Source organism: Anaerosporomusa subterranea (genome assembly GCF_001611555.1).
In the GTDB taxonomy this organism is placed as follows: domain Bacteria; phylum Bacillota; class Negativicutes; order Sporomusales; family Acetonemataceae; genus Anaerosporomusa; species Anaerosporomusa subterranea.
In genome coordinates, this window is sequence record NZ_LSGP01000013.1 from 460,907 (window position 1) to 691,592 (window position 230,686).

General features: G+C 47.2%; 228 protein-coding genes, 12 tRNA genes, 2 other RNA genes, 6 pseudogenes and 1 other annotated feature (2 of these 249 cut by a window edge). Of the genes and pseudogenes, 39 read left to right on the forward strand and 209 right to left on the reverse strand.

Annotated features, from left to right (window positions below; genetic code table 11):
* The 14 genes from AXX12_RS05885 to AXX12_RS05950 form a co-directional block, all read right to left on the reverse strand.
* Positions 1 to 889 carry the 5' portion of an elongator complex protein 3 gene (locus tag AXX12_RS05885; protein WP_066239476.1) on the reverse strand. Its footprint begins 164 nt before the window's first position, so 889 of the gene's 1,053 nt are visible here — the first part of the coding sequence; the start codon lies at positions 887 to 889; its stop codon lies beyond the left edge, outside the window.
* Positions 890 to 964: 75 nt separating this feature from the next.
* The gene (rnc, locus tag AXX12_RS05890; RefSeq protein WP_066239479.1) at positions 965 to 1,684 is read right to left on the reverse strand and encodes a ribonuclease III; all 720 of its coding nucleotides are present in this window, start codon (positions 1,682 to 1,684) and stop codon (positions 965 to 967) included.
* Positions 1,685 to 1,691: 7 nt separating this feature from the next.
* The gene (gene fabF / locus AXX12_RS05895) at positions 1,692 to 2,933 is read right to left on the reverse strand and encodes a beta-ketoacyl-ACP synthase II (RefSeq protein ID WP_066239480.1); all 1,242 of its coding nucleotides are present in this window, start codon (positions 2,931 to 2,933) and stop codon (positions 1,692 to 1,694) included.
* A 16-nt stretch (positions 2,934 to 2,949) separates the two neighbouring features.
* Entirely contained in the window at positions 2,950 to 3,897 is a 948-nt protein-coding gene (locus tag AXX12_RS05900) for an NAD(P)H-dependent flavin oxidoreductase (protein WP_066240321.1), read from the reverse strand.
* A gap of 88 nt (positions 3,898 to 3,985) precedes the next feature.
* On the reverse strand, positions 3,986 to 4,222 hold the full coding sequence (locus AXX12_RS05905) for an acyl carrier protein (RefSeq protein WP_066240324.1): 237 nt from the start codon (positions 4,220 to 4,222) through the stop codon (positions 3,986 to 3,988).
* A gap of 44 nt (positions 4,223 to 4,266) precedes the next feature.
* Complete coding sequence (fabG, locus tag AXX12_RS05910; RefSeq protein WP_066239482.1) at positions 4,267 to 5,010, reverse strand: 3-oxoacyl-[acyl-carrier-protein] reductase; 744 nt, start codon at positions 5,008 to 5,010, stop codon at positions 4,267 to 4,269.
* A gap of 1 nt (position 5,011) precedes the next feature.
* Positions 5,012 to 5,956: an ACP S-malonyltransferase gene (gene fabD / locus AXX12_RS05915; RefSeq protein WP_066239485.1), complete on the reverse strand. Its 945-nt coding sequence runs from the start codon at positions 5,954 to 5,956 to the stop codon at positions 5,012 to 5,014.
* A 13-nt stretch (positions 5,957 to 5,969) separates the two neighbouring features.
* Positions 5,970 to 6,923, reverse strand: a complete 954-nt coding sequence (gene fabK, locus AXX12_RS05920) for an enoyl-[acyl-carrier-protein] reductase FabK (RefSeq protein ID WP_066239488.1) — start codon at positions 6,921 to 6,923, stop codon at positions 5,970 to 5,972.
* A complete protein-coding gene (locus AXX12_RS05925) occupies positions 6,916 to 7,929 on the reverse strand; it encodes a beta-ketoacyl-ACP synthase III (protein WP_156478604.1) in 1,014 nt (337 codons plus the stop codon). The genes fabK and AXX12_RS05925 overlap by 8 nt, the downstream gene beginning before the upstream one ends.
* Entirely contained in the window at positions 7,919 to 8,941 is a 1,023-nt protein-coding gene (gene plsX / locus AXX12_RS05930; RefSeq protein WP_066239495.1) for a phosphate acyltransferase PlsX, read from the reverse strand. The genes AXX12_RS05925 and plsX overlap by 11 nt, the downstream gene beginning before the upstream one ends.
* A 13-nt stretch (positions 8,942 to 8,954) precedes the next feature.
* Entirely contained in the window at positions 8,955 to 9,512 is a 558-nt protein-coding gene (gene fapR, locus AXX12_RS05935) for a transcription factor FapR (RefSeq protein WP_066239499.1), read from the reverse strand.
* Between the two features lie 140 nt (positions 9,513 to 9,652).
* Positions 9,653 to 9,829: a 50S ribosomal protein L32 gene (gene rpmF, locus AXX12_RS05940; RefSeq protein WP_066239504.1), complete on the reverse strand. Its 177-nt coding sequence runs from the start codon at positions 9,827 to 9,829 to the stop codon at positions 9,653 to 9,655.
* Positions 9,830 to 9,842: 13 nt separating this feature from the next.
* Positions 9,843 to 10,349: a YceD family protein gene (locus AXX12_RS05945; protein ID WP_066239507.1), complete on the reverse strand. Its 507-nt coding sequence runs from the start codon at positions 10,347 to 10,349 to the stop codon at positions 9,843 to 9,845.
* Positions 10,350 to 10,445: 96 nt separating this feature from the next.
* Positions 10,446 to 11,648, reverse strand: coding sequence for an acetate/propionate family kinase (locus AXX12_RS05950; RefSeq protein WP_066239509.1), 1,203 nt, complete (start codon positions 11,646 to 11,648; stop codon positions 10,446 to 10,448).
* Between the two features lie 201 nt (positions 11,649 to 11,849).
* Between AXX12_RS05950 and AXX12_RS05955 the strand changes: the two genes are divergently transcribed.
* Positions 11,850 to 13,097 (forward strand): nucleotidyltransferase, encoded by a 1,248-nt coding sequence (locus AXX12_RS05955; protein WP_231881812.1) that lies wholly within the window; start codon positions 11,850 to 11,852, stop codon positions 13,095 to 13,097.
* Here the strand turns inward: AXX12_RS05955 and AXX12_RS05960 are convergent.
* The gene (locus tag AXX12_RS05960) at positions 13,033 to 13,878 is read right to left on the reverse strand and encodes a patatin-like phospholipase family protein (protein WP_066239514.1); all 846 of its coding nucleotides are present in this window, start codon (positions 13,876 to 13,878) and stop codon (positions 13,033 to 13,035) included. The genes AXX12_RS05955 and AXX12_RS05960 overlap by 65 nt on opposite strands.
* Before the next feature lie 100 nt (positions 13,879 to 13,978).
* Here AXX12_RS05960 and ylbJ point away from each other — a divergent pair, with 100 nt between their 5' ends.
* Entirely contained in the window at positions 13,979 to 15,229 is a 1,251-nt protein-coding gene (gene ylbJ / locus AXX12_RS05965; RefSeq protein ID WP_066239517.1) for a sporulation integral membrane protein YlbJ, read from the forward strand.
* A 150-nt stretch (positions 15,230 to 15,379) separates the two neighbouring features.
* Here ylbJ and AXX12_RS05970 read toward each other — a convergent pair whose 3' ends face one another.
* The 3 genes from AXX12_RS05970 to rsmD are packed head-to-tail and all read right to left on the reverse strand — an operon-like array spanning position 15,380 to position 16,887.
* Positions 15,380 to 15,823: an ATP synthase subunit B family protein gene (locus AXX12_RS05970; RefSeq protein WP_066239519.1), complete on the reverse strand. Its 444-nt coding sequence runs from the start codon at positions 15,821 to 15,823 to the stop codon at positions 15,380 to 15,382.
* A 22-nt stretch (positions 15,824 to 15,845) separates the two neighbouring features.
* Positions 15,846 to 16,328, reverse strand: a complete 483-nt coding sequence (gene coaD, locus AXX12_RS05975; RefSeq protein ID WP_066239521.1) for a pantetheine-phosphate adenylyltransferase — start codon at positions 16,326 to 16,328, stop codon at positions 15,846 to 15,848.
* Between the two features lie 13 nt (positions 16,329 to 16,341).
* Entirely contained in the window at positions 16,342 to 16,887 is a 546-nt protein-coding gene (gene rsmD, locus AXX12_RS05980; RefSeq protein WP_066239523.1) for a 16S rRNA (guanine(966)-N(2))-methyltransferase RsmD, read from the reverse strand.
* A 216-nt stretch (positions 16,888 to 17,103) separates the two neighbouring features.
* On the opposite strand from rsmD, the gene AXX12_RS05985 reads away from it, so the two are divergent.
* A complete protein-coding gene (locus tag AXX12_RS05985; protein WP_066239525.1) occupies positions 17,104 to 18,765 on the forward strand; it encodes a DUF4127 family protein in 1,662 nt (553 codons plus the stop codon).
* Between the two features lie 50 nt (positions 18,766 to 18,815).
* Here the strand turns inward: AXX12_RS05985 and AXX12_RS05990 are convergent, their stop codons facing one another.
* Positions 18,816 to 19,505, reverse strand: a complete 690-nt coding sequence (locus AXX12_RS05990) for a C40 family peptidase (RefSeq protein ID WP_066239527.1) — start codon at positions 19,503 to 19,505, stop codon at positions 18,816 to 18,818.
* 191 nt (positions 19,506 to 19,696) lie between these two features.
* On the opposite strand from AXX12_RS05990, the gene AXX12_RS05995 reads away from it, so the two are divergent.
* Positions 19,697 to 19,773, forward strand: a tRNA-Pro gene (locus AXX12_RS05995).
* A 77-nt stretch (positions 19,774 to 19,850) separates the two neighbouring features.
* Here the strand turns inward: AXX12_RS05995 and AXX12_RS06000 are convergent.
* The 11 genes and pseudogenes from AXX12_RS06000 to AXX12_RS06050 all read right to left on the reverse strand — a co-directional run bounded on the left by AXX12_RS06000 (position 19,851) and on the right by AXX12_RS06050 (position 25,726).
* Positions 19,851 to 20,717: a 2-oxoacid:ferredoxin oxidoreductase subunit beta gene (locus AXX12_RS06000; RefSeq protein WP_066239530.1), complete on the reverse strand. Its 867-nt coding sequence runs from the start codon at positions 20,715 to 20,717 to the stop codon at positions 19,851 to 19,853.
* A gap of 1 nt (position 20,718) precedes the next feature.
* Positions 20,719 to 22,454 (reverse strand): annotated as a pseudogene (locus AXX12_RS06005) (2-oxoacid:acceptor oxidoreductase subunit alpha).
* A gap of 264 nt (positions 22,455 to 22,718) precedes the next feature.
* The gene (locus AXX12_RS06010) at positions 22,719 to 23,063 is read right to left on the reverse strand and encodes a hypothetical protein (protein ID WP_066239532.1); all 345 of its coding nucleotides are present in this window, start codon (positions 23,061 to 23,063) and stop codon (positions 22,719 to 22,721) included.
* A gap of 244 nt (positions 23,064 to 23,307) precedes the next feature.
* Positions 23,308 to 23,396: transfer RNA gene (locus AXX12_RS06015), tRNA-Leu, on the reverse strand.
* A gap of 53 nt (positions 23,397 to 23,449) precedes the next feature.
* Positions 23,450 to 23,524, reverse strand: a tRNA-Cys gene (locus AXX12_RS06020).
* Positions 23,525 to 23,530: 6 nt separating this feature from the next.
* A tRNA-Gly gene (locus AXX12_RS06025) sits at positions 23,531 to 23,605 on the reverse strand.
* Positions 23,606 to 23,618: 13 nt separating this feature from the next.
* Positions 23,619 to 23,694, reverse strand: a tRNA-Phe gene (locus AXX12_RS06030).
* Positions 23,695 to 23,703: 9 nt separating this feature from the next.
* Positions 23,704 to 23,780 (reverse strand) — tRNA-Asp (locus AXX12_RS06035).
* Between the two features lie 81 nt (positions 23,781 to 23,861).
* On the reverse strand, positions 23,862 to 24,224 hold the full coding sequence (locus tag AXX12_RS06040; RefSeq protein WP_066239537.1) for a response regulator: 363 nt from the start codon (positions 24,222 to 24,224) through the stop codon (positions 23,862 to 23,864).
* 15 nt (positions 24,225 to 24,239) lie between these two features.
* Positions 24,240 to 25,040, reverse strand: a complete 801-nt coding sequence (thiD, locus tag AXX12_RS06045) for a bifunctional hydroxymethylpyrimidine kinase/phosphomethylpyrimidine kinase (protein WP_066239539.1) — start codon at positions 25,038 to 25,040, stop codon at positions 24,240 to 24,242.
* Positions 25,041 to 25,060: 20 nt separating this feature from the next.
* On the reverse strand, positions 25,061 to 25,726 hold the full coding sequence (locus AXX12_RS06050; protein WP_066239546.1) for a hypothetical protein: 666 nt from the start codon (positions 25,724 to 25,726) through the stop codon (positions 25,061 to 25,063).
* A gap of 119 nt (positions 25,727 to 25,845) precedes the next feature.
* On the opposite strand from AXX12_RS06050, the gene AXX12_RS06055 reads away from it, so the two are divergent.
* The 3 genes from AXX12_RS06055 to AXX12_RS06065 are packed head-to-tail and all read left to right on the forward strand — an operon-like array spanning position 25,846 to position 28,529.
* Entirely contained in the window at positions 25,846 to 26,928 is a 1,083-nt protein-coding gene (locus AXX12_RS06055; protein ID WP_066239548.1) for an ABC transporter substrate-binding protein, read from the forward strand.
* 29 nt (positions 26,929 to 26,957) lie between these two features.
* Positions 26,958 to 27,737, forward strand: a complete 780-nt coding sequence (locus AXX12_RS06060; RefSeq protein WP_066239549.1) for an ABC transporter permease — start codon at positions 26,958 to 26,960, stop codon at positions 27,735 to 27,737.
* A gap of 12 nt (positions 27,738 to 27,749) precedes the next feature.
* A complete protein-coding gene (locus AXX12_RS06065) occupies positions 27,750 to 28,529 on the forward strand; it encodes an ABC transporter ATP-binding protein (protein WP_066239552.1) in 780 nt (259 codons plus the stop codon).
* Between the two features lie 45 nt (positions 28,530 to 28,574).
* Here the strand turns inward: AXX12_RS06065 and AXX12_RS06070 are convergent, their stop codons facing one another.
* The 7 genes and pseudogenes from AXX12_RS06070 to AXX12_RS06100 form a co-directional block, all read right to left on the reverse strand.
* On the reverse strand, positions 28,575 to 28,778 hold the full coding sequence (locus AXX12_RS06070) for a hypothetical protein (RefSeq protein WP_066239555.1): 204 nt from the start codon (positions 28,776 to 28,778) through the stop codon (positions 28,575 to 28,577).
* 641 nt (positions 28,779 to 29,419) lie between these two features.
* The gene (locus AXX12_RS19210; RefSeq protein WP_156478593.1) at positions 29,420 to 29,650 is read right to left on the reverse strand and encodes a GNAT family N-acetyltransferase; all 231 of its coding nucleotides are present in this window, start codon (positions 29,648 to 29,650) and stop codon (positions 29,420 to 29,422) included.
* A 114-nt stretch (positions 29,651 to 29,764) separates the two neighbouring features.
* Positions 29,765 to 30,466, reverse strand: coding sequence for an MBL fold metallo-hydrolase (locus AXX12_RS06080; protein ID WP_066239559.1), 702 nt, complete (start codon positions 30,464 to 30,466; stop codon positions 29,765 to 29,767).
* A 53-nt stretch (positions 30,467 to 30,519) separates the two neighbouring features.
* Positions 30,520 to 30,981 (reverse strand): GNAT family N-acetyltransferase, encoded by a 462-nt coding sequence (locus tag AXX12_RS06085; protein ID WP_066239562.1) that lies wholly within the window; start codon positions 30,979 to 30,981, stop codon positions 30,520 to 30,522.
* Positions 30,982 to 31,040: 59 nt separating this feature from the next.
* Positions 31,041 to 31,395: pseudogene (locus AXX12_RS20275) on the reverse strand (GNAT family N-acetyltransferase).
* Positions 31,396 to 31,508: 113 nt separating this feature from the next.
* Positions 31,509 to 32,042 carry a GrpB family protein gene (locus AXX12_RS06090; RefSeq protein WP_066239565.1) on the reverse strand — a complete coding sequence of 178 codons (534 nt, stop codon included), beginning with the start codon at positions 32,040 to 32,042 and terminating at the stop codon, positions 31,509 to 31,511.
* A 347-nt stretch (positions 32,043 to 32,389) separates the two neighbouring features.
* Positions 32,390 to 32,465 (reverse strand) — tRNA-Trp (locus AXX12_RS06100).
* 120 nt (positions 32,466 to 32,585) lie between these two features.
* Here AXX12_RS06100 and AXX12_RS19215 point away from each other — a divergent pair.
* On the forward strand, positions 32,586 to 32,759 hold the full coding sequence (locus AXX12_RS19215; protein WP_156478594.1) for a hypothetical protein: 174 nt from the start codon (positions 32,586 to 32,588) through the stop codon (positions 32,757 to 32,759).
* Between the two features lie 343 nt (positions 32,760 to 33,102).
* Positions 33,103 to 33,390, forward strand: a complete 288-nt coding sequence (locus tag AXX12_RS06105; protein WP_066239569.1) for a hypothetical protein — start codon at positions 33,103 to 33,105, stop codon at positions 33,388 to 33,390.
* Between the two features lie 210 nt (positions 33,391 to 33,600).
* On the opposite strand, the gene AXX12_RS06110 is transcribed toward AXX12_RS06105, so the two are convergent.
* The 20 genes from AXX12_RS06110 to AXX12_RS06205 form a co-directional block, all read right to left on the reverse strand.
* Positions 33,601 to 33,676, reverse strand: a tRNA-Trp gene (locus AXX12_RS06110).
* 3 nt (positions 33,677 to 33,679) lie between these two features.
* Positions 33,680 to 33,754 (reverse strand) — tRNA-Gly (locus AXX12_RS06115).
* Between the two features lie 140 nt (positions 33,755 to 33,894).
* Positions 33,895 to 34,467 (reverse strand): orotate phosphoribosyltransferase, encoded by a 573-nt coding sequence (gene pyrE, locus AXX12_RS06120; protein ID WP_066239574.1) that lies wholly within the window; start codon positions 34,465 to 34,467, stop codon positions 33,895 to 33,897.
* Positions 34,464 to 35,183, reverse strand: coding sequence for an orotidine-5'-phosphate decarboxylase (gene pyrF, locus AXX12_RS06125; RefSeq protein WP_066239576.1), 720 nt, complete (start codon positions 35,181 to 35,183; stop codon positions 34,464 to 34,466). The genes pyrE and pyrF overlap by 4 nt, the downstream gene beginning before the upstream one ends.
* A 10-nt stretch (positions 35,184 to 35,193) precedes the next feature.
* Positions 35,194 to 35,958, reverse strand: a complete 765-nt coding sequence (locus AXX12_RS06130) for a dihydroorotate dehydrogenase electron transfer subunit (RefSeq protein ID WP_066239579.1) — start codon at positions 35,956 to 35,958, stop codon at positions 35,194 to 35,196.
* Positions 35,951 to 39,175, reverse strand: a complete 3,225-nt coding sequence (carB, locus tag AXX12_RS06135) for a carbamoyl-phosphate synthase large subunit (RefSeq protein WP_066239582.1) — start codon at positions 39,173 to 39,175, stop codon at positions 35,951 to 35,953. The genes AXX12_RS06130 and carB overlap by 8 nt, the downstream gene beginning before the upstream one ends.
* A gap of 14 nt (positions 39,176 to 39,189) precedes the next feature.
* Entirely contained in the window at positions 39,190 to 40,248 is a 1,059-nt protein-coding gene (gene carA, locus AXX12_RS06140; protein WP_066239583.1) for a glutamine-hydrolyzing carbamoyl-phosphate synthase small subunit, read from the reverse strand.
* Positions 40,248 to 41,546, reverse strand: coding sequence for a dihydroorotase (locus tag AXX12_RS06145; protein WP_066239586.1), 1,299 nt, complete (start codon positions 41,544 to 41,546; stop codon positions 40,248 to 40,250). The genes carA and AXX12_RS06145 overlap by 1 nt, the downstream gene beginning before the upstream one ends.
* Positions 41,530 to 42,486: an aspartate carbamoyltransferase catalytic subunit gene (locus AXX12_RS06150; RefSeq protein ID WP_066239589.1), complete on the reverse strand. Its 957-nt coding sequence runs from the start codon at positions 42,484 to 42,486 to the stop codon at positions 41,530 to 41,532. The genes AXX12_RS06145 and AXX12_RS06150 overlap by 17 nt, the downstream gene beginning before the upstream one ends.
* A 262-nt stretch (positions 42,487 to 42,748) precedes the next feature.
* Entirely contained in the window at positions 42,749 to 44,047 is a 1,299-nt protein-coding gene (locus AXX12_RS06155) for an amidohydrolase (protein WP_066239592.1), read from the reverse strand.
* 74 nt (positions 44,048 to 44,121) lie between these two features.
* Positions 44,122 to 45,360 (reverse strand): C4-dicarboxylate transporter DcuC, encoded by a 1,239-nt coding sequence (gene dcuC / locus AXX12_RS06160; protein ID WP_066239595.1) that lies wholly within the window; start codon positions 45,358 to 45,360, stop codon positions 44,122 to 44,124.
* 235 nt (positions 45,361 to 45,595) lie between these two features.
* Positions 45,596 to 45,681, reverse strand: a tRNA-Leu gene (locus AXX12_RS06165).
* 15 nt (positions 45,682 to 45,696) lie between these two features.
* Positions 45,697 to 45,782: transfer RNA gene (locus AXX12_RS06170), tRNA-Leu, on the reverse strand.
* Positions 45,783 to 45,877: 95 nt separating this feature from the next.
* Positions 45,878 to 47,512 carry a peptide ABC transporter substrate-binding protein gene (locus AXX12_RS06175; protein WP_231881815.1) on the reverse strand — a complete coding sequence of 545 codons (1,635 nt, stop codon included), beginning with the start codon at positions 47,510 to 47,512 and terminating at the stop codon, positions 45,878 to 45,880.
* A 14-nt stretch (positions 47,513 to 47,526) separates the two neighbouring features.
* Positions 47,527 to 48,096 carry a lytic transglycosylase domain-containing protein gene (locus AXX12_RS06180; protein WP_066239598.1) on the reverse strand — a complete coding sequence of 190 codons (570 nt, stop codon included), beginning with the start codon at positions 48,094 to 48,096 and terminating at the stop codon, positions 47,527 to 47,529.
* 81 nt (positions 48,097 to 48,177) lie between these two features.
* Positions 48,178 to 48,777 (reverse strand): dephospho-CoA kinase, encoded by a 600-nt coding sequence (gene coaE / locus AXX12_RS19005; protein WP_066239601.1) that lies wholly within the window; start codon positions 48,775 to 48,777, stop codon positions 48,178 to 48,180.
* Between the two features lie 12 nt (positions 48,778 to 48,789).
* Positions 48,790 to 49,611 (reverse strand): bifunctional DNA-formamidopyrimidine glycosylase/DNA-(apurinic or apyrimidinic site) lyase, encoded by an 822-nt coding sequence (gene mutM / locus AXX12_RS19010; protein ID WP_066239603.1) that lies wholly within the window; start codon positions 49,609 to 49,611, stop codon positions 48,790 to 48,792.
* A 10-nt stretch (positions 49,612 to 49,621) separates the two neighbouring features.
* Positions 49,622 to 52,243, reverse strand: a complete 2,622-nt coding sequence (polA, locus tag AXX12_RS06195) for a DNA polymerase I (protein ID WP_066239606.1) — start codon at positions 52,241 to 52,243, stop codon at positions 49,622 to 49,624.
* 285 nt (positions 52,244 to 52,528) lie between these two features.
* Positions 52,529 to 53,758, reverse strand: coding sequence for a L,D-transpeptidase family protein (locus tag AXX12_RS06200; protein WP_066239608.1), 1,230 nt, complete (start codon positions 53,756 to 53,758; stop codon positions 52,529 to 52,531).
* 88 nt (positions 53,759 to 53,846) lie between these two features.
* A complete protein-coding gene (locus AXX12_RS06205; RefSeq protein WP_066239612.1) occupies positions 53,847 to 54,986 on the reverse strand; it encodes a two-component system sensor histidine kinase NtrB in 1,140 nt (379 codons plus the stop codon).
* 416 nt (positions 54,987 to 55,402) lie between these two features.
* On the opposite strand from AXX12_RS06205, the gene AXX12_RS06210 reads away from it, so the two are divergent.
* A complete protein-coding gene (locus tag AXX12_RS06210; protein ID WP_066239615.1) occupies positions 55,403 to 56,041 on the forward strand; it encodes a ferritin family protein in 639 nt (212 codons plus the stop codon).
* A gap of 56 nt (positions 56,042 to 56,097) precedes the next feature.
* Here AXX12_RS06210 and rnpB read toward each other — a convergent pair.
* Positions 56,098 to 56,447: RNase P RNA component class A (gene rnpB, locus AXX12_RS06215), an RNA gene on the reverse strand.
* Positions 56,448 to 56,644: 197 nt separating this feature from the next.
* On the opposite strand from rnpB, the gene AXX12_RS06220 reads away from it, so the two are divergent.
* Positions 56,645 to 58,261 carry a peptide chain release factor 3 gene (locus AXX12_RS06220; protein ID WP_066239617.1) on the forward strand — a complete coding sequence of 539 codons (1,617 nt, stop codon included), beginning with the start codon at positions 56,645 to 56,647 and terminating at the stop codon, positions 58,259 to 58,261.
* 79 nt (positions 58,262 to 58,340) lie between these two features.
* Here the strand turns inward: AXX12_RS06220 and hyi are convergent, their stop codons facing one another.
* On the reverse strand, positions 58,341 to 59,129 hold the full coding sequence (gene hyi, locus AXX12_RS06225) for a hydroxypyruvate isomerase (RefSeq protein WP_066239620.1): 789 nt from the start codon (positions 59,127 to 59,129) through the stop codon (positions 58,341 to 58,343).
* 166 nt (positions 59,130 to 59,295) lie between these two features.
* Here hyi and AXX12_RS19985 point away from each other — a divergent pair, with 166 nt between their 5' ends.
* The 3 genes from AXX12_RS19985 to AXX12_RS06240 all read left to right on the forward strand — a co-directional run bounded on the left by AXX12_RS19985 (position 59,296) and on the right by AXX12_RS06240 (position 60,417).
* Positions 59,296 to 59,430 carry a hypothetical protein gene (locus tag AXX12_RS19985; RefSeq protein WP_269448386.1) on the forward strand — a complete coding sequence of 45 codons (135 nt, stop codon included), beginning with the start codon at positions 59,296 to 59,298 and terminating at the stop codon, positions 59,428 to 59,430.
* A 242-nt stretch (positions 59,431 to 59,672) separates the two neighbouring features.
* The gene (locus AXX12_RS06235) at positions 59,673 to 60,014 is read left to right on the forward strand and encodes a DUF2512 family protein (protein WP_066239628.1); all 342 of its coding nucleotides are present in this window, start codon (positions 59,673 to 59,675) and stop codon (positions 60,012 to 60,014) included.
* A gap of 211 nt (positions 60,015 to 60,225) precedes the next feature.
* Positions 60,226 to 60,417, forward strand: coding sequence for a hypothetical protein (locus AXX12_RS06240; protein ID WP_066239631.1), 192 nt, complete (start codon positions 60,226 to 60,228; stop codon positions 60,415 to 60,417).
* Here the strand turns inward: AXX12_RS06240 and AXX12_RS06245 are convergent.
* A complete protein-coding gene (locus tag AXX12_RS06245) occupies positions 60,414 to 60,869 on the reverse strand; it encodes a GNAT family N-acetyltransferase (RefSeq protein WP_066239634.1) in 456 nt (151 codons plus the stop codon). The genes AXX12_RS06240 and AXX12_RS06245 overlap by 4 nt on opposite strands.
* On the reverse strand, positions 60,844 to 61,941 hold the full coding sequence (locus AXX12_RS06250) for an alanine/ornithine racemase family PLP-dependent enzyme (RefSeq protein WP_066239637.1): 1,098 nt from the start codon (positions 61,939 to 61,941) through the stop codon (positions 60,844 to 60,846). The genes AXX12_RS06245 and AXX12_RS06250 overlap by 26 nt, the downstream gene beginning before the upstream one ends.
* A 388-nt stretch (positions 61,942 to 62,329) precedes the next feature.
* Between AXX12_RS06250 and ssrS the strand changes: the two genes are divergently transcribed.
* Positions 62,330 to 62,505: non-coding RNA, 6S RNA (gene ssrS / locus AXX12_RS06255), on the forward strand.
* A 46-nt stretch (positions 62,506 to 62,551) separates the two neighbouring features.
* Here ssrS and holA read toward each other — a convergent pair.
* The 3 genes from holA to AXX12_RS06270 form a co-directional block, all read right to left on the reverse strand.
* Complete coding sequence (holA, locus tag AXX12_RS06260; protein WP_066239639.1) at positions 62,552 to 63,586, reverse strand: DNA polymerase III subunit delta; 1,035 nt, start codon at positions 63,584 to 63,586, stop codon at positions 62,552 to 62,554.
* Positions 63,587 to 63,734: 148 nt separating this feature from the next.
* The gene (locus tag AXX12_RS06265; protein WP_066239642.1) at positions 63,735 to 66,083 is read right to left on the reverse strand and encodes a DNA internalization-related competence protein ComEC/Rec2; all 2,349 of its coding nucleotides are present in this window, start codon (positions 66,081 to 66,083) and stop codon (positions 63,735 to 63,737) included.
* Positions 66,084 to 66,099: 16 nt separating this feature from the next.
* Positions 66,100 to 67,308 carry a multidrug efflux MFS transporter gene (locus tag AXX12_RS06270; protein ID WP_066239644.1) on the reverse strand — a complete coding sequence of 403 codons (1,209 nt, stop codon included), beginning with the start codon at positions 67,306 to 67,308 and terminating at the stop codon, positions 66,100 to 66,102.
* Between the two features lie 191 nt (positions 67,309 to 67,499).
* Here AXX12_RS06270 and AXX12_RS06275 point away from each other — a divergent pair, with 191 nt between their 5' ends.
* Genes AXX12_RS06275 through AXX12_RS06285 form a run of 3 tightly spaced genes read left to right on the forward strand, consistent with a single transcriptional unit; the run spans position 67,500 to position 71,307 of the window.
* The gene (locus AXX12_RS06275) at positions 67,500 to 68,531 is read left to right on the forward strand and encodes an ABC transporter substrate-binding protein (RefSeq protein WP_082816727.1); all 1,032 of its coding nucleotides are present in this window, start codon (positions 67,500 to 67,502) and stop codon (positions 68,529 to 68,531) included.
* A complete protein-coding gene (locus tag AXX12_RS06280; RefSeq protein ID WP_066239646.1) occupies positions 68,531 to 70,195 on the forward strand; it encodes an ABC transporter permease in 1,665 nt (554 codons plus the stop codon). Before AXX12_RS06275 ends, AXX12_RS06280 begins: the two co-directional genes overlap by 1 nt.
* A gap of 32 nt (positions 70,196 to 70,227) precedes the next feature.
* Entirely contained in the window at positions 70,228 to 71,307 is a 1,080-nt protein-coding gene (locus AXX12_RS06285; RefSeq protein WP_066239649.1) for an ABC transporter ATP-binding protein, read from the forward strand.
* Between the two features lie 90 nt (positions 71,308 to 71,397).
* On the opposite strand, the gene AXX12_RS06290 is transcribed toward AXX12_RS06285, so the two are convergent.
* The 4 genes from AXX12_RS06290 to AXX12_RS06305 all read right to left on the reverse strand — a co-directional run bounded on the left by AXX12_RS06290 (position 71,398) and on the right by AXX12_RS06305 (position 75,850).
* On the reverse strand, positions 71,398 to 71,661 hold the full coding sequence (locus tag AXX12_RS06290; RefSeq protein WP_066239652.1) for a hypothetical protein: 264 nt from the start codon (positions 71,659 to 71,661) through the stop codon (positions 71,398 to 71,400).
* 82 nt (positions 71,662 to 71,743) lie between these two features.
* Positions 71,744 to 72,652, reverse strand: a complete 909-nt coding sequence (locus AXX12_RS06295) for an efflux RND transporter periplasmic adaptor subunit (RefSeq protein ID WP_231881817.1) — start codon at positions 72,650 to 72,652, stop codon at positions 71,744 to 71,746.
* A gap of 20 nt (positions 72,653 to 72,672) precedes the next feature.
* Positions 72,673 to 75,105 carry an FtsX-like permease family protein gene (locus tag AXX12_RS06300; protein WP_066239655.1) on the reverse strand — a complete coding sequence of 811 codons (2,433 nt, stop codon included), beginning with the start codon at positions 75,103 to 75,105 and terminating at the stop codon, positions 72,673 to 72,675.
* Positions 75,098 to 75,850, reverse strand: coding sequence for an ABC transporter ATP-binding protein (locus AXX12_RS06305; RefSeq protein WP_082816728.1), 753 nt, complete (start codon positions 75,848 to 75,850; stop codon positions 75,098 to 75,100). Before AXX12_RS06305 ends, AXX12_RS06300 begins: the two co-directional genes overlap by 8 nt.
* Positions 75,851 to 76,058: 208 nt before the next feature.
* Here AXX12_RS06305 and AXX12_RS06310 point away from each other — a divergent pair, with 208 nt between their 5' ends.
* Both AXX12_RS06310 and AXX12_RS06315 read left to right on the forward strand, forming a co-directional pair.
* Positions 76,059 to 77,015 (forward strand): NAD(P)-dependent oxidoreductase, encoded by a 957-nt coding sequence (locus AXX12_RS06310; RefSeq protein ID WP_066239658.1) that lies wholly within the window; start codon positions 76,059 to 76,061, stop codon positions 77,013 to 77,015.
* Positions 77,016 to 77,287: 272 nt separating this feature from the next.
* Positions 77,288 to 77,935, forward strand: a complete 648-nt coding sequence (locus AXX12_RS06315; protein WP_066239661.1) for a class I SAM-dependent methyltransferase — start codon at positions 77,288 to 77,290, stop codon at positions 77,933 to 77,935.
* 444 nt (positions 77,936 to 78,379) lie between these two features.
* Here AXX12_RS06315 and AXX12_RS06320 read toward each other — a convergent pair whose 3' ends face one another.
* The 10 genes from AXX12_RS06320 to leuS form a co-directional block, all read right to left on the reverse strand.
* Positions 78,380 to 78,568: a Sec-independent protein translocase subunit TatA/TatB gene (locus AXX12_RS06320; RefSeq protein WP_066239664.1), complete on the reverse strand. Its 189-nt coding sequence runs from the start codon at positions 78,566 to 78,568 to the stop codon at positions 78,380 to 78,382.
* A gap of 48 nt (positions 78,569 to 78,616) precedes the next feature.
* Positions 78,617 to 79,591 (reverse strand): GTP 3',8-cyclase MoaA, encoded by a 975-nt coding sequence (gene moaA, locus AXX12_RS06325; protein ID WP_197470653.1) that lies wholly within the window; start codon positions 79,589 to 79,591, stop codon positions 78,617 to 78,619.
* 114 nt (positions 79,592 to 79,705) lie between these two features.
* A complete protein-coding gene (tatC, locus tag AXX12_RS06330) occupies positions 79,706 to 80,452 on the reverse strand; it encodes a twin-arginine translocase subunit TatC (RefSeq protein WP_066239668.1) in 747 nt (248 codons plus the stop codon).
* Positions 80,453 to 80,775: 323 nt separating this feature from the next.
* Entirely contained in the window at positions 80,776 to 81,741 is a 966-nt protein-coding gene (gene nrfD, locus AXX12_RS06335; protein ID WP_066239672.1) for an NrfD/PsrC family molybdoenzyme membrane anchor subunit, read from the reverse strand.
* The gene (locus tag AXX12_RS06340) at positions 81,741 to 82,316 is read right to left on the reverse strand and encodes a 4Fe-4S dicluster domain-containing protein (RefSeq protein ID WP_066239675.1); all 576 of its coding nucleotides are present in this window, start codon (positions 82,314 to 82,316) and stop codon (positions 81,741 to 81,743) included. The genes nrfD and AXX12_RS06340 overlap by 1 nt, the downstream gene beginning before the upstream one ends.
* A gap of 11 nt (positions 82,317 to 82,327) precedes the next feature.
* Entirely contained in the window at positions 82,328 to 84,619 is a 2,292-nt protein-coding gene (gene phsA / locus AXX12_RS06345; protein ID WP_066239681.1) for a thiosulfate reductase PhsA, read from the reverse strand.
* 187 nt (positions 84,620 to 84,806) lie between these two features.
* Positions 84,807 to 85,751, reverse strand: a complete 945-nt coding sequence (locus AXX12_RS06350) for a slipin family protein (RefSeq protein ID WP_197470654.1) — start codon at positions 85,749 to 85,751, stop codon at positions 84,807 to 84,809.
* Entirely contained in the window at positions 85,729 to 86,133 is a 405-nt protein-coding gene (locus AXX12_RS06355) for a GntR family transcriptional regulator (RefSeq protein ID WP_066239684.1), read from the reverse strand. Before AXX12_RS06355 ends, AXX12_RS06350 begins: the two co-directional genes overlap by 23 nt.
* Positions 86,134 to 86,397: 264 nt before the next feature.
* Entirely contained in the window at positions 86,398 to 86,964 is a 567-nt protein-coding gene (locus AXX12_RS06360; protein ID WP_066239686.1) for a ComEA family DNA-binding protein, read from the reverse strand.
* A gap of 124 nt (positions 86,965 to 87,088) precedes the next feature.
* A complete protein-coding gene (leuS, locus tag AXX12_RS06365) occupies positions 87,089 to 89,566 on the reverse strand; it encodes a leucine--tRNA ligase (RefSeq protein ID WP_066239689.1) in 2,478 nt (825 codons plus the stop codon).
* A gap of 63 nt (positions 89,567 to 89,629) precedes the next feature.
* Positions 89,630 to 89,835 (reverse strand) — a binding site (T-box leader).
* A gap of 122 nt (positions 89,836 to 89,957) precedes the next feature.
* Between leuS and AXX12_RS06370 the strand changes: the two genes are divergently transcribed.
* A complete protein-coding gene (locus AXX12_RS06370) occupies positions 89,958 to 90,344 on the forward strand; it encodes a hypothetical protein (protein ID WP_066239692.1) in 387 nt (128 codons plus the stop codon).
* On the opposite strand, the gene AXX12_RS06375 is transcribed toward AXX12_RS06370, so the two are convergent.
* Positions 90,341 to 90,775 (reverse strand): OsmC family protein, encoded by a 435-nt coding sequence (locus AXX12_RS06375; RefSeq protein ID WP_066240344.1) that lies wholly within the window; start codon positions 90,773 to 90,775, stop codon positions 90,341 to 90,343. The two genes, AXX12_RS06370 and AXX12_RS06375, sit on opposite strands and share 4 nt — an antisense overlap.
* A 143-nt stretch (positions 90,776 to 90,918) precedes the next feature.
* Here AXX12_RS06375 and AXX12_RS06380 point away from each other — a divergent pair, with 143 nt between their 5' ends.
* Both AXX12_RS06380 and AXX12_RS06385 read left to right on the forward strand, forming a co-directional pair.
* Complete coding sequence (locus tag AXX12_RS06380) at positions 90,919 to 91,647, forward strand: metallophosphoesterase (protein ID WP_066239694.1); 729 nt, start codon at positions 90,919 to 90,921, stop codon at positions 91,645 to 91,647.
* A 40-nt stretch (positions 91,648 to 91,687) separates the two neighbouring features.
* The gene (locus AXX12_RS06385) at positions 91,688 to 92,338 is read left to right on the forward strand and encodes a zinc ribbon domain-containing protein (RefSeq protein WP_066239697.1); all 651 of its coding nucleotides are present in this window, start codon (positions 91,688 to 91,690) and stop codon (positions 92,336 to 92,338) included.
* Between the two features lie 117 nt (positions 92,339 to 92,455).
* Here AXX12_RS06385 and AXX12_RS06390 read toward each other — a convergent pair whose 3' ends face one another.
* The 20 genes from AXX12_RS06390 to AXX12_RS06485 form a co-directional block, all read right to left on the reverse strand.
* Positions 92,456 to 93,193 (reverse strand): hypothetical protein, encoded by a 738-nt coding sequence (locus tag AXX12_RS06390; RefSeq protein WP_066239699.1) that lies wholly within the window; start codon positions 93,191 to 93,193, stop codon positions 92,456 to 92,458.
* Between the two features lie 27 nt (positions 93,194 to 93,220).
* Complete coding sequence (fusA, locus tag AXX12_RS06395; protein ID WP_066240347.1) at positions 93,221 to 95,308, reverse strand: elongation factor G; 2,088 nt, start codon at positions 95,306 to 95,308, stop codon at positions 93,221 to 93,223.
* A 382-nt stretch (positions 95,309 to 95,690) separates the two neighbouring features.
* Complete coding sequence (locus AXX12_RS06400) at positions 95,691 to 96,197, reverse strand: cob(I)yrinic acid a,c-diamide adenosyltransferase (RefSeq protein ID WP_066239702.1); 507 nt, start codon at positions 96,195 to 96,197, stop codon at positions 95,691 to 95,693.
* Between the two features lie 37 nt (positions 96,198 to 96,234).
* Positions 96,235 to 96,651, reverse strand: a complete 417-nt coding sequence (ndk, locus tag AXX12_RS06405) for a nucleoside-diphosphate kinase (protein WP_066239706.1) — start codon at positions 96,649 to 96,651, stop codon at positions 96,235 to 96,237.
* Positions 96,652 to 96,672: 21 nt separating this feature from the next.
* Positions 96,673 to 97,158, reverse strand: a complete 486-nt coding sequence (locus AXX12_RS06410) for a gamma carbonic anhydrase family protein (RefSeq protein WP_231881819.1) — start codon at positions 97,156 to 97,158, stop codon at positions 96,673 to 96,675.
* Between the two features lie 42 nt (positions 97,159 to 97,200).
* Positions 97,201 to 98,274, reverse strand: coding sequence for a M42 family metallopeptidase (locus AXX12_RS06415; protein ID WP_066239714.1), 1,074 nt, complete (start codon positions 98,272 to 98,274; stop codon positions 97,201 to 97,203).
* A 183-nt stretch (positions 98,275 to 98,457) separates the two neighbouring features.
* Positions 98,458 to 99,312 carry a zinc metalloprotease HtpX gene (gene htpX / locus AXX12_RS06420; RefSeq protein ID WP_066240352.1) on the reverse strand — a complete coding sequence of 285 codons (855 nt, stop codon included), beginning with the start codon at positions 99,310 to 99,312 and terminating at the stop codon, positions 98,458 to 98,460.
* Positions 99,313 to 99,465: 153 nt separating this feature from the next.
* A complete protein-coding gene (locus tag AXX12_RS06425) occupies positions 99,466 to 99,939 on the reverse strand; it encodes a type II toxin-antitoxin system RatA family toxin (protein WP_066239718.1) in 474 nt (157 codons plus the stop codon).
* Between the two features lie 12 nt (positions 99,940 to 99,951).
* Positions 99,952 to 101,205, reverse strand: a complete 1,254-nt coding sequence (locus AXX12_RS06430; protein ID WP_066239720.1) for an acetylornithine/succinylornithine family transaminase — start codon at positions 101,203 to 101,205, stop codon at positions 99,952 to 99,954.
* Positions 101,206 to 101,375: 170 nt separating this feature from the next.
* Positions 101,376 to 102,791, reverse strand: coding sequence for an NADH-quinone oxidoreductase subunit N (locus tag AXX12_RS06435; protein WP_066239722.1), 1,416 nt, complete (start codon positions 102,789 to 102,791; stop codon positions 101,376 to 101,378).
* 1 nt (position 102,792) lies between these two features.
* Positions 102,793 to 104,337 (reverse strand): complex I subunit 4 family protein, encoded by a 1,545-nt coding sequence (locus AXX12_RS06440; RefSeq protein ID WP_066239726.1) that lies wholly within the window; start codon positions 104,335 to 104,337, stop codon positions 102,793 to 102,795.
* Positions 104,337 to 106,208 carry an NADH-quinone oxidoreductase subunit L gene (nuoL, locus tag AXX12_RS06445; RefSeq protein WP_066239730.1) on the reverse strand — a complete coding sequence of 624 codons (1,872 nt, stop codon included), beginning with the start codon at positions 106,206 to 106,208 and terminating at the stop codon, positions 104,337 to 104,339. Before nuoL ends, AXX12_RS06440 begins: the two co-directional genes overlap by 1 nt.
* A gap of 11 nt (positions 106,209 to 106,219) precedes the next feature.
* A complete protein-coding gene (gene nuoK, locus AXX12_RS06450) occupies positions 106,220 to 106,528 on the reverse strand; it encodes an NADH-quinone oxidoreductase subunit NuoK (protein WP_066240355.1) in 309 nt (102 codons plus the stop codon).
* A complete protein-coding gene (locus AXX12_RS06455) occupies positions 106,528 to 107,031 on the reverse strand; it encodes an NADH-quinone oxidoreductase subunit J family protein (RefSeq protein ID WP_066239732.1) in 504 nt (167 codons plus the stop codon). Before AXX12_RS06455 ends, nuoK begins: the two co-directional genes overlap by 1 nt.
* On the reverse strand, positions 107,021 to 107,488 hold the full coding sequence (locus tag AXX12_RS06460) for a NuoI/complex I 23 kDa subunit family protein (protein WP_066239735.1): 468 nt from the start codon (positions 107,486 to 107,488) through the stop codon (positions 107,021 to 107,023). The genes AXX12_RS06455 and AXX12_RS06460 overlap by 11 nt, the downstream gene beginning before the upstream one ends.
* A gap of 10 nt (positions 107,489 to 107,498) precedes the next feature.
* Positions 107,499 to 108,536 carry an NADH-quinone oxidoreductase subunit NuoH gene (nuoH, locus tag AXX12_RS06465; protein ID WP_066239738.1) on the reverse strand — a complete coding sequence of 346 codons (1,038 nt, stop codon included), beginning with the start codon at positions 108,534 to 108,536 and terminating at the stop codon, positions 107,499 to 107,501.
* 26 nt (positions 108,537 to 108,562) lie between these two features.
* Positions 108,563 to 109,660: an NADH-quinone oxidoreductase subunit D gene (locus tag AXX12_RS06470; RefSeq protein ID WP_066239741.1), complete on the reverse strand. Its 1,098-nt coding sequence runs from the start codon at positions 109,658 to 109,660 to the stop codon at positions 108,563 to 108,565.
* Positions 109,654 to 110,136: an NADH-quinone oxidoreductase subunit C gene (locus AXX12_RS06475; protein ID WP_066239743.1), complete on the reverse strand. Its 483-nt coding sequence runs from the start codon at positions 110,134 to 110,136 to the stop codon at positions 109,654 to 109,656. The genes AXX12_RS06470 and AXX12_RS06475 overlap by 7 nt, the downstream gene beginning before the upstream one ends.
* Positions 110,126 to 110,644: an NADH-quinone oxidoreductase subunit B gene (locus AXX12_RS06480; protein ID WP_066239746.1), complete on the reverse strand. Its 519-nt coding sequence runs from the start codon at positions 110,642 to 110,644 to the stop codon at positions 110,126 to 110,128. The genes AXX12_RS06475 and AXX12_RS06480 overlap by 11 nt, the downstream gene beginning before the upstream one ends.
* Positions 110,635 to 110,991 carry an NADH-quinone oxidoreductase subunit A gene (locus AXX12_RS06485; protein WP_066239749.1) on the reverse strand — a complete coding sequence of 119 codons (357 nt, stop codon included), beginning with the start codon at positions 110,989 to 110,991 and terminating at the stop codon, positions 110,635 to 110,637. Before AXX12_RS06485 ends, AXX12_RS06480 begins: the two co-directional genes overlap by 10 nt.
* A 467-nt stretch (positions 110,992 to 111,458) precedes the next feature.
* Between AXX12_RS06485 and mscL the strand changes: the two genes are divergently transcribed.
* Entirely contained in the window at positions 111,459 to 111,902 is a 444-nt protein-coding gene (mscL, locus tag AXX12_RS06490; protein ID WP_066239752.1) for a large conductance mechanosensitive channel protein MscL, read from the forward strand.
* Positions 111,903 to 111,963: 61 nt separating this feature from the next.
* On the opposite strand, the gene AXX12_RS06495 is transcribed toward mscL, so the two are convergent.
* Genes AXX12_RS06495 through AXX12_RS06525 form a run of 7 tightly spaced genes read right to left on the reverse strand, consistent with a single transcriptional unit; the run spans position 111,964 to position 117,274 of the window.
* On the reverse strand, positions 111,964 to 112,812 hold the full coding sequence (locus AXX12_RS06495; RefSeq protein WP_197470655.1) for a DUF3473 domain-containing protein: 849 nt from the start codon (positions 112,810 to 112,812) through the stop codon (positions 111,964 to 111,966).
* Positions 112,805 to 113,470, reverse strand: a complete 666-nt coding sequence (locus AXX12_RS06500) for a class I SAM-dependent methyltransferase (protein WP_066239755.1) — start codon at positions 113,468 to 113,470, stop codon at positions 112,805 to 112,807. The genes AXX12_RS06495 and AXX12_RS06500 overlap by 8 nt, the downstream gene beginning before the upstream one ends.
* 35 nt (positions 113,471 to 113,505) lie before the next feature.
* On the reverse strand, positions 113,506 to 114,555 hold the full coding sequence (locus AXX12_RS06505) for a GNAT family N-acetyltransferase (RefSeq protein WP_066239758.1): 1,050 nt from the start codon (positions 114,553 to 114,555) through the stop codon (positions 113,506 to 113,508).
* Positions 114,556 to 114,557: 2 nt separating this feature from the next.
* On the reverse strand, positions 114,558 to 114,911 hold the full coding sequence (locus AXX12_RS06510) for a DMT family transporter (RefSeq protein ID WP_066239761.1): 354 nt from the start codon (positions 114,909 to 114,911) through the stop codon (positions 114,558 to 114,560).
* Positions 114,908 to 115,291, reverse strand: coding sequence for a DUF2304 domain-containing protein (locus tag AXX12_RS06515; RefSeq protein WP_066239765.1), 384 nt, complete (start codon positions 115,289 to 115,291; stop codon positions 114,908 to 114,910). Before AXX12_RS06515 ends, AXX12_RS06510 begins: the two co-directional genes overlap by 4 nt.
* Entirely contained in the window at positions 115,288 to 116,004 is a 717-nt protein-coding gene (locus AXX12_RS06520) for a glycosyltransferase family 2 protein (protein WP_066239770.1), read from the reverse strand. Before AXX12_RS06520 ends, AXX12_RS06515 begins: the two co-directional genes overlap by 4 nt.
* On the reverse strand, positions 115,964 to 117,274 hold the full coding sequence (locus tag AXX12_RS06525) for a glycosyltransferase family 39 protein (RefSeq protein ID WP_066239773.1): 1,311 nt from the start codon (positions 117,272 to 117,274) through the stop codon (positions 115,964 to 115,966). The genes AXX12_RS06520 and AXX12_RS06525 overlap by 41 nt, the downstream gene beginning before the upstream one ends.
* A 432-nt stretch (positions 117,275 to 117,706) precedes the next feature.
* Between AXX12_RS06525 and AXX12_RS06530 the strand changes: the two genes are divergently transcribed.
* Positions 117,707 to 119,227, forward strand: coding sequence for an amino acid permease (locus tag AXX12_RS06530; RefSeq protein ID WP_066239777.1), 1,521 nt, complete (start codon positions 117,707 to 117,709; stop codon positions 119,225 to 119,227).
* A gap of 202 nt (positions 119,228 to 119,429) precedes the next feature.
* Here AXX12_RS06530 and AXX12_RS20115 read toward each other — a convergent pair whose 3' ends face one another.
* From AXX12_RS20115 to AXX12_RS06540, 3 genes and pseudogenes are all read right to left on the reverse strand, one after another.
* Entirely contained in the window at positions 119,430 to 119,882 is a 453-nt protein-coding gene (locus AXX12_RS20115) for a methyl-accepting chemotaxis protein (RefSeq protein ID WP_407922239.1), read from the reverse strand.
* Between the two features lie 93 nt (positions 119,883 to 119,975).
* Positions 119,976 to 120,461 (reverse strand): annotated as a pseudogene (locus AXX12_RS20120) (PrpR N-terminal domain-containing protein); the annotation flags it as partial.
* 135 nt (positions 120,462 to 120,596) lie between these two features.
* Positions 120,597 to 120,794 carry a (2Fe-2S)-binding protein gene (locus AXX12_RS06540; RefSeq protein WP_066239783.1) on the reverse strand — a complete coding sequence of 66 codons (198 nt, stop codon included), beginning with the start codon at positions 120,792 to 120,794 and terminating at the stop codon, positions 120,597 to 120,599.
* An 858-nt stretch (positions 120,795 to 121,652) separates the two neighbouring features.
* Here AXX12_RS06540 and AXX12_RS06545 point away from each other — a divergent pair.
* From AXX12_RS06545 to AXX12_RS06555, 3 genes are read left to right on the forward strand one after another with little or no spacing between them, the layout of a single operon-like run.
* Positions 121,653 to 122,960 (forward strand): amidohydrolase, encoded by a 1,308-nt coding sequence (locus AXX12_RS06545; RefSeq protein WP_066239785.1) that lies wholly within the window; start codon positions 121,653 to 121,655, stop codon positions 122,958 to 122,960.
* A gap of 51 nt (positions 122,961 to 123,011) precedes the next feature.
* Positions 123,012 to 123,830 (forward strand): DUF3100 domain-containing protein, encoded by an 819-nt coding sequence (locus AXX12_RS06550; RefSeq protein ID WP_066239788.1) that lies wholly within the window; start codon positions 123,012 to 123,014, stop codon positions 123,828 to 123,830.
* Entirely contained in the window at positions 123,827 to 124,306 is a 480-nt protein-coding gene (locus AXX12_RS06555) for a hypothetical protein (protein ID WP_066239791.1), read from the forward strand. Before AXX12_RS06550 ends, AXX12_RS06555 begins: the two co-directional genes overlap by 4 nt.
* Positions 124,307 to 124,405: 99 nt before the next feature.
* On the opposite strand, the gene AXX12_RS06560 is transcribed toward AXX12_RS06555, so the two are convergent.
* Positions 124,406 to 125,878 (reverse strand): protein adenylyltransferase SelO, encoded by a 1,473-nt coding sequence (locus AXX12_RS06560; RefSeq protein ID WP_066239793.1) that lies wholly within the window; start codon positions 125,876 to 125,878, stop codon positions 124,406 to 124,408.
* A gap of 314 nt (positions 125,879 to 126,192) precedes the next feature.
* The gene (locus AXX12_RS19225; protein WP_156478595.1) at positions 126,193 to 126,351 is read right to left on the reverse strand and encodes a hypothetical protein; all 159 of its coding nucleotides are present in this window, start codon (positions 126,349 to 126,351) and stop codon (positions 126,193 to 126,195) included.
* A 245-nt stretch (positions 126,352 to 126,596) separates the two neighbouring features.
* Between AXX12_RS19225 and AXX12_RS06565 the strand changes: the two genes are divergently transcribed.
* Positions 126,597 to 127,124, forward strand: a complete 528-nt coding sequence (locus tag AXX12_RS06565; protein WP_066239796.1) for a hypothetical protein — start codon at positions 126,597 to 126,599, stop codon at positions 127,122 to 127,124.
* 157 nt (positions 127,125 to 127,281) lie between these two features.
* Here AXX12_RS06565 and AXX12_RS06570 read toward each other — a convergent pair whose 3' ends face one another.
* The 3 genes and pseudogenes from AXX12_RS06570 to AXX12_RS06580 form a co-directional block, all read right to left on the reverse strand.
* A complete protein-coding gene (locus AXX12_RS06570) occupies positions 127,282 to 128,187 on the reverse strand; it encodes a hypothetical protein (RefSeq protein WP_066239799.1) in 906 nt (301 codons plus the stop codon).
* A 161-nt stretch (positions 128,188 to 128,348) separates the two neighbouring features.
* The gene (locus tag AXX12_RS06575) at positions 128,349 to 129,227 is read right to left on the reverse strand and encodes a radical SAM/SPASM domain-containing protein (protein WP_066239802.1); all 879 of its coding nucleotides are present in this window, start codon (positions 129,225 to 129,227) and stop codon (positions 128,349 to 128,351) included.
* 238 nt (positions 129,228 to 129,465) lie between these two features.
* Positions 129,466 to 130,650, reverse strand: a pseudogene (locus AXX12_RS06580) (ABC transporter permease); the annotation flags it as partial.
* 346 nt (positions 130,651 to 130,996) lie between these two features.
* On the opposite strand from AXX12_RS06580, the gene AXX12_RS06585 reads away from it, so the two are divergent.
* Positions 130,997 to 131,410, forward strand: coding sequence for a 2-thiouracil desulfurase family protein (locus AXX12_RS06585; protein WP_066239806.1), 414 nt, complete (start codon positions 130,997 to 130,999; stop codon positions 131,408 to 131,410).
* A gap of 249 nt (positions 131,411 to 131,659) precedes the next feature.
* Positions 131,660 to 132,043, forward strand: a complete 384-nt coding sequence (locus tag AXX12_RS06590) for a hypothetical protein (RefSeq protein ID WP_066239810.1) — start codon at positions 131,660 to 131,662, stop codon at positions 132,041 to 132,043.
* A gap of 512 nt (positions 132,044 to 132,555) precedes the next feature.
* On the opposite strand, the gene mgtA is transcribed toward AXX12_RS06590, so the two are convergent.
* From mgtA to AXX12_RS19230, 4 genes and pseudogenes are all read right to left on the reverse strand, one after another.
* Positions 132,556 to 135,072 (reverse strand): magnesium-translocating P-type ATPase, encoded by a 2,517-nt coding sequence (mgtA, locus tag AXX12_RS06600; RefSeq protein WP_066239814.1) that lies wholly within the window; start codon positions 135,070 to 135,072, stop codon positions 132,556 to 132,558.
* 433 nt (positions 135,073 to 135,505) lie between these two features.
* Positions 135,506 to 135,607, reverse strand: a pseudogene (locus AXX12_RS18730) (single-stranded DNA-binding protein); the annotation flags it as partial.
* A 14-nt stretch (positions 135,608 to 135,621) separates the two neighbouring features.
* A complete protein-coding gene (locus AXX12_RS06605) occupies positions 135,622 to 136,032 on the reverse strand; it encodes a hypothetical protein (RefSeq protein ID WP_197470656.1) in 411 nt (136 codons plus the stop codon).
* Positions 135,981 to 136,130, reverse strand: coding sequence for a hypothetical protein (locus AXX12_RS19230; RefSeq protein WP_156478596.1), 150 nt, complete (start codon positions 136,128 to 136,130; stop codon positions 135,981 to 135,983). Before AXX12_RS19230 ends, AXX12_RS06605 begins: the two co-directional genes overlap by 52 nt.
* 68 nt (positions 136,131 to 136,198) lie before the next feature.
* Between AXX12_RS19230 and AXX12_RS06610 the strand changes: the two genes are divergently transcribed.
* From AXX12_RS06610 to AXX12_RS06620, 3 genes are all read left to right on the forward strand, one after another.
* Positions 136,199 to 136,498 carry a hypothetical protein gene (locus AXX12_RS06610; protein ID WP_156478597.1) on the forward strand — a complete coding sequence of 100 codons (300 nt, stop codon included), beginning with the start codon at positions 136,199 to 136,201 and terminating at the stop codon, positions 136,496 to 136,498.
* A gap of 328 nt (positions 136,499 to 136,826) precedes the next feature.
* Positions 136,827 to 137,528, forward strand: a complete 702-nt coding sequence (locus AXX12_RS06615; RefSeq protein ID WP_066239821.1) for a CAP domain-containing protein — start codon at positions 136,827 to 136,829, stop codon at positions 137,526 to 137,528.
* Between the two features lie 86 nt (positions 137,529 to 137,614).
* On the forward strand, positions 137,615 to 137,995 hold the full coding sequence (locus AXX12_RS06620; protein WP_197470657.1) for a GlsB/YeaQ/YmgE family stress response membrane protein: 381 nt from the start codon (positions 137,615 to 137,617) through the stop codon (positions 137,993 to 137,995).
* 520 nt (positions 137,996 to 138,515) lie between these two features.
* Here AXX12_RS06620 and AXX12_RS06625 read toward each other — a convergent pair.
* The 4 genes from AXX12_RS06625 to AXX12_RS06635 form a co-directional block, all read right to left on the reverse strand.
* Positions 138,516 to 139,385, reverse strand: coding sequence for a YihY/virulence factor BrkB family protein (locus tag AXX12_RS06625; RefSeq protein ID WP_066239826.1), 870 nt, complete (start codon positions 139,383 to 139,385; stop codon positions 138,516 to 138,518).
* Between the two features lie 473 nt (positions 139,386 to 139,858).
* The gene (locus tag AXX12_RS06630) at positions 139,859 to 141,457 is read right to left on the reverse strand and encodes a sensor domain-containing diguanylate cyclase (protein WP_066239828.1); all 1,599 of its coding nucleotides are present in this window, start codon (positions 141,455 to 141,457) and stop codon (positions 139,859 to 139,861) included.
* A gap of 222 nt (positions 141,458 to 141,679) precedes the next feature.
* Positions 141,680 to 141,814: a hypothetical protein gene (locus AXX12_RS19990; RefSeq protein ID WP_269448387.1), complete on the reverse strand. Its 135-nt coding sequence runs from the start codon at positions 141,812 to 141,814 to the stop codon at positions 141,680 to 141,682.
* A 309-nt stretch (positions 141,815 to 142,123) separates the two neighbouring features.
* Entirely contained in the window at positions 142,124 to 142,339 is a 216-nt protein-coding gene (locus AXX12_RS06635; protein WP_066239831.1) for a hypothetical protein, read from the reverse strand.
* Positions 142,340 to 142,550: 211 nt separating this feature from the next.
* Here AXX12_RS06635 and AXX12_RS19015 point away from each other — a divergent pair, with 211 nt between their 5' ends.
* Positions 142,551 to 142,721: a YgaP family membrane protein gene (locus AXX12_RS19015; RefSeq protein WP_197470658.1), complete on the forward strand. Its 171-nt coding sequence runs from the start codon at positions 142,551 to 142,553 to the stop codon at positions 142,719 to 142,721.
* Positions 142,722 to 143,075: 354 nt separating this feature from the next.
* A complete protein-coding gene (locus AXX12_RS06640) occupies positions 143,076 to 143,549 on the forward strand; it encodes a C40 family peptidase (protein ID WP_066239833.1) in 474 nt (157 codons plus the stop codon).
* Positions 143,550 to 143,964: 415 nt separating this feature from the next.
* On the opposite strand, the gene AXX12_RS06645 is transcribed toward AXX12_RS06640, so the two are convergent.
* The 16 genes and pseudogenes from AXX12_RS06645 to AXX12_RS06720 form a co-directional block, all read right to left on the reverse strand.
* Positions 143,965 to 144,144 (reverse strand): hypothetical protein, encoded by a 180-nt coding sequence (locus tag AXX12_RS06645; protein ID WP_066239838.1) that lies wholly within the window; start codon positions 144,142 to 144,144, stop codon positions 143,965 to 143,967.
* A 607-nt stretch (positions 144,145 to 144,751) separates the two neighbouring features.
* A complete protein-coding gene (locus tag AXX12_RS06650) occupies positions 144,752 to 145,201 on the reverse strand; it encodes a YmaF family protein (RefSeq protein ID WP_066239840.1) in 450 nt (149 codons plus the stop codon).
* Positions 145,202 to 145,418: 217 nt separating this feature from the next.
* Positions 145,419 to 145,495: transfer RNA gene (locus tag AXX12_RS06655), tRNA-Pro, on the reverse strand.
* A gap of 45 nt (positions 145,496 to 145,540) precedes the next feature.
* Positions 145,541 to 146,449 carry a homoserine kinase gene (thrB, locus tag AXX12_RS06660; RefSeq protein ID WP_066239842.1) on the reverse strand — a complete coding sequence of 303 codons (909 nt, stop codon included), beginning with the start codon at positions 146,447 to 146,449 and terminating at the stop codon, positions 145,541 to 145,543.
* 7 nt (positions 146,450 to 146,456) lie between these two features.
* Positions 146,457 to 147,749 (reverse strand): homoserine dehydrogenase, encoded by a 1,293-nt coding sequence (locus AXX12_RS06665; protein ID WP_066239846.1) that lies wholly within the window; start codon positions 147,747 to 147,749, stop codon positions 146,457 to 146,459.
* A 9-nt stretch (positions 147,750 to 147,758) separates the two neighbouring features.
* A pseudogene (locus AXX12_RS06670) lies at positions 147,759 to 148,205 on the reverse strand (ACT domain-containing protein).
* Between the two features lie 461 nt (positions 148,206 to 148,666).
* Positions 148,667 to 150,145 (reverse strand): stage IV sporulation protein A, encoded by a 1,479-nt coding sequence (spoIVA, locus tag AXX12_RS06675; RefSeq protein ID WP_066239849.1) that lies wholly within the window; start codon positions 150,143 to 150,145, stop codon positions 148,667 to 148,669.
* Between the two features lie 552 nt (positions 150,146 to 150,697).
* Positions 150,698 to 151,726, reverse strand: coding sequence for an NAD(P)H-dependent glycerol-3-phosphate dehydrogenase (locus AXX12_RS06680; RefSeq protein ID WP_066239852.1), 1,029 nt, complete (start codon positions 151,724 to 151,726; stop codon positions 150,698 to 150,700).
* A gap of 178 nt (positions 151,727 to 151,904) precedes the next feature.
* On the reverse strand, positions 151,905 to 152,534 hold the full coding sequence (gene plsY, locus AXX12_RS06685) for a glycerol-3-phosphate 1-O-acyltransferase PlsY (RefSeq protein ID WP_197470659.1): 630 nt from the start codon (positions 152,532 to 152,534) through the stop codon (positions 151,905 to 151,907).
* A gap of 27 nt (positions 152,535 to 152,561) precedes the next feature.
* Positions 152,562 to 153,887 carry a ribosome biogenesis GTPase Der gene (gene der, locus AXX12_RS06690; protein WP_066239854.1) on the reverse strand — a complete coding sequence of 442 codons (1,326 nt, stop codon included), beginning with the start codon at positions 153,885 to 153,887 and terminating at the stop codon, positions 152,562 to 152,564.
* Between the two features lie 331 nt (positions 153,888 to 154,218).
* A complete protein-coding gene (locus tag AXX12_RS06695; RefSeq protein WP_407922236.1) occupies positions 154,219 to 155,532 on the reverse strand; it encodes a DUF512 domain-containing protein in 1,314 nt (437 codons plus the stop codon).
* A gap of 102 nt (positions 155,533 to 155,634) precedes the next feature.
* Positions 155,635 to 156,804, reverse strand: a complete 1,170-nt coding sequence (spoIIP, locus tag AXX12_RS06700; protein ID WP_066239859.1) for a stage II sporulation protein P — start codon at positions 156,802 to 156,804, stop codon at positions 155,635 to 155,637.
* Positions 156,776 to 157,525 (reverse strand): DUF1614 domain-containing protein, encoded by a 750-nt coding sequence (locus AXX12_RS06705; RefSeq protein ID WP_066239862.1) that lies wholly within the window; start codon positions 157,523 to 157,525, stop codon positions 156,776 to 156,778. Before AXX12_RS06705 ends, spoIIP begins: the two co-directional genes overlap by 29 nt.
* 240 nt (positions 157,526 to 157,765) lie before the next feature.
* Positions 157,766 to 159,523, reverse strand: a complete 1,758-nt coding sequence (locus tag AXX12_RS06710; RefSeq protein ID WP_066239865.1) for a carbon starvation CstA family protein — start codon at positions 159,521 to 159,523, stop codon at positions 157,766 to 157,768.
* 414 nt (positions 159,524 to 159,937) lie between these two features.
* Entirely contained in the window at positions 159,938 to 161,017 is a 1,080-nt protein-coding gene (gene fni, locus AXX12_RS06715; protein ID WP_066239868.1) for a type 2 isopentenyl-diphosphate Delta-isomerase, read from the reverse strand.
* Positions 161,017 to 162,975 carry a bifunctional 4-hydroxy-3-methylbut-2-enyl diphosphate reductase/30S ribosomal protein S1 gene (locus tag AXX12_RS06720; RefSeq protein WP_066239874.1) on the reverse strand — a complete coding sequence of 653 codons (1,959 nt, stop codon included), beginning with the start codon at positions 162,973 to 162,975 and terminating at the stop codon, positions 161,017 to 161,019. Before AXX12_RS06720 ends, fni begins: the two co-directional genes overlap by 1 nt.
* Before the next feature lie 297 nt (positions 162,976 to 163,272).
* Between AXX12_RS06720 and AXX12_RS06725 the strand changes: the two genes are divergently transcribed.
* Complete coding sequence (locus tag AXX12_RS06725; protein ID WP_066239878.1) at positions 163,273 to 163,665, forward strand: hypothetical protein; 393 nt, start codon at positions 163,273 to 163,275, stop codon at positions 163,663 to 163,665.
* A 59-nt stretch (positions 163,666 to 163,724) separates the two neighbouring features.
* Here AXX12_RS06725 and AXX12_RS06730 read toward each other — a convergent pair whose 3' ends face one another.
* From AXX12_RS06730 to AXX12_RS06775, 10 genes are all read right to left on the reverse strand, one after another.
* Entirely contained in the window at positions 163,725 to 164,333 is a 609-nt protein-coding gene (locus AXX12_RS06730) for a lysophospholipid acyltransferase family protein (RefSeq protein ID WP_231881821.1), read from the reverse strand.
* Positions 164,330 to 165,004 (reverse strand): (d)CMP kinase, encoded by a 675-nt coding sequence (gene cmk / locus AXX12_RS06735; RefSeq protein WP_066239881.1) that lies wholly within the window; start codon positions 165,002 to 165,004, stop codon positions 164,330 to 164,332. Before cmk ends, AXX12_RS06730 begins: the two co-directional genes overlap by 4 nt.
* A gap of 101 nt (positions 165,005 to 165,105) precedes the next feature.
* Positions 165,106 to 165,615: a hypothetical protein gene (locus AXX12_RS06740; protein WP_066239883.1), complete on the reverse strand. Its 510-nt coding sequence runs from the start codon at positions 165,613 to 165,615 to the stop codon at positions 165,106 to 165,108.
* A gap of 29 nt (positions 165,616 to 165,644) precedes the next feature.
* On the reverse strand, positions 165,645 to 166,886 hold the full coding sequence (locus AXX12_RS06745; protein ID WP_066239887.1) for a BaiN/RdsA family NAD(P)/FAD-dependent oxidoreductase: 1,242 nt from the start codon (positions 166,884 to 166,886) through the stop codon (positions 165,645 to 165,647).
* Between the two features lie 229 nt (positions 166,887 to 167,115).
* Positions 167,116 to 167,850 (reverse strand): pseudouridine synthase, encoded by a 735-nt coding sequence (locus tag AXX12_RS06750; RefSeq protein ID WP_066239889.1) that lies wholly within the window; start codon positions 167,848 to 167,850, stop codon positions 167,116 to 167,118.
* 49 nt (positions 167,851 to 167,899) lie between these two features.
* Positions 167,900 to 168,862 (reverse strand): hypothetical protein, encoded by a 963-nt coding sequence (locus AXX12_RS06755; protein ID WP_066239892.1) that lies wholly within the window; start codon positions 168,860 to 168,862, stop codon positions 167,900 to 167,902.
* Positions 168,863 to 168,869: 7 nt separating this feature from the next.
* Complete coding sequence (locus AXX12_RS06760) at positions 168,870 to 170,150, reverse strand: FAD-dependent oxidoreductase (protein WP_066239894.1); 1,281 nt, start codon at positions 170,148 to 170,150, stop codon at positions 168,870 to 168,872.
* A 264-nt stretch (positions 170,151 to 170,414) separates the two neighbouring features.
* On the reverse strand, positions 170,415 to 170,948 hold the full coding sequence (locus AXX12_RS06765; RefSeq protein ID WP_066239897.1) for a spore maturation protein: 534 nt from the start codon (positions 170,946 to 170,948) through the stop codon (positions 170,415 to 170,417).
* Between the two features lies 1 nt (position 170,949).
* Entirely contained in the window at positions 170,950 to 171,540 is a 591-nt protein-coding gene (locus AXX12_RS06770) for a nucleoside recognition domain-containing protein (protein ID WP_066239900.1), read from the reverse strand.
* A gap of 49 nt (positions 171,541 to 171,589) precedes the next feature.
* Complete coding sequence (locus AXX12_RS06775) at positions 171,590 to 172,735, reverse strand: D-alanyl-D-alanine carboxypeptidase family protein (RefSeq protein WP_066239902.1); 1,146 nt, start codon at positions 172,733 to 172,735, stop codon at positions 171,590 to 171,592.
* Positions 172,736 to 172,862: 127 nt separating this feature from the next.
* On the opposite strand from AXX12_RS06775, the gene AXX12_RS06780 reads away from it, so the two are divergent.
* The gene (locus AXX12_RS06780; RefSeq protein ID WP_231881822.1) at positions 172,863 to 173,051 is read left to right on the forward strand and encodes a rubrerythrin family protein; all 189 of its coding nucleotides are present in this window, start codon (positions 172,863 to 172,865) and stop codon (positions 173,049 to 173,051) included.
* A gap of 95 nt (positions 173,052 to 173,146) precedes the next feature.
* Here AXX12_RS06780 and ytfJ read toward each other — a convergent pair whose 3' ends face one another.
* The 6 genes from ytfJ to AXX12_RS06810 all read right to left on the reverse strand — a co-directional run bounded on the left by ytfJ (position 173,147) and on the right by AXX12_RS06810 (position 177,610).
* Positions 173,147 to 173,581: a GerW family sporulation protein gene (gene ytfJ, locus AXX12_RS06785; RefSeq protein ID WP_066239907.1), complete on the reverse strand. Its 435-nt coding sequence runs from the start codon at positions 173,579 to 173,581 to the stop codon at positions 173,147 to 173,149.
* Entirely contained in the window at positions 173,574 to 174,239 is a 666-nt protein-coding gene (locus AXX12_RS06790; protein WP_156478598.1) for a DUF2953 domain-containing protein, read from the reverse strand. Before AXX12_RS06790 ends, ytfJ begins: the two co-directional genes overlap by 8 nt.
* A gap of 473 nt (positions 174,240 to 174,712) precedes the next feature.
* The gene (scpB, locus tag AXX12_RS06795; protein ID WP_066239912.1) at positions 174,713 to 175,255 is read right to left on the reverse strand and encodes an SMC-Scp complex subunit ScpB; all 543 of its coding nucleotides are present in this window, start codon (positions 175,253 to 175,255) and stop codon (positions 174,713 to 174,715) included.
* Positions 175,236 to 175,976, reverse strand: a complete 741-nt coding sequence (locus tag AXX12_RS06800) for a segregation and condensation protein A (protein WP_066239916.1) — start codon at positions 175,974 to 175,976, stop codon at positions 175,236 to 175,238. The genes scpB and AXX12_RS06800 overlap by 20 nt, the downstream gene beginning before the upstream one ends.
* Positions 175,977 to 175,978: 2 nt before the next feature.
* Positions 175,979 to 176,971, reverse strand: a complete 993-nt coding sequence (gene trpS, locus AXX12_RS06805) for a tryptophan--tRNA ligase (protein WP_231881823.1) — start codon at positions 176,969 to 176,971, stop codon at positions 175,979 to 175,981.
* A 15-nt stretch (positions 176,972 to 176,986) separates the two neighbouring features.
* Positions 176,987 to 177,610, reverse strand: coding sequence for a site-2 protease family protein (locus AXX12_RS06810; protein WP_156478599.1), 624 nt, complete (start codon positions 177,608 to 177,610; stop codon positions 176,987 to 176,989).
* A gap of 200 nt (positions 177,611 to 177,810) precedes the next feature.
* Between AXX12_RS06810 and AXX12_RS06815 the strand changes: the two genes are divergently transcribed.
* The gene (locus AXX12_RS06815; protein WP_066239919.1) at positions 177,811 to 178,554 is read left to right on the forward strand and encodes a DUF4363 family protein; all 744 of its coding nucleotides are present in this window, start codon (positions 177,811 to 177,813) and stop codon (positions 178,552 to 178,554) included.
* A 271-nt stretch (positions 178,555 to 178,825) separates the two neighbouring features.
* Here AXX12_RS06815 and AXX12_RS06820 read toward each other — a convergent pair whose 3' ends face one another.
* The 55 genes from AXX12_RS06820 to AXX12_RS07085 all read right to left on the reverse strand — a co-directional run.
* The gene (locus AXX12_RS06820; protein WP_066239921.1) at positions 178,826 to 180,310 is read right to left on the reverse strand and encodes a spore germination protein; all 1,485 of its coding nucleotides are present in this window, start codon (positions 180,308 to 180,310) and stop codon (positions 178,826 to 178,828) included.
* Complete coding sequence (gene spoVAEA, locus AXX12_RS06825; protein WP_066239923.1) at positions 180,276 to 180,881, reverse strand: stage V sporulation protein SpoVABEA; 606 nt, start codon at positions 180,879 to 180,881, stop codon at positions 180,276 to 180,278. Before spoVAEA ends, AXX12_RS06820 begins: the two co-directional genes overlap by 35 nt.
* A 10-nt stretch (positions 180,882 to 180,891) precedes the next feature.
* A complete protein-coding gene (locus tag AXX12_RS06830; RefSeq protein ID WP_066239926.1) occupies positions 180,892 to 181,563 on the reverse strand; it encodes a hypothetical protein in 672 nt (223 codons plus the stop codon).
* An 18-nt stretch (positions 181,564 to 181,581) separates the two neighbouring features.
* Positions 181,582 to 181,971, reverse strand: coding sequence for a hypothetical protein (locus tag AXX12_RS06835; protein ID WP_066239929.1), 390 nt, complete (start codon positions 181,969 to 181,971; stop codon positions 181,582 to 181,584).
* A 3-nt stretch (positions 181,972 to 181,974) separates the two neighbouring features.
* Complete coding sequence (spoVAE, locus tag AXX12_RS06840) at positions 181,975 to 182,328, reverse strand: stage V sporulation protein AE (RefSeq protein ID WP_066239933.1); 354 nt, start codon at positions 182,326 to 182,328, stop codon at positions 181,975 to 181,977.
* 14 nt (positions 182,329 to 182,342) lie between these two features.
* Complete coding sequence (spoVAD, locus tag AXX12_RS06845; RefSeq protein ID WP_066239936.1) at positions 182,343 to 183,347, reverse strand: stage V sporulation protein AD; 1,005 nt, start codon at positions 183,345 to 183,347, stop codon at positions 182,343 to 182,345.
* A gap of 13 nt (positions 183,348 to 183,360) precedes the next feature.
* A complete protein-coding gene (gene spoVAC, locus AXX12_RS06850; protein WP_066239938.1) occupies positions 183,361 to 183,813 on the reverse strand; it encodes a stage V sporulation protein AC in 453 nt (150 codons plus the stop codon).
* 163 nt (positions 183,814 to 183,976) lie between these two features.
* Positions 183,977 to 184,177, reverse strand: coding sequence for a dodecin family protein (locus AXX12_RS06855; RefSeq protein WP_066239942.1), 201 nt, complete (start codon positions 184,175 to 184,177; stop codon positions 183,977 to 183,979).
* 48 nt (positions 184,178 to 184,225) lie between these two features.
* The gene (locus AXX12_RS06860) at positions 184,226 to 184,414 is read right to left on the reverse strand and encodes a hypothetical protein (RefSeq protein WP_066239944.1); all 189 of its coding nucleotides are present in this window, start codon (positions 184,412 to 184,414) and stop codon (positions 184,226 to 184,228) included.
* 319 nt (positions 184,415 to 184,733) lie between these two features.
* Positions 184,734 to 185,456, reverse strand: a complete 723-nt coding sequence (locus tag AXX12_RS06865) for a SigF/SigG family RNA polymerase sporulation sigma factor (RefSeq protein WP_066239947.1) — start codon at positions 185,454 to 185,456, stop codon at positions 184,734 to 184,736.
* Positions 185,457 to 185,464: 8 nt separating this feature from the next.
* Positions 185,465 to 185,896, reverse strand: coding sequence for an anti-sigma F factor (gene spoIIAB, locus AXX12_RS06870; protein ID WP_066239949.1), 432 nt, complete (start codon positions 185,894 to 185,896; stop codon positions 185,465 to 185,467).
* 9 nt (positions 185,897 to 185,905) lie between these two features.
* Complete coding sequence (gene spoIIAA / locus AXX12_RS06875) at positions 185,906 to 186,241, reverse strand: anti-sigma F factor antagonist (RefSeq protein ID WP_066239952.1); 336 nt, start codon at positions 186,239 to 186,241, stop codon at positions 185,906 to 185,908.
* Between the two features lie 132 nt (positions 186,242 to 186,373).
* Entirely contained in the window at positions 186,374 to 187,561 is a 1,188-nt protein-coding gene (locus AXX12_RS06880; RefSeq protein ID WP_066239955.1) for a D-alanyl-D-alanine carboxypeptidase family protein, read from the reverse strand.
* A gap of 317 nt (positions 187,562 to 187,878) precedes the next feature.
* The gene (locus AXX12_RS06885) at positions 187,879 to 189,207 is read right to left on the reverse strand and encodes a pyrimidine-nucleoside phosphorylase (RefSeq protein WP_066239958.1); all 1,329 of its coding nucleotides are present in this window, start codon (positions 189,205 to 189,207) and stop codon (positions 187,879 to 187,881) included.
* A 10-nt stretch (positions 189,208 to 189,217) separates the two neighbouring features.
* Positions 189,218 to 190,384 carry a phosphopentomutase gene (locus tag AXX12_RS06890; protein ID WP_066239961.1) on the reverse strand — a complete coding sequence of 389 codons (1,167 nt, stop codon included), beginning with the start codon at positions 190,382 to 190,384 and terminating at the stop codon, positions 189,218 to 189,220.
* 110 nt (positions 190,385 to 190,494) lie between these two features.
* A complete protein-coding gene (xerD, locus tag AXX12_RS06895) occupies positions 190,495 to 191,382 on the reverse strand; it encodes a site-specific tyrosine recombinase XerD (RefSeq protein WP_066239964.1) in 888 nt (295 codons plus the stop codon).
* Positions 191,383 to 191,647: 265 nt separating this feature from the next.
* The gene (gene spoIIM, locus AXX12_RS06900; RefSeq protein WP_066239967.1) at positions 191,648 to 192,292 is read right to left on the reverse strand and encodes a stage II sporulation protein M; all 645 of its coding nucleotides are present in this window, start codon (positions 192,290 to 192,292) and stop codon (positions 191,648 to 191,650) included.
* A gap of 79 nt (positions 192,293 to 192,371) precedes the next feature.
* Positions 192,372 to 193,556 carry an endonuclease Q family protein gene (locus AXX12_RS06905; RefSeq protein WP_066239968.1) on the reverse strand — a complete coding sequence of 395 codons (1,185 nt, stop codon included), beginning with the start codon at positions 193,554 to 193,556 and terminating at the stop codon, positions 192,372 to 192,374.
* Positions 193,553 to 194,098 carry an NUDIX domain-containing protein gene (locus tag AXX12_RS06910; RefSeq protein ID WP_197470660.1) on the reverse strand — a complete coding sequence of 182 codons (546 nt, stop codon included), beginning with the start codon at positions 194,096 to 194,098 and terminating at the stop codon, positions 193,553 to 193,555. The genes AXX12_RS06905 and AXX12_RS06910 overlap by 4 nt, the downstream gene beginning before the upstream one ends.
* A 13-nt stretch (positions 194,099 to 194,111) precedes the next feature.
* Positions 194,112 to 194,786 carry a hypothetical protein gene (locus AXX12_RS06915; protein WP_231881825.1) on the reverse strand — a complete coding sequence of 225 codons (675 nt, stop codon included), beginning with the start codon at positions 194,784 to 194,786 and terminating at the stop codon, positions 194,112 to 194,114.
* A gap of 129 nt (positions 194,787 to 194,915) precedes the next feature.
* Positions 194,916 to 196,310, reverse strand: a complete 1,395-nt coding sequence (locus AXX12_RS06920; RefSeq protein ID WP_074431342.1) for an HlyD family type I secretion periplasmic adaptor subunit — start codon at positions 196,308 to 196,310, stop codon at positions 194,916 to 194,918.
* Positions 196,301 to 198,475: a type I secretion system permease/ATPase gene (locus AXX12_RS06925; RefSeq protein ID WP_066239973.1), complete on the reverse strand. Its 2,175-nt coding sequence runs from the start codon at positions 198,473 to 198,475 to the stop codon at positions 196,301 to 196,303. The genes AXX12_RS06920 and AXX12_RS06925 overlap by 10 nt, the downstream gene beginning before the upstream one ends.
* 97 nt (positions 198,476 to 198,572) lie before the next feature.
* Entirely contained in the window at positions 198,573 to 201,743 is a 3,171-nt protein-coding gene (locus tag AXX12_RS06930; protein ID WP_066239975.1) for a calcium-binding protein, read from the reverse strand.
* Between the two features lie 240 nt (positions 201,744 to 201,983).
* Positions 201,984 to 202,181, reverse strand: coding sequence for a calcium-binding protein (locus AXX12_RS20130; RefSeq protein ID WP_197470661.1), 198 nt, complete (start codon positions 202,179 to 202,181; stop codon positions 201,984 to 201,986).
* A gap of 177 nt (positions 202,182 to 202,358) precedes the next feature.
* Positions 202,359 to 205,481: a calcium-binding protein gene (locus AXX12_RS06940; RefSeq protein ID WP_066239980.1), complete on the reverse strand. Its 3,123-nt coding sequence runs from the start codon at positions 205,479 to 205,481 to the stop codon at positions 202,359 to 202,361.
* Positions 205,482 to 205,509: 28 nt separating this feature from the next.
* Complete coding sequence (locus AXX12_RS06945) at positions 205,510 to 206,520, reverse strand: CPBP family intramembrane glutamic endopeptidase (protein WP_066239983.1); 1,011 nt, start codon at positions 206,518 to 206,520, stop codon at positions 205,510 to 205,512.
* Between the two features lie 682 nt (positions 206,521 to 207,202).
* Positions 207,203 to 207,973, reverse strand: a complete 771-nt coding sequence (gene spo0A, locus AXX12_RS06950; protein ID WP_066239984.1) for a sporulation transcription factor Spo0A — start codon at positions 207,971 to 207,973, stop codon at positions 207,203 to 207,205.
* A 529-nt stretch (positions 207,974 to 208,502) separates the two neighbouring features.
* Entirely contained in the window at positions 208,503 to 209,852 is a 1,350-nt protein-coding gene (spoIVB, locus tag AXX12_RS06955; protein ID WP_066239986.1) for a SpoIVB peptidase, read from the reverse strand.
* 155 nt (positions 209,853 to 210,007) lie between these two features.
* On the reverse strand, positions 210,008 to 211,711 hold the full coding sequence (gene recN / locus AXX12_RS06960; RefSeq protein ID WP_066239988.1) for a DNA repair protein RecN: 1,704 nt from the start codon (positions 211,709 to 211,711) through the stop codon (positions 210,008 to 210,010).
* A gap of 35 nt (positions 211,712 to 211,746) precedes the next feature.
* Positions 211,747 to 212,196: an arginine repressor gene (gene argR, locus AXX12_RS06965; RefSeq protein ID WP_066239991.1), complete on the reverse strand. Its 450-nt coding sequence runs from the start codon at positions 212,194 to 212,196 to the stop codon at positions 211,747 to 211,749.
* Positions 212,193 to 212,768 carry a tRNA 5-(aminomethyl)-2-thiouridylate-methyltransferase MnmM gene (gene mnmM, locus AXX12_RS06970; RefSeq protein WP_066239993.1) on the reverse strand — a complete coding sequence of 192 codons (576 nt, stop codon included), beginning with the start codon at positions 212,766 to 212,768 and terminating at the stop codon, positions 212,193 to 212,195. Before mnmM ends, argR begins: the two co-directional genes overlap by 4 nt.
* Positions 212,755 to 213,678 carry an NAD(+)/NADH kinase gene (locus AXX12_RS06975; protein ID WP_231881826.1) on the reverse strand — a complete coding sequence of 308 codons (924 nt, stop codon included), beginning with the start codon at positions 213,676 to 213,678 and terminating at the stop codon, positions 212,755 to 212,757. Before AXX12_RS06975 ends, mnmM begins: the two co-directional genes overlap by 14 nt.
* Positions 213,638 to 214,477: a TlyA family RNA methyltransferase gene (locus AXX12_RS06980; RefSeq protein ID WP_066239997.1), complete on the reverse strand. Its 840-nt coding sequence runs from the start codon at positions 214,475 to 214,477 to the stop codon at positions 213,638 to 213,640. The genes AXX12_RS06975 and AXX12_RS06980 overlap by 41 nt, the downstream gene beginning before the upstream one ends.
* Positions 214,474 to 216,357 (reverse strand): 1-deoxy-D-xylulose-5-phosphate synthase, encoded by a 1,884-nt coding sequence (gene dxs / locus AXX12_RS06985; protein ID WP_082816738.1) that lies wholly within the window; start codon positions 216,355 to 216,357, stop codon positions 214,474 to 214,476. Before dxs ends, AXX12_RS06980 begins: the two co-directional genes overlap by 4 nt.
* 58 nt (positions 216,358 to 216,415) lie before the next feature.
* Positions 216,416 to 217,294 (reverse strand): polyprenyl synthetase family protein, encoded by an 879-nt coding sequence (locus tag AXX12_RS06990; protein WP_066240000.1) that lies wholly within the window; start codon positions 217,292 to 217,294, stop codon positions 216,416 to 216,418.
* On the reverse strand, positions 217,288 to 217,551 hold the full coding sequence (gene xseB, locus AXX12_RS06995) for an exodeoxyribonuclease VII small subunit (protein WP_066240003.1): 264 nt from the start codon (positions 217,549 to 217,551) through the stop codon (positions 217,288 to 217,290). The genes AXX12_RS06990 and xseB overlap by 7 nt, the downstream gene beginning before the upstream one ends.
* The gene (gene xseA, locus AXX12_RS07000; RefSeq protein ID WP_066240008.1) at positions 217,532 to 218,749 is read right to left on the reverse strand and encodes an exodeoxyribonuclease VII large subunit; all 1,218 of its coding nucleotides are present in this window, start codon (positions 218,747 to 218,749) and stop codon (positions 217,532 to 217,534) included. Before xseA ends, xseB begins: the two co-directional genes overlap by 20 nt.
* Before the next feature lie 172 nt (positions 218,750 to 218,921).
* Entirely contained in the window at positions 218,922 to 219,056 is a 135-nt protein-coding gene (locus AXX12_RS19995) for a hypothetical protein (protein ID WP_269448388.1), read from the reverse strand.
* 53 nt (positions 219,057 to 219,109) lie between these two features.
* Positions 219,110 to 220,039: a Kae1-like domain-containing protein gene (locus AXX12_RS07005; RefSeq protein WP_066240010.1), complete on the reverse strand. Its 930-nt coding sequence runs from the start codon at positions 220,037 to 220,039 to the stop codon at positions 219,110 to 219,112.
* Positions 220,036 to 220,452 (reverse strand): transcription antitermination factor NusB, encoded by a 417-nt coding sequence (gene nusB, locus AXX12_RS07010; protein ID WP_066240013.1) that lies wholly within the window; start codon positions 220,450 to 220,452, stop codon positions 220,036 to 220,038. The genes AXX12_RS07005 and nusB overlap by 4 nt, the downstream gene beginning before the upstream one ends.
* Before the next feature lie 20 nt (positions 220,453 to 220,472).
* On the reverse strand, positions 220,473 to 220,700 hold the full coding sequence (locus AXX12_RS07015) for a DUF2273 domain-containing protein (protein WP_066240016.1): 228 nt from the start codon (positions 220,698 to 220,700) through the stop codon (positions 220,473 to 220,475).
* Between the two features lie 11 nt (positions 220,701 to 220,711).
* Entirely contained in the window at positions 220,712 to 221,248 is a 537-nt protein-coding gene (gene amaP, locus AXX12_RS07020; RefSeq protein ID WP_066240021.1) for an alkaline shock response membrane anchor protein AmaP, read from the reverse strand.
* 43 nt (positions 221,249 to 221,291) lie between these two features.
* Positions 221,292 to 221,687 (reverse strand): Asp23/Gls24 family envelope stress response protein, encoded by a 396-nt coding sequence (locus AXX12_RS07025; RefSeq protein ID WP_066240024.1) that lies wholly within the window; start codon positions 221,685 to 221,687, stop codon positions 221,292 to 221,294.
* Between the two features lie 163 nt (positions 221,688 to 221,850).
* On the reverse strand, positions 221,851 to 222,381 hold the full coding sequence (locus tag AXX12_RS07030) for a SpoIIIAH-like family protein (protein WP_066240026.1): 531 nt from the start codon (positions 222,379 to 222,381) through the stop codon (positions 221,851 to 221,853).
* Between the two features lie 9 nt (positions 222,382 to 222,390).
* On the reverse strand, positions 222,391 to 222,993 hold the full coding sequence (locus AXX12_RS07035; protein ID WP_066240028.1) for a hypothetical protein: 603 nt from the start codon (positions 222,991 to 222,993) through the stop codon (positions 222,391 to 222,393).
* 43 nt (positions 222,994 to 223,036) lie between these two features.
* Positions 223,037 to 223,627, reverse strand: a complete 591-nt coding sequence (gene spoIIIAF, locus AXX12_RS07040; protein ID WP_082816739.1) for a stage III sporulation protein AF — start codon at positions 223,625 to 223,627, stop codon at positions 223,037 to 223,039.
* An 11-nt stretch (positions 223,628 to 223,638) separates the two neighbouring features.
* Positions 223,639 to 224,811: a stage III sporulation protein AE gene (spoIIIAE, locus tag AXX12_RS07045; protein WP_066240033.1), complete on the reverse strand. Its 1,173-nt coding sequence runs from the start codon at positions 224,809 to 224,811 to the stop codon at positions 223,639 to 223,641.
* A 42-nt stretch (positions 224,812 to 224,853) separates the two neighbouring features.
* Positions 224,854 to 225,243: a stage III sporulation protein AD gene (gene spoIIIAD / locus AXX12_RS07050; RefSeq protein WP_066240036.1), complete on the reverse strand. Its 390-nt coding sequence runs from the start codon at positions 225,241 to 225,243 to the stop codon at positions 224,854 to 224,856.
* A 174-nt stretch (positions 225,244 to 225,417) separates the two neighbouring features.
* Positions 225,418 to 225,615 (reverse strand): stage III sporulation protein AC, encoded by a 198-nt coding sequence (spoIIIAC, locus tag AXX12_RS07055; RefSeq protein WP_066240039.1) that lies wholly within the window; start codon positions 225,613 to 225,615, stop codon positions 225,418 to 225,420.
* Positions 225,616 to 225,631: 16 nt separating this feature from the next.
* Entirely contained in the window at positions 225,632 to 226,153 is a 522-nt protein-coding gene (locus tag AXX12_RS07060; protein ID WP_066240042.1) for a stage III sporulation protein AB, read from the reverse strand.
* Positions 226,144 to 227,142: a stage III sporulation protein AA gene (gene spoIIIAA / locus AXX12_RS07065; RefSeq protein ID WP_066240044.1), complete on the reverse strand. Its 999-nt coding sequence runs from the start codon at positions 227,140 to 227,142 to the stop codon at positions 226,144 to 226,146. The genes AXX12_RS07060 and spoIIIAA overlap by 10 nt, the downstream gene beginning before the upstream one ends.
* Positions 227,143 to 227,245: 103 nt before the next feature.
* A complete protein-coding gene (locus AXX12_RS07070) occupies positions 227,246 to 227,671 on the reverse strand; it encodes a CD1247 N-terminal domain-containing protein (RefSeq protein ID WP_066240048.1) in 426 nt (141 codons plus the stop codon).
* 92 nt (positions 227,672 to 227,763) lie between these two features.
* Entirely contained in the window at positions 227,764 to 228,321 is a 558-nt protein-coding gene (efp, locus tag AXX12_RS07075; RefSeq protein ID WP_066240050.1) for an elongation factor P, read from the reverse strand.
* Between the two features lie 15 nt (positions 228,322 to 228,336).
* Positions 228,337 to 229,407 (reverse strand): M24 family metallopeptidase, encoded by a 1,071-nt coding sequence (locus AXX12_RS07080; protein WP_066240053.1) that lies wholly within the window; start codon positions 229,405 to 229,407, stop codon positions 228,337 to 228,339.
* Positions 229,408 to 229,506: 99 nt separating this feature from the next.
* Positions 229,507 to 230,686, reverse strand: the 3' portion of a protein-coding gene (locus AXX12_RS07085) for a peptidoglycan D,D-transpeptidase FtsI family protein (RefSeq protein ID WP_066240056.1). The gene runs 479 nt beyond the window's last position; 1,180 of the gene's 1,659 nt are visible here — the last part of the coding sequence; the start codon falls outside the window, past its right edge; the stop codon is at positions 229,507 to 229,509.

A 230,686-nucleotide genomic window follows, 5' to 3' on the forward strand; every position in this document is an offset into this window, starting at 1 on the left:
AGTGGTCTCTAGGGTGGTGGTGTATAGTGGCCGAATGGCAGCCGTTATTCACAGATTCAAACAGGTGCGCTACCATCAAATAGAAGAGGTGGCTAGAAACCATTTCGCCAAAAGCGGGGTGATACGGGCCCGCCAAGATAGCTCCCGCTTTGCTCAGCTCGTCAGTTGCTTGCAAACCGACGCGGATAACGTTTATGCCGTGCCTCTCGGCTTGCCATTTGAGAAATGCCGCTTTGGCCGTTGCCTCGGCTAAAGAAAGCGGTTGATAACGGCCAGTGCGGTAAAGAGTGGCTAGCGGAGTATCTGATAGCACCACCGTCGGGTAAATTCTCACCCCATCTGGTCGAGTTTGAGCGAGCATGGTTGCCGTTTTCAGCACACTGTCCCAAGATTCGCCAGGAAGGCCGATCATTAATTGCGCGACTGTGTTAAAGCCAGCAATTCGCAGACTTTTTAATGCCACTACTGAATCAACCGCGTTATGACCTCGCCCGGATTGAGTCAGTACTGAATCATCAAAAGACTGAATCCCCAGTTCAACTGTCGAAACAGAATATTGCTGCAGCAGGGTAATAACATCGCTCGATATATAATCAGGACGAGTTGATAGTCGAATTCCCTGTATCCTGCCAGATTGTAATGATTGATAGGCCGGTTGCAGCAATTCAGCCTGAATGGTCAACGGCAATGCAGTAAAGCTTCCGCCATAATAAGCGACCTCAACATACCGTTCTTCCGTCAAACGCTTCAATCCGGTCTCGATTTCCATTCCGACCTGCTTAGCTTTGGTTGGCTCTGAACAACCGGTGATGCTGTTCTGACTGCAAAAAACGCACTGATGAGGGCAACCCCAATGAGGGATAAAGATAGGAATAATAAAGTTTTTCACTTTCCACCTTCTTTAAGATCGAAGTTATAACTCTGCTCGTAGAAAAAGACTTGGTTTCCCAAGTCTCTACTAGAACTAATTCTGCAAGCCATGCGACAACTTCCCTAACGCCTGCTTTGCCGCATGCTGTTCTGCTTCCTTTTTTGTTTTGCCAGCGCCGCGCCCCATGGGGTTACCATTTACCAAAACCACCACTTCGAAAGATTTATTGTGATCCGGACCCTGGGCTGCAGTAACTTCGTAGTGAACCTTGCCGTCTGTGTGACGTTGGACCGTTTCCTGTAACAACGTCTTGAAATCGTGATTATACTGGCCGGCGCCGATCTCCTCTAGTTGACAGGCGAACTGTCTATGAATAAATTCGGTTACAGCAGAAAAGCCGCCGTCAATGTAAACAGCGCCGATGACCGCTTCGAATGCGTCAGCCAGAATCGAAGAACGTTCGCGTCCGCCTGAAGTTTGTTCACCACGTCCGAGCATGAGGTGTTCACCAAGCCCTACTTGAGCTGCTTGCTGAGCAAGTGTCTGCTCACAAACAATAGTGGCCCTGGCTTTAGTGAGTTCCCCCTCTGGCATGCTGGGAAACTGTCGAAACAGATATTCACTAATTACTACATCAAGTACTGCATCACCTAAGAACTCTAAACGCTCATTATCACCATACCGACATTTTTTGGATTCATTCATATAAGAGGTGTGAATGAGCGCCTGATGCAACAGTTCTAGTTTGGAAAACTTAACCTCCAATCTAGAACCAAGCTTGATCAGAGAAGCCATTCGGCGTTTGTCTACCATGACTCTATTAGGCCTCGTATTTCTTTATCAAAATCGTTGCGTTGTGACCGCCAAAACCAAAGGAATTTGACAGTGCGACGCGTACTTTCTTTTCTTTAGCCTGATTCGGTACATAATCAAGATCAAGCTCTGGATCAGGATTATCGTAGTTAATTGTTGGCGGCATAATATCGTTTAGTACTGTAAGTGCAGTTGCTACCGCCTCAATTCCACCTGCTGCTCCCAATAGATGGCCAGTCATCGACTTAATTGAGCTGACTGATAGTTTTTTGGCATGATCGCCAAACAGGGATTTAATCGCCAAGGATTCGTTTTTATCATTTAGCGGAGTTGACGTTCCATGCGCATTGATATAGTCTACATCTTCCGGCTTAATGCCAGCATCAGCGAGCGCCATCGCCATGCACTTTGCAGCTTGCGCGCCTTCGGGTGCAGGAGCGGTGATGTGGAAAGCGTCAGCGTTGGAGCCATAGCCGGCGATTTCAGCATAAATTCTTGCACCACGAGCAATAGCATGCTCAAGTGATTCGATAACAATAACTCCAGCCCCCTCGCCCATGATAAAACCATCGCGGTCTTTGTCAAACGGGCGTGATGCTTTTTCCGGTTCGCTATTACGGGTTGACATGGCTTTCATTGCACAGAAGCCTGCAACTGCCGCAGGCGATACAGCTGCTTCAGTACCACCAGCTACCATGACATCGGCATCTCCGCGCTGGATTATTTTAAACGCATCGCCAATTGAGTTAGTACCAGTCGCACAGGCAGTAACGACACAAGTGCACGGTCCTTGGAGGCCAAAAGTAATTGAAGTTTGACCAGCAGGCATATTTGCGATCATCATCGGCACGAAGAACGGGCTAATGCGGCCAGGGCCCTTTTCAAATAGAGTTTTATACTGATCATGCAGAGTGTCCATGCCACCGATACCAGTTCCAATTATCGTTCCAATGCGGGTTAAATCTTCCTGCTCAAGATCAAGCCCGGAATCCTCAAGAGCCATTTTGGAGGCTGTAATAGCAAACTGAGTGCAACGATCCATGCGTTTTGCTTCTTTTTTATCTATGTAGTTGGTGGGATCGAAATCTTTTACCTCGCCAGCAATCTGGGTGGCATAGTCTGACGGATCAAAGCGAGTAATGCGCGCAATGCCCGACTTGCCTTCCAAAAGGGACTTCCAAAATATGTCGGTTCCTATACCGAGCGGCGTAACCGCTCCAAGACCAGTTATGACAACACGTTTTTTCAAAAGTCTCACCTCACATTTAATCTATCTGTTCAGCTTCTTTAATAAGACGCGCAAAAATTTCTTTCACGGACAGAATTTCGTCTATTTTATGAATGTACTCACCCGTAAAAACCAGACCAGATTCCACATCACCTTGCTGAGCGCGAATCAGCGCTTTGATGATGCAGAAGTTTTTTTCACAGTGCTTTAAGCAAGCATCGCAAGTCTGGGGGGTAGGCGCAGCACCTTCAAGAATTTTCTCAGCAAATGGATTCTTAACCGCGCGACCGGGTAATCCGACTGGGCTCTTTATCAATACGACATCTTCCGGCTTTGCTTTGAGGTAGAACTGCTTCAAAGCAGGCCCAGCATTCGATTCAATGCTTGCGGCAAAACGGGTTCCCATTTGTACGCCGCTCGCTCCAAGTCGTATTGCTTCGACGATATCACGACCAAAGATGACTCCGCCAGCACCAATGACAGGAATGTTAACAGCTTTGCTAATTTCCGGAACAATCTCTTTCATCGATTTGTCAGTGCCCAAATGCCCCCCAGCTTCTTTGCCTTCAACAACAACAGCAGCAGCGCCGAGCATTTCAGATATTTTAGCTAATTTTACACTAGAAACAATTGGGACTATCGGAGTGCCGGACTCTTTTCCTAGTCCAAACATGTCCCGCGAGAAGCCAGCCCCTGCTACTACCAGATCAATGCCTTCATCGATTGCTGTCTTCACCAAATCGGCAAACTGTCGGGCAGCCACCATTGCGTTGATTCCGATAATTCCTTTGGTCAATGAACGGGCCAAACGAATTTCATGCCGCAATTCATCAAGAGCCATACCAGAGGCCGCGATCAGTCCGATGCCGCCCTCCTCTGCAACTGCAGACGCTAAGCGTGCGGTCGAGAGACGGATAGCCATGCCACCCTGAATAATCGGCACTTTGGCGACAAGATGTCCAATTCGTAGTTCTGGAAGTTTCAAAGCAGTAACTCCTCCAATCAATACAGTACCCTTTAAGAAAGTCCCGCGAACCAATTCCACGGGACTTTCCTAATTACACAGGTATGGGTTAACCTTGTTTTTCTTTGTCTATGTAGTCAACTGCATCTTTTACGGTTTTAATTTTCTCAGCAGCCTCATCAGGAATCTCGATGTTGAATTCCTCTTCAAAAGCCATTATCAATTCAACAATATCCAGGGAGTCAGCGCCAAGGTCGTCGATAAACGTGGATTCGATCGCCACATCGGCTTCGTCTACACCCAGTTGTTCCACAACGATTTCTTTTACTTTATCAAAAGTCGTCATGTCCATTTCACCTCCTTCCAAGAATTCATTTACTCTGCCAAAAATTACATGACCATTCCACCATCGACATGCAATGTCTGTCCGGTGATGTAGTCAGCCGAATCGGATGCCAGGAATACTACCGCAGCTGCCACATCTTCAGGCTTACCCATGCGAGTAAGCGGAATGCTGTTGGCCATCTCGGTTTTGACCTGATCAGACAATACAGCAGTCATATCAGTAGCGATAAAGCCCGGGGCAACCGCATTGACAGTTATACCCCGCGATGCTAGCTCTTTAGCCATGGATTTGGTAAATCCGATGACCCCGGCTTTTGCCGCAGCGTAATTCGACTGACCGGCATTACCCATGACCCCGACAACAGAAGTCATATTGATAATTTTTCCACTTTTTTGCTTAATCATAACACGAGAGACTTGTTTAGTGCAATGGAAGACACCTTTAAGATTGGTATTCATTACAGCGTCCCAGTCATCCTCTTTCATGCGAAGCAGAAGATTATCCCGTGTAATGCCAGCGTTATTAACCAGAATGTCAACATGACCATACGCCTCTAACATTTGCTTAAGCAGTGCATCAACTGACTCAGCCTGAGACACATCAGCCTGAACTGCAATAGCTTCTCCGCCAAAAGCTATAATCTCATTGATCGTATCCTGCGCTGCAGCGGCATTGCCGGCATAGTTGACGACAACCTTGGCACCCGCCTTGGCTAGAGCGATAGCAACCGCACGTCCAATACCGCGGGATGCCCCTGTGACTAAAGCAACTTTGTTGTCTAAAAGCATTTTAGCGGACCTCCTTGAAATAATCAAGGGATTTTTCTAGTGACGTGCAATCCTCTACATTTAAATTAGTAGCATCTTTAACTATCTTTTTCGTAAACCCGGTCAGAACCTTTCCTGGGCCCACCTCTACGAATACAGAGCATCCTAAATCAACGATCTTAGCAACACAATCTTCCCACAACACAGGACTGGCAGCCTGGGCAACTAGCGACGACTTAATTTCAACGACTTGGGTCAAAGCTTGGGCGTTAACGTTGGCCACTACAGGGGTCGCTGCGTTACGAATTTCAATATTTTCAAGCTCAGTAGCCAATCTTTCGGCAGCGGGCTTCATCAGTGTGCTATGAAATGGTGCACTTACAGGCAATGACACGACGCGTTTGGCGCCAGCGGCTTTTAACAGTTCAATCGCCTTATCAACTGCTGCCGTTCCGCCAGCAATAACAATTTGCCCAGGGCAATTGAAATTTACCGCTTGGACTGGACCAGTTTCCTGTTCAGCCTGACGGCAAATATCAATAACAACTTGTCTGTCAGCCCCCATAACAGCTGCCATGCTCCCCTGCCCTAATGGCACGGCTTCCTGCATGAACTGACCACGTTTTCTTACCAGTCTAACCGCATCAGCAAAATCCAATACCCCAGCTGCGACAAGCGCCGAATATTCGCCAAGACTATGTCCTGCCACTACATCCGGTTGTATACCTGCTTCTTTTAGGACTTCATAGCATGCCACACTCATTGTAAGAATGGCTGGCTGAGTATTGTATGTCTTACGGAGTTCTTCCTCCGGTCCGTTAAAACAAAGATCAGTGATTGAAAAACCGAGAGCCTCATCTGCAGCTTGGAAGACCCGTCTTGCAGATTCATACTGTTCATAGAGTTCCTTGCCCATACCAACCGACTGGGACCCCTGTCCAGGAAATACAAATGCAATTTTGCCCATACTGTTTCTCCCCCTACTGTTCGTTAGTCAGATCAACTCGCACGCTTTCCAACACACGTGGAATGCCGCGCACGATATCTTGGATGATCTCATGGACAGTTTTTACATCTTGAATTAAGCCAGAAATCTGCCCAACCATTACCGAGCCATTATTGATATCGCCTTCACAAGTTGCCGCCCGAAGTTTACCTGCACCTAAGTTGCCGAATTCTTCTACAGAAGCACCTTGACGCTCAAGGGCAAGAAAATCGCGAGCTAATTTATTTTCAATCACGCGCACCGGATGACCGGTTGATAAACCGGTGAGCACGGTTGAACGGTCTTTCGCCTTGATAATGGCCTGTTTGTAATTGTCGTGAGCAATACATTCGGCTGAAGCGACAAAACGAGTACCAATCTGTACTCCCTTCGCGCCCAACGCAAACGCGGCAACAACGCCTCGAGCATCCGCAATGCCTCCGGCTGCAATAACAGGAATCTTGACCGCGTCAACAACTTGGGGAACAAGCGACATTGTCGTCACTTCCCCAACATGGCCGCCACTCTCCAAGCCTTCAGCAATAATGGCATCAACGCCAATTCGTTCAAGTCTGATCGCAAGAGCCACTGAGGCAACAACAGGAATAACCTTAGTTCCAATCGCTTTCAGAGCAGGAATATATTCGCCAGGATTGCCAGCGCCTGTAGTGACCACGGGAACTTTTTCGTCAATAACAACTTGCATTACATCTTTAACAAACGGCGACATCAACATAATATTTACGCCAAATGGTTTAGAAGTCATTGCTTTAGTTTTTCTAATTTCTGCGCGGAGTACATCATGCGGCATATTTGCAGCGCCAATTAAGCCAAGTCCGCCCGCATTTGAGACAGCTGAAGCTAGTTCTGCGGTAGCAACCCAGGCCATTCCGCCTTGAAGAATAGGATACTCAATATGCAGCAAATCGCACAGTCTGGTCTTAAACAATAGTCTTGTCTCCCTTGCACCATTTTATTACAGCAGATGCCCAAGTTAATCCAGCGCCAAAGCCCACCAATACAATATTGTCTCCTTGTTTGACTTTACCTTCACGTAGCGCCTCATCAAGTGCTATAGGAATCGTCGCAGCCGATGTGTTGCCATACCGATCCACATTGACCATCACTTTCTCCATAGGCAGTTTCAGGCGTTTTGCGGCGGACTGAATGATCCGGACATTCGCCTGATGCGGGATCATGAAATCTACATCTTCAGTCGAAAGCCCCGCATCCTCAATTGCCTTCATGGCAGCTTCACCCATGACTTTGATCGCAAATTTAAATACTTCATTACCGTTCATCTGTAGAAAATGCATACTGTCGGTGACCGTATCAAGCGATGCGGGCAAACGCGAACCACCAGCAGGCTGTTTTAACAATTCAGCGCCAGATCCATCTGAACCAAGATGCGCACTTAACAATCCACAACCAGCCGTGACTTCTCCTAGCACTGCCGCACCTGCACCATCACCAAATAATACACATGTATTACGATCTTTCCAATCGAGAATCCGGGAGATTGTTTCAGCCCCGATGACTAATACATGCTTATAGAGTCCGGCTTTAATGAATTGTGCACCTGTGATCAGCGCATAGACAAAGCCTGAACAACCAGCAGACAGATCGAATGCAGCTGCCTTAGTGGCCTTGATTTTGTCTTGTACAATGCAAGCAGTCGATGGAAAGGCCATATCTGGAGTAGCTGTAGCGACAATAATCAAATCGATGTCATTTGCAGTCAACCCAGCGTCAATCAACGCTTTTTCAGCCGCCTTGGCAGACAGATCGGAAGTCGCGACTCCCGGATCAGCGATCCGGCGCTCACGGATGCCAGTGCGGTCAACAATCCACTGATCATCAGTATCGACAATTTTTTCTAAATCCTTGTTTGTCACAATGTTTTCAGGAGCATAAGAACCCAACCCAATTATACCAACTGATCTTTCATTCTCCATCACGTTCTGCCAGCCCCTCTCGCACAATATTTTCTCGAATATGGTCAACAACTTGTTGCTCTGCGAACTCTTTGGCAACTCGAATTGCATTCTTAATTGCTTTAGCTTTTGAACTACCATGACATATGATAAATCCGCCATCAACGCCTAACAGCGGCGCACCGCCATATTCCGCATAGTCGAGTTTTTTCTTTAGGCTGCGTAAGGCAGGTAAGACCATCAGTGATGCCAGCTTGGTTAATATGCCGCTTTGGCTAATTGTATCTTTAATTAATTGCATGATAGCGCTAGCCAGTCCTTCACTAAGCTTAAGTACAATATTACCGACAAAGCCATCGCAGACAACCACATCAACCGTTCCTTTGGGAATGTCGCGACCTTCCACATTGCCGATAAAGTTGATGGTACGAAGCTGTTTTAGCAGCGGAAATGTCGCCAAGGCCTGTTCATTGCCTTTGGTGTCTTCCTCGCCAATATTGAGAAGTCCTACCCGTGGGTTAGGTACTCCCATAATATATTTTGCATAAATAGAGCCCATAATAGCACTCTGTACCAGATGTTTAGGCTTACTGTCTACATTAGCACCAGAATCCAATAAAATAGTCGTTCCAGTCAAGTTAGGCATAGGTGTAGCAATAGTCGGGCGTTCAATCCCATTTATTCGGCCAAGTCCGAATAAAGCAGCCGCCACTGCGGCACCTGTACTGCCTGCCGCTATTACAACATCGCATTTTCCTTCTTTGACCAACTGTGTAGCAACCACCACGGAAGCATCCTTTTTGCGTCTGACAGCAGCACCGGGTTGATCATGCATATCAATAGTTTGACTGGCATGGTGTACGGATATAGGGAGTTTTTCCCATCCCGGACATTTATGTAATACTTCCTCAATCTTTACCTTGTCACCGACGAGAACGACCTCGCACGGAAACTCTTTAACAGCTTCAATTGCACCGTTAACTGTTTCGAGCGGAGCAAAATCGCCGCCCATTGCATCGAGAGCAACCCTCATCCGCATTCTCCCTTCATTGGCCCAATGAGACTAGGATAAATTTGGCCCGAAATACTTCCTGTGAATCAATACGAGTTTTGACCCAAACAAAATACTTGTTGCCACGAACCTTTACTACTTCTGCCTTTGCAATGAGCTTGGCACCCATATGCACAGGCGTCTTATACTTAATATTGGCGACCCCAGTCACCGCAGTTGGAGCGTCAATCATCGCCAAAGCCAATGAATTTGCCTGAGCAAATAAATAATGGCCTCTCGCAATTTTCGTTTTAGAAAAGACCATATCGGGAGTTACTGTCAGCATGGAAATGGCCGCCTGACCAAGTTCCAAGTCAATTAACTCGCCTACAACCTCACCGCTAGTCATTGTCCGTATCTGTGCGTGAGCTTCATGTGCCAACTGACGAGTACGTTCCCTTAATTCAGGAATACCAAGTTCAAGCCGGTCCAGACGAATTGTCTGAACGCTAACATCTAACAGTACAGCCAGTTCCTCGTCCGTCAAAAATAAGCCTTCACGCAGCTTCTCTTGCAACATTTCCTGTCTTTGTCTTTTTGGGATACGCATCATCAATCACCTATTAGCAGCAAGTAATAAGACCTGTTAATAGGTCTAGTATAAAACAGATGACACTACAATTGCAAGCAAAAAGTGAGCAAGTACATCGAATTCGATTGTATCTTGCTCACTCCGCACGTTTTTATTCTGCATTATTCAGCTGCGACGACTTCCTTGCCATTGTAATAACCACATTCGGGGCATACCCGATGGGGCATCCTCAGTTGATGGCACTGTGGGCACTCAGCAAATCCGGGTACAGTCAGCTTCCAATTGGCACGACGCTTATCACGGCGGCACTTGGACATTTTGCGCTTTGGAACGGCCATTACTTACACCTCCTTAACTCTGGGTTGGATTCTTCGGCTCAAGCAGTTTTTGCAATACGGCAAATTTGGGGTTAATGGTTTCAGTCGTGCAGGTACAGATCTCCATATTTAGGTTTTTACCGCAAATCGGGCACAATCCCCGACACTCTTGGCGACAAACCTGTTTGAACGGTTCAGCCAAAATCAGGCTTTCCCTTACCGTTTCCGCAATATCGATACTATCGCCCTGGAACCACGACATATCCGCTTCCTGGTCACTTTCAGGCAGGCCTTCTTTAAAGTTCGCCTGAAATGGAATCTCGACCTTGGCCAAGTAGGGTTCTAGGCAACGGCCACAAACAAACCGTGCTTCCCCAAGGATTTGTCCAGTCACTTCCAGGATTGCGCCATCATTCAGGATTTTACCGCTAATATCCAGATCGGCATATGTAACAGTACCGGTTGAAAGCGACGAAACTGAAAAGTGATACATCTGGACAGCGCTAACATCCTTTTTAATGCGGAAAACGTCAATATTCAAGGATTTCCACCTCGGCCTTCATTTATTATAGCCAGCATGTTATTGTTTGTCAAGAAAAGCCGGAGCATTACGCGTCCGGCTTTCTCGATTAAGTGATTATACCAGAGCAGAACAGATCATCTTGGTATCGCGAGCAATAACCAATTCCTCATTTGTTGGGATAACGTAGATTTTTACCCTTGCACCATCTACGCTGATCTCTTTAGTTTTACCTCGCACGTTATTCTTCTCAGGATCAATTCGTGTTCCAAGAAATTCCAATCCATTACATACTTTATCCCGCATGGGGGGAGAATTCTCACCTAAACCAGCGGTAAACACGATCGCGTCAACCCCACCCATTGCTGCGGCATAACTACCGATGTATTTTCTAACCTTGTAGGCGAAAATGTCAAGAGCAAGTTGAGCCCGTTCATTACCCTGAGCAGATGCGTCTTCAATGTCGCGGAAATCACTTGAAACTCCGGATATACCCAGGACGCCCGACTGTTTATTCAAATAGTTATCAATTTGATCAGGCGACATGCCTTCTTTTTTCATGAGAAAAGGAATAATGGCGGGATCAATCTCACCGGAACGAGTCCCCATAACCAAACCCTCAAGAGGGGTGAAGCCCATGCTGGTATCAAGTGAACGTCCATATTTCACCGCTGTAATACTGGCGCCGTTACCCAAGTGGCAAGTGATTATCCGCAGGTTAGTCATGTGCTCGCCCATCTCTTCGGCAACTCGCTGAGATACATATTTATGCGAAGTTCCATGGAAGCCGTAACGGCGTAGACCGTATTTTTCATAAGCTTCATAAGGCAGACCATAAAGGAACGCGTATTTTGGCATAGTTTGATGGAATGCAGTGTCAAATACGCCGACTTGCGGTACGCCTGGCATCAGCTTAGCACAAGCATTAATGCCAAGAATATTAGGCGGGTTATGTAGTGGCGCCATTTCAATACATCTCGTTAGAGCATTCATAACTTCTGGTGTAATCAACACAGAATCGGCAAACTCTTCGCCGCCATGAACTACACGATGACCAATAGCCGAAATCTCCTTCATGCTCTTGAGAACTCCATGCTCAGGATGCACTAATGCGGCTAAAACCATCTCAATGCCTTTGCTATGATCAGGAATATCAGCTTTAAGTGGTACTTTGTCTTTACCGGTCGGCTGATGGGTTAATATTGAGCCCTCCATCCCGATACGTTCAACTAAGCCTTTTGCCAGAACTGATTCGTCCGTCATTGCAAGCAATTGATACTTAATGGACGAACTGCCACAGTTCACAACGAGAACTTTCATTGTTGATTCCTCCTAAAATTAGCTAGCGGACAGACCACTAGACCGTTTACAAAGATATAAATTTCGACACTGTTAGTCGTTTCCCTTCCCTTGGATAAACTATCCGTAAAATATCTAAAAAGTTCTTTCTCAGCCGCAGGAATCCGTCCGTCACGCTCGAACCACCTAATTATAATAGTTATTTTCTATTAATGATATGAGGTGTTCCACATTAAAACTGTAGGTATTATTGCCGAATACAACCCATTTCACAACGGTCATCTCTGGCATGTTGAGCAAGCAAAGCAGCAGTCCGGCAGCGATTACTGCGTCGCGGTTATGAGCGGACAATTCACCCAGCGGGGAGAGCCTGCCGCTTTTGACAAATGGGCTCGTGCTGCTATGGCAGTTATGGGCGGTGTAGATTTAGTACTGGAACTGCCTGCCGTATTTACCGTCCGCAGCGCTCAATACTTCGCAACAGCTGGCGTTCAACTGCTAAACTCACTTGGGCTCGTAACACATTTAGCCTTTGGCGCGGAAAATCCTGACCTAACACTGCTTCAACAAGCTGCAGACCTTAATAACACCGATATAGGGCCAGCCTTACGACAACGTCTAACTTCTGGCGTAACCTACGCAGCGGCTCTGGCGGACTGTTTATCCATATCTGGCGCATCTGTCAATGTGTTGTCTCAGCCAAACAATATTTTAGCGATAGAATATTTGCGAGCGATCAGCCGCTTCGCGCAGACAATAACGCCAGTCATTATTCCTCGCAGGCATTCTCACTACCACGACACAGAAGTAACGTCGCCGTTCGCCAGCGCCAGCGCTGTAAGACAAGCGTTGATCAATGGAAACAATAACGCGTTGCAATGCGCCCTCCCTCCGGCAAGCTTATCGCTGATCAAGCAGCGACTAGCCGAAGGACGCGGGCCTGTCATTTACGAAGCCTTCACAACACCTATATTATATAAGCTGCGTACAGCCCGACTATCAGACTTGGCAGAACTTCCTGACATTGCAGAAGGGCTCCACCATAAATTGGCAGCCGAGGCACTTAAATCGACAACAATTGAGGAACTGCTGACCAGGGTGAAAAGTAAACGTTATACACGCACCCGTCTGCAAAGGATTCTCATCCACGCACTCTTAGGACTCTCCAAGCAACAGATCGAGACGTTTGATCAGTGCGGTCCTCTGTATGCCAGAGTGTTAGCTTTCAACGAAAAAGGCAGGCTGCTGTTGAAGGCAGTGGCTGAATACGCCTCTATTCCGATTATTACTAAAACAGCTCATTTTCTAAACACTAAGCAACGAAGCAGGCAATCACAGCAGTCGCCCGCAGCCCAAATGCTATCAATTGATACTTTGGCCAGCGATATCTATTCGCTCGGCGCGCCTAATATCCAGCAGAGGGTAGGAGCAAGCGATTTTCACCAGTCTCCGTTTTACATAGATCGGTAGAGCCAAAGAGTAAACGAATCTGGGGCAGCATCTCCATTGCGGCCGCTTCGCCCAGAGCAATGCATTCTTCTGTCTTATCAAACGAACTGGGAGAAATGTGAGCGACATCTGGCCTGATGATGACATCACAAACCGTCTCGCGGGTTTTCATCAGCTCTCTTTCCATGATATCAATAGATTGAATAATCACATCAAAAATATTAGTAATCGAAAATACTGTTCCCGCGTGTGCCAAATCGACGGCAATGACGATATCGGCGCCCATGCTCCGTGCTACATCGATCGGAGTTGGATTGAGAACAGCTCCATCGACCAGCATCATATTCCCAATCTGAAACGGAATAAAAATACCTGGAACAGAAACGCTAGCTCTGACTGCGGTGGCTACCTCCCCAGAATTAAATATAACTTCTTTACCTTCGTGCAATTCAGTAGCCACAACCGATAACGGTATCTGAAGCTGATCGAAGGTTTTCTTTTTGGTCAGAATCCGGATCATATTCAAAACACGTTCACCCGAAAATAAGCCCATTTTTGGAATAACAAAATCCAGCCAATGCCGGCGTTTTAAATGTTTAGAGAGTTTTTCAATATTGTCTAAAGACAGACCAGCAGAATACAATGCGCCAATGAGACTGCCAATACTGCAGCCGGCAATGTAATCAATAGGAATACCCTCTTTCTCGAATACCCGCAACACGCCTACATGCGCCATTCCGCGTAAACCGCCTGAACCAAGAGCCAAGCCTATCTTTGGGCGTTCAACTGTCGTATCGTGCATTTCTCCACCTCATCAGTGTTATAAACCAGCTACTCCATCAATATATATTAATTACCATTGTCTAGAAGCACACGTCCTGCACAGAGGAGGAAATAACCTGATGAAAATCAGAATGAGAGCTCACTCGTATTATTCCCGATTGGGACTGTGTTTCCTCACATTTTGCGTCGTCTTCATCACGATTGCCACCGTTCGCTTTCCCAAAGATGCCTTCGACTCAGCCATGACTGGGCTGCAGTTATGGTGGAATGTCGTCTTCCCTGCATTGCTGCCTTTTTTTATTTTGTCTGAGATCTTAATGGGCTTAGGTGCTGTGCACTTTATTGGCGTTATCCTCGAACCGCTGATGCGGCCATTGTTCAATGTCCCAGGAGCTGGAGCTTTTGCTATGAGCATGGGTCTGGCTTCTGGCTATCCAATGGATGCCGTTATTACCGCCCGCTTTCGCCAAAATCGGCTGTGCACTGCAATCGAGGCCGAAAGGCTGTTGTCTTTTACCAATACGGCAGACCCATTATTTATGTTTGGCGCTGTTGCAGTCGGTATGTTTGGCCGTCCAGACTTGGGCGCTATTATTGCACTAGCGCATTACATCTCAAGCGTTCTGGTCGGCCTTATTTTCCGATTTCATGGACGCAGTCAACCAAATTCGACTGAAAACATAAGCACTGATCTCTCGACCATCCCGCTGCGAGCCTTTCGTGCCATGGTAAAGGCAAGGCACGATGATGGTCGGTCTATCAGTCAGTTATTAGGAGACTCGGTCAAAAACTCTATGAATACCATTCTCCTCATCGGCGGGTTTATCATCTTATTTTCTGTATTCCTTCGGGTAATATCTGTTACCGGCCTAACCACTTTTTTAACCACTCTGTTCACCGCAATATTAAAATTGATTGGTTTTAGTACCTCGCTGGCTCCGGCACTGGTTAGTGGACTATTTGAACTTGATTTAGGGGCAATGGCCGCTAGCCAGGCAGACGCGCCTTTAATCGAAAAGGTCGCCGTGACAGGCGCAATTATCGCTTGGAGCGGACTGTGTGTACACGGACAGGTCGCCAGCATTGTCATCGAATCAGGTATCCGCATGAGACCTTATATGGTCGGCCGACTCCTGCACGCTATACTAGCGGCATTCATTACAATGGGCTTAATGAACCTAAAGCAAATCGCTAGCGATTTTTCAACGATTCCGGTTTTTCAAAAAGTCAGTGTATACCAATCAACCTTCAGTTTTTCGAGCAGAATTGAGCAAATCGGCATACACTTTTTACTCTTTTTTAGTGTTCTTCTCTCTACTTCCCTGGCATTTTACCTAGTTCGACAAGTCTGGCAGAAGCTGAATCGGTAAAGTACTCTGAATACTAAGCAGCCGCGCCGACCAGGAGCGACCTGTAAGATAGTACGCCACCTTGCAACCAGATCGGTTAGCAATGTGGCCTCCTAAAAGGTACGCTGTGGATGGGGGCGCGGCTGACGTAGATGGATTTTCTTGAATAGCCTACTTTTGTCTCATTCGTTCACGGCCTTCACGGACCGCCTCAGACACCTTATCTAAGTTTGCTTCAAGGTATGCAAAAACTTCTTGGGCATAGGAGACAGCTTGTTCTTCATACTCTCTCGCTTTTTCTCGTGCTTCTTCAATAATTAGATTTGATTGATCCTGAGCTTGCTGTGTAATCGAATTTTCTTCAGTGAGTTTGCTGACATATGTCTGTGCTTGCTCTACGATTGTCTGAGCTTCCTTTTGCACATCATCCATTATTCGATTGCGTTCACTGAGAATACGATTAGCTTCCATAATTTCATTCGGTAGAGCTTCGCGTAATGCATCAATGAGATGGCAAAGCTCGTCCTCTTCTACCACAAGCCGGTTAGAAAAGGGGATGTGGGTTGAAGACTGTAGCAAAGTTTCTAAATCATCCAGAATTTTATGTACCGACATAGTTCACCTCTCCCAACGTACTCTAGCGTTCTCGCAGACGTTCAACCACTTTCTGCTCAATGCAGCGAGGAACCAACCCTGTAATTGCGCCGCCAAATTTGGCAAGTTCTTTAATGCCGCTGGAGCTCACAAAGGAATAATCGCTGCTGGTCATCATGAATACAGTTTCCATGCTCGGATCAACATTTTTTATCAACAGAGCTCGTTGAAACTCATATTCAAAATCACTTAATGCCCGTAATCCTCGAACAATAACATTACTGTTCTGACTATGTACATATTCGTTTAATAAACCGGAGAAACCATCAACGCGAATGTTGGGAATATGAGTGGTGGCGTCCCGCAATAATTCTACTCGTTCCTCCATTGAAAACAGGGGTTTTTTATTCGGGTTGTGAAAAACGGCGACAATTAGAACATCAAACATTTTGCTAGCTCGTTCGAAAATATCCAAATGGCCACAGGTAACTGGATCAAAACTGCCTGGACAAACTCCAATGCGCACTGTAATACCTCCACTATTCCGTCTTTTGCCAAAATCCTATACACGTTTCCCCAAACCGTTCGCTACGAATTAAATGCAGCTGATTCAAAGCAATCTCAACCCGTTCATGTTGCGAATGTTCAACAATAAAGATCCCTCTATCAGCCAAGATTGCAGCGGTATCAATACGCATTAAAACTTGACTAACTAAGTCTTGGTTATACGGCGGGTCGCAAAAAATCAGATCAAATTGTCCTCCAAGGCGGTCTATCGCTGACAGCACGTTAGCCTTTATGATCGTGATTCGATCTTGCAGTTTAGTTAAAGTCGCATTTTCACGGATGAGCGCGATGCTTACCATACTTTGTTCGACAAAAGTCGCATGGTTAGCGCCGCGACTTAGTGCCTCTAGTCCTAGATTTCCGGTACCCGCGAATAAATCTAAAACCCTTGCATCTGGCACACGTGATCCTAAAATGTTAAACAGAGATTCTTTTACCCGATCTCCAGTGGGACGAACAGCCATACCTCGCGGTGTTTTGAGCTTGGTTCCTTTAGCGCTACCTGTAATAATCCGCATAAACACAATTCCCTCATTTAACCATATCATTGTACCATAATTACTTGCTACTAGCACGAGGAAGGAAAAAATTCTCTGTGTCATTATTATCGCAGTTTGTCCAAATACTAGAATAATTACTATAATCATAGCTGAGAATACGAAAAAAGGAAAACGGCTTGTTTTGTCGAATTCGGTAAATCTATTCCATTTCATCGATTTTCAAGGAGAATTGCCATGCACAGGCGATTTATTGTCTATTTTCTCGCAATTGCTTTCATTACGTTGTTCACCACCGCAGTTGGACAACTATCAGGAGTATTAAGGCGGGCCACCCCAGTCGATCTGCCAGAACGCCAGTATACGCAGACACTAGTCCTGCTCCCACTTGACAGTCGACCAGCCTGCACGCAGCTTGTCGAACAACTGGGATATCTCGCCAATATCCGCGTGGTGATGCCGCCTGCTGATTACCTCGACAATTACACACAGCCGGGCAACCGCATAGCGTTGGCAGAATGGCTTAAGGAAAGCGTCAAACAGGCTGATGCGGTCATCGTCTCAACAGATATGCTGCTATCAGGTAGTTTGATAGCCTCACGCAGCGACATTCCAACACCTGAGAACATTTCGGCAGTCGCTGAGCTGTTAACCACCATTCGCCAAAATAATCCTCATATTCGCCTGTACTCTTTTCATATCATTCCACGACTTTTGATTGCCGATCATACGCCAGACAGGCAATACCAAAAAGCAATGCAAAATTATTCAATCCTCCAAGATCAAATGTTGCTATTTGAAAATCCTTTGGACTTTGAAAGATTCGCTTCTTTAGAAGAAACCATTCCTAAGCGTATCATTGATGAGCACCAACTGCTCTATGCACGTAACCAAGAAGCTCACCGTGTCTGGATGGCTTTAGCTAAAGCCAACATACTCGACGCTGTCGTAATTGGTCAAGACGATGGCTACCACTTTGGTCTACCCAATATGGTGAAACAGCGTTTAGAAGCCGAAATTGAGTCAGAACAGCTCTCAGACAGGGTGATTATTACTCGGGGTGCTGACGAAGTCGCACTTACTCTATTGGGACGGCTAGCAAATGAAAATAAGTCGCCAACCCGCGTTTTTGTCGAATATTCCAGTCCGGATGCACCGCATGTTGTTATGCCTTTCATGTCCCATAGCGTTTCCACTACAGTGACAGAAAAGATCAAATTAATTCATGCGGTGGAAGTTGAATCTGCTCAGCAAGCAGACTTCATTCTTTTTGTCCATATTGGTCGGCAAAATAGTTCTCCTTATAGTTTAAAATCATCAGCTCAACGTTTGAAACATCTAGTAAATTCCGGCCAACCAGTCGCCCTGGTCGATTTAGCAGAGAACTTCTATGCACGCCAGACGCTCCTACCTTATGCGATTGACGCTGATGTTCGAGTAGACCGTCTAGCAGCTTATGCCGGTTGGAACACAACCAGTAATTCGATTGGCACAGCCGTTACCCAAGCGGCGTTGTATATCAGCAATCAAACAACTGACCCGGCGAACCTACTGCGCTTGCATTATGATAACCTTACCTTTCTAGCTGCCAGATTCTTGGATGACTGGCATTATCTCAAAGAGATTCAACCGCAAATTGATCAAAGATTGCGCGCTTCCGGCACTGATCCGTACAATTTGCAGATCCAGCGAGAGAAAACCGAAATTCTAATTCGCAGGGAGATGACGGAGCGAACCAGAAGCGTCTTGCGCCAGGTATTTAATAAGCCGATGTATCTTCCCGGTTTTACTCAACCATTTCTGATCACACAAATCGACAACTCGATTCATCTGCCATGGGATAGAACATTTGAAATTAAGATTGAACCACGAATTTCGCTTGTTCAACTGGAACCGTAATAAAAAGAACCGGGCATCGCCGGTTCTTTTTTATGGTTGCAACTGATCTGCTAGCGCAAGACTCGTCTCGCGCCCAAATATCGCTCTACATAGTAGGCTTTCGATAGCGGGGTAACCGTCACTTCGCCAGCGGCCGAACTAGCATGAATGAATTGATTATTCCCTAAATAGATGCCACAGTGAGACGGCCCTGGTTCATACGTAGAGAAAAAAACAATATCACCTGGCTGAAGTTCACTCCGTTTAACAGGTGAACCCACCGCAAACTGACCATCAGCCATGCGCGGCAAATGTACCCCTACTTTTGAGTAGAGATAGTAGACAAAACCTGAACAATCGAAACCGCCGGGAGATGCACCAGCCCAAGCATAAGGAACACCCAAAAACTTCTTAGCCATTGTTATTACTTCTGCCACACGGCGTCCATCAATCAGCCCGCGATTTGCAGAAACCGTTTTATACTCACGAAGAGCCAACATGGTCTTTTCGCCCAAAATGCCGTCAGCGTCCAAACCGCTGTCAGACTGAAAATCCATAACCGCCAATTTCGTTCGCGAGTCGAAAATCCCATCTGCATCCCCGTCAAGATAGCCAAAATCCTTTAGTTGGATCTGCATTTGTAAAACATCCTCGCCCGACATCCCCTGCTTCAGTAGCGGCTGGGCCGCAGCAAACTCACAGGATACCCAGAGAAATATAACAACCCCAGTGACGCAAATTATCCTGCGCAGTCCGCTCATAGTACACCCCGCAATCTAAAATTAAACTATAAACTACTTCGCCATATAACAAAAATTTCCTTTCTATTCAGTCAAATTCTTGTCTATTTATTCTTCCACAAGCAGAAAAAACTTCAAGTTGTTAATCTGACCTTACAGCTTGCATATTGACAAGGCGGAAAGACATATGTATAATACATAAATGTGAGCAACGGGGTGTGGCTCAGCTTGGTAGAGCGTTCGGTTCGGGACCGAAAGGTCGCAGGTTCGAATCCTGTCACCCCGACCAGACAGATGTGGATTCCGCAGAGACGGAATCCTTTTTTATTTTTAAAATATAGGTAAAACTGTCACCTGATGCCTTATTTAATAAAATTCTGCTGTTAAACGCTCGAAATCTTCCTGGCTCAGTTTGAGGTCAGTATGGCTCAATGGCTTCTTATCGTAGCCATGCAGAAGATCCTGATACGAGGCTTTAGATTTGTCCTGATATAACAATCCGGTCAGCAGACCGTCATGAGCGATAATATTCTCCATTGCTATCGCTCGGCTGCCAGAATCATAACCTTCAATACTTTTAACTCCGATTAGTTGATCTGAAAACCATTCATACGTATTCACTTTATTAAATGTAACACAGGGACTAAAGATATTGATTAAGGAAAATCCATTATGTTGAATGCCTTGCTCAATCAATGCTGTCAATTCATCCAGGTCGCGTGAATAGCCTTGGGCCACAAATGTCGCGCCAGCAGCCAGCGCCATTGCTATTACCGAGACCGGAGTCTCAATTGAGCCTGTGGGCGATGTTTTTGTTTTAAAACCGAGGTCGCTGCGCGGTGATGTTTGTCCTTTGGTTAACCCATAGATATGGTTATCCATGACAATATAGGTGATGTCCAGATTACGTCTGATCGCATGAATCGTATGCCCTATACCGATCGCATAACCATCACCATCACCCCCGCAAGCGACCACAGTTAAATCCCGATTGGCCAGCTTGATACCCTGGGCAACCGGCAAGGAGCGACCATGAATGCTGTGAAATCCATAGGCGTACATATAACCGGAAAACCGGCCCGAACAGCCAATACCTGATACAACAGCTAAATTATGCGGTTCTATCCCGACATTCGCGACAGCACGCCGCAACGAGTTCAGCACTGCATAATCACCACATCCTGGACACCAATTAGGCTTGACATTGTTATCGAAATCCTGCTGACCCGCCACCTCACATCATCTCCCTACATTTAGCGTATACCTGGGACGGTAAAAATGGGCTGCCATCATAGCGGAGAATACTAGACACCGGTTTACCGGTCTTCATCCGCAATAGCGCCGCCAACTGTCCAGTAGCATTATTTTCAACGACCACTATTTTCTTTGCATGGCTTAGCAATGAACCAAGCGATGTTGCCGGAAACGGTTCAAGCAATCTGATGTGCGCATGATTGACACAGAATCCGTCAGTCCGCAATTGCAAAACTGCCTCGCTAATGGCCCCCCTGGTCCCGCCGCAGCCTAACACCATTAAGTCAGCTTGCTCATGCGGCGCGTCAATATAGAGCGGTTCGGTAAACCGTTCAGGGAACTGCTTTAACTTACCCAAACGCTTATCCATTTGCGCGGTACGCCCAACACTGGCTTCTGTCGGACGACCGAAAGAATCGTGCTCAAGCCCGGTCTCGCAATGTATTCCATTACGCATACCTGGCACTGTGCGTGCTGAAATTCCATCCTCTGTCACTGCGTACCGAGCGAAATAGGCTGGACGTTCTAAATCAGGCAAATCCTGCTGAACAGCAAGCTTCCCACGGCGAATCTTAACCTTTTCCTTTTCAAACGGTTCAACCGTTTGTTTCGCTAATGATAGCTGCAAATCTGATAGCAGGATGACCGGACACTGGTATTCTTCAGCCAGATTAAACGCCTCAGCCATGTCATAGAAAGCTTCCTCAGCAGTACTCGGAGCCATGACCACTTTAGGTATTTCACCGTGTGTGGAAAAAAGCATGGAAAGGATATCAGATTGCTCATGTTTGGTCGGAAGACCAGTACTAGGACCGCCGCGCTGTACATTAACAATTACAACAGGGGTTTCTGTCATGCCGGCCAGGCCTATGGCCTCGGTCATTAGTGAAAGTCCCGGTCCAGAAGACGCCGTGAAGGCACGAACCCCAGCATAGTTGGCGCCGATCGCCATCGTGCAAGCGGCAATTTCGTCCTCTGTCTGAATAACCAAGCCGCCGAGCTCTGGTAATTTGTCAACAAGATACTCCATGATATCCGAAGCAGGTGTAATAGGATATGCCGACAACAATCTTGCCCCGCCAGCCAAAGCCCCGAGCGCGATGGCTTCGTTGCCAGTCATCAGCATGCGTCGTTTAGCAACAGGTGGCATCAGCTTGAACTGTGGCGAGTGCGCATTTTCCGTTGACTACTAGCTAAACCAGCTTGTAATGCCTGAATATTGGTTTTTATCATCGCATCGCCTTTTTTTTGAAATACCTCTTGCACCAGCGGCTCAAGCTGTTCAAAAGTCAGACCCAATATAGCTCCTACCGCCCCTACTGCCACCATATTCTTCGATTGAACCGCTCCCGCTTGTTTAGCCATATCCGAAAACGGTATAGCAACGACTGTTGCTTTGCAATCGTTTGGAACTAAAGGTCCAAATTTGCTATCGGCAATAATCAGGCCGCCTTCGCGCAGTTCTCCCGCACTGACATTGATGGTTTCTTGATCAAATGCAATCAAAATATCAATATGGCCGTTCAATGTGCGCACTGGACGTAACGACACGCGGACTGTGCTACTGGTGTGCCCACCCTTGATTCGGGAAGAAAATTGGCGATACGAATAGATATGGTATCCATTGCGACTTAAGCCGATTGCCAACATTTCGCCAGCACTTTCAATTCCCTCGCCTTGTTGCCCTCCTACCTTCCAAGTTAATTCAGTCAGCATAATAGCACCTCGTTTCTGAAAATCCCCTACTTTACCTTATACAATAAAGGTTTGCAATTGTCAAACGATTACAAAACAAAAAACCTATGCGATTAGTTAGTTATTAGGTTTACGATGAACAAAATAGGCTTCGCGGTTATTCCGCAAAGCCTATTTTAAAGTGCTGTGATGTTTTTATGATATATTGCAAAGCCTGACTACTTTTCCATTTTTGGTGTATCTACCGGTTGCAATATGTGTCGTGCTATTTTAGCTACGCTTAATCTAATTATTCGAGGAGCCAACTGCGATCCCAATTAAAAATGCAGCAATTTCACGCATCGCATTGTCATGACGGTGTCTTTCTCTTTCCTGACGGTGATGCCATTCCCGTTCACTCTCATTATGGCGTCGCCTCATTTCTCGTTCGTGCCGTTCATTTTCTCGGCGCTGCCGTTCAGCATGCTCACGTCGTCTTTCATTATCGTGGTGATGTCTAGAATCTAGTTGTACAATCCGTTGTGAACCGTCATTATGAAAGGGTGAGGCTTCAATTACCGATGCACCAAACCCTACTTGCATGATGCCCACCATTGAATAAATCACGATTTTCTTTGTTAAGCTATTCAAAAAACATCCCTCCAGCTTTTTACTGCCTTCACTATAACATGTAAATGCGACAAAAATATGACAGTTTCAATAAGAATGCTAAATAGCGCAAAATATAAAGCTCTAACCTTCGGCCAGAGCAAGCAACTAAATCACGCATGTCCTTTCATCATCAATAACAACATTACGAAAAGAATCAATCAGGACCAACGGATTATAAAATTAAGCGGCCTACTGAAAACTCAGTAAGCCGCTTCTTAATTGATGGTGCGAGTGACCGGGGTCGAACCGGTACGATTGTCACCAACCGACGGATTTTAAGTCCGTTGCGTCTGCCTGTTCCGCCACACTCGCATAGTAAAATTGCTATGAAACTAAAACCGCCTGGACGGCGGTTTATGAAATTTTGGAGGCGGCACCCAGATTTGAACTGGGGAATAGAGGTTTTGCAGACCTCTGCCTTACCACTTGGCTATGCCGCCAAAACATGGAGCGGAAAACGAGATTCGAACTCGCGACCCTCGCCTTGGCAAGGCGATGCTCTACCGCTGAGCTACTTCCGCATTAGAGTTTATATGGTGCCGCAGGGCGGAATCGAACCGTCGACACGAGGATTTTCAGTCCTCTGCTCTACCGACTGAGCTACCGCGGCGAATAAAAATGGCGACCCTGAACGGATTTGAACCGTCGATCTCCGCCGTGACAGGGCGGCATGTTAGACCGCTACACCACAGGGCCGCATCGCATAATCTATTGTATAGAAACTACCGGGATATGTCAACCACTTTTTAAAAAATCCTGTTCAGGAATTGTTACCAGTTAATCTGCCAATACACGCTTAACAACTTCCTTGATTTGCGAGTGATCGAAGGGTTTAACGATAAAGCCCGAGGCTCCTGCCTTTATGGCATCGGTAATAATCGCTTTCTGCCCGATAGCAGTTACCATAATAATGCGAGCTGTAGGGTCTTCATCACGGATGATCTTAACCGCTTCGATGCCATCCATCACCGGCATGGTAATATCCATTGTCGTTAAATCAGGCTTGTGCTGTCTGTGCAGTTGGACTGCCTGACTACCGTCCCCTGCTTCATCAACCACCTCGTGCCCGTTTTCAACTAATGCTTTTTTCAATATCATTCGCATAAACATCGAATCATCACATACGAGAATTCTGGCCAAACTATGCCCCCCTAACTACAAACCCGCTTTTTGATACAGCTCAAAAAAATGATGAGTTGGCCCAACACCATGACCTAGAGAAAATCCATGCGTAATCGCTCCTGTGATGTAGTATTTTGCTTGTCGCACGGCCTGTTCAATGGAAAGTTTTTGTGCCAACCCAGCTGCTATTGCTGAAGAAAATGTACAACCGGTCCCGTGGGTATGAATCGTATTAATACGCTCGTTCTCAAAATAGACAAAGCTATGTCCATCAAAGAGTATATCACAGGCCGCCCCTTCCAAATGACCGCCTTTTACGACGATATGTTTAGGACCCAGGGCGTGCAGCGCACGAGCAGCTTCTTCCATATCATTTCGAGTGTTCACAGAAAAGCCCACAAGCTCTCCCGCCTCAAACAAGTTCGGGGTAACGACATCCGCCATAGGGAACAACTGTTCCTTTAGTGCCGTCATAGCCTCGGGATGCAGCAGCCGACTACCACTTTTAGAGATCATGACCGGATCAACCACAATAGATTTTGCCTGATATTGGCGCAAAGTGGCCGCTACTGTGCGGGTTATGGCCGCACTTGAAAGCATGCCAATTTTGACTGCACCGACTGGAATATCCTCAAATACAGCAGCGATTTGCGCCGCAATGATTGCTTCGTCCAATTCACGAATCGCGCTGACGCCAAGCGTATTTTGCGCTGTAATGGCAGTTATCGCGCTCATTCCGAAAACGCCTAGAGCAGAAAATGTTTTTAAATCTGCTTGTATTCCGGCTCCGCCGGAAGAATCAGATCCTGCAATCGTTAGAGCTGTTGCAAGCATGAATATCGTCCTTTCTTACCTTAAACATTATCAGCTAGTAATCTGCGCAGATCAAAAAGTACGGGTTGAAGTCGGACAGTCAATTTTTCGGCTAGGTCATCTACTGTTTTTGAATCAAAGTCAGTAACGATTTGAGGCAGTCTGCGAATGCGGCGTTCGCAGAAAAATTCGTCACGATAGATATTATAATAAATGGTTAGATTGCTCTCCGACGAGAAATCACTGTAATCAATAATGATAAATGAGCCATTAACAATTTTCACCGGCTGTTCCGGTCGGATAAATAATTCAAATCCGCAGATATCCTCTGGGAGCATAAAGTTTTTCTCAAGGATGTTCTTCGTGATAAAGATACTTCCCAGTTCGGACTTATTAAAAGCAGCTAAAGCCTGCAGTGTTCCGATCAAGCGTTCTTTTAGAATCTGTTCGAAAGCAGCCAAATCGGGAGAAATATATTGTATATCGCAAAAGTCAAATAAGCCAATCACTCTGTGAAACATGAATTCTTTTGTCGCCATATCATACAACGCATAAGCATCACGACGTGTCTCCGGACAACGATACCAAAAGAGAAATAGCTTTGCTTCTTCTTGAACAATATTCCGTTCTAAGCGAAAGCCATGCAATTCCTCTGGCAATTTTTTCAAAAAATCCCACTGTTCTACTTGCTCGATGATTTTGTCCAATTAGCTTCACTCCTAGTATCTATTACTTCTTCCTCGAAACGGCAAAACCCTGCAAGCCGTAACCAAAATCAGTAACGATGAATACTATGGAGTAATCTTAAAACAGATGGAGGAAAAGTATGAAAAGGAAAACGTTTCGAATCCTTCTTGCTGTGAGCTTGGCTGTCATGATGCTGATTATTTCCGGCTGCAGTCAACCTCAAGCTCCTCAAACCACGGCTGCCAAGGGTCCAACCTGGGCACCCAAGCTTCAACCCCTGCCACAACAAGTTGTCGTAACGGTTGGCATGAAGCAAGTCATTTCAGATGCCGGCATACTGATCGGTATGGAAAAAGGCTACTACCGGGACCTGGGGATTAAAATTGAGGGTGTACAATTTAACTCTGGCCAAGAAATGATCAATCAACTGGCCGCTGGTCAGTTGGACGTCGGTGCAACAGTTACTGCTTCGGGACTTTTAAATGCTATGTCACGAGATATCCCGGTAAAGATCGTGGCAGACAAAGGCATTAACGTTCCTGGTAAAGGCTACTATCGCTTAGTTATTCGCAAAGACTTGGTACCTACTCTAAAGAACTTTACTGATCTCAAAGGAAAACGGATCGCTGTTGTCGGAACAGCATCGCTAGATGAAATTGCGTTAGTCCGAGTACTAGAAAAGGGCGGGCTGACCACTAAGGATATCGATATGCAAGTCATCCGCTCCTTCCCAGACATGCTGGTATCACTTGCTAATAAAAGCATCGACGCAGCCATGGTGATTGAACCATTCGTCACTCAAGGAATGTCAAAAGGCTTTATTGACCCCTGGAAAGACCCCTCTGAATATGACCCCGACGCGCAAACTGCCTTCGTTGTATTTGGTGCAAAAATGGCCCAAAACAAGGATGTTGCTAATCGCTTCATGACTGCATATATTAAGTCAGTGCGTGATTACAATGACGGTTTTTTCAAGAATAAGAACAAGCAGGAGATAATTAGCATCCTGGTCAAATCCTCTGTCATTAAAGATCCAAAACTATACGACCAGATGTTTCCCACCGGCCTCAACCCTGACGGCTATGTCCGCATGAAAGGCCTTGAGCAAGACGTGGCTTGGTATAAAGCCAATAATCTCTTGAAGTCGCCTGACCTAAAAACGGCTGACACAGTTGACAATAGCTTTGTCGATTTCGCACTCTCAACTTTGGGAAAATACTAATTGTATTTTCCGTCACTCGGAGGTGACTGATGCCAGGACAGAACAAAGATAATTCTGCCGCCATCCGTCTCTTGTCTGTATTGTCACCGCTGACGCTCCTGTTGCTTTGGGAAATTCTCGCTCGCGTCAACATTATCGACATTAGACTATTCTCCAGCCCATCACTGATCTTCAAATCCTTCATTCCGCTGTTGATATCTGGCGAACTACTTTACAATACAGCTATCAGTGTTGAGCGGATATTTATCGGTTTTGCAGCTGGCGCCATTCCAGGTATTTTGATTGGAATGAGCATGGGTTTATCACCACTTATCCGCTCTGCAGTAGAACCAATGATCCAAGCTACATATCCGATTCCAAAATTGGCAATCATGCCGTTTATCCTCTTGGTATTCGGCATTGGCGAGCTATCCAAAGTATTCACGATTGCGATCGGGGTTTTTTACCTAGTGGTCATCAATACGGTGGCGGGTGTGCTGAATATTGAAAAGATTTATCTAGACGTAGCGAAAAACTTTGGTGCTAGCCGCAAAGATTTCTATATAACAGTCGCCTTTCCTGGTGCCCTGCCAATGATTTTTGCCGGCCTAAAGCTAGGCATGGGCATGGCACTAATTCTGGTCGTCGCAGCCGAAATGTCGGCCGCAAAGGCAGGCGTCGGCTGGATGATTTGGCGGTCATACGATATGTTCGATATAGAACAAATGTTTGTAGCGCTGATCGTGCTTTCTTTTCTCGGCTATCTCTTCACACTTATGCTTGACGCCATTGAACGCTGGGTGTTGCCTTGGAAACAGCATTGCCGCTAGGAGGTGACCACTTTGGATGAAGACATCCGCATCTCTTTAAATAATGTTAGCAAAGTATTTGCCAGTCACGAGTCAGGGCTCATTGCTGTGCATGACGTTACGCTTACTATCAAAGATGGCGAATTTTTCTGCATCGTAGGGCCTAGCGGCTGCGGTAAAAGTACCTTATTACGTATTCTGGCAGGTCTTGAAAACTGCTCCAGCGGTGAAGTCAGCATTAAAGCAACAGACACAAGCCGCCCCCTCAACACGATGGTTTTTCAAGAGCAAAGCGTCTTCCCCTGGATGACAGTCAGACAGAATGTGGAATACGGCTTGCGTATGAGAAGGATTCCCAAACGTGAACGCGCTAGAATAGCTGACTATTACATTGGCATGATCGGCCTCACCCAATTTGCGAATGCATATCCATGCCAACTATCGGGCGGAATGAAGCAACGCGTAAGCGTCGCCCGAGCCTTTGCCAACGACCCGGAAATCCTGTTGATGGATGAACCGTTCGGTGCTCTCGATGAACAAAATCGACTACTTTTGCAACAAGAACTATTGCGAATTTGGGAAGGCAGCAACAAGACAACGGTATTTATCACCCACAGCATTGATGAAGCCCTCTGTCTCGGCGACAGGGTATTAATTATGACCGCTCGTCCCGGCGAGATCAAAACTATCATTCCAGTTGATCTGCCGCGACCGCGCGACATTGAAAGTATTCGCACAACACCAAAGTACAACGCCTTGTATCAAATGATATGGCTGCAATTGCGCGACGAAGTGTTTAGAGCGAAGAATTGAACAAAAAACACCCACAGACGCGCGTCTGTGGGTGTCAACTTTTTACTATAGTATTTCGTTTGATGTGATCTGTACTGAAAAATCGCCTTTCGAGGTATGTTTGATAACCGCTTTCTTACCAGCGCCGTCATCCACTGTGATCGACTGTAAGTTATGCTGCATTAAGAAATTAAGTACATCCTGCTTAACAAACGCTTCCCAACTAATCTTTTTTTCACCTTGTTTTTCCACTAAGCTTTCTGTTGCCATGTTGAGCCCTCCAACTATTGCCTTAAATTTTGTTACAGTATTATGTATTCGCCATTTTCCATATAAATCCTTTTAATTCACTATTACTTAAAAATTTTGCTATCAAAAAACCGCCCTGCGAAATTAGCATAATGTATAAACTTCTAAAGTTATTTCCGTATATAAATTCAATTTAAATATCTTGAAGGTTGCTTTAGCTACTGCATACTCAACAATCTTAGCTTATTGTTATACTATCTAATTCCTATCAACGTTGATGAACAACGTCTTTCGATGATATCTGTGAGTTGGTATTGTGCGAAAGCGATAAACACAGTAGTCCCTTGTTTGATTGGCTCAATACAAAATTCCAGCTTTGCCTTGGCTCCATTCACACACGGACGGCTGGCTCCAATACAGGGAAGTTAGGGTATGTGCACCGGGATAAGTCAAATATATCCCTCTGTATAAAATTAGTGGTTCTGTGAAGTGTTATGCTCATAACCTTTTGTTACAGCTCTTTTTTGAAAAAATATTATCCATAGTCATTAAAACATGGCTCGATCTTTCCAAATAATTGATAACCATGTTTCTCATAAAAGGCCGGTGCTTGAAAACCAAATGTATTTAAGATAATTCTTTTTGCAGACACAGCTTGCGTTTCAAGGTAAGCTAAATCCTTTTTTTCGATATGCATCATCGACAAATAAGTAGTCAATGGTAATGCAGTCCAAATCTCTTGATGCAACGATTCCGGCAATGCATTCTCCATTTTCATTTTCAATACAGTAAGACAGTTCTTCACAATCCGTAATATATCGGCTATTGTATTCTTGTAAACGTCTGTGAATATAATTCGCCTTTTCTTCGCTACAACTTTTTATTTTCTCCATGCAAATCACTCTCACAAAATATAAATTAGTTTTTGATGCTCAAAAGGGAGAAACCACCTTTTCGAGAATATTAACTAGGTGCAGTTAACAGGACTAGCTACACCTAGTTATTGCTCATCTTCTCTGGTTCTCAAACTTTCCACCATGATAGCAATAATAACTATCTGCATCCATAGACATAAGTTTATTAAGCGAATCTTTGGCCATGTCTAAATCTAGCGTGAACTGTGGATTTGCGATAATGAGTTTATTGTCATCGATGACTGCAGCATCTCCTGTAATAACAGAATTACTCTCCTTTAGATATAAAGAAATATGTCCTGGCATATGTCCTGGAGTATCTACTATCTCACAACCACCAGCCCAATCAAAATACTCTCCATTCTTAACCTTTATATCTACAGAGACAGGTTTAATTTTCCGCAAAGATTTACAGAATTGAATTCCAAATTGTTTTTGTTCTTCCCGCAACACATTCAACATTTCTTCTGCTTGCAACAAGCGTAGTGATTTTCTCGTACCAGAAATATACTCACTTTCTACGCAACTTGCCACAACTTTAATATTTGGATATTTTTCTTTAATTTCAAATAAAGCTCCCATATGATCATCATCGTGATGAGTAATCAATACTTTCGTTAATGAATCGGGATTAATACCTTTTGATTTCATCTCATCTTCTAATAAAGGTAAAAAACCAGGATATCCACAATCCACTAAAACAACATCATTAGTGCTTAACAATAAAACTGGATGTATCGTCCGAGTTTCATTTTGATATTGAAAATTTATATCTAACATGATTATTTGATTCATTTTACTTCACCTCACAAAATATAATAACCTCGTATCCACTGCCAATCGGCACTCTATACAGTATGATCATTTTTCGCAATTATATTTTTAATCGGTAAAGAAAATTTATAATGATTGCTTTTCATATCTTGTAGTTCGTAAAAAGTATGACTATCAACTCTTTTTTTATTACAGCATACCTCTAGCTGTAAACAATTTTCAGAAATAGCAACTTTTTTGATTTCGTCAAACAGAAGTTTACCTATTCCATTTCCTTGATAATGTTTTGTTACAACTAGCTCTTGAATTTCTGCAATATTGGCTGTGTGATGTAACAATTTTTGCATATGCAAGCTTGCAAAACCAACTGCTTTTTCATTCATGCGTGCAACAAAATAGAACACATTGGGATTTTGTAAGTTTTCGTTGTAAACTGTAGTAAACTGCTTTTTGTCAAACTGCATTTCTTCAAGTTCAGTTATCAATGCAAATATTGCGTCAACATCATTTGGTTCAGCATTTGATATTCTGCACATGAATGTTACCTCGTTAAATATAAATTTGCCAACCTCTAACCCGAGTCACAAGCTTTAAATTAACACTTAACATCTCGTGTCATACCAATAGAAAATTTTGTAAATCCCATTTTTTCATAGTAAGGCTCTAACTATCTACGCAGAGTAACTGTGGAATTACCCGCTTTTGTTCACAGTATTGAATCAGCCTGCTTATTATTTCTTTACCAATTCCTCTAGATTGATAATTGGGCAACACGCAAACACCGCATATCACTCCTGTAATACTCCATCAGATATAATACGCCCCATACCTATCAACTTATTCTCCTTAAAGGCATATACTGAATACCAACTATGTATACACATTTGTTTCAACTCATCAGCTGTTAAATTGAGTGAATTCCATCCTAAAGCTTTATATAAATCCAACAATTGTTTAAAATCAGCGGGAGGTTATATTCTATAATCAAATATTTTCGTTATTCTCCTTATAAAAATCCATTTTAAGTTTGGCTTTGCTAGGCATGTTTGTTGTTAAAATGTTTCTACTGATTATAAGTTCGTTTTGCGAGGTGATACCATTCTAACGCTTTTCTTTCTAATTCCTTAACAAAGTTATCTTTACCATCACAATAAGCCTCAATGTCCGAAGGGAACATAGTGGCTAATCTACTCTTTAGTTCTCCATACTCAAATGCATCCTCTGAATGTGTTCTTAAATAATCACGAACAGCTAAATGTCGTTCAATATCATTAGAGTTACTTCTTTCAAATATATGAATTTGATGGGTTCTGTTTTCCAGCCCTTTTCTAAAATATCTTCTGCCGACCATACCAAATTCGCCTTTTGGCTCGTAGCCCATTGCTTCAAACGCTTTATTATAATCGTCAACTTTTGTAATATCCCTTACCACAGGCATAATATCAATAATTGGTTTAGCTCTTAAATTTTCTACTGATGTGCTTCCAATATGGTAAATATCAACCAATTCATTTCCAAGTATATTTCTAATTTTTTCAGCTTCTTTCAGATATAAGTTTGGCCATTCGCTGTTATACTCTATGACTTCAACTTTCATATAAATAATATCCTTTCTAAGCAAAATATAATTTCTTTCATTATTCCAAATTATGATTATTATAAAATTATGCTCATCCTGTTCGGCGAATATAAACTATATTAATAACACCATTTATTTCTTTCACCTGTTCTACTTTTAGTAAAAGTAGTCGGGTTATCATCTGAAAACAGTTGCTGCCTGATCCCTGAAATGCTTGCTCCGGATCTTCGCTATACTGTTGCACCCATTTATAGACGGTGTTTTTATTAGGCATGAGGGTTGGCAGGTGTACGGGAAAGTCCAAAAATCTACCCCAAAAAATGAAAAGTAGAGAACCTCTCGACATGAGAATTCTCTACTTTTTCTGGCAGGGGCAGAAGGACTTGAACCCTCAACCAACGGTTTTGGAGACCGCTACTCTACCAATTGAGCTATACCCCTGTATGGAGTGAGTTTCGAACTCCAACCCAGCAGAATCAAGGGTTTGCTCGATCAGTATGCTATTTGCTCATGTCTTGCAATGATTATAGCATACTCGCAGGGTGGTGTCCAAAGGCGAAAATGGCTATTATTTTAGTTAACCATAGTCTGATTTTTGCTATTCAGCTGTCCAATATCATTACGAGAGGCATGAACATTCGGTGGCTGTTTGAGCAAGCTGTAAGTAAAGCCGTGGCAGGATTTACTCCTTGTTTCTTATTGAATGCCATTACTGTTATCAGTATTTTCGCTTAAATACAAGCAACTTACAAGCCTTGGTATTGCTGTATTTATAGGCAATCAATAACATTAAGCAACACAGAAGTAGCTTTTTTTATATAGTTAGTTACTCCCATCCAAATTGTCAAAAGCCAGATATGGTCTTTGGTCAATCATATAACTAGCTTTAGCATCCGTGCAATTCGTAGAGAAATAAAAGGCTACCAAGAAAGTGGCGATAGCTCCTATCTGCTCCAAGAGCATTTCAATCTGGCTTGCAAAACACCTTGAAATATTGACGCACCTTCACTCATTATACTTTATTTGCTATAATTAGAAGTATCGTATAGGAAGTAGAACAGAGGAGAAATGATTAGCGATGCAAGAAAAGACGACCAGCACGATTATAATGTGTGATTATGCTCTCATTGAAGAGTTGAAGTTAGCTGTAGATGCAGAGAGATTACCTACCCGATTCACAGCGTCTGATATTAAACGATGGATAGAAAATGACAATATAAAGAAAGCCGATGGCACTCCATATCCAAGAGTATCCGCTGAAATGCTGTCCAATTACTCACAGAATACTCCCATAACAAAGAAGAGAAAACAGAAGGTATTATATTCAAGTCATAATGCACGAGTGTTTTCTTTTAATCCTTTTTAATATGTGCTGTTGATACAATGGAAATATGAGAGTCAGGGAATTAACCCTGACTCTCATATTACATTATATCAACACTCTTGCCCTCTTAGCAAGTTCCGCCGTGTGGCGGGTATTAGACATGAGGGTTGGCAGGTGTATGTTAAAATCCTAAGTCACCAGTCCAGAACGAAAAAAGGAACCCTTCAAACATGAAGAATTCCTTAGGTTTTCTGGCAGGGGCAGAAGGACTTGAACCCTCAACCAACGGTTTTGGAGACCGCTACTCTACCAATTGAGCTATACCCCTGTATGGAGCGGAAAACGAGATTCGAACTCGCGACCCTCGCCTTGGCAAGGCGATGCTCTACCGCTGAGCTACTTCCGCGTTTGTCAGTATATCTCTGACAGATTTAAATGATAACATAAGATTAACCATGATGCAACAGCATTGATCTGTATTATTTGAAATGATCACGCGTTTGCATCACGGTTCTCGCGTTTTCTTCACCGCAGCTAGTATTCTAACTATATTTTTCGGCTGCCACGTTTGGTGATTGGGGTATTGCTTGCGCAAAGCGGGCAAGTCTCAGGAGAATATGTTTGAATATCCAGATGCAGCAAGGCCTCAGAACGAACACCAAAATCAGCTTTGCCGCCACTGCGGTCCACCAGGATCCCCACGCCCACTACTATCCCGCCGGCACATTTAACAACGTCGATTACTTCCTGGACTGAGCCTCCAGTAGTAACGATATCCTCAACTACCAAAACGCGTTCTCCTGGTTCAATGGTAAAGCCGCGCCGTAAAGTCATAACACCATTTTCACGTTCAGCGAAGATGGCACGCGTATTCAGGCTTTTACCCACTTCATGCGCCAAAAGAATGCCGCCTGTCACAGGGCCGATGACGACCTGAACAGCATCATTTACGAAGCGTTCAGCCAACGCAGCGCAGAGGGCAGCGGTATGGCGCGGGTGCTGTAAAACTTGAAACTTTTCGACATACATTGGGCTGTGCAGTCCGGAAGTAAGTAAAAAGTGACCTTCAAGAATAGCACCAGTTTCGACTAGCAAGGATTTGACTTCACTTTCAGTCATGAACATGCCTCCATTTCCTGTCTAATGGCTTCTGTTGCCGCGCGCGGATTAGCAGAAGCTGTGATTGGGCGGCCAATAACGAGATAGTTGGCGCCTGCTTTGACTGCGCCGGAGGGGGTTGCGATACGGCTTTGGTCATTGATAGCCGAACCGGCCGGGCGCACTCCCGGGGTGACGATAAGAAAATTATCGCCACAGGCGCGACGTATATTACCAGCTTCCTGGGGTGAGGCCACCACGCCATCAATGCCGGCCTGTTGCGCCAGCTTCGCCAGATGTACAACCTGGTCACCGATATCGCCGGGAAAGCGTAGCTCCTGCCATTCAGTTTGACCAATGCTGGTCAGAACGGTGATGGCTAAGAGTTTGGGCCGAGTCAAGCCTTGTGATGCTGCAGCCGTTCCGACAATGCGCGCCGTTTCCCGCATCATATTGGAACCACCAGTTGCATGGATGCTAATGAAATCTGCACCGAGACTAGTCAATGCTTTTGCGCCTTGGGCAACAGTGTTGGGGATGTCATGCAGCTTCAAGTCGAGAAAAACGTTTTTGCCAGCGCTGCGAACCATATGTACTGCCTCAGGTCCAGCACTATAAAACAGCTCCATGCCGACTTTATAGGTATTTACACTATCGCCTAATTCTTCCACTAACCGTTTGACATCAGCTATGCTAGTTACATCAAGGGCGACAATAATGTCAGCTGATCTACTCATACTTTGCCTCCTAATCGAATCGAATATCTTCGCCAGGAAAGACAGGACCGTCACTGCAGACTTTCTTCCGCCCGCCAACAGTGTCACAAGTACAAACAAGGCAAGCGCCGATACCGCAGGCCATATGTTCTTCGAGCGACAATTCACTGGGAATGCCATATGCTTGAGCCGCACGGACGACACCCTCTAGCATGGGACGAGGACCGCAGGCGTAGATACGATCATAGTCGCCATCTGCCAATAACTCAGGCAGCATGTCGAGGGTAACACCCTGCCGACCAAGGGATCCATCATTCGTAGTGATGTGTATGTTATCACACAGAGACTCAAATAAATCTGTCCAATACAGTTCTTGTTTGCTCCTGCCACCCATCACAATACTAACCCGTCGCGGACACAATTGCTGAGCTAGAAATACTAGCGGCGCTAGCCCCATCCCTCCGCCCACCAACAAAGGTCGTTCGCTGTTCAGCGAAAAACCATGTCCTAGTGGACCTAGGCAGTCAAGCATATCACCGATTTTGGCCTCAGCCAACATTTGCGTTCCTCTGCCGGCGATTCGATATACCAGGGTAATACTCATTTCCTCCGGGTCAGCTTGGCAGATGCTGATTGGACGCCGCAGCAGCGGGTCTTGGGTTGATCCGATTCTGATATGAACAAACTGTCCTGGCTTAGCCTGTTGCGCAAGCTCAGGCGCATGCAGGACTAAGAGGCGCACATCTGGCGCAAGCCAAATGTGCTCTTTTACAGTTGTATCACATAGTTTAGACATAATCGCTCTCGCCTCCGACATAGTCCTGTAAAGCCAGAACATAGACCAGACGCCTATGATCAACCGCGTTGCGCACATGAAGAACTTCTTTGGCCGTATCAATCGATGTCAGACACGGAATGCCGTGTTCAACCGCGGTTCGGCGGATTTTGAAGCCATCACGGACAGGTTCTTTGCCATGGGTCAGGGTATTGATAACAATTTGAATTCGTCCTTGCCGAATCAAATCGATAATACTGGGGCCGCCATCGTCACTAACCTTTGACACGGCTTCAACTTCGAGACCAAGTCCCTGCAGATAGCTTGCCGTGCCTTTTGTGGCAGCCAGCTTGTAGCCAAGTGAGGAAAAACCTTCAGCCAGTTCACCACATTCCGGTTTATCTTTGTCTGCTACGGTGAATAAGACAGTTCCTTCATTAGGCACACTTAGGCCAGATGCGATAAGTGCTTTATACAGCGCACGAGATTTATGATAGTCGATTCCCATAACTTCACCGGTAGATTTCATTTCTGGCCCGAGAGAGGTTTCGACTTGCTGCATCTTGGCGAAGGAGAATACTGGCGCTTTGACCGCAGTATACGGCTTAAAAGGCAGTAGACCTGTGCCAAATTCAAAATCAGCAAGTTGTTTGCCCAGCGAGATATCGGTCGCCATGGCCACCATCGGAACGCCGGTTACTTTGCTGAGGAAGGGCACTGTGCGGCTTGACCGAGGATTAACCTCGATCACATAAACGGTATTATCGACGATAACATATTGAATATTGATCAGGCCTTTTACGTTGAGACCGAGAGCCAAGCGGCGCGTATAGTCGCAGATAGTATCAATTTCTTTTTGGTTGAGAGTCATGGGTGGATACACAGCAATGCTATCACCTGAGTGAACTCCGGCGCGTTCGATGTGCTCCATGATGCCTGGAATCAATACTTCAACCCCGTCTGAAATGGCATCCACCTCTACCTCAGTTCCTTGCATATACCGATCGATCAGAACCGGGTGACCTGTGGAGGCGATAACCGCTCGACTGATGTATTCGGACAATTCAGCATCACTGTAGACGATCTCCATCGCTCTACCGCCAAGAACATATGACGGACGCACTACTACTGGATAACCGATACGGTTCGCACCAGCCAACGCTTCTTCAGCGTTAACTACGCTTATGCCAGCCGGGCGAGGAATTGACAACTCTGTTAGGAGCGCATCAAATTTCTCACGGTTTTCGGCACGGTCAATATCTTCTACCGATGTGCCCAAAACGCGGACTCCTCGTTTCGCCAATGGAGCAGCAAGATTAATAGCTGTCTGTCCGCCGAACTGAACGATGACACCAGCCGGCTGTTCTTTTTCAATCACATGCATAACATCTTCGACTGTCAGCGGTTCGAAGTAGAGCCGATCAGCTGTGTCGAAATCTGTACTTACAGTTTCCGGATTGTTATTGATAATAATCGATTCTACGCCGCTTTCGCGCAGAGCCATGACAGAGTGAACTGAACAATAGTCAAACTCAATCCCCTGACCGATACGGATCGGCCCAGATCCCAGGACCAAAACTTTTTTGCTATCAGTTGTCTCAACTTCATCTTCCTGTGCGTAAACAGAGTAGTAGTACGGGGTAGCAGCTTCAAACTCAGCTGCGCAGGTGTCAACAATCTTGTAGCAGGGTTTCAGCGCGAGTTCGCGGCGCAGTGACTCCACCGTTTCGGCTGTGCTTCCAGTCAATTCCGCGATGGCAATATCAGTAAACCCGGCTTGTTTTACAGTGCGCAGCAACTCGGTATTCAGGCCCTCCTGACTAAGGCTGTTCTCCAATTCTACAATACGGGCAATTTTATTCAAAAAGAAGCGATCGATTTTAGTCACGTCGAAGATTTCGTCAATTTGAGCTCCTTTGCGAAATGCCTCGGCGATAACGAACAAACGCTCATCGTTGGTTGCCGTGACTTTGGTCAGCAATTCCTGCAAATTCAGTTCCCGCAGTCCTGGTAAGTTTAAGTGATGCAAACCAATTTCTAGCGAGCGAACCGCCTTCAGCAAGGCTGCCTCAAAGCTACGGGCGATGGACATGACTTCGCCGGTGGCTTTCATCTGGGTGCCAAGGGTTCGATCGGCGATGGCAAATTTATCAAATGGCCAGCGTGGGAACTTTACCACGACATAATCGAGAGCAGGTTCAAAACAAGCGGTGGTTTTTTGGGTAACCGCATTTTCAATTTCGTCCAACCGATAACCAAGTGCTATTTTGGCAGCCATCTTGGCAATCGGGTAGCCGGTTGCCTTCGATGCCAAAGCGCTCGATCGACTAACGCGCGGATTAACTTCAATCACATAATAGCGACTGGAATTAGGGTCAAGTGCATACTGCACGTTGCACCCACCTTCTATTCCCAGTGCACGAATAATTTTAAGGGAAGACGCACGCAGCATCTGGTACTCACGGTCAGTTAGAGTCTGCGACGGTGCGATAACAATGCTATCACCGGTGTGGACTCCTACAGGGTCGATATTTTCCATATTACAGACTGTTATGCAGTTGTCAGCCGCATCTCTCATGACTTCGTATTCGATCTCTTTCCAGCCGGCGACGCTGCGTTCAATCAAAGCCTGACCAATCAGACTAGCCTTGAGGCCGCGGTTTAGCACTTCGTCAAGTTCTGCTTCGCTGGCGACAATGCCGCCGCCTGTGCCGCCTAAGGTATAAGCAGGACGGACAATCAACGGGTAGCCGGTCTTACGTGCGAAATCACGTCCAGCTTCAATGCTCTCAACAATCGCGCTTTCCGGCACAGGCTGAGCAAGTTCCTGCATAGTGTCTTTAAATAGTTCCCGGTCTTCAGCCTTCTTGATCGCCGATAGTGGCGTACCAAGCATTTCAACGCCATGTTCGAGCAGTACGCCGCGTTCGGCCAGGCCAACAGCCAAATTTAATCCAACTTGACCGCCGAGGGTGGCAAGTAGACCATCTGGACGTTCTTTGCGAATGATCTCAGTGATAAAATCGACAGTCAGTGGTTCGATGTAGACACGGTCGGCCATAGCTGTATCTGTCATAATAGTGGCTGGATTGGAGTTTACCAGTACTACTTCAATCCCTTCTTCTCGTAAGGCCCGGCAAGCCTGTGTGCCTGCATAATCGAATTCAGCTGCCTGTCCGATGACGATCGGACCGGAGCCAATGACCAGGACTTTTTTAATATGTTCTTTTTTCGGCATTCTGCGGCCCTCCTTTAGTGTACTAGCAATGACATGAACTGATCGAATAAGTACTCGCTATCATCCGGACCAGGTGAAGCTTCAGGATGAAACTGAACTGAGAAGATCGGCAGGCTGCTGTGACGTAAGCCTTCGATCGTACCATCATTAACTGCGCGGTGGGTGATTTCAATATCTAATCCTGTTAAGGATTCTTCTTCAACAGCGTATCCATGGTTTTGAGCCGTGATATGCACTCGCCCAGTTGCGAGATTTTTCACCGGATGATTTGAGCCGCGGTGGCCGAACTTGAGTTTATAGGTTTGGGCGCCTAAGGCCAAAGCCAGCAGTTGGTGACCCAGGCAAATCCCGAAAATCGGCTTATATGTTAATAATTCTTTAATGGTCTCGACCGCTCCCATGACTGACTTAGGATCGCCCGGGCCGTTAGAGAGGAATATTCCATCAGGGTTTAATGCTTTAATACCGGCTGCGTCGATGTCAGCAGGGACGACATACAGATCACAACCTAATTTTTGCAGCGAGCGAAGAATATTCTTCTTAATGCCAAAGTCCATAACAACGACTCTTGGTCCATTTGCCGGAATATGGGTTATTGTATCTGTAGTAACTTGTTTAACAAGTCCGTTTTGATTGTCTTTGGCAAGCAAGGCTTTAATCTCAGCTTTAGTAGTATTATGCGGTACGATTACGCCGCGCATCGTGCCATGAACGCGAATAGCTCGGGTTACAGCGCGAGTGTCTATCCCGTAGATGCACGGAATTTTGCGCTGTTGCAGATACTCAGCAAGCGTCCCTTCTGTCCGGCAATTGCTAGGCTGTTCGCAGAGTTGGTCAATGACGAACCCCCTGACAAAGGGTTTGCGGCTTTGATCAAATTGACTGACGACACCATAGTTGCCGATTAAAGGATATGTCATGACCACGATCTGACCGCAATAGGATGGATCGGTCAGCACTTCCTGGTAGCCGGTCATTCCTGTGGTAAACACTACTTCACCACAGCCGACTGCCTCATCAAGGATTTGTCCGTAAAATTCACTGCCGTCGGCAAGGACCAGCTTTCCTTCCATTATAGAACCTCCCCGTTTTTCATAACAAATTGACCTGCCACCACTGTGGCGACAGCTTTACCTTTTAGTGTTTTGCCGTCAAAGGGTGTAGATTTTCCTTTACTGTAGAAATGTTTGCTGTCAACGATCCATTCCTTGTCTGGATCGAACACAGTGATGTCTGCCGTCGCCCCAGGCGCCAGGCTCCCGCCCGTCACACCGAGGATCGCCGCCGGCGAGACTGACATGAGTTGCACGATTTGATTAAGTGTCAATTCCTTGCTGTGATATAGAGCTGTCAGTATTACGCCTAGTGATGTTTCTAGACCAGTGAAGCCATTAGCCGCAATGCGGTATTCAACATCTTTTTCTTCTGGCGCGTGCGGCGCATGATCGCAAGCGATAGCGTCGATCGTTCCGTCTTTTAATCCGTCAATCAGAGAGCGGACATGATCGGCTGACCGGAGCGGCGGGTTGACTTTGGTGGCGGTATTGAAACCATATACCGCTTCATCGGTTAGCGAGAGATGATGCGGGGTAGCTTCTGCTGTCACCTTAACGCCGCGGCGTTTTGCCTGGCGGATAAGCTCAACAGCGCCAGCGGCGCTAACATGGGCAATATGCAGCCGTGCTTTCGCATATTCAGCCAGCAGAATATCTCTGGCGACAGCAATTTCCTCCGCGACAGCGGGACGGCCTTTTACCCCCAAGATAGTTGAGACTAGCCCTTCATGCATGCAGCCCTCGCCGGCGAGCGATTCCTCTTCAGCATGACTAATGACTGGAATATCAAACATGGAAGCATAGGACAAGCCTGTTTGAAACACACGCGCGTCTTCGACAAAGTGTCCATCATCTGACAGCGCGACTGCGCCGTTTTGCACCATGTCGCCGATTTCGGCGAGTTCTTTACCTGCCTGCTCCTTGGTCAAAGCACCGATGACATGGATATGGACAGCTGCCTCGCGCCGAGCGCGCTCCAGTATGCCGGAAACCATGATCGAGTTATCAACAATTGGCTTGGTATTTGGCATGCAAGCAACTGCGGTAAAACCGCCCGCGGCTGCTGCCTCGGAACCTGTGCGGATTTCTTCTTTGGCCTCGAGTCCAGGTTCGCGCAGATGCACGTGCATATCGATAAGTCCAGGACAAACTACCAAGCCTGTAGCATCAAATATTTCTGCGCCTCCCGAGATAGTTTGATCTGACAGACCTAAGTCAACACCGATAATCTTCTGTCCATCAATAACAATATCAGCAATTTGGTCAATTCCGTTGGCTGGGTCAACGACGTGTCCACCTTTAATTAATAGTTTCAAGCGTTTTCCCTCCTGTCAACGTCAGAAATAGCGTCGCCATACGGATGGCAACCCCATTCTGCACTTGTTCTTGGATCGATGACTGATTGCTATAAGCCACATCGTGGGAAATTTCAAGTCCTCGGTTCATCGGGCCTGGGTGCATTATCATAGCATCTGGCTTGGCTAAGGCTAGTCGCTTAGCGTTTACGCCGAAAATGCGAGCATATTCGCGGGCGGTGGGAAATAAGCCTTTTTCCTGTCTTTCTTTCTGTATCCGTAGCACGTTGATAACATCTGCGTCTGTGATCGCATCTTCCACTCGGTGATGCACAATTACGCCCATTTTCTCAATGTCGACAGGCATCAGTGTCGTTGGGCCTGCGACATGGACTTCAGCCCCAAACTTTTGTAGACCCCATATGTTCGAGCGAGCCACTCGACTGTGCAGTATATCTCCCAGAATCGCGACCTTCAGTCCGCTAAGGTTTTGCTTACGTTCCCGAATCGTAAATAAGTCCAAGAGCCCTTGTGTTGGGTGCTCGTGCGCTCCATCACCAGCATTAATAATGACTGGTTTGACAAGCTGCGAGGCAAAGTGAGCCGCCCCCTCGGCCGAATGCCGCATGACGATTGCGTCTACCCCCATCGCCTCAACAGTTAAAAGGGTATCTCGTAGACTCTCACCTTTAACAACGCTACTGGCAGCTGCCGTGATATTAACCACATCAGCTCCAAGATATTTACCTGCTAGTTCGAAAGAAGTACGGGTACGAGTGCTAGGTTCAAAAAACAAGGTGACGATTGCGCGGCCGCGAAGAGTCGGCAATTTCTTGATATCCCGATTAATAATATTTTTCATTTCGCGAGCCGTATCAAGGATGTCCGTAATTCTGGAAACATCGGTTTCCCGGAGTCCGAGAAGGTGATTGGTCTTCGGCGTTGCTCCAGCATTCATCATGGCAGTCACTCCTCCAAAAAATTAAACTCCCTGCCTGCGAAGCAAGGAGTTTAGCGGTATAACCAGAGGGCCGCTAATCCTTGCTAACCTCGCAGGATCAGCTTAAAGGATCGGGTACTAAAAAGCCTTTTTGTGTCTGTGAGGACACAAAAAGGCTTGCATGCTATGCAGAAGTCTTCCTTCACGGCCTCACAGGACCATTTAAAGGTTATTATATTATTAGTATTTTAGCAACTAGACAACTATATGTCAAGTAAAAAAATTATGGATTGGTCAGCAAATCGGCGGCTGAACCACTGACGAATTCGGCCGCTTTTGCCATAACATCTTCATTAAAGTCAAAGAAGAAGTCATGGTGTCCGGCGCTGAGTTCTGTACCAATCGAGATATAGGCAGCCTTACCGCCACGCTGTTGCACCCGTTCCATGAAGTATGTGCAATCCTCACTGCCGCCAATATTAGCTGCATCAACCAACTCGGTAAAGATGTTGGATTGTTCAGCATACTTACGCAAGCGGGTCACCAGTTCTTCATTAGCTTCACAACCTGCTGCTCCACCCATTTCCTGCATTGAGACACTAACTCCATACATAGCAGCGGCAGCTTCGATAACCCGCACAGCTTCTCCACTCATATATTCGTTTATAACGCTAGTGGTACCACGGGTTTCCAGCTTGATAACCGCGTTAGCGGGAATGACATTACGGCCAGAGCCAGCCTGGATAACGCCGACATTGATACGCGAAATACCTTGACTGTGACGAGAGATCGCGTGCAGATTGATTGAAGCATTCGCAGCAGCTAGCAGCGCATTGCGACCGTTTTCCGGCGCGGCGCCAGCATGGGCTGGTATTCCTGTAAAGGTCGCATCAATCTTGGTTGTGGCTAAGAAGCCGTATGTTTTGCAAGCAATCTGTCCAAGTTTATTCATCTGCATGCCAAAATGCATGCCGATAATGTAGTCCACATCATCGACTACACCCTTGACAACCATGGCTTTGGCACCGCGAACGCCTTCTTCCGCCGGTTGGAATATAAGCTTAATCGTACCTGCCAGTTGATCCTTAGCGCCGGCCAAAAGTTCGGCAACTGCCAAACCAACCGAAGTATGACCATCATGGGCACAGGCATGCATAGCACCTTTATTGACTGACGCAAAACCTTCACGTTGCGGACGATGTTTAGCATCTGTGCTTTCGTTGGCATCATTCGCATCCATATCAAAACGCAGGGCGACGGTCGGGCCAGGTTTGGCAAATTTCATTAATCCAACTACGCCGGTTTTTCCGCCGCGCATTTTTTCAACCCATTTCGGATTCGCACCCTGACTAAGCGCCCGTTCCATATGACACTCAAGTTCTGCCACCGAGGGAACGCCCATCATAGCTTCTTCAGCAATAACTTCATCGCCGGCTTGCACTGAATAACCTAATCTTTCAAGAGTATCAGCTACGAGCGACGCGGTGCGAAATTCAGTCCAGGCTGCTTCAGCGTATTTGTGAATGTCACGACGACGTTCAACCATTTTGGCGGCAAGTTCATTAGAAATGGTAAAGTTCATAGAAATAACCTCCTGATACTATTTTTGTAGAAACAGCCAGCAGCAAAGACGCTGCTGGCTGTGAAAACCTATGTTTACAGCATGCCCATCATCATTACAATGGCTCCAAGCAGCATAATTGGACCATTCCGTTTGGTCATTTCAATCGGGCTAACTTTTGCCAATTGCGCACAGACAATGGCAGCGCCAGCGACCGGACTCATGGAACGTCCCAGTGCACCAACCATTTGGGCTGTTGAACCCATTTCAATAATGCCATAGCCGAATTGCTTAGCATGTGGTGTAATCGCGCCATTAAAAGCAAGTGCGGCGGCATCACCAGAACCAGATAAGATGGCGACTACGAAGGGACCAAAAGTAGCTGCAAATTTGGCGATAGACTGGGAATTCTTCATAACAGCAATTAGGGAACCAGTCAATCCAATCAGTTCCATGCCTTTTGTAAAGACAGCAGCGGCAATGATGATACCAATAACATTCCCATAGGCATCACCCATGCCGTTAAAAAATTGTTTGGTGATTTCTTGCGGATTCTGCCAGGTAACAACAAAGCCGAGAATCGCGCCGAAAATCATAGCCTGCGGCACCGTCACCTCTGGAATGACATGAAGCTGCTTACTGCCCAATACTAACAAAATCAGCGGTACCATCGGCACAACTGCCTTAAGAATATTTACCTTGAATTCATCCTTATCGGATAATGTCACTTCACTTGTATAGCCTTGGTTCTCCTTGCGGACAAACGCGGTGATGGTTAGACCAATCGCTACCACGACAGCAGTGATCAAAGCAGTTGAGGACAGAGTCGCGATAACTGTCATGACGTCGACGTTAGCCAGTTTCGCAACGAAAGGATTATGGGAGTTGCCAGGGCTAATGACACTGCCCCAGGTACCTGCCAGTACAGCACTAGCAGCCATAGCCGGATGAACGCCTGCCGCCATCAGCGCCGGAATTAGAATAGCACCAACTGCTGCGGCGCTAGGCAAAGCAATATTGATAGTCCACGTAACTAAAACGGCGCCTGGAATGAGAATCGCGCGGAATTTAGTAAGAGGACCGGCCAGCAAGTGTACCAGATGGCTGTCGCACTTAGTAAGACGCATGACGAAGGCAAAGCCCATCACAGTACAGATAACCGGTACCAAACCGCCATTAATCATTGCGGCCTGGAAAGCAGTTATTGCCTCCAGCGGTTTTCCGGACAGGATAGCCATGAGTAGACCAGACAGGAACAGAACCATTCGGGTTTCATACTTTTTAATGATTGCAACAAATGTCAGTAGAACGATTAATCCACCAAGCCAAATCATTGTCTTCCTCCTTGTAATAATATTTCATTTTAACTCGTATTTTATTTCGCTGATTGGAGCTTGATTCCTGCCATTTTCGGGGCATTGTCGATTGTATTTTTCCTAAATCAGCTCAGAGCTGATAAATATTGGCCTCATGGCAATTGTATACAATATACAAAAAGCAAATAGCTATAGATATTGGACACACAGAAAGAATAAGACCTGCACATTACTGTGCAGGTCTTATTCTTTCTGGTGCGGTAGAATGGATTTGAACCATCACGAGGTTGCCCCCGCCAGCCCCTCAAGCTGGTGCGTCTGCCGTTCCGCCACTACCGCGTGACTTGGGAATTATGGTGCGGCCGAGTGGATTTGAACCACCACAGGGTTGCCCCTACTAGCTCCTGAGGCTAGCGCGTCTGCCGTTCCGCCACGACCGCATTGTTTAATGTCACATCTCAGCGACGTAAATTATCTTACCATAATCCCATAAAAGCGTCAAGCTATATTTCGCAAATTATTTTATTGTTGTTTTCTACTTTGCTGCATGCGCCCACTGCCAAGCATTCCATAAATTTCCCGCTGGCGAGGCATTTGGACGGTAATTTAGTACAGTTTTCTTAACAATGCCGATGTTTGAATGAAAATACAAAGGAATTGCCGGGACTTCTTGAGCGTACAGTTCCTGAATGCGGTAATATATCTGCTTGCGACTGTCTGCCTCAACGGTACGGGCGGCCTGATCTAACAGTCGATCAACCTCGGCATTACGCCAACCTGAATAGTTCTTGCCTTTATAAGCGTTACTGGGACCGGGAATATTTCGCGAGTGCCAGAGACTACTATTATCCGGATCTGGCCCCAAATACCAGGCATACAGTGCACTTTCAAAGCGGCGTCCTGGCAAGACATCGGTAAATAACGCCGGTATTTCAATAAATCGCGGCGTTAATTCCACACCGGCTTCGCGTAGCTGCTGTGACAACAGTCGAGTGGCTGTCTCCCGCTGTTTATTGTTGCTCGTTGTGATTAGCGACAGACTGAGGCGTACTCCATCTTTAGCGAAAATACCATCCACGCCTTGCCGCCACCCTGCCTGATTCAAAAGCTCCTTAGCTGCTTCGACGTTACGCGCTAATGGTGTCAAGTCACTACGTGCCGCCCATGAAACCGGCCATTGATCAGCCGCTGCGGCAGTTGCGGCGCTACGATACGCCTCTGCGATGATTGCTTGACGATCAATCGCCAACGAGATTGCTTGACGTACTCTTGCGTCTTGAAGTCGAGCGTTGTCTAAATTGAGATCGATATGTTCCCACACCATCGTCGGATTCATAACCACATGAAAAGCATCAATAGCCCGTGCCTGTTCAACCAGACTGGGATCTAAGTTGCCAATGATATCAACAGATCCAGCTTTGATCTGAGTCAGCAGGATATTAATATCAGGTATTATTTTATACGAGATGGTGTCAAGTACCGGCTTGCCAAGGTGATAATTCGGATTTGCCTTCAGATTGATTTCCTCCGCCATTCGCCACTCAACAAATTGAAATGGGCCTGTCCCTATTGGCGCGCGATTGAACGGCGCTTTGGCGAAATCAGCACCTTCCAACAGATGCTTTGGTAAAATTCGTGAAAACAAGTTGAGGAATGACGGATAATATTCTCGAAAGCGAACAACTAGCGTAGTTTTATCCGGTGCTTCAATCGAAGCGATCTGATCATAACCATCTCTAGAGATGACATTGTTTCTTGGATTCATGATCAATCGCCAAGTGAATATCACGTCTTCGGCTGAAAAAGGCTTGCCATCATGCCACTGTACATTGTTTCGGAGGCGGTAGGTAACTATTCTGCCATCACTGCTGACGCCACCGTTTTGCAGAGTTGGAACATCTGACGCTAGGTCAGGCTGCCACTCGCCTTTGTCATTCATATAGACCAGACCGCTAAAGATTAGGCTGGCGACCTCATGTGCACTGACCATATCAGAAGAAAGAGGGTTTAACGTTGCTGGTTCATACAAACTGCCATAGACGATCTTGCCGCCTTTCTGCGCAACAGGCTGCTTGGCAGGAGTTTCTTTAGTCTTATTATCTGTTGAGCAACCTGTCAGCAGTAACAGTACTACGCAGGCCAGGATAACTCCAATCCTTTTTTGACGCACAATAACCACCTCGTCTAACGGCCGTACAGCTCCACATAGCGCTTTTGACTATGAAGAACCTTTCCGACATATTCACGCGTTTCCTTAAAAGGTATCTGGCTGGCGTCAGCGAATGACGCATTCCAACCGTAGCGTTGCATCCATTCTTTCACATTTCCCTGACCACCGTTATATGCGGCCAGTACAAGCACTTGGTTGCCCTTGAACTCACGGTTTAAATTGGCGAGATACCAGGTTCCCATTCGGATACTGACCTCAGGTTCGGCCAGCCTTTCCAAATTAAAGTCTATTTCTTTAGACTCTTTTGCCACCCATTGGGCTGTTTCAGGCATCATCTGCATCAAACCAAACGCCCCTCGGGGAGAGCGGGCGCGCGGTAGAAACTTACTTTCTGTGCGTATAATGGCCGCGACCAGAAATGGATCCAAGTTGTTTTTCATTGAATATTGATACACAATGTCCCTATTCGGAAATGGATAGATATACTTTTTTTGAAACCATTCGCTAGTGTAAGTAAAATAACCGGCGAGCATGCCTACAAGCAAAACCAGCGCCAGGAGCGTAAGTCTCGAAAATACACGCAAATATGATCACTCCGTATACATTTAGCTCATTACTTTAAAAAGAGTATGTGACTCCTGCGCAAATCATTCAATTAATATGAATTAAGCATCGCAATGCAATCTTTCCCATAATCTTTCCACCTGACGCCGCGTTGACTCGGGGCTGCCGCTATTGTCAATAACTACGTCAGCGCGTTGCTTCTTTTCCTCAAGCGACAGTTGTGAAGCAATGCGCATCTCCGCTTGTTGCTGCGTAAGGCTGTCGCGTACCATTAAGCGGTTAATCTGGGTCTGACGATCCACATAGACGACCCAAACTTCATTCACCATGTGGTTCCAGTCTGTTTCCAGCAGCAATGGTACATCCAACACAATGACTTGATAACCGGCTGCTTCAGCCAGTTTTACTTCTGTCGCGACTTGGCTCCAAATCGCAGGATGAGTAATCGCCTCTAGACTTTTCCGCTTTTCAGGGTCGCTAAATACGATATCTCCCAATTTGCGGCGATTGATGTTACCATCTGGGAACAAAATTTGATCACCGAAATAATCAATAATTTGTCGCCATGCGGGCTGACCGGGTGTGACAACCGTATGTGCAATCGCATCAGCATCAACAATGAGCGCGCCCAATTCAGACAACAGTCGACTGACTGTGCTTTTACCACTAGCAATGCCGCCAGTCAATCCAATCTGATACATTGTTCTCCCCCCCTATTGTTGACACTTAGGACAAAAGTGAGTTCCCCGGCCGCCAACTTCGATACGTTGAATGGCACTGCCGCAGATTTGGCAAGGCTCACCTTTTCTTCCATAGACCTGCAAATGATGTTGGTGGCCACCCTCTCTGCCACTACTATCTAAATAATCGCGAATAGTCGTCCCGTGATGAGACAACGCATCATCAATGACATGATTAATAGCGGCAAACAAGCGCTCAATTTCTTCGCGGTTTAGGCTCTCGCCTGTTCGTTCAGGATGTATGCCAGCTAGTGACAAGCTTTCGTCGACATAAATATTACCCAAGCCGCCGATGATCTCTTGGTTCAATAACAGCGATTTTACCTTCGCCTTGCGCCGGTTTAGGGCGCGAGCCAAATAATCGGCGGTAAATTCCGAACTGAGAGGCTCTGGTCCCATTGATGCTAACCCATGAATATGGCTTAATTCTTCTAGATGCATGAGATACAATGTTCCTAATGTTCGAGTATCGGCAAACACTAACCGATCGCCTGTATCCAGGAAAAATAGCACCCGGGTATAGGCGTCTGACGGTTCTGCAGCATGCCGCAAATACAATCGCCCTGTCATGCGCAGGTGGATGACGAGTGCGAGGTCACCTTCGAGTTGTAATAACAGGTATTTACCTCGTCGATCAATCGATAAGATACGTTTTCCTGTCACCAAGTCAGCAAATTCCGACGGTGTCGGCCATTTGATTAAACGTGGCAATTGGATATCAATTGATTCTATGCGACGTCCAGCTAGCCCAATTAATCCGCGCCGGACGGTTTCGACTTCGGGTAGTTCAGGCATGTCAACCCTCCTATTTCGCTGCAGCCCAATTTCTTCCTAATTTTACATCAGTGAGAAGCGGAACTGATAATTCAGCCGCCTCTTCCATTGCTTCGCGAACAATCCGGCTGACAACGTCTGTCTCGCCAGCTACTACCTCAAGCAGCAATTCATCGTGAACCTGCAGCAGAATGCGGCTTTTAAATCCGCCACTAATTAGCCGGTCATACACATCAACCATAGCCTTTTTAATAATGTCTGCAGCAGTTCCTTGAATGGGGGTATTCATGGCTGTCCGCTCGGCAAAGGAGCGAAGGCTGAAGTTTGAAGCATTAATATCAGGCAAATAGCGTCTGCGGCCAAAAAGTGTCGTAACAAAGCCTTGTTTTTTTGCTTCGGCAACCGAATTATCCATGAACTGTTTAACACCGGGATAGCGGGCAAAGTAGTTGTCTATGTACTGCGCGGCTTCTTTACGGCTAACGCCGATGTCGCGTGATAGGCCAAAGTCACTAATACCATAGACAATGCCAAAATTGACTGCTTTAGCCCGAGAACGCAGCATCCCGGTTACCTCAGACATAGGCACACCGAACACTTCGGCTGCTGTGCGGGTATGAATGTCCTGGCCGTGAAGGAATGCGTCAATCAGGTTTTCATCGCCAGACATATGAGCCAACACCCGCAGTTCAATTTGCGAGTAATCTGCGGACAAGATATAGTCCCATCCCTCGCCAGGCACGAACATTTCTCGTATCCGTCGGCCTGAATCGGTGCGGACAGGGATATTTTGCAGGTTGGGCTCAGAACTGGATAAACGCCCAGTCGTTGTTACTGTCTGGTTAAAGGTGGTGTGAATACGCCCAGTAGCTGCTGAGATCAAGGCATGCATTCCGTCGAGATACGTTGATTTCAATTTGGCAAGCATACGGTATTCTAGCAAGTTGTCAATAATGATATGTTGACCAGATAGCTTTTCCAGCACTTCTGCATCGGTTGAATATCCGGTCTTTGTTTTTTTGAGTATAGGAAGACCGAGCTTTTCGTACAAAATAGCGCCTAATTGTTTGGTTGAATTGACATTAAATTCTTCGCCTGCAATGGCATATATTTCGCACAATAGTTGCTCAATCCGCACTGCCAATTCGCCAGACATGTCCATCAGGCTGTCTGCGTCAATAGCAACCCCGTTCATCTCCATAGCAGACAGAACGCGAGTCAACGGCAGTTCAATCGAGTGGTACAAATCTTTCAATCCTGAGGCTTCAATCCGTTCCTCCAGCACAGGGCGTAAATCGCGCACTATACCAACAGCCCAAGCAGCGTAACGGGGGTCTTGACGAAGTTTAGATTCTTCCCACTGCGTGTGGCGGGACAAATAAGTAGCAGCCAAGTCTGGCAGAGAATATCGCGTTGCTGCAGGATCAAGAAGATAGCCAGCAATTTGTGAGTCAAAAGTTAGGCCAGAAAGTGTCAGTCCAGTTGACAGACATAAGTTAGTTGCCAGTTTGGCATCATGAGTAGCTTTGCCTAGTGAAGGCACAGTCAATAAATGCAACATATCTGCCCAACCAGGGGTTGATGGTGTGAGAATGACCGTTCGCTCAGCAACTGCTAATGCCAATCCGGCCAGTTCTAGGCTTGGTGTATGCCCGGCGAACAGCGGCAAATATGTCATTGAAGATGACTCTATTTGCTCTAGGAGTCTTTTCGCGTCGGCAGTATCTGCCAGGACTTCAACTGGCGGTAGCGCCTCAGATTGGACTTCTATCACCGGCCCATTGTTAGGAAGCAACGGCATTAACCTAGCCAACATGGTTCGAAACTCAAGTCGCAAAAACAACTCGCGCAGTCGATCAACATCCGGGCTCCAGCCATAGGTGTCAGGCTGGTATTCGATAGGAACGTTGCAGACAATACTGGCCAGTTGCTGTGAAAGTTTGGCATTGTCTGCCTGAGAACGCAGCAATTCCTGTGTTTTCTTGCCTGACACTTCGTTCACATGGGCTAACAAGTTGTCCAAACTTTCAAACTGCTGAATGAGTTTAAGTGCAGTCTTCTCGCCAATTCCGGCGACTCCGGGAATATTATCAGACTGGTCTCCCATAAGACTTTTAACGTCAACAAATTGATTAGGGCGCAGACCATATCGTTCGTTAAAGGCGGTTTCGTCCATTAGGTCAAGGTCGGATATCCCTTTTTTAGTTAGTAGTACTCTTACCGAAGGTGTGATTAGTTGCAATGCATCTTTATCGCCGGTGACGATAGTAACATTAAAACCAGAAACGCTGGCCTTGTCAGCCAGAGTGCCAATCACATCATCTGCTTCAAAGCCTTCGAGCCCTAACTTAGCGATGCCAAACGCGGTCAGCAGTTCTTCAAATAAGTTTAATTGTTCGGCCAATTCACTGGGCATGGCCTTGCGGTGCGCCTTATACTCTGCGTAGACCTGATTGCGAAACGTTTTTTTCCCCTTATCAAGAGCAACGACAATTGCATCAGGACGCATGTCTGCCAACAGCTTTAGCAACATATTAGCAAATCCGTAAACCGCGTTAGTATGTTGTCCTGAAGCAGTTGTCAACGGTGGCAGTGCATAAAAAGCCCTATGTATCAGACTACTTCCATCAATAATTACAAATGTTCGAGCCATGAGCTCACCGCCTTAAATTTATCAACAATATATTTAGTATACCATTGTCTATTAGCTGTGAAAACCCTTTCTAGTTTCTAAATAAGCTCTCAGTCTTATGTATTGGGACAAAAATACCATTTTTTGCCTATGAGACTTAGCAGTAGTAATTTCTCGATAGTCAAAAAAGAACCGTCGTTCCTTTACGACTTAGTAACAGCAATTTCTACAAGTAAATAAGAACCGTCGTTACCTATGAGACTCAGCGTCAGCAATTTCTGCAAGTAAATAAGAACCGGGCGGAGCTTAATCTCCGTCCGGTTCGTGGAAGGGATACGTCAGGTCGATAATTCTGGCTGCTTCGTCCCAGTAAACATAGGCTCCAAAATATGAATACACTTGATTTATCGCGAGGTATGGCTTGTTTTCAATTACTTGTATCGGCACAACCTTATTGTTTGCGATCAATATTTTCGTTTTCTCATCCCAAATAGCTTTTTGTCCAAGTGCTTCTCCAATTGTCAATACTGGCAGTAACGGAATCTCTCGACGCAGCGGAAAGTCGCCTGCCACTGGTTTGCCGTTAAGAGTTAAGGAAATAATTTCTACTCCCAGCGCACCTTGGGAAGAATTTATTTGCTGGGTACCTCCGAATAAAACCGGAATACTCTCCGGCGCGGCATAAAGAGAACCGTCTTTTCGCACCCCGCGGAAAAAACGAGATCCGACCTTTATCTGACTACTCGCCTCATCCCAAGTTATGCTGGCCTTTACAGCTTCAGCGATAGACTGAATAGGTACCAGTAGCCCATCGGTACTGATCTGGACTTTATCTGGCAGCAGTTTACCGTTAACAACCAAATGATGAAACTGCAAAAAAACATATTCTTTATCATCCGCTGCCTCGATCATTCGACTAATTGCAGAGTCATCAACCCAATTATTCCAGTTGTGCGGACGCAGCTTTACGCGCACATCCGAAATAGATACTGATTGCCATCCATAAACGTCCGGATACACGGCGATATAAGCGCGATTCTGATAATCGATGCCGACTCGTACTCGTTCATAAATAATCCGCAACGGAGTGTTCACCCTGACAACTTCATACAGTTCTTCAACATCAGGCTCATACATCCGTATACAACCATTAGAGACAACCAAGCCAATAGAATCTGGATTATTGGTACCATGTACCCCATAGGTAGGAAGAAAGCCCATCCAGCGGTAGCCAAGCGGATTATGCGGACCGGACGAAACAACCGTTCCCGGAGAGTCAGGCGGATACCAGGCAGGATTGACTTCTTTAATAGTGATATAGTAATTCCCTAGCGGTGTCGGTGTTGAAGGCTTACCGATCGCCACTGGGTAGCGTTTAATTAGGCGATTGCCTGCATACAGTTCTAGTGTCCGGCTTGGTAGATTGATGACAAGCTGTGGGTCTGTCAAATCTGGATTTTGCGGCGCAGCCCTTGCCAAAAATACAGGAAAGAAACAAAAAATAAAACTGGCAATTACTACCCAAGTTTTTAGCACAGAGTGATCCCCTCTTTACCTCTTTTGCAATAGTAAGGTATATGAGGGTCACTATACGCCTATGCCAATCTTTGGCTCGTCCTGACGATTATTGTAGATTTAGGATCTGTTGATGCACTGCTGAAATTTGGCGTAACCGATCTTCAACAATCGGCAAATAAACATGAACCTTAGTACCAATTCGCTCATTTGAGCTAACGTGAATAAACCCGCCATGTTCACTGACGATTCGATGCGCGATTGGCAATCCTAATCCCACTCGGTCCAGTTTCGTGGTATAGAAGGGTTCAAATATTCGCGACATAATGCCGGGGTCTACCCCGCAACCAACATCAGTAATCGCGACAACCAACATGTTTAAGTCTGCGTGCAACCAAGTCCGGATACCCACTTCGCCCACATCAGGCATAGCTTCCATCGCATTTTGCAGAATATTGACAAATGCCTGCTGCAGCAAGTTGGCGTCCGCGCTGATTTTCGGTAGATTATCGGCGAGCACCTTAGCAATATTGATTCGCTCTCCGCCCATTTGTTTGAACACTAGCAGCAAACTTTCATCCAGAATATCATTGATTGCGACACCGGGTTCTTTCTGCAAGGGTGGTTTCGCAAACATGACCAATTCTTTTACTACATTATTAATGTAGGAGACTTCATCAAGTAACATCTCAACAATATCTCGCCTGACTGTATATTGGTCATTCTCCAGTCGGTTAAGCATGATCTGTAGATAACCACTTATTGTTGTCAGCGGAGTACGAACATGGTGGGCAACGCCAGCAGCCAGTTCCCCCATTGACATCAGTAATTGAGTTGTCTGTATTTGGCGCAAAGTCGTGCGAATCTCTGACACGTCCTGCAGTACAACAACAATGCCGGTCGAATCCCCCTGCGCATCGCGCAGACGAATCGCGTCTGCATGAAAATAGCACGTTTTTTCGTCTTGTAGTATCCGACTGTTGTAGGTCTGGAAATCTTCATATTCAGCTAGATTAAACAATCGTACAAATTGATCACCGAAATGACCGAACGCCCCGTCAGCTGTTTGACCAATCACTTTTGCCCGGTTAACACCGCACATTTTTTCCGCTTCCCTGTTTAAGCTTCTGACCTTGCAGGCGCTATCAACATAAATCAAGCCGATCTTGGCTGACTTAAAATACTCTTTTGGGTCGTCCTCTTTCATCATATAAAATGTTCGATAATCGCAGTTCTCTGTCGCAAACATTTTTCGCACTCCTTTCAGAGAGAGATTCTTTTAGGAAGTATGTATACTATTCTTGTAAATTTATGTATTCCCTGCTAAATCTCGGCAGTTAGTTTTCGTAAAAATCCGACATAATCCTTGCTTTTCCTACGTCTGCACCATATACATAGCGTCTTTATCTGTTCTCAAAAGCTGGATGACAACTTATAATCGTCTGGTTGTGACAATCAAGCAAGCACAAAAATTCCATTAAATTCCAATATAAGCTTTCATATTCCAATTTATAACATTTATTATTTTATTATCCATAATTTTACAATTATTTACCTATTAGATATCCAGCACAATTTAACTACATCAACCTCAACCGGTGATTTGCACTAAACTGGCTAATGCTACATAAGATACACTGAGTTAAATGATGGAGGTGTAGTAGTGTGGGCTATTCAAAAAAAATGTCGCCTAAAATGGTGAACTATAAACCATGTGACATACCAGTTATGCCAATTGACGAATGCGAAGACTACGACGACAACAATGAAGAATGTCCTAATCATCCAGACTTGCTGTTGTTGCGCGAGGCGGCAGCTGACGAGCGGACCGCTGCCGCTTTTTATCTGAGAGCAGCTCATCAGACTTGCTTGGATAGACTTTTCCTCGATGTTGCCGAAGATGAAATGCAACATTTCATGGAAATAATGCAGTTAGTTTCATGCCTCGATCCTATACAGGCGGAAATATTTGAAGAAAAATGCCTCCCGTTCCTGACAATGCCACGTCATCCCAAGCATAAACAGGCCAAGTGGCAGCCACCGGAACCGAAAGATGACATAGAAGATGCCACTATTTCGCCACCCGCCCCGGACGAGTTGGAAACCGTTGACTTGTTAACCAAATCAATTGTTGGCGAACTGATGGCCATTAATAAATACCAGTGTTTTATGTTAAAAGCCGCCTGCCCAGAAGTTAAGGAACTCTTCTGTCACCTGATGAACGAGGAGAAAGAGCATCTCGCTGAGTTTATCAAAGCACTATTTTGCATTACTCATGAGCCTTTACCGTATGAGCAGGATTAAAAATCACAATACAAAAACCGCAGAGCAAACGCACTGCGGTTTTTGTATTGGCATAACACATGAGTAATCAATAAGCCGAGTTTTGTTCCGCCTGTCGGCGGTGATGGTCATCTATCTAGGCCGACAGTTGCCTGTCGGCTCCAGCGATACAACCCGGAAGACTCAGCGGGCCGCTTCATCACTTCCCTATTCGATCTTGCTCCAGGTGGGGTTTACCTAGCCAGCCAGTCACCTGACTGCTGGTGCGCTCTTACCGCACCGTTGCACCCTTACCTGCCGAAGCAGGCGGTTTCTTTCTGTGGCACTTTCCCTAAGGTCACCCTCGCTGGACGTTATCCAGCACCCTGCCCTATGGAGCTCGGACTTTCCTCGGACGGCTTACGCCCGCGACCATCTTTCATACTCAAGCGTTATGGCAATATTGGATTTTTATCGTATCATGCAGCAGGTAAAAAGTCAAACAACACTATACTAGATCTGGGATGAGCTTCTCATAGACTTGTTTTTTTCTGTTGAATCTTCTATTATTAATGCATACCATATTGACAATAACCTATTATTGATGATAGGTTAGCTTTCGTAGATTAGTATTGGAGGAGAATTATGCCAGACACTCTGCCAGAATTGGCGGCGGAAGTAGAAAAACGCCGCACATTTGCCATCATATCTCACCCTGACGCCGGAAAGACAACCTTAACCGAAAAGCTCTTGCTGTACGGAGGCGCCATCCGCCTGGCCGGCTCAGTAAAAGCCCGTAAAGCGCAAAAACATGCAGTATCTGACTGGATGGAGATTGAAAAACAAAGAGGCATTTCCGTTACATCTAGTGTATTACAGTTTGACTATGAAGGTTTTAGAATTAATATTCTCGATACTCCCGGTCACCAAGACTTTAGCGAAGACACCTATCGCACACTGATGGCAGCAGACAGCGCCGTCATGCTGATCGACGTCGCTAAAGGCGTAGAGGAGCAGACAAAAAAGCTGTTCCACGTGTGTAAACAGCGCGGCATCCCTATCTTTACCTTTGTCAATAAGTTAGATCGTTATGGCAAAAGTCCATTTGAACTGATGGAAGAGATCGAAAACGTTCTAGGCATTCGCGCATATCCGATGAATTGGCCAATTGGCATAGATGGTAAATATGTAGGGGTGTATAATCGCGAGCTGTCTCAAATCGAACTTTTTGAAAGTGGTGGCGCGCACGGACAATGGATCATGCCTTCCACCATGGGCAGTGTCAACGACCCAACTTTTGCCGAGATTATTGGTCAAGATGTGCATCAAGCTCTGATTGACGATATTGAACTTTTAGACGCTGCTGGGGATTCATTTGATTTTACCCGAGTGAAAAATGGCGAGTTAACTCCTATGTTTTTTGGTAGCGCTATGACCAACTTCGGCGTGCGCCCATTCCTTGAATCATTTCTAAAGCTTGCACCAGCTCCCGCCGCCCGTCAGTCTACTGACGGTCCAGTCGAGCCCGCTAACGAGGAATTTTCCGCATTTGTCTTTAAGATTCAAGCCAATATGAACCCAGCCCACCGCGACCGCATCGCATTCATCCGAATCTGCTCAGGGAAATTCATCCGTGGCATGGCAGTGCACCATGTACAAACAGGTAAATCTATCAAGCTCTCACAACCGCAGCAGTTTCTGGCACAAGAGCGGGCTATTGTTGATGAAGCTTACCCAGGTGATATTATCGGATTATTTGATCCAGGCATTTTTGGGATTGGTGACACGCTATGCGAAAACGGTCGGAAATTTCGATTTGAAGACTTCCCTATTTTCCCTCCTGAACAGTTTGCCAAAGTACAGGCCAAAGACACAATGAAGCGCAAGCAGTTCATCAAAGGTATAGAACAGTTGGCCCAGGAAGGCGCTATACAGGTATTTAGACAACCAGATATCCCTGGCGAGTTTTTCATTGTCGGGGCAATCGGCGCTTTGCAGTTTGAAGTGCTTGAATATCGATTGAAAAATGAATACGGCGCAGACCTCAGCATGTTCATGCTACCATTTGGGCTAGCACGCTGGATTGACGGCAATGACGGTTCAAAGCCGATCAAAGGGGTGGAAAAAAGTGCTATTGTCAAAGATAAGCACGATTTACCGGTTGCTCTGTTTAGTACAGAATGGTCACTGCGTTGGGTAACAGAGCAGAACCCCTCACTTCGATTTTATGAATCTCCAACGATCTTGCTGCAACAGCCATAGTCGTTATGACATAGTCAATACAAATAATAGTTCCCTACAGAATCGAGAAGGAGAGAGTGTTCAACTCTCTCCTTCTCATTTATTTCCGTGTATAACCGTATTCCTCAACCCAAGAGAACGAGTCTGCGGTCGGTCCCTCAGGTATGTACTCCAGACCAACATAGCCGGTATAACCCAAACGATCTATCTCACTGAATAGGAAACGGTAGTTGAGTTCACCTGTACCTGGCTGATGCCGTCCAGGGTTGTCAGCAATCTGAATATGGGCGATACGGGCAAACTGTTTACGGATGGTTGCCGTCAACTCACCTACGCCCCGCTGTTCATGGTAAAGGTCGTATTGCAGATAGGCATTAGCATGGCCCACCTCATCCAACAGAGTTAAAACTTGTTCAGCAGTGCTGTGATAAAACCCTGGCATATCAAAGGAATTTAGTGGCTCGACCAGTAGGCGAATACCCTTCTCTGCTAACTTTTCTGCGGCGTAACGCAGATTTTCAATGAGTGTGGCTCTTTGTTCTGCATCCGAGAACTCAGTCAGTTTCTTACCAACTAAGCAGTTTAATTGCTTGACTCCCAGCGGCTCGGCATATGACAACGCTTTTTCAACCCCATCGCGAAATTCCTGCTTTCTTTCCGGATGAATAGCGACTCCGCGATCACCTTGCGCCCAATTGCCAGCTGGCAGATTGAACAGGACGATTTTCAAATTATTGGCATCAAGTGCTTGCCTTAGCTCAGCTTTTGTGTAATCGTAAGGAAACATAAATTCAACTGAATCAAAACCTGCCTGGCTTGCAGCGGCAAAACGCTGCATAAAGGGAATCTCTTGAAATGACATTGTCAAATTGGCGGCAAAATGTGGCATATCATTACCTCCATTATTTTTCTTTTAAGTATCCTTTCGCTAAGCGGAGGGATTTTCCTTGCGCCAGATCTGAAAATTATGAAGATTTGTTCCTATCTATCTGGAAACATCATCCTGCTATTGAAAGCGACTACGATGTTTATACTAGTTTTGGAGGTGAAATACCATGAGCAAAAAAGACTGTAGCAACGAGCAGCGCCAGAACAAAAGGGATGAAAAGAACCTTGAGTTTGCCAGCGAGTTCTGTAATGTGAAGGATGAACGCCGTTTGGAAAAGGACTGCGATAACTGCAAACGGTAACTGCCTAAGGTTATTTTCCTCCATTTAACGGCGGCCGTCTTTGGCCGTCGTTTTTATAACATCTTCGCGTTACAGAGAGCCAGAGAAAGGGTGAGTGGAATGAATGATTAAAAGCACGTTACATTCGTCCCCTGATTATATGATGCATGGCGTAATCTAGCTGCAGCGATCGTAGATCCTCGCGATGCTGCAGACACGGTCCAGCATTGTGGCGATCCGAATGAAGGTTAGGAGGCCACGTTATGAATAATTTTAGAATTAAACTGTTCACCTGCCCGATTATCGTTATTGCCGCCGATTATCTAACCAGTTCCATGGTTTTCTCTGCGATCTGGCAGCCTGCCAGTGTTGGCATATTTTTTGCCTTTGTTTCCTACCTGTTTGAACAGGTCATTCTTCGACGAGATACTTTCTGGATGAGTAACGTTCTGGATTTTCTCTTTGCCGCCGTAATTGTCTATGCCAGCCAATTCTTCTTTTCTAATGTAACCATTTCATTGATTGGTGCCTTGTTTAGCGCAGCTATGCTCGCAGCATTTGAGTATATAGCGCACTCATATCTACTACGCAGCGGCCAAGTATAATCTATAAAAGAAAATACATAAAGCCGCCCGTGCGGACGGCTTTTCATGTTGCCGCGTCTAGCGCGATCCAACATGCCGGGAAACTGTGACTGAACAGTTCCTTCAGTTAATGGTATGCAGTGGTTTGCGATTATTGCCAGTACAATGACAAAAATTCTGCCATTAATGACGCGATCGTCCGTAAATAAGCACTAATTGGAGGATTCTGCCCATGATTCTGCTCCTGGCCGCTATTTGCTTCTGTTTAGCCATTTTTATCTACTGGAAACTTTATCGTCTGGATCAGGATCCCAATGTTCCCGGCCCAGTAAGTCATGTAATTATACCAGCAGTTGCCTACCCGGTTATCGTGTTGCTTATAGCCATCACTCTAGCGGCTCTGGCATATAGTCTGTTTAGCTAATGCCGCGAGAGATTTAAGGTTAACACCAGACGGTGTTCGCCCGCCCCATACTCATTTTCTCGATAGCCTGTTCGTGAAAATCCCAGCTTAGTTTCATACAGTCTTAGTGCCACAACATTGTCTGGAGCAACGGTTAACTCGATCAAGCGCAAGTTCTGCTGACGCAGAGAGTGAAAGCTTTCCCGTAATAATTTTGACGCAATACCCTGTCCGCGCCTACGCTGGTCTACTGTTATACCAACCATATAGGCCGTGTCTGGGTGATCCCAATCAAGCATGTATTGAACAGACCCGGCTATTTCACTGTCCTGCCAAAAGACAAATACCCGTCCATGACGAATAAGCGGAGCGAGGTGCCATGCATTAAGTCCGCCTATGCCAAATGCGGCGTTATCTAATAATGCCAGTCTGTTAAGAGTCGTTAGTTCAATGTCCTGTATTTGTTCGATCATAACGTCCTCCTATGAATACTTTGGCGATATAGCGTGACTGACTGGCAGACAGAAGTCCTGAATAAGTCAGGCCGAATGCAATCTCGTTTCCCATCCGAATATCGGTTTCGCTGTCTGTCACATCAAGAATCAGATGATCACTAGAGGCACCAATAATGGTAATCCCAGCCGTCAGCGGCCATATGCCTTCTATATTGACATCCTGCCTGCCAAGTGCTACAATAGCACGTTTACGGTTCCCCAAATCAACAAACTGCGGAATATTGCCAAATGCATCCCTGCCGATCTCACCGATTGGCAGGGATGGCTTCTCTTTCAACTCGATCACTTCGGCCTGTAATCTAAATGCATCCTGATGCAACCCAGGGATGCTGCGTTGATTTGTTGTATCAGTCCCTAGGAGTATGCCCTCTCCAATCCGTAATTGATTAATGCCGCTAGGTAACAAGCCGTTCTCCAGCAGCAGCAAGCTCGAAGTGCCTCCCCCTGACACTACTTCTAACTGGCTGCCCAATCTATGTTCAATTGCGCGGGTTAGTCGAACCAGCAGTCCGAGATTGTCAGTACTCGGCAGTACTCCGCCGAAGCACCCCATATTGGTACCTAATCCAACCAACTTGACACCCTGCAGTTTAGCAGTTTGCACTGCCGCACGGAAGGCATTTTCCTGCAACAAGCCTTCACGTAAATCACCGACATCGATCATTAAAATAACCTGATGTACTCTGCCTCGAGTCCGGGCCGCATCCGCCAATGCTTGGATCACAGTAAATTCTGAATTGACGCTAGTGTCGACGTATCCGATTACGTTGAGAACATCGCTCAGCCGCGGAATACGTAGCAAAGTGATTGGCAGATGGAAGCCACGATCTCGCATCTCAATTATATTTTCCATCCGTGAATCAGCCAATCCATCGACGCCTCCTTCGACCACAGCCTGGACGATTTGCTCGATGGCAGTGAAGCCTTTGGTCACACCAAGAACCGATATAGATTGACGACGGCAACGCTCGACGATAGTAGCTGTGTTATACTGAATTTTATCTACATTAATTTGCAGTGAAGGGCTCATAGACACTCTCCATCTCGCCTGACATGTTTGATTCTATAGGTAGTTTACCCTAGTTCTATGATCTTTCATCAAAAACTTTCTTAAAATGGAGCGAGAGGTCCCATGACGTTATAGTTGACTATGGGCATATTCCAGTGTTATTGTGCATAAACTGACAACAAAGCCTCCCTAAGCTCTAGACCGAATGGCTGGAAGCGACAATCCTGCTTCTTGTCTGAATCAGGATACAGGGAGGCTTGTTTTATTGCAACAGTTAGTATAACGACGACGATAGACAAAACTGCGGCAAAACTGTCTCCAATTTCGAATTTCACTAATAATAACGCATTGCAAAAATTGAAAGATTTGTGATAAGATACGTCTATCAACAAGACAAATAATTATCATCAATTGCCTGGAATGTACGTTACTCAAATATATGTCCAACCTACATTATACATTCGGGAGTCCGATGTCGTGCAGCTGCCGAGCCGCCACAGAGCGGAGGGCAAAACCACGGCTAGGACTCCCCACCTGCGAGAAGGCAGGTTTGGACATATACGAAAACGGTATTTTGGGCGAAACAATTTTTGAGGGGCTTGCCATTAGGCAAGCCCCTCTGTTTAGTCCCTTACCCCCTGCACATCTCAATAACGATGCCCTCAAGTGACACATTCCCCGCGCGACCAGACTTGATCGCCCGGTCAACATCTGAGATCATTATCAAAATTTGCTTCAGTTTGCCTTCCGAAAAGCGGCGAGCTTGGCCTAGCATCTTTTCGGCGACGAAGGGGTGCAACCCTAAAATTTTAGCGATGTCTTGCGATGTTTTGCCGTCCGCCGCCAGTTCTTTTGCATAGAGCAAGGCGCGAGTTTGTCTGGCGATAAGCATGAGCATGCGCATTGGGGGTTCGCCAGTGGCGAGTTGCCCATCGAGTAACCGCAACGCCAGGGTAATGTTTTTTTGGCTCATAGCGTCAATCATGGCGAAAATATTAACTTCAGGGACGCCTGCTAGAGTAGCTTCGACATCATCTAGACTCACGCGCTGCCTTTCACCTGTGTGCAGCGCGATTTTTTGTGTTTCATTGTCAAGAAACCCCATAGATATTTGGGGCATGAAGGAAAGGCCTGTCATCAAATAATCAAGAGCCTCAGGCGCGATGGTTTTACCTTCTTCTCTCAGTCGTTCCTGGACCCATTCGCGAGAATCACGCGCCTTGAGCGGAACGAGTTCGACGACAGCGCCTGCCTTCTCAACGGCTTTAAAAAGCTTGCGGCGTTTATCCACCTTGTCGCCGGCAATAAACAATAAATGAGTGTAGTCAGGGATATGCTGCAAACAATCGAACAATCTTGTGTCCGATTTATCGGAGGCTTCCGGTCCGGCATCGTTCTTGCCGGCACGAAACAGTTTGGTGTCACGAACAATGATTACATTTTTGCCGCCGAAGAACGGCATAGATTCTATCGCCTGCATCAATTCGGGCACAGAAGGATCCTGTTCGAAAATTCGCAGCCCCATATCCCTGTCCTCAGGCGGCAATGCAGCTTCAATAAGTGCCTTTTCTGCCTGCCGTGCGTAATAGCGTTCTTCTCCGAATAAGAGATACACGGCTTCGAGTTTGCCTCTGTTGATGGTTTGTATCAATTCACGAATAGTCATAGTTTCACCCTCCGCCTTAGTACCGGTAGATTTTCCGCAATGCGGCGTTGGCGTCAATCGGCATACCGCCGGTATGTCTCATTCCTCCGCCTTGCCTTGCAAAAAATCTCCGCGCCACTATACTTACAGTCTTAGAGCTAACACGGTACTAATTGTTGATATAAGGTTTTACTGTTAAATGTAAGCCATCGCTTTCAAAGACAACAGCGCCGTGTTTGTCAGTGCGAAAAACTGGACGTCCACCTGCGCTTAAGCGTTTTAAGGTATCCGGATGCGGATGACCATATCGGTTGCCGGCGCCGACTGAGATCACCGCGTAGCGCGGGTCTAGCGTTGTCAGAAAAGCAGGCGAGGTCGAAGCTTGGGCCCCATGATGTCCTACCTTGAGCACGGTTTGTGGTGCAATGCCCTGAGCGAGCAGTGCTTGTTCACTTTGTCCCTCGAGGTCTCCGGTAATTAAAAAGCTGTGTGAGCCATAGCGAACCTCAACAACGCAGGAGTTTTCATTACTGTTACCACGTTTACTACTAGAGACAGACACATGTGGACGCAACAGGGAAAATCGGACTCCGTCAATCACGATCGATTGACCGGAATAAGCGGGAATGACGGTTAGCCCTTTAAGGCTATTAAGATTATCGACAGCAGGTGTAAGCTCCTCGGGCGGCAGTAATATCTGTGAAACAGGCACTGCAGCAGCAACAGCTTTCGCTCCTCCAGCGTGATCCTGATGACCGTGGGTTAGTATCAGGTAGTCGAGTGAAGTCACGTGCAATCGCCGCAAATATGGATAAACGACTCGTTCTCCAATATCAAAATCTCCGCCGCTTGAGCCGCCAGTATCAATCAACACAGCTCGCCCCCGCGGAGTCATCACCAGCGTTGCATCACCTTGGCCAACGTCGATAAAGTGTACAGACAGCGGTCGCGGCCAGACAGCCCCCACGGCAGTCAAGATGGTCAATAGTGCCATAACAGCGAGTGTTTGTTGGCGTCGGCGCCGGAGCAAGAAGGCGAGGTCAGGCAAAAAGGTCAGATACCCGTACAGCCATAAAATACAGTAATAATAGGCCGCAGACATCAGTAGATTAAGCGGCGGTAAATACACTGCAAATGGCAACAAAGCTAATGCTGAATTGACGTGTTTGGCAGTACTTAAAATCAGGCTGCAAATCACCAGCAGCAAATGTCCAACAGGCGGAACGACTAGCGAAGTAAGGCTGCCAGCCAGTCCAAGAACTACTGTCAACTCGATAGCAGGAACAACTAAGAGATTAGCAGCAAACGACATCAGCGGAATGGTATTAAAGTACCAGGCCATCACTGGCAAAACCCCGAGTTGCGCTGCTGCAGTCGCCGCAATTGGTCTTGATAGCCAATCAGGTAAAAATGCTAACCGTTCTGCGGTTTTTGCATAAAGCAGCACCAATCCAGCTGTTCCGCTAAAGGAAAGTTGAAAACTGATATCCTCGATAAGTGACGGTTCAAAAAGCAGCATTCCGCCTGCTGTCAACGCTAGCGCGTTAGCGGCGTCTTTCTCTCTGCCCCAAACCGCGGCAGACAGTGCAATCAGCCCCATAATGACAGAGCGGATAACCGGCGGGGAAAGTCCGGCCAACAAGGCATAAGATAAAACCGCAAATGCCGCAAGCAGAGCTGAGGGTTGTTGCCGCAGTCCCGCCACGCCGCCCAACCAATGGACTGCCCCTGCCACCAACGCGATGTGTGAGCCGGACACAGATAGAATATGAATAATTCCAGTTGCTGCAAACTCACGAATCGCATCAGTCGGAATTCCACTGTAGCCGCCAAACAAAGCACCTTTAAGAATAGCCGCATCGCTTTCCGGCATTGCTGCTTTCATTTTGGCAATCATGGCTTCTCGCAGTGAGTTTAACCTACTTCGCCAATCAGTCTCCGTCTGACTGGCATAGCGCGGTTCTCCGTTGGGCGAAAGTCGAGCAGTAAAGCCCTGTCTACGCCATGAAGCAACCATATCAGGCGAGCCCGGATTATTATAGCCATGCAGCTCTTTGATTGCACCGGCGAGTACAATATTGGCGCCATGAGGGTAGATCGGTCTATCTGAGCTCTGACGCACACTGGCGAATAGTTTGCCACTGGCTGACTGCGGTGTATTGCCTGCTTTAACGGCTTGGACGCGGAGCCGGTAGCGAACAGAAACAGAATCAGCATCCAATCGGGCAGCCTCTGGTGTTCCATCAACAACTCCATATACGGCTACAGTTTTACCGATATAGGAACTTATATCATCAACGGGCAGGATTTGTCCCTGTAAAGCCCTAGCCATACCGGCAAAAAAACAAGCCGCAGCCAGCAGCCAAACAGCCCGGTCATTGTTCTTCCGAACAAGCCAGGCGACAGCAATCAAGCAAATAGCAGCCGCGCTAATAGGAATGATTGATGAAAACACTACTGTTCCAGCGGCCAGTATCCCGACAGCCAACGACAGCACGCACCAGTGAGCCAGATCCATCGTACCCACCTATGTATCATATTTGTGTCTGTGAGCAATCTATCGCCTTGCTGACATACACCATTTTATACACCCAAATAGCGTTCAACATCAATAAAGCACTGGTGAAAAAGAATACATATTGGATGCCAAACCAAGCAGCTACTCCGCCGCCGAATATAGCGCCCCCAAACGAGCCGATGAATTGCGCAGACTGATTGTAGCCGAATACACGGCCGGCGAATTCATCTGGGGTCAATTGTTTAACCAGACTGTTAATGGAAGGCAACAAGCCTGCAGTTGCAATGCCTAATAAAAAGCGCAAGCCCATTAGTTGCCACGGGCTATCAACCATCGCCTGCGGAATGAACAAGAGTGCTGCCGCCGTTAAGGCAACAATCATGACTTTTTGCGGCCCGATTCGGTCTGACAGCTTGCCCAAGCGTGGCGCAGCGATAATACTGGCTAGTCCAGAGGCCGAAAAAACCATGCCAGAGATCAGCGCGACTTGGGTGGTGTTTTCGGATAACTGACTAATGTAGACTGTAATAATTGGTTGTATTGACATCAGCCCTAACTGCATAACCAGAGTGGTGACAAACATAGCAACCATAATCTGCGGTTGAGGCAGACGCCGCCAGATCTCACCAAAGCTTAGAGCCGGTTTATCTGACGGGATAAACTGCTCCTGCACAAACAGCAATGAGGCGAAAAAGGCGATCAATAACAAAATACCGATCGCAATAAAATTACTGCGAATTCCCAAGGCCATTGCCAGATAGCCACCTAGCAGCGGACCTAAAAGCATACCGGCGACAGCTCCTGTTGACAGAGTGCCCAGTGCCCAACCCGCACGCTCTTTAGGGGTCTGCGTGGCGACAAGAGTGATAGCTCCAGAGTAAAATCCGGAAATTGTTCCTTGTAACAAGCGTAGACCTACCAGCTGATAGATGTTTTGTACAAACGCCATGGCACTAATGATAATTGCCATGCCAAGGCTTGCCCGCAATAACATCGGTTTTCGGCCGTATTTGTCAGCAGCTCTTCCCCACAGCGGAGAAAAGATTGCCATGCAAATAAACGTGATGCCATAGGTGATGCCAGACCACTGCTCGATCTCAGGCAGAGAGTGAACACCGAGTTGTTCAATATATAGCGGCAGGATAGGCGTAAGCTGGCTTAGCCCCGCCGACGTAGCCAGTACGCCGAACCAGCAAACATATAAATTTCTTTTCCATATTTCCATGAGTATCCCCCAGTTTTGGCAGACCAGATGTCACCTGTCAACTTCCAATACACTGAATTATGTTTATCATACCGCGAATCAGTAATAAATGCCAGATCTAGTTAAAAAACTGAATAATCCGACAGGATTTAAAAAGAAAAGATGGAATTATTTAGTTGGAATACAAAATCGTTGTGGTGGAGGGGATATTTGTGAAGAGAGTGCCTATTTTGTTGCTTGCCCTGCTAGTTATTGCTAGTCTGCTGCTAACGGCGTGCGGCGGAGGTGGTGCAACCCAACCGGCGGCTAAGTCTAACGAAGCGATCAATATCTATACCATCTGGCCTGAGAAATACTCTTCAGCGATTTTTGCGGCATTTACCAAAGACACTGGAGTTAAGGTAAATTTTGTCCGTTTCTCCTCTGGTGAAGCACTCGCCCGCATAGTAGCAGAAAAAGATAATCCACAGGTTGATGTTCTCTTTGGCGGTCCAGCCGATACGTTCGCGGCTGGAGTGGAAAAAAGCGTATTTGAACCCTACAGCCCCAAAAGCGCAGATAAAATTCCATCAAAATTTAAAGATGCAAATAACAACTGGGTTGGAGTCGCTGTCAACCCAATCTGTTTCATGTTTAATGCAAAGACATTGAAAGAGAAAAATATCACAGCACCAACTTCCTGGGATGACCTGCTGAACCCAGCGTTTAAAAGCGGACTGCAAATGGCTGATGCACGGACATCTGGTACAGCCATCTCGCGAATTCTCAGTCTGACCAGTTTCATGAGCGAAGACGCGGCCTATGACTATCAAAAGAAATTACACCAAAACGTTCAAATGTACACAAAGAGCGGCGCGGGTGGCGCTCTGCCGATAGCAACCGGTCAAGCAATCGGCGGCGTGTTCTTCTTGGTCGATACTCTTGAAATTAAACAACAGGGCCATGATGTGGTTATCTCCTATCCGAAGGAAGGCGTCGCCTACGCAGTTGAGGCTATGGCCCTGATCAAAGGCGCCAAACAGCCAGCTCTGGCTAAGAAATTTCTAGACTGGGCCTCAACTGCCGATATGCAAAAACTGTATGAGGCGAACAAGATTAATTTCATCCCCACCAACCCCGACGTGAAAGTAACTGACCCTGCTCTGGATATGAGTAAGGTGAAAATGTTCGAAGTCGATATCGTTAAAGCAGGCAAAGACCGTCAGCGTCTGGTAGACCGCTGGATCAACCAAGTTGTGAAATGATGAAGGCGGGCAGCAATAGTCCGCTTAAACGCGACCCCGCGCTTCTTCCTGCATTGTTGGTCATTTGGGCAGCCATGGGGGTATTCATCCTTTACCCCCTGGTCCGCCTGCTCTTGGTCGCGTTCTTTGATGATGGACAATTCACTTTCAGTCACATAATCCATACCTTTTCCAATTGGTATGACCGGCAGGCCCTATATAACAGTCTATTCCTAGCCGTCACCGTATCATTAGCAGGCGTGTGCCTAGGCTTTATTTACGCTTATGCAGTTACGCGACTAGCTTTACCGCGCGCTGTGAAGTGGCTTTTGGGAGCAATCACTGTCTTGCCGTTGATTTCACCGCCCTTTACCTCTAGCATCGCGATGACGCTGGCACTCGGACCAAATGGTATGTTGATCAAATGGCTAGGATTGCCGAATTTTTCAATCTACGGGTTTTGGGGAACCTGGCTGTCCGAGGTGCTTACCCTATTTCCAGTGGCATTCCTAACCTTAAACGGAGTCTTACAGGCAATCGATCCCAACTTGGAGGATGCTGCTTTAAGCTTAGGGGAAACCAAATGGCGCACCTTTCTAAGAATTACCTGCCCGTTAGCTGTACCAGGAATCGCTAATGCGTTCTTGTTGTTATTTGCCAGTTCATTAGCCGACTTCGCTACTCCGCTAATTTTGGCTGGACACAGTTTCCCTGTTTTACCCACTCAGGCTTATTTGCAGATTACCGGTCTGCATGACCTCAAAGGCGGCGCTGCACTGTCATTCGTCCTGTTGCTGCCTGCGCTGGGTATCTACTTATTGCAGCGTTACTGGGTCGGCAATCGTAGTTATGTAACTATTACCGGCAAAGCAGGTGCGCGCACCAAAGCACGTGGATTGGATACGTGTGCGACAGTTTTAATCTTAACCATCTGCCTCCTAACCGCGAGTTTTATCTTATTCTTGTATTCAATTATATTTGTCGGTTCGGTGGTTAAGGTCTGGGGCGTAAACTATGGACTAACGTTAGACCATTACAACTATGTCTTTACCCGCGGTTTCAAAGCGATCACCGATACCCTGTTAATTGCATTGACAGCTATGCCTATTGGAGCTCTCTTGGGAGTCATGATCGGTTATTTAACTACTCGCAAAGAATTTGTCGGTAATAGGCTGCTGGAATTTGTCGCATTGCTCAATTACGCTTTACCGGGGACAGTCATCGGCATTGCCTATATTGTCGCCTTTAATAGCGGCCCCATCGTTTTGACTGGCACGATGATGATTATTGTTTCCGCCTATGTATTTCGCTATGATGCGACAGGTATCCGATCGACAATCGCTTCATTAAAGCAAATCGATCAATCACTTGAAGAGGCTTCCCTATCACTGGGTGAAAGTGCGTTTAACACGTTCCGTAAGGTAACACTACCGTTGATTATTCCGGCAGTCAGCGCCGGTATGAAATTTCTCTTTATCAGGGCGATGACTGCAATTAGCGCTACCATCTTCCTGGTGTCAGTGCGCTGGACGCTTTTAACCACACGGATTCTTGAATGCATGACCGAACTTCAATTTGCCCAAGCTTCAGCATTTTCCGTTATCTTGATTTTGATTGTGTTCACAGCCAGCGGATTGATTACACTCTGTTTCCGACTGGCTTATCCGCGTTATGATCGGATATAGTCGGCAGGAAACTTTTTCACAGGAGGATTATTATGTCTGTTAGAATCTCGCTTGTTCATTTGACTAAGCAGTTTACGAAAGAACAAGCTATATTTACAGCTGTAGACGATGTAAACCTCGAGGTGACCTCGGGAGAGCTTGTCACCTTGCTCGGACCATCAGGCTGTGGCAAAACGACCACCTTACGCATGATCGCGGGCTTTGAAACCCCCAGCAACGGCAGCATCCTGTTTGACGGTTCTGATGTCACAAGTGTGATGGTCAACAAGCGCGACATCGGCTTCGTCTTTCAAAGCTATGCCTTATTCCCTCATATGAATGTATTTGACAATGTTGCCTACGGTCTGCGGGCGCGACGGTTAGGCCCGTCTGAAATTTCAAAGACGGTAGAAGAAAGTATTGAATTGGTCGGATTAAAAAAATCTAATGCGCTGTATCCGAATCAATTGTCAGGCGGCGAACAACAGCGGGTTGCGTTAGCGAGAGTGTTAGCTTTAAAGCCCAGAGTATTGCTTATGGACGAACCATTGTCAAACTTAGATGCTAAACTGCGTATTCACATGCGCACAGAGATCCGCCGACTACAAAAACATCTTGGCGTAACCTGCTTATATGTCACTCATGATCAAAAAGAAGCATTAACGCTTGCAGATCGAATAGTCGTCATGAATAAGGGGCATGTTGAGCAGGTAGAAACTCCGTTTGAACTATATGCGAATCCTGCCAGCTTATTTGTTGCCGATTTTATTGGCGGAGCGAATGTACTACAGGGAATTATTGAGTCTGTGCACTCTGGTTATCTAGAGGTTAGCCTCAATAATGTGTTGATTACGGCGCGAGCTGCTGCTGGGCAAAGTTTTTCGCCAGGTGATAGGGCTACACTAGTCATTCGCCCTGAATCCATCAGCCTCCACCCTGTTCGGGATGCACTATCCGGCCGTATCGTAACAAGGACGTTTGTCGGCGACCGTATCGACTATGAGATCCAACTGAGCGCAGATTCGGTTTTGCGGGCCGAGATTCCCTATTCGTATGCAACTCAGGTATTGGAAGAAGGCAGCGAGACTGGGTTCACTGTGAATATGATGGATATTGTCGCACTAAGAGCATAATAGAGAAGGCAACCTGCACACAGGTTGCCTTCTCTATTTACAAGCAGTAATTTCTCTGCCATGAATGCCACAGTAATTATTCAATTGTGATCAACCGATATTAACCTCGGTTACCTTCGCCACATAGTCATCGTCACCAGAAATAGCCCTAAACACTATCTCTGTGTCGTTGGCAAGTTTTGCACAGTAAGCCTGTTCCCCATCTCTATCCAGAGCATTTACTCGAACTATTGATATTGAGTTTATATCTGCTACCTGATAATCGGTCAATATTCCGGTGACTCGCTTAGTTAATTCACCAGTCGGACACTCCAATTGCTTGATTCTCGCCATTGCCGCTTCAATATTTGTCATTAGCTTAACCTCCAAAATGAATCCTCATGTTCCTAGTATTTCATTTCGGCAGTCCATCATTCGCGTTTTAGCAAGTTCAACTTTAACGTGAAGGCGTAATAGCAATTTGGGCAGTCATGTTCCAGCGAAGACGATCATCCCAGCGCTCGGGAGCAATTGTGACTGTGTAGGTGATATCTCCCCGCTTCTTTTCGCCGTAAGGGCGGATAAACTTAACACGAGCCGGTATTTCAAGGCCAGGTATGCCATCAAATGTTAGCGCTACAGCATCGCCAACCTGTACCTTTGCCACCGTCAGCTCAGTCAGATCGTCGCTTCGAACCTCCCAGGCCGACTCATCGGCGACACGCACCAGAACGGTTCCGAGAGTGGCATGCTCACCAGGTTTTACATCAATAAATACAACCGTGCCGTCCAAAGGCGCCCGTAATTCGGTTTTATCCAACTGGCCTTCTGCCTCAGTGAGTCGGGAGCGTTGGGTCATGAGATCCGCCTCTGCCTGCGCTAGTGCAGCTTGATTGCGTTCTAGCGTTGTCCGAGCTTGATCCACTTGCTGCCTGGGAGTAGCTCCTGCTGATTCCAAACGCTGTTGGCGCTGCAACTCACGTTGTGCGTCAAACAGGTTAACTCGCGCCTGTTCAACAGTCGCAGCGGAACGAGCCAGATCAGATCGGGAGCTTCCCACCCGCGCCTGATAGTCTTGGCGAACCAGCCGTAACAGAGGCTGGTTCGCTTTTACTTTGGCCCCTTCGCTGACTAATACTTCACCGACAGTTCCATCGACAGGCATGACCATTTGGGCGTATTTTATCGGAAAGACGATTCCTTCTGCCAGAACGCGCTTATCAGCAGTTACTGGCGCTATCGCCTTTTGAGCTATCTGCCGATTAGACCAAAACCACCACGCCCCGGCGATTATTGATATCGTCAATAACGCTAACAGCCAGCGGCGTTTCAATCCACGATTACCAGACACCATCTGCTCCCCCATCGTCTTTTCCCCCGATCTGTTTATTCATAGCTCAACACATCGCGCACGCTCAGCCGAGCCGCATTACGTGCTGGCATTAAGCTCGCCAACACAGACAAAAACGTAGATAACGCCAGCCAAATGCCAACTCCCCAGAAACTGAATGTAAACGCTAACGGGCTCTGGAGAAACAGCACACCTACCTGATAACTGAGGAGCGCTGCTACAGGTAAAGCTAGGATTACTCCAGCCAGCCAGCTAACAATACCAATACACAGCGCCTCGACCACAAATACTTTAGCAATATCAAGGCTAGAAGCGCCAATCGCTCGCATGATTCCAATCTCGCGAGTTCGTTCCAGTACATTGATCCCCATCGCCCCCATCAACCCCAAGGCGCCAACCACGGCTAGCAACACTGCCATAATTAGCAGAAATGTGATCAGAATATCAAATTGAAAGCGAGATCGTTGTTTTAATTCCCAGGTAACGTCAACATTGGATACACGAAGACTATTCTTCTTCATATGTTCTTCTAACGACCGTCCCAACGCGGTCTGCTCTTTGGGATCGGCAGAGTTGGCAATAACTTGCACAGATCTCGCCCTGCCAGCTTCCTGAACCGCACCTGTCAGCCAATCATAGGGTGCATAGACTAACGGGCCGGTGAGGGTACTTTGAGCAATACCGACAACAGTGAATCGTAACTTACGCGTTCCTACCTTAACTACAGCTGGTGAGCCTACTTTTAACTGAGGATTATCTTTGACAACTTCTGTATTCACGACCAAAGCGCTTTCATCCTCTTTGACCAGCCATCGGCCATCTACAAGACTCGGCTTAATCATTTTGGTATCTGCCGGCGGAGCAAGAATAAACACATTCTTGCTTGCTTCCTCTTCTGACTCTTTGCGCTCATCCCGCAACACCCGCCCTGAAGTAAAGCCCCAGGCTTCTGCTGCCTTCACGCCCGGGACCCTCATCACTTCCTGTTCAATGCGGCTGGCCCGATAGTTCTCGACAAATCCGATAGATACATCATAGCGAAAATAATCAAGTGCCTGATCAAGGGTTGAATACAACGATGCACGAACAGAAAATACAGCCATAAATACTGTCCCGGCTGTCGTTAGCGTCAAAAGTGTCAGCGCCAAGCGACCCTTACGGCGAAAGGTGTTGCGAAGCGACAGTAAGACCGGTCTTGACAGCTTCTTCAGTTTGGTTAATATCCTGTCAAGCCAACGATCTACCCATCCCTTGGCCTGCAGATCGCTGATACCGTAATCACTGACCGCTTCCCGCACAGTAACACCTGTTCCACGCCAAACTGGCCATATCGCAGCAACTAGCGGAACCAACAGTGCGACTGATGCCTCTAATAACAAAACCCTAGGTGGCAGTTCCAAACCACCGGAATTAAAATTAAACACCCCGGCGACGAAACTGGTGACTGCGCTGGCTGCCAGCGCTCCCAACGGCGCAGCCACAATCAATGAAAGCACGCCATAAGCGCCAACCAACACTAAATACATTTGTAAAATCTGGTCCCGCTGGGCGCCGATCGCTTTCATAATCCCAATCTGACGCATTTGCTGTGCGAGAATCGAAGATACAGTGTTCACCAACAGAAATGTTCCCAGTAATAAGGACAAAACCCCAAGCACTGCCAGCAGCAGGATCATTGCATTAATCGCAGGCTGCATGGGATGTTCTCCCGGTTTATAGACTTGCAACCAAAAGACGGTCGTATTACCTTGTTCAAGCTTATTCCAAGCCTGGCGCCCTACCGTCTCAATTGGGGCGGTATCCTTACCCTTTAGCACTGCCGGCTTTACGACAAAACTCACCTGATCTAGCCGCCGCGGCTCATCCAACTTTTCCAGCGTGTTCATACTAATATATCCATAGGAGCGTCCGCTGAAAAGGCTTGGAATCTGACTGGGATCGTAGACCACTCCTGTCACCTTTAGCGACCGTTTTCGCCCCTTGGGGGTCTCTACAACAATTTCCCCGCCCTGGGAAACGCCCAGGTCAGCCAAGGAAGAACGCTCCAGCAAAACGTCGCCGTCGCCTGGCGGCCAAGCGCCAGACTGCGCCCGTAAAACATTCACTTTTTGTCTGTTATAATCAGGAATGGCTGTCAGCAGCATCTGCCGCCATTCACCGCCTGCGGCACGCACGCGCAAATCGACATTGCGCCGTCCCTCCGCTTCCTGGACCCCTCGTAAGCTTCGGACACTCTGCACCAGTTCTTCGTCAAACGGATCGGCGTAGATACTGGCGCTAGCCGGCGAGGCTGACGCCCAGCTGTTCGCCAAATCGCGTTCAAACATCAAAGACGAACTATAAACCATCCCAACGGCGAATACCCCAACCGATATCGACAGTACCACCAATACCGTTCTCAGCTTATTGCCCCAAAGATCGGCCCATACCTTGCGCCAGCGCGGGGACAGCCAGGCTCTGCTATCCATGCCATCCTCCTATCGGAGTCAAAATGCACCCCTCGGAAACGGTTACGATTCGATTGGTTCGACGCGCTAAATCTTCGTCATGGGTAACCATGACCACAGTTTTGCCGACTTGAGTCAGATCACGAAATAAATCCATGACAGAATCCGCCGTACGAGCGTCCAGATTCCCAGTTGGTTCGTCGGCGACTACCAACGGTGGATCAGTTGCCATACAACGTGCGATTGCCACCCGTTGCTGTTGACCCCCAGATAAGTTAGCAGGCAATTTATCTGCTTGTTCGCCTACGCCTACGAGTTCTAGTAATTTTTTTGCGCGCTCAGGCCGTTCTGAAGACTGATGAACATTACAAAAATCCATCGGCAGCATGACGTTTTCCAGCGCAGTTAATGTCGGTAACAGTTGAAAAAACTGAAACACGACTCCGACTGTCTTACCTCGCCAAACAGCAATCTGATTTTCTGACAAGGTATGGATCGGAGTGCCGGCAACCCAGACTTCGCCAGCGGTTGGCCGGTCAATACCGGTAATCATATTGATCAAGGTTGATTTGCCGCTGCCTGATTTTCCGACAACTGCAACAAATTCACCTGTCTCTACGCGAAGAGTTACTCCCCTTAGCGCCTCAAATTCGCCGGCGCCAGTGGTGTAAATCTTCTGAACAGAACGAATATCTACAGCTGCCGCGCCCTGCTGCGGGGAAGGCAGTTCCACTGCAGATAACCATTTCATCCATGAAAAACTCATGTTATCTCCCTCGCACCGCTTAACATCTTCAAAATTCTGATCATATCTATACTCACATATTCTAAAGTCTATGACCAAAATCCTGTCTGCACGGCAGGAAATACGAACCCGTAATGGGTTATACTAGCTCTTTGCCAATAGTTGACAACTTTTCAATCTCAGACTATACTCAAACGTGAAACTTTACAGAGATATGGGAGGGAAACCGATGACAAATACTGTAGTCCTAAATGCCGGGAAATTGGACTTTGACCACAAACTGGATTACTCGCCATTGAATCAATTGACTGTCTTGACTAAATATGAAGCAAGCAACGATCAAGAAATTATTGAACGGGTGCAAAATCAAGATATCGTAATTACCAAAGAATTAGCGGTCGGCAGAGAGTTGATCTTGCAATTTCCACCATCAGTCAAACTCATCTGTGAAGCCGGTACTGGCTACAATAATATTGATATCGCTGCTGCTCGCGAAAAGAACATTACGGTTTGTAATGTTCCCGGCTATAGCACCGAAGCCGTCGCGCAACTGGCAATCGCCTGCATGTTAAATCTCAGTTCGTCACTGAGTCTACAACAAACCATGATAAAGCAAAGGGATCTTAGCAACTTTACTAAACACTTACAGGTTCCACATTTTGAAATACAAAACAAGACATTAGGCCTAATCGGCGCCGGCGCCATCAGTTATCAAGCCGCGGTTGTCGCTCGCGCATTGGGAATGAACATTCTGGTATACAGCCGTACACCTAAGGCATGGAATCAGTTAAATGCTAAATTCGTTACCCTTGAAGAATTATTGGCAAACAGTGATTTTGTCAGTATTCACTGCCCACTGACACCACAAACAAAACACCTGATGAACAAGGAACGCTTTCAATTAATGAAGCCGTCTGCCTACATCATCAATACATCCCGCGGCCCGATCATCAATGAAACCGATTTGATTGCCGCTCTGCAAAACAAACAATTGGCCGGTGCAGCGCTTGATGTTCAAGACCCTGAGCCACCGGCGCTCGACAACCCACTATTTGCGATGGACAACGTCCTACTCACCCCGCACATCGGCTGGAAAACACTTGAATCCAGACAAAGGCTGATTGGGTTATTGGCTGGGAATATAAATGCCTATATCAAAGGAATCCCTACTAATATCGTTTCTTAAAGAAAACCCTGCATTTTTTATTAAGGGGATTCATTTACGAGTTGATTTAAATATTTAGGTCTAAATAACATTGTTTTTGGCAACAAAAATAATGTTATTTTTTTCGTGCCATTATTAGTTTTTTAAAAACAGCATTATTCTATATTTCGCATGAGAAAAAGGGTTGTTCCAAAGAATATCCAACAAGTTACCAGTAACCAGGATGCAGGTATTCTCGCGGATAGAGCGTATTTTACTCTTAAGACCAGATATTGGGAGGCATAGAGCATCTTATGATAAGTGATCTTGATAGTCAACACCCTCATTGGGAGAAAACCTTCACTAAAAACCAAGAGATGTTTGGCACTGAACCGAGTGAACCAGCTCAACTTTGTGCTAATATCTTGAAGCAGAACGGACTGAATGCTATTCTCGAGTTGGGAGCTGGACAAGGGAGAGATACCATCTTCTTTGCTCAACAGGGTTTCCGAGTTTATGCCCTCGAATATACTGCAATAGGTGTTGAGACAATTAGAAAGAAAGCTGAGGACTTGGGTATATCTCACCTTGTCACGGTTATTCAGCATGATGTGAAAAATCCTTTGCCTTTTGAAAATGCAACGTTGGATGTTTGCTATTCGCACATGCTATTCTGCATGGCGTTCACCACTTTGGAGTTGGAGACCCTATCTACTGAGATTAGAAGGGTTCTCAATGATGGTGGACTGAACATTTACACGGTAAGAAATACCGATGATAAGCATTATGGAACAGGCATTCATAGAGGCGAAGATATGTACGAAATTAATGGGTTCATTGTCCACTTTTTCAACAGGGAAAAGGTTGAAAACCTCGCTAAAGGCTACGAGATTGTGGATGTGTCTAGATTTCAGGAAGGCGACCTACCTAGAGAACTCTTTATGGGCATTCTTAGAAAATAAAGGGTTACAATGGTTATAGAGGGTAAAAAAGATACGCATCGGCTTATGCCAATCTGCGTATCTTTTCTGCGTGTTATTCAAAGAGCTACTTAAAAACGCCTAATTTTGATTGCAAACTTCTCATTATTTTTCTTTAAGTATTGCAGAAGCGCATCACTTGTAATATTATAAAATTAATACAAAGCATTGCATTGTCCTTTCGATAAGGACAAAAAACTGATGCTAAATAGCAAGTTAAATGTCCCCGATAAACGGGGACATTTTTGCATAGCAACTCGTAAACGGAATCTCTTGCATTTTTTTGCAGGGCCTTTTCATGTATAACCAAATTTTAAGCCCTGGATGTCTAGATTTCTCGACTAACCGATATGGGATATCTACGTACCTGATATATTAACTGAGATGCTAAGACCATAACGTGCCGACTCTTCCAATAAAATGTTATTACTTTTTCTCTTCACCGTGCACTAAATTTTTCACCGGTTCCTCTTTTGGCCGATCAATTGTAGCATTCCTAAACTCATGAATACCTTTACCAATTGCTTTTCCTACTTCCGGTAGCTTGCCAGGTCCGAATACAACCAAGGCGATGACTAATATTAGGATCAATTCTGGTGCACCAAGATTAAACACACAAAATACCTCCCCAATAACTATTTAATTTAATATCCCTGTAAGCCCCTATCCTCCCGTCTGGGACATCCCCCGTCTACATGATTGGACTTCATTTAGATCGTGTTGAGCAGGCTTCTGCCATACGCTACGTCTTAAAAGCTTCTCTAAATCAGCTTCCGATACACCAACGCGTAACATGCCCTTTATATCAACCTCCGCGTTAGACAACAGACACAACTTAAGTCGGCCATCTGCAGTAAGGCGAATTCTATTACAATGATTGCAAAAATGGTCGGTAATGGCCGATATAAACCCTATGCTGCCTCTACCTTTAGAAAACCGGAATATCGTTGCCGGCCCATCACCAGACGGCTGCTCCACTAGCTTACCCCACCCTGCTGCATTGATAATTTCCTTGATCCGACTAGTAGGAAACAACAAGTCTCTTCCTCTTGAGTGAACAGGCATATACTCAATAAAACGAACTTCAAATGGTTTATCTATTGAAATACGAGCGAAATCAATTAATTCATCAGTATTGATTCCGTTCATGACAACCATATTTAGCTTGATTGGTTCAAATCCAACCTGTTTCGCACTTTCTATCCCCTTTATAACTTCACCGAACATATTGCGACCCGATATCTGCGAAAAACGATCTTTGCGTAAAGTATCCAGACTGATATTAACCCGATCCAACCCTGCTCTTTTTAATGGCATAGCAAACTCACTAAGCAAGCTGCCATTAGTCGTCATCGATAAATCGCGAACACCCGCGATTTTTTTAATGTCGGCAACGAACTGGATGATTCCCTGCCGTACTAAGGGTTCCCCGCCAGTTAGCCGTACTTTAGAAATGCCTGCATTCACTGCAACACGAATAATCTGTAATATCTCTTCATAACTGAGGACTTCGTCCTTAGGGAACCACGATACGTGTCCATTAGGCATGCAGTAAGAACAGCGAAAGTTGCATCTGTCCGTCACAGAAACCCGCAAATAACTGATATTTCTTCCATGCCCGTCTATGATTCCCACCATTATCATCTCCGGTTCCACAATTCTGCTACAATCCGAATGGACTTAATTATCGCAATTATCTTCTTTTCGGAGTATTGCTAAATCCACTAGTTTTTGTCCGTAATTTCTCTGACATTACCTTTTCATTATGCATTTCACAATCCACAGACTTATCTCATACAGCACCAGCAAAGGCAGTGCCATCATAATTTGGGATACCACATCCGGCGTGGGCGAAACAACACCGCCGATTACAAACGCCAATAATAGGACAATTTTACGTTTACGTATTAAAAGTTGCGAACTAATAATACCAAACTGAGCTAGCACTAGGATGAATAAGGGCAACTCAAAGATAAATCCAAATGGGAGCACAAATGAAATTACAAAAGACAGGTACTGCCCCAGTGAGAACATCGGTTGCAAGACATCAGACGCATATCCCATAAAGAATTTTATACCTGCTGGCAAGACGAAAAAATACGAAAACCCTAATCCAGCAAAAAATAAGACCACCGAAGATGGAACCAAAAATAGCGACGCCTTGCGTTCCTTGTTTACCAACGCAGGAACGGTAAATGCCCATGCCTGATAGAGAACCACAGGCAGCGCTAGCAGAAATCCAGCAACTACCGAAACCTTTAGATAAGCAAAGAAAGCCTCCGCGGGATTCATATAATATAACTTACCTGCTGGCGCGGTAAGCAGGGACACCATTTCTGCAGCATAGAGATAGCTAGCACTAGCACCGACTGCCACCGCTAGAACCGACTTGATCAAACGTTGACGCAACTCCTGCAGATGATCAACCAGCGACATCGTTACTGGTTCAGTCGTCTGCATATGATCTGAGTCACTCTCATTCGTATCTACCTCAGACATCATTTCGCCTCGCTTTTTCGTTAATTGCCATTTCAATCTCGCAACTTATATCGACAAGTGCAATGCCCAACTCTGCGCCATCCGTTAAAGGCGGAGTACTGGCCTTCCCAACTGCCCCTATAGAGGAAGAGATGCATAACGCCACTGTGCGCATGCACCTTCTCCTCTCCTTACTTCAACATAGCTTTGACTTCCCTGTAACTTTGGCACCATCGATTGGGAGCGCCGGTGAGTTCATGACATATTACATATTTCTCTAAGGTCGAACTCTACGGCAATCCCCCACTCTTCCGCGGCTTGTTTGGCCGCGCTCTGAATAGTAATCAGAAGAATATTTGGCCTGCGTACAGGATATAAAAACGTAGTAATACCACGCCCCCTAATGCAAGGATGGAATTAAGCAATACCGTACTCAGCTTATAGCTTTGTCCGTGTAAAGACGAAACTGCAACTATCAAGGGGAGCATTAATCCGACTCCAACCACGCCAATCCAGAAAACTCTAGCCCAAAAGCCTGTAGTAAGTGCTTGGATTGCAATAGCGGATGTATTGCCCCCTGCAAAATAGAAACCGATAAACATCAAGAATAAGCAAAACAATTCGAAGGGAACAACTTTCAGGTCAAGCGCCAGCAAATAGTTAAGGTCATCTTCACTAACAGATCCTTTAAACATAGTAAGTCCGATTAAGATGTTTGCAGCGATACCGGCGGAAATGCCGGAGATCAAAAATAGCATTGGTAGAATTGGTGTATTGAAGAGAGGCTTCCCGATTATCGCGGAGATGAGAAAACCCGTGTATATCCCTACACCGATTGCCATGGCGACTAACACTTTCTCAAAGTTCACGCCCAAGCGTTCAAACCATTCAACGATGGGGAGAAGTGGTTTGAAAAACCAAGCTGTGGCGCTCTCCCGCAACAATTCCTTCTTGAAGATAATGGCAAAGAACAGTATGGTTAATGGGCTATACACCGAAAGCAATAGGGTGCCGATTGACATGACTGACTTAAAGTTATAGTACACAAGCAGATACCAAAATGTTAGTGGCTTGCCCAGGTCGAATACCAGCAAAGCCGTACCGAGTATTATTGCTGGCGGCGCAATCAGCGCACCGGCTTTGATCAGTCCGTCCCAAGGCGCCGCCTCATTCCCGCTGCGCCATTTTACCATGATCGCTGTCATCAAAGCGCCGGCACTGAGTCCGGCTAGAAACAGATACACTGCTATCGGCCAAGGCCAGACAATCTCCGTATACTGTGATGTGTTCCCCCAAATGTTTTCCCACATCACGCGTCACCCCCTCTCCAGTTTGGAACAGTGACAACTTTGGGCTTGAGCCCCAAATGCTCCTTAGGTTTAACTGCCCGCTGACTCTTGAGAGCCAAGCTAATATCGCTTTTCGAATCATTCATATCACCAAATATGAGGGCACCAGTAGGACAAATCGATACACACGCAGGTTTTTGCCCTCTTGACACTCGTGTTTCATGGCAGAAGGTACACTTATCCGCAGCGCCAGTCTCTGGATTCAGAAACCTTGCCTGATACGGACAGGCTGCAATACAGTATTTACAGCCAACGCAGAACTTTTCATTGACGAGAGTTACACCGTCTGAGGTCGTATACGATGCGCCGGTAGGACATACGGGCACACAGGGTGCAGAATCACACATGACGCACGATTTACGGTGGAAGTCGGTAATTAGATCAGGGTATTTCCCTTTAGGGCCCTCAATCCAGACTTGAAGTCTTGATACCTTATCAGGCACTTTATTTTCCGCGCGGCAGGCCGTGCTGCAAGCCTGACAGCCGATGCACTTGTTGGAATCATATAGCATCCCATAACGTTTTTGCGTTGCCATTATTATCCCCCTTACACCTTTTTCAAAGTCACACCGGCTGTCTGGAGTGTTATCCCGCAAACCGGAACGGTGGAAGTTGGTATCATCAGATTGGAATTGACACCTTTCTTATAGGCTCGCTTCAGGCCAGGAGAGACACGGCCAAACCCCATATAACAGAAGACTGTATCCGGCCGGACCCCTTCTGTTATGTACGCTTTAACCTGCTGTTTGCCGACCGTTGATGCCATTTCTACCAGATCATCCGTCTTCACGCCCAGCTTACTCGCTGTTTCGGGATGCATCCAGAGTCGGTTTTCAGGCATCAATTCGTGCAGCCATGGCACATTATGCGTATGTCCATTGGTATGGAGTCCAGTCTTGCCTTGAATGAATAGTTGCTGTCCTGATTCAGCGATCTGGATCGGCCTGTAGACAGGCACGCCGCGTCCAAAAACGTTTTGCGCCACCTGCGACATTAGTTCGATTTTCTTGGATGGGGTTTTGAGGTTGGTCAGATATTTATCGATGTATCCTTGCTCATTGACTAATGATTGTGCATCAGGGAATTGTTTAACGAATTCTGCCACCGAATTCTTATCTCGCAAGAATAGCGGTTTCATGCCAAAATTGACAAAACCTTTTTCCTTACCCATTTTGACCAGATCCTGTTTTCCGCCCATTTGCGTTAAGCGAATGTCATCAATGTTTGTATAGGGGAAATAGGCGCCAAGTCCCATCTTCTCAGAAAGCTCTTTGAAAATCTGCCAGTGTGCACGTGTATTATAGACTGGTTTAACGACCTGTTGCCGTAATGTAAACGCTGGTACACCACCGGAATAATCGTTGAAACCTTCATCCCGCTCTAAATAAGTGCTTTCTGGTAGCACAACATCAGCAAACATCGCAGTATCTGACATATAGATGTCACAAACAACCAGCAGGTCAAGCTTCTTCATGGCTTCAATGACTCGGTTGGTTTGCGGCATGGTAACAACAGGATTATACCGATAGGCAAAGTAGCCCTTGATCGGGTAGGGTTTTTCAGTCAGGATGGATTCCGGCACCGCTTGGGCAATACCGTCGCCGGCAGGAGCCAGCTCCATGGGATGTCCTTTTACGCCAGCGCCATCAACTCTCGGTTTTGCAGGTTTCGGAAATGGCGGAGTCTTGAAGCCGGCAATCCCTTGAACAACTGGTTTGCCGACCAGACCATTAATAAAACCAGGACCTTTGCTGAAGAACGATCCGCCAGGCACCTCCAGGTTGCCAAGCAGCATATTGCCAATAATAATCGCACGGCGTAATTCGAACTCCTCCGGTGTGAACGTTGTACGCCAACCCCAGTCAAGGATAGCTTTCGGTTTTACCGCAGCCATTTCTTTTGCAATTCGTTCAATATCGGCCGCCTTAATGCCTGTTTCCTTTTCCGCCCAAGCCGGGGTATATGATGTCACACTGGCCTTGACGGCTTCAAATCCTTCGGTGTACTTGGTAATGAAGTCTTTATCATAGAGGCCATCACGAATGAAGACATGATTTAAGGCAAGAACTAATGCAAGATCTGTTCCCGGCTTAATAGGTAGCCATTCGTGCGCTTTGGCCGAGGTTAGCGAGTAACGGGGGTCAATGGACACCAGTTTACCGCCCTTGTTGATACAGTTCATCACACCGCGCACCTGTGCCACATTAATCCCTTCAAAATAGTTGCGACCCAGTGACACGATATATTTGCAATTACCATAGTCTAGACCTAAGCCTGCTGTTCCGAACGTAACTTCAAGCCCCACCGTCCTGGCTAACGGGCAGGTAGATTCGTGGTTGTGGGTATTCGGCGATCCGTACGCTTTAGCAAACGTATATAGGTAAGACATGTGAGGTCCTTTTCGGCAGCCAAAAGCCATCGCCTCAGGACCGTACTTCTCCTTAATTCCCTGCATCTGCTTAGCAATATAGTCGTAGGCTTCTTCATAACTGACTTCTTTCCATTTACCCTCCCCGCGCTCACCAACGCGAATTAAGGGCTTTTGAATCCGTTGCGGATCATATAATTGTGACTGTCCTGACACCCCGCGAGCGCAGAGTGTGCCGCCAGTGGCACCCCAATCAGGGTTCCCGCTGACTAAAACGGCTTTTCCGTCCACAACCTTTGCCTGAATTGGGCAACGTGATGTGCACATTTCGCAAAAGCTGCGTACAAAATCAGCCTTGCCCTCCACTTTGCCGCCAGCAGCCCAAGTCGCTATGTCTGGAAACATTGAAGCAACCGATAAACTCGCAGCTACTGCGCCTGACAACTTTAGAAATGACCGCCTGGTTATCATCTTCTGACGCCCCTCCCCGCTAATCCATTCGATAAGAGACACAGTGTATTAATTCATTAATACATTTAATATTAAATTATACATTGGTTAGGAAATTCCTGCTATTTACTAAGCAATGTCAGAAATTTGTTATAAATTTCTCAAGCAAAAACAGCCATCATGTGACGGCTGTTTTAGAACTTGCAAGCTACGCTTTTGCTTGCGAATCATTCGTTGAATTACATTGCACTTTTTCTGAAGCCATTTGCTGCGACAAGGCGAGTGAACCTATATTTAACGAGTCAGCAACGCCGCTAGGAGTTACTATCAGGCCACCACGTTCCTTCAATCCTTCGTATAAGATGTTCATTGCCCGCAATTGCAGCGCAATAGGATTGTTTTCATAGACCTTCGATGCCTCGGCAAATCGCTGAGCAATTTCCGTCTCCGCTGTACCGAGGATGATCCTCGCCCGTCTTTCGCGTTCAGCTTGCGCCTCTCGACTCATTGCATCCTGAAGGTTCGCCGGAATGACTACATCCCGTATCTCAACCGATTGTACGGTAATTCCCCATGGCTCTGTTCTTGTATCAATGACGTCCTGCAGTACCTTATCAAGTTGCTCGCGCCCGGAAAGAATATCGGATAACATCGATCGGCCCACAACATCACGTAAAGCCGTTTGTGCAATCCACGCTACTGCCTCTCGGTAATTTTCCACCTCCAAGGCAGCCTTTTCCGGGTCCCAAACCATCCAGAATAAAATCGCATCAACGTTCACAGGAACCGTGTCTTTTGTTAGCGTCTGCTCAGCCAAAAAGGGAGTGGCGACAATTCGCTGGTCGACCCAATATGCAACACTATCAATGATGGGAATGACCCAGAAATGCCCCGGTCCCTTTAACCCGCGAAATTTACCTAGCCGCAGCACAACTGCCTTTTCCCACTCATTGGCAACTTTTAATGACATGCTAAGTAATAGTCCGATTAGAAGGCCAATATAGGCGACAATCTGATATGGCCATATTTCAAAAATTGTGAAGTTTATCAGTATAAATATAAAAAACAACAAGTAAGGAAGTAAATTGATTCTTCGCGAAGGACGGACAGGTATTTGTGTATCCATTTCACTAAATGCTACTTTTTTCATCATTGCACTCCTTCACATCGCGAGGTACAAGAGAATCAATAATTGCGAAAATGTCGTCGCGGGTAAATCCTAACCTATGGGCTTCCTCAAGTAGTTCTTTCACCCTTTGCTCAAGGGTCTTCAATTTATCGTAATCGATATCCTTTGATAAGGTAACAAATGTACCCTTTCCTTGGTGACGCGAAAGGACTCCTTCGCGTTCAAGCTCCGCGTAGGCTCGGCTAACAGTGTTAGCATTTATTTTTAGCTGTACTGCTAACTGCCGAACGGTCGGCAATTGTGTCCCTTGGGGAAATGCACCGGCTAAGACTGCGTTCCTATACGCTTCTTTTATCTGAACGTAAATGGGAACACCGCTAGTATAGTTGAGAGCAATAGGAACCATGAACTCACCTCAGCTTTTTACGGAAAAATAATGCCCGGAGTCTGTAAAAAATATTCAGACGCCAGACAGCAGAGACTGCGAGGCCGCGGGTGCGCTGAGATCTCGCCAACTTTGATGAAGTGCATATGGGTATTTTTCAACAGACTCTTTAGAGATAAATTACTACTCCTCGCGCCTATAAGCATCCACCGCATGAAGGCTGGTTCCCGCAGCAGTCAGCCTCATTCGTTCGGGAAAATTTCCCATTCAGTCTCTCCCACCATGTTATAATGAGACCTTATCCTTGATCGAATTATATTTTACATCCCCAATGCCTGATACCTTCTTCAACTCGTCAACCGTCTTAAAACCACCCTGCGTAGCGCGGTATTCTAGTATGCGGTCAGCTAGGGCAGGTCCGATTCCTGGAAGCGATTCCATCTGTTTTTTATCAGCGTTGTTAAGATTAACTTTTCCGGTGGTCTGTCCCCCGGAAGTAGTCGGTGACAGATTACCTGGGACATGGACTTGCATACCATCGGTCAGTTTTTGAGCTAGGTTAACAGCTGAGGCGTTAGCGCCAGCAGCAAAACCGCCGGCTGCGTTTATAAAATCGACCACCCGAAGCTCACCAGACAGTTTATATACACCAGGCCGGACCACGAAGCCGCTCACATAAACCACAATGTCCGCCCCTGCTGTTGCCGAGCCGGTTGTAACTGTTGGTGCAGATGGGGCGACGGCTACAGCCGCGGATTGGCTTTGTTGCTGCCAAATGTAAAAACCGCCGGCTAAGACTGCAGCCATAATTATGACCAAAAGAAGGTATTGTCGCTTTTGCGGTTGCTCCATAGTCTGCCTCCCAGGTTATAGTGGTGTTAGTATTCGCCACCGATCAGCATTTTCCTGTAAAAAAAAATAGGAGTTTTGCGAAAAAAGGCGTCTGGCTTTTCACCAGACGCCTAATAAATCTTATCTATTTGACTACAATGTTGACCAGACGTTGCGGAACGCAAATCACTTTAACCACTTGTTTGCCAGCAATGAGGGATTGTACTTTTTCCTGACTAAGAGCGAGTTTTTCCAGTTCCTGAGCACCAATACCGAAAGGCGCCAAGATCTTATCTCTGACTTTGCCATTGATTTGCAGTACAACCTCGACTTCATCCACCTTCACAGCTTCAGGGTCGAAGTTTGGCCAGGCTTGATTATGGACGCTGCCAGCAAAGCCTGCCTCATGCCACAGTTCTTCGGTTATATGGGGAGCAAACGCCGCCATCATCCGAAGTAATGCCGAAACGGTTTCCCGCATCATGGCGGAATCTGCATTGGCAGTTTGATCCTTTAGATGGTACATGGCGTTGACCAGTTCCATGATCGCGCTGATGGCGGTGTTGAAATTGAATCGCCCTTCAATATCTTCAGCCACTCTCTTAATCGTGACATGCAGAATACGGCGCAATTCTTTTTCGTCTTTAGTCAATTGAGCAGGATCAAGGTTTTTCGTTGTCCCCATCTGTGGAGCGTAATGGGCTACGATGCGCCACAAGCGATTTAGAAAACGATAAGAGCCTTCAACGCCTTGGTCGCTCCATTCCAGGTCGCGCTCAGGCGGCGCTGCGAATAAGATAAACAGACGGGCAGTGTCAGCACCATACTTCTGGACGATCTCCTCCGGCGAGACCACATTGCCTTTGGACTTCGACATCTTGGCGCCATCTTTGATGACCATGCCTTGAGTTAAGAGATTCTTAAACGGTTCGTTCACATTGATTAAACCAGCATCTTTCAGCACCTTCGTAAAGAAGCGGGAATACAAAAGGTGTAAAATTGCATGTTCAATTCCGCCAATATATTGATCCACAGGCATCCAATAATTTGCCTTCTGCGTGTCGAACGGCCCAGTCACGCAATCCGGACTGGTATAGCGGATAAAATACCAGGATGAACAAATGAAGGTATCCATCGTATCCGTTTCACGTCTAGCGTCTTTGCCGCAAACCGGGCATTGGCACTTCACAAAGCTTTCAGTCTTAGCCAGCGGTGATACCGAGCCTGTGTCAAACGACACATCTTCGGGCAGCATGACAGGCAAGTCTTTTTCCGGAACTGGTACAGCACCGCAGTCGGGACAATAGATGATAGGAATCGGCGCACCCCAGTAGCGCTGACGAGAGATTAGCCAGTCGCGCAACCGGTAGTTAACACGCCGCTTGCCAATACCTTTCTTTTCAAACGAGTCAGCAATCGCTTCTTTGCCGACTTCATTATCTTTACCGGTAAATTCACCTGAATCTACCATGACGCCGGCGCCATCATACGCGCCATCCATAGTTTCAATGCTCAGTGATTGGCCTTCCGGTTGGATAACTAGTTTTTTCTCTAGGCCATACTTAGTCGCGAACTGCCAGTCACGCTCATCATGAGCAGGCACGCCCATGACCGCGCCGGTACCGTATTCAAATAATACATAGTTGGCAACCCAGATGGGCACCTTTTCGTCGGTAAACGGATGTAAAGCGTAGGCACCAGTGAACATGCCTTCTTTTTCAGTATCGGTTGATGTACGATTAATTTCACTAAGGTTTCTAACCCGCTCGACAAAACTGCGAACCGGGGCCTCTGTCTCTTTGCCGGCAATTAACGTTTCTACCAGTGGATGCTCTGGCGCAAGCACGATATATGTGACACCAAATACCGTGTCTTGACGGGTGGTATACACCGGTATTTCGCCTTCTCCTTCCGCCAGCCTGAAGGAAAACTCGGCGCCAACGCTACGGCCAATCCAATTTTCCTGCATTGTCTTTACGCGCTCGGGCCAGCCGCTAAGCTCACTCAGGTCGGCCAAGAGCCTGTCCGCATAATCAGTTATCCGCAGGAACCATTGTTCCAATTCTTTTTTTACGACAACCGAATCGCAGCGCCAGCACTGTCCATCAATGACTTGTTCATTGGCAAGCACGGTGTTGCACTCATTGCACCAGTTAACAGCAGCTTTTTTCTTATACGCTAAGCCGCGATTGTACATTAATAGGAAAAGCCACTGCGTCCAACGGTAATAATCAGGGTGGCAAGTTGCCACTTCACGATCCCAGTCATAGGAAAGCCCTAATTCTTGCTGTTGGCGGCGCATGTTAGTGATATTTTCCCAGGTCCATTTCGAGGGATGAATTCCATGCTTAATTGCGGCATTTTCCGCAGGCATGCCAAAGGAATCCCACCCCATCGGATGCAGCACATTGTAGCCCTTCATTCGCTTGAAGCGAGCGATGACGTCACCAATTGAGTAGTTGCGGACATGGCCCATATGCAGATTGCCGGATGGATATGGGAACATTTCAAGTACGTAGTATTCTGGCTTCTGACGGTTCATCTCACAGGAAAATGCCTTTTCCTGGGACCAAACTGTCTGCCATTTGGTTTCAATGTCTTTCGGCATGTACTTTTCGTTCATGATTATCCCCCTATGTACGTTCAATATAAAGCTAAATGTGTAAAAAAACGCCCCCGGCAATCTGCCAGGGACGAGATTTCCTTCTCGCGGTACCACCCTGTTTGGCGGCTGAGCCGCCCGCTTGAAACCGGTAACGACGGCCAGACGACGTCTGTATCACAGACGCTCCTCAGCAGCGAGTTGGGCGTCTGGGCGCATTGGCTCGCATCGAACCGCCAATTTTCTGTGCCGCCATCGAACCGCTTACTACTCTGCATCGTAGGATTTTCGCTACTAGTATAAACCCGGAAGCGGAAAAAGTCAATCTATAGCAGAAGAGAGAACATCAGCACCATGGAGTTCTAGCATACAGGAAAACAAGCATAAACTGTACCATCTGAGGAGGTGTATCATGTACAAATTGATTATCGGCAATGTTCGAATAGCTATCCACGACGACGCTATACCGCGCGAAAAAGCAATCGCTGCGGCGCAAGAAGCGGTACAGAAAGCGGGGCGGGCCGGCAAGCATTTAAGCCAAATAGATATTTTCCAATCCGACGAAGGGATCAGTGTCAAGACAATTGAGAAAGCAGGTGCTCGCGCTAGTCGCAAGACACTGAAACAAAGCATGTATGACAGTATCTTGGCTGCAGCTAAGGAAAATCTCGCCTCAAGCGCGGCCGGTCCAGACAGTTGGACAGATGACGACAGTGGCCAGCAATGGCACGGCTCAGAAGTAGAAGCCGCCCGCAGCCAAATACTCACTGAGCTTTCCGCCTGGCTCAAGCAGAGCTAGCTCATGTAGCCGGTTTTCGGATAGCGGACTCCATTTAACTCATAGGCAAAGGGTATAGTCGCTTTAAGTCCATCAGATACTGAGCAGTACTTTTCTTTACTCAACCGTATGGCTCGCTCCACGTTAGCTGGTCGGAGTTCACCCCGCAGACGGTACAAAATGCGAATCTCGGTAAAGCTTTTCGGTTCTGTTTCGCGTCGATCACCTTCCACCTCCATGCTGAAGGATTCAAGTGGTTCACGCATCTTGCCTAGAATCATGGCAATATCAATACCGGTACAGCCAGCCAACCCTAGTAAGATCATCTCCATTGGCCGAATGCCTTCCCCTTCCCCGCCAGCGTCTCGGCCGGCGTCCATCAGGACGGTTTGACCGTTCTGTCCGACGCCGGTAAATTTCATTTTTCCGTTCCATTCTGCTTGAATCCGCATATTGATCCGTCCTTTCCCCCACTCTAATACTTTTCCTATTCGCCATGTTTCAAGATTATCCTGTGTAATTCCGTTGGACTTGCAGTAGATGGAAAAATTCTGTAGTATAGAAGCAGAAGATTTGGCGAGAGGAATTTTTTCCAATGAATATATATGCTATTGCTGACCTCCATCTTTCAGGCACTCCACCGACTAAGCCCATGAATATTTTCGGAAATCATTGGCAAAATCACTGGGAAAAAATCAAAACAGACTGGCTGATAAAAGTTTCTGAAGATGATGTAGTCTTGTTGGCAGGCGACATTTCATGGGGCATGCGCTGGGAAGAGGCCTTTGTTGATTTGTCCGAAATCATGGCAATGCCCGGACGCAAAATACTAGTTCGAGGTAATCATGATTATTGGTGGCAAACGGTTAGTAAAATGTCTAAGGCAGTGGACGGCAAGCTAACCTTTTTGCAAAACAGCTTCGTTTCAGCCGGCGATTGGGCTATCTGTGGTTCGCGCGGTTGGTCATGTCCGGGAGATAAGGATTTTAGCGAAGAGGATCAACCCATTTATCAACGCGAGTTAAGTAGATTACGTCTATCGTTAGAGGCGGCGCGTCTGGCTGGTTTTTCAAAAATTATTGTCATGCTGCATTATCCTCCAACTGATGCAAAGCTCAGGCAAACTGGTTTTACCGAACTGCTTGATGAATTTTGCGTCCAGGTCTGTGTGTATGGACACTTGCATGGCGAAGCGGCAAAGTCCGGCCCTGCGGGCATGCGCAACAGTGCAGCCTTTCTATTAGTTGCCTGTGATGCAAGTAACTTTACTCTGCGACGAATCCTAACAGATACCGGCAGGATTTCTGCCCTGGACGGCGAATAGTCTGTGAAAAAGAATGGCAATCTTTAGGGGGGCTAGTCATATGGTTGAAAAACTTGAATTTGTTCGCAACTATGATGACCTCAGCACTGAGCGCGGTTTTCAATTCGAATTCTATTGTGATCGCTGCGGTACAACCTTCCGCACAGAATTCCAGGCTTCGATGACAGGTACAGTTTCTGATCTATTGGGCACGGCTAGCACGATCTTTGGTGGTATTTTTGGCACTGCGCGCGATGTGTCAGAACGAGTCCGCTCATCTTCTTGGCAGCAATCGCGTGATCAAGCCTTTCGCGCTGCTGTTACGGAAGTTAAACCTGAATTTATCCAATGCCCGCATTGTATCAGATGGGTTTGCCGCAAAAATTGCTGGAACATGAAAAAGGGACTCTGTAAAGAATGTGCGCCTGATCTCGGTGTAGAGATGGCCGCAGCCCAAGCTAATCGTTCTGTTGAAGAAGTATGGGCTCACGCCGCGATGGCGGAGGAAGATAAAAAGCTCGATGTAAAAGAATGGCGCACGCCCATTCGCGCCACTTGCCCAAACTGTGAAGCCGCCCTGCCAGCCAACGTTAAATTCTGTCCAGAGTGTGGAACAAAAATTCAAACCGTTTTACATTGCTCTGAGTGTGGCACGAAAATGAACCCAGACGCTAAATTCTGCCCGGATTGCGGGCACAAGGTTGCGAAATAACTTAAAACCCAACCTCTGTTTCCTCTGTGAAGACGTAACCTCGTCTGCTTCACGAACTTATATATTCTCTACTATTGCGAAAAAGGACTCCCACTTACATGGAAGTCCTTTTTGTGTTTACTTGCTGCTTATGACTGGCGGCAGCGGTCGTAAAGTCGACATCATAGAATTCAATACCGGCGTCCAAAAAGCCCGTTCACTGTCGGTTGTCACTAACAGGACTGCCGTCCCATAGCCGCCGGCATTAAATATCCAACACCGCGCGTAAAGGGGAAACAAGAAGTCCTGATAGTTGATTAGGAAGCGGACCCCACCTGCATAGGCTTGTTTGCCGCTGATGTTACCTAAGTCAAACTGATCAAAATCCAGCACCTTCAATCCCATGCCTGTCGTAGGGTCTGTGTATTGCATGGTATCTAGATTCTGGTGTAGTTTGTCTTGCATCATCACTGCCGCAACTCGTTGTTCAATATTCAGTGGGTTGTCAAAATAGGCCAACGTTTGCGGGTCTAAGGCCACTCGATCACGAACAGCAACAAGCCAAGCCAAATGATACGCCTGACCGTCATTCATGGTCAACTGGTAGGCGGCAAAATCCACCCGATCAGGTTTTAATTTATCTTCCGCATTAGCCATTGGCAGTTCTAATTTTGAATCCAATTTGACTTTTTGCGAATCGATGATTTTTTTTACATCAGGGAATTCGGCTGCCATAAATTCTTGTGGCGCACGAAATATACCCAGTATAGGGACCTGCCAGTTTTTTTCACCGCTGAGACTGGCTGCAAAGCAGATATTCGTCAGCAGAGAAAGCACTACGGTGAGCAGAATCAACTTAGCCCATATACGGGTCATCACCCAACCTCCAATTCGAAGTCTTCTCTATTCCTCGTCTTCTTTCTCTTTCTTATGAGCTGCAATGATCGTATCAGCGATGCGTTGCGGCACATCTTCATAATGATCAAAGCCCATATCAAAACTGCCTCTCCCCTGGGTTAGCGAGCGCAGGTCGATCGAATACCGGAAGACTTCCGCCAACGGAGCATGTGCCCGAACTACACCAAGACCATTACCAATGGGTTCCATGCCGAGAATGCGGCCACGACGACTGTTGAAGTCACCGATAATATCACCCATACTGCCTTCAGGCACAGTCACTTCCAAGCTATAAATCGGCTCCAGGAGAACCGGCTTTGCTTGAAGAACACCTTTCTTCAGCGCGCTAGAAGCGGCAATTTTGAATGCCATTTCGGATGAATCGACATCATGATAGGAACCGTCAACTAGTGTAACTTTGAAGTCAGTCAGCGGGTACCCGGCTAATACACCGTTAACCATGGCGTCACGAACGCCTTTTTCGACAGCTGGGAAGTATTGCCGTGGAACAGCGCCGCCGAAGATATTTTCGGTAAATTCAAAACCACTACCTGCCGGAAGCGGGTCAATTTGCAGCCAAACATGGCCGTATTGACCGTGACCGCCGCTTTGCTTTTTATGTTTGTATTCAACTTTTACACTAGTGCGAGCAGTCTCGCGGAAAGGAATCTTCGGATCGCTCAGTTTAACGTCAACGCCGAATTTCCGCTTCATCCGTTCGGTAATAACATCAAGATGCATATCGCTAAGACCACTCACCAGTAGTTGAAAGGTCTCAGTATTCTTTTCTACTCGGAAGGTAGCGTCTTCATCTTGCATCCGGAACAGTGCATTACCCAGTTTATCCTCGTCACCTTTATTTTTAGCTTCGATACTCATTGTAAACATGGGCTTAGGATAGGCAATGGGATCGAACAAAATCGGCTTATCTTTGTCACAGAGGGTATCACCGGTCACTGTGTCCTGCAGTTTAGCTACTACAACGATATCACCTGCATTGGCAACTGTTAGCGAGTCTTGGGTTTTGCCTCTGAGTGTAAAGATGCTGCCAATCCGTTCCGATTTATCGCGTGAGGCATTATACAAGCTTCCATCCGGCTTGAGTGATCCTGAGAATACACGGATAAAGCTTAATCGACCAACAAATGGGTCGGCATTAGTCTTAAAGACCAATGCTGAGAAAGGATCCGTATTTCCCCGTTCCAACACCGCTTTGGTACTGGGATGCACACCCGCTACACTCCTGCTTTCCGGTGAAGGAATGTATTTGACAACCGCATCCAAAAGCAGACTGACACCAATATTTTTTATCGCTGAGCCACAAAGAACTGGACAAACTTTGCCTTGGGAGATGCCCTGAATCAGTCCGTTTCTAATTTCTTCGTCAGACAGTTCTTCACCCTCAAGATATTTGGTTAGCAGATCGTCATCCGTTTCGGCAGCCGCTTCAATGAGCGCCTGGCGGGCTTCTTGGGCCTTATCTTCCAAATCAGCTGGGATATCGCTTTCTTTGTATTGTGTGCCTTGTGGATTGGCTGGAGTATACGCTTTCATTGTCACCAAATCAACAATGCCTTTAAACGTATCGACTGCGCCGATCGGCAGCGTCAGCGGTACAATATTGGCGCCGCTTAGGTTTTGCTTCATCTCGCTGATGACGGTATCAAAATCTGCATTTTCCCGATCCATTTTATTAACAAAGGCAATACGCGGCAGAGCAGATTCATTTGCGTAACGCCATACTTTCTCAGTTTCCACTTCCACGCCGGAAGCGGCGCACAAAACAACAACAAGTCCGTCAACTGCCCGGAGGACTCCCTTTACTTCGGCGACAAAGTCGGCATAGCCCGGAGTATCGAGACAGTTGATTTTATGGTCGCGCCACTCACAAGGCGCTAAAGCTGCGCTAATGGTTACCTTGCGTTTAATTTCTTCCGGCTCAAAGTCGGTCGTGGCTGTGCCGTCATCAACACGTCCCAATCGGTTAACTGCGCCCGCATTGTACAGGAATGCTTCTGCCAAAGAGGATTTTCCAGCTCCACCGTGTGAAACAATACCAATGTTTCGGATGCTGCAACTTTTGTACTCCTTCAAGGTCATATCCCTCCTACATAGTATTGGGCTAGTGTAACAGAACACTGCTGTATGTATTGCATTTTTTTAATTCTCTGTCAACTTCAAATATTCCTGCTTCTTTCTTGAGAGCTTTTCCTGGAAACTGTATAGTTTTGGCAAAAATAATGACCGCCAATTTTGGCGGTCATTATCGGCCTATTGAGTTGCCTATTGCTTGTGAAAAAACCGAAGCAACTTGCGCAACGGCAGTGGCAACGACATGACAAACACCTTCAGACTCATCGTATCCGCCCCCCTTGCAGCTCACATATGTATAGTTCAGTATATGTACATCAGCAGGCGGCGTGACAAATCTTCTACAATATTTTATTGTCAAATTCCTTCAGGCCATGCGTCGGGATTACTTAGTCCGTTCGCTTTCTGCCCGCGCCAGAATAAAACAGAGGTCAGACAGACGGTTTAATGTAACAAGTACCATTTCAGCAACTGATTCCTGACGTGAAAGCGCAATGGTCAGGCGTTCGGCCCTCCGGACGACCGCCCTCGCCAAATTCAGTGCAGCAGAGCCGCGGTTGTCGCCAGAGACAATGAAACGGTCAAGCGGTTTCAGTTGAGCATCATAGTGGTCAATCATATGTTCTAGGAATGTGACCTGTTCTTGAGTAATTCGCCCAGCCTTTTCGGGTGAGCTTGCCAAATCTGCCATCAGTAACCATAATAGCTTTTGCACATCATAAATACTTTTCTTCACATCTTCCCATTCACAGAGAGAGCGCGCCAAGCCCAAAGCTGAATCGGTTTCGTCAACCGTACCATACGCTTCAACACGCAAACTGTCTTTTGGCACTCGTTCCCCGGTAAATAATCCGGTCACACCTTTGTCGCCGGCCTTTGTATAGATTTTCATGTAATCCTCCTCGCTTGATGCCTTACACCCTCAAACGCTATCCCTGGATTTCATCGTCTTGAAAGTATATTTTGGTTTCTCGAATGGCGCTCAACTCACTATCTGATCCATGAATAATATTCTGGGCCATGGATAAGGCGAAGTCGCCGCGAATTGTGCCTGGCGCAGCCTCAACCGGATTGGTAGTCCCCATCATTGTGCGAACAACTTTGATTGCTTTTTCGCCTCGCACAACCATCGCGACGATAGGGCCGGAAGTAATAAAGTCTACTAGCTCGCCAAAGAACGGTTTTTCTTTGTGCTCTTCATAATGAATCTTTGCCTTCTCTTCGGAAAGCCGCAGCATTTTCAAGGCAACAATCTGCAGACCGCGTTGTTCGAAACGGCGTATAATCTCACCGGTTAGACCTTTTTTGACTCCGTCAGGTTTTACCAATACTAGTGTGTTTTCCATAATGCCACTCCTCATCGTGCTTCAAACGTTTTTTCGATAATTGATGTATTCAATTGCAAGTTTGTTATAGTGTAGCGCGGACTCACGGATTTCTTCAATCTGTTCAGGTTCGAGCTTGCGGATGACACGAGCTGGCGAACCAACAACAAGCGAATTTGGTGGAATTACCTTATTCTCAGTGATTAGCGATCTGGCGCCAACAATACAGTTTTCACCAATTTCCACGCCGTTCATGATCACAGAACCCATGCCGATGATACAGTTGTTGGCGATGCGGCAGCCATGCAGTAAAGCATTGTGGCCAACTGTTACATAGTCACCGACTGTGCAACTGTGCGTGTCCTGAACATGGATTGTCGTATTGTCCTGAATGTTGGTGAATCGCCCGATCCGAATCGCGTTTTCGTCACCGCGCACCACTGAGTTAAACCAGATGTTGGCAGATTGGGCGATAATTACGTCTCCCAAAATTCTGACCCCGTCAGCCAGAAAAACACTCTCCTCCACCTGGGGCCAGACTCCTTTAAACGGGGCAACGCTATACTGCATCTATTCAATCAACTCCCTGTATCTTGCATAATCTAAGGTCTCCGCAACGCCAACCAAAAGATCAGCCGCCGCCTGGCAATCATCCCAATGAATGATGCTGTTGTGGCTGTGAATATAGCGAGTAGGAATGCTCAGCACTAAGCTTGGTACGCCGGCATCGTGCAGGTGAATTTTACCAGCGTCCGTGCCACCGCCTTCTGTAAACTCCAATTGATACGGGATTTTGCGTTCTTCGGCTATTGCGGTTACAAACCGACGCAACTTGGCGTGAGGGATCAGGCTGGAGTCAAAGATAGAGATCGCGACTCCTTTGCCTAGTTTGCTTGATGCCTGGTCACTGGTGACGCCCGGCGTATCACCTGCCACACAGGTGTCAATAGCAAAGCCGATATCCGGCTTAATGGCATTCGAACTGGTAGTTGCGCCCCGCAGACCGACTTCTTCCTGCACTGTACCCACACCGAAAAAAGTGTTAGGATGATTAATCTGATTAAGTTTTTCCATCACTTCAACCATGATTGCACAGCCGACTCGGTTATCCCAGGCCTTAGCCATCAACAGTTTTTCATTGCCAAGGATAGTGAACTCGCTAAAGGGTACGACCGGATCACCTGGGCGAACACCAAACAATTCTTTGGCTTCCTGTTCGTCCTGGGCACCAATATCGATGTACATATCCTTCTTTTCAACCATCTTTTTGCGTTCTTCAGCGCTGAGAATATGCGGTGGTTTGCTGCCAATCACGCCGGGAAACTCACCTTTGCTGGTGAAGATGGTTACTCGCTGTCCTAACATAACCTGTTCCCACCAGCCACCAAGAGTCGCGAATTTTAAAAAGCCTTCTTTAGTTATGTACTTAACCATAAAACCGATCTCATCCATATGACTAGCCAGCATGATTTTAGGTTCACTGCCTGATCCGGTTTTCTTGAAGATAATGCTACCAATTTTATCATACGATACCTCAGCTTTATCAGAAAGACGGATTTTTAGCAAATCTTTAACCTTTTGCTCATAGCCAGATACTCCAGGAGCCTCTGTCAGTTGCTTCAGCCACGCGTTCATTCTTCTCATACCAAACCCTCCCAATTACTCTAATCCTATATAGTATGAATCAAAATGGGGTTTATTAGCCGCATTGGCGAAAAAAACCAACCGTCCGCTATAGATAAATATTCCATAACAGGCCGTGGTTTCCTGCTTGGCATGGCGAAAAAAGGGCCTCCTAAATTTTTAGGAGGTCCTTGCACCGGCAAATTAACGAACCTTATTGGCCAGTTCTTGCAGCTTAGCGACCCGCATCTGGGTTGTGGGGTGGGTGCTAAACAGACTAGTCATCCAGCCACCCATTCCGCTGAACGGGTTGATGATAAACATGTGGGATGTGGACTGAGTCGCCTGCGGCATGACCTGATGTTTAGCATAGTATTCGATCTTTTGCAATGCGCTGGCCAGAGCCATTGGTTTGCCGGACAGCTTTGCGCCGGTTTCATCGGCTTCATACTCGCGGGAACGGGAAATACCAAGTTGAATTAGAGTAGCAGCCAGAGGCGCGAGAACGACCAAGAAAACGAACTCCAGGATGCCACCGTTATCGTCGTCGTTGCTGCGGCCGAAGATGGCAGCCCATTGCGCCATGTGAGCAATAGAGGTAATCACGCCGGCAATCGAGGCGACAACTGTGCTGATCAGGGTATCACGGTTTTTGATGTGCGACAGCTCGTGGGCGATAACGCCCTCGAGTTCTTCATAGTTCAATGCTCGCATAATCGCGGTCGTCACGGCAACTGCGCCATGCTCTGGATCGCGACCGGTGGCAAAGGCGTTAGGAGTATCAGTATCGACAATGTAAACTTTGGGCATCGGCATGTTGCCCTTCTGCGCCAGTTTGGCAACCATCCGTACCAAGTCAGGGGCTGACGAGGCATCTACCTCACGCGCATTATACATTTTGAGAACAATCTTATCACTGTACCAGTAGCTGAAAAAATTCATGCCGATAGAGAATACCAGCATAATCATCATGCCGCCGCGACCGCCGAACATATTACCAATAGCCAGTAACAAGCCGGTCATCAGGGCGAGCAAAAAAGTCGTTTTTAACGAATTCAGAGCGAACACCTCCATATTTGCTATGTTGTTATAATATCTTTACGGAGTAGTCTAATCAGTTATGTCGGTTTCGCGGCAAATCCCCTCCTTTATTTATCATGTTTTAATTATAAGCAATTTACTGAGAATTAACAACAGCCGATTCAGGCAGTTTTAGGCCAAATTCGGCGTTAGCGATTGATTTGTCTGTCCCTGTTCCAACCGATCTTTGATAGCCTTCAGCATGTTCATGCTATTATCGCGTACCTTTTTCTTGAGCAGAGGATTTAACAGACCGGCAATCATCGGGATGCCAAATTCAAAGTCCACTGTCAGCATGATCTCCGTGTTGCCATCCTCGAGCTCGGTCAGCACCCATTCGCCTTCAAACTTTTTCAGATCGCCCTCAGTCTGTTTATAGCTGATGTGTTTTTTCTCGTCGTCAAACACATCTACTTCTGTCCAGCGGATAATCCGTCCGTCGACATTCGAGACCCAGCGAGTCGTTGTGGTACCCGGTGTACGTTCAAGCACCTCAACGCTGACCAAATCAGCCATGAATTGCGGATATTTTTCCATGTCTTTGATAATCGGATAGATCGAGGCCGCGCTGCTGGCAACCGGCAGTTTTACTTCTACGTATGGCATGGTTTTCACTCCTTATAAATCTTCGATCACTTCTTGGGCCGCTGCCACCGCTTTGGTCAGCACGCCCAGAACCCGTTCAACCTGGTCTGCTGCGATGGTCAGTGGCGGCTCCATGCGTATGACTTTGGGGTTGTTTAGCGTATAGGCAACAAGCACGCCGTTTGAAATCAACTCATTCATCAGCATACCACCGACGCCCTCTTTAGTTAAATCAAGACCAATCATCAGCCCTTTGCCTCTCACTTCCTTAATCACCTCAGGATACTTCTGCGCCAGCTCGCGCAGTTTGGCCAGTAATGATTCACCGACGGCAGCCGCACGTTCGGCCAACTTATCACGTTGCATTACGTTAATAGCCGCTATAGCGGCAGCGCAGGCCAGCGGGTTGCCACCAAAAGTAGAGGTGTGCAGAAATGGGCTGTTGATTAACTTATCCCAAACAAACGGACGAGCGGTAAAAGCGCCAATGGGCATGACGCCGCCGCCTAATGCTTTGGCGGTGGCAAGAATATCAGGCACAACGCCATAGTGTTCACAAGCAAATAGCTTGCCGGTACGGCCCAGACCTGTCTGAACTTCATCGCAAATTAAAAGCGCACCATGCTGGTCGCAAATGGCCCGCGCGGCAGGCAGATAGTCGTCATGGGGAACGATAATGCCGCCTTCGCCTTGGATAGGCTCGATAATAACGGCTGCAGTCTGGTCGTCAACCGCGTTTTTTAATGCCTCAATGTCATCGAATGGGACGTGAGTGAATCCATCAATTAGAGGCAAAAACGGCTCGCGGAACAAATCGCGTCCAGTTGCGCTCAGCGCCCCCATCGTCTTGCCATGAAAAGAATTGACTGTGGCGACTATCTTCTTGCGGCCTGTGTGTAGCCGGGCCAGTTTGAGAGCCCCCTCCACCGCCTCTGTGCCGCTGTTGCCGAAAAAGCTATACTGCAAGTCGCCAGGGGTGATCTGAGCCATAAGTTCGGCCAGATCTGCCATCGGCTTATCGAGAAGAATCTTGCTTGAAAGGGGCATCATATCGAGTTGCTGTTTGACGGCTGCGACCACCTCAGGATGGCGGTGTCCCAAACTAAATACCCCATAGCCACCTAGGCAATCAATATATTCCTTACCATTAATGTCAGTAATGACCGAACCTTCGGCTTGCCATTCAATTGTAGATAGACCCATGAACCGGAACAGCCGGGCCATGGACGGATTGATATACTGTTCATACTTTGCCAGCGTTTCGGCAGTCATCGTTTCGTGTTCCATCTCGTTACCTCCAGCCTCACTTTACTCTTGTTAATTTTTTCTGGATTCGCACCTGAAAATCCTTTGTTTTTTTTGATTTATCTAGAGTATTGCCGTGAAATGACAAAAGTAAAAGCGCCGTGCATAATCCGGCGCTTTTACTTTCTCCAAAAAACTTCTAACCTTCAACCCTAGAATAGCGATTTAGCTGCTATCCCCGCCAGTCTTGCCAGCGGTTCGGGATAGATACCAAACAACACCGTCAGGGCCATGCTCAAAAATGCGGCCCAGCCGAGTGGGCTGCTGTATTCAAGCTGACCGGGATTGGCTGGTTGGTAAAGATACATGGCCTTAACCACCATGAGGTAGTAATAGACCGAGATCATTGACATCACAAAGCCCAAAAATGCCAGCCAGAGCAAACCACTCTCGACTGCCGCGCTGAACAGATAAAACTTGCCGACAAAGCCAGCGAGAGTCGGAATACCGCCCATGGACAAGAGCGATATCGTCATCACTGCTGCCAGCATCGGAGAGCGCCGTGACAGTCCGCCAAAGGCGGTAATATCATCAGATCCCTCGTTCAGCCTGACGGCAGTCACTACGGCGAATGCGCCGACGTTGGCGAACACATACAACATGGCATAAAACAGCAGCCCCTTGATTCCCGCCTGACTGCCTGCCGCCAATCCGGCCAGTATATAGCCTGCCTGAGCGATCGAGGAATAGGCCAGCATGCGTTTAATATTGGTCTGCGAAATCGCAACCAGGTTTCCGACTAGTATGCTTAAAGCGGATAAACAAGCTGCGACCAGGATCCAATTGAATACCTGACCGTTAAGGCCTTGCACCGAAACCCTCGCCAGAACGGCGAATCCGGCCGCCTTCGAGGCCATGGCCAGCAACGCGGTGACTGGCACAGGCGCTCCTTCGTAAACATCCGGCGCCCACATATGAAACGGTACAGCCGACACTTTAAAGGCAAAGCCAACAAATACGAACGCCATGCCGACCAGCGTCGCCGGCGAATAGGCCGCTTTAGTCAGAATTTCTGACAATGCCAGTGAGCCGGTTGAACCAAAAACCAAACTAACGCCATACAGGAATACCGCTGACGAAGCCGCGCCGATGATCAGATACTTTAGGCTGGCCTCACTCGAGCGACCGTCGCCGATCACATAGCCGACCAGGATGAAGAAGGTCACTGTCATCAGTTCCATGCCCACATATAGAGTAATGAAGTCATTTGCTGAGGCCATCAGCATCATGCCAACCGTGGTAGTAACCAGCAGTACATAAAACTCACCCTGCCAACGCCGCAGCCGTTCCACATAGTCAAACGAGAATAGGATGGTCAGCAATGCCGCGATCAAAAACAGTTGTTTGAAAAACACGGCATAATTATCGAGAACAAACAACCCCTGATAAAAGGATTCGCGGCCGCCATACAGGGTAAATGTATAGCCGATTATCCCAGCCAAGCCGATGATCGCCAGATAACCCACTCCCCGCCGTGATTCCTTAGCCGGAATCAGCAGATCGAGAACCAGCAATAGCAAGGCCAGTCCGATGGTAAGCAATTCAGTTGTTAGTAGCGAAAAGTTCACGTCAGTTCCCTCCTAGCAGCGATGTCAGCATGCTGATCGCATTAGCGCCTTGCAACTTGGTCAGCAGCGGTTGCAAGGGTGCAACGCCGCTATCAACCACGCGCAGCAATAATGCCGGGAACAGTCCAAACAGCACAACCGATGCACCTAACATCACCAGCGGAACCATAGCTGGCCCGGAAATATCCGCATAGCGGTCAAACTGACTGAGACGCGGGCCAAATAAGATATTGGCCAGAGTCCGCAGCACATAAAGAGCAGTCAGGATAATACCCGCAATCGCCAGCGTCGCCAGCACGGGAAACTGGGAAAACGCGCCTAGAAAGATCGTAAACTCGGGAATGAAGCCAACCAAGCCCGGTAGTCCGAGAGACGCCATGCCGGCGATCATAAATCCGGTGGCAGCGCGCGGCATCTGATGCGCCAGTCCGCCCAAATCTGGAATCGACCGAATATGAGTATTCTCATAGACAAAGCCGATCATAGAGAAAAACAAAGCAGCCATCACGCCATGGGCGAACATATTAGCGATTGCGCCGTTAATCCCCACCGGATTAAGCGCCGCAAAGCCGATCAACACATAGCCCATGTGGGACACAGATGAATAACCAACAACATACTTCAGATCCTTCTGCGCCATCGCGATAAACGCGGCATAGGCGACATTGATCACACCCAGGGTGGCAATCATCGGCGCCCAGAACTTCGCCCCTAACGGCAGTGTCAGCAGGCCGAGACGGATCAGACCATAACCGCCAATTTTTTTCAATACGCCGGCGTGGATCATCGATACAGCAGTCGGAGCGCCGGCGTAACCGTCAGGCGACCAACTGTGAAATGGCCACATCGACAATAACGAGCCGAAGCCGAGCAACAACAACAGAAAGGTCCAAATTTGAAAGCCTTCCGCGAAACGGCCCAACTCCTGTGCTTTCACTAACGCCTCCATGCTGAACGTCCGCTCTCCTGCCGGGTAAGCAGCTAGGTACAGCGCCACGACACCTACCAGCATGCAGGCTGAACCAAGCAGCAAGTAGATGGTCAGCTTGATGCCGGCGTATTCTTTCGTGACCCGTTTGGAAGAGCCCCAGAGAATAACCATGATGTAAATAGGAATGACCACCACTTCATAGAATAGCAGGAAAATAAACAGATCACGGGTGATAAACGTCCCCATAACCCCGGCGATTAACAGCAGCAGCAGGATGAAGAATTCCTTCGGCCGCTCTGACACACCCCAGGACGAGAAGACTGACGAAAAGCCAATGATCGCGGTTAAGAGCACCATTGGCAGCGAAATACCGTCAACCCCCATGGAGTAGCTGACACCTAAATCCTTGACCCAAGGAATCAGCTCAGTGAACTGCATGCCGCCTGCCTGCAGGTCATAGTTTATAAAGACATACAAAGACAGTGCTAGCGTGACACTCATGCAAAACGCTGCCACATTCTTAATCGTTTTTTCAGCATCCTTTGGCAATGCAGTAATTGCTGCCGCCCCCAGGATGGGAGCCAACAATAGACTGGTCAGCACAGGAAAATTCATTACCGTACACCTCCCAGCCAAACGACCAACACGATCGCAGCAGCGAAATAGACCAACGCGTATTGTTGAATCTTACCAGACTGTAGTTTGCGAACCAGACCCGCAGCAGTAGCGTAACTACGTGACAGATTATTGACCAGTCCGTCGACGATATTGACATCAATCCAATAGAGGACGGCTCCCAGCCCGTCGACAAATATACTTCTGATCAACGTGTAAAACTGATCAACGAAAAACTTATTGTAGCTCAGCGTGTATAGCCAGGGCAGCTTAGCCGCCACCGCGTCGGCTGACAATTGTTTGCTGCCATACATCCGCCAGGCCAGCGCCAGCGCCGCGATCGAAAACAGAGTCGAACTACCGGCGATCGCCCAGTTGATGCCAGCGTGATGCGTTGGACCAAACCGTACCCAGTCGCCAAAGCCAAGCGCGAACGGCACGATTCCGCCCACGACAGATAATACAGCCAGTACAACCAGGGGAAACAACATCCAGCCGCCAGATTCATGAGGATGCTGATGCGGATCAGGTTCGCCATAAAATACGTTGAAGAACATGCGCCCCATGTAAAAGGCAGTCAATACCACCGTCAATGCAGCGATAAAGTACAATGGCATACTAACTTCCGATACAGCCAACAGAATTTCATCCTTTGAGAAGAAGCCGGCAAACGGCGGAATCCCAGCAATCGCCAGCACGGCAATGCCCATCGTTGCATGGGTGACTTTCATGCTGTATTTTAATCCGCCCATTTTGAAAATATCGGCTGTATCATGCAGCGCATGCATCACCGATCCGGCGCCAAGGAACAGCAGTGCTTTGAAAAATGCATGGGTCATCAAATGAAACATCGACGCTGTCAGGCTGCCTACACCAAGAGCCAACATCATGTAACCAAGTTGGCTGACGGTCGAGTAGGCAAGTATTCGTTTGATCTCCCGCTGCGTCAAGGCTATAACAGCGGCGAATAGAGCGGTGATTCCACCAAACCAGGCAACCACTGTCAGCGCGCTCGGCAAATCAGCGAACAGCATATAGGAGCGAGCGATCAAATAGACCCCGGCCACGACCATGGTAGCAGCATGAATCAGCGCCGATACCGGCGTCGGGCCTTCCATCGCATCCGGCAGCCAAACATGCAGCGGAAACTGACCGGATTTAGCTACCGGTCCGCAGAAGATCAACAGTGCAGCCACGGTCAGCAATCCGCTGCCAGAGCTGGCAATAAAGCCAGGCAGTTTAGCAGTCAACTCTTGAAAATCAAGTGTACCGAACATTACTTGCATCAGGAGAATCCCTAGCAGTAGACCAAAATCGCCGATGCGAGTGGTCATAAACGCTTTTTTAGCTGCCTCGCGGGCAGAAACTTTATAGAAATAATAACCAATCAACAGATACGAGCAGAGGCCGACCAATTCCCACAGCACAAACAGTTGCAGTAGATTGACTGCCAGCACCATACCCAACATCGAAGCGGCAAACAGTGAGATGTAGGCGAAGAAGCGGGAGAAACCCGGATCGCCGTGCATATAACCCACCGAGTAGATTGCCACCAAAAAAGCAACCAAAGAAACAACAATTAGCATCATCGCTGAAATCGGATCAACCAGTACGCCCCAATCCACCGATAAACCTGTGATGGCAAACCAGTTGACCTTGCTGATAAACGGTTTTTCGACACTGATACCGCCGCTGACAACAGCCGCCGCCACTCCCGCAGCCAACGTGAAGGCGCTGCCGAGTGCGGTGATAGCAGTCGCTGCCGCTAGCCGGGGCAACGAATAAAACGCAAACACGATCAGCAAAAAACTGCAAGCCGGTAACAGCGGAATCAGCCAAGCGTGATGCAGCGAGTACGTCAGAAAGTCCATCATTCCGCCTCCTACCACTTCATCCAATCAAGTTCATCTACATTGACAGTGCGACGGTCACGGTAGATGGCAAACACCATGGCCAGACCAACCGCTACTTCCGCTGCCGCGACAGCGATATTGAACACGACAAAGACCTGGCCGGTTGCCACTTCGGGAGTAACAAACCGTGAGAACGCCACTAAATTTAAATTCACCGCGTTGAGCATGAGTTCAATTGACATCAATACCGCTACAGTGTTACGTTTCGTAAACAGTCCGAACAGACCGAGTGCGAACAACCCTGCTGCTACGGTTAAGTAATGCTCCAATCCGATCATCATTCATCCGCCCCCTTCGCCAGCGTAATCGCGCCTACCATGGCGACCAGTAGCAACACGGCGGCAGCTTCAAACGCCACAGCATAGTCGTTAAACAGCAGCTTAGAGATCGCTTCCAGCGAAGTGGCAGGAGCCTGACTGGAAACCGTCCATTTTGTGCCATAAACCGCCCAGCCAGACACAGCTAGCAGCGCTATTGACACTACAGCGGCTGGAATGACCAATCGGTTAGAAGGATTGCTTTTCGCCATATCCCCCTGCTGGGTCAGCATAATTCCGATAACGATCATGATCGCCACCGCGCCGTTATACACCAGCAGCTGCACAGCAGCCAAATAGTCAGCCTGCAGCAGTACATATAATCCGGCGATGCCGACAAACGTCAGCGCCAGACACAAGGCACTATGAACCAAATTTTTCTGAAAGATCACGCCTGCGGCAGCAGCCAGACAAAGCGTCGCCAGTGCATAAAACGCGACTGTGTAGACAACATCACCCGCCAAGGCTGACCCCTCCCTCTCTGTTTACTACCGTATCCTGAACGATCGCCGCCTCGGCTGGCTTGGTTTGAGCAGCCGCGGCTCGGGCCATACAGTCATAATTGAGAAATTCTTTGTGATAAGATGCAATTTCGTAGTTTTTATCCCAGACAATCGCCTTCGTAGGACAGGCTTCAATACAAAGATTGCAGAACAAGCAGTAACCGGACACGTAGTGATACGACGATAGCCGCTTCTTATTATCTTCCGTTTTTTCCGTCGTCAGCGCGATGGCCTCATTCGGGCACGATAGTGCGCACAGCCCGCACGCAATGCATTTTTGCACGTTGAGATCAATTACGCCACCGCGGAAGCGGGCTGTCATCGGAATCTTGACATCCGGGTATTCAACAGTATCTTTTTTGCCGAAGACTGTTTTCAAGGTAACCCACATACCGGTTAATAGACCTTTTCCGAACATAACGCTCCTCCTAACTCATCAGCCCGAACAGGTAGATGCCCAGCCCAGTTGCCAGCATATTGACAAGCGCCAGCGGCAGCAGGACTTTCCAGCCGAAGTGCATCAGCTGGTCTACTCTGAGTCGGGGAAACGTCCAGCGAAACCACATAATAACATAAACCATCGCCAGACTCTTGATGGCGAACCATATCCAGCCCGGCAGCCAAGGACCGTTCCAGCCGCCCAAGAACAATGTTGTTGCAATCATCGAGACAGCTAACAGGTTGGCATATTCAGCCATGAAAAACAGTGAATAGCGCATGCCGCTATACTCTGTGAACGGACCGGCTACAATCTCTGATTCGGCTTCCACCAAATCAAACGGAGTCCGATTGACTTCAGCAGTCGCGGCGATAACGTAAATGATGAACGCAACCGGCTGCAAAACAATATTCCATACACTAGCCTGCGAGGTGACAATATCGCTCAGTTTGAGCGACCCTGTCAGCATGACCACGCCTAAGATGGAAAAAACCATCGGAATTTCATAGCTGATCATCTGGGCGACTGTACGCATCCCGCCAAGCAACGAGTATTTGTTGTTAGAGCCCCAGCCGGCCATGAGAAACGGCAGTGTTGCCTGAGACGACACAGCCACGAAATAGAAGACACCAATATGCAAATCGGCGTATGATACCCCTTTATCAAACGGGATAACCGCATAGGCCGCCATTGTCGGAATGAACAGCAGGATTGGCGCCAGAGCCCAAACCTTTTTATCGACAGCCGTTGGTTGAATATCTTCTTTGCCCAGCAATTTTAAGGCATCAGCAACCGGCTGCAGGAGACCAAACGGACCAACCCGGTTGGGCCCCAGACGGACTTGCATATAACCCGCAACCCGGCGTTCCAGCCAGACAAAAATCATTGCCGCCCCGCTGATGATGCCGATGATGCAGTTAATACCGACAAACATCATAACCGCGTCCACCCAGAACGGCCCTGGCAGGAATTGGCCCAGCAGCTGGCGCAGGAAATTCGCGGCGTAGACTAAAATACTTTGTTCCATGCTTCCTACTCCCTTCGTACCGCCTGTCAGCAGTCCACTTCGCCCAAGATCGGATCGAGCGTCGCTAACGAAACCACCACATCTGACAACTTATCACCGCGGCACATGTCATCCAGCGCCGACAAGTTAATAAACGAGGGACGGCGCACATGCATACGGTACGGCTTTAGTCCTCCGTCGCTGACAATGTAGAAGCCCAGCTCGCCGCGCGGGCTTTCGATGCAATGATAGGCCTCGCCTTTCGGTGGTTTGATCACTTTGGGAATCTTCGCCATAATCGGGCCTTCCGGCAGTGAAGCCATCGCCTGTTTGATAATCTCGATGCTCTGGCGCATCTCGTCCAAACGAATAGTATAGCGATCCCAGTTGTCGCCATTCTGGCGCAGCGGCACAGAAAACTTGAACCGGTCGTACCCAGAATATGGCTGATCCCGGCGCAAATCGACATCTACGCCGCTGGCGCGCAGAATGGGGCCCGTCACGCCGAGGGCAAGCGCCCGCTCACCGGAAATTTTTCCCGTACTCACCAGCCGGTGGTAGTATATCTCATTGCCAGTCATCAGGGTATCGTATTTGCCGAGTAATTCGGGGAAATCCTCAACAAACTTTTCCAAGGCGGTCATAAATTCAGGCGTCACATCCGCCATAACGCCGCCGATGCGAACATAATTGTAAGTCATGCGGGAACCGCAAATTAAATCAAATAAGTCCAGGACTCGTTCACGACCGCGAAAAGCAAAAATCATGCCTGTCACTGCGCCTGTATCGATCGCCATCGAGCCGATGCAGACGAAATGGCTGGCAATGCGATTCAGTTCCGCCATAATCACCCGCAAATACTGTGCCCGTTCAGGGATCTCAGCGCCGAGAAGCTTCTCTACCGTCAGGCAATACGCTAAATTGTTGCTCATCCCGCTAACGTAGTCCAGTCGATCGGTATACGGTGTCACTTGGGGATACGTACGGCTTTCGGCCAGCTTTTCAATGCCGCGATGCAGGTAGCCGACATCCGGTCTAGCATGCACCACAGTCTCCCCATCCAGTTCGAGGATGACCCGCAAAACACCATGCGTGCTAGGGTGCTGCGGACCCATATTGAGTGTATAGACTTCCGTTCTTAGCATGGCGTCACACCCCTCTCCCGTAGCGATGGGAATTTAAACTCTTTGCGCAGCGGATGACCGACAAAGTCCTCCGGCAGCAAGATGCGCCGCAGGTCGGGATGACCTGTGAAGGTTACTCCCATTAAATCATACACTTCCCGCTCCTGAAAATCCGCCGTCGGCCACAGCGAAACGACTGATGCCGCCTTCGGCAGCTTGTCCCCCTGTTTTTGTGTCCGCACCTTCATAACCAGCTCATGCTTCAACGTACGGGAATACAGGTGATACACCAGCTCAATGTACTCAGGGTAATCCACCGCCGTCACGCTGGCCAAATGATCAAACTGCAGCGAGGGTGAATTTTTCAGCTTTTCTCCTGCCAGCAGCACCGCCTCTGGCGTCACATATAGTTCAGGACAATCGCCGACTAACTCCAGACCAACTATTTCAGCGACAAGCGCCTGAAGCGCGTCTATCGCGACATACTTACCAGCCATGGCCGCTCAACCTCTCAATCCGCTGCTTTTCTACGACATCAGGATGCTGTATCTTGCGTTTCAGTTCAATCATCGCATGAATCAGCGCTTCCGGTCGCGGCGGACAGCCAGGTATAAAGACATCAACCGGGACCACCTTGTCAATCCCTGGAACTACCGAATACGAATCCACAAACGGGCCGCCGGAAATCGCGCAGCTGCCCATCGCCACCACAAATTTCGGGTCAGGCATCTGCTCATACAGTTTGACAAAAACTGGCGCCATTTTCCAGGTCAGCGTACCGGTCGTCAGCATCACATCCGCCTGCCGCGGCGATGGTCTAAACACTTCATAGCCAAAGCGGGACAAGTCAAAGCGGCTGGCCGAGGCGTGCATCATTTCGATCGAACAGCAAGCCAGACCTGACGTCAGCGGCCACATGGAATTTCCCCGCGCCCAATTCAACACTGCTTCAATCGAGGTCACAATGACATTATGTTTCAGCCATTCCTCTGTTGTTACTTCCATTCCAGAGCTCCTTTCTTCCAGGCATACGCCAAACCAATCAGTAAAATTCCCATGAATACAAGCATCTCAACAACGGCAAACAAGCCCAGAGACCGAAACTGGACGGCCCAGGGATAGAGGAAAACAGTTTCCACATCAAACACGACAAACACAAGGGCATAGAGAAAATAACTGGCCTTAAACTGCACCCAGGCCCGTCCAATCGGTTCAATGCCGCACTCGTATGTGGATAGTTTCGCTGATGTTGGCCGTCTCGGCTGTAAAAATCGCGAGATGATCAGCGGGACGATCGGGAAAATAATAGCAACACAGATCAGAAATCCAATAGCGCCAAAATCCTGCATCAATAAGTCCACCTCCCTCTTACTAAATAGATACAAACAAAGCTGTGAAAGTTATAACATCCGTGCAAGATGGAAAAAAGTCTCTATTGCCGGATTCAGCCAGCAACTAGAGACTTCTCTTGCAAAATTCATGCCATATTAAAAGCCATACCGATTCGAAAAAAAACGGCAATAAATGGCGCAAATCCTGCACATCCAGGCAGCTCCAATGGTTTAACCCCATCAAGGCGGCTAAACGGATGCGAATTAGTTGCAATACCATGTTTCGGTCTGAAACATCACAGTTCCTGCCACACTAGTCATTTTTTTCTACATTTTCCGTCAAATCAGACAAAATCGCAACTCTGGCACTTTAGCTATGTATTCCTGAATTAGGTATGATCCCTTCAAAATCCTGCATGTATGCTTCTCAAAATCCGGTATTTCGGGTATAATATCACTGAAGGCTGATGAAATAAAGGGGAAATAATATGCTTAAAGAATTTAAAGCATTTGTCTTAAGAGGCAATGTCGTCGACCTAGCGATCGGTGTTATTATTGGAGCATCTTTTGGTAAGATTGTAACCTCATTTGTTAATGACATCTTAATGCCGCCGATTGGTCTTATCTTAGGCAAAGTGAGTTTTGCCGATTTATTTATCAATTTATCGGACAAGCCTTATGCTACACTGGCACAAGCCAAAGCAGCCGGCGCACCGACAATTAATTACGGCCTATTCATAAATAATGTCATCGACTTTTTGATTGTAGCTGCCGTTATCTTCTTTGTGATTCAACAATTATTCACTCGTCTTCAGAAAAAGCCCGCCCCGGCGCCGTCTGAGCCAACCACCAAAGAATGTAATCATTGCTTTTCCACTATTTCACTCAAGGCAACTCGTTGCCCGCATTGCACCTCTGTGCTAAACGACTAGAAACAAAGACGAAAGGGCTCTCTGCCTGCGGAAACCGCTGGCAGAGAGCCCTTTTATTTTACTATTTGTTCCGCAAATGGTCTGCAATCGATGTAAATTGAAAGCTTTGCATAATAGCCTCCAGTTTGGCTTTAGTGCTGTCAATATTACAGTAATGGATAAACGACTCGAGATGTGGTAGTCTCAGTCGCTGCTCGGTGGAGTCGATTTCTCTGGGATGCAGATAAACGATGCAACTTCTACCTTGACGGTTGGCGGCGAGAATAGCATGCTTGATTAAGAACTTCGGAAAAAACCGGAAATAAAACCCGCCAGAGAAGCCAATATTTTTGCCGAATAGTTTCACGACCGACGTCGGGACTTCATACAGGTTAAGCATTCTATTATTGACTCGCGGCTGATGAATCTCAGTGGGCGCTGTCGGAATACCATATAGAAACGTTTTGACTGGGAAAATACTGGCATCATAGGTCAGCCCCAGTTCCTCCAACGCTGCGAGGTAATGCAGGTTGCTTTCAATGATTGACCAGGATGGCGCCCGGTACCCCTGAACCTTGTTGCCTGTAATATCCTCGAGTATAGATACAGATTTCTTCACATCAGCCTTAAACTCATCATAGGTTTGTTGATAGGCCAGCTGATGACCATAGCCATGAGAAGCGACATCATGGCCTTGCTGAGCAATCGCCTTCACGACATCAGGATAATCCTCACCGACGCAGCCAAGCACAAAGAAGGTGGCTCTTGAGCCGGTATCGCTGCATAACTGAAGCAGAGTATCCATCTGGGCTCTGAAATTTGAACCCTGTCCTCTGAACAGATCTGGATTGATATTGTCATAGTTGGCGTGAAACCATTCCTCTGTATCAAAGGAGAGCATATTGCTGCCTATTTTGTCCGGTTTAGTCAATTTTCTTTCTCCCTTTGATCGCAAATGACGTGCAAAACAAATCAGACATCATGCCTTCACCACAACTCATGCTCACAAATTGAAACGGATGGTACAGCTTCAAGAACTCGATCTGCTCAAAGCCTTGTTGACTTAATGCCTGTTTGAGCTCGTCCATGCCATACATCTTGTCAAACTTCTTGCTCTGTTCAAACAGCCGGAGAAGCTTTCTCTGGATCGAGTCTTTGTGTAAAGTTTGCACTAGTAACGTTCCCCCTGGCTTTGTGACCCTGGCCAGTTCTTTGATAACAGGCAAATAGCATTCGATTAATTGAATAACGCCGATACACAACACGACATCAAACTTACCAGCGTCAAATTGCAATGCCGTCAAATCTCCTGTCATTGTACGGAGACCGCGGCCTGCGGCGAATTCTAGACTCTTTTCCGAAAAATCCACCCCATACACCGTGTTTTCGTGAGTCAACGGTTCACTGAACGCACCCACGCCACAGCCTGCATCAAGGATTTCCTTACCTCGCATTTTTCCCAGCCAGCGCAATGTGTTATCACGCTGCATAAAAAAGCTGGCATCATCAAAATAATCGGATGATTTCACAGACGCGCCGTGTCGTTCGGCTTTTTGATCAAAGTATTGTTTCCAATTCGTAGTACTCATTATTAGCAGCCTCCACTGATGAAACCAAATAACGCCTAGGGTAAAACATACGGGATCAAATGCTTGCCGACCGTATCGGTAATGAAGGCAGGAGCCGCCTTCCACAATCCGACAAACACACTGAGCTTTTTACGGTCAGGCGGACCGGCACTTGCCTGGCCGCCTGAATACACCAGATAGTTAAGTTGTTCAGCGGCAGCGCCCCACTGCTCTTTATAAGTGTAGGTGCCAGACCCGAGCTGTGACCGGCCCAGATCCAGATAGTTCAGTTTCTGGCCGATGCCAAACCGTACAGCTTCCCAATACATAAAGTTATTCAAGTATTTGTTATTATACTCGACAAGATTAGCGCCATAGGGATAATACAGAGTCTGATCGCCGGGACTGGTCAACAGCAGCATGCCGCCAACAACCTGTTTTGTTTCGCGGTCAAGCACTGACAGCAAGTATGCTTGGTCAGGCAGATAGTCGAAAAACCGCTTAAAAAAACCGATATCCGGTGCCGGTGATCCCAGTTGTTTCATCCGCTTGCCGTATACCTGATAAAACGCGTCGAGATGACCGGGATCAAATGAAACAGTAAACCAGTTGTTTCGGTAAACCTTGCGCACATGATTGCGGTTACTGGGGGTCGACAGCGACAGCACCTTTTCCTCATCCTCTGACAGCGGCAAGACAAAGGTGTAATGTTCGAGGTTGGATGTCCAATCCGGTCTATCCCAATCCTGTGTTTTCAAACGCAGTTCCAAATATTTAAAATGATACTGTTCACGCAAAGCAGGCAGGCTCTCCAGAGCGAACCGCCAGGCTGCTTCGCTCTCGGCGCAAATGTCAAGATGGTTAACAAACGGCAAGGCTACAGCCACAGATTTCAGCCCAAGATTGTGCCCGGCAACCAGCGGCAGCAGCGCGCAAATCCGGTCACGCTGATCAAGAATCACCTGATAGGCGCAACGGTAGCCAAAGGATTCCAGCAATATCTGTCTAAACGCAGTTGTGTGAAAAATCGTGCCTTTCGAGAGTGCTAAATGGTCCCACTCATCCTGCATAGTCGGGCGATAGGCGACACACCTGAATAATTTCATGGTTATCCTTTCAGCCAAAAAACGACGCCGATCATAATAAAAGCGCAGCCAACCCAACGCATCAGGCTGATCTGCTCTTGAAAGATAAAAATCGACACGATAATTAGCAGCACATACTGAACACTGGAGACAAACGTCACATAGCTAAGATCAAACTGCGACAAACAGTACACCCACAGCACCGCCGCCAACGCATAACTGGCAAAGCCAGCGATAATAGTCGGCGTCGATACATACCCTAGTGCAATCGCCAGCAGTCCGCCATCAAAATCGACCGTGCGGCTGCCGATTTTCAGCAAGGTACTGGCAACTACCGTCATCGTTACACTGCCGAACAGTAATAGATAATTAATCATAATTCCGCCTTGTTTATTTTCTTTTCCAGTTCTTCCAGTCTCAGCTTGGTTAAGCCTAACTCCTGAGTCAGTGCTTTGTTCTTCCGGTTTAAGCTGGTGATACTGACACTCATGTTTAACAGCAGCAGATAGGCAAATGCGACAAGAATGGCAAAAAACGCCGACGGTGCATAGTCGACTCCAATCAGAACAGAAAAACCGTGAAATAGGTCTGTGTTGAGCGACATCATCAGCGTAAACGCACCAATGAAGAACCACACCAGCGAATATTTTTCCTTGATTAGCCGCTGCCTGACCAGCAGAAACACGGAAATGATGATAATCAGGCTAAAGGCAATCCCCAGCAAATGAATCCTATCAATATTTACGCCTGTCATCATCCGGTTCGACCTCTAGTCCGGGTACAGGAGCAGAAGATCGACAAGAGAACCTTTGCCATGTAGTAAGGACTTTTCAACAGAGTTATCGAGGACTCACCATTCTGCCGCGGCTGCATGGTTACGCCAACCTCGCACAGGCGAAGGCCGTGCTTGTTGAGCAGAATAATCGCATCAGGCTCAGGATAGTCATTAGCATAGTAGCGGGATAATAAATCGATGCTTTTTCGATTGTATAGTCGAAAACCAGAGGTACTATCACTAATTTTAGTCTGGATCAGCAATCGGAACAAATAGTAAAAAATCTTGATACCGCAGCGCCTCGCCCACGTCGTACGAAACGACTTCACATCAAGGAAACGCGAGCCGATCACCATATCACATCCAGTGCGCGCCATTGTGTCAGCCAGCTTTCGCACCTCGCCAGCAATATGCTGTCCATCGCCATCAATCTGCACCATATACTCATACCCCGCATCGCGGGCATACTTAAATCCCGTTTGAACAGCGCCGCCAATCCCCAAATTACACGGCAAGTCCACCACTTTTACGCCAGTCGCCAATTTGGCTGTTGCTGACGTGTTGTCTGCTGAGCAGTCATTGATAACAAGAATATCGACCTCGGGCAGACTCGTCTGGATATCGCGGATTACTTTCAGGATGTTATTCTGCTCATTAAAAGCCGGTATGACAGCCAGTGTTTTTTCTATTTGCATACTGCAACAACCCCGCAATTTTTTTTACTCGAATCAACGTCCAACGCAGGATCTGATCCGCTCCAAACGCTGCGGCAATCGCAATAAACGGAACCGCAGGATACCGGTAGCGGTACATCCAATCGATGAACAGGACCAGACAAAAAGCGAAAACCGCGAGAATCAGCAGCCAGACGATTGACGCTTTACGGAATTTTTCATCCCGGACAGCGGCGATGCTACCAACGGTAAATAGCGCCGTCGGCGTCACATTATACAGAAACTGGCCAATGCCTGTCAGACTGCTCAAATCAATTTGCCAAACCCATTTGCCCAAAAAGCCAATCGCCCGTTTGACGTATAAAATGGACACATGGTCCCAATTGTTGACGATAAAGCTAATAAACAAACTGCCATACCAATTAACCCGATAATCCGGCCGAAAAAAATGATCATACGGTGTGGCCAGGTCATACAGCCAGCCTTTGGCATAAACATTGTATAAGACCATTTTGACATTGACCTGCAGGGATTGAAGCAGCGGATCAAACTTGTGACTGCTATACAGATAAATACCGATAGCGAAAATTGATAACAGCGCGCCGGCAATGGGTCTCCGATATTGGTTCAGACCAACCGCTATCCGTTTCTTACCCAGCCGAATCGCGATATACGCCAGAATAACGGCCATGGTCATGATGCCGGTCGGGCGAAAAACCATCATATAAATTGCAGTCACGGCAAATAGAATTTTATAGTTCTTTTTATCTGATTCAAACGCCATCAGCAAAAAGTAGACACATAACAGCAGGACACTGATAAAAAAGCTGTCTGAGAGAATATACATTGACCATAGGGTAATCTCCCAGCGTGTCGCATAAAACAGAGCTGCCAGGATAGCCGTACTGCGATTAAACAAAATAAGGGCGATTTTATAGACCAGGATGACACTCAGTCCGGAAATCACTGACTGGATGAACAGAACGGCGACCGGGTCTTCAAACAATGCCAACAACAGAGTGAGTAGCATGTTATAGCCGAAATACATAATATCATTCATATGCAAACCAACGTTAAAATCTTTCAGCAGTCCGGTTGCATAATCGAGATACCATTTGCTGTCAGCAGCTTGCGGGAATCCCCTTCCTGAGGACAATAGCCAGAAAAAATGTTCTAGGGTTCTCGTCAGCGCCAACAACATGATCGGTAGAATAAATAACCAGTCATGATCTTTGTATTTGTGATAAAACTCGTTTAAGCGATCCTCGCTCTTTAGATAAAACTCATACACGTTCTTTGCCCAGCTCCCAAACTTCGCATAAGAATATTTGTTTTCAACATTATGATATGTTTTATGCGTAAGTAATAGTCTTTTGCATATCTTTCAGGGTTAGCCAAAGGATTCGACAAATCCTGCTTTTTTAGGCGAGATAGATTAACTGAAAAATTTTTACCAGCCACTCTTGCATATCTACATAGAATAACCAGTTTCAGCAGCTAGTGTTCCCGTTCGAAAGCAGATGAACCATACATGAATAATAAATACATACTATATATTGTAATGCTTTCTTGCCTCTCTGACCAGCGCTTTATGAATTACTTCCGCATTATCGCCTCAGCTAGGTAAAACCTGCCTGGTTAATACACGATAAAATTCGTGTTTAAGTACATACTACTATCTGTAAATATTGACAGGTGAGGGTGCTATGGGAGTGGAAATGGGTTGAAAAATAGCGTTAATGGTCTGAACGCGCGGCAACTGGCGATGATGGCTTTGGGAACGGTTGTCGGCGGATCTTTTTTCTTAGGATCGGCCGCCGCCATTCATGCTGCGGGGCCTTCGGTTATCGTATCTTATGTGTTAGGCGGCTCCATAGTTTTTGTCATTCTTTATGCTCTCTCTGAGCTGACAGTCGCAGATCCGGCGCCGGGGTCATTTCGCACCTACGCAGAGCGGGAGTTTGGCCGAGGAGCAGGATTCGTCGTTGGTTGGGTCTATTGGACCGGCCTTATTTTAGCCATGTCGAGCGAAGCAATGGCTGTTGCCATTTTTATACACCCTTGGTTTCCCGGGTTGTCACTGGGATTGATCGGCTCTGCCGTCATTATCGCAGTAACATTGCTCAATCTCTTGGGCGCTGAGCGTTTGAGCAAATTGGAGAGCGGCCTCGCGGCAGTCAAGCTGCTGGCTATCGCGGGCTTCATCGCGCTGGGACTATTCCTGATTAGCGGGCTGATAAACGCCAATCAGACCGGCGCGGGAGAACTGTTAGCTGAACCGTTTTTCCCAGGCGGTATTGGCGGAATTGCCGGCAGCATGCTGATTGTCATGTTCGCTTACGCCGGCTTTGAAACGATCGGGTTGGCGGCTTCTGAAGCGCGTGATCCGCACAAGACGATACCCCGGGCGATCACGTATACTGTCACCAGTTTGGTCGGTCTGTATGTAATCTCGATAGGCGTTTTATTGGCTTTGATCCCTACCGCAAGCCTAACGACCGAAACAAGCCCATTTGTCGCGGCTCTCAACCGCCAGAATCTCGCCTGGGCAGGGAATGCGATCAATATCGTGTTGGTTACGGCAATTCTCTCCACCATGCTGGCGGCCATGTTTGGATTAGGCCGAATGATTCGCTCGCTGGCAGAGGAAAATCATGCTCCGTCATGGTTAAAGGATGCCGGCGACATTCCGAAAAGAGGCATTCTCTTTTCGGGAGTCTCGATGCTGCTAGGCTTAGGATTAGGATCTCTGCTGCCGCAGCAGGTATATCTTTTTCTTGTTAGCTCTGGCGGATTCGCTTTACTGACCACCTATGCTGTGATCGTGGCAACTCATTACCAATTTCGGAAGCGAAACGGCTGTCCCCCCAACGGCAATTGTCAACTACCCCTATACCCCTTTTCCTCCTGGTTTGGCTTGACCGGTTTACTATTCGCCTTGGCAAGCATGCCGCTTATTCCCGGTCAGGGCTCCGGTTTAGCGGCAGGCCTAGCCTTGATAGTGCTCTACTCGGCTATTTTTGTGATTAAAGAACGATTTTCCACAAAAAAGAACAGCAAGGGCACAGTCGACCAGGGGGCAGGCGGAAAGTTTCTCCGCACAAGAAGCTTAGAGCCACAGGTAGAGATCTCCGAAGAGCTAGCTAAATGCCCCGATTCTAAGAAAAAAGAAGACCACTCGTCATCAAGTGCGGGGCACCATCCACAGAGGGCACAGCGTGGTAAAGAGGACACAGAGGGCTAGAGTTTGGAGCGCCAGCATGCTGATGCTGGCAAAATAGATACTCCACTCTGTGACCTCTGTGTACTCTCATTTCGCTCTACGGAGACGTGACCTCGTTCACTTCGCAAACCTTAAAATTTCATTAAATTGAACAAGTTGAGTAGAGGTCTCCTCCACTCGACTTTTTGGTGCGCTCAGGCGCTTCGGGAAACCGCAATGACCATTATTTGCGAAGCCCCGTCGCCGCCAGGGACAGTAGCGCTTGTCCGACTGTTCGCAGGCCTTCGAGCTTTTGGGCGATTTCCTGGATGGCTGATGACTGCTCACGCGTGATGATTGTAGTCTGCCCAACATTTGCCGAGACGCGATTGACCGAATCACGGAATGCAGTTAACAATTGATCGATATTCCCGGCTGACCGATTGCTTTCTTCAGCCAGTTTGCGTACTTCGTTAGCGACAACCGAAAACCCCCGCCCGCTTTCTCCGGCGCGAGCAGCCTCGATGGCTGCGTTCAAGCCGAGCAGGTTGGTTTGTTGGGCGACGTGGCGGATAACCTCAAGAATCCGCGCAGTGTTATTTACGTCATTTGACGCTGTTTTGGCGATAGCCGCTGTTTCTTGACTGGTGGCGGCTAGTTGCTGTGATCCGGCCGACACTTGCTGAACGGCGGCCACTGCCTGCTCCAGCGCGCTCTGTATATCGCGGGCGTAGGCGTTGATCTGCTCCGCCCGCTCGTGTTCCCGCTGGCGATCCGCCTCTTGTGCCTGCTGGATTTTTCCGGCTTCGACAAGGGCCTTTTTGACAGCCGCTCTGCCGGAATCAAGAAATTCTCCCGGCAGTCCGCAGGTTTCAGCGATTTTCACGACCGCATTATCGCCGACAATTCCCTCTATTCCCTGTCCCGCTAACGTTGTGATTGCAGCCTTGACATCAGCATCAGTTGGACATGACCGCAGAAATACCTCGATCTCTGAGAGCTGGAACTCCTGGGCTAGGTCATCAAGAATATTGGTCCTAGTGACGACGCCAATCTTCTTCCAGTCTTTTGCCGCTGCTCGGTTAACAGACAACAGTACATCAGTTGGCGATGCTGTAATTTCAACCACCGTTTTCTGACCCAGTTTCTTGATAGCCTCAGCGGACGCGCCGCGACTAATAATGAGAGCAATTGCCGAATGCGCCTGCACAATGTCGAGAGCTTGTTGGCTATTACCCACCTCGACCACAAGGTTTAAGCGGATTTCGTCATTCACCTGTCGCGCGATGTCAGCTATATGTTTTGATGGAGCTAGCAACAATATAGGTTCGATGATAACTACCTCCTATTGCAATAGTCTAGCGATAGTATAAGTCGAAGACGCTTGGCGCACATGGGAGCCTTACCTCTCTTACTCAAGCAATTCCAGCAGTTTCGGTGTGCATCTCCTCCCCTGGCACGAGCCAGAACCAGCACCAGTTGCTTGTTGCAATTTTTCCAACGTGTCCGCTCCATGTGAGATGGCTTTCTTCAGGGTAGCGCGCGATATTCCCTTGCACAAGCATACCTTGGTCAGCTTGTCCTTTAACTCGGGACTCAGATCATCCATTCTGCTTCACTCCTCCCCTAACGGCGCAAATTGACAAAATATCCAGAATTATATGCTCATCTTACCATTGCCACCAACGAGAGTAAAGAGTAGCTCACGGTAGATTATCGTTATCCCTGCCGCATTTATTCGTTGAAAGCAACTCTCAAACTAAAGGGAAAATAAGCCCTCGGCCTACGTTCTCCAGAGGGTCTATTCTCTTCACTGCTTATAATTGAGGTCTTATAGATAGATTATCTGAGTAACACCTTGGAGGCCGCGCCTGGATGCCATTAATGGCTACTATATTCGCCAAACATTCCTCCATACCGCTATTCTTAGGGACTGCCATTAATACCGATTACTTTCATGACTATTCCTCCTTATATATACCCTCGCCGCATTGGCTTCTGTTTATCGCAAATTTGCACGTGTACCGGAGCGCTAGTGACATAAACAATTATGCTCGCTATGTCCTTAGGCGCCAAAGGTTTAATCCCTGCATAGACCGTGGCTGCTTTTTGCTCGTCCCCATGGAATCGAACCTTACTGTGCTGCCTACACTTTCTTATTCCCTGTAACCTTCCATTTACCTTCAATTAATTAAGTACATTCCATTCAATAGCAATATTCTTGGATGTAAAATCATACCGACAGGATACGGAATACTTAGATGCTCCGAGTCGTCGGGATATGGCTAGTGGTACCTGGAGAGAAATTATTCTATCAGGAAACGACTTTTTTTCACAATAATCATTACACAATCCACAATACAACAAAAAATATTAATAAAGTTTACATATCAGTATTTTCGAAGAGGATTTATGGACGTTCTGACGAATTGGAATTATAAGTTAATTCCATAAGGAGGGTTACCTGTTGGTAGTACAAGAAATCAAAAATCGGGTATGTCAGAGTATTGATGCACATGTGGAACAGATAGTAAACGTAGTCCGTGAAATTGAAAAGCAACCAGAGCTAGGTTACAAGGAAACAAAGACTGCCGCTGCTGTCGCTAAGTTCCTGTCAGACTTAGGCTATACCTGTCGTGAAGGGTTAGCCATTACCGGCGTAAAAACTTCGCTGAAGCCAGGCTCAGCCGGCCCCAATGTGGCGATTCTAGGTGAACTCGATGCAGTCGTCTGCCCTGACAGTCCGGCGGCTGACCCGCTGACCGGCGCGGCTCACGCCTGCGGCCATAACCTGCAGATCGGCGCGATGATCGGCGCGGCGCTGGGACTTAAGCTAGCTGGCGTCGCCGATGAACTGGGGGGCAATGTCAGTTTTATGGCTGTGCCGGCGGAGGAGTACGTAGAGATCGCCTTCCGCCAGCAACTGCGTGAGCAAGGCAAAATTCGTTACCTTGGCGGCAAGCAGGAACTTATCTACCGTGGCGAATTTGATGACGTGGATATCGCTATGATGGTCCACTCTGACAAAGACTTGCCCGGGCCCTCGGTAAACCTGCCTGAATCAAGCAATGGATTTGTCGGCATGACTATTCAATACCTCGGCAAAGAAGCACACGCCGCCGGCGCGCCAGATCAGGGCATCAACGCACTGAATGCAGCCATGATAGGATTAATGGGTGTACATGCATTGAGAGAAACCTTCCGGGATCAGGACATTGTGCGTGTCCATCCGATTATCACCAAGGGCGGCGACCTTGTGAACATTGTACCGGCAGATGTCCGCATGGAAACCTATGTGCGAGCCAAAACAATGACCGCTATCGACGCCACCTACGGCAAAGTAACGCGGGCGTTAAAGGCGGGCGGCGACTCCGTGGGCGCCGAGACGTACATTAACACTATCCCGGGATACCTTCCCCTCGCCTGCTGTCCACAGCTGAATGAACTGTTCGCCGCCAACGCAGGCCAGCTGACGCCAGACGGGCAGATTACCGTCTCCGGTCATTTTGGCGGCTCTACCGATATGGGCGACATATCTCACATTATTCCTTCGCTGCACCCCTTCACAGGTGGCATATACGGTAACCATCACACAAAAGAGTTTAAGGCGGCTGATTACATAGCGGCCTGCATCATTCCCGCCAAACTACTGGCTATGACTGTGATTGATCTTCTTGCTGAGCAGGCAGCCAAAGCCAACGAGATTAAGACAACTCATAAGCCGTTGTTATCCAAAGCAGAGTATCTGGCCTTACTGGACAAATACTTTAGTTAAGCATTCACCCCTTGAATACTACAAAAATAAACGACAAGGAGGAAGCTATTCTTGGAAATTCTAAAATCATGGAAAGTCCACGCGTTTGCACTCATCATCGTTGTCATCTCAGAAATGATTGGCACCAAGAAGGTGGCGCTCGGCCCTGGCGTCTTATTGTTCCTGCCCATGCTCTATGCGATGATCATTGGCGCGGTCATCAGTCTGCCGAAACTAAAAGCGCTCAACCTCTCGGAAATGAACATCTCCGCCAAATGTCTGGGGATCGCTACCCTAATGCTGATTGCGAAGCTAGGCGTCCTAATGGGACCAAACCTGGTAAAACTGATGCAGTCTGGTTTGGCTCTTTCCTTCCAGGAAGTTGGCCATTTCTTCGGCACGATTATCTTTGGTCTGCCGGTTGCCCTAGCGCTCGGCCTGGGCCGAGAAGCCATTGGCGCTACCTATTCCATCGACCGCGAACCCAACATTGCAATCATTGCTGAAAAATACGGGCTTGACTCACCGGAAGGCCGCGGCGTCATGGCTGTATATATCTGCGGCACCCTGTTTGGCGCTGTCTGGCTGGGCTTTGTCGCCGGTTTTATTGCGTCACTGAACATTCTCCATCCCTATGCCCTCGCCATGGGCGCCGGTGTCGGCTCCGGCAGCATGATGGCCGCATCCTCGGGCGCTATCGCCGCCGCTGTGCCCAGTATGGCTAAAGACATCCTTATGTACGCAGGCGCCAGCAATCTGCTGACCTCAGTTATCGGCGTGTATTTCGCCCTGTTCGTATCACTGCCGGTTACTGTATTCCTCTATGAAAAGCTGTCTCCCATTATCGGCGTGTCCCAGCGCAGGCGCATCGAAGGAGGTAAGCAAGCATGAAATGGTCTGAAGCAATCGCCGTACTCCTCGTCATGGGTGTGATCTCTGTCATCGGAAACATGCTAGGCTATAAAGAAGCCCTTGGCAAAGACCTGACGTACGGTCAATTCATCGCTGAAGCTGCCACCGGCTATGGTATCATGTTCACAATTGCCTTACTCGGCATTGCCTGCTCCAAGTATCTCCCCGGTAAGCTGCCGATGGTATTCTGGGTTTCCGTGCTGGCCACCCTTTCCACCGTGCCGCAGGTTTCCCCGTGGGCAAAAGAAATCGGCTATTATACAGGCAAAGTGGACTTCCTCGCTCTCGCTACGCCAATTCTTGCATTCGCCGGTCTATCCTTTGGTAAAGATATCGAAAAGTTCAAAACTATGTCGTGGCGCATTGTAGTCGTCGCGCTGACTGTTTACACAGGTACATTTATCTGCGCCGCGGTTGTCGCGCAGTTCCTACTGAAGTATGAGGGCATTATCTAACAGCGAAGGCTATTTGCCTTTAGCTCGCAGCGCTGAACCCAAGGAATTAAATGAAAATGAAGCAGCCGCCGCCTTTTATCAGGCAGCGGCTGCTTTATATTACGTCCCGCAAAAAGTTCGGTAAGGTTTGGTTGATAAATCAGGCAGCGTGGAGTACTCAGCCTGTTCGGGGGTGTGCGCGTAGGGGCTTGAAAGAACCGTAAGAAGGCGCTTCATCACGCTGTAATCTCCTTGTTTCACTGCGGCTTCCAGCGCGGCTTCTACCCGGTGGTTGCGCGGGATCAGCGCAGGATTGCTGTTTTGCATCAACTGCTGCGGTGAGGCTTTTGATTCCTGCCTGCCTAGTCGAGCCTGCCACAGTTCATGCCATTGGGCAAATTCCGCGGTCCCAGACAGGACCGTATCCTCCGGCTTATCAAAAGTGAGTGCTCGGAACGTATTGGTATAGTCCGCACGATATTTATGCATCATGCTGAGGAGTCCTTCAATCAGGAATTCATCCCCTTCCTCCTCGTTACCTATTCCCAGTTTTGCTCTCATTCCCGCGAGCCAAAAGCGGCGATAAAGCTCAATGAAACCGGAAATCGCATCCTGGGCCAGTTTGATTGCCTGCTCCTGGTTGTCATGCAGCAGCGGCAGCAGGGTTTCAGCAAACCGCGCGAGATTCCACGCAGCAATCTGTGGCTGATTGCCATAGGCATAGCGGCCTTGACTGTCAATTGAGCTGAAAACCGTTGTCGGGTCATAGGCATCCATGAAGGCGCAAGGGCCATAATCAATGGATTCTCCGCTCAGGGCCATGTTGTCGGTGTTCATCACCCCATGAATAAAGCCCACCAGCTGCCATTTGGCAATCAGCGCGGCTTGGCGCTTGATCACTTCCTGAAGCAAGAGCAGATAGCAATTTCCATCAGCGCCCACATCCGGAAAATGCCGCTGCAGTGTATAATCAGCCAGTATCCCGAGCTCCTCAACAGTGCCCCAGTTTGCAACGTATTGAAAAGTGCCAACTCGCAGATGACTGGCGGCCACGCGGGTCAGAATAGCGCCAGGCTGTTCGGCATTGCGGAATATGGACTCACCGGTTGTCACCACCGCCAGGCTGCGGGTGGTAGCAATACCAAGCGCATGCATTGCTTCACTGATGATATATTCACGCAACATCGGCCCTAGAGCCGCCCGGCCATCGCCGCCACGGGAGTATGGCGTTCTGCCTGAACCTTTGAGTTGAATATCAAACCGGTCACTCAGGGGAGTGATCTGCTCGCCAAGCAACAGAGCCCGTCCGTCCCCCAACATCGTAAAATGCCCGAATTGATGCCCGGCGTAAGCTTGAGCAAGCGGCACGGCTCCTTCGGGAATCCGGTTGCCGGCAAACACCGCTACCCCCTCTTCGCTTTGCAGCGCCTGGACGTTCAAGCCTAGGGATGTCGCCAGCGGTTCATTGAGAATGATCAATTTCGGTGAACGTACTGGGTTTGGATTGAGGCTGCTAAAAAAGGATACCGGCAGACGGGCATAACTGCTGTCCAAGTTCCATCCTGTTTCTATTATCGCTTTTCTATTTGTCATCGCATCTCCTTTTCTTTTTTGTCATTTTGTATCTTAGTCTTTTCTTTTACATAAAACAAAATTCAATGGCATTCTATGATGGACAGGTTTAAGTTGGCTTTGGTGAGACAGGCGGCGAAAAAGCCTGGTTCGTAGGGTCCGCTGTGGCCGGGGTCGATACAGATTAGCATGAGAAACGCCTCCTTACCCTTCCAGTGTAATGGAGTGGACGAGAGGCGTCAAAGGAAAGAGGTTTTGGAATACAGAAACCCGGCTTCGACAGCGATGCGCATACTGACGCAAGTACGCCGATTTATGTCTTTGTTCTCTTCCTGTTACGCCTTGCCGTCGTTTTGCTGCAACTCCACAGCTGCATCTTCAGCAGGCTCAAACGGAACAACGGTGATTCCTGCTGCCGCCATAGCCTGCTTATCAGGCGCGGCCTTCGTACTGGAAGGAATCTGGTCAATACTGTTTCGCTCTTTGTTAGCCATTGCAAACACCTCCATCGGTAATACATTCGATGTAGGTAGTCTGTACTTCTTTAAATTTATTTATTTGTTAATCAAAATTAGCGCCTTGATGTATCAACCCAGATAGAAACTGGCACGAGCAGGTCCATTTGGCAGCAGATTTCAGCGCCCTAAATGGAATAATCTTTCACAGTTAGGAAACTCTATGATAATTAGGGAAGAGTGCTGTATTCCCCCACTCTAAACGGAAAGAGGTAATGCGATCAATGCTCAATTATCAAGGCCAAAATACTTGGGATAGTCATCTTGGGCAAAACCTGAGCACAAGGCGACTATATTACGATGGAAAGTATAGCAGTGAAAACGGCGTAACCGATATTTACCCAGAGGTTGCAGCGACACTGCGAAAAGCTATGGCGGAGAAAGACTCTTTTGTTTTTGAAGGGCAAGCAAGGCAGTCAGACTCTATTCGTTACAATATCGAGAAAACCCAAGACAAGTACCAGCTCTCTGTTAGCGATTTTATTGAGCAAGATGAGGATTTAATCGCTGATGCGATTCATGCTCTAGAAGTATCGGATGACGTTCTCTCAGTTGAACAAAGAGAGACCATTTTAAACTCTATGTTGGATTCCCATATTTCATCTGAAGCGAAAGTAACGGCCACGCTTCCTCTCTCAAGCAGTTATGAAGACATTACTGAAAAACTGAATCAGCTCTGGAAAGACGCGAATGGACGTCTAGAGAAACAGTTCGCGCAGGTTAAGGATATGGTTGAAGGCTATCTCATGTAGTATCGCAGAAAAATTCGTTATCACCGTGTTCATGCCATTTGGCAAGGGTGAGAATATCATGCGACGGATATTTCACAATACAAGGGTGCCCGTCTGCAAAATGCTTTGCAGACAGGGCACCCTTGCGTGTAGCTATTTCGCCACTGTGGGCAGGGAATTAATACTTAATTGGAACCATTTTAAAACGGTAAACTTCTGATATTTCGCGATTATAACCAGGATAGAAGCCTTTGACCATGCCAAGCACAATGCGAGAACCGCGATTGAAGTGTACTAGCAGATCACCGGTCTTGGGATTCACTGCCAGTCCCTCGATTTCACCTTGGCGCTTTACTTCCTTGAACGTTTTCTCCAATACCACATTGGCGTATGATTTATCAGTTATATCCACACGGTAAAGATGGTCAGGCTCGTCAAGGTCAGCAGTGCCGTCATCTGCTGTTAAATAGAGAGAACCTTTATAGTAATATACTCCCTGCACCCACTGGGGAACAGGCTGAATATGAACTTTGCGCAGGTAATTCCCCGTATCTAAACTATATTCATAGAGATAGCGACCACTTTCTTCGCCAACCCATGAGACCATCCAAACTGTTCTTTTGTCTCTATCCACAGCGATGCCAGAGCATTCTTCCTGTCCGCTGGATGGCTCAAATTTAAAGGTGCGCTTTAACTTCAATGTGTCGGCATCATGAATGGCGATCTGAATGTCCTTCCCCACCCCATCCATAAAGTTTTCCGCACTAACAAAAATCTCGCCATTGAAAACATCAATATCGCCAATATGATTGGCAGGAATCGCATAGCCTTCGAACGGCTTTTCATTAGCCAACAGAAGTTTACCGGATTTATCGTACTTATACAGAGCCTTGCTGCCACTTACATAGTAGTAATCACCATCGGTAGTGATTCCCTGACGGCCCTTAACTTCAAAAGTATCAACCAGAGTGTACTCATATTTCGGAAGCTGATCCACATTTTTCGGATTTGGTTTAGCTAACGCACCGCTGGCAAAAACGCTTAGACTTAGAATGACCAAGAGCACAGCAAACCGTTTTAACATGATATCCCCTCCGTTTCATTGATAGCAGGTTCATCTCTCAACGTTGCGAGAAGCACTTGCTACAAAGGAGTTCTCGATAATGAGTGAACATCCTCTAATATCTGATACGAATAGTCAGAAAACTTTCTTTGTTTATTTGACAATATTCGGACTAACAGATCCTATTTGTTAAATCTTTTTCTGAAGCCACATTTTCTGCAAAGTTCTTCTACTACATTATTATTGGAAAAACTAAGTCTTATGTTTTCCGCTCTTTGTCCAGTTACAATATCCGCAAAGTTGACTTCATGAATATTGCCTAAATTTATTATTCCTTCTCCGTCAAGGCAACAGGGTACTACTGTACCATTAACTAAAATAGCAATTTGATTTCTTAAGCCAAAACAATAGCCTTTATTAAAGTCCTCTTCTTCCTTTAAGCTAGGCCACTTAAACTCAACATCTTGATTCAAATAAACTCGTTCCGATAATTTTAAGGCCTTAGTTTCCGATAAATTACCCTGAATTTTATAAGCCAAAGCAAAATGCTCTTCGATTTGATGAATAATAGCCAGATTTCTTCTTCGTTGACACTCTGTTAACAAAGCTTCATCTAAATTCCATAATCGTAAGGATATAATCATATTCGATTCCAATACAGCTCTACTGGAAAATTTAAGAATGTTGTCGATATACACATCTTTAGATAGTTCGTTCTGATTCCCATCAAAGCTATGAAGTGAAAAATTGATTTGCCTCAATGCAGGTTTCTCAATCAACATATTTGTTAGTTCATCGATTAAAGTACCATTTGTTGTAATGTTTACCTTAAAACCCTTTTCATAGCTTATATCTAGGAAACTCCCTAAATGAGGATGTAATAAAGGCTCTCCTTTCACATGTAAATTGATATACTCTGTAAAAGGTTTAATTTGATCTAGAATCTGCTTAAATGCAGTTTCTGACATAAATTCAGCTTTCCTTTTGGTTTGAGGGCAAAAATCACAGTTTAAATTGCATACATTTGTAATTTCTATATACACTTTCTTATATTTTCTCATCAGATGCTAGCCCCAATTCTTTAACACTATTTTTAAGCCAGATATTCGTGTAATTTTATCGTCATTAGAATACCACATTTATTATCTCGTTACATTCTATATTTCTAAAACGAAGTGAGCTTAGCTAGAAGAAAACAGACAGCGGTTGCTTCACACTAAAAATCGGACTAAAGAAATGGGGTCTTACAAACTGCGTCAAGGATAAACCTACCAGGGGAGCAGCCGATATATTTTTTAGAAACATGGTGATGGTATCCAGTGCGCTATTGAGTGCACTCTGTTTCCGTACAGTGAGATACGAAATGATAATGCCCAAAATTACGATTATAGCAATGCTGACTAGGCCCAGGCCATACGTGTTCCAAATAACATCATTGTCTTTGGCAAACAACGTCGCTTCATAGCTTTGCAGCGCAAAACCTCCGGTGAACACCTGACCGCCCTTATTTTTAAGAAATGACGTATAGATAACGACTGCCTGCGGCAATATCGCCAGCCCTGTCACGAGATAGACAAATGTATGAGATGCTATGTTTTTCATACCTGTAGCAATTTGGGCCTCCAGCGGTTTTAGCGCTGTCATGGAATAGGTGCTACGATTAGCAATAAAGCGCTGGATGAAGAACAGCACAATGGTCATCATGATCACGATGAGACACAGAGCGGCGGCAAAGCCATCGTCGCCACCGACCTCGCCCATAAACTGGGTGTAGATCAGCACTGGCATGGTCTTAAAGCCCTCCCCAATCAGCATCGGCGTGCCGAAATCAGCAAACACGCGCATAAAGACAAGCAGTGAACTGGCCAGCAGCGTGGGCATGACCAGGGGAACGATAATCTTGGTAATGCGTTGATAGCCATTGCAGCCCAGGCTCTCAGCTGCCTCATTCAGGGAATTATCCAGGTTTTTTAATGCGCCGGAGATATACATATACACCAGCGGAAACGACTGCAGGGTAAACACCAGCACAATGCCTGCAAAGCCGTAGATCCCGTCAAACTTGATACCAAAGAGTGCATTGATCCAGTTCGTCGCCAAGCCATTGCGGCCCAGCATTTGAATCCAGGCATACGCGCCGATAAACGGCGGCGACAGATACGAAATCACGATCAGAATATCGAGGAGCCCGCTGCCCTTGATCTTTACGCTGCGCATGACATACTCCATCGGCAGTCCAAGCGCAGCCGCCAGCAGCGTCGCGCAGGCTGTTACTTGAAAGCTGTTGATGAGCGTACTCCAATACAGTTTGCGCGTAAAAAACCGGGTAAGATGATTAAGGGTAAAGCCTCCCGTTTCCGGGTCGATAACACTCTTGACCAGTACCAGCAGCAGCGGGTAAATAATGAATAAAAGAAAAAAGGCTAAGATCAGCAGGCTAAAGGAAGTCCAAACGGTAAAACGTTGTCCGCCCGCGCTTCTCATGCCTTACCACCTCTAATCAGCGTCACTTTGTTCTCGCTGCTGAACACATTGATCTTGTGGTGTTCCAGAAAAAGCGCACCGATGAAGCCGATCGGTTTTTTGTCCATATCAAAAATACCCCCTCGTCCATCTGTATTCTGTGGACGAGGGTATGGCATTTTCTATCAGACCTCGAAAATACAGACTTAGCCAAGATCTCTTGGTTCCTTTAATCCCCTGCCTGCATCAGATGAAACTTGCTGTTTTCCCTGCGCCTCATCAGAATCGAATACTAACAAAATATTAAGATGCCATTGCCAATTATTCTATGATATAATTCATAAAACTATATTTCGGGAGGTGTCATATGATTATTGTTAGCGCGTGTTTGGCTGGAGTCGACTGTAGATATAACGGACTAGCCTATCCGATACCTGAAGTAGTTGAAATGGTCAAAACCTGCAAGGCTCTGCCAATTTGTCCAGAAATATTAGGCGGCTTGCCTTCACCCCGTCATCCTTCAGAGCAATGCAATGGGAGAATAATCTGTGATGATGGTACAGATGTAACAGAGCAGTTCATCCGAGGTGCTAGAATTGCTGCTAATATTGCCTCTTTATTAAGATGTAAAAAGGCTATTCTCAAGGCAAAGTCTCCTAGTTGCGGATGTGGTAAAATTTACGATGGCACCTTTTCGCATACGATAATCTCTGGTGACGGTGTCTTTGCTAAAATGCTGAAGGAACAAAGCATAGATGTCTGCACTGAAGAAGATATATAATACTGTGATAAAGTAGACTTAGCTTCAGGTGGGGTTTTAACTCCATCTGAAGGTTAGTCGCCCTTATCCAGGGACTTAGTCGCTCTTAGACTGAGGCTCGAAATCTATGATTTCGCTAAGCCGAAGGCTCCCTTTAGGGACTCCCGCCTATAGAGGCGGGACTCTTAGAGCGAGTTAGTCATCGGATAAAATGATCTATACAATATCGCGGTATAAAATTTGTTCAGAAGAAAATCAGGAGGGATATCTTTGGAATCAAACGTTATTGCTGTTGATGCAATTCTCCAGCTAGGAAGTGTTACATCGGAAGTCGCTATCAAAAAAGCATTCAGATTTTATTCTGCTACTTATCGGGATAAAAGCGATCCATCTATCTCTTTCGAAGTAAAATATAAAGGCATACAAGATGAAAATCAATATCTGCTCACTTTTTTAGGGACAGGCACCGCCTTAACAGATATCACTGAGGGTGTTCACCGCTTCATGGAATCGTTTCTCGAAGAGCTTTACGATGAAAGCGTTGAAGATGATTGGTTGTGCGAACTCGGCTGCGAAGAACTTCCAATCATTATAGACTATGATATAAAAAGTGCAAGAGCCTACAGTAAGGACGAAATCGAATCTGATGTATAGTGTCGAAGCGGCGAGATTCGAACTCACGGCCTCTTCTACCCCAAGGAGATACAATCTAACTCTGAAAATAAGCCGGGTAAGAATCCAGTAAATATGCCGCGCGCCATATTGCATATAACAAAACAGGCTACTTTAACTAGCCTGTTTTTATTGTACTTATTATTCTATCTTCTACTTCAGTTCTCATGACGAAAAAGGACTGTCCCTCTTATTTCCCTCTGGTCCTGTGCTAACTCCGTAGATCTTGTATCAGCGGCTTCGAGAACGGGCAGTGCTTTTTCGCCAGACACGGCGCAGCAGAGATTGTAGGATAGCCTTGCCTTGACGGGTCCTTGGCCTATTCGAGGTTTATGATCTGCAGTCGTCTCGAAAAGTTGACAAAAATGACCGTCCCCTTCATGATGCTTGAACACATTTTTGTCCATACCTAAAATAAACCCTCGTCCACCGTATTCTGTGGACGAGGGTTTAGCATGCTCTATGCATGAAAACGATCCATGCCCTGCTTGTCATTACCAGCCATATCGATGATAAAACCAGCGTTTTATATTTTCTACCATCACCAGATAAACCATGACCAAAGCCGCAATAGCGAATAGGTAAGGCATTGCTAATGGTGTAAATCCGAAAAAGGTACCAAGCGCCGTATAGGGTACGATTACTCCTGCTACTACGCAGGTCAGGGTGGTAAACATCAGCCATTTACTTGGCCGACTGGATAAAATGCTATAGCGCGATCGGATAACATAGATAACCAATATTTGCGTAGCCAGCGACTCAATAAACCAAGCTGTCTGAAACACCGACTCTGACGCATGAAAAACAACGATCAGCACCCCAAAGGTAAGAATATCAAAGACTGAACTAACCGGCCCAAATACCAGCATGAAGCGACGAATAAAAACCATATCCCAGCGTCTGGGCTTTGCGATGGAACTCGGATCAACGGCATCTGTCGGAATCGTAATCTGGGACATATCATAAAGAAGATTGTTCAGCAGAATCTGAACCGGCAGCATTGGCAGGTACGGAACCATGACCGCAGCGACCGCCATGCTAAACATATTGCCAAAATTGGAACTAGTGCCCATCATGATATACTTCATCGTGTTGGCAAAGGTGCGTCTCCCCTCGAAGACGCCATCCTTCAATGCGCCCAGACTTTTTTCCAAGAGGATAATCGAAGCTGCTTCCTTAGCAACGTCAACAGCATTATTGACAGATATGCCCACATCCGCCGTTCGCAGTGACGGAGCATCGTTAATGCCATCACCGATATAGCCAACCACATGCCCCTTCCGCTTTAATAGGCTGATTACCCGATTTTTTTGAACCGGCGTCAAACGGGCATAGATAGCAACATCATCAATGACTCGCCCTAACGCTTCATCAGACATTCGATCCATCTCACTGCCCATCAGAATGCGTTCTGCCGGTATCCCCACATCTTGGCAAACCCGGCTGGTGATCAGTTCATTATCACCGGTAAGTACCTTGACGGCAACCCCCATGCCGCGCAATGCTTCCAGTGTCTCAGCAACAGAACCTTTCGGCGGATCGAAGAAGGATAACGTCCCTAAGAAAATCAGATCATGCTCGTCTTCAATACCAAACGATTGCTGTATGGGATTGACGGTTTTATAGGCAACTGCAATTACTTTATGCCCTTGCAGACTCTCGGCCTCAAATTGCTTTTGGACAGCAAACTTGATCGTCTCATCAAAAACCGGCGTTTCTCCTGACTTGTAATAGTAGTTGCAATTGCTCATTACACTTTCCGGCGCACCCTTCACAATCAGGAGGCGTTCATCGCCACTTGCAACAACTACCGAAAGCATTCTCCGGACAAAATCAAAGGGGATTTCATCAACCTTACTATACGCTGAGGCTTCGTCCGGATGAACAGCCTCAGTGATGGCAAGGTCCAACGGATTCTTTATATCACTCTGCAGTGTGCTATTCAAGTACGCGTACAAGCGAACGAGATCTTCCGGCTCACCGGCGGAGTTTTGATAGCTGACCAATTTGAATGTACCTTCGGTCAGAGTACCCGTCTTGTCTGAGCATAGGATATCCATACTGCCAAAGTTCTGAATGGAAGCAAGCCATTTTACGATAACGCCTTTCTTTGCCATCGCGATAGCGCCATTCGCTAAATTAATCGTCATGATCATCGGTAGCAGTTCCGGAGTCAGACCGACCGAAACGGCCACAGCAAACAGGAACGAATCAAAAAATCCTTTGCCTAACACTGCATTCAGAAAAAAGATGACAAAGACAAGAAGGAAAACAATCTTGACCAACATCAGACTAAATTCCTTAATGCCATGCTCAAAAGCAGTGGGTGGCGGCGTTGCGCTGAGAACATGCGCAATATGGCCAATTTCTGTAGCCGGTCCAGTTGAGACGACCACAGCCTGCCCCATGCCGCTGGTAACGCTAGAGCCCATAAACACAGCAAAGTCCATATCGGTCAGCAGCTCCGCCGACTGCGCTGCAGCTACCGCCTTTTTTTCTACCGGAAAGGCTTCTCCTGTTAAGGCTGCCTGATTGACATAGAGATCCTTAGTGGCAATCAAGCGACAATCACCGGGAATAATATCGCCAGCAGACAAAAACACAATATCTCCTGGCACGATATTGACCATTTCGATTTCTCGCTTAATGCCATCGCGCATGGCAGTAGCATGAACAGCCACTTGGCGGCTTAGATTCGCGGCAGCCTTCATCGAACGGCGTTCATGATAAAACTGGAGACAGACGCTGAACAAAACCAGAATGGAAATGATCAGGCCACCACTGATTTCCCCCAGAAAAAACGACAGACCGCCAGAAAACAGCAGCACCATTACCAGCGGGTTCAGAAACTGACGCAAAAACGCCTCAATATCGCTGACATCCCGCTTTTGCTCCAAGCTATTTGGACCAACCCGGGATAAGCGCTTTCTCGCGTCGTCATCGAGCAGACCTCGGCCATCGGTTTTTAAACCTGCAAATAGATCAGATAGCGCTGAGTTTAATCGCAACAACCCGCATCGCTCCCTTTCGCTATATGCTCGTGGGAATTTGTCTTCTTACGAGTTCTTTCGGTTATGATTGACACTTTTCCTGCAAAAAAGCACGGAAGCCTACCAGAGCTGCCTAACAGAAAATATGTCCAACTGTCTCGGCCCATGCCGACAACAGTCCGGCTTTGACCAAGCACCACTTCATAAAATGCTTTCTGAGAGCTCAGGTAGTCTTCTGCGGCTGTCTTGAAAATTTGACGAAATAGGATCGTTCCCCATTATCGATACTGTCTACATTAAAGCCCGTCTGCAGATTAGGACGTCTGCTGACGGGCTTTGCTGATGAATCTTCAATTCTCTCACTAATCTGGTTACGATGATAGATTGGTTTTTATTGATATAGACAATCCTTTATCCATGTCATCTTCTCCGAGATTTGCTTGAGCAGCGCCTAGCGGTCGCAGGCGAGGGTGAAAGCGGTGATGGCTTTGCCGGTCTGGGTGTAGCGGACGTCGGGATCACGGGTGAGACGGCCGCAGAGGATCACTTTGTTCATAAACTGGCCTCCTTTTACTTTTCGTTTAGCCATTTGATATGGGTGTTGTTGCTTAACAAGGCAACGACTTTGTTATTGACGGTGTTGTCTTTTTCTTGCTCGATTAAGGCTTCATACAGCTTAAAGAAGTGGGCTCGGCTTGAGCCGATGTTGCCGCACTCACAGAGTGCGCGGATACCGCCCAAGCGTTGGACAGTGAGCCGAATCGCGTCATGGGTCCAGATTGGCGCTTGGTAGGGATTCAGTTTGCGGCAAACCTCGTCCCAGGCTTCTTCCACCGGCGGCGGTCCCTTTGGCTTCGGCTGGAGGCTTTCCACTGCTTCCGTCAGCTCAGCCACGGTGGGGAAAAATTTCGAAGTCATGATGATTTTTGCTAAGCCGCTTCCGCCGCCGGATACGGCAAATGGCCAAGCAGGTTGTGCCACAGGGCAGCGGTTGCCTCAACTTTGAGTCCTTTGTCTTGCATAGAAGGCCAGTTGGCAAGCGCGAGCGCGACCAACCTAGCAGTTTCCTGTTTTGTCATGGTTCCTCCATAAACCGCATCAAACGGTCAATTGCATTTTCTCGTTGGGGATAGCGTATAGGAGAAGGATGTTGTTCCTGCTTCTGCCGCATCCGCCATTTGATCGATTTGCGAACGCGAATGACGTACCCGGTTGGTTGTTTGCTGAGGCGGATATACTGTCCGGCCTCCAGTTGGGCAAGGTAGCGCCGGATGGTTCGTTCATTGACACAAAGGCTGGCCGCTATCCGTGGGGCGCTGAGCGGTCTGCCATAAAGTATGATGCCCCAGGTTTCACCGTCGGCTTCTTCTTCGCTGGTTGTCTTGTCAATGAGCCAGGGAAACAGCCAAATGGCGAGTCCAATGCCCTGGATGTGCTGTTCGGCTAAAATCCCGGTTGATATGGGTAAATACGTTTTTTGTCCACCAATGGGGATTCCTCCTTGTTCCTGTATGGTTACTTATCTTGTTATCGTGTAGAAGTCTGTCAAGGCTTAGCGTTGCTGCACTGGCGGGTGGTCGCCCGGACAAATTTGTCCGACCTCTCCGGCAGATTTGTCCGCCCCTCCCGGCAAGTTTGTCCGCACCCCCTGATTACTAGAAGTACCGAATCCGCGTTAAGCTTGACATATATTGTGAGATGCCAAGTTGACCGTCTTACGCTATAATAAAACCACAAATGCATATGGACCTACTACAAAAAACAAGGAGGACACAGTGAAAAAAATTCGTACAACTGCAGCTACCCTGTTAACAGCCCTGTTCATCGCCACTGCCACTGTGCCGGCGGCAGCTGCCCCGACTCTTTATTACACCTCACAACAGCAACTGAACAGTTACCAACAATTTAACCAATATCTGATAAGCAGAGGGTATACACCGTATAACCTGGTACAAAAGCCGGCTGTACCACCAAAGCCTACACCTCCCCCTGCGCCTACGCCTGCTCCTACCCCTACCCCTGCGCCGCAACCGACTCCTGCTCCTCAGCCTGCTCCCGCACCACAGCAAGCAGATGGGGCATTGCTGTCAGCACCGATCACCGCCCAAGAGCAACAGATGGTTAACCTCGTCAATCAAGAACGGACAAAGCTTGGTTTAACTGCTCTCACGGTTGATATGCGTCTGGTTAAGGTAGCCCGCATGAAAAGCATGGACATGATTAAAAACCATTATTTCGGACATCAATCTCCGGTATATGGATCGCCTTATGACCTTTTGAAATCTCAAGGTATAACGTACAGTGCTGCCGGTGAAAACCTGGCAGGTAACTCTTCAGTTACCAGCGCCCATACCGGCCTGATGAATTCTCCGGGCCATCGTGCCAACATTCTTAATACTAAATATAAAAAAATTGGTATTGGCATAATCAAAGGCGGGCCTTACGGTTTGATGATTAGCCAGGAATTTATTGGCTAATCGAAACAAAGCAGATAAGCAAGTGTACATTGCACTTGCTTATCTGCTTTTTAAAATCCTTGTATGGATTCGCAGGATTAGGTCAAATGAAGCAGCCGGTTAGTCGGCAATCACCCCTAAGCAGCGTCGATGCGACTGATTGGGGAAACGTAACAACTATTCAATATACGCATATAGTAATAAAGAGGTATTTTTCTGTTATGAAAGGGGTGGCTATTACGGGTATACTTTCATGGATTATTGTCGGCGCGTTTGCCGGCTGGATCGCCAGTATCATTACCGGCAAGAATGCCCAGATGGGTGCAATCGCCAACATCGTCACCGGTGTAGGTGGCGCCATATTCGCCGGTTTTGTGCTCAAGTATTTTGGTATTGACGGAGTGACTGGGTTTAATCTGTATAGCATCATCGTCGCCATTGGCGGCGCTACTGCACTGTTGTATATTGTCGGTCTGTTCAAGAAGTAGCGGGATAAAAACCACTGATCGGTGATTTGAGAACAGAGAACTGCGCAAAGCTCACTAAGAGCGCAAAGCGCGCGAAGGTGTAATTCAATGATTCTACATTCGCTTTGCGACGCTTGCGCCCTTCGCGGGCTTCGCGCTAACGTATTGCAGCAGTTGTAGTTTGGGACGGTTGAAAAAGCGCAAGTCGACACCGGATTGGTGGACATGCGCTTTTGCCACGTTTTGAACGATCTTGATTGGGGGACATCATGTGACTGCTTCGGGTAACGGGGTTTCGTTCTGCCGCGAAGGGTACGTAGCGTATGTACGCTGAAGAAAAGAATGACAAGGATACTGAGAAGATCGCCACGCTCCGCTCGCGATGACAACAACTGCAGATCGCAGGCGCAACGCCCTTCGCGTTTTGGCGGCTAAAAAATCGTTCTTCGTTTGTCATAGACCGCAACCGGCTTCGCGCGCTTTGCCAACTTTATGTCCTATATATTTAAAGAAACGTCTCCGTATGTCAATTCTTCTAACTCTACAGTTTTTTCTTATCGTCTAAATTGCTGCTAATCGCGTTTAATTCTCCGCCAATGAGAAAGATTAACGTGCTAATGTATAACCAGATGATTAGACCAAAAACTCCGCCTAAGCTTCCATAAATTAGTTCGTAGTTAGCAAAGCTATTGACGTAGAAGGAAAATAATAAAGAGGCAGAAACCCAACCAAACGTTGCAAAAGTCGTACCGACCATAACATTTTTAAACTTTAGTTTCCGATTCGGCAAATAGGTATATAGCAAATAAAATGTGACTACCATGAAGGTTAGAGAAATGCCATATCTCAAAAAAGACCAAATACTGTAGAATAAAGTTTTTGCTCCGACTAACCCAAAGACGTAAGAGCCGATAATTCGCCCAAATACTATCATGAACAATGAAAATATGATCATAACAGTCAAACCTATTGTGGACATCAGAGCGATACCATTAAGTTTGAAAAAATGGCGGCTTTCTTTCACACCATAGGAATGATTAAGACCTCGTATAATAGACGCCATTCCTCGAGAAGCTGCCCAAAGACTGCCGAGCATACCTATAAGTAAAAGCGTTTTACTCTTGGCTTGCACAGTCTGTACTAACGTATTTTTTATCATCATCGCAGTATCGGCAGGGAGAATGATACTGAAGTTGGTAATTAATAATTTATTGGAAAGAGGGGTGAAACTTAATAAATTGATTAGGAAAAATAAAAAAGGGAAGAAAGCTAATATCAAGTAATAGGTGATTTGTGCACTCATTGCTGCTAAATCGTCATCTTTATATCGAAATAGCAGTTGTCCTGTATATTTATATACTATAGAACTTCTTAACTTTTCAAACGTTGCTGAGTTCTCCAATTTTACCATTTAACTCTACCACCATTTTCTAAAATATGGAGAATCCGGAATGGTATCCTGCCCCGCGGCAGCACTGCAGTCTACAGACTTGTTTCCCGTTCGTCTTCCTTTTTTCCTCCCATGATTCCTAGACTATATGATGTTTTTCCTCTGAACAGTATTGTCTAACCTGAATTTTTCAAAGAATTTTAGCATTGATGGAGTGACCGGGTTTAATCTTTATAGCATAAACGTTGCCATTAGAGGCACCACTGCACTGTTGCATTTGACGGTCTGATCAAAAAGTAGTGGTATATATCGAACCGCCAAAACTCTTTTTAGCGCAGGCGAGTATAGCGCCTACTACACTTGTTTGGGCGGTTCAAAAGGCGTGCTCTCCGTATATTGGGCATACTTTAATTCACTTTTAAAAAGCGCAAGTCAACACCGGTTTACGGTGGACTTGCGCTTTTCTATCGGCAGTTCTACTTTTGAACTGTCGTCTAATCATTTTCTAATGTAGGTGTATAAACAACGTATTGTTTCTTGCCGTTATTTTTTGCCTGATAGAGAGCAATATCGCTCTTTTTCAGGAGTTCGTCTAGTTCGATAGGGGAATCATCCTCAAATGTGGCGATTCCGATGCTAACAGAAAGCTGTTGTGTGGTCGGGAATATGGAAAAACGCGTTTTGATCGTTTTGAGTAGAGTGTTTGCTTTAGCTTTTAAATTTGCGATACAGGATTTACCGATGATGACAATGAGAAATTCATCTCCGCCCATGCGTACACAAATATCATTGGGAAAAATCTCTTGCAGGATAGTGCCTATATTTTTGAGTATTTCATCACCACAGTGGTGCCCGTAGGTGTCATTGATTAGTTTAAAGTTATCCAAGTCAATGTAGAGAAGATTTATATTTGATGCAGTCATATTTTTATCTATGTAGTCGTAAAGATAGCGGCGAGTAAAAAGTCCTGTCAGTTGATCGGTATAAGCAAGTATTTTTAATTGTTCTTCAAAGTTGCGTTCAACTGTTACCTCGCGGAAAATATAAAGAATTCCGACGAGGTTTTCGAAGAAATCGTAGATCGGTTCTTTGTGGATTTTTAGAATAATTTCTGTATCGTTATGCTGTAGGCGGATTTCTTTATCACACTCGTAAAAAAGCAAATTCGGAGGATTTGAGTCATTTGTTGTAATGGTTTCGTGGATATGATATGGCCTTCCGATAATTGCTTCTTTATTTATCTGGAAAAAAACTTCGAATTTCGGATTAACATTGAGTACGCATTCATTCAAGTCTTTGACCATTACGGCAAAAGGCATAGTATTTAAAATGAGTTCTAACTGGGTATCGATATTTTTTAACTCTGTGACATCTTGTGCTACACCAACAGTGCCTATAAGGTCACCGCGATCGTCAATAATTGGTGATTTGTAGGTTTTTAATTGACGCATACCACGTTGCCCTTCAACTTTTTCATCGAATACACCCGGTTTTTTCGATTGAGTGACGATTGAATCGGTATCTAGACATACATACTCACTTTTTTCATATTCTGCTTTATCGATGTTCCAGATATGATAATGGTCATAGCCTTCAATATCTTGCTTAGTTTTTCCAACTGTATAGCAAAATTCATTATTTACTTTTAAATGTATGCCGTTTAGATTTTTGAACCAAATGAGGTCTGGAACATTATTAATTACGGTATCAAGGAAAATTTGGTGAAGACGATATTTGCGTTTAAGGATTAAATGTTGGATTAGTTTTTGAAATTGAAATTGAATCAGATTAGCGTCAAAAGGTTTAAGCCAAATGTCCTCTATGTTTTTTTCGATAGACTTGGTGAGGGCAGCTAGTCGTAGTTGGTTTACACAAAGGATATTTAGCGAGCTCTCGCTGTACTTTTGGATACTATCCAAAGAGCCATCGATATCAAATATAAGAATATCGATGTTGTTTAAATCTATTTGTGCAAACGCGTTTATTGTTTTAATTGAAAGTAAACATTCATCAGATACATTCGCTTTTAAGAGAATATCTTCTAGGTGTGAAGTTGTACTCAATATAGTGATGTCTATTTTGCGATTATACATATAGAGTCACATCCTAAAAAGGTCTTTTGTTATTATAACAATAAAATCAATTTTTGTATAATCAGTAAATTCCATTAAAACCCCAGTACTATCAATGCTTGAAAAACAAATAGTATTATATGCATGACCATGGCCGCGGAAGTCTTTTGTACTCCTTCCAATGACGCGACTAGCCCCACTATCCTGAAGCAACAAAAATAGGTGGCAAGCGCCACCTATCGATTAGCTTCTCTTCTTATCCCTGTTGTAGGTTTGGCCAGGCATTGACAGATCATCTTTTGCAGGTTTGTTGCCTTTTGATTCCTTGCCTTTAGCCGGTTCACGAGGGTTATACTGATTTGCGGATTGGCCGCCCATACATATCACCTCCTTTACGAGTAGTTTTTCCTAATCATGTCATTGAATGCAAGAGAGGAGCCTTTACGGTCTATTGGATACAGGGAACGATTTCACAGAGGACACAGAGGGTACCCACAGAGTGGTTACGGATTGCCACATAAAATAATGATAAAGAGGCAGAAGAACTTATTTAATTAATTCTCCGCCTCTGTAACCTCTGTGCACCCTCCTTTACTCTGTGAAAACGTAACCTCGTCCTTTCACGAACTTATACTTTCTAGCAGTTTTAAAAAAGCCGCCAGACGGCGGTGAAGGAGGAGAGAATTGTTATTGTGATAAAGGATCGTCGTGATCTGGAGCTAGATCAACTAGATTTAGACCAACTTCGGGAAGGTCTGGGTCGGCTATTTCTTTGAGCTGAACTGTATCACGTAATTTCAGCGCTCTCGAAACGGAAACATCAGCATATGCATCCATTTTGCTTGTAGCGATAATCGTCTGATCCGTATCTTTGCCATTTAATATAACTCGGAAAACTGCCATATTGAAGCCTCCTATCGAGCGGAGCCGCATCCAAGAAGTCGTGTCTAAACGATGCATCCCAGAATTCCCTTTAACAAGCGAGTGCGGCTCTTCATGTAGTGTAGGCTGTTCAGTGGAATTTTATAGCCGGATATTGTTGCCTGCAAAGCTGGAGCCTGTTGGATTGTAAAACACGTGGCAGGGAAAACTGACGTCAAAGGAGGTGTCAGTTTTGGAGCTTGATTTCGAGAAAAACCTCGGTGATACAGACAGGGTCATTCGAATCATTATTGGAGCGTTATTGATTTGGCCAGCGATTTTTCACTATATATCCGGAGGATGGGCAACGTTAGCATGGGTGCTTGGAATATCTCAATTCATTGAAGCAGCCCTCTCCTACTGAATTGTCTACGATATTATGGGTTGGTCAACCCATAAGGCACACAGTAAATAAAGGGCGGCCAGTCCGCCCTTTATCGCTGATACTCCCTCTCATTCGCTGTCCAGTTTCTTTTCGCTAGCTACCATCAAAGCCAAGATGACTCACTGTCAGAATAGCATTCTTAGTAACACGATAGTAGTCTTTGCATGCTATTACTCAAAAAGCCTCTATAATCTGAAAGAAACAAATTGAGTCACGCCGTCTGACGACGGTTTCCTAAATGCGCACAGACGAATATCTTCTGCATAGGCAGCTCTCCTGCGGAATATATATTTGGCTATGTACTGAGAAATGATGCCACGAGGAGGGCCCAGCTTGCGCTTTCGAGTTATCCTTATAACCGCTTACGCTTGTGTCGTCTTTTTCATCGCTATAGGCATAATGCTCTACGGTTTTCTCATGCCTGGCAAAGGACAGCCTAAAGGCGATATTGTCACCTTGGCCAAACAATATCTCGGTGTACCGTACCGCTATGGAGGTTCCACTCCAGCCGGCTTTGACTGCTCCGGGTATATGTTGTTTTTGTTTCACCAGTTTGGCAAAGAGCTGCCGCGCACAGCCGACCAGCAGGCAACCGTCGGTAGTCACGTGGATATCGACAGCTTGCGGCCAGGCAACATAGTCTTTTTCGCCACGACCGGCGAGCCGGACATCTCCCACACCGGTCTGTATATCGGCGACCACAAGTTTATTCATGCGTCTTCCACTGCGAAAAAAGTCATCATCAGCAATCTAGCTGAACCCTATTGGCGAAATTGTTTTCAAGGCGCCCGGCAAATATTCCCATAGTAGTTCCACGAAAATAAGCAGCTCCTTCCCCCACGGTCGTCACCTCCAAAATGGGTATTAGAAAAGCGCCCCGAAGGACGCTCACGTCGGAATGAAATTTACGCTTGGCTTTCAAATCTGTGATGACATTTAGGACACTCACAATCATCGTCAAAATGATGGTCACACTTTGGACACTTATGACAGTCAATCTCGCATTCATGGTGGCATTTCGGGCACTCATGAGGAAATTCGTGCTTACATTTAGGACAGCAGTGATGATGTTTATGGTCACAATCGCAATCTGACATTCTTAAGCCTCCATTAACTCATTCCTTTGTATAATATGCGAGTGTTTGTGTGAGTGTTACCATAAAATCAGCCAACAGAAAAGCGCCCCGGAGAGCGCTTGATTAGGTGCGGCGGTCACTAGAGGCTACTCTGCTTCTATTTCATCAGCATCTAGTTTGGCATGTGTTGCGCTGTAGTATATTCCTTTGGATAAGCCATTAACCGATAAATTGAAATGTCCTGTAGATATATCAGGGCTGATACGATACACATTCGATTCGCCTTTGGCTAGTAGGTTTATATCTTCGGATTTCCATTTTAGCATTGTCTTATCACTCCTTAATTAATTAGGTTTTCTATGTTAGTTTGAATCACAGACCGTTAAATATTCAAAGAGAAAAGCAGCTGGATTGCGAGACCATAAGCCGAAGCGATCTTCCATCTTCATTCTTCTAGGGCTAACTCAGTCTTTTTAGTTTTAAACCGCCCACCGGGATGGTGAGCGGCGTTAAACCTGATAAGGCCTGTACTATTGTGGAACAATTAAAACGCCCCTGGTGTTAGGGCATTTTAATGAAGGAGGTACTTGCAGGAATTCAAGAATGGACGGGTTGCTCTAATCTCACGGTATTAAATACAACTCGAATTATCCTCATCAAAGCAGAACAGTAGAAGTATGATGATGATTATTATTACAATCCCACTTCCACCACCAAATCCACAGCCTCCAAAACCACGACCCATAAAAACACACCTCCTAGCTAGATATCAAATTCATAGTATGTTGAACAGATGAATGTGGTTACGATATAAATAAATATCCCCGACATACAGAACGGCTCGCACCGCTGGTTACATGTGGCCAGGCGGTTTAGGCATAAAGAAAAGAGCCCGAAGGCTCTACGGATCAGCGACAAGTTAATATGTCATTCTTACTCAACGTATGGTCGCTGCCATTTACACGGTTTGCATGTACAATCGGGCTCTATCTCTTCTTCTTCGCAATCCATATCATATTCAACAGAAGAGTCGGTTACACTGCAGAATTCGTGGCAATGACATAAAACTTCGCTAGTATTACCTTGAAATGGGTGAGTGTGCTCATCGCAGCAGCCTACTTCAACTGCTGGGCCCGTCATGATGTCAACGTTATGCCAGTGAGGGTGAACACAACCTTCTTTAGGGTCATAAGATGTTATGACACAGAGACGATGCACATGGGATCTTCCTTTAGCTATAGGAGTCCCGCTTATTCCGGTAATTAGATGTTGATGATCATCGGCTACATCTGCTAACGTTTGAAAAATGTGGACATGCTCCAGATGGATTTCCTCATCATGAGGATCTTTCTTAGGCTGCTTAAGTGGGCGGCCTTCTGGCATGATCTCACCTCCAATTTATACTATGTTAATTACCATAACAGAGTGACAGTGCTTTTACATAAATCCACCCTGCAAAACTAAATAGCCGCCCTGCACAGGATCGGATCGTACCTGGCGCATGCGGCCACCCGCTAGTTTCGTATTCCTCACATAAGTGACAATATCACATAAACAAAAGACCTGCGAATCTCGCAGGTCTTGCTTTACTGTATTTTGTTGGTCGGAGCGGCGAGATTCGAACTCACGGCCTCTTCCACCCCAAGGAAGCGCGCTACCAAACTGCGCTACGCCCCGACTGACAAATGTTATTGTACCTTGTTTTGGCTAACCTGTCAAGAATTATGACAACTTTTTTGCGCCTTCTGTATCAATGGACAGGGTTAGGTATTTGGCTTCTACCTGGTGATGAGCAAAGGCCTCGACCATGGCTTGACCGATGGCATCTGCCTGGGTTTCGGTGAAGGCGATCAGGCAGGGGCCGGCTCCGCTCAATGCCGCGCCGAAGGCGCCGGCAGTTTTGGCGGCAGCCAGAACGTCTGGCATGCCGGGGATAAGAGATTGACGGTAAGGTTGGTGTAATTTGTCTTCAAGGCCGGTTGATAGATAAGTATAATTCCCAGTAGCCAAAGCGCCGACCATGAGAGCCGTGCGGCTGACGTTGAAAACTGCGTCAGCCAGACTGACCTGTTTGGGCAGTACCCGGCGGGCGGTCTTAGTGGCCAGGGCAAACGCAGGCACCGCGACTACCAAGCTAAGTGGACGAGGCGGCAGCAAACGCAGGGTTTCGACCTTTGCGTTATTCATTGCGCTGATTGCAATGCCGCCGTAGAGAGCTGGCGCGACGTTATCGGGGTGGCCTTCAACGGCTGTAGCCATATCAAGAAGTTCCTCTTGGGTCAGCGGTGAACCGAGGATTTCATTCGCGGCAAATAGTCCAGCGACGATGGCGGCGGCGCTCGAGCCGAGGCCGCGGGCCAGCGGAATGGTATTTGTCATCGTCAAGGACAGACCGGGACAGGTGTAGCCAACTTTTGCAAAAACAGACTGGACGGCCTGGTAAGTAATGTTGGTTGCATCAGTCGGCAGCAAATCGCTGCCCTCCCCTATGTTCGTGATCTGAATGTTGCCAGACTCGTTGATGGTTAGTTCAAGATGGTTGTAAAGTGTGCAGGCGATGCCGACTGCGTCAAAACCAGGACCACAGTTTGCGGTGGTGGCGGGAACCCTCACAATGACAGTTTTTTTCATGGTTCTCCTATTCAATGGCGGCTTCGACGCGAATGACATTTTGCACTTCGCGGACAACGCTCATGCCTCGTAGTGTATTGATTGCCAATCGCAAGTCCGCGTCCGGGACACGAGAAGTGATCAGCACGAGTTCAGCGCAATCTCCCACTTTGCGTTTCTGGATGACAAAGTGCAAGCTAACCTGTTGTGCTCCAAAGGCGCCAGCGATAGCGGCGAGTGCGCCAGGGCGATCTTCGACCAACAAACGGACATAGTACGGCGTCTCAGTATAACGAACCGGGCAAACGGGTTTTTCGTCAAAGCAAGTGCAAAGGATACGGCTTGCCACGTTGTGGCAAATATCGCGGGCCACGTCAATGATATCTGCCGATACCGCGCTGGCGGTGGGCATTTCGCCGGCACCGCGTCCATAGAACATGGTATCACCGACAGCATCGCCACTGACAAAAATGGCGTTGAAGACATCTTGCACCGGGGCCAACGGGTGGCTAAGGGGCAGAAAAGCGGGATGGACGCGGACATCGATGCCGCGAGGTGTCTCTTTGGCAATAGCCAACAGTTTGATACAATATCCCAGTTCACCTGCATATTCAATATCTTGCGGCGAGATCGCGGTTATGCCTTCGACATAAACATCATCAAGCGTAATACGCGTATTGAAGGCTATCGAGGCGAGAATGGCAATTTTACGTGCCGCGTCCCAACCGCCGACATCAGCAGTCGGGTCGGCTTCGGCATAGCCTTTTGCCTGCGCTTCGGCCAGAACACTGGCAAAGTCAGACTTATCACGGGTCATTTTTGTGAGCATGTAGTTTGTGGTGCCGTTGACGATACCCATGACTTCTTGGATGCGGTTAGCTGCTAGGCATTGCTTAAGCGGGCGGATAATGGGAATACCGCCAGCAACGCTGGCTTCAAACTGGAAATCGACCTGGTTTTTTTCTGCCGTTTCGAACAGTTCACGACCGTATTTGGCGACAATATCTTTATTGGCGGTAACTACATGTTTGCCATTTTGCATCGCTTTGAGCATGTACTCGAGAGCAGGATGTTCACCACCCATGACCTCAACGACAATCTGAATATCCGGATCATCAAGGATATCTTCGACAACCGTGGTCATTATCGCGTCAACTGGAAGTGGCCGAGATTTGCTGAGATCGCGTACCAGGACTTTTTTGATGACAATCTGGGCGCCAACTCGTTGCTCAATACTGGCTCCATTTTTTTGCAATAGCTTCAGCACACCGGTGCCGACTGTCCCCATACCGAGGAGCCCAACTTGAATAACTTTGTTCATGGTATCCTCCTACGCTTGTCCCAACACTTCAAGTCGTTTCACGCCGTCGATCATGCGCAGTTTATCGAGTAGCGCCTCAAGGTCGATAACCAAGTCTGCTGTTTCTAGCGAGATGGTAGCATTGGCCACTCCTTGCAGAGGAATACCTTGGTTTATCGTCAACACGCTGGCGCGGTCATTGGCAATGGTGTTGAGAACGCGGGATAAAACGCCCTGCTTGTGTTCGAGCAGTAATGCCAAGGTGACAATTTTTTCTTTACTAGCTTCGTAAAAAGGAAAGACAAAATCTTTGTATTTATAGTAGGCGCTTCAGCTAAGTTCCATTTTCTCGACAGCTTCATTGATAGTGCGAACTTCACCCTTTTTTAGTAGTTCTTTAACCTTAATGGTTTTTTTAATCGCTTCTGGCAGAATTTCTTCTCTTACCAAATAAAATACTGACTTTTGTGCCGTCATAATTTTTCCCCCTTGTGTCATATCTGAATGGATAGATATCTTTATATAGTAGACATTATATCACTGGATTGACACATCAGACAAGAGAGTATTCCAAAAAAAATCAGTCAGGCCGTCGATAAAGGCCAATCTGCGTTGCACCCGCAGGGGGTATGCCGCCAACTCTACGGTGCTAAAGCGCCAAGAGTTGCGCAATCACCCCTACGGGAGCGCGCTTGCCGTACCCTGCGAACGTACTGATGCTAAAATACTTCTTCCCTCAACTAGCATCAAGTCTCATAGGTAACAAAGCCTGCGCTTGCTTCCTCGGGGTGCCTAGTGATGCTATCAAACTCAGCGCTTCATTTTGCTAAATTGTCTCATAGTTAACAACACCTCGACCTTTCTCAACGGCCTGAAGAATAGATCTCAACAAGGATTACAAAAAAAATCAGTCAGTCTTTACAGACTGACCGCACTGTTCAAAATATTATACAAATCAAGCCGCCGCTGCCTTCGTTAACAATCTTTTGCAACGTTTCTTGCATCTTATGCTGCGCATTTTCCGGCATGTTTGTGACTTTGTTTTGAATGCCTTCACGGACGAGTGAATTGAGTGATTTGCCAAACAGGTTCGTTCTCCAGATTTTTTCCGGCTCGCCTTCAAATTCTCGCATCAGATATTGGATAAGCTCTTCACTCTGGCGCTCTGTGCCGATGATCGGCGATATTTCGGCTTGAACGTCGGTGCGAATCATATGAATAGCCGGGGCAGATGCTTTTAGCTTAACACCGAAGCGATTGCCAGTACGGATAATCTCAGGCTCTTCGAGTACCATTTCATCAAGTTGCGGTTGGACGATACCATAGCCGCTTTGACGAACTTCTTCGAGCGCGGTGGCGAATTTATCGTATTCTCGCTTGGCGACTGACAGATCCTGCATCAGCTTTAGGAGTTGATGCTCACCGGCGATAGAGAAGCCTGACAATTCCTCGAGTACCTGGTAGAACAGAGTCGATTGAGTCGTTAGCTCGATGACAGCTATACCATTACCCAGATCCATATCATGTAGGATCACATCTTCTACAATGTCAGAACCAGACAGTTCATCAATTGCGCTGTCGATGTCACGCAGTCTGTGAATATGTTGTACTACATTTTCGACCAGAGTGGTGAATTTACCGTGCAACCAGTGCTCAGCTTCAAGTTCATCAACCCACTGTGGCAGACTGATTTTAACTTCTTTGACTGGGAATTCGTAGAGGACTTCTTGGAGGATGCCAAAGATGTCATCTTGGCTGAGTTGGGCGCAATCTGTTGGAATGACTGGTACGTCATATTTGTCTTCAAGTTGAGCAACCAGTTCGCGGGTTTCTTTAGCAAAAGCAGTTTTCGTATTGAGGATGACGAGAAACGGTTTATGTAGAGCTTTTAGTTCTTCAATCACCCGTTCTTCAGCTGGTATATATTGATCACGTGTTAAATCAGTCACCGTGCCATCAGTGGTAACAACTAAGCCAATGGTAGAATGCTCGGTGATGACTTTACGAGTGCCAATCTCAGCTGCTTCCTGGAACGGGATCTCATAGTCGAACCACGGGGTGAGCACCATCCGTGGTCCTTCATCTTCTTCATAACCAAGAGCGCCTTCTACTGAATAGCCGACACAGTCGACCACTCTCACACGGACGCTAATGTTATCTTTGACATTGATTTCGACCGCCTCATTCGGAATGAATTTAGGCTCGGTCGTCATGATGGTCTTGCCGGCTGCGCTTTGCGGCAATTCATCTTTTGCCCGTTCTTTTTCGTACGGGTCGGAGATGTTTGGCAGAACCATAGTTTCCATAAACCGTTTGATAAAGGTTGATTTACCTGTACGTACGGGACCTACAACGCCGATATAAATGTCGCCGCCAGTCCGTTCTGCGATGTCGCGGAACAGGTCAAATTTTTCCATTGTATCCCCCCCACACTACGTTATCGGCTGAATCTTCAGGATGATTACCACCGGCTTCGATCCACCAACTCCTCCCTGCGAGCATTCCGGTTCTACATCTATTTCTCCAAGAATACCCAAATTAATCAGTATAAATATATGACATGCTGCTTCGAATATGACAAAAAAGACGAGTGCTACCGGACAAAGTAGCCGGCTGTTGAAGGAGCAATAAAATATATGCACAAAGGCAAAAAAAAAGAGCTGTCATTTGACAACTTCAGGCCGTTGATAAAGCACCATCTGCGTTGCACCCGTAAAGGGCAGGCCGCCAACTCAATGGCGCTTAAGCGCCGAGAGTTGCGCACTTAGCCCTGCGGGAGCGCGCTTGCCGTACCCGTCGAACGTACTGATGCTATAATGCTTTCTTTCCTCAACTAGCATCAAGTCTCATAGGTAACAAAGCCTACGCGCGCTTCCTCGGGCTGCCTAGCATCTGGCACTTTCTGAACGGCCTGAAAAATAAATTCTCAATAAGCTGAGAGTTGTCATTTGACAGTTCTTGCGATTATATTACCAAGCGGTCTGGCCAAATGCCAGTTCTTCAACTTCATGCGTTCTTCCGCGAGTCATCAGTTCCAGTACAGCTTCTTTCGGATGCTTAGCTTCATACAACACCTGATAGGCGGCTGTGGTGATTGGCATGCTGACTGCGTGGTGCTGGGCCAGTTGGTAAGCTGCCTGCGTAGTGCGGATGCTTTCAATGACCATACTGGTGGCTGCCTGCACTTCGCTGGCAGTTTTTCCCTGTCCGATTTGGACTCCTGCACGATGATTGCGGCTGTGGCTGCTGGTGCAGGTGACGACCAGGTCGCCAATGCCAGATAGTCCGGCGAAGGTTAGCGCATTAGCATTCATAGCGACACCAAGACGAGTAATTTCCGCCAATCCCCGGGTCATTAGCGCCGCTTTAGTATTGTCGCCAAAACCGAGGCCTGTCGCAATGCCGGCACTCAGGGCAATAATATTCTTTAGTGCACCGCCTAGTTCGACGCCAATAACGTCCGGGTTAGTATATACGCGAAAATATGGCAGGATGAACAGGTCTTGCACATATTCTGCTACCGCCTTTGTGGGTGCTGCGACAACCGTGGCTGATGGGTGCTCGCGGCTCACTTCTTCTGCATGGTTCGGTCCGGTCAGAATGGCAATCTGACTGGCCAAGCTTGGCAGTTCTTCGCCAATGACTTGGGACATGCGCTTGAGACTGCCCTGCTCCAATCCTTTGGTCGCGCTGACGATGATGGTATCGCTTGACACATAGGAAGCGAGTGCGGCGGCTGTCTGGCGCACCGCATGAGATGGTACAGCCAAAACGATAACGTCAGCGTCCCGGGTTACAGCCAAATCATAAGTAAAAGCAAGCGATTCAGGCAATAACACGCCAGGCAGATAGGCGTCATTCTGCCGATTAACAGTCATCGATTCTACTGCCTCAGGCCGACGAGCCCAGAGTGTGACAGTGTCTTGTGGGTATTTCTGCGCCAGCATGCGGGCTAAAGCTGTACCCCAACTGCCAGCGCCGATTACAACAGCTTTCATTTGTTCAATTCTCCTAGTGGCTCGACCATGTTAGATTTTAGTTTTGAGGGCGAGCAAAAATTTCAAAGGGCAAGGAAGAGCCGACGACGCATACGGGAAGGAGTCTGCTAGAAGGCGATGACGCAGCAATTTGGAATTTTTGCCGGTTATCAACCTAAAAGATAATGTGGTTGAGCCACTACTCCGGCGGGTTGGTCTGATCAGTAGATTTATTGACTTTTCCTGCCTTGATTTTCAGTTCTTCGCCGCGCAACAGACGTTGAATATTCGGCCGGTGGCGGACGATAACAAACAGTGCGGCAACCAGTGAAAAATACAAGAATTCAGTTTGTTCCCCCATCGCCCAAACCAGTAGCGGCAACAGAGCTGCACCAACGATCGATCCCAATGAAACATAGCGAGTAAAATATACAATAACTGCCCAAACCAAAAAGACGATCAAAGTAATTTTCGGCATGAGCACAGCAATGATACCTAAGCCAGTGGCAACGCCGCGGCCACCTTTGAAGCCGAGAAACAACGACCAGTTATGACCAGCCATAGCGGCGATACCGCCAGCCAGTTGTCCTGCCGGCGTGCCGATGAGTGTTTGCCCGATATACACGCCAATCACGCCTTTGAGCGCGTCAGTCAAAAATACACCCAGGGCTGGCCATGGCCCCAGCACACGAAACGCGTTGGTAGCGCCAATATTTTTGCTGCCAAATTGGCGGATATCCACTTTGCAAAACCACTTGCCAATTAAAAGTCCATTAGGAATGGAGCCGATAAGGTAACCGAGCACAACTACAAGGGCAAAGGCCACCATAAATCCCCCTTTAATTGCCATTTCGGCTTAATCGTCTTCATTCTTTTTGCCGCGCACCACCAGTTTAAGCGGTGTTCCTTCAAAGCCGAAGGATTCGCGTAAGCGATTTTCCAGAAACCGCGTATAGGAAAAATGCATAGCTTCCGGTTCGTTGACAAAGAAAATGAATGTGGGCGGCTTGACGCCGGCTTGGGTAGCATAGAGAATTTTTAAGCGCTTGCCATTTACTGATGGTGGCGGATTGATGGCAACCGCGTCTTCAACGACTTGATTAAGAACGCTGGTAGAAACACGCATAGCGTGCTGATCAGCGGCAAACTTGACTAGCTCAGTCAAGCGACTCAGGCGTTGCTTGGTCAGAGCAGACACGAAGGCAATCGGAGCATACTGCAAAAAGCCTAGCTCACTGCGGATTGCTTCTGTGAAGTGAAGCGAGGTTTTAGAGTCCTTTTCAATGAGATCCCATTTATTCACTACGATAACTGCCGCCCTGCCAGCCTCGTGGGCATAGCCGGCGATCTTTTTATCCTGTTCGGTGACGCCGTCGACTGCATCGATAACCACTAGCACGACATCAGCCCTGTCTATGGCCCGCAGTGAACGCATAACACTGTAGCGTTCAATAGACTCGTACTCGATTCTGGCTTTGCGGCGCATACCTGCTGTGTCGATCAGAACATAGGAAATGTCATCTTTGATGAAATGGGTGTCAATAGCGTCACGAGTAGTCCCCGCAACATCACTGACAATTACTCTTTCTTCACCCAGCATGGCATTAACCAGCGAGGACTTACCAACATTGGGGCGGCCGATAAAAGCCACTTTGATTTGGTCTTCATCATCGGCTTCGCTACTTTTGTCAGGGAAGGCTGCCACGATCGCATCTAACAGATCACCCAAATTTAAGAGGTTGGCTGCCGAAATCGGCGTGGGCTCACCCAGACCAAGGTTGTAAAATTCGTAAATTTCGTGTGCATCTTTAATACTGTCCATTTTATTCACTGCAAGAATGACTGGCTTTTTCGCATGACGTAAAATCGAGGCAATTTCTTCGTCAGCAAAGGTTACACCAGCCTTACCGTCAGTGACGAAAAGTATGACATCAGCTTCGTCAATAGCCAAGTTCGCTTGATAGCGTATTTGGGTCAGGATGTGATCAGTGCTGTCGATTTCAATGCCACCAGTATCAATCATGGTAAACTCATGGTTTAACCATTCAGCATCCCAATACAGTCGGTCGCGAGTAACTCCTGGCATGTCATCAACAATTGATACCCTTTTTTTTGCGATTCGGTTAAATAACGTGGATTTGCCCACATTGGGGCGTCCGACAATGGCCACGATTGGTTTCATATTGCACCACCTGTATTCTTCGATTCTTCTCCGTCGCTGCGGTTACTTTGTTAGAGCGTGTTTTACCAAAACACGCTACCCATAGAAAGGAGGCTGTTAGAAAATATCCAGATGTTGTTGCCTATGCGACTACAAAACATCGCTGTGGTACATAAGCATAGTAGCATCACTAGGAACAGCGAGGCTTGCACCGTGCCGTGTACAAAAGGTACGCAAGCAAGCAAACGTAGCCGTGAATGCGCAACTCTTGGCGCTTCAGCGACTTAGAGTTGGCGGCATGCCCCTTGCAGGTACAACGCAGATGGGCGTTTTGTAACAGCCTCTATTAGTATTACCGCCAGTCAGCTAAACATTGCTTTAGATCAGCGGCAAAATGAGCGGCTCGCACTGGCGAGCCAAGCTGGCGTTCAAACTCCTCTAGTGTCATATCATCAAGAAAGATATTTTCTCCTTTACGCAAGGCAATGCCGGGGATAATGACTCCATCGCCGGGTTTATCGCTGGCCTGAAGTGCAGCCAAAATATCACTCCCTGTCAACAGCCCGGTTACAGTAATTGATGGGCCAAAGAATTTGTTCTCAACCGGCAGCAACCGTACAGTCAGATTCGGCACGGTCCAGTCGGCGAGCAGCGGACCGATAATTTTGGCAGCTGAGACTCCGCAGACGACATCAATGCATAGCGGCTGATCATAGCTGGCTGTCAGTTCGGTCTTCTCCCATTCATCAAGAAAGCAACGGACTAGGCCAACCCCATTTTCAAGCTGGGGAAAGTCAGCATAGAGATCATAGGCAGGCACTGTTCGTCCAGCTGCCAGATAAAATTCATCAGCCAAGTAGACGAAACTCTCGCCTGTTTCTTCACGACAGGCTGCTTGCCAATTCTCTACCTGATTGATGACTGCGGCGGCGCCGTCGGCGGTAAAGCCGGACAGTGAGTGACAGTCCTGGCGATAGCGGGTCAGACCGACCGGAACAATGGCCAGGGACAGCACACTCGGCGAGAGGGCATACAGATCGCGGAAGCTTTTTTCTAGCACCGCCCCATCATTAATTCCCGGACACAAGACGATCTGGGCATGCAGTTCAGTGCCAAAACTGACTAACTCATTAATTTGCTTCATGATTTGACTGGCGCGCTTGTTGTTGAGCATCGAAGCGCGAACTTCGCCGTCAGTTGCGTGCACAGACACATACAGAGGTGATAAATGCAGCCGCCTGATCCGATCCAGATCGCGCGGTCCTAAATTGGTCAGTGTGACAAAGTTGCCATATAAAAAGGAAAGACGATAGTCATCATCTTTTACGTACAGACTCTGACGCATGCCGGCTGGCATCTGGTCGACAAAACAGAATATGCAACGATTGGCGCAGCATCGAACCTGGTCAAACACAGCGCTTTCAAATTCGATGCCCAGGTCGTCATGACGGCCTTTTCTCACTTGATGCGTCTCTTTGGTGCCATCTAACTTTTCAACAGCTAATGTAAAACGGCTGTCAGCAACAGCAAAGCTAAGGTCGATCAAATCCTCTGGCGATTGACCATTGACGCTCAGCAGACGATCACCCGCGGTTAATCCTAAGCGTGCGGCCAGACTACCAGGGCGGACAGTGGCAATGATTCCTTGTTTTAGCAAAAAGTTCACCTCTCAACTGTATAGTATACCATTTCTGACCGGTTTTTTCCTGCAAACAATAACGGTGATGGCAAAAAAACCATCACCGTTGCGGAATTTGTGCATTTTTCCTTATTTTTTATCTGAATCATCATCTCGTTTGTCTTTTTTCCGACGCAGCGGTCCTAAAAAATTAGCAAATTCGGTGGTAAAAAACTGTTTTGCCTTGGACCCAGCTTCTTTCATACTACCGGTACTCAAGATTAGGAATAACGCTGCGCCGCCGACCAGCGCGGCCAGAATCCAGCCAATCGATTTAGTAGAACCGGACGCACCAGACGCTGTTGTTCCTGCGCCAGTTGGACCGTTCGGATTTGAAGGGGTGGCAGCTGTGTTGCCAAGTACGGCTGGCATGACATCAGAAAACTTAGCTACGCCTTTTTCAGCAGACTCACGGTCATTTGTATGTGCTCCCACCTCGATCAGCATGGATCGCGGATGCAGATCCTGGTTATAGTCGCCGCCCTTGGCGAAGAAGATGCCTTTAACCAGGCCAGGGTGCTTCTGGTCTGAAGTGGCTTTGATTTTCATGGCATAGTCTTCGATCTGCTTTCCAGTCGGACCGTATTTACCGACCACCAGCTGCACTTTGCTGATCTGCTCACCGTCAATCGTACCAGAATATACGTTAGGCGGCACTGCATCGCGGTGGACGTCAAATACTGCTGCCGGCTGGTCATTTTTAACGAGCTGCAGTGCAGTCCGGCGGGATCGTTCGTAGGCCATATCGTCGTGAGGGTCGTGTTTGGCATCAGAGAGAACCGGAGTTAGACCATTTTTCTTCAATCCTTCTGCGAAAGCGGCCCCCACTTTGTAAATTCCGCCTGCACCGAGCTTTGACTCCGAGCCGTCGGTCGGCACATAAGACTCATCAGAATGAGTGTGATAGATGGCGACTTTGCCGCCTTCCTCAGCCGCAGCTGCAATGCGGGGACGCAGCAATTTCACAAAAAAGCTGTCTTCTTTCGGCAGATAGAGAGATAGATTAACAGTGCCGATTAACTTGGCTTTTGCTGTATCGCCCTCGATGGTAATCACTTCATAACGTTTGTTTTGCTCTGTTAGAAATTGGTCGCCGACGCGAATGTTGCGTCCGGTTTCATAAACAGTGCTGCCAGCTTCATCAACGATGGTGAAATAGCCGCCGTCTCTGCGTTCATGGGCTAAGCCTGTCGAGCTGATCAAAATGCACAACGCCAGGGCAATGACAAAGCTAAGAGCTAGTTTCGTCCGACTTTTCATTATCCGCGGCCTCCTTTCCATCCGCAGTAGGCTTACCTTTTTTAGATTCGGGATAAATTTCCTTACTAAATTCGTAGAGCCCTTCAGGCCGATTGTTGCCGCGCACTGGGCCGCCTTGTAGTTTTTCGCGGGTCTCCCCCACTAGTTCAGCGATCATGACGCCGACAATGCCGGCGATGATGGTAACATCAAACGCCCCCGCACCGCCAAGATTAGTTGTGCCGGGAATACCCATCCGCATGATGGTAATCATGTGAACGATATCACTAAGAATGATGCCCAGCACGCCGCCAATAAAGGCACTGCGGCGGGATCTGCCCGCAATGTATGCAATCAAACCGGCCGCCAGACCATAGAGAAGTTTTGGATCGATGAACATATTCTCCGGTTCGTAGGGTAGATAGCGAGAGCCCAGCCAGACTGCGGCCGCCACCAGGATAGAAGCACTCACCGCCCGGACTTTTTCTCCGGGCTCATCTGCTTTCGCAATCAGCCACAGAGACAGAATAGCCGGCAACAACGCACCGCCTACGTTAATATTGACCTCCGTCGGCGAGCGCATAATCGGGATATCAATAAAACTGCCCAGGATAATGCCGCCGATAAACAACAGCGCCTGTTTGTCTGTGAGCCGCATTCTGTCGAGTATTCGCTGTGCCAAACCAAAATACACCAGCATGCCAACGATCAGCAACAGAATCATACCTATCGGCATATTCAAATGCAATCACCTCTTACCGTCTTTTACTGCGTACAATGATAGATTGCCCGGTAAGAAAATGATTCATGCGAAATGAAAGGAAAAAGACCGCCGTTACCTATGAGACTTTAAAACTATCAACGCCCTGACCCGCAAATTATTTCATTTTCGACCGGCGTTGGGGCACTGACTAGCCGGTTAAAATCCATAAGATAAGGCGGTTAAGCGAAAAACCGCTTAACCGCCTTATTGTTGGACTTTTTATTTGAAGGTTAAGTTTGGAGGAATTGAAGGATCCGCATTCTTGGCATTGCGAATAATCGGTGGTGCACACTCGATAACGACCCAGATTGCCAGGACGATATAAATCAGACACATGGCCGGTACAACAATATTTGTTCCAACAGGCATCGTGAAGACACCCTTTTTGAATGTATAGGATGTGAAGGTGCTGATCAAAGCCCAGCTGCTCATGAGGAACATGAAGATCGCCGGAATCAACGTTGCCACCCAAGCCTTTTTGTTTTTGGCGGTTCTTTGCAACCAGACGGTAATCCCGACGAGTGCCAGAGCAGCCAGCAACTGATTAGATGCACCGAAGGTCCTCCAGAACAGGCTCCAGATGGCAATCGGTTTTCCACTTGGATCCGTCAGGGTAATTGACATCAGGACCAGTGGGATCCCGCCAATCAACAGGGTCGAAATAATACGTCCAGACCAGCCTTTCCAACCGGTGAGTTCTTGGACGATGTAGCGGCCGAGTCGGGTGCAGATGTCCAGGGTGTCATAGACGAAAGTCGTGAACGCCATCAAACCGAAGGAAATACCAATAGCTTTGCTGATGCCGATTAATTCCATGAAAGAGCCAAGGCCATTGGCATAGATGAAGTTTGGTGATTTGCCGAGGAGAGCATCACCTTTTGGCAGAATCATAACACATGACAAAGCAATCAATGCGACAACTGATTCAGCCAGCATCATACCATAGCCGATGGGTTTGGCGTCACTTTCCTTCTTCAATTGTTTGGAGGTTGTTCCGGAACTTACCAAGCTGTGGAAACCAGAGCAAGCACCGCATGCCACCGTAATAAAGAGCATCGGGAACATTGGAGTCCAGAAGTTATCACCGCCGAATGCATTCGTCCAAGCCGGGAATTTCGTTTCAAACCCGCCGAAGAGGATGCCGATGAATGCTACGACGAGTGTTGCGTACAAGAAGTAACCGCCCAAGTGACCGCGCGGCTGCAAAAGAGCCCAGACAGGAACAATACCAGCAATGAAACAGTATACGATGATGATAACGTTCCATACTTTCTGAGCAGCTTGGGGAGTTTCCAGCCCCATAATAGTTTGCAAGTTGAACGGTATGTATGGGCCGATCCAAATTGAAACTGCAACCAGCGGCAGGAAGATGGCCGTTGCCACACCGAGACTCATTTTCGTGTATCTCAGCAAAAAGCCCATGATTACAGGCAGAATCAGGTATAAAATGGAAGAAGTAGCCGTTGCGCCGCCACCCACGACTGCATCGTCAGCAATAACTGTGTTGACAAAGGACGCAGTGGTAATATCTGTGAAAGCAACAATGATCATGATCAGAGTAAAGAAAATGAAAACATTGAAAAGAATCCAGACTCGGTTAGAAACATAATTTTTCATCGTGTCTGCAATACCAGACGCTTTACTGCGAATCGAAGCGACTAGTGCGCCCATGTCATGAAGACCGCCAATAAAAATCGTACCAATAATTATCCAAAGGAAAGTCGGAACCCAACCAAAGGTCATACCTGCTATAACCGGACCTGTTACCGGACCTGCAGCGGCGATGGCGGAAAAGTGCTGACCTGCTAAGTATTTTGCATCTGTCGGCTCATAGTCCACACCGTCTTCCAATTCAACAGCCGCGACGACTCTAGAATCATCAAGTTCGAATACTCTGTTGGAGACGAACTTTCCGTAGGTGAAGTACGCTATAACAAGAATCAGAGTCCCCAAGCCAACAACAGAAAGAATATTCATACTCTACCTCCTCTTGCATATATGCACAATCTTTCTCGCGATAAATCAAATCAACCCTCCTTAATTAATTTTGTCAGTTGCTCAATAAATTTAAATAATTTGATTCCTCAGACAAAATATACACCATTTTGGTTATAAATGTCAACATACTCTTTAGCCTAGCTCCGCTCACCCTAAAAAGCTATGCTGCGGCAAGAAGAGTAAACTTTTTTATGCTCCCCAACTTTGGCAAAGTCGCAAGAGAGACCCACAATTGCGCTATTTTTTTCTGTCTTTTGTACTGTTTTATGCAGAGTGCAAAGCTGAAAGAACCTATTCATTAGGTTCATCATCGTTCCTTGATTTAGCACTAGTAAAAGACAAAACCCGCTTCTAGGCCTTACGGCTTAAAAGCGGGTTTTGTCTATGGTCTGATTATTTTCTGCCTCTGCGTGCAAACGCATCGGTATCTATTCCCCGTGCGTTCAGCCAGTCACGGCTAAAGCCGGAAACAACCAGCGGTTTAGCCAGCAGGTCAGCCGGACAGGAGCTGCCGGTCAGCAGCAAATAGCACCGCAGTTCGGCGAGAAAGCTCTCGACCCAGCTGACGGCGGCGCCGACACCGCCGGTCTGCACCAGCCGCAATACCGGACCCGCCACTGCGACTGCCCGTCCACCAAGCGCGAAGGATTTAACAGCATCTAGCGGACTACGCACACCGCCTGACACAATCATATCCACTCCATCGGGCAAGCTGGCCGCCACTTCTGCCGCGCTGATCGCTGCCGGAATCCCCCAAGAGAGCGCCTCTGCGCTGACTTCATGGCGTCCGCGGGCCGCTTCGATCGCTGGGAAATTCGTGCCGCCCGCACCGCTGACATCGATAGCGCGAACACCGGATTGTACTAGACTTGTCGCCTGTTCTCCCGCTATGCCACAGCCAGTTTCCTTAGCAATAACAGGTACGTCTAAGCTGTGAACAATATCCTGAATTTTGGCGAGATAGCCAGTGAACGAACGGTCCCCTTCTGGCATCATTAGTTCCTGTGCCGGGTTGAGGTGAATCTGCAAAGCAGCGGCATCGATCATATCGACGGCCGCCTTGGCTTGCTCGACAGAAGCATGCGCTCCCAGATTAGCAAACAAGATGCCTGAGGGATTTACGTCTCTAATGATTGAATACGACGCAACAGCGGCAGGATCACGCAGAGCGGCGAATTGGGAGCCAACCGCCATTGCAGATCCTGTCAGGCGAGCCACTTCGGCCAGCTTGGCATTAACATCAGCCACATCATCTGTACCGCCGGTAATGGCGTTAATGATCAGGGGATGCGGCAAAGAAATGCCAGCGACTGCCGTTTCCAGCCTGATATCGTTTAGAGCCAATTCAGGCAAGCAGTTGTGCAGCAGCTGAAAGTCGGTAAACCGGCTATCTGCCGGTCCGTCATCAAGAGTTAGGGCATACTCGATATGATCAAGTTTTCTTGATCGTCTGAGAGCGATATCCGCTGACATTATTTTTTAAACAATTGGCTGAGCTTATCGCCCAGTTTGTCGCCGAGAGTTACACCGATACTGTTCTGTTGGCTAAGATAGCCTGTGTATTCTGCTCTCTCCGCATCCTGCTGCGCCTGCGCAATACTGAGCGAAATACGTTTTTGCTGGGTATCGATCGCCAGAACTTTGACCATGACTTCCTGGCCAGGTTTAACCACATCGTCAGCGCTGTTCACACGGTGATCGGCAAGCTCAGACAGATGCACAAGTCCTTCTACGCCCTGTTGAATTTGGACAAAAGCGCCAAATTTAGCCGTTTTAGTGACACGGCCTTTAAGAACAGAGCCTTCTTTTAATTCGGCTGCTGCAGTCAGCCAAGGATCTTTCTGTACTTGCTTCAGGCTGAGCCCGACTTTCCTCTTCGCAGGGTCGAGTTTAACAATCATGGCTTCGACTTCATCGCCAACTTGCAGAACTTCTGACGGTGAATTAACGCGTTGCCAGGACATGTCGGAAATGTGGATCAAGGCATCAATGCCGCCGATATCGACAAACGCGCCAAAGTCAACCAGACGACGAACCACGCCGCGCACGATCTGGCCTTCGGCTAACTTGGCATACAGAGCAGCTTCTTGCTTAGCTTGTTCGGCCTCAAGCAACTGGCGGCGGGAAAGAACCACACGCTGTTTGTCTGCCTCGACTTCAATCGGAAGAAACTCAAGGGTTTGACCGACAAACGTATTTAGATCTTCAACCCGGTGCAGAGCAGTTTGGGATGCAGGCACGAAACCGCGAACACCTAATACGGCAATAGACAGGCCGCCTTTAACCACAGCGGTTACTTTACCTTCAACTGGCTGCTTGTTTTCGAATGCTGCCTGTAGTTTATCCCAAGCGACAACTTTGTCTGCTTTGACTTTCGACAAGATGACGCTGCCTTCAGCGTTATCAGCATCAAGAACGAGTACATCGACTTCCTGTCCGACGCTAACGGCGTCAGATGCTTGTTCGGGAGCCGGGTAAGCGAGCTCGCTTAAGGTGATGACTCCCTCAGATTTGTAGCCGATGTCTACAAAGGCCGCATCCTTACGGACAGCAGCGATTGTGCCTTTGACAATCATGCCTGTTTCCAATTTTACTGATTCCTGATTTCCCATGTTCATTTCTTCCATTGTGTGATAAACCTCCTCTATAATCCAGTCCGGCGTGGAAGCGCCGGCTGTTATGCCAGCCGTCTGTACGCCTTGAAACCATTCAGGACGCAGTTCGGCAGCGGTTTCGATGTGGTAAACGCGGGCGCCTGCTTGCTCGCATACTGACGCCAAGCGGGTGGTATTGCCGCTATTCTTGCCACCGACGACCACCATGACCTCGCTTTGTTTGGCCAGCTCAATCGCTGACTGCTGGCGCTGGTCTGTGGCTGTGCAGATTGTCCGCTCAACGGCAAGATCATCTGTTTTGTTCTGGAGCAGGCTGATCAATTCTTCAAACAGACTGCGGGAAAACGTAGTTTGCACCACTACTCCCAAATGAGCTATGTAAGGCAAGGCACGGACCTCGTCGGCAGTTTCGACCACTATAGCGTCATCACCAGCCCAGGCCAAAATACTTTTGACTTCAGGATGGTTCTTCTCGCCAAGGATGACAACCTGTCTATCGGCTTCAGTCAGCTTACGGGCTGCCTGCTGCGCTTTCTTGACATGCGGACAGGTAGCGTCAACGAGATTAAGCTGCTTAGCTCGAGCTCTCTCATACACAGCCGGGCCCTCGCCGTGAGAACGGATAATGACCGTCCCCGCCTCCACTTCCTCCAGGTCATTGACTACGCCAACACCTTGCCTAGCTAAACGGCTGACCATTTGCGGATTGTGAATGAGTGGTCCCAGCGTGACCCCGCCGCCACTGTTAACAGCCAATTCTACAGCTCGTTTTACGCCATAGCAGAAGCCCATATATTGAGCTAAACGGATTTTCAACCGATCATTCCCCTTTCTCGACAGAGCTGCACAAAAAGCCAGACTCGCAGATTTAGTTAACTCCTATAGTATATCACAAGAAAAACGCTATTGACAGGCAAGCTGCCAATAGCGTAAAAAATTTACAATTTTTTTCAGGATTATTAACCACTTATCCCTCAAATATTCCTGCCTATCGCCACTTCACCGCTAATTGTTATCTTCATGTATTTACGCAAAGCGCGAGGCTGATATTCCCGAGAAATGTGCTATAATAGAAACGTCTGTTGGAAACACTATGTTAAGGAGTGCATAAATGTGGAAAATGATCAAAAGCCATCACGTCGGCCAGCCTGGCTGAGTCCGCACCTATCTTGGAAATTGCTGCTAGTCCTTGCGCTTCTCGTCCTCAATGCCTTTGGCAACTTGTTTAGCGCTTTCGTCCAGCTGCAAGCGAACAATCTATCCGCCGCAGCCATCTATCTCGTGACTTTCGCTTTATACGTTTTGCCTGCCTATGGCTTATTCAAACTAAAGAATTGGGCGCGTCTGCTGCAGTTGACCTTTTCCATTATTTTCGTGGTTCAAGGAGCATTCGTCATGTTCAGCGGCTTCATGTTCTTAGGTATGGTTAATGTCGTATTGTATGGTCTGACCGGTATCTACCTGTTAAGCGACGAATGCCGCCATCTATTTAAAAAATCTGTGTAACTAGCGATAGCGATCATATGTCCCTTTTTATAAAAATTACATTTTTACAACTTATATAATTATAGTTGACAATTACCTTCTGTCAATAATCTTCCAATCTCTTTCATCATCGACTGGCTGAGGATCTCGAGCGAATCCCGGTCTGTTTTACCCGGCTCAGGATATATAGGCGGGCCAAAAGCTACTGCGAATCGTGGCAATCGAAAGCCGCACTTGCCGACTTGGTTTGTGCCAAAGATGGCAGTTGGTATGATAGGTGTGCCGGCTTTGGCAGCAATCAACGCTACACCGGGTTCAGGATTGCCTAATGCACCGGTTTTTGAGCGCGTGCCTTCCGGGAAGATGACTAGCAGTTCTTGTTGTTCCAATAAAGACAGCGCCTTTCGGATAGCAACGCGGTCAGCCGTACCCCGTTGCACCGGGAAGGCGTTTAATTTTTCAATCACCCACGCAAATACGGGATTTGCAAACAATTCCTTTTTGGCCATGAAATGAACTTGGCGTGGAAGAGCAACTCCTAGCACAGGCGGATCCAACAGACTAATGTGGTTGGAGGCAATGACAGCGCCGCCGGTCTTAGGAATATTCTCAACACCAGACACTTTTATGGCGAATCCAAGTTTGAAGATAACTGAAAGCACGGCTTGCATTACACCATACAGCGTCACGGTCGATACCTCTTCTCATGTTCGGTGATAATAGCATCTACGGCTTGCTCGATCGTCATGTCACTAGTGTCAATGAGTGTAGCATCGTCGGCTTGCCGCAATGGAGCCAACTCTCGTTCGCTATCCATTTTATCGCGCAAGGCAATCTCTTGTTTGAGCTGTTCCAAGTCGGTGACAAATCCTTTTTCCTGAAGTTCCAGACAACGCCGGCGCGCACGCTCATCAATTGAAGCGATGAGAAAGATTTTCACATCCGCGTTAGGCAAAACACAGGTGCCAATATCGCGTCCATCCATGACCACACCACCAGCGCGAGCCATTTGCCGCTGCAAATCCAACAATGCATTGCGTACAGCCGGAATGGCCGATACTGCGGAAACTATGCGAGAGATATCGGGAGTACGAATTTCTTCGCTGACGTCCCGTCCGTCCACTGTAATACGCTGTTGTCCATCACGATAATACAACTGGATCGACAAAGTTCGCGTCAGTTCCGCCATGGCATCTTCATTGGCGGGGCTGATATTTTTATCTTGAGCAGCCCAGGCGACCGCCCGGTACATCGCTCCGGTATCAATATATACATAGTTCAGCCGTTTGGCAACGAACTTGGCGACCGTGCTTTTGCCAGCCCCAGCTGGTCCATCAATGGCGATAATACTTGCTTTCATAGTTCCTCCCAAATTTGAAACTTTGCTACCATTGCGGTAGCCGTATACAATTTTCTATATTTCTAAGGAGTTTCCTGCCATTTATCGTATTTCACTATAATCTATTTTAGTTTTACTTGACCGACGGCGAGCGTATCGCCAACAGTCTCAAACTCGACACCGCTGATGGGAAGAAGAATTCCCTCATCAGCTTCAACCCGAAAGCGGACCGGTTCCCGCCATCCACTAGCGTCAATCTCCAAGTAATCTTGTTCATACACAGTAAGCTGGACGGCGCCGTCACGAAAATTGCCTATCACTTGATTGTTGATCCGCACTGCAATGTTGGGACGCTTTTCTTTTGACACAACCGAAAATGACAGAGTTTTGCCTTTGCGCAGCTTTTGCAGCGGTTCGAGTACAGTGCGGGCGGTATCCTCTTTAGCAGCGCCAGGACGATGCACTGCTAGCTGCTCACCCTCCAGCTTATCAGTCTTAGAAATATATTGCCGGGTCCCGTCCACAAATAGGACAACCTGAGCAACAACCAGCGCGCAGAGAAAAGCAACCACTAGTTTTGGTAGCAGTTTGTCAAGATACACTGTTAGTTTGTTGTCGTCGCGTCCAATCACTAGCGCTCTTCTCTCCTATTTATTCATATTCAGGAATAATCCGCCGCATGCCTACCAGCGACGAAACCTGTCGACCAAGCGGCTTGTAGATTGTAACCACCAGTATAACCGTCAATGTCAATGACTTCGCCAGCGAAGTATAGCCCTTTAACCAATTTTGACTCCATGGTGGATGGCGATATTTCTTTGGTGCTGACCCCACCAGCGGTGACTATTGCCTCAGCTAGCGGCCGCGTTTTGGTAATGGTGAAGGTTAACCGTCGCAATTGTTCGGACAGTCGGGCACGTTCGACCTTTGTCACTTGATGCACCGGCTTCTCAGGCGGAATATGCGATAGGTCTATAATCACATCGATGAGTTTGTTGGGTAACAGCTCATCGAGCGCATTCTTCATCTGTTTTCTGGCGAATTTAGCGAAATCGCGTTGCAAACGCCGGTCAAGCATTTGTTCGTCAAGCGCTGGCTTTAGGTTGATCTCAACTGCAACCGGTTCACCGATGCGCAGCGCATCAGCCGCCACTCGACTAAGCGACAAGATGATCGGTCCGGATAAACCATAATGGGTAAAAAGCATCTCACCAAATTCAGAAGCTAACTTTTTGCCGCCTTTGGTAACAGTAGCAGTGACATTTTTCAGTGACAGCCCCTGCAAATCGGTGATCCAGCTTTCTTCGACTTCGAGTGGAATCAACGATGGCCGCAGTTCAGTAATAGTATGCCCAATTTTTCCAGCCATCACAAAGCCATCGCCTGACGATCCAGTACCGGGATAAGTAGAACCGCCCACAGCAAGAATAACCTTGTCTGCACTGATCTTGCCTCCATCCTGAAATTCAACGCCGGTTATGTGTTCATTATCGACAAGAATGCGCCGGGCAGCTTGTCCCAGGCGAATCGATACACCTAGTTCAGACAGCAGACGAGTAAACACAGCGACAACATCTGCCGCCCGATCACTGACAGGAAAGATTCGTCCACCGCGCTCGACCTTTGTGGCAAGGCCTCGGCTTTCAAGAAATGCCACCATATCAAGGTTGGAAAAAGCACGGAATGCGCTATGTAAAAACTGCCCGTTACCGGGCATATTTTGAATAAACTCTCTGATGTCACTATCATTGGTAATATTGCAACGGCCTTTGCCTGTCACTAATATCTTTTTACCAACGGCTGGCATCTTCTCAGCTACTTCGACTTTCGCACCGTGCTGCGCTGCTGTCACAGCAGCCATGAGACCGGCTGCACCGCCGCCGATTACTACCACTTTGTTCATACGTTCGCCTCCAATGAAAGGGTAACCCCTTGTCCAATTATATTCATTGCTAAAGTCGATAGTGAAGAGAGGCGGAGTTAACGAATCACATAGTACGCAAAATACACAAAGGGCGTACACAACAGGTTAAGACATCATTCTTGACCCTCTGTGCAATTACGCACCCTTTGTGTACTTCGGGGCAAAAGAAGCCCTATAACGCTCGCCTCGAATTCCAATTTTGAACAGGTTACTCTTTGTTTTCTTCACTCGCTAACAGTTTTAGCTTCTTGACTTCATCATCTGTCAAGGATCGATATTGACCGCGTTTTAGTCCCTCTAACGTTAGAAACGCAAAAGAAACCCGCTTCAATTGTTTTACCGAGTAACCGATAGCATCACACATGCGGCGAACTTGGTGGTTTCGGCCTTCATGGATAGTAATCTCTATCCTTGCATCACCTTTTTGTTGATCGGCTTCTAGCAGATAGACTTCGGCCGGAGCGGTCATCCCATCATCAAGCTTAATACCTGTGCGTAATTTATCGAGTTTCTCTTCCGCAGGGATGCCTTTAACACGGGCAATATAGGTTTTCTTCACATGCCGGCTAGGGTGCAGGAGCGCATGGGTCAATTCTCCATCGTTCGTCAGCAGCAATGCCCCTTCGGTGTTGTAATCCAGTCTGCCAACAGGGTATACGCGTTGCGGCGCATCAGACACCAATTGGGCAACAGTCTCCCGTCCCTCAGGGTCTGAAAGAGTACTAACAACTCCCTTTGGTTTGAACAAGAGCAGATAGACCAGCTTCTCACCACGGATAAGCTTGCCATCCACCCGGACCTTGTCTTTGACTGGATCGACCTTAACGCCGAGTTCGGTGACAACCTTGCCATTCACCGTTACACGACCCGCGGTAATGATTGATTCTGATTCCCGGCGCGAGGCGATACCGGCCTGACTGATAACTTTTTGCAATCGTTCCAAGTTGTGTGCGCTCCTTACATAACAATATATAATTGTATTTGTCTTTTTCTTAATGCGAGTTCTCCAGTTGGTTGAAATCCAGCTGAACTTTGCAGGTTCGGATCCAGACGCCATCTTTCGTCTTTTTGGCGCAACTGCCACAGATACCTTCTCCGCAGCACATGGTGGCATTATTAGTGACCGCCATCGGAAAATTATAGCCGCTTTCATGCATAGTGGCAATCAGGCCATTGTGCAAGTCATCCGGTCCAGCGCTCAGGAGTAAATCGACCTTATCGCTGAACAGTTCTTGCAATTTGGCGAAACCCTCACGTCGCATCGACGACACAGAAATGACCTCAACGCCCATCGCCTGCAGTTCATCGGCGACAAAAATACTGCCAGCTTGGCCGGGTGCGATCACAAATGTGGCCTTGTTACCGTTAGCCAAAATTGCTTTCGCCAACATCAAGGCGTTTGACTGACCTAATCCGCCAACTGCTGCCAATATTGTACCATATTTTGTGGAATCAATCCACGGCTGACCAAAGACTCCGTTCAGATACGGTCCGCGCAGCAGCACCCGTGCTTCAAGTGGCATAAATAAACGGCTTGATTTGGGTCCGATGGTCTCAATCGCCATGGTTAGGGTGCCACGTTTGACATTCATGATACCCACCGGGAAGTTACACATTTCCGGGTCATCGACTCGGCGCATGAAGATAAATGAGCCAATTTTATTGAGTTGTTCTGCCAACTCTAAACCAACCTCGGTCTCGACAATATAGGTATGTTCATTTACTTGCCGTTTTATCACGAGCGTTGATTCGACCTCGCGCCGACAAGGGGCATCAGACGGTTTTCGCGGCGCCTTCCACCGCTTTTCGTGCAAAATACATTGACCAGTCCAATCGCAATTACAAACAGCTTCACCTTTAAGCTGGCTACACATAAAACAGTGATTCGTATCAGATAACAAACAAGGACACTGCTCTGAATTGACATCAATACAGCGCATAAACGGCCTCATCATATTCCCCCTACACCAATCTCTGGCTAAAGATATCACTTAATCCAGCCTCCGCCACTCGCGCTTTTATTACTGACGGGTCAATAGAGTAGAGATTGAGTTCCTGCATTCGATTGAAAAAAGTAGCCCCAGCAAAGGTGTACCGCACATCTAAATGTTGTTTTTCGTTCATTTGTTCGTGAACAAATGCGATAAATTCCCCAATTGCCAACGTCCTCGGCAACTGTAAGTATTGCATGTCAAGACTATAACGGACAGCATTATGGCCAGCCAGTAAGCCTGTGGCAACTGCTTCGGTGTGTCCGACCATGATACCGAATTTTTCGCCACAGCAGAATAGATTGTCAACGCCGTCCACTTGCAGTGTGTTTGCACAAGGGGCAATACCAAGGTAGCGGATTGAATTCCCCTTGCCGCCGGCGTATGGATCAGCGAAGCGGGCATTCTCTAGACCGGGGATTTGTCGCAAGTCCTCAAGTGCAAAATAGGAAGTCATCATTTTGGCATGGCCTGTGTCTAATAGAACCAAGTTATCCCGATATTCAGGTAAGGCATACTGTGAGCAAGCCTTCTTGCCAAGCGAAATCTTGTTTTTTAACATCTCCGGCATTGGGATGACCACGACGCCAGTGGATTCAAGCTGATCCTGCAATGCTGAACTCAGCGACTCTTTATGGAGTTTGCACGAACCGCTCATGGCGCCAAATGTGCCATCAAGTTTTTCACCATTGCGCTCCTTGACCTGGGCTCTAGCTGTTATGCTAACCCGCGGGCCAAACGCTGGACACCGCAAGGCGCACATAGAACAGCCATTACCATAAGTCAGGCAATTCCCCATCGGCCCAGCAGTGCCGGTTGCATCGATAAAGACATCGCCTTCGATAATTTCTCCGTTGTCAGTCACGATATGGCGAACTAATTTTCCCAGCCGCAACACATCGGTAATGCGGGTTTTCAGCCGAACTTTGATACCATGCTGCTGCAGCAGTTCGCTAACCGCAGCCTCGATCTTGCCTACATCGTATAAAGAGGCGTGGCGGTGTCCCGGAAATTCAATATTCGTATGCCGGGCGCTTTGGTCCATCGTGGCGATCAAGTCTTGCCCACCCAGAGAAATGATTTCTTCCGCCGCGGTAAACCTGCCGTTGTTGCGAAAAATGCCACCCACCAGTCCGGTGCCCAAAAGCAGATCAGTCCGTTCAAGTAAGAGGACGGTCGCACCTGCCTGGGCAGCTGACAATGCGGCAGCGCATCCGCCCCACCCCCCGCCGATGATGACCACTTTAATCATGGTATCCCTCCATTCCCCATGTTTGAAGATCGCATTTACTTACAGTCTATTCTGCACAGCATAAAACGCCACTTGGCCGAAAAAAAAGACCGCTACAGCGATCTTCGGGAACGAAAGAACGATTTTTAGCCGCAAAAACGCGAAGGCGCTGAGCGCCCTTTGCGTTTTTGCGGCCAATCGCTATTATCCTTTATTTTATCAACCTTCTGCATCTCGAAGCTTATACTTCTGATGAGTAAAAAAAGATCGCCGAAGTGATCCTGTTCAAGCAAACACTGTTTTGCATATGTATATGGCTGCCAAAAATCCCGCCAGATCACCAGTCAGCCCGACTAGCACTGAGTAGCGAGGATTACGAATGCCGACAGAGCCAAAGTAGATTGTTAGTACATAAAACGTTGTATCTGTGCTGGCCAGAATCGTAGAGGCGATGCGGCCAACCTGCGAATCGGGGCCATAGGTATTAAATAATTCACTGACCATGCCAAGCGAACCACTGCCAGACAAGGACCGCATGATTGCCAAAGGCGTGAGTTCAGGCGGAATGCCGAAACGCGATAAAAGCGGACTGATTACAGCAATGCACTCATCAAGCGCACCGGAAAAGCGAAAGACATTAATGGCAACCATCATGGCGACCAAAAAGGGCAGCAAACGAATGGTGGTGTGAAATCCTTCGGCAGCGCCCTCTACAAACGCCTCGTAAACAGGCACCCGCCGCAGGAAACCAGCCAAAACGATAAGGAATATCGTTGCAGGAATAATCCAAACGGAGATATCCTGTAACCAACTTACCATGTCATCCCCTCCTCCTGCCAGTAACTAACCGGAAGAGAAAATCTGCAGTCAATGCGGTAGCCGTTGCTACTAGGCTGGTCAGCACAGTAACACCGACAATCTCGGCAGGACTAACAGACCCAGCCGCTGACCGCAGCGCAATCAGAGTGGCAGGCACCAGGGTAAAGCCTGTTGTGCATAAAGCCAACAGAGTACACATCGCCGGGGTTGCCGTTTCACGGCTCGGGTTCAGCTCCTGCAATTGCTGCATCGCTTTTATGCCGAAGGGGGTTGCTGCGTTGCCCAGGCCAAGCATGTTGGCACTTACTGTCATGACAATTGCCCCCAGCGCAGGGTGACCTTTCGGTACTCCTGGAAACAGCAGTCGGATAATCGGCCCAAGAATCCAGGCGAAAATGCGAATTAAGCCCGCTTTCTCGGCAATTTTCATTATCCCTAGCCATAAGCACATGACACCCAGCAGTTTAAACGCCAGCGTAACAGCGGTCTCGGCTCCACTAATGGCGCTTTGGGTCACGGTTTCCACCCGACCGTTGATGCCGGCGTAGGCTATACCGACGATCAAAAAGAACAGCCAAATGAAGTTTATCACACAATCCCCCCAAAACGCGGCAGACAGCCGGCCTTAAGAGGGCGCAGCGTCAAGCCAGATACTGCATCAGATTGGAAACTAGGCTGCGCAGGGAGGTCCAGACTAAGGACCATAGGGATTTCTTTTCTGAAGAATCGGCGGCGACTAGATCGATGACGGCAATTTCCTTTTCCTTGAACAAGGTTTTCACGACACCAACTTTCTGGCCGCGTCGGATTGGCGCCTCAACGCGATTAGGCACTTCGAGCACTGTGTGATAATCGCTGACACCGCCTTCTTCAAAGACCGGAACAGCCAAACTATCTTTCACGGCCAGCGGAATCGACTCTGTCTTGCCATTAGCAACCCGAATTGTACGCAACACATCACCTTGCTGAAAATAGGGTTGTGAGCGTACCTGGCGAAAGCCATAATCTAAGAGCGCGATTGAATCAGTCCACATATAGTCACTGTCAAGGACAACGGCAATTAATTGAATTCCATTACGCTTTGCGGCCGAAACCAAACAGGGCCCGGCTTCATCCGTGTAGCCGGTCTTAACCCCATTAGCCCCTTCGTATTGCCACAGTAGTTTGTTTTCATTGAAAATCTCCCGTTCGTGATCTTTACCTGCCCAAGGCATGGTACGACTAGGCGTGGTAATAATCTCTGCGAACAATGGGTTCTTATAGCCATAGGCCGCGATAAATGCCAGATCACGGGCAGTCGAATAGTGTTGCGGATCAGGCAGACCATTTGAATTTGTAAAGTGAGTATCGACAGCGCCAATAGCTTTAGCCTTGGCGGTCATGAGTTCGGCAAATTTTCCGACTGAACCGGAAATATGCTCGGCAACTGCCACAGTAGCGTCATTGCCAGAAACAAGCATCACCCCATACAATAAATCCTGCATTTTCAGTTGCTCCCCCGGTGCTAACCACAGGGTCGAGCCTTCAGTTTGCGATGCGACTTCGCTGGCAGTCACGATATCATCCAGCTTGCCATGTTCGAGCGCAGTGATGAGAGTCATCATCTTTGTCGTGCTAGCAGGTGGACGACGCTCCTGTGAGCGTCGATCATAAAGTATTTTTCCGGTAGACGCTTCAATTAAAATCGCAGACTTTGCAGTCAGCTCAGGCGGCTGAGCCAATGCTGGGCCTGTGTGTAACAGCAGAGTAACGGTAACGGCTAAACATAGCTGCAACGGTTTTTTCATAAAAAAATGGTTCCTTTCCCAATTGAAATGCAAGCCTTCTCTATTATACCGAGGTTTATGACCTGAGTCAAAGCTGTATAAACTATGATAAATTGGTAATGCTAACAACATAATTTCAGGAGGTGAAATGATGGAACCATTAGATGTAAGAAATGCCCTGCAAACAACACTCACCCAAAAGCAAGAATTGGTCAGAGATTATCAGACCTTCGCAAAGCAAATCACAGACAAAGAAGTCGCGAAAATGTATTCCCACTTTGCTGAGGCGGAAGCACTTCACGCCACGCAAATTAAGGATCAACTCGAGCAGATGTAACATAAATTCCATGGCTTTTCTAAAAATCTATATGTGAAAAAACCGCATAGTATGCCTTGTGCAAACTGTGCGGTTTTTATTTCGTTACCGTTTCCTTACTGCGGATGAGCCTGGGTCTCGGCTGTATCAGCCAATTTGTCCATGTCATCTTTTTCTCGTTTGCAGCCGCCGAAAAGTTCTTGCATCTTGTTAAATATCTGAGGCACGAGATCAAACATTCGATCATATATCAAATTACATTCAACAGGCATAAAACGGACACCATTAGTTGGCGTGCAAACCAAAAAGCCTACCGGCTTAACACTAACACCTGCACCGCTGCCACCGCCGAAGGGATATACCTCTTTCTCCGTGTCAGGCGAACAGTCGCCACCGCCTGCAGCAAAACCAAAGGTAACTCGGGAAATTGGAATAATCACTGTGCCGTCAGGCGTTTCTACAGGTTCACCAACAATGGTATTAACATCAACCATTTCTTTGATGCTCTCCATGGTTGTTTTCATCATGCTCTGAATAGGATGCTCAGCCACGGTTATTTCCCCCTTGTTTGTCCGCTTTGTAAAGTGCTTTTATAATATTTCCCAGCCGTATCCGTAATATACACTCTAGATCGATAACCAAGATGTCTTTGCCGAACACCGGCGTCATTGTGAAGACAGGACATACCCCTGATGTCATCTGATTGCGTAACGTGTTACTGACCAGCCCTTTTAGCATCCAAAAAGCGCCCGCAAGCATCCCTGTAGCGGCGGCATCCTCAAGCCCGAAACGCACCTGGCAATGAAATCGGTCGAAGCGAACTTTATTATGCAGCTCACGAACGATAAGCTTTGTCTGAAGAAGCTTTGTTCGGAATTTCTCTATAAGGCGGCGAAAGCGGCGTGGATGGTAAAGTATGAAATCAACTACTTTTTTGATTAGATGTCGCTCAAACACGGTATTAATGCGCTTGTTACCCTTTGTCTCCTTCATTTCCGACTCAAACCAAAGCATCTCATCCTGCCAATCGACCTGTACCACCGGCACCTTGATGACATAGGAAAGTATCCCTCTCCAGGCGTATACGCGGATGAAGACATTGTCGTTGTCGTCACGGCGTTGGTAGCGGAACTGAACGTAGATATTCATTTGATAGATGGCATAAGCAAAAACCAGCAAAAGCCCGAATGCGGCCAGCCATTTCAACAACTTTCACCTCTATATAAGAATTGGCTAAAACACCCAATTTTATACATGAGGACAGGGCGCCCCAGGACGTCCATAAGGGCCCATCTGCGTTGTTGGCATTGGAACCCTTGGCTAGCGTACGCCAGTACGCGTCGCTGCAGGGTATCCGAGGCCGCCTAGCATCCGGACCCTTCTGAACGCCCTGGGACGCCCTGGGCTTTGTGGTGATTGGAGCAAAATAAGACCGGGATACGGTCAGGGACGAGGGGATTGCATTGCTTCGCTCGCAATCACGACGGAGATGGTTTGGTAGACGCGGAACGAGACGAGAAACGGGGAGCGGAGAAGATTGCATTGCTTCGCTCGCAATCGAGGATAGAATTGGCGGGGATAAAAACAAACAAGACCGCCGCGCTTCGCTCACAATGACAACCTATCGTGTCATCGCGAGCGAAGCGTGGCGATCTTCTTTAACCTCGCTTGGTTTCCTTTGTCTACGCTTCAACCAGCGAGAGCTGCTCATCTGTTAGCAGCTTGTTCAGGTCTGGCAATTCTTTTAGATTCTTCAGGCCAAAGCATTGCAGGAACACGTCAGTTGTGCCATAGAGGATTGGTCTGCCGATAACATCTTTGCGGCCCATTTCGCGAATCAGCTGTCTGTCTAGCAGGGTGTTGACCACACCATCCACCTTGACACCACGGATGGCCTCGATTTCAGGCTTAGTTACCGGTTGGCGAAAAGCGATGATGGATAGGGTCTCGAGAGCGGCGACTGATAGCCGACTGTCTGGGACTTCAGCCAACTTTTCGATGACTGATGCTAATTCTGGTTTTGTGCACATCTGGTAGCCGCCTGCCACTTCGACAATGACCAGCCCTCTGCCTTCCTGCTCCATTTCGCTGCGCAGTTCGTCAATTAATTCGATTACAGTCGGCTCATCAATCTCTAGTATTTTTGCCAACTTTGCGGCGGATGCAGGGTCGCCGGCCGCGAACAGCAAGGCTTCGATGTGACCTTTAAGATGCTGGTAAAACATTGGAACAATCACCATCCCGTAATTTAAGGTAAATCGGGCCAAACCGGTTCTCTTGGCTGACAACAACTCGTTTGGTCCGTACCAGTTCCAGTAAGGCAATAAACGCGGTCACAACTTCGTTCCGCGAACGGCTGCGAATAATAGTCTGAAAGAATTCCAATTTACCTTGACCTTGTGACAATAGGGTGAGGATATCTGAAATTTTGTCCTGAACACTAATTTCGTCATGAGCGACCAGTGCAAATTCCTCGGCATCACTTTCCCAGACTTTTGCGAAGGCTAGGATGAGGTCGTCCAATGACAGGCCAACGGGCGGTGGAATCTCCAAGTCCAGTGACTGCGGCTCCCGGCTGAAATAGCGTTCCCGCACAGAACGCACTTCTTCGAGAAAGCGGGCTACTTCTTTATACTTTCGATACTCGATTAATCTCTCAACCAATTCCTGACGTGGATCGATCAGTTCGTCTTCCTCGACTTCCGGTTTCGGAGGGCGTGGCAATAACAACCGTGATTTAATTTGCAGCAGCGTGGCAGCCATCAGCAAAAACTCACTGGCTACGTCAATGCTAAATTCCTGCATGGTTCGCAGGTAGTTCAAATATTGCTCTGTCACCAGAGTAATTGGTATGTCATAAATATCAAGTTGGTTCTTTTCAATCAGATGGAGAAGCAAGTCGAGGGGCCCTTCAAACACTTCCAGCCTGATCTTATAATTGTCCATGGCTAGACCAAGTGCATTGCTTGCTTGACTTCTTGCATCGTTGCTGCCGCCAACTTGCGTGCACGCTCCGCACCATCAGTCAAGATTTCGTTAATGCGGCCCGGATTTTTCTCCAACGCCTGCCGCCGAACATGTACATCAGCTAAAAACTCGACAATACGATCGGCCAGCCGTTTTTTGCACGCTACACAACCAATCGTGCCCGCCCGGCAATTAGCGCCGATGTCATCCACTTCAGTTGGGTTAAAAATTTTGTGGAAGGCATACACTGTGCAGACTTCCGGATGCCCTGGGTCAGTCTTTTTCACTCGTTGCGGATCAGTTACCATCATTTGCACCCGGGCGCGAATCTCATCTGGTGTGGCGGAAAAGCTAATTTCATTGCCATAGGATTTACTCATTTTACGGCCATCAATGCCAGGCAAAGTCGGCGCTTTGCTTAAGCGAGCCTGCGGTTCGGGGAAAATCGGCCCATAGAGGTTATTAAAGCGGCGGGTTATTTCACGCGCCAGCTCCAAGTGTGGAATCTGGTCTTCTCCGACCGGGACCGTGTCAGCTTTATAGAGAATGATATCAGCAGTCATCAGTTCAGGGTAGCCGAGAAAACCATATGTATTAATCTCCTTGCCAGCCAAACCCAACTGTTGCAGCTTGTCCTTATAAGTCGGAACCCGCTCTAACCAAGCCAGCGGAGTAATCATTGACAGAAGTAAATGCAGTTCCGCATGTTCTTTGACATGAGACTGCACAAAGATAATATTTTTCTCCGGATCGAGACCGGCACTCAGCCAGTCCAACGCCATATTTTGAATGTTCTCCGGAATTTTGCTGGTGTCCTCATAAGAAGAAGTTAACGCGTGCAAATCAACAATCGAAAAAATACATTCATATTCGTGTTGTAGTTTAATCCAATTGTCTAATGCGCCGAAATAATTGCCCAAATGAAATTTTCCTGATGGCTGCATGCCACTAAAAATACGTCCTTTAACACTCACAGAATTTCATCCTCCTTACAATAGAACGCCGACGATCGAGTGAATAATTAACGACAAAAATCGCTGCAATGGATAGGTAATTGCACTGATGACTCCCAAATAGATTAAGCCGACCAATAGAAAAGGTGCATATGGAGCCATGCGTTCATACAGTTCGGCAGCTCTGGCGGGTAACAGCACCTCAACGATTTTCGAGCCGTCCAGCGGCGGAAACGGCAGCAAATTGAAGATGGCAAACATGATATTGTAACTATAGAGCAACCACAATACTTGCTCAACAGCATACGAATTTACGTTAAATTTTGCCATTATTCCTAAGGCTAGCGCACTAAAAAGCGCCAGCAAGATGTTTGAAGCCGGACCGGCAAAAGAAACCATGATGATGCCGTTACGCCCGTTGCGAAAGCAATATGGGTTGATAGGCACCGGCTTGGCCCAGCCAAACTGGAATAACCATAACATGATTAGTCCTACCGGATCAAGATGGGCAATCGGGTTCAGCGTAAGCCGTTCAGCACGAGCCGGCGTGGGGTCGCCCAGATAGTCAGCCACCCGCGCGTGCGCATACTCATGCACCGTCAACGCCGCCAATAGCGCCGGGATGCGGAAGACCATATCTGATGAGTCAAGACCAAACACTCTGTTTCCTCCTTGTATATCCGTTACCTGCGAATGCGTTGTTCATCCTCTAGTATTACCCGACTAGACGCCATAAAAGCGCTTTTGGGACGTTTTCATTGTATGACAGCTGTCGATGTGTGTCAATAACGCCGCAGGAATAAACGCCAATGATGGTGGGCAGTTTAAATTATAATCGCACGAAAGGATGAATGACTAGGATGCTACCACTCAGGTTTCGGAAGTGCTGTATTATTGTTTGTTGCGGTACTTTGATTGTCACTCTCACTGGCTGTTCCTGGTTGACACCAGCCAAGAAGCCTGAAGTTGGCCCAGCTGGCAAACCGGAATATAAGAGCAATCCACCGCTGGTTGAACGATTCAAATCTCCGCCTGGCCAATTATATGATTTAGAAACAACTGCCAGCATCCTGTTTGCCGGACTCAATTCAGAAAGCTGGGATCAGGCTCAGGCAGGATTGCAGCAGCTCCAGGCAATCTGGCAGGAAATCAGCCCTCAACTCGGCGATGAGAAAAATGTGAACAAGGCCAATAAGAGTCTCGGAAAACTATCGACTGCGGTTGGCGGTAAAAAAATAACGGCTTCGTATGAAGCACTAAATGAATTTATGAGCAGTATTGGCGATATTGGCCAAAACTTCAAGTTATCGCCGATATCAGACATTATCAGCATAAGCAACAAACTGCGCAATGTCAGCTTTTATGTAGAAGAAAAAAACTGGACTAAGGCTGCTAGCAAAGTTAAAGAACTGGATGATTCATGGGGGCAAATCAAGCCAAGCGTGGAAAGCATTGGGATCTTGGGAGAAGTCACTCGAACTCACTCCTATATCAAACAATTGAAAGATGCTGTTAATGCCGAAAATAAAGGAGCGGCTGAATCACACATCAAAAGCTTGAACGACAGTATGGGAAGTATTCGCGAGTACTATCGGGGTAAATAATCGATTTCCAAGCCGTGGAGAAAGGTCGAGATGTTGTTACCTACGAGACTAGCAACATACCTGACGCAGGAAAGCGGAACAGCATCACTAGGCAGCCCCGCGAGCCCAGCAGTGACGCGTACTTAAGGGTACGCTAGCAATGGGTTTGCGGGGCTGATTGCGCAAATCTTGGCGCTTTAGCGCCTTAGCTTTGGCGGCATACCCTTTACGGGTGCAACGCAGATTGGCCTTTATCGACGGCCTGAGGAGAAGCAGGGTTGCTTCTCCTTTTCTATTCCTCCTCTGGGTTCTCTTTATCGAGTCTATTTTGATCTTTAGGCTTAAGTGCTGCCGGGCGTAGCACTTTATGCGGGATAGGCAAGCGAAAAATAACATCCTGCATTGACTTAAAGTTAAAAGGAATTAGTGGCCACAAATAGGGTATGCCAAACGATTTGGTTGTTACCAGCAAGGCCATGAGAGCCAGTAAGCCGCCAAGCAGACCAGGCAGCTTGAACGCAGTGACCAGTACGACTAACGCCATACGGAAAATTCTCAACGCTAGCGCTAACTCGACGCTGGGAGTCGCAAATGTACCAACAACGGCAACAGCCATATAGAAAATCGTTTCATTACCGAACAGCCCAACCTTGGTGGCGAAATCGCCCAACATAAACGCTCCAATAAAGCCAAGCGCGGTGGATTGAGCAGACGGCACATGCACAGTAGCCATACGCACCAATTCGAGGCCGATTTCAGCCAGTAAAAACTGTAGCCCCAACGGGATAACGCCTGACTCACGCGGTCCAAGAAAACCTAGTGTTTCCGGCAATAGGTGTGGTTGCAACACAATTGCCAACCATAACGGCGGCAGCAACAAAGAAAACGCGATGCCAGTTAAGCGGATCAACCGTAGAAACGATCCGGTCAAAACGTTTTGGCGATATTCCTCAGCATGTTGAACATGATGCCACAGTGTGGCCGGCAAAATCAGGATATTGGGAGAGGTATCGACAATGATGCAGATATGCCCTTCGAGTAGGTGGGTCGCAGCTACGTCTGGTCTCTCTGTATACCGGACACGAGGCAGCGGGTTCCAGCGGTTGCCGGGGACTATGTATTCTTCAATAGCTTTTTCCGCCATCGGTACGCCATCTGTATCGATCTTTTCCAGAGAGTCTTTAACCTTGTCCACCAAACGGGGATTCGTAATATCTTTTATATAACAGACAGCCACATCAGCTCGAGATCGAGTACCCACTTTTATAATCGAAAAACGCAAATTAGGATCGCGTAGCCGACGACGGATTAGAGCGGTATTAAAGACAATGGTTTCGACAAAGGAATCACGTGATCCGCGAGTCACCTTTTCGACGTTGGACTCACTGGGTGCGCGCACTGGGTAGGAACGGGCGTCCATGACCAAAATCTGCGCCTCACCGTCGATGAAAAAAAGAATCTCGCCAGACAGCAGACTTGTCACCGCGTCCGGGAAATTATCCAGTAGTTTTGCCTGTAAATGGGTCGTATGAGTGTAAAAGATCTTTTTAAGGGTATTGATGTTCAGGTCTTCCTGCTTAAATAGGGTTATGTCTTCGAGAATATTAGAGACTAGTACATCATTAGTCATAGCATTGATGGAAAATGATGCGGCCCGCTTTCGCCCAACCAGGTACTCGCGAAATACAATGTCAAACGTCTCGCCGACTCCCAGCAGGTCTTTTAAGTAGTTTATATTGCTGTCAAGATCTTTGGCGATTTTCCGTTCTTGAGTCATTGAGGACATCACTCCGTTTCAAGATTTCCGTAATGGCTTTACGCGTGATCGGTGCTCCGTATACGACGCTATCAGCCTGGCCCATTTTGCCGATATCACCAATGCCAATGACTACCGGAACCTGTAGCGAGTCTAGTATACTCAAGGTATCACCATGCATGATCGAGCGGCTGCCTTGCTTATAGACCTGTCCGTATTTATCAACAGCATATGGCTCTATTTCACCCCATCGATTGATGCTAAAGTCTACACTCGCCCCACCTGCGCCATCAGTTCCTGATGCCACGGCCAGCGCTCCCAGCACAGTAACATCTGGATGACTAGCTACCTGCTCCATTACGCTCTCGCCCTTGCCCTTCCCGGGGTTGCCGCGATCATCAAACATCACCAGCACAGGGTTATTAGGGGTCTGCTTTAGCAAAGCGATTATTTCTTCACCACTGATAGGCGTGGGGTTACCGGCAGAAGCAGAAATACATCGTAATCCCATCTCAGCTGCCAGAAATTCAATCACCTGGCAGGCGTTGCTGTCGCCATCGGTAATTAGGATTACCCTTATCTTCTCTGGCAAAACAGTCACCTCAAGATTTTGGCGCGTTCGATTCCTCGCCTAAGAGATTACCGATTTTATCGGCTAGTTTTTCACTTTCACTAATCACTTGTTTGAGTTTTTGCAGACTGTTCTCCAGTTCGACTGATAATTCATACTGTGCCTCAGACAGAGCCTGAGCCGCTGTTTTCACCGCTGTCGGTTGCTGTATTTGCTGATTGCTTGAACCTCCAGCTTGATTTGACCCAGCATTTGAGTTGGCTTGCGGCAATTGCTGTTGCTGATTGTTTTGCAACAGTTGACTGACTAGGCGCTGCAGATCGGCTACCGGATCGGTCTGCTGGCTGCCACTCCCCTGACTGTTGGCACTGCCCTGATAGGGTAGAATTGTATTTTGCACTGTTCCACCATTTTGCCCCTGCTGCGAACCGCCCGCAATTTGATTTTGCCCTTGGTTCATTGGCTGTGCTGGCCCTTGTAACTGGCTGAGTTGTTGCGATATTTGGTTCAACATTCCTAAGACGTCGGATTGGGCAGGGGCTCCTGTCTGCACTTGAGCTAAGCCTTTCGCCATGCTAGCGATCAGATCGTTGGTTCCCTGATTCTGATTCTGGTTCTGGTTCTGGTTCTGGTTCTGGTTCTGGTTCTGGTTCTGCTCGGCTTCAGTTCCTCCTCGCAGGCGCCGGATTCCACGTACTGTCATGCTCACACCTCCACCTAATTAAAAAAATCGTGCTATGCTGATCAGAAATGATACCGCCCCAAAACGGAGATTGATCACTGACAGCGGATGTCGCAGCGTCGAAAAAGGGTTAACAAGATTGCTAGTCTTTTCCCACTCGACTCCGCCAACAGTTGAGCTGACAACATAGTTTGCCAATGGACCGCCAAGGGCGACCAGCGAGGCCTTAACTCCGGAAGACAGATGGGTAACACTAGTGGCGCTAAATACACCCGATACTACGATGCTGTCAATATGTCCTTGAAAAAACAGAGCCAAGATCACCCGGCCTGCTTCGTGGGCAATGATTGCCAATATGAGATAACCAGGATATCGAATACCAACAAGGCAGGAAGTTAGCAAAATGCCAATAAAATCAACTGTAATCATGCTTCAACCCTTTGGGTTGAACAAAGCTGCCGCCAACAAGCCAAAGATCATTGCAGCGGTGATGCCAGCTGCTGTTCCCCGCAGCGCACCGCTAAAGATCCCCCAAAAGCCGTATTTATTTACGTCTTCTATAGTAGCTGTCACCAGTGCATGTCCAAAACCAGGCAAGGGCACGGTCGCGCCCGCACCGCCGATTTCTACCAGCGGCTGATATACTCCCAGTCCGCTCAATACGGCGCCGCATACGACAAATATCACTAACACATGAGCCGGTGTTAACGGGGTCATATCCATTAACAGTTGGCCAATCACACAGATGAGTCCGCCAATAAGAAACGCCATGAGGTATGTTTGCATTCTTTGTCCCCCTTTTACATTTCTACGGCTACCGCATGTGCGATGCAGGGAATCGACTCTTTTTGTTGGTAGGATGTGGTGCTATGCAGACTGCCTGTGCCGATCAAAAGAATCTTGCTCAGCTTCTTCTGTAGCAGCATGCTATAGATATAGCCGCAAAAAGTTACCGCCGAACTAGCACAACCACTAGCGCCTGCATGTGCGTCCTGATCTTCGCGGTAAATCAGACAGCCGCAGTCTTCATAATTTGCCGAGATATCAACTCCCTTTTCTTTCATTAATTCTATAACTAGCGTCTTGCCGATGCTGCCTAAATCGCCGGTGTATATCATGTCATAATAATTAGGCTGGCGATCCAAATCCTGTAGATGCTGATAAAGAGTATCTACTGCTGCCGGAGCCATTGCGGGCCCCATATTGTTAGGATCCTTGACCCCCATGTCCACCACCTTGCCAAATGTGGCTGCTGTAATCAGCGGACCGACACCTGATGCTGCAATAGCCGCTGCTCCCGCCCCAGTAACTGTCCACTGCGTAGAAGGTGGTCGCTGCACCCCGAGTTCAGTGGGAAAACGATATTGTCGTTCAGCGGCATCATGATGACTGGATGCACAGCCCAACACATGCTGAAAAAAGCCGCCATCGATGAGACAAGCACCAAGTATCATACTCTCCGCCATGGTCGAGCAAGCTCCATATAGGCCGATAAACGGTCTTCCTAACGCCCGCATAGCGAAGTGAGTAGCCATTAGCTGGTTTAACAAGTCTCCAGCCAGTACGCAGTCAGCTAATTCCATTCCTCCTGGTAAGTTCTGTGCGGCCTTTCTTGCAACCCACTCCAACATAAAGGATTCGCATTTCTCCCAACTGTCTTCACCGTGCAGGTTGTCTTTCATGATGTAGTGAAAATACTCCGCCAGCAGACCTTCTCCTTCCATCGGCCCGCCAATCGCAGCCGTTCCGACAATGACCGGCGAAACTTCATAAACGATACTTTGTTGACCTTTCTTTTTGTTCAACTGAGTCTCTCCTCTACAGGCGAATCCAATATATTAGCCCGACTAAAACCGCGGTTGCCGTTCCGTAAGCAATAACGGGTCCGGCAATGATGAACATTTTTGCACCCACACCAAAAACAAATCCCTCCCGCTTGAACTCCATCGCCGGCGCTACAACTGAGTTGGCAAATCCGGTGATAGGTACAATCGATCCGGCACCCGCCCGTTTACCTAATTCATCATAAACACCTAGTCCAGTTAAAAAGGCTGATAAAAATACTAAAATGACTGCCGTCGGCCCAGCTGCATCCTTTTTGCTTATCCCGGTTCCAATAAGATAATTTTGAATGAATTGTCCTAACACGCAAATCAAGCCTCCCACAATAAAGGCCCAAATCACGTTTTTTACGATAGTTGGTTTTGGTGATACTTGCTGTACTTTCTGCTTATACGCCGCTTGTTGCTGTTTTTGCTGATCATATGCCATTACATCACCTCTGTTATCATGACACTGCCTACTAACTTTTTTCCTGTCTATAGTTCTATTTTTGCCAATGAAATCCGGAATCATTCAAGGGTTAAAATAAACTAAGAGCAGCCATTTGGCTACCCTTAGTTAAATCACGGTCTAATCGCCTGCTATGTTTCTTTTAGTGAACGTGGAAAGCAACCCTAACGTCTGCTTTATACTCAGTGATTTTGCTACTATCAACGTTAGCGGTAAAGTTAGTTACTTCGACGCCGACAATATCATCAAGCGTCTTTGAAGCTTCCGCTACGGCGGAATCGACAGCATCAGTCCAATTGTGGCGTGATGTTCCCACCAGTTCGATAACCTTTACAACACCCATATTAATCCCCCTTGCTGCAATTTGTGAAGCATATTTAGTATGAGTCATTCAGCCTATTTCCATACTACGAACTATCGACAGCTCCGCTATAGCCGGTATCAGGTATTCAATTTGCACTGAGCGAGACCTTAGCGGTGTTTTCGGCGGGGCTTCAGGCCACCAAAACCAGACTAATCCACCAGTGGTAGCGATCAGCGCCAGCAAGCCAAGGAGCAAAAAAATCTTTTTGCCGTGCATGAAATTCACCTGCCTTTGCTTGTAGTATTCCCATAATGCATAAAAAAGAACAAAGCAATGTAAGAAAAAGCGCTACGCGGTCTTTGAGAAAGAACGGTTTTTTTGCCGCGAAAACGCGAAGGGCGCATAGCGCCTGCGCGAAGGGTTCTACAGGGGAACAATGCGCAAAGGAAACGCATAAAAAATTTTTTTGTGCGTTTCCTTTGCGCAGGCGTGCAGCGCCTTTTGCGTTTTCGCGGCCAATTGCTACCGTTCCTTATCTTATTTGGCTTTGCCGCCTCAAAAAACCTACTAATTCTGACACTTAAGAAAAGACCTCTTACGAGGTCTTCATGAGTTCCTTCATTAATCGCAGCGCGTTTTTCTCAATGCGGGATACCTGCACCTGTGACAAACCGATGACAGCAGCGATCTCGGACTGAGTCTTATCTTCAAAAAAACGCAATTTGATCACAGCTTGCTCTTTGGGTGGCAGCTTTGAGATCACCTCTCGCAAGGCAAGATTTTCGAACGTCCCCTCATCATCAGAATGACGCAAATGGTCAAGCAGCAATATCGAGTCGCCGTTATCGCGGGTTGATTGAGCATAGATCGACGTCGTCGGTTGCACCGCCTCCAATGCAGCCACAACTTCCTGTACAGGCAGTAGTAACCCCTCAGCGATCTCTCCTACCGTCGGTTCTCGTCCTAATGAACCCTGCAGCTTTTCCTGTGTGCGATGAATCTTAAGTGCTAACTCCTTGGTGGAACGACTAACCTTAATAGGGTTGTCATCCCGAATAAAGCGACGAATTTCGCCAATAATCATTGGAACAGCATATGTGGAAAATTTAACACCATAGGCTGTGTCAAAACGGTCAATCGCTTTTACCAAACCGATACAGCCAATTTGAAATAAATCGTCCCATTCATAGCCCCTGCCAGTGAAGCGATGAACGATACTGCGCACTAAGTTAATATTTTGTTCGAGAATAGCTTCCCGAGCCTCTTGGTCCCCTGCGTGCGCCCGTTCGAGCAGTGTCTGCAGCTTTTCTCCTAGCATCGCGCCACCTAGTGAATCGGCACAGCATCAAATTTTTTCACCATTCGCACTGTTGTCCCCTTGCCGAGGGCCGACGTCACCTCGATCTCATCCATAAATGATTCCATAAATACGAAGCCAAGTCCCATCCGCTCAGGTTCTGTAGACCAGGCTGGTTGCCGCGCCTGCTCCACATCGGCTATACCTTTGCCCCAGTCAATAACAGTGTATTCCAGATGGGTTTCGTATAGTTCCATGGCCAGTTCAATTTGCCCTTCTTGATCGCTATAGCCGTGAATGACGGCGTTGGACACTGCTTCCGAGATAGCGACTTTAATTTCTTCAATCTCTGGCAGAGTGAACTCGATCTGCGCCGAAAACGCAGCAGCGGCAACGCGCGCGATACCCACATTCTCACTACGACTATCAAAAGTCATACTCATCCGGTTACGTCTTGCCATGACTGCCTCCTATGCGCCTTCAAACGCTTGTTTTTCGGATTGATACACTTTTAGCAACCTGAACAGACCCGACAATTCCAGGACACGGGCAACCTGGGGCTGTAAATTCATAACAACGACTTCTCCACCTAGCTGCTGAACTCGTTTGTAGCGGCTAAGAATGGCGCCCACTCCGGAACTATCGATGAAGGTCACACCTTTGAAGCTTAGAGCCAGATTGCGCGCACCGCAGGTTTCCAAGGCATTATCCACGGTTTGCTTAAACTCATCGGCTGCATGAACGTCAAATTCTCCTTCTGCCCTAATAACTAAATACTCTTTACGTACGTGTGTCGATATTTTCAATGATTATCCCCCCGTGTGCATCCACGATGCGCAGTTAGTTAACATACTAGTTTATTCGACATAAGGAAAATTTTTCCTTCTGAAGGATAAAAAAAAGAGCAAGGGATTTCTCCTTGCTGATAGTTGTAAATCTTAGCGCGATATGGAATAAAAAATTGACAGCAATTCTTTAAATGTATTGCCAAATCGAGCCTTGGCTACTGCCTTTTCGGCGATTAAGTCGACTTTCCCCACTTCTTTACCATCAAGAAATACGACCATCTCGCCATACTTCTCAGCTTCGAAAATTGGGGCGGTCACGGAATTTCCTTCAGTAAGAGTAATCTTCTTCTGAATGTTCTTATTCTTGCCTTTTGGCGTTACTACTGTCAGCGCGTCTTTAGCCACAAGATTCACTTCTTTTTCCAGGCCACGCGTTAACTTTAACTTATCAACAACCACACCTTTTTCAACAATTGGAGTTGCAACAAAATTAGCATAACCCCAATCAAGCAGCCGCATGGTTTCACGCAAATGTGAGCGTGGTTCTGGAGTCGCAAAAACGACGCCGATCAAGCGCAAGCCATCCCGCTTGGCTGTTCCGACAAAACAATATTTCGCTTCTTGCGTCCAGCCGGTTTTCAATCCATCAGCACCCGGATACCACCACAACAGTTTATTCGTGTTAACCAACCAATTTTTTCCGTCACGCAGCCAATGTTCCTTGATACCGACCATTTCCAAGTATAGCGGATGTTTTACTGCTTCTTTCGCAATCATAGCGGTATCATAGGCGCTCATATAATGGTCTGGAACTGGCAAACCATTGACGCTGGCGAATTTGGAATTTTTTAAGCCCAACTCAGCAGCCCGCTGATTCATGGCATCCACCGCCGCTTCTTTAGTGCCAAAGATATGTTCCATTAAGGCTACAGCGGCGTCATTGGCGCTAACAACAGCAACAGCAGTCAGCACTTCTTTTACTGACATTCGCTCTCCTGGCTCCAGCCATATCTGCGACCCGCCCTGCTTCCAGGCGTTCTCGGAAACAGAAACAGGATCTGTTAATTTTACCTTGCCCTGCTCGATTGCTTCAACCGCCAACAATAAAGTCATGACTTTAGTCACACTGGCTGGCGGCAGCGGTTTATGAGCGTCTTTTTCCAATAAAATGTTACCATTGCCATCCATTAAGATAGCGGACTGAGCAGTTGTCTCAAATTTTGCGATTGGCGCCGTCTGCTTTGGCGCTGGCGCTGGTGTTGGCGCGGCTTGAACTGCCGTCAAAACAAACATGACAGATAACAAACCGCAAATGATAGCCGCATACTTTCGCCACATAAGGTTTCGCACTCCTTTCGCGCAAATGAACGTTGCGTCACTTTTAAAGTGTCCGCAGAGTGCAAAACTTAGTCTGGAAAAGTTTTTTTGTGTCGCCTTCTTGATACTAAAAATTGCTGAGTGGTCTATGGGTAAGTACGGGGCACCATTCCACAGAGGGCACAGAGTGGTAAAGAGGACACAGAGGGTTAGAGTTTGGAGCCAGCATTGCTGGCAAAATAGATACTAATCCTCTGTGACCTCTGTGTATCCTCATTTTCCTCTGTGGAAACGTAGCCTCGTCCTTTTCACGAACGTATACTTTTGTTGTCTGAGCATTACTTCGCCTGATATCCATTTTCGTCAACTAGACCGTAGACCAACGGTCCTGTTTGCACAGGCTTTGGCCCTATACTGATAGCCCCCAGCAAGCGCGAACTCACCTCAGCAAAGTTATCGCTGTTGGCGGCGAATAGCTCGGCTAGCGGCTGACCAACCTCCACTTTGTCGCCGATGCGACAAGCCATCATCAAGCCGGCCGCAAGATCAATTTGCTGGCCCTTGTGTTCACGACCAGCGCCTAACAGTGTCGCACATAACCCAATATCAGCTGTAGATATAGCCTGAATAACACCGGCTTTTGTTGCCTGTACAGTCACCCGCGCCCTTGGCTGGGGCAGTAGGCTAAAATCGCGGACAACTTCTCCGTTGCCGCCTTGCGCAATAACGAATTCTTCAAACTTGCGTAAGGCGCTGCCGTCGGCAAGCGATTCGGCTAACCGTTGTCGCGCAGTGACTTCGTCAGTAGCCACGTTCGCCATCGTTAGCAGGTGTGATCCGAGCGTTAGGCAAACATGGTACAGTGCGGAGCCTGTATGGCCCCCGCGCAGAACTTCAATCGCTTCTATGACCTCGAGGCTGTTACCAACCGCCATTCCTAGCGGTTGGTCCATACTAGTGATCACAGCTTTAGTCTGTCGGCCAACAAGTCTGCCAATGCGAACCATCTCTTTAGCCAAACGGATTGCGTCGTCGAGATTCTGCATGAAGGCGCCGCTGCCTACCTTCACATCGAGCAATATCCGGTCAGCGCCGGCAGCTATTTTTTTACTCATAATTGACGAAGCGATCAACGGAATACTTTCAATGGTTGCTGTCACATCACGCAGGGCATAGATTTTGCCGTCAGCTGGAGCAATATCAGCAGTCTGCCCCATAACAGCTATACCATGAGCTTTAACAGTATGGATGAATTCGGCTTCAGTTAGTCCTGTGCGAAAGCCGGGTATCGATTCTAATTTATCAATCGTACCGCCAGTAAAACCTAATCCCCGACCAGACATTTTCGCCACAGGTACACCAGCCGCAGCAACCAACGGAGCTAGTATCAGAGTTGTCGTGTCTGCAACACCGCCGGTGCTGTGTTTATCAACCTTAATCCCTTCAATTTGACTCAAATCAAGCATGCGGCCCGACTTTGCCATTGCCAGCGTCAAATCCGCAGTTTCGCTACCATTTATTTCCTGGAAATAAATGGCCATCAACAATGCTGCCATCTGATAATCAGGCAGTTGATCTGCCGTGTAGGCTTGAATGACGTAATCCCATTCAGCCGTGGATAGGGTCTGACCGTTACGTTTCTTATGGATAATATCAACCATTCGCATTGTCGTCACCTCACTTCTTTTGCAGAAAGCTACTACCGTACGGCAAAGGCGGTAAAGAAAAAATATCTAAGACACTGGCCGCGATATCAGCAAATGTTGTCCTGATACCGAGCGATTGACCGCCTGTTCCGACTTGATATGCCAGCAACGGAACATATTCGCGGGTATGATCAGTTCCCTGGGCGGTCGGGTCACAGCCATGATCGGCAGTAATGATCAACAAATCGTTAGTGCCGAGCTTTGGCAGAAATCCTGCCAAACGCGAGTCAAATGCTTCAAGCGCAGCCGCATAACCGTCAATATCCCGGCGATGACCGAAGCTGCTATCAAACTCGACCAAATTGGCCATTATCAGTCCCCGCTCGATTTGGCTAAGGACTGTCTCGAGGATATCCATCCCGTGCTGATTTGACTTGGTTGGGAATGACTCTGTCAATCCTCTCTGGGCAAAAATGTCGCCAATCTTACCAATCCCAATGCATGGCAGCCCGGCAGCTTTGACCCGATCAAGCATGGTCTCGCCATCTGGCATCAGGCTGTAATCATGTCGGTTAGGAGTACGAGTAAACGCACCAGGAATGCCAATAAACGGGCGGGCGATTATGCGACCGACCGCATGCTCGCCTACTAGTATCTGGTCACGTGCAATCCGACACATTGCATACAGTTTTGTAAGGGGAATAATGTCTTCATGGGCCGCGATCTGAAAAACACTATCTGCAGATGTATAGACAATCGGCTTACCGGTTTTCATGTGTTCTTCACCCAACTCGGCGATAATTTCAGTCCCTGATGCTACTTTGTTACCAAGAGCGGTGCGGCCAGTCAACACAGCAAACTTGTCCATAATCTCCGCAGGAAAGCCGTTAGGATAGTAGGGAAACGGATGTGAAACCGGCGCCCCGGCCATTTCCCAGTGCCCAGTCGTTGTGTCTTTCCCTTTTGACGACTCAGCCAGTTTTCCGTAACAGGCAAGCGGTTGTTCTGGACAGGGTACGCCTGCAATCGGCGCAATACAGCCTAAACCAAGGCTCGCCAGCGTCGGTAACTTCAAACCGCCGCGTGCTGTTGCAATATGCCCTAATGTATTCGCACCCGCATCGCCATATTCTGCTGCATCTGGCAATGCGCCAATGCCAACACTATCGAGAACGATAATAATGATCCGCTCAAACATGATACTCCCTCCATTTGTAAACAAAAGGCCGTACTGTACGGCCTTTCGCATTTACTATAGCTTATGTATTTATGGCACAAATATCTAGGTAATGCTTAGTAGTGCAGTAATTAGGCTCGAGGATGCGTCTTATCATACACTTCCTTCAAGTGATTGCGAGTTACATGAGTATATATTTGAGTTGTCGAAATATCAGCATGGCCTAGCATTTCTTGCACTGAACGCAAATCAGCGCCGTTCTCGAGGAGGTGAGTAGCAAAGGAATGACGCAAAGTGTGCGGGGTAATCTCTTTAACAATACACGCTTCCTGAGCATACTTTTTGATAATTTTCCAGAAGCCCTGCCGGGTTAAGCGATTACCGTGATGATTGATAAACAGAGCAGCTTCTTCATAGGTTCGCACTAGTTTAGTCCGACCCTTTCCCAGATAATCTTGGACACACTTTGCTGCAATAGAACCGAGCGGAACAATCCGTTCTTTCGAGCCTTTTCCATAACACTTGATATATCCCATATCGAGATTTACATCAGAAATGTTGAGCGAGATCAATTCAGAAACGCGAATACCAGTCGCATAAAGGAGTTCAAGCATCGCCTTATCTCTAAGACCAGCTGGCAGCAATGCGTTCGGCTGCTTAAGCAGTTCTTCAACTTCGTGCACAGAAAGAACCTTGGGTAGTTTCTTTTCCAGTTTTGGCGACTCTAGGTGCGCCGCGGGATCTTTCTCTAGGTAGCGTTCTCGCACCAGATACTGATAGAATGATTTGATTGCCGCTAGGTTACGCGATATGGTTGATACCGCCTTGCCATTGGTTTGCAGATTGTTCAAATATGTAAGGATGGTACTCCGGTTAAGATCTTTCATAAAATCAATTTTGCTCTCCTGCAGATAAGCCTGGAACTGACGAAGGTCCCTACCATACGATTCTAACGTATTTTGGGCCAAGCCACGTTCAACCGCAAGATAATTAATAAATTCAGATACAAAGCTTTCCATCTTTCCCACCCTTTTTCTCGCCAAATAAACCACTTCTGATTATGGTTGAAATAGATTAAACGAGTAACAGGAACATTGTTACCAACATTATTCAACATTGTTATTATTTTTCCCTTTGTTTTCCTGTCAAAATTTCTGTCTTTTTTGAAATATTATCATAATTATGTCATAAGTTTATGGCACGCTTACTGTAAACGCTTAACTTAATAACATACATATTCAGAAATTCAGTGATTATGCTCACCAGAGACACGCCCAAATAATTTCAAGGCTGCTTGAAGAGCATCGCCACGACAAACTTCATGAATAAAGGTGAGATATAAACTTCAACCACTGCGGCGACGAGAAGGATGAGAAGCATGGTTAGGCACAGCACCGAATACCCGATTGCTTCATAACCAAGGGTTGTCTTGGGATTGCTGCGGCGGCGGGCAAGCCATAGGGAAAACGAAGTCGCTGCCACACCTGCCGCGATCACGGCTGGCACGCTAAGAAGACTATGAGGCAGAACGGCTGCTAATGCGAAGACCAGCCCCTTCATGATATATTCATTAACGAGAAAACCTACGGTAAAGCCGATGACAAAACCGCGGGTAAAGACGATGAACCAAACTAGCGGCATACCGATAACAGTAAATCCGAGCAACCAGATCAGGCCAACTGTCTTGATGTGATTGAATACAACGTTAGCAAATAGTTCAGTACTACCCCAAGACTCAGCAGACCATACAGTAAATCCTTGAAAAAAGATTTGTAAATAACCGATAAGTTCAGTTTTTTGTTCATCTGGCAGAGTTTTGACAGCTAATGCGCCGAAAACAACCCCACCTACGAACACGAGCAAAATAAAGAAATAGCCGACGATATTCGCCCGTATATAATTAAACAAGTTTTTACGGAAGTAATCCAAGGTGACGCCCCTCCCACATAAAGTAGACTTTACGTATACTTTATGTGTATGCGGGGTAGCGTTGATTATGACATGTCCACTACATTTTCAGCATACGGCCATATATCCCGCCAGCTCCAGCCACGATGCGAGCCTCGCCAGATCGTGCCGCCAAAATTGCTGCCGCCGTCTTCTCCCCAACGACAGCGGCGATCTCATGTTGAGTTGCTCGATGCAGTACTGCCATCTCACTGCCAAAGGCAGCCAGTAGACGGTCTATTGCAACTTTCCCTACCCCTGGAATAAATCCGAGAGGAATCTGATAATGATAAGGAACGCGAAAATCGGGATGTTGCGGCAAGCTGAAATCGGCAATGTCGTCTATCCGGTCAAAGACGCCTCGTACCACTTTTTTGCTGCCGCAAGCTGGACAAAGCGCGACTGTCTTATTCTCGATTTCCACATGGCCACAGGCATCGCATAGAGTTCGATGATATTTTCCGAGGCGGGGATCAAGTCCATAATTAGTAGCGACCCGTCGCCCGCCTTTGCGGGCCAATGCAAGAGCTAATTCCTGATAGCTTGGTTCTGCCAATAAGAGCAAATTATATTCTCTGGCGATTTTGTCAGGCGAATGAGCGTCTGAGTTAGTGATAAAACTGAGTTCACTAAGTTCGGCAATGCGATCAGCCATCATTGCATCTGCGCTTAGCCCGAGTTCAACTGCAGCCAAGGATTGTATTTGTTTGTCTGATAAAATGTTTGCCATGCGTCTTGTACACGAACCATACAAGCCTTTGTGTGGGGTAAATATATGCGCAGGAATGATGAGCGCCTCAAACCCAACCGCAATATCGATCAGATTGCCCAAAGTCATATGGGCATTTTGTGAACTCAGGCCGATATTGCGAATATGTTTAGACATGGTAGCGGAGAATGCCGTCATTGTCTCAATATCAGGCAGAAAAATCAGCGTATGGGACTGTTTGCCATCCGCTTCAGCTGTCTCAATTTCTGCTCCGAGCATGAGAGCAGTGCCACCCTCAAACAAATAGCCGCCGCCTGACTGGACGCGAATCATGCCTTCAGCCAGCAATTGGCGAAGATCGGCAAGAACGGGCGGTGACATGCAGTCAACAACTCCAATGATGTCAATACCCTTGCGGCAATCCGCTTCGTGCAAAATATTGCGTACTGTCAGCCGACGCGATGTCGGGATTTTGACCCAGGTCCCATTGTCTGTGCAGCCAACATGAATATGTAAATCAGCAAAAAATTGTTTCACCGCAGACTCTCCGTTAATAACAGGCCAAGCGCGGTCTTGGAATCTTGCAGTTCGCCTGCCGCGAGCAGCTCTTTAATTTGGTCTCGGTCATAGTACTCAACAGCGAGGAACTCATCCTCATCCGGATGCTGCGCAGTGGCAGTCAACCCGGTGGCTAAATAAATATGGATGATTTCATTCGTAAAGCCCGGTGTTGTAAATATCGAAGCAATTCTCCTCAGTTGGGAGGCCACGAACCCCGTCTCTTCCTCCAATTCACGCCGGGCACAATCGTCAGGATGTTCGCCTTTGTCCAGTTTACCTGCCGGTATTTCTAGCAGAAGTTGCCCGATAGGGTGCCTGAACTGCCTGACGAGAATTACTTTGCCATCATCAGTTACCGGTACAACCGCGACCGCCCCCGGATGTTCAACCACTTCACGGGTCGCCGATTTGCCATTTGGCAGCGTGACTGTGTCACGGCGAATATTGACAATCGCTCCCTCGTAAATTCTTTCCGATGAGATTGGCTTTTCGATTAACTTTTCATTGATTTGTTGCATAGGGACCTCCATTCTATTCCATCCAGGGATATCGGGTTCGCGGGTTTAGCCAAACTATTGGGACATCGGCTTGAATCTTATCCTTCAGCCAAAGCGGAGCAACCAGCCCGCTCACAGGCAACTGCAGGCATTCGGCTGCCAGCTTCACTATCTCGAGTCCTGCCAGTATATGTTCAGCTGTTGTTTCAGCCGCTAGGTTCGTATTGGCGATTAATCCGGACACGGTGAGACGAGAAACCTGCTCGATTCGCCGCAAAGTACTAACAATGCCATCGCTATCGGCGGTAAATGGTCGCCTTGTGTTGACCACTAGTAAAGCTTCATAGCCGACTTCAGACAGTTGCGGTCTAAGCTGCCCCATTACGATTGCCGACTCACCACCGCCGACATCCATCACCACTTGGTAAGAGTCGTCGTATAGAATTCGCGATAAGTCTTGTGGCAGAATTGGCAAATCCGAATGAGCCAAACACTGCTCAGGCGCCACTACATAAACTCCGCTCGCTTCCAGCAACTCCCGGCTTTCGCGGGTGCGAAAATAGGGCTTTACAATATCAATATCAACAATCGCAGTTTTAACGCCTTGAGCCGCCAGCATCAGAGCATGCTGAATAGCGAGTTCGGTCTTGCCGCTGCCAAACTCGCCAACAAGGATCATTATGCGCTGATTGGTTTGTAGCCCTATCACCTTTGGGCCCCCTCTTTGAACACATTCAAAGCACCTATGCGAAAATACTATGTTATCTAGAGTATTTCCTTTCGCCATTAAAAATTCCTGCAAAAGACAAGATGGCATTTATTTGAAACTCCACTATTACTACCGCTCCCTCAACCCCTCGCTCCTATACTTAATAAATGGATCCATAAAGTACTCAATAATTCGTTTCTGTCTTGTCTTGACCTCTGCCGTAACCGCCATCCCTGGAGTTAAATACACTTTCCTTCCATTAGCTAAGGCAAAATGATCCTGACTTGTTTGTAGCACTGCCCGGTACACTAACCCTTTCTCCTTATCTTCCACCGCATCAGAGCTTAGCTCGAATAATTTGGCTTCTAAGGTTCCGTACTTTTGGAAGTTAAAGGTCTCCACTTTAACCTCAGCATCCTGCCCTTCATATATGAAGCCGATATCTTTATTGGCTACCCAGGCCTCAATCTCCATTTTCGCCCCTTCAGGCACAATCAGCATCAATGTTTGCGCCGGCGTTACCACCGCCCCGATGGTGTGGATCACTAATTGGTTGACTGTACCGGTTATCGGCGATGTAATGGTACTCAGCCGGTCTTTTTCTTTAGCCTTTTTCAATTCTTCTTCAATATTCTGCAGTTGACGGCGGTCTTCTACGAGTTTAGTCATGATATCCCGATCATGTTCGCTAATAATGTTATTCTTCGTTTCCATACTCTGCAGCAGAGCATGGTTGGCTTTAACCAGTTCATTGGTTTGAGCCGCGAGGTCTTGCTGCAAGGTAAGCTTCTTTTCCCGGTAATCTTGATACAGGAACTGCGAAACAGCCCCCTGGCCTACTAGTTCCCGCATTCTCTCTTCTTTATCAGCCGCTATCTCAAGCTGCATAAACAGTTTTTGTTTAGTTGCCTGGCCAATGTCTAAGGCTGCCTGAGCTTGGTGTATCCCTTGTTGAGCAGTTTCTGTTTTCGCCTGGTATTCCGCCATCCGGCTACGGTACAAGCGAAGTTGATACTGGATATCTTCTTGGCTGGCTCCTGAATTCGTATCTGGCACAAAAGGTTGACCTGCTTGTTCGGCGGTCAGGCGCTGCAATTCCAGCCGGTAATAGGCTTGTTCTTTCACCATGCGCGAAACATCCGCGCCGGTCATAGTAGTATCAAGTTCGATAAGCAAATCGCCTGCTTTGACCTTGCTGCCATCCTTGACATGGATGCGCTTGACAACGCCCTTGTCTTCCGCTTGTATCGTCTTGGTATAGCCCGAAGGAATAACCTTGCCTGTCGCGACGGCAACTTCCTCGATTTGACCAATACAGGCCCAAGTTATTGCCACCGTAAACAGCGTAATCAATAGCCAGGCAGTGGCCCGGCCTATCGGCGAAGGCGGCGTCTCTACGATTTCCAGCGCCGCGGGCAAAAATTCCAGTTCCTGTTGGTTAAGTTGGCTGGTTGCAGCCGTTTGTTTGCGGAATTCTTCTGTTTCCAATCGTTGTTTTATCCATTTATATAGCATCAGGCGCATTCGTGTTTGCCCTCCTGCTGCGAGTAGAGATGATAGTACGCGCCTTTTTGTTTCATGAGCTGTTCGTGACTGCCCTTTTCAACGATGCGGCCTTTTTCAACGACGACAATGAGATCGGCGCTTCGCACGGTAGACAACCGGTGAGCGATGATAAATACGGTGCGACCTTGACAAATGTGCTGCAGATTGTCCTGTATAATTCGCTCAGACTGGTAATCGAGAGCGCTGGTCGCTTCGTCAAAGATGAGGATTCGGGGGTTGCTCAAGAGTGTCCTAGCGATAGCGATGCGCTGCCGCTGACCGCCAGATAAAGAGGTCCCGCGTTCTCCCACACCTGTATCATAGCCTTCGGGAAGCTCCAGAATGAATTCATGCGCTCCGGCCAGTTTGGCAGACTGTACGATTTTCTCCATGGAAGCGCCTGGTACGACGGCGGCAATGTTATCTCTGACGCTGCCATTAAAGAGAAAGTTCTCTTGCAATACCACACCGATTTGACGTCTCAGCCAGGCAGGCTCTACTTGGGCTAAATCAATCCCATCGATGAGGACACGGCCTCGCTCTGGGATATACAGGCGTTGGATGAGTTTTGTCAGTGTGCTTTTGCCGGAACCAGAGCGACCAACAATACCAACGGTTGTGCCTGATTCTATCTGCAGGCTGATGTCATCAAGCACAAGCGGACCGTCGATACGATAACGAAAGGCCAAATTATCTAGTGTGACATGCCCTTTGAGCGGCGGTAATAGCGTACGGTTAGGGTTAAACGCCGGTTCACGCGGACAATTGAGCACATCGCCTAACCGTTCAACAGACAGTCGGACTTGCTGAAAATCTTGCCAAAGGTTGGCCAGGCGCAATACTGGATCGGTTACTCTGCCTGCCAGCATTTGAAAGGCGATCAGTTGACCAACGGTGAGTTTTCCATCCATAACCAGGTGAGCGCCAAACCACAAAATTGCTAAGTTAGCCGCTTTTTGAACAAATTGGGCGGTATTTCCAGCCATATTCCCAAGAAGAGTAGTGTTAAAGGAAGCCTTGACGTAATTGGCCAGTATTCCTTCCCATTTGCGATTAAGCTGCGGCTCGATAGCCAGGCTTTTTACCGTATGAATCCCGGTGATTGATTCCACTAGATAAGACTGTACCTCCGCGCCGCAAGCAAATTTGTGGTTAAGGCGGCGCTTAAAGATTGGGGTAACAAAAATCGACAATCCAAGAAAGAACGGTAATGATGCCAGTGTAACTAGACTGAGTTGGACACTATAGAAAAACATGGCAATAATGAATACAGTCCCGAAAAATAAGTCTAGAACTACAGTAAGTGCAGACCCTGTTAAAAATTGACGAATGTTCTCCAATTCTCTCACCCGTGCCACTGTATCTCCTACCCGCCTGATTTCGAAATACTTTAGCGGCAAGGCAAGCATGTGATTAAACAACTTAGCGCCGAGGATAACATCAACCCGATTGGTCGTATGGGAAAAGAGGTAAGTCCGCAGTATGCCGAGGACACCTTCAAAGACATTCATCATCAACAGGCCAATCGCCAAAATATCGAGTGTTGTAACACCTTTATGGATTAACACCTTGTCGATTATGACTTGGGTAAATAATGGTGTAATCAGGCCAAAACTCTGGAGGAAAAAAGAAGTTACCAGTACTTCGCTAAAAAAGCGTTTGAATTTCACAATGACAGGAATAAACCAGCTAAAGTTAAACTCTTGCTCCAAATTGGCAAGGCTGAAGCGACGGGTTAATAAGATGACGGCTCCCGTCCAAGCAGACGCCAAGTTTTCATAGGTAAGAGCCAGCGGACGCTCTTTATAGGGGTCAAATACCAGAACTCTCTCAGCGTCAGCTTTGACGATGACGGAGTATTGTCCGTTTGTTAATTGAATAATGGCTGGCAACGAGAGTTTCGCGAGCTTAGCCGCCAGAGTACGAGTTTGTTTCGCTTTAAGCCCCAGTTCCTTAGCAGCGCGTAAGAGATCGATAGTGTTTACGGGGGCATCAGAGACGGCAAATGCTCTTTTCAGTTGCTGATAGTCAGCAGGTATGCCGAGAAGGCGGGCGGCTGTGACAAGACACATCAGGCCGCTGTCGATAGCTGGCTGAGCTGCAGGGTCGACTGGTTCTGCATCTGCGCTTGCGGTAGAATTCATAAGCACCCTCCATTGCAATATTCAACGGTGAGCGAATGCCATATCTGCTGGCATTCGCTCACCGTTACAACCTTACTAGCAAACCAAAATTCGTTGATTAGGCTATGCGCTGATTTACCTCAGCAGCGTTTAACGTCGTATTGGTGAATTGGAAGGTGGCAACTTGGTAGGCTGATCCCAACGTCCAATTGCTGAGACGGACGGTTTCACCGGTTTGCGTGATGGTGCATACCAGGTCGTTATTGCTCCGAGCAAATTCGATACTGGCCAAAACGAGGTTTTGGAACTGGAGGGTGTCGAGGCCATTATCTGCTCCTTCATAGCTGTTGATGGTGTCGTTGCCGGAGCCGACGCCGAACAGATAGGTGTCGTCACCTAGGCCACCTTTTAAGATGTCGTTGTCAGAACCACCATCAAGGATATCGTTGCCACCGCATCCGTAAAGCGTGTCAGCCCCTTCTCCGCCATACAACGTGTCATTATGACCATCACTCGTTTCACTCAGAACTGAGAATTCAATCTGCGCTGCTATTAATTGACCTACATCGCCATTGGCATTATCAACAACCTTCAAATTCCATACACCAGCGGTATTCATGCCATCAAACACACTGAGCGCTTGGCTTGGGCGATAACTGCCACTAAATGGCGCCGTACCACTACTAATGGTAGTCGTAGCTTCATCGTCTAATTGTGTGTTTTGAAAATTGTCACCACTAGATCCAACATTAGCGAATAGCTCTACACTGGTTCCATCGGGACCAATTAAGTACGCGGATAAGTCTCTGTCGAATGTATGGGTGATATTTAGCCAAACATTTAGGTCAGCAATAATGCCGCTTTCGTTCACAGTATAAGACTTGCTTACTCCCGCAAGGAAACTGTCGGGTATGGTAATAGGAGCCGAATTATCCATACTGATACTCCGTACCGTCTCCCCGCCGCCATCGCCATAAATGACATCGTCGCCAGTCCCGCCAAGCAATATATCGTTGCCAACTCCACCGCATAGTGTATCGTTGCCATCCATTCCATACAGACTGTTGTCACCGCTGTTGCCTGTGATTACATTATTCAGTCCGTTCCCCGTTCCATTGATAGCAGTCAGCTCAGTCAAGGTGAGGTTTTCTACATTGGCAGATAGCATATAGGTAGTAGATGACTTAACCGTATCTGTGCCTGCTTCAGCGTCTTCGATTACAACGTCCCCTTCATTATCAACGATATAGGTGTCTGCACCCAGTCCGCCAACCAGGCTATCCGCCCCTGCAGCGCCATCTAGGATATTATTTCCGTTGTTGCCGATGATGAGATTATCCAGTCCATTCCCTATACCCTTGATGCTATTAGTACCAGTCAATGTTAGATTTTCCAGATTGGCCCCCAACGTGTATGAGGTAGACGCCCTAACCGTATCGATGCCTTCGCCAAAGTATTCTGTTACGACATCACTAGTGCTGTCAAGTAGATAGGTATCATCGCCAATTCCGCCGAACATGGTATCTGTTCCCGCGCCGCCGTCAAGTGTGTCGTTGCCAGCGCCACCACTTAGTATGTTGTTGTAGCTGTTGCCGGTGATCATATTGTCTAGTTCGTTTCCTGTACCAGTCATTGCAGAACCAGTCAAGATAAGATTCTCGATCGTGGCGCTTAGTGTATAGGAGACAGACGACTTCACCGTATCGATACCTTCGTTGATACTCTCGATAATAACATCGCTAGCACTATCCACAATATAGGTGTCGTCGCCCATTCCGCCAGCCATAGTGTCCGCTCCAGCGCCGCCGTTTAGCGAATCATTTCCTGCCCCACCGCTTAGCACGTTATTATAATTGTTGCCGGTGATCACATTGTCAAGTTCATTTCCTGTTCCTTCACTTGCCTCCGTCCCGGTCAAAGTTAGGTTTTCGACGTTAGCGCCTAGTGTGTAGGAGAGAGACGACTTCACCGTATCGTTTCCTCCACCTATATTCTCCGTTACTATATCATTCGCACTGTCCACAACATAGGTGTCATCGCCGCCACTACCAAACATGGTGTCCGCTCCTAGACCACCGTCCAACGTATTAGCACTACTATTGCCTATCAGCACATTGTCTAAGGAATTGCCTGATCCATTAATGGTAGCTGTGCCAATTAAGGTCAAATTCTCCAGCGTGGAACCCAGAGTGTACGTGATAAAGGACTTCACCGTATCGGTACCTTCGCCAGCATTTTCTGTTATTACATCGCTTGTATTATCTACAACATATGTGTCATCACCGACTTCACCAATCATTGCATCCCAGCCAACACCGCCGTCTAGCGTATCGTTGCCCGCGCCGCCGTTTAGCGTGTTATTATAACTGTTTCCGATGATCATATTGTCCAATTCGTTGCCTGTGCCACTTGCGGCGCTTCCAGTCAATGTAAGATTCTCTACATTAGCGCCTAATATATAGTTTAGGGATGACTTCACCGTATCGATACCTTCACCAACAATTTCAATTACCATATCATTAGCGTTATCTACGATATATGTGTCGTCGCCCGATCCACCAGACATGACGTCGGCCCCTGTTCCGCCGTCAAGCATATCATTGCCTGCGCCGCCGTTTAGTACGTTATTATAACTATTGCCAAGAATCACATTATCTAGTTCGTTACCTGTTCCATTAGCGGCAGACTCAGTCAATGTTAGATTCTCTACATTGGCACTTAATGTATATGTGACGGATGCCTTAACCGTATCAGTGCCTTCTCCTTCATTTTCGATCACCAAATCATTGCTATCTACGACGTAGACATCATCACCCAATCCTCCGACCATAGTGTCTAGACCTGCGCCGCCATCCAGTACGTCGTTTTCTATACCGCCGTCGAGTACATCTTCACCTTCGTTGCCATATAAAATATCGTTGCTATCGCCGCCATAGAGATGGTCATCACCGGTTTCGCCGTATAAAGTATCCATCCCCGCTTCTCCATATAAAGTATCGTTGCCATTTCCACCGTATAAGTAATCGTTACCATTTCCACCGAGCAGCTCATCATTGCCTCCATAACCACCCAGGGTATCATTCCCATCCAATCCATACACTTTATCGTCGTGATAGTTACTCGTATACAGATAGTCATTGCCAGCCGTACCAATAGCCTGAACCATACTGGATAATTGTGAAGCCGAAATCTCGCTTCCATCGGCAAATACAATTGCATCAGGGCGATAGCTATCGCCTATAAGCCAGTTCTTTATGGTTAAAGCTTCACCCGTATCCTTAAGTTTCAAAATGACATTTTCGGAGTCTTGAATATATCTAAATGAATCTTGGGAAAGACCCGCACCAATTTGAATGATATCTATGGCTGTAGCCCAATCAGAAGAATCATTGTCAATGATGTCATTGCCTGACCCTAACCCATAAATATAAATATCGTCATTAGCGCCGCCTTGAAGATAGTCATTACCAGCACCACCATCTAGAACATCGTCTCCAGTATATCCATACAGAGTATCGACGCCTTCCTCTCATGCCGTTATTTCACTCCCATCGGCGAACCGGATCTTATCTACCTGATAGGCATCTCCCATAAACCAGTTTCTTAACGTCAGTATTTCGCCGCTATTTTTTAACTTGATCGTAATATCTTCCCAGCACTGGGCGTTTGAATTCTGAGCAGCGTTAAAATTGAACTCAACTAGGTCTTGGGTTATCCCCTCACCCATTTGGATAATATCTACCGACGTAGCATTAGAATCGTTGTTACTAACAAAATCGTTACCTGATCCCAATCCGTATAGATAAACGTCATTTCCAGTACCGCCGTCTAAGATATCATTACCAGCACCACCATCTAGAACATCGTCTCCAGTATATCCATATAGAGTATCGACGCCTTCCTCTCATGCCGTTATTTCACTCCCATCAGCGAACCGGATCTTATCTACCTGATAGGCATCTCCCATAAACCAGTTTCTTAACGTCAGTATTTCGCCGCTATTTTTTAACTTGATCGTAATATCTTCCCAATAATTAGCGTTGGAATTCTGAGCAGCGTTGAAATTGAACTCAACTAAGTCTTGGGTTATCCCCTCACCCATTTGGATGATATCTACCGACGTATCATTAGAATCGTTGTTACTAACAAAATCGTTACCCGATCCCAATCCGTAAAGATAAACGTCATTTCCAGTACCGCCGTCTAAGATATCATTACCAGCACCACCATCTAGAACATCGTCTCCAGTATATCCATACAGAGTATCGACGCCTTCCTCTCCATATAAGTGGTCATTACCCTCATCACCGAGCAATGTCTCGTCCCCATCACCGCCATATAGAGTATCGTTTCCTCCGTACCCACTTAAGTAATCATTTCCTGCTTCTCCGTATAAGATATCGTCTCCGGAATGACCATTTAATGAATCGTTGCCATCGCCGCCATATATGACATCATTGCCGCCTTCGCCAAAAATAGTATCATTTCCACCAAGTCCATACATTTTATCGCCATGATAGCTGCTGCCAAATATTGTATCAGCATTTTCGGTTCCAACTGTCTTAATTGTGGCAGTAATTTCCGATGCCGTTATTTCACTCCCATCGGCGAACCGGATTTTGTCTACCTGATAGGCATCTCCCATAAACCAATTTCTTAGCGTTAAGGTCTCTCCGCTATTCCTAAGCTTCATCGTAATATCTTCCCAATAATGGGCGTTAGCATTCTGCGCAGCGTTGTAATTGAACTCTACTTGGTCTTGGGTTATCCCCTCACCCATTTGGACAATATCGATTGATGCAACATCAGAATCATAGCTATGGATTGCATCATTACCGGATCCCAATCCATAAAGATAAACGTCGCTTCCGGCGCTTCCGTCTAAGAAATCGTTTCCGACGCCTCCATCAAGTACATCCTCTCCGTTGTCACCGTACAAAATGTCATCACCATCGCCGCCCAATAGCTGGTCACTACCATCGTCACCGCTGAGAATATCGCTACCAAGATCCCCTGTTAAAATATCATTGCCACTTCCGCCACTTAAATAGTCGTTTCCATCCCCACCGTACAACTTATCTACATCAGCTTCGCCAGAAAGAATGTCGTCACCATCGCCGCCACTTAGAATATCATTATGATTCCCACCGATAATATGGTCACTCCCGCCCCCACCATAAAGAAAATCTTCGCCGCAATACCCTAACAGGTTATCAGCTCCATCGCCGCCTATGATAACGTCGGTTCGAGAAGTACCTTCAATGAAGTCATCACCAAGCAATCCATAGATAATGTTTCGACCTGCTGACTCAATGGCAAATCCTAGGTCTACATCTTGTGTCGCGTAATAATCCTTAAATCGCTCAAAATCGACCAGACTAGAGTTTAGTCCCAGTCCATTTAAAACACGAGCAAATTCAATCAGACTGATTACTCCGGTATAATTATTTGCTACCAGCATTGCATCAATCTTGGTCTGAACCCCAGCTAAGCTATCAATCACCGTATTATTTTCTGCGTCCCAGGAAAATGTTATTGCATTCATTAAATCAGCACAAGTGCTTTGCGCCATTAACCGGATGTAGAAGTATTCTTTCATATCCGCATAGATATCTTTTAGAACAGCAGCAGCGTTAACATTTGGATCAGGAGTAGTCCCGCCCGTTGTCAGCACCCCAACAAATTCTTGACCGAACATGCTCTCCAGTACAGCCAATTGCCTTGCATCAATATTTGAACCTCGGCTAGCAGGATCAATTACGTCGCTATCGGTCCATTTAAATAAAATTTGTTCCATTATCTCTTCACGAACTGCGGGTTCCGTTTCCGCAATGAATGCCTGAACTAAGTCTTGTAAGACACCACTTGAGTCGCGGGCCATAGCTTGCCAAAGATCATACACATTCCCGTGCCCCTGTAAATAGGGAAGTTCCTTAATTTCCGGGCTTACATCTATCCATTGTGTAGCCACTGAATGGATAGTATCACGGTTAAACAAATATTCACCCATGGACGATACTGTTCCATCTAATCTTTCAAATAAACCTAAGCGAGCCTGCGTGTTGCCACTAGCATCGGTAGTATTAGTAGATGTATTACTCAGGCTTATTGACTTGATGCCAAGTTCAGTGAGAGTGAGCAACTCATTGGTAGTAGAATACCCATCCCCATTGACGTCTTTCCATACGCGAAGTTGTGAAAACTCTGTATCATTTGTATCGATAATCCCATCAGTGTTACTATCAAGATCTGCTAACGCCTGAAATCCGCTACTGGCCTTTACACCGTTTGATAAAATGGTTTGATCACCGAAGAGTTCTTGTCCATTGTTGATAATGCCGTCTCCATTTCGATCCATCGCAAGGATGCCGTCATCAGACTTTACCCATCCGGTTTTTTCTGCAAATCCGTTACAATCTAAATCAAAATATCCGCCTGTTGAAACGGCTGTTGTTTCAATACCATCCCCGTCTAGATCGAGAACTAATGGATCAAATGTTTCTCCCTCAGCACCACGAAATGGACCGGTAGGTCCTGGGTTAAAGGGGTCTAGGCCGGAGCCACCGGGAGTTCCAGGAACGCCGGGATCACCAGGATCACCAGGATCACCAGGATCACCAGGGTCACCAGGGTCACCAGGATCACCAGGATCACCAGGATCACCAGGATTGCCAGGATCACCATATGCATTAGAAAGAGACATTAGCTTATCCCATAATTCATAAGTGAACTTTACTGCGTTTGATTCCCATCCGCCGACTACTGGCACAGCATTGTTTATTATGTCGCCGAGGAATTCTGAAGGACTCCTTAGCTTTCCTTCAATAGCGGATCTGACTAAATATTCTTTCGTAGCTGCTTCCACTACTAACGTAGTCACAATTGCCTTATCAGCGGGGTTTTGCAAGTTTAGGTATCCCATATTGGTTAAGGTTGCTAATAAGACTGTAGTTGGCAGAGTTACTAGCTTGGCTACTAGATCAGCAGTCATTTTTTGCATCCAAACCTGACTTTCATTTTCACTCATTCTGTTCCACCCTCCCTAAATTACAATATTAAAAGAACACTGGTAGTATCTTGTGATAAAGTATTACAAAAAACGGTAAGACTACATTTTGAAGACTATGTAAAACAATAGGAGCAGTTAACGTGCCAAATTCTTCATAGGCATAAGCGAAAACTAAGCCTAATATAAAGTGAAAATAATTCGCCTCTATACCATGGTATGCATAAAACAGCAATGCACTAATTAAATAAGCAAAAGATTTACTAAATTGCTTTACACATTTAAATAATAGCCCTCTAAATATTACTTCTTCACAAATAGGAGCTAAAAAAACCGCTACAATAATAACTTCAGGAAGAAGAAAAACCACTTTATCGCGAATAATTGAATTGTGACTTAATGTTAGAATGCCAACCAATATTTTTATAGTTAATAACAATGTAAGCCAGTTTAGGAATTTCTTATTGCTAAATAATTTGGCTACATCTTTAATCTTTATCCAAAAATTTGTGATAAGTATCGGTTTATGATAATAAAAAAAGATAAAGGGAATCAGTAATATATTTCTATAAATTAATCCAGAACTAGGTGATTGGGCAAAAATCGAAAGAATAGGGATATTTAATGCTCGACAAATTAAAAAGAAGAAAAATATACCTAAGAATAAAACTGCTAGCATTATAAGAATAACTTTTACAATATCTTTCCCTGAATATTGCCTGTTTCTCTCATATTCCATAATTTTCTTATCAACTTCGTCTTCCAATTGTATCCAGTTTTCTTTTAAAAGGTAATGATCTTTAGTTGACATTTGCCAATAGTTTATTAGTTCTTTTAGATCTGGTCTTAAAGCAACACACTTGGATGCATAAATATCTGCTTCTATAATAGTACCTAGCTTAGTATGTACTCGAAGCAACCAAAAATTAACTAGAAAATCGTTTTTATTAATAATTAATGCTTTTTCAAATTGCTCTTTTGACTGCTCGTATAGTGACTGATTATACTTAAGAACACCAGTTTGAAAAATATCGCCAAATTTAATCCATTTAAACTGCATAGCTCCTCCAAAGAAATAATTCTTTAATTTTAAATTTATTTGCTCGTTTTTTGAGCTCTCCTCCAGTTGCTTTTTGAAATAGACTGCTCACTCAACTTAAATCCGATCTCCAAGTTTTCTCATCCACAGCCTTTACATCTGTGTTTAAATTAGAAATCCCTGATATATCAGACGCGCATAACAACTATGCGAAACTGATATATCAGGGACTATAAACTATAGAATATGTAATGTAGAAACAAAGAAAGCCATGAAATAATGACATATCAAAATGAGGATTAATAGACCGCACTATTGAGAAAGATTCCCTTTTGATCGCGTGGTTCATGGGGCAACCACCTTTCAATCGGATAATTCTGAGTATAATACGACCTCCAAGTCAACAATACAATCATTACAATTATTTTTTTATCTAATTTCATTATAGCTTGCTATCATAGAATTTATATCCGACCCTTGTCTCAATTTGATGATTTCCAGCAGGACTAAATTCCCAAATTCTACAAGTCCCCCATAAACACAGGGACAGCGGCTCTGTTTCATGCTTTCCAGATCTGTATTAACGATAGACTCGTTTTTCGCGCTAAAAGCGTATAGTGGCGCTATGCCAACGATAACACTGCTAGCTTGAAGAAAAAAGCTCCCGGAAAACTTCCGAAAGCTCTTAATAATGTCTTTTTCTCTATGCTCGCATTTCCATCCGCAGCTTATCGGCAATCATTGCCATAAACTCTGAGTTTGTCGGTTTCCCTTTCTCAAGTTTGACCGTATAACCAAAAATACGGTTGATCATATCCATGTTACCCCGGCTCCAGGCGACTTCAATCGCATGCCGGATGGCACGCTCGACTCGGCTGGGAGTGGTGGAATATTTATCGGCAATCATCGGATAAAGCACTTTTGTTACCGCGCCGAGGAGCTCAATCTCGTTGACAATCATCATAATGGCATCACGCAGGTATTGGTAGCCTTTGATATGAGCTGGAATACCGATCTCGCGGATAATGCTGGTTACTTCGACATCGACTGGGCGGGCTTTGATTGCTTGCGCTACGGCGGGACGTTGGGAGGTAATGACACCGGCCAACTGACGAACTCGGTTGATTAACACATCCATATTGAAGGGTTTTAAGATGTAATAATCGGCGCCTAGTTCCACTACCCGCTGGGTAACACTTTCTTGGCCAAGAGCAGTCAAAACGATAATCTTAGGACGTTTTTCGCCAGACCCGCTTAGCCGTTCCAGCACACCGATTCCATCCAAATGCGGCATGATAATATCAAGAACCAAGACATCGGGCTTTTTGTCATGTATCACTGTAAGAATTTCTTCTCCGTTATACGCAACGCCGACTAAATCAATATCAGGCTGTTGTTGGAGAAACTCTTGCATGATCTCTGCAAATTCCCGGTTATCATCCGCAATTGCCACTTTAATTTTCTCTCGTGTCATATTATCAGGAGCCTCCTCATATGATGTATACGAGAGCTATTTCGACAAAAGCGAGTTACTTCCTTCCTTGTTTGTAAAATAATTACATTTTTATCGTATTTTAATTCTGACAATTTCTGCGTTTATTCTACATTTGTAATAAAATTGCTTGCGCTCTTGGTGAGACAAAGTACGATGAACACAAGCGGCACTAGCGATACATGAGACACAAAGCGTATGTCCTTAGTGACGTAGTGGTTCTGTTCTTTGCGCCGCTGAGGCGGTCTTTAGGGAAAGTCTGAGTATGATAGCACAAACGCCACAAGCGGCACTAGCGCCACTATGGTCGACTAACATTCCTAAAAAAAAGAAGACCGCCCTTATCCAGGCATTACCTTAGCGGAGGTTAAGCCCTACCGCCGGAGCGGGGCTAATGCCTGGATAAGGGCCCGCCACAAAAATAGCTACTAAGCCTTACAATGCAATGCCTCGTGTTATCCCAGGAACTTATAATTTTCTATACTCTGTACAAAAACCGCCTTTCGGCGGTTTAAGCTATATTATGCTTATAAGCAAAACTGAACAATCGCTTGGCTGTTTGCTGCGGCTTCTTGGGTATTAGGCCGCTTTCCATCAGCATCCAATCCATGAAACAGCCATAGCCTTTGCTTGGATCGTGCACAAAGACATGGGTAACCGAACCGACAATCTTCCCATTTTGAATAATTGGACTACCACTCATGCCTTGAACAATACCGCCGGTTTTTTCTAACAGCCGCTGATCGGTAACTTGTATTACTAATCCTTTGCCTTCAGGAGAATCTTGCAAATTAATTTTTTGAATCTCGATGCCAAATGGTTCTATTGTTTCTCCGTCAATTACTGTCAGCATTTGCGCAGGTCCGGGTTGAACTTGACTCATTGAAGCAACTGGCAAAGCTTCCGGATACAGTTGGTGGTTAATATGATTGGTCAATTTCCCGTAAATACCGAAGTTCGTATTTTTTTGGATATCGCCAATGATTTGGTCTTCTTCAATGAACACGCCGATCTTTTCACCAGGTTGTCCGCGTTTGCCGTGATGAATCCCAGAGACAGTAGCCATGACGATTTTCCCTTCATCACAATCAATTGGCTGATTAGTGTCATTGTCAGTGATTACATGCCCTAGGGCTCCATATGTTTGGGTTTTATCATCAAAAAAGGTTAAGGTACCAACGCCGGCAGCACTATCACGGACATATAACCCAATCCGATAGCGCTGGGTTTCTGAATCATGAATCGGTTTTAAACTAAAGTGAAGTCTTTTCTCTTGGCGCTTGATCATCACATCAACCTGACTGTGTTGTTTGCCACTGGAATCGATAATCTCAGCCACTTGATAATCACTTTTGATCGGCGTGCCGTTCATACTAAGTATGACGTCACCAACCATGACTCCCGCATCTTTTGCTGGTAAAATTAAGTCTCCGCGCTGGTTTTTCACTGGAGAGTGACCAACGATAATCACACCCTGTGAACGTAGCACAACTCCGATTGAATGACCGCCAGGATAGAGCTTAATTGGCGGCAGGACATCGACTTCCACGGTACGCAGCGGAATTAATCCTAGAAGTTTAATCTCCACGTTGGTCTTTCCCCGTCGAAATGGTTCGACGGCAACCGGCCGCGATAACGAATACGGGGTCATGTCGGGGTTGAGTTTTACGACTTGCTCGAATTCTTGAGGAACGGCGATGGTAAGGGGAAAGCTGACAGTAAATACTGCTGGTTCACCTTCAATCATTCGTAAAGTCGGCGGAATACTGTAGATGTTTTGAAACTGTGGGGACATACAAAACGAAACAAGCAGCATAATTGAGATTATGCCAAGAACGGAACGCTTATTCAGCCTATCCATTTACTGTCATCACTCCTTGCCCGCTTGATTCTTTTTTCTGTTCATTATCGATGATTCCCGTAAAAACCAGAGATTATTCCGGGAATTCTGTCATATATTAACTTAACCATTCAAATTCGACGATTTCATACAAAAAATGAGGTGTAAGCTCGCGCTTACACCTCATTTGTCCATTTTTCTTTCTTTTTTATTGCTGTTTCTATCATCTGCCTCGCATTTTCGACAGCAATTTGTGTTGTATTGTCACCTGCGACCATGCGAGCCAATTCTAGCATCCGATCTGGTGGCGCTAATTGTCGAACCAAAGTAATGGTGCGATCCGAATCTACCACTTTTTCTGCTAAAAAATGAATATCAGCCATACTGGCAATAGCCGGCGAATGTGTAATGCATAGCACTTGTTTGCTGCTCGCAACAAAGGCAATTTTCTCGGCGACCATTTGGGCGGTTTTGCCGCCGATACCGGCGTCAACTTCATCAAAGATTACCGTTCCAACCGAATCCTTGTATGCGCTGACCGATTTAATCGCTAAAGCAATCCGGGATAATTCACCGCCTGATGCTACTTTCTGCAGCGGCTTGGGATCTTCACCCCGATTGGCTGAGAATAGGCAAATCACTTCATTACGGCCTGTTGACAGAAACTTGTCGATGAAACTGATGGCCACACTAAAGACCGCGTTCGCCATGCCGAGGTCTCTGAGCTGAAGTGTAACTGCTGTCTCCAGCTCGGCAGCTGCCTGCCGCCGCTCTTGATCCAAACGAGCACTGAGATGGGTCAGCTTGTCCTCTAACTCCTGTCCCTTAGCTGCTAGCTGTTCAACTGTATGGCCAGTTTGCTGCAGAGCCTCCAATTCAGTAACAGCCTGTTGTTGGTAGACAAGGATTTCTGCAATGGTTGAGCCGTACTTCTTTTTCAAATTTTGAATAACAGCCATGCGGTCTTCAAGCTTCTGCAAACGGCCTGGGTCAGAATCAATACCATCAGCATATTGCCGCAGATCGCTAGCAATATCATCTAACTGGTAGAGACACTCAGTCAAAGCTTCTGCCTTCGGACGCAAGGATTCATCATAACGGACAGCGGCTTCGAGTTCACGCCTGATTTCGCCCAGTGCGGAAAGCACTGCACTGCCGCGCTCGCCTTGTTTTAAAAGAATATAGGAATGGGAAACCGCATGAACGATTTTTTCCACATTGGCCAAAAGCCGGATTTCCTGTTGCCACTGTTCATCTTCGCCAAGGCGAAGTTCCGCCTGTTCGATTTCTTCAGTCTGCCATAATAACATTTCGATGCGCCGCTCGCGCTCACGGGAACGGGTCTCATGGTCAGCTAATTCGGCGTGAATTTGCTGCCATTGCTGATAAGCAGACTTATAATCTGCTAAAATTGGCTCAACCTTGTCTGCATACTCATCGATCAAGGCAAGATGGGCTTGTGGTCGCAACAATGCCTGATTTTCATGCTGCCCATGCATATCTATCAGCAGTTCTCCGATTTGGCGTAAGACGACTAATGGTATTTGACAGCCGTTAACAGTCACGGTATTCTTACCACTGCGAGTCAAACGTCGACTAATAATCAGTGTATCTTCTTCACAGGTAACGCCCTGCTCATCAAGCAAACCGGCCAAAGCCTGACTGCCTGAGATATCAAACACAGCCTCGACTCTAAAATAGTCGCAGTCGCGGCGAATCGAATCCACAGACGCCCGTTCACCGAGAATGGCACTCAGAGCGTCAATCAGAATCGATTTACCTGCTCCCGTTTCGCCGGTTAAGATATTCAGCCCTGGAGCAAATGCTATCTGAACATGATCAATCAATGCAAAATTGTTGACAGTCAAGGTTTTCAGCATATCATTTCCACCTTTCGCACAGCGTCCTAACGAGGCTAGAGTAATGCCTGGAATTTGGCGATCACAGCGGGAACAGCTTCCATAGGCTTGACAATCACCATGATGGTGTCATCACCCGCAACAGTGCCGATGATCTCAGGCCACTTCACATAGTCGATCGTAAATGCGACTGCTTGAGCGGTTCCGGGCATTGTCTTCAGTACAATAATATTTTGACTGTGATTAATGCCAACGACTGAATCTTGAAAGGTACGCTCCATCCTTGCAGGGGAGATCATCACAGTTTGTTCTTGGGGAAACGCATAACGATACCGTCCGTCGCCTACAGGGACTTTAATCAACATTAGCTCTTTGATATCCCGCGATACTGTCGCTTGCGTCACATCTATTCCCTGGCGGCGTAATGCTTCAGCTAATTCTTCTTGTGTTTCAATAACAGCATTCTCAACGATTTCCTTGACTTTCCCGTGTCGCAACAATTTCACCGTCTGAGCTCCCTCCTCTTTTCCACTGCGTACAACAATGGCGGATTGTTAATTTGATTCTGCATGCTCCAGCAAGCCACCGAGAAATTCTGTTGCGGTAAAGTGGATAAAAACTGCTGAAGTACTTGGTTTTCCAAAATTCCGCTAGCGTGGCCTGGATAAACAACAATTGTCATTAATCCTCCGATGGTTAGCAGATGGGCTGCCTGCTCAACCGCCGCCAGCGTTGTATTAGGTTGTGTGGCAATATGTCGGTCGCTGCCGGGTAGATAGCCGAGATTAAACATGACAGCATCAATCGGCTGATTGAGGGTCGAGCCAAGGGTGTCGTGACTGGCCTGAATCAGCCGAACTTTCTCTGCTAGACCGGCGGCAGCCAGAATTCTACTCGTATTTTCAATCGCAGACGGTTGAATGTCGAACGCCCAAACCGCAGCCTGCGATAGAGTGTTCTTTGCGAGAAAAAGTGTATCTTTGCCATTGCCGGCTGTTGCGTCGACTACGACACTAGCTTGCAGCAAATACGGGAGTAGCATGTGTTGAGCTGCTTGAACAGCATTAGCTGGTAGCATCGATTTCTCCTCTGCGCAGCTTTCTATGCAGAGTTTGGTAATAACTCTTATCGTTAAAGCGCACCAGTCGCGCTTTTTCTGGCGATTCTGTCACCTTGAGGGCATCGCCGAAGATCATGCAAAAGTTTGATTTGCCATCAATCGTCAAGGCAACAATTTCCTCAGGCGATTGGGGTCTGACTTCGACAGTTTCCTGTCGGGATACGACCAAAGCGCGGGAATAAAGAGTATGTGGACAAATCGGCGTTAGGATCATCGCCTCTACATGCGGGCTAACGACCGGTCCGCCTGCCGACAGTGAATAGCCTGTTGCTCCGGTAGAAGTAGCCAATATAAAGCCATCTGCCGGGTAACCGGCGATCAATTCTTCATCTACATAAACATTTAAGCGTATCAGGCGTGGCGAGGCACTGTTGGTCATCACGACATCATTGAGTGCTGTTGCGGAAAATATTGTCTCTCCCTGCCGAAGCACCGTTGCAACCAGCATCATTCGTTCTTCGACCAAATAATCACCTGTAAGCAGCTTGTCCAGCGCTGGCTGCAGTTCTGAAAGCTCCGCTGCAGTCAGAAAGCCGAGATTCCCCATGTTGATGCCGCAGACCGGAATCTTCGCTTGCGCCAATTCCCTCGCGACATGCAAAATCGTCCCATCGCCACCTAGTGTGATGCCAAGGTTGATTTGTCGCATCATGATATCCCGGTCAGCTGCAAGCATCGGCCGGTCGCAGGCTGTCGCAAAGTCTTGTGGTAACAGGACTCGCGCCCCCCGCTCTATGAGATAGTCGGCAACCTGACAAACAACGTCAGTGATACCCGTCTTTTCCATGTTGGGATATATCCCGATGGTTAGCACACTGCCTCCAATCTCAGGCATCCAGAGCAAGATGTGCTGCATCGACGGTCGCATCTACCGCAGCTTCATCAAGCGGCGATCCGCCTGTTGCCAAATGAACCAGATATTCAATATTGCCTTCCGGTCCTTTAACCGGTGAGTACGTGAGCTCTAGGGGAATCAAGCCGTTATCCTTTGCGCTCGCAAATACTGAGACGATCACTTCTCGGTGAACGCGGGGATCACGGACAACACCACGCTTGCCGACTTTTTCCCGACCGGCCTCAAACTGGGGTTTGATCAGAGCGATGATAAAGCCTCCAGGTGCTAACAAACCAGTGACTGCGGGCAGTACTTTATCCAGCGAAATAAAGGATACGTCAATGGTAGCGCAATCGATCAACTCTCCCAAATCGTCAATCTTCAAATTGCGAATATTAGTTCGTTCCAAGTTCACAACGCGAGAATCTGTTCTGAGCGACCAGGCGAGTTGGCCATAGCCGACATCAATCGCAAATACTTTGGCTGCGCCATTTTTCAGTGCGCAATCAGTAAAGCCGCCCGTCGAAGCGCCAATATCTGCCATGACCTTACCGTTCAGATCAATGTCAAAGTTTTGCAAGGCTTTTTCCAGCTTCAATCCGCCGCGACTAACATAACCGATGCTATCGCCCCGCACCGTGATCACAGCCTGAACTGGCACTGCTGCGCCAGCCTTTTCCATCTTCTCTTCGTTAACGTAAACAAGTCCAGCCATGATATATGCTCTGCCGCGTTCTCGGCTAGGCACTAAACCGCGTTCAACAAGCAGTACGTCAAGTCTTTCTTTTGCCTTCTCTTTGCGTTTTTCATTAGGTTGATCAGGAGTGTTCATTTTGCTCCATATTCCCGGAAGAAGCTAGCAGCTTTTTCCGCAATGGCTGCGCCATCTAGGCCATATTGTTTAAGTAACTGAGCGCGGGTTCCGTGTTCAATAAATTCATCAGGGAAGCCTAGTCGCAGTAGTTTTACCCATTTCAATTGCTTATCGATAAGCAGTTCAGCGACTGCTGAGCCAAATCCACCAGCTAAGCACCCATCTTCCACCGTGACGAGAACGCCTGTTTCGCGCGATAAACTGCGTATCATCTCTTCATCCAGTGGTTTAACAAAGCGAGCATTGACGACCCCGGCCCGGATGCCGGAGCTTGCTAGTAAATCACTAGCTACTACACATTCTTCCACCGCCGAGCCAATGGCTAGCAGCGTTAAATCAGAGCCCAGCTTGATACGTTCTGCTTTGCCAATCGATACAGGAAGGGATTCTGTTGCGAAGGGAATACCGAGCGTGCAACCGCGGGGATAACGAATAACGCAAGGCCCATTGTGTTTAAGCGCCATTGCCAGCATTTGACGCAATTCAGTTTCATTTTTGGGAGCAAGCATCGTGAGGTTCGGCGCAGATCGTAAAAATGCGTAATCAAATACACCTTGATGGGTAGCACCGTCTTCACCGACAATGCCTGCCCGATCTAGACAAATGACTACAGGCAGCTTTTGCAGGCAGATATCATGAACAATTTGGTCAAATGCGCGTTGCGAAAAAGTAGAGTATACTGCCACAACCGGGCGCTTGCCCGCTGCTGCCAAGCCAGCAGCCAGAGTCATCGCGTGTTGTTCTGCTATGCCTACATCAAAGAAGCGTTTGGGATAGCGTTCAGCAAACTTCTTGAGGCCTGTTCCTTCTGGCATGGCGGCAGTAATTGCCACGATATCAGGGTTATCGGCCGCGAGTTTGATCAGTTCATCGCCAAATACGCTAGTGTATGATGGTCTATTGCCACATTGCAAGGTTTCGCCAGACTCTACGCAAAACGGACCAATCCCATGGAAGCGGTCAGCATTGCATTCGGCTGGAGAGTATCCTTTCCCTTTTTGGGTAATGACGTGAATCAGGACCGGACCATTCATCGTTTTGGTAGCTTGCAGGACTTCGCACAGGCCGGCGATGTTATGGCCATCAATTGGCCCGATATAGGTAAAGCCTAATTCTTCAAACAACATGCCGGGAACCAACATGAATTTCAGACTGTCTTTTGCCCGTTCTAATGTTTTAGCCACACTGTCGCCAATGGCGGGAATCCGTCTGAGAGCATTGTCAATATCTCGCTTTACTCGCGAGTAGGTAGGATCAGACCGGATTTTAGCAAGATACTCAGCCATAGCGCCAACGTTTTTTGCAATCGACATTTCGTTGTCATTGACGATTACTGTGAATCGAGTCCCCAGATGCCCGGCATGGTTAAGTGCTTCATAAGCTTGACCGCCAGTGAGCGATCCATCGCCGATAACTGCCAACACTTGATTGTCACGGCCTGATAAATCACGGGCTAGAGCAATACCGAGCGCCGCCGAAATCGATGTGCTCGAATGACCAACACCAAACGCATCATGCTCACTTTCACTGCGTTTAGGAAAGCCGCTAATGCCGCCGTGCTGACGCAGAGTATGAAACTTGTCACGGCGTCCGCAGAGAATCTTGTGAACATATGCTTGATGGCCAACATCCCAGACAATCTTATCCCGGGGACTATCAAACGTCCGATGAATGGCCAGAGTTAATTCTACAACTCCTAAATTTGGCGCAAGATGTCCGCCGTTCTTAGCAACAGTGTTAATGAGAAGACTACGTATTTCAGCAGCAAGTCCATCCATTTGCGGTAGAGACAGCTTGCGCAGATCTTGCGGCTGACTAATTGTATCAAGAAGGGTCACCGTTATTCCTCGCTTTCGCCAGTCGGCGGCGCCGGCCAACACTAATATAGATATGGGATTAGTTGGTTCTAGACAACAACGAGTCAACCATCTGTCTAAGGATAGCGGCCTCGTCGCCGAACCCGTTTAATGCGGCATGCGCTGCGCCTACAGCCTGCGCGGCCAGTTGTCCAGCAGTATCTAAGGAATACAAGGTAACATATGTCGCCTTGTCATTCCGCTCGTCACTTCCGACAGGTTTACCGATTTCTGCTTGGGTGCCAGTAACATCAAGAATATCATCAGTGATCTGAAATGCCAGTCCGAACTGTTCAGCATATTCTGTGAGAGCAGTTATGTGTTGTTCTGACGCTCCAGCCAACATCCCTCCGGCACGCAGAGCCGCTTTAAACAGTGCACCGGTTTTGGCCTGATGCATATATCGTAAGGTATCATAATCCAGTCTTTTTCCCTCTGAGAACAAATCCACCACTTGGCCGCCAACCATGCCCGCAGGCCCAGCAGCAGCGGCGATTTCCCGAGTCACTGCAACTAGTATCTGTGCCTCGACTCCTGGTTGTGACAGAATGAATTCAAATGCCTGAGTCAGCAGAGCATCACCAGCTAAAATCGCCATGCCCTCGCCGAATACTTTATGGTTAGTTAGCTTGCCACGACGATAGTCGTCATTATCCATGGCAGGCAGATCGTCGTGAATCAGCGAATATGTATGGATCATTTCAAGCCCGCAAGCGACAGGAAGATAGTTGGTTCCTTTTGCCCCCACTGCATCAGCGGCGGCCATTAAAAGAATTGGCCGCAACCGTTTGCCGCCAGCAAACAAGCTGTAGCGCATGGCATCATAGATAACCGGCGGTAAGGCTTGTTGCCGCATAAGCATGCGGTCAAGAGTTTCATCAATCACTTTAATTTTGTCCTGATAGTATTGTTTCAACATGGTGCTTCCTCCTGAAGTTGCAACGGTTTTGTAGTAACACGTCCTTGCTTTTCCTCTAGGATAAGGTCAATCTGCTCCTCAGCGCTCGAAAGCTTTTCAAGACACAATTGGGAGAGAGAAACTCCTTGAGCAAAGTTAGCCAGCGCATCCTCAAGCGATAGTTCACCTTTTTCTAAATCATCGACAATGATTTCCAGCTTAAGTAATGCGTCTTCAAATGTAATATCAGCAGAAGGATTATTTTTTGTTTTTCTCACTGGTCTCCTCCTTATGGCTAACCTGCGCAGCGATCAAGCCGTCGCGCAGAATAATTTCCACCATATCGCCAGGTTCAATGTCAGAGACCCGGCGGATTATCGTTCCACCTAATTTACGAGTAACGCTGTAGCCTCGGTTCAAAACTGCCAGAGGATTTAAGACAGCCAGTTTTCCGGCCGCGACGTGAAAGGACTGTTGCTTGCCAGCAACAATCGTTCGGAATGCCTGCAGAAGTCTGTCTCTCTTTACATCCACCGCTTGCTGCCGGGCAGCCAGAATATCCTGCGGTGAGCGGAGAGCCCGACTGTTTTGTAGTCTTACGACTTTCTGCTTATGGTTCCGCAACAGATTCTTCATCCCGGTTTCAAGCGTCGAGGTTAGAGCGCCAATGTAGCGGCCTAGTTCCCGAACATCGGGTACAATCAGTTCCGCCGCCTGTGATGGTGTTGCCGCCCGGCGGTCTGCCACAAAATCTGATAACGTAAAATCTGTTTCATGGCCAACCGCGGAAATGACCGGAATCGTAGACGCAGCGATTGCACGAACTACTTTCTCGTCATTAAAGGCCCACAATTCCTCCAATGATCCGCCGCCACGACCGACAATAATAATGTCAACAGGATAGAGGCGATTAAAGACGTCTAGTGCCCGACAAATCTCACCTGGCGCTTCCATTCCCTGCACACGGGCCGGATAAAGAACTAAACGAACGCCGCCATGACGACGCTTGCTTACGGTAATAATATCACGCAAGGCTGCGCCATTTGGCGATGTGATGACCCCCACGGTTTTCGGTAAAACAGGTAAAGCTCGTTTGCGGTTGTCATCGAATAATCCTTCGCGCGAGAGCTTGTCCTTTAGTTGAGCGTATGCGAGACTGAGCTCGCCTACACCGTCAGGGATTAGTTGATCCGCATATAACTGATATTGTCCATCTCGCTCGTAAACGGCAATATGCCCCGCAACAATGACCTTCATCCCGTCGCGCGGCTCGAACTTTAAATATTGCGCCCGACTGCGAAACATGACGCCGCGAATAACTGCCCCAGAATCCTTTAGCGTGAAATAGCAGTGTCCGGATTGGTAACGTTTATAATTTGACAGTTCACCTCTCACGAACAAGGCAGCGAGTCGATGGTTATTCTCCAATAGACTCTTTATGGCTGAAGTTAGCTCGCTAACGCTAATAACGTTCAAGTAAACCATCCTAACTGTAAAATGCCCACAATAGTTGTGTTTTCTCTATCTGACAAAAAAATACCTGCTAAGAATTTGCACAATTGCCAAAATCGTGGACAGCCCCGCCAATCTGGCAGTATTGATCTAGAATATAGTGGCGAGGCTGATCATCTAGGATTGGATTCTCCCCCTAATATCGGTTGCCGTGACGTTGAAATAGATAACCACTAAAGGCGCCAACGGCAAACCAAAAGAAGTAGCCGGGAGGAATAATATGACCAACCACTACACCAATAACCGCGCCGATAAGTGTATACCCCAGCATGCTCCCACCTCCGTCTGTCGCTGCTACATTGTATGCGGCAGCTGGCAGAACGGTTACTTCAACAAGCTTAGAAACGCCGCACCGACGGCATTATCAGGGCTATACGCCGGCTCTGGGAAAAACAAATTGCCAATTTGGGATAGTCGTTCACGTAGATAGCGGCGGATATGTTGATTAGCCATGACGCCGCCAGCCAACAAAATATCTGTTACTCCTGATTCGTTAATACCAGCCTGGATAAGCCTAGAAATAGTCTCTGCAATGCAGGTTTCGACAGCATGAGCGATTTCCGCCGGCTCGCCTCCAGCGGCAATGAGCCTGGTCGCATGTGAGGCCGGTCCGGAAAAGCTGACTGATAATTTGTCCACAGACACCGGTAACCGCACAGATCCGGTTGCCGTTCGCGCTAAGGCTTCCAAATGACGGCCAGCAGGGAACGGCAAATTAAGGGCTACGCCGATCCGATCGACAAATTGTCCTGCTTGCAGATCAATACTACCGCCTAGCAAGCTGAGGTCAAAGGTAGATCCCTTGCGTTCAACCAGAACAATCTCGCTAGTTCCTCCGGATGCGTGAACCGCTAAAAACCGATCCGACAGCGGACCACCCGCAGACCACACACCAGCTAAAATGTGGTTTTCCTGGTGACTCAACGAGAAGAGCGGTACTCGATGCGACAATGCCAGCGCTTGGGCGAAGCCTGCGCCAACTAAAAAAGCCGGCATGTAGGAATTAGGAAGCGGCCGGGGACAATTCGTCACCCCGATTGCCGCCGGCGCTCCACCGACCTTGGCGAGCGCTTCCTCCAACACAGCCGGCATATTGCGCGTATGCTGAAAAACCATCTCTGATTGGGCTAAGCCACGTCCTCCCGGCTTGACCGTCAACATCTGCCGGCAATCAGCCAGGAGAGTGCCTTGCATATCAAGGATAGCGATTGATGTTGTGTAACAACTGGTATCAAAACCCATTACCCAGCTCATGGGACTTCCTTATTTTTGACCAACGCCCCAAGGATGCCATTAACAAAACGCGCTGAGTCTTCTGTACCATATTCCTTGGCCAACTCAACAGCCTCATTGATCACGACTCCGGGGGGAACTGGCTCGGTACTGAAATTCAGCTCATAGATAGCCAGACGAACAATATTTCTGTCAACGCCCGGCATGCGTTCAATTTTCCAATCATATGCTGCTTTTGCGATAATCGCATCAATTTCCGCTAAACTATTCTTAGCACCAGCAATTAGGTGTTTGGCATAGACTTTGTCCTTGTCTGCCACAACCTCATACTCACTAAAAACCATCTCTAACGCTGGTTCTGTCGTGATATCCTCATTATAATCCATTTGAAACAGCGTTTGCAGCGCCATTTCCCGGGCCTTCCTGCGGCTCATAGATTCCCTCTTTTCTTCAATTAGCGATGATATCCAGGTGGCAATAATTTATCGAGAATATCCATAAGGTCTTCCTTCTCATCAATGCGTTTTCCAACCATAAAGCCGGCGATAACGCAAAATAGCACAAATAGAGTCTGAAAAAATCCCAGCATCAATACCAGGATACCGATGATAAAACCCACGCTGCAACCAAGTATTTTGCCGCCGTGCGACTGCCAGATTTCCTCGAGCAAATTCCGGTCCAACGTCGTCACTCCTATTCAACCCGTTTCGCCTTAAAGTCGTTGGCTATGTTATCCACCACAACGCGAATATCGACCGGCTCGATGCCAACTGTGTTTTTAATCGACTCGCTGACTCGCTGCTGAATTTCATCAGTAACAGCCGGAATATTCGAATCTGGACTGACTACGATCTTTAGGATTATAGACACACCAGCATTAGCATGCTGAACAGACACTTTTACGCCGCGAACACCACGAGTATGCCGAGCTGTTTTCTCCACTAAGTTTTCCACCGCGTCAAGCGACACATGCACATCACCTAAATTCGTATGATGGGTAATCGACTTGCCGCCACGGCGAGAACGCAAACCTGCCAGCAGCAAACGCAGACTGACTAAAAGAAAAACAGCGCCGACCAGGCCAGCCTCCCAACGTCCGGCAATACTTTCAATGCTTGTCCTCACCCAATCCATAGAAATAAGGCGTAACGAGAGCAATATTACGCCAAGTGACAAAAATGTCAAAAGAAATGTGTATATGGTTAATATGATCCTATCAAGAATACCCATATGTTGCGTCAGGACTCCTTTCTAAGCGTCTAGCAGCCTAGTCTCAGCGGACCCGGCCTTCTTCTTCTCGGCCTTCCTGAACAAAACCTACACCTTGGACATGAACGTTGACTTCAACAACCTCTAACCCTGTCATCGCTTCAACCGCTCGTTTAACATTTTCTTGCACTCGCAAAGCGACATCTGGAATCCGCACACCATATTCAACAATAACAAACAGGTCTGCTGCCGCTTCACGTTCGCCAACCTCTACCTTAACCCCTTTTGATAAGTTCTTTTTGCCGAGCATCTCCGCGATCCCGCCTACCAGGCCGCCACTCATGCCAGCAACACCGGGAACCTCCATTGCGGCCAGACCCGCGATGATGCCAACGACTTCGTCGGCGATTCGGACAGTCCCGACATCGGTATGCTCGCTCTTCTCAATTCGTTTATCCAAGCACAGCCCTCCCTTTCGGCAGATACTCGCCTCCTGCGAGACAAAAGATCAATTTTCCAGTAAGCTTTCTATATTATAACAAACTTTTTCCGCCGATACAAATCCATTGTATTGGCATTGCCAAACAGCGATAAGAGAAAGACTTGGACACAGCCAAGTCTTATTAAGGTTTCGCGCTGATCGTGATGTCTTCGGGACGTACACCGGTTACCCGGCTTATGACCTCAGCCACTTGGGTCACTTCCTCCCGAGTAAAGGCTTGGGCCTTGATAATTGCATTAACATTTTTGTCTTGAATAACAACCAAGGCATCTTGGAAACCGCGAGCTTTGATTAGATTCTCCATCTCATACTCACGCTGTTTCTCTTGTACCAGCCGCAAAATAGCTTCCTGCACCCGCTGTTTGGAGTCTTCTGTTTTCGAGTTTTTAACCATGTCGCGCAATACATCAAAGCGTTCACTGCGGATTTTGTCCCGTTCCAACCGGTATTCAGTAAAGAAATCGGGAATCGTCAACGCCATTTCAATCGGCTTTATCACCTGCATAGCGTTTGAACGGTCCACTTTAACTTGAGTCGGTTCTTTATCCTTTTGGTAGTTGACAAACTGTGCGGTTACAATTGCTAGAATGGCGACAACGGCCAGCCCCAGCAGGATGCGCTTAATGACCTTGTTCAGTGTTACCACAAGCATGTTAATCCCTCACTTTCTTTGCGGCAAAACGGTTATTTTGTAAGAAGGAATCCCTAGACTCGTTTCAACAGCTTTGGTCAATTGGGCTTTAATCTGAGAATCGCCTGCTCCCTCAGCGATAACTAAAACACCTTTGATCACTGGCTTGTGCTCACGCAGCATCACAGGGCGATCTGCGCCGTTTTCCTTACTCACCAGTATACTTTCCGTCTCTTTCGTCTCTATAGTTGACCGAGTGCCGCCAGAAGTGTCTTTCTCTTGAGTCGTTTTTGATTCGCGCACAATATTCTTGGCATATTCCTGTGTTGCTCCAGTCTCTAATGTCACGTTGACTGCTACCGCACCGGCCCCCTTCACTTGTGAAAGCAGGTTAGCGAGCTTTGCCTCAAGGATATCTTCATAGCTGCGAGGCGTGCTCGATGTGGCTGCATACGGCGCAGGGATGGGCTTATCACTATCGCGCAATGCCAATGTTGGAAAGATGCTGCCAGCCACGATCAGCAACCCCCCCAACACACCCATCCACACTAATTTTAAATGATGAGTTCCTACTTTACCCAATCCGCCACCGACTTTCCTTGCCCCTGCGAACAAGGCTTGAAAACTACTCATGCCGAATCCTCCTTTGTTCCAAACTTGCGTGCGCTGTTACTTACTAACCTTGCATTGATTTGACAATAATTTGCCGAGCTTGCAGTTGATACAATTCGCCCAGTCGCCGCTGAATCGTAATCACAGTCTCCTGTTGCAAATCTGGCGCTGATGGCGCGACACCAATCACAACTTTTCTAACTGCCTTCTTGGTTGCGCCGGGCCGAACATTCACCGTCACTTGACTAATTTTCGTTAATCCGCCTTGATCGGCGCTTAATTCCACCTCGACATTAGCCTGGGCCACTCCCTCAATTCCCATGACCAGTGATTGCATCTGTTTGGATAAGTCTCGGCGATAGACATCTTTAATCAGTTGATCTCGCTTGCCAGTTGCCGCCTTCGCAGCTTCCTCTACAGGTGCTGTTCCTGACAAACGCGGAGCAAGAGCAGTGACGTCGCTATTGCTGGGTGCACGTTCGAGAAAACCAATGACCGGATTTAAGATGGCCAGCATAATCAACAAGCCCATAATGACTCGGACAAATTTCTGCATACTGCTTGAGGGAAGTAAAAGTTCAAGAAAGGATGCAAACAGTGTCGCGAAGACAATTCCCATCACCCATGAAACAACAAGATCAATCATCGATCTCATTCATCCCTTCACTAACGCAGCATCATCGTCACATTACCAGCACCGATGATCATCGTAATCGATAAAAAGAACATTAATGCGACAGTCAAAACAGCCCCTAAGACTAGCATTAAGTTGTTGCCCACTGTATCAAGACATTTTGCCATTTTCTCCGCACCCATCGGTTGCACCAGTGCTCCTGTCACTTTAATGACAGTGATCAGAGAAATTAGTTTAACCACCGGCAGCGCACAAAGGGTTACGACAGCCAGAACGCCAACTACACCGACTGCATTCTTGATTAACAGTGAGGCTCCCATCACTAGTTCAACTGTATCAGCAAACATCTTGCCGACAACCGGGATAAAAGTAGCTGTTGCATATTTGGCGGTTCGCAAGGTGATCCCATCAGCTACGCTACCGACTACACTTTGGATGCTAATCACTCCAATGAAAACAACCAGGGTGAGACCAAGAACTACCATGCCGCTTTGTTTGAGAACTCCGGCTAAATTACTCAGCTTATATTGGTCTGACAAATAATTTACACACTCAATGAGAGCAGTCACCATTAATAACGGCAGTACCATATCTTTCACAACCACGCCGGTTATGCCGATAACAAACAGCATAAATGGGGTAAACAGAGCAACTGAGGTAATAGCCCCGACCCCTGCCAGCAGTGACATCATTAGCGGCAACATGGCCTGCATAAAACCGATCATATACTCAACACTCTGGCGTGCAACGAGTATCACATTATAAAACGCATTTAGCACCAGAACCATGAGAAAGATAAAGCAAATACTATAGGCCAGTAGGGAAACCCCGGACGAATTAAACGAACTGTGCAAATTCTGCAGTAACGCGCACAGCACAGCTAAGAACAGTAATTTCCCCATCAAACTCAGATTCATCGCTAACTCGCGGAATAGTCGAGACAGGGCAGCTTGCCAGAGGGTCTGCCAATCGAGACTTAGACCTTTGCCAGCGATATTCTTCAGAGTATCTGGGTTAATCAGCGGAATATCTTCACCCAGTTCTTTATTTACTTTGCTGATAAACTGATTGACTGATTCGGTTGATAGAGTTTGTGCGATCTCGTGACTGATTGGATTTTCGTCAATTGGCGATGCCCATACCGGGCAGCTTGCCAGCAGTAGTATCAACAGCGCGGCGCAGAAGCTTTTTACTTGGCTGTGCATGATGGCCTCCATTGTGCCTGGAATATTGTCTTTACCCCTGTTTCATCGCGGGATCAGTCGCGTAATGGTGTCAAGTACCAGAGCGATGATGGGAATTGCCATGACCATGATCAGAATCTTGCCGGCAAATTCAATCTTGCCAGCCACCGCGCCTTCGCCTGCATCTCTACATACCTGAGAACCAAACTCAGTGATATAAGCGATACCAATAATCTTTAAAATGGTGTTCAGATACATTTGGCTGATATTAGCCTTATCTGCAAGATCCTGAAAGACGTTCAGCACAACCTGAATTTTAGATAAGACCATTAAGAAAATTATCACTGCCAAAGTTATTCCAAGCTGAACTGCCAGTTCCGGTTTTTGCTGTCTGATAATAAGGATGAGCAAGGTAACAACAAATCCCAGGCCGACAATTTGGATGATTTCCATGTTTTACACTCCTAATCAAACGTGTTTGAAAAACACGTAACAAAAATATCAGGAGGGTGTTGAAAATGTTCAGAGGCTAGGCGACAGAGCCTGTAAGGCCGGAGGCGTACAATACGGTACGTTGAGGACCTCGCAGGTTCTGGCAACACCGCATATGGGCATTTTCAACAGCCTCTAAAATAACTTGAATACTTCCTGCACTGTGCTGAATAACCGCCCCAATAGTTGCACCACCCAAAAAAGAACCAGCGTAAAGCCCGCTAGCGTGCTCAATTGTGCCATATCCTCCTTGCCTGCTTGCTTGAGCGCTGCGTGAATGACAGAAACTAAAATTCCTACCCCGGCAATCTTAAATAAGATATCGAGCCCCATTTCCTTTCCCCCATTCTTAGATCAAGAGTATCGCCACAGTCATGCCGCCGCACACGCCAAGATATCGATACATGGCGACGTTTTGGTCTCTGAGCGCCAAAGCATCATGCTCGATCTTTTCCAATTGAGACATTAACATATCACAATAACGTTCTTGTTCCTCCCGGTTCATTTTTCCTAAGTTCGCGCCGAACAGGATAAAAGCTTCCTTTTCTTGTCGTTTTAACGCTAACTGGTCACCGCTAGTTTCCAGCGCTCGGGTAATCGCTTCTTGTGGAGTTAACGCAGCTTCCCAACGCAGGAACTTTCCAATAGTAGTAAAAACCTCACAAATCACACCCGACAATCCTCTGGCTGATTCGCTGAACGCTTCGGCTAAAGGAGTTGAAGCATAACGTATATACGATTTCAAGGCCACAATTCCATTAATTAGTTGTCTGACCTGTTTCGGCCGATTCTGATAACGGGCAGCTAAACTAAAGCCCATTAACCCACCGGCCGCAATAACTAGAATGCTGCCAGTCAGTTTTAACCACATACTTTCACCCCATTCTTGCGACTGTATAAGTTGCGGCCTGTACGTGCATCAGTGATTTCCTCAACTGTTCCAATCGCAGGCTGATCGCTCAGTATGATAAATCGCTCAAAATATTGGTCTTTTAATAAATCGCCGATATTGGGGCGTCTGGCCGCATCAGCAGCATCATGCCCATGGACAGTTGTAAGTACAGCAACCCCTGCGTGCAGGGCCTCACGCACTGCTTGCGCGTCTTCAATACTGCCCAATTCGTCAGTTGCCACCGCTTGCGGCGCCATGGAACGAACTAGCATGATCATGCCAACCGCTTTGGGACAGCCGTCAAGCACATCTACCCTTGGCCCTAAATCAACAGTCGGCACTCCATCCCAACAACCGGCAATCTCTGACCGCTCATCCACCAACCCAACCTGCGCGCCGGCAAACCCATGACATCGGCTGCCGGAGCTGATTTGTCTGATTAAATCCCGTAGCAGAGTAGTCTTGCCGCAGCGTGGCGGCGATATGATGAGAGAGCTGGCAATGCGCCCGCCACTGACGACATAGGGAAATACCAGATCGGCAGCTCCCTTCTGCTCCCGCGCTAGTCGGATATTGAGCGAACTGATATTTTTTAAAGCCTTGAGTTTGCCATTGTCTATTATTGCTTGACCGGCGATTCCCACTCTGTGTCCGCCGCTAATCGTGATATAGCCGGCCTGCAATTCCTGTTCGTAGGCGTAAAGTGAATTGCGACTGATCAATTGGAGTGCTTTGATGATATCATCGCGAGTACAGATGACTGCCTGCGTGACTTCGCTTATCAGCGTCCCATCAGATCTCAGCATGTTATCAGCTTTCCCGATCATGATTAATACAGGTTGGCCAACACGCAGTCTGATTTCCGTAACTTGCTGCAAAATAGAAGCCGATAGACGGAGCACAGCAGACGCGATCAGTGGCGGCAGTATCGGAATTATAGTCTTTTCGATAGATATAGCTGCAATCATACTCCCCGTCCTTTCTTTACATAGATATGATGTATGGCTGTATTTATGCTTAAATAAAAGAAGACTTGGCTGAGTACTTCAGCCAAGTCTTCTACTATCTGACTCAAATTCCGGGATGGTTGTGGCGAGCGAAATGACCTACTTCATTTGGTCTAACAGTACTCATATGATCATCTTCATAGATAATACTGCCACAAGTCGGACAAGCAACTTCTACGGTATTATCTTCGCCAAGTTCTGCAGTTTCAAAGACGATCTCTGCATTACAATTTGGGCACTCGAGATGCAACAGACCATTGTCACTGTCTTCGTAAACAATGTCTTCCAAGTGTTCAAGGTCCTCATCCATATTATCAACATAATCTTCAAGATCTTTTTGCGCCAGTTGAACATCTTGGAGTTCTTTCGCGACAGAATCGAGTACATCCACCATATTCAACAGCACTTTTGCCTCCACAGACTGAGAACTAAAGTTCAAGCCTTTGGCCAAACCTTGCAGATAAGAGACCTTTCCTTGAACGCTACTCATAAAAAAACCCCCTCATTACGCTTTTTCCCGCCAGTTTTAGTATTACCAAGCGGTAGAAAAACATAACTCAGAGGTTAGTGAGTGAATATAGATTACGCGCGTTCGATGTAATCGCCAGTTCGGGTATCGATCCGCAGGACCTCACCTTCTTCAATGAAAAGCGGAACCCGTACAACATGGCCGGTTTCCAGTTTGGCCTGCTTAGAGCCGCCGGTTGCGGTATCACCGCGGATACCCGGGTCGGTTTCAACGACTTTTAGTTCCACCGAGAAAGGTAAATCAACGCCAATTATGGTATTTTGGAAAAACATCACTGCGATGTTCATATTTTCTTTGAGAAATTTCGTCGCGTCGCCAAGTTGGTCAGAGGATAAAGCCAGTTGCTCATAGTTTTCGTTGTCCATGAAGTGATACATATCATCGCTGAAATAAAGGAATTGCATGTCGCGTTTGTCAATATGGGCTTTCGGCAGTTTCTCACCTGCGTTAAACGTGCGTTCAATGACTGCACCTGTGCGCAGGTTCTTCATTTTGGCGCGAACAAATGCCGCTCCTTTACCAGGCTTAACGTGTTGGAAGTCAACTACCTGCCAGACATCGTTGTCAATTTCAACCGTGACCCCGGTTCTAAAGTCATTACTAGAAATCATGAAAATTGCCTCCTATCACCTGTCAATTTCGATAAGTTGTTTACTACTGGTTGTGAGTATGTCACAGCCAGAAGCTGTCACCACGACAATGTCCTCGATCCGGACTCCGCCCCAATCAGGAATATAAATACCTGGTTCAACTGTCACTGCCATATTCTCTGCCAGTCGACCGGTTTCATTAGTCGGCGATAAGCGGGGTTCTTCATGAATCATTAAGCCAACACAATGTCCTAGCCCGTGGCCAAAATACTCGCCATAGCCGGCGGTGGTGATTAGATCTCGAGCTACAGCGTCAACATCACGGCATAGGCGGCCTGCCTTTACTGCTTGCACAGCTTCGAGTTGAGCGGTTAACACAGTTTGATATACTTGTCTCTGCTTTTCTGTTGGCTGCCCCATAACTAGAGTGCGCGTCATATCCGAATGATAGCCTTGGTATACAGCCCCAAAATCCAGAGTAACAAAGTCGCCAGATTCCAGAAGTTTGTCTGTTGCAACGCCATGCGGCATAGCGCTCCGCTTGCCTGAAGCGACAATGGTGTCAAAGGCTGGCTTTTCACTGCCCAGTTTGCGCATCCTGGTCTCGAGCTCAAAAGCAACCTCAAGCTCACTCATGCCAATATGGACGATATCAACAACATAGGCGAAAGCAGCATCAGCGATAACAACCGCTTGCTTAATCAGTGCCATCTCCTCTTGATCTTTTTGCGCTCGCAAAAGATCAAGTTTGACCGGGCAAAGTTCAGACGCAGCAAGGGCTTTGCCTAACAATCCATATGTCTCATAGGAAACATATTCTGTTTCGAAGCCGAGCTTTTTTACATTCAGTTCACGGGCAAGCCGTCCGATGGTTTCATACATACTATTTCCGTGACGAATGATTTCAAACTCTTGGGCTTGCTTGGCGGCTTGTTCAATATACCGAAAGTCGGTAATGAGCTGGGCAGTATGCGCTGTGATGAAAAGGACTCCGGCTGAACCGGTAAATCCGCTGAAGTAACGGCAGTTTTGCGATTTGCTAACAAGCAGGCTGTCCAGCTTTTGTTCAGCCATAAACGCTCGCAAGAGTTCTAAACGACGTTGCATACCGGATTCCTCCCGTTAACTTCAATCATCTTGCGTCAAAAACATAGCATATTATACCATACCTTGTGTCTTTTTGCCAATCACCGTTTTTACCGTGTTCTAGGGTTGCTGTGTGAGAATTCGCTCCATAATCTCCCGAAACAAGGGCGCAGCAATATCGCCGCCTGACATGCCTTCTTCGATAAATACGACCGCCGCAAATTTTGGATTGGCAGCAGGGGCAAAGCCTGCGAACCAAGCGTGATTAATGCTCTTACCCTGAGATAGTCTACCTGTTTCAGCTGAACCGGTTTTGCCAGCTGAGCCGAGCTTTTCCACCTGAGCCGCCGCGCCTGTTCCATATTCAGTAACAGCTTTCATCATTTCCCGCATTTGTGCAGCAACAGGGGCTGACATCACTTGTTGCGGCGGGCGTCCCTGTGGGACTACAGTTATGCTGCCATCGTGATTGATCAGGCGGCTGACCAAAACTGGCTGACGTAATATTCCGCCGTTAGCTATCGCCGAAACCATGCCGACTACCTGCAATGGGCTGGCTTCTAACGTACCTTGACCGATTGACAGATTCGCCAAGTCGGCAGAGAAAACCGCAGCTGCATCTGGCAAGGTCCCCCCTGCCTCTCCCTGTAAACCAATGCCGCTTAACTGGCCAAACCCCAACTTACGGGCATAGCTAAGCAGATTTTTGGCTCCTACTTTCAGACCTAATTCAATAAACACTGGATTGCTGGAGTAGGCCATCGCCTCGGTAAACGTAATCTTTCCTCGAGCACCTTTTTCATAATCCCAACCGCGAAAGCGGATTGAGTTGACCTCAATATAGCCATTGTCAAAAAATGTATCTTGCGGTTTGACCAACTGTTGTTCCAGCGCTGCCGCAGCCACAGCCAGCTTAAATACTGACCCAGGCTGATAATTCACGATCGCTCGGTTAAGCAGCGGTGCAGATTGGTGGTTCAGATACAGTTCTAAGTGATCGGCGTCGAAATTAGGGCGGGACGCCATGGCCAAAATTTCACCTGTCACAGGATTCATAATAATGACCGCGCCTTTGCTGACACTCTGATCAAGAACAGACTCGACAATAGTTTGAATCCGCTTATCAATAGTCAACACAATATTCCCCGGACGTCTGCCTTCTGAAGCGTGAATCCGCTTGTAGCCGAGTCCCGGGATGATTCGTTGGCCAGCGTCCACCATAGCGGCAATATAAGTGGTTTGATGCCCCCGCAGTATCGAGTCAAAGCTTGCCTCAAGCCCGCTCACGCCTTGATTGTCG

Coding starts and splice junctions, on each gene's coding strand:
- fapR (WP_066239499.1), bottom strand. CDS start 9,512: ATGATGCGTATCCCAAAAAGACAAAGACAGGAAATGTTGCAAGAGAAG.
- AXX12_RS06815 (WP_066239919.1), top strand. CDS start 177,811: ATGCTACCACTCAGGTTTCGGAAGTGCTGTATTATTGTTTGTTGCGGT.
- AXX12_RS06270 (WP_066239644.1), bottom strand. CDS start 67,308: ATGGAAATATGGAAAAGAAATTTATATGTTTGCTGGTTCGGCGTACTG.
- AXX12_RS06380 (WP_066239694.1), top strand. CDS start 90,919: ATGAATATATATGCTATTGCTGACCTCCATCTTTCAGGCACTCCACCG.
- AXX12_RS06570 (WP_066239799.1), bottom strand. CDS start 128,187: ATGTTAAAACGGTTTGCTGTGCTCTTGGTCATTCTAAGTCTAAGCGTT.
- spoIIP (WP_066239859.1), bottom strand. CDS start 156,804: ATGAAAAGTCGGACGAAACTAGCTCTTAGCTTTGTCATTGCCCTGGCG.
- AXX12_RS06265 (WP_066239642.1), bottom strand. CDS start 66,083: ATGGATCTGGCTCACTGGTGCGTGCTGTCGTTGGCTGTCGGGATACTG.
- AXX12_RS06085 (WP_066239562.1), bottom strand. CDS start 30,981: ATGTGCAGAATATCAAATGCTGAACCAAATGATGTTGACGCAATATTT.
- mnmM (WP_066239993.1), bottom strand. CDS start 212,768: ATGCTACCAGCTAATGCTGTTCAAGCAGCTCAACACATGCTACTCCCG.
- AXX12_RS06415 (WP_066239714.1), bottom strand. CDS start 98,274: ATGAGAAGAATGAACGCGTGGCTGAAGCAACTGACAGAGGCTCCTGGA.
- spoIIAB (WP_066239949.1), bottom strand. CDS start 185,896: ATGGCAAGACGTAACCGGATGAGTATGACTTTTGATAGTCGTAGTGAG.
- AXX12_RS06505 (WP_066239758.1), bottom strand. CDS start 114,555: ATGAAATTATTCAGGTGTGTCGCCTATCGCCCGACTATGCAGGATGAG.
- AXX12_RS05925 (WP_156478604.1), bottom strand. CDS start 7,929: ATGGAGAATGAAAGATCAGTTGGTATAATTGGGTTGGGTTCTTATGCT.
- fabG (WP_066239482.1), bottom strand. CDS start 5,010: ATGCTTTTAGACAACAAAGTTGCTTTAGTCACAGGGGCATCCCGCGGT.
- AXX12_RS06990 (WP_066240000.1), bottom strand. CDS start 217,294: ATGTTGAAACAATACTATCAGGACAAAATTAAAGTGATTGATGAAACT.
- AXX12_RS07005 (WP_066240010.1), bottom strand. CDS start 220,039: ATGAGCTGGGTAATGGGTTTTGATACCAGTTGTTACACAACATCAATC.
- AXX12_RS06280 (WP_066239646.1), top strand. CDS start 68,531: ATGAAGGCGGGCAGCAATAGTCCGCTTAAACGCGACCCCGCGCTTCTT.
- tatC (WP_066239668.1), bottom strand. CDS start 80,452: ATGTCTGAGGTAGATACGAATGAGAGTGACTCAGATCATATGCAGACG.
- AXX12_RS06310 (WP_066239658.1), top strand. CDS start 76,059: ATGACAAATACTGTAGTCCTAAATGCCGGGAAATTGGACTTTGACCAC.
- AXX12_RS06755 (WP_066239892.1), bottom strand. CDS start 168,862: ATGATGAGGCCGTTTATGCGCTGTATTGATGTCAATTCAGAGCAGTGT.
- spo0A (WP_066239984.1), bottom strand. CDS start 207,973: ATGACACGAGAGAAAATTAAAGTGGCAATTGCGGATGATAACCGGGAA.
- AXX12_RS06500 (WP_066239755.1), bottom strand. CDS start 113,470: ATGAGTACTACGAATTGGAAACAATACTTTGATCAAAAAGCCGAACGA.
- mscL (WP_066239752.1), top strand. CDS start 111,459: ATGCTTAAAGAATTTAAAGCATTTGTCTTAAGAGGCAATGTCGTCGAC.
- fabD (WP_066239485.1), bottom strand. CDS start 5,956: ATGGGCAAAATTGCATTTGTATTTCCTGGACAGGGGTCCCAGTCGGTT.
- AXX12_RS06745 (WP_066239887.1), bottom strand. CDS start 166,886: ATGAACAAAGTGGTAGTAATCGGCGGCGGTGCAGCCGGTCTCATGGCT.
- AXX12_RS06650 (WP_066239840.1), bottom strand. CDS start 145,201: ATGCCAGAAGGCCGCCCACTTAAGCAGCCTAAGAAAGATCCTCATGAT.
- mutM (WP_066239603.1), bottom strand. CDS start 49,611: ATGCCTGAACTACCCGAAGTCGAAACCGTCCGGCGCGGATTAATTGGG.
- spoIIIAC (WP_066240039.1), bottom strand. CDS start 225,615: ATGGGGCTCGATATCTTATTTAAGATTGCCGGGGTAGGAATTTTAGTT.
- AXX12_RS06625 (WP_066239826.1), bottom strand. CDS start 139,385: ATGGTAAAATTGGAGAACTCAGCAACGTTTGAAAAGTTAAGAAGTTCT.
- AXX12_RS06820 (WP_066239921.1), bottom strand. CDS start 180,310: ATGACTCAAGAACGGAAAATCGCCAAAGATCTTGACAGCAATATAAAC.
- AXX12_RS06150 (WP_066239589.1), bottom strand. CDS start 42,486: ATGATGAATGCTGGAGCAACGCCGAAGACCAATCACCTTCTCGGACTC.
- AXX12_RS07080 (WP_066240053.1), bottom strand. CDS start 229,407: ATGCAACGTCGTTTAGAACTCTTGCGAGCGTTTATGGCTGAACAAAAG.
- AXX12_RS06385 (WP_066239697.1), top strand. CDS start 91,688: ATGGTTGAAAAACTTGAATTTGTTCGCAACTATGATGACCTCAGCACT.
- thrB (WP_066239842.1), bottom strand. CDS start 146,449: ATGAAAAAAACTGTCATTGTGAGGGTTCCCGCCACCACCGCAAACTGT.
- AXX12_RS05905 (WP_066240324.1), bottom strand. CDS start 4,222: ATGACGACTTTTGATAAAGTAAAAGAAATCGTTGTGGAACAACTGGGT.
- AXX12_RS06080 (WP_066239559.1), bottom strand. CDS start 30,466: ATGAATCAAATAATCATGTTAGATATAAATTTTCAATATCAAAATGAA.
- nuoK (WP_066240355.1), bottom strand. CDS start 106,528: ATGATCGGATTGGAGCATTACTTAACCGTAGCAGCAGGGTTGTTCGCA.
- AXX12_RS06980 (WP_066239997.1), bottom strand. CDS start 214,477: ATGAACACTCCTGATCAACCTAATGAAAAACGCAAAGAGAAGGCAAAA.
- AXX12_RS06830 (WP_066239926.1), bottom strand. CDS start 181,563: ATGACAGTACGTGGAATCCGGCGCCTGCGAGGAGGAACTGAAGCCGAG.
- nuoH (WP_066239738.1), bottom strand. CDS start 108,536: ATGGAACAAAGTATTTTAGTCTACGCCGCGAATTTCCTGCGCCAGCTG.
- AXX12_RS06055 (WP_066239548.1), top strand. CDS start 25,846: ATGAAAAGGAAAACGTTTCGAATCCTTCTTGCTGTGAGCTTGGCTGTC.
- pyrE (WP_066239574.1), bottom strand. CDS start 34,467: ATGACTGAAAGTGAAGTCAAATCCTTGCTAGTCGAAACTGGTGCTATT.
- AXX12_RS06920 (WP_074431342.1), bottom strand. CDS start 196,310: ATGCGCCTGATGCTATATAAATGGATAAAACAACGATTGGAAACAGAA.
- carB (WP_066239582.1), bottom strand. CDS start 39,175: ATGCCGAAAAAAGAACATATTAAAAAAGTCCTGGTCATTGGCTCCGGT.
- der (WP_066239854.1), bottom strand. CDS start 153,887: ATGAAACCAATCGTGGCCATTGTCGGACGCCCCAATGTGGGCAAATCC.
- AXX12_RS19215 (WP_156478594.1), top strand. CDS start 32,586: ATGGCTATTATTTTAGTTAACCATAGTCTGATTTTTGCTATTCAGCTG.
- AXX12_RS06865 (WP_066239947.1), bottom strand. CDS start 185,456: ATGCTAGGAGAAAAGCTGCAGACACTGCTCGAACGGGCGCACGCAGGG.
- AXX12_RS06880 (WP_066239955.1), bottom strand. CDS start 187,561: ATGTGGCGAAAGTATGCGGCTATCATTTGCGGTTTGTTATCTGTCATG.
- spoIIIAE (WP_066240033.1), bottom strand. CDS start 224,811: ATGCACAGCCAAGTAAAAAGCTTCTGCGCCGCGCTGTTGATACTACTG.
- AXX12_RS06355 (WP_066239684.1), bottom strand. CDS start 86,133: ATGGTTCCTATTGCTCTCAACTATACTAGCGGTGTTCCCATTTACGTT.
- AXX12_RS19985 (WP_269448386.1), top strand. CDS start 59,296: ATGAGCAAAAAAGACTGTAGCAACGAGCAGCGCCAGAACAAAAGGGAT.
- plsX (WP_066239495.1), bottom strand. CDS start 8,941: ATGAGGGTTGCTCTCGATGCAATGGGCGGCGATTTTGCTCCGCTCGAA.
- AXX12_RS20130 (WP_197470661.1), bottom strand. CDS start 202,181: ATGGGTGAGGGGATAACCCAAGACCTAGTTGAGTTCAATTTTAACGCT.
- AXX12_RS06090 (WP_066239565.1), bottom strand. CDS start 32,042: ATGAAAGTTGAAGTCATAGAGTATAACAGCGAATGGCCAAACTTATAT.
- coaE (WP_066239601.1), bottom strand. CDS start 48,777: ATGTATCAGATTGGATTGACTGGCGGCATTGCTAGTGGTAAAAGCACA.
- AXX12_RS06665 (WP_066239846.1), bottom strand. CDS start 147,749: ATGAACAAAGTTATTCAAGTTGGGCTCCTCGGTATGGGGACAGTCGGC.
- carA (WP_066239583.1), bottom strand. CDS start 40,248: ATGGAAGGAAAGCTGGTCCTTGCCGACGGCAGTGAATTTTACGGACAA.
- AXX12_RS06575 (WP_066239802.1), bottom strand. CDS start 129,227: ATGAGAAAATATAAGAAAGTGTATATAGAAATTACAAATGTATGCAAT.
- AXX12_RS06425 (WP_066239718.1), bottom strand. CDS start 99,939: ATGCCATACGTAGAAGTAAAACTGCCGGTTGCCAGCAGCGCGGCCTCG.
- AXX12_RS06860 (WP_066239944.1), bottom strand. CDS start 184,414: ATGCACGGCAAAAAGATTTTTTTGCTCCTTGGCTTGCTGGCGCTGATC.
- cmk (WP_066239881.1), bottom strand. CDS start 165,004: ATGAAAGCAAGTATTATCGCCATTGATGGACCAGCTGGGGCTGGCAAA.
- AXX12_RS06480 (WP_066239746.1), bottom strand. CDS start 110,644: ATGGAAGTAACAACAGAGGAATGGCTGAAACATAATGTCATTGTGACC.
- AXX12_RS06070 (WP_066239555.1), bottom strand. CDS start 28,778: ATGGCAACAGAAAGCTTAGTGGAAAAACAAGGTGAAAAAAAGATTAGT.
- AXX12_RS06475 (WP_066239743.1), bottom strand. CDS start 110,136: ATGGCTGGTAAGTATGTCGCGATAGACGCGCTTCAGGCGCTTGTCGCT.
- amaP (WP_066240021.1), bottom strand. CDS start 221,248: ATGGGTATTCTTGATAGGATCATATTAACCATATACACATTTCTTTTG.
- AXX12_RS06945 (WP_066239983.1), bottom strand. CDS start 206,520: ATGCAGTTTAAATGGATTAAATTTGGCGATATTTTTCAAACTGGTGTT.
- AXX12_RS06470 (WP_066239741.1), bottom strand. CDS start 109,660: ATGCTAAGAACGGAAGTCTATACACTCAATATGGGTCCGCAGCACCCT.
- AXX12_RS06635 (WP_066239831.1), bottom strand. CDS start 142,339: ATGGCAGTTTTCCGAGTTATATTAAATGGCAAAGATACGGATCAGACG.
- AXX12_RS06440 (WP_066239726.1), bottom strand. CDS start 104,337: ATGAATTTTCCTGTGCTGACCAGTCTATTGTTGGCTCCCATCCTGGGG.
- AXX12_RS06235 (WP_066239628.1), top strand. CDS start 59,673: ATGAATAATTTTAGAATTAAACTGTTCACCTGCCCGATTATCGTTATT.
- AXX12_RS06240 (WP_066239631.1), top strand. CDS start 60,226: ATGATTCTGCTCCTGGCCGCTATTTGCTTCTGTTTAGCCATTTTTATC.
- AXX12_RS06350 (WP_197470654.1), bottom strand. CDS start 85,751: ATGATGAAAAAAGTAGCATTTAGTGAAATGGATACACAAATACCTGTC.
- spoVAE (WP_066239933.1), bottom strand. CDS start 182,328: ATGCAAACATACCTCATGGCGTTTCTTATTGGCGGACTCATCTGTGTG.
- spoIIIAD (WP_066240036.1), bottom strand. CDS start 225,243: ATGGAAATCATCCAAATTGTCGGCCTGGGATTTGTTGTTACCTTGCTC.
- AXX12_RS06130 (WP_066239579.1), bottom strand. CDS start 35,958: ATGTCTAAACTATGTGATACAACTGTAAAAGAGCACATTTGGCTTGCG.
- AXX12_RS06430 (WP_066239720.1), bottom strand. CDS start 101,205: ATGGAACACGAAACGATGACTGCCGAAACGCTGGCAAAGTATGAACAG.
- AXX12_RS06775 (WP_066239902.1), bottom strand. CDS start 172,735: ATGAAAAAACCGTTGCAGCTATGTTTAGCCGTTACCGTTACTCTGCTG.
- AXX12_RS05950 (WP_066239509.1), bottom strand. CDS start 11,648: ATGAAAGTTCTCGTTGTGAACTGTGGCAGTTCGTCCATTAAGTATCAA.
- AXX12_RS06285 (WP_066239649.1), top strand. CDS start 70,228: ATGTCTGTTAGAATCTCGCTTGTTCATTTGACTAAGCAGTTTACGAAA.
- AXX12_RS07030 (WP_066240026.1), bottom strand. CDS start 222,381: ATGCTTGTGGTAACACTGAACAAGGTCATTAAGCGCATCCTGCTGGGG.
- AXX12_RS06245 (WP_066239634.1), bottom strand. CDS start 60,869: ATGATCGAACAAATACAGGACATTGAACTAACGACTCTTAACAGACTG.
- AXX12_RS06855 (WP_066239942.1), bottom strand. CDS start 184,177: ATGGGTGTTGTAAAGGTTATCGAACTGGTGGGAACATCACGCCACAAT.
- AXX12_RS06400 (WP_066239702.1), bottom strand. CDS start 96,197: ATGAAAATCTATACAAAGGCCGGCGACAAAGGTGTGACCGGATTATTT.
- AXX12_RS06555 (WP_066239791.1), top strand. CDS start 123,827: ATGAAATGGTCTGAAGCAATCGCCGTACTCCTCGTCATGGGTGTGATC.
- rnc (WP_066239479.1), bottom strand. CDS start 1,684: ATGGTAGACAAACGCCGAATGGCTTCTCTGATCAAGCTTGGTTCTAGA.
- AXX12_RS06630 (WP_066239828.1), bottom strand. CDS start 141,457: ATGTATAATCGCAAAATAGACATCACTATATTGAGTACAACTTCACAC.
- phsA (WP_066239681.1), bottom strand. CDS start 84,619: ATGATAACCAGGCGGTCATTTCTAAAGTTGTCAGGCGCAGTAGCTGCG.
- AXX12_RS06925 (WP_066239973.1), bottom strand. CDS start 198,475: ATGAATTCTACCGCAAGCGCAGATGCAGAACCAGTCGACCCTGCAGCT.
- AXX12_RS06375 (WP_066240344.1), bottom strand. CDS start 90,775: ATGCGGATTCAAGCAGAATGGAACGGAAAAATGAAATTTACCGGCGTC.
- AXX12_RS19230 (WP_156478596.1), bottom strand. CDS start 136,130: ATGACAAAACAGGAAACTGCTAGGTTGGTCGCGCTCGCGCTTGCCAAC.
- spoIVA (WP_066239849.1), bottom strand. CDS start 150,145: ATGGAAAAATTTGACCTGTTCCGCGACATCGCAGAACGGACTGGCGGC.
- AXX12_RS06645 (WP_066239838.1), bottom strand. CDS start 144,144: ATGCTAAAATGGAAATCCGAAGATATAAACCTACTAGCCAAAGGCGAA.
- AXX12_RS06520 (WP_066239770.1), bottom strand. CDS start 116,004: ATGCAAATAGAAAAAACACTGGCTGTCATACCGGCTTTTAATGAGCAG.
- nusB (WP_066240013.1), bottom strand. CDS start 220,452: ATGAGCCGCAGGAAGGCCCGGGAAATGGCGCTGCAAACGCTGTTTCAA.
- AXX12_RS06460 (WP_066239735.1), bottom strand. CDS start 107,488: ATGTTCGGAAAAGGTCTATTAACCGGTATGTGGGTTACCTTGAAAACA.
- pyrF (WP_066239576.1), bottom strand. CDS start 35,183: ATGAGTAGATCAGCTGACATTATTGTCGCCCTTGATGTAACTAGCATA.
- AXX12_RS06360 (WP_066239686.1), bottom strand. CDS start 86,964: ATGGAGCAACCGCAAAAGCGACAATACCTTCTTTTGGTCATAATTATG.
- AXX12_RS06835 (WP_066239929.1), bottom strand. CDS start 181,971: ATGATTACAGTTGATTTTATTGGCATTTTGCTAACTTCCTGCCTTGTT.
- AXX12_RS06680 (WP_066239852.1), bottom strand. CDS start 151,726: ATGAAAGCTGTTGTAATCGGCGCTGGCAGTTGGGGTACAGCTTTAGCC.
- AXX12_RS06800 (WP_066239916.1), bottom strand. CDS start 175,976: ATGGACAATTATAAGATCAGGCTGGAAGTGTTTGAAGGGCCCCTCGAC.
- AXX12_RS06585 (WP_066239806.1), top strand. CDS start 130,997: ATGATTATTGTTAGCGCGTGTTTGGCTGGAGTCGACTGTAGATATAAC.
- holA (WP_066239639.1), bottom strand. CDS start 63,586: ATGACTATTCGTGAATTGATACAAACCATCAACAGAGGCAAACTCGAA.
- AXX12_RS05990 (WP_066239527.1), bottom strand. CDS start 19,505: ATGAGCGGACTGCGCAGGATAATTTGCGTCACTGGGGTTGTTATATTT.
- fni (WP_066239868.1), bottom strand. CDS start 161,017: ATGTCAGCGGATATCGCTCTCAGACGATCAAGAAAACTTGATCATATC.
- AXX12_RS07060 (WP_066240042.1), bottom strand. CDS start 226,153: ATGTGGTTAAAACTGACTGGCAGCATTCTAGTTATTGCGGCCGGTGGG.
- ndk (WP_066239706.1), bottom strand. CDS start 96,651: ATGGAAAACACACTAGTATTGGTAAAACCTGACGGAGTCAAAAAAGGT.
- spoVAC (WP_066239938.1), bottom strand. CDS start 183,813: ATGGCATATGATCAGCAAAAACAGCAACAAGCGGCGTATAAGCAGAAA.
- AXX12_RS06290 (WP_066239652.1), bottom strand. CDS start 71,661: ATGACAAATATTGAAGCGGCAATGGCGAGAATCAAGCAATTGGAGTGT.
- AXX12_RS06890 (WP_066239961.1), bottom strand. CDS start 190,384: ATGTTTGAGCGGATCATTATTATCGTTCTCGATAGTGTTGGCATTGGC.
- nrfD (WP_066239672.1), bottom strand. CDS start 81,741: ATGTGGGAAAACATTTGGGGGAACACATCACAGTATACGGAGATTGTC.
- AXX12_RS06565 (WP_066239796.1), top strand. CDS start 126,597: ATGCTCAATTATCAAGGCCAAAATACTTGGGATAGTCATCTTGGGCAA.
- AXX12_RS06250 (WP_066239637.1), bottom strand. CDS start 61,941: ATGAGCCCTTCACTGCAAATTAATGTAGATAAAATTCAGTATAACACA.
- AXX12_RS06620 (WP_197470657.1), top strand. CDS start 137,615: ATGAAGCAGCCGGTTAGTCGGCAATCACCCCTAAGCAGCGTCGATGCG.
- AXX12_RS06515 (WP_066239765.1), bottom strand. CDS start 115,291: ATGATGACAGGCGTAAATATTGATAGGATTCATTTGCTGGGGATTGCC.
- AXX12_RS06295 (WP_231881817.1), bottom strand. CDS start 72,652: ATGGGGGAGCAGATGGTGTCTGGTAATCGTGGATTGAAACGCCGCTGG.
- AXX12_RS07070 (WP_066240048.1), bottom strand. CDS start 227,671: ATGAGTAGCGTTCAAGGAAAGGTCTCTTATCTGCAAGGTTTGGCCAAA.
- AXX12_RS06370 (WP_066239692.1), top strand. CDS start 89,958: ATGTACAAATTGATTATCGGCAATGTTCGAATAGCTATCCACGACGAC.
- AXX12_RS06560 (WP_066239793.1), bottom strand. CDS start 125,878: ATGACAAATAGAAAAGCGATAATAGAAACAGGATGGAACTTGGACAGC.
- AXX12_RS06940 (WP_066239980.1), bottom strand. CDS start 205,481: ATGAGTGAAAATGAAAGTCAGGTTTGGATGCAAAAAATGACTGCTGAT.
- thiD (WP_066239539.1), bottom strand. CDS start 25,040: ATGCTTGCAACAGCTCTAACGATTGCAGGATCTGATTCTTCCGGCGGA.
- rpmF (WP_066239504.1), bottom strand. CDS start 9,829: ATGGCCGTTCCAAAGCGCAAAATGTCCAAGTGCCGCCGTGATAAGCGT.
- xerD (WP_066239964.1), bottom strand. CDS start 191,382: ATGGAAAGCTTTGTATCTGAATTTATTAATTATCTTGCGGTTGAACGT.
- AXX12_RS06975 (WP_231881826.1), bottom strand. CDS start 213,678: ATGCGACCGTCGATGCAGCACATCTTGCTCTGGATGCCTGAGATTGGA.
- AXX12_RS06305 (WP_082816728.1), bottom strand. CDS start 75,850: ATGAGTTTTTCATGGATGAAATGGTTATCTGCAGTGGAACTGCCTTCC.
- AXX12_RS06155 (WP_066239592.1), bottom strand. CDS start 44,047: ATGAACTTTACCATTTCTAATGAACTTGCCGCCAAAATGGTTGAACGT.
- polA (WP_066239606.1), bottom strand. CDS start 52,243: ATGGCTCGAACATTTGTAATTATTGATGGAAGTAGTCTGATACATAGG.
- spoIVB (WP_066239986.1), bottom strand. CDS start 209,852: ATGGATAGGCTGAATAAGCGTTCCGTTCTTGGCATAATCTCAATTATG.
- AXX12_RS06340 (WP_066239675.1), bottom strand. CDS start 82,316: ATGGCAACGCAAAAACGTTATGGGATGCTATATGATTCCAACAAGTGC.
- hyi (WP_066239620.1), bottom strand. CDS start 59,129: ATGCCACATTTTGCCGCCAATTTGACAATGTCATTTCAAGAGATTCCC.
- AXX12_RS06060 (WP_066239549.1), top strand. CDS start 26,958: ATGCCAGGACAGAACAAAGATAATTCTGCCGCCATCCGTCTCTTGTCT.
- AXX12_RS06780 (WP_231881822.1), top strand. CDS start 172,863: ATGATGGAACCATTAGATGTAAGAAATGCCCTGCAAACAACACTCACC.
- moaA (WP_197470653.1), bottom strand. CDS start 79,591: ATGGTGGGAATCATAGACGGGCATGGAAGAAATATCAGTTATTTGCGG.
- AXX12_RS06510 (WP_066239761.1), bottom strand. CDS start 114,911: ATGATTAATTATCTATTACTGTTCGGCAGTGTAACGATGACGGTAGTT.
- AXX12_RS06760 (WP_066239894.1), bottom strand. CDS start 170,150: ATGATTAAAGTGGTCATCATCGGCGGGGGGTGGGGCGGATGCGCTGCC.
- AXX12_RS19225 (WP_156478595.1), bottom strand. CDS start 126,351: ATGGCTAACAAAGAGCGAAACAGTATTGACCAGATTCCTTCCAGTACG.
- spoIIIAF (WP_082816739.1), bottom strand. CDS start 223,627: ATGAGATCGATGATTGATCTTGTTGTTTCATGGGTGATGGGAATTGTC.
- AXX12_RS06220 (WP_066239617.1), top strand. CDS start 56,645: ATGCCAGACACTCTGCCAGAATTGGCGGCGGAAGTAGAAAAACGCCGC.
- AXX12_RS05960 (WP_066239514.1), bottom strand. CDS start 13,878: ATGCACGATACGACAGTTGAACGCCCAAAGATAGGCTTGGCTCTTGGT.
- leuS (WP_066239689.1), bottom strand. CDS start 89,566: ATGAACGAAAAGTACATGCCGAAAGACATTGAAACCAAATGGCAGACA.
- efp (WP_066240050.1), bottom strand. CDS start 228,321: ATGATTTCTAGTAATGACTTTAGAACCGGGGTCACGGTTGAAATTGAC.
- AXX12_RS05985 (WP_066239525.1), top strand. CDS start 17,104: ATGCACAGGCGATTTATTGTCTATTTTCTCGCAATTGCTTTCATTACG.
- AXX12_RS06610 (WP_156478597.1), top strand. CDS start 136,199: ATGTTGTTCCTGCTTCTGCCGCATCCGCCATTTGATCGATTTGCGAAC.
- AXX12_RS19210 (WP_156478593.1), bottom strand. CDS start 29,650: ATGGAGAAAATAAAAAGTTGTAGCGAAGAAAAGGCGAATTATATTCAC.
- ylbJ (WP_066239517.1), top strand. CDS start 13,979: ATGAAAATCAGAATGAGAGCTCACTCGTATTATTCCCGATTGGGACTG.
- AXX12_RS06765 (WP_066239897.1), bottom strand. CDS start 170,948: ATGGTAAGTTGGTTACAGGATATCTCCGTTTGGATTATTCCTGCAACG.
- rsmD (WP_066239523.1), bottom strand. CDS start 16,887: ATGCGGATTATTACAGGTAGCGCTAAAGGAACCAAGCTCAAAACACCG.
- recN (WP_066239988.1), bottom strand. CDS start 211,711: ATGCTGAAAACCTTGACTGTCAACAATTTTGCATTGATTGATCATGTT.
- scpB (WP_066239912.1), bottom strand. CDS start 175,255: ATGTTTTACCAGCATCTTAAAGGTCACATCGAAGCCTTGCTGTTCGCG.
- AXX12_RS06105 (WP_066239569.1), top strand. CDS start 33,103: ATGCAAGAAAAGACGACCAGCACGATTATAATGTGTGATTATGCTCTC.
- AXX12_RS06910 (WP_197470660.1), bottom strand. CDS start 194,098: ATGCAACAAATCAATGAAAAGTTAATCGAAAAGCCAATCTCATCGGAA.
- spoIIIAA (WP_066240044.1), bottom strand. CDS start 227,142: ATGATTGCAGCTATATCTATCGAAAAGACTATAATTCCGATACTGCCG.
- AXX12_RS06205 (WP_066239612.1), bottom strand. CDS start 54,986: ATGTTTGCGACAGAGAACTGCGATTATCGAACATTTTATATGATGAAA.
- AXX12_RS06390 (WP_066239699.1), bottom strand. CDS start 93,193: ATGACCCGTATATGGGCTAAGTTGATTCTGCTCACCGTAGTGCTTTCT.
- AXX12_RS06710 (WP_066239865.1), bottom strand. CDS start 159,523: ATGAATATTCTTTCTGTTGTTGGCTTGGGGACTCTGATTCTTGTTATA.
- AXX12_RS06315 (WP_066239661.1), top strand. CDS start 77,288: ATGATAAGTGATCTTGATAGTCAACACCCTCATTGGGAGAAAACCTTC.
- nuoL (WP_066239730.1), bottom strand. CDS start 106,208: ATGGACTTTCTGACGTACTCGCTGCATCACGCTTGGCTGATTCCGCTG.
- AXX12_RS19995 (WP_269448388.1), bottom strand. CDS start 219,056: ATGCTGGGGTATACACTTATCGGCGCGGTTATTGGTGTAGTGGTTGGT.
- AXX12_RS06885 (WP_066239958.1), bottom strand. CDS start 189,207: ATGCGAATGGTTGATATTATCCATAAGAAACGTAACGGTCAGACCCTA.
- AXX12_RS19990 (WP_269448387.1), bottom strand. CDS start 141,814: ATGGGCGGCCAATCCGCAAATCAGTATAACCCTCGTGAACCGGCTAAA.
- AXX12_RS06540 (WP_066239783.1), bottom strand. CDS start 120,794: ATGGATGATCTGAGTCCCGAGTTAAAGGACAAGCTGACCAAGGTATGC.
- plsY (WP_197470659.1), bottom strand. CDS start 152,534: ATGGTGGCCTTTGCCCTTGTAGTTGTGCTCGGTTACCTTATCGGCTCC.
- AXX12_RS05970 (WP_066239519.1), bottom strand. CDS start 15,823: ATGTCGGTACATAAAATTCTGGATGATTTAGAAACTTTGCTACAGTCT.
- AXX12_RS07035 (WP_066240028.1), bottom strand. CDS start 222,993: ATGAGTAGTTTTCAAGCCTTGTTCGCAGGGGCAAGGAAAGTCGGTGGC.
- AXX12_RS06300 (WP_066239655.1), bottom strand. CDS start 75,105: ATGGATAGCAGAGCCTGGCTGTCCCCGCGCTGGCGCAAGGTATGGGCC.
- dcuC (WP_066239595.1), bottom strand. CDS start 45,360: ATGATTTGGCTTGGTGGATTAATCGTTCTACTGACATTTGTTGCAATC.